Source organism: [Bacillus] caldolyticus (assembly GCF_003595605.1).
GTDB lineage: Bacteria > Bacillota > Bacilli > Bacillales > Anoxybacillaceae > Geobacillus > Geobacillus thermoleovorans.
Genome location: NZ_CP025074.1, coordinates 1,735,001 through 1,930,000, shown reverse-complemented (window position 1 = coordinate 1,930,000; position 195,000 = coordinate 1,735,001). Strand labels below are relative to the sequence as shown.

Annotated in this window: 178 protein-coding genes, 18 tRNA genes, 8 rRNA genes, 9 pseudogenes, 3 riboswitches and 3 other annotated features (2 of these 219 only partly in view); of the genes and pseudogenes, 177 read left to right on the top strand and 36 right to left on the bottom strand. The window is 51.4% G+C overall.

Annotated elements, in window-relative coordinates:
* The 25 genes from CWI35_RS10065 to CWI35_RS09945 form a co-directional block, all read left to right on the top strand.
* Nucleotides 1-1,764 (top strand): 23S ribosomal RNA (locus tag CWI35_RS10065); it begins 1,166 nt to the left of the window's first position.
* A gap of 105 nt (nt 1,765-1,869) precedes the next feature.
* A 5S ribosomal RNA gene (gene rrf, locus CWI35_RS10060) occupies nt 1,870-1,986 on the top strand.
* Nucleotides 1,987-2,250: 264 nt separating this feature from the next.
* The gene (gene ctsR, locus CWI35_RS10055) at nt 2,251-2,712 is read left to right on the top strand and encodes a transcriptional regulator CtsR (protein WP_011229590.1); all 462 of its coding nucleotides are present in this window, start codon (nt 2,251-2,253) and stop codon (nt 2,710-2,712) included.
* Between the two features lie 15 nt (nt 2,713-2,727).
* On the top strand, nt 2,728-3,276 hold the full coding sequence (locus tag CWI35_RS10050) for a protein-arginine kinase activator protein McsA (protein WP_011229591.1): 549 nt from the start codon (nt 2,728-2,730) through the stop codon (nt 3,274-3,276).
* 5 nt (nt 3,277-3,281) lie between these two features.
* Nucleotides 3,282-4,373, top strand: a complete 1,092-nt coding sequence (locus CWI35_RS10045) for a protein-arginine kinase McsB (RefSeq protein WP_011229592.1) — start codon at nt 3,282-3,284, stop codon at nt 4,371-4,373.
* Entirely contained in the window at nt 4,370-6,802 is a 2,433-nt protein-coding gene (clpC, locus tag CWI35_RS10040) for an ATP-dependent protease ATP-binding subunit ClpC (RefSeq protein ID WP_011229593.1), read from the top strand. Before CWI35_RS10045 ends, clpC begins: the two co-directional genes overlap by 4 nt.
* 77 nt (nt 6,803-6,879) lie before the next feature.
* Nucleotides 6,880-8,253, top strand: coding sequence for a DNA repair protein RadA (gene radA / locus CWI35_RS10035; RefSeq protein ID WP_011229594.1), 1,374 nt, complete (start codon nt 6,880-6,882; stop codon nt 8,251-8,253).
* Nucleotides 8,254-8,562: 309 nt separating this feature from the next.
* Nucleotides 8,563-9,657 carry a PIN/TRAM domain-containing protein gene (locus tag CWI35_RS10030; protein WP_011229595.1) on the top strand — a complete coding sequence of 365 codons (1,095 nt, stop codon included), beginning with the start codon at nt 8,563-8,565 and terminating at the stop codon, nt 9,655-9,657.
* Nucleotides 9,658-9,678: 21 nt separating this feature from the next.
* The gene (gene ispD, locus CWI35_RS10025) at nt 9,679-10,365 is read left to right on the top strand and encodes a 2-C-methyl-D-erythritol 4-phosphate cytidylyltransferase (RefSeq protein WP_011229596.1); all 687 of its coding nucleotides are present in this window, start codon (nt 9,679-9,681) and stop codon (nt 10,363-10,365) included.
* Nucleotides 10,366-10,379: 14 nt separating this feature from the next.
* Nucleotides 10,380-10,856, top strand: a complete 477-nt coding sequence (gene ispF, locus CWI35_RS10020) for a 2-C-methyl-D-erythritol 2,4-cyclodiphosphate synthase (protein ID WP_119877709.1) — start codon at nt 10,380-10,382, stop codon at nt 10,854-10,856.
* Between the two features lie 202 nt (nt 10,857-11,058).
* Entirely contained in the window at nt 11,059-12,531 is a 1,473-nt protein-coding gene (gene gltX / locus CWI35_RS10015) for a glutamate--tRNA ligase (protein WP_011229598.1), read from the top strand.
* A 72-nt stretch (nt 12,532-12,603) separates the two neighbouring features.
* Nucleotides 12,604-12,839 (top strand) — a binding site (T-box leader).
* Nucleotides 12,840-12,898: 59 nt separating this feature from the next.
* Nucleotides 12,899-13,573: a serine O-acetyltransferase gene (cysE, locus tag CWI35_RS10010; RefSeq protein WP_012820475.1), complete on the top strand. Its 675-nt coding sequence runs from the start codon at nt 12,899-12,901 to the stop codon at nt 13,571-13,573.
* A complete protein-coding gene (cysS, locus tag CWI35_RS10005; RefSeq protein ID WP_011229600.1) occupies nt 13,551-14,951 on the top strand; it encodes a cysteine--tRNA ligase in 1,401 nt (466 codons plus the stop codon). The genes cysE and cysS overlap by 23 nt, the downstream gene beginning before the upstream one ends.
* 6 nt (nt 14,952-14,957) lie before the next feature.
* Entirely contained in the window at nt 14,958-15,383 is a 426-nt protein-coding gene (locus tag CWI35_RS10000; protein WP_012820476.1) for a Mini-ribonuclease 3, read from the top strand.
* Nucleotides 15,383-16,120 (top strand): 23S rRNA (guanosine(2251)-2'-O)-methyltransferase RlmB, encoded by a 738-nt coding sequence (rlmB, locus tag CWI35_RS09995; protein ID WP_011229602.1) that lies wholly within the window; start codon nt 15,383-15,385, stop codon nt 16,118-16,120. The genes CWI35_RS10000 and rlmB overlap by 1 nt, the downstream gene beginning before the upstream one ends.
* A gap of 3 nt (nt 16,121-16,123) precedes the next feature.
* Entirely contained in the window at nt 16,124-16,636 is a 513-nt protein-coding gene (locus CWI35_RS09990) for an NYN domain-containing protein (protein ID WP_011229603.1), read from the top strand.
* Nucleotides 16,637-16,726: 90 nt separating this feature from the next.
* Nucleotides 16,727-17,356, top strand: a complete 630-nt coding sequence (sigH, locus tag CWI35_RS09985; RefSeq protein WP_020278980.1) for an RNA polymerase sporulation sigma factor SigH — start codon at nt 16,727-16,729, stop codon at nt 17,354-17,356.
* A gap of 86 nt (nt 17,357-17,442) precedes the next feature.
* Nucleotides 17,443-17,598: a 50S ribosomal protein L33 gene (gene rpmG, locus CWI35_RS09980; protein WP_369792889.1), complete on the top strand. Its 156-nt coding sequence runs from the start codon at nt 17,443-17,445 to the stop codon at nt 17,596-17,598.
* Nucleotides 17,599-17,638: 40 nt separating this feature from the next.
* Complete coding sequence (gene secE, locus CWI35_RS09975; protein ID WP_012820481.1) at nt 17,639-17,821, top strand: preprotein translocase subunit SecE; 183 nt, start codon at nt 17,639-17,641, stop codon at nt 17,819-17,821.
* A 112-nt stretch (nt 17,822-17,933) separates the two neighbouring features.
* Nucleotides 17,934-18,467 carry a transcription termination/antitermination protein NusG gene (gene nusG, locus CWI35_RS09970; RefSeq protein ID WP_011229607.1) on the top strand — a complete coding sequence of 178 codons (534 nt, stop codon included), beginning with the start codon at nt 17,934-17,936 and terminating at the stop codon, nt 18,465-18,467.
* Nucleotides 18,468-18,701: 234 nt separating this feature from the next.
* Nucleotides 18,702-19,127, top strand: coding sequence for a 50S ribosomal protein L11 (gene rplK / locus CWI35_RS09965; RefSeq protein ID WP_011229608.1), 426 nt, complete (start codon nt 18,702-18,704; stop codon nt 19,125-19,127).
* Nucleotides 19,128-19,308: 181 nt separating this feature from the next.
* Nucleotides 19,309-20,010, top strand: a complete 702-nt coding sequence (gene rplA, locus CWI35_RS09960; protein WP_011229609.1) for a 50S ribosomal protein L1 — start codon at nt 19,309-19,311, stop codon at nt 20,008-20,010.
* A gap of 47 nt (nt 20,011-20,057) precedes the next feature.
* Nucleotides 20,058-20,221: a sequence feature (ribosomal protein L10 leader region), on the top strand.
* A gap of 47 nt (nt 20,222-20,268) precedes the next feature.
* Nucleotides 20,269-20,769, top strand: coding sequence for a 50S ribosomal protein L10 (rplJ, locus tag CWI35_RS09955; RefSeq protein WP_011229610.1), 501 nt, complete (start codon nt 20,269-20,271; stop codon nt 20,767-20,769).
* Nucleotides 20,770-20,823: 54 nt separating this feature from the next.
* Entirely contained in the window at nt 20,824-21,192 is a 369-nt protein-coding gene (rplL, locus tag CWI35_RS09950; protein ID WP_012820484.1) for a 50S ribosomal protein L7/L12, read from the top strand.
* 111 nt (nt 21,193-21,303) lie between these two features.
* Complete coding sequence (locus CWI35_RS09945) at nt 21,304-21,906, top strand: class I SAM-dependent methyltransferase (protein WP_025039126.1); 603 nt, start codon at nt 21,304-21,306, stop codon at nt 21,904-21,906.
* 210 nt (nt 21,907-22,116) lie between these two features.
* On the opposite strand, the gene CWI35_RS09935 is transcribed toward CWI35_RS09945, so the two are convergent.
* Nucleotides 22,117-23,775, bottom strand: a complete 1,659-nt coding sequence (locus CWI35_RS09935; RefSeq protein WP_011229657.1) for an IS1634 family transposase — start codon at nt 23,773-23,775, stop codon at nt 22,117-22,119.
* Nucleotides 23,776-24,212: 437 nt separating this feature from the next.
* Here CWI35_RS09935 and rpoB point away from each other — a divergent pair, with 437 nt between their 5' ends.
* From rpoB to CWI35_RS09695, 46 genes are all read left to right on the top strand, one after another.
* Nucleotides 24,213-27,785 carry a DNA-directed RNA polymerase subunit beta gene (rpoB, locus tag CWI35_RS09925; protein WP_011229613.1) on the top strand — a complete coding sequence of 1,191 codons (3,573 nt, stop codon included), beginning with the start codon at nt 24,213-24,215 and terminating at the stop codon, nt 27,783-27,785.
* Nucleotides 27,786-27,877: 92 nt separating this feature from the next.
* Nucleotides 27,878-31,477, top strand: a complete 3,600-nt coding sequence (gene rpoC, locus CWI35_RS09920; RefSeq protein WP_021322058.1) for a DNA-directed RNA polymerase subunit beta' — start codon at nt 27,878-27,880, stop codon at nt 31,475-31,477.
* 134 nt (nt 31,478-31,611) lie between these two features.
* On the top strand, nt 31,612-31,860 hold the full coding sequence (locus tag CWI35_RS09915; protein ID WP_011229615.1) for a 50S ribosomal protein L7ae-like protein: 249 nt from the start codon (nt 31,612-31,614) through the stop codon (nt 31,858-31,860).
* A gap of 96 nt (nt 31,861-31,956) precedes the next feature.
* Nucleotides 31,957-32,379: a 30S ribosomal protein S12 gene (gene rpsL / locus CWI35_RS09910; RefSeq protein WP_011229616.1), complete on the top strand. Its 423-nt coding sequence runs from the start codon at nt 31,957-31,959 to the stop codon at nt 32,377-32,379.
* A gap of 39 nt (nt 32,380-32,418) precedes the next feature.
* On the top strand, nt 32,419-32,889 hold the full coding sequence (rpsG, locus tag CWI35_RS09905) for a 30S ribosomal protein S7 (protein ID WP_011229617.1): 471 nt from the start codon (nt 32,419-32,421) through the stop codon (nt 32,887-32,889).
* Between the two features lie 180 nt (nt 32,890-33,069).
* A complete protein-coding gene (gene fusA, locus CWI35_RS09900) occupies nt 33,070-35,148 on the top strand; it encodes an elongation factor G (RefSeq protein ID WP_021322059.1) in 2,079 nt (692 codons plus the stop codon).
* 128 nt (nt 35,149-35,276) lie between these two features.
* Nucleotides 35,277-36,464 carry an elongation factor Tu gene (gene tuf, locus CWI35_RS09895; RefSeq protein WP_011229619.1) on the top strand — a complete coding sequence of 396 codons (1,188 nt, stop codon included), beginning with the start codon at nt 35,277-35,279 and terminating at the stop codon, nt 36,462-36,464.
* Nucleotides 36,465-36,760: 296 nt separating this feature from the next.
* Entirely contained in the window at nt 36,761-37,069 is a 309-nt protein-coding gene (gene rpsJ, locus CWI35_RS09885; RefSeq protein ID WP_008881945.1) for a 30S ribosomal protein S10, read from the top strand.
* 20 nt (nt 37,070-37,089) lie between these two features.
* Complete coding sequence (gene rplC / locus CWI35_RS09880; protein ID WP_011229620.1) at nt 37,090-37,731, top strand: 50S ribosomal protein L3; 642 nt, start codon at nt 37,090-37,092, stop codon at nt 37,729-37,731.
* A 29-nt stretch (nt 37,732-37,760) separates the two neighbouring features.
* A complete protein-coding gene (gene rplD / locus CWI35_RS09875) occupies nt 37,761-38,384 on the top strand; it encodes a 50S ribosomal protein L4 (protein ID WP_011229621.1) in 624 nt (207 codons plus the stop codon).
* Nucleotides 38,384-38,671 (top strand): 50S ribosomal protein L23, encoded by a 288-nt coding sequence (rplW, locus tag CWI35_RS09870; protein ID WP_011229622.1) that lies wholly within the window; start codon nt 38,384-38,386, stop codon nt 38,669-38,671. Before rplD ends, rplW begins: the two co-directional genes overlap by 1 nt.
* A 27-nt stretch (nt 38,672-38,698) precedes the next feature.
* Nucleotides 38,699-39,529, top strand: a complete 831-nt coding sequence (rplB, locus tag CWI35_RS09865; protein ID WP_011229623.1) for a 50S ribosomal protein L2 — start codon at nt 38,699-38,701, stop codon at nt 39,527-39,529.
* A 33-nt stretch (nt 39,530-39,562) separates the two neighbouring features.
* Nucleotides 39,563-39,841 (top strand): 30S ribosomal protein S19, encoded by a 279-nt coding sequence (rpsS, locus tag CWI35_RS09860; RefSeq protein WP_011229624.1) that lies wholly within the window; start codon nt 39,563-39,565, stop codon nt 39,839-39,841.
* A gap of 18 nt (nt 39,842-39,859) precedes the next feature.
* Entirely contained in the window at nt 39,860-40,201 is a 342-nt protein-coding gene (rplV, locus tag CWI35_RS09855) for a 50S ribosomal protein L22 (protein ID WP_011229625.1), read from the top strand.
* Between the two features lie 3 nt (nt 40,202-40,204).
* A complete protein-coding gene (gene rpsC, locus CWI35_RS09850) occupies nt 40,205-40,861 on the top strand; it encodes a 30S ribosomal protein S3 (protein ID WP_011229626.1) in 657 nt (218 codons plus the stop codon).
* A 2-nt stretch (nt 40,862-40,863) separates the two neighbouring features.
* The gene (gene rplP / locus CWI35_RS09845) at nt 40,864-41,289 is read left to right on the top strand and encodes a 50S ribosomal protein L16 (protein WP_011229627.1); all 426 of its coding nucleotides are present in this window, start codon (nt 40,864-40,866) and stop codon (nt 41,287-41,289) included.
* Entirely contained in the window at nt 41,289-41,489 is a 201-nt protein-coding gene (gene rpmC / locus CWI35_RS09840; RefSeq protein ID WP_011229628.1) for a 50S ribosomal protein L29, read from the top strand. The genes rplP and rpmC overlap by 1 nt, the downstream gene beginning before the upstream one ends.
* 24 nt (nt 41,490-41,513) lie before the next feature.
* Nucleotides 41,514-41,777, top strand: a complete 264-nt coding sequence (gene rpsQ, locus CWI35_RS09835; protein WP_011229629.1) for a 30S ribosomal protein S17 — start codon at nt 41,514-41,516, stop codon at nt 41,775-41,777.
* Between the two features lie 49 nt (nt 41,778-41,826).
* Nucleotides 41,827-42,195, top strand: coding sequence for a 50S ribosomal protein L14 (gene rplN, locus CWI35_RS09830; RefSeq protein ID WP_011229630.1), 369 nt, complete (start codon nt 41,827-41,829; stop codon nt 42,193-42,195).
* A gap of 36 nt (nt 42,196-42,231) precedes the next feature.
* Complete coding sequence (rplX, locus tag CWI35_RS09825; protein WP_011229631.1) at nt 42,232-42,543, top strand: 50S ribosomal protein L24; 312 nt, start codon at nt 42,232-42,234, stop codon at nt 42,541-42,543.
* Nucleotides 42,544-42,570: 27 nt separating this feature from the next.
* Complete coding sequence (gene rplE, locus CWI35_RS09820; RefSeq protein WP_011229632.1) at nt 42,571-43,110, top strand: 50S ribosomal protein L5; 540 nt, start codon at nt 42,571-42,573, stop codon at nt 43,108-43,110.
* Between the two features lie 29 nt (nt 43,111-43,139).
* Nucleotides 43,140-43,325: a type Z 30S ribosomal protein S14 gene (locus CWI35_RS09815; RefSeq protein ID WP_003247599.1), complete on the top strand. Its 186-nt coding sequence runs from the start codon at nt 43,140-43,142 to the stop codon at nt 43,323-43,325.
* A 33-nt stretch (nt 43,326-43,358) separates the two neighbouring features.
* Complete coding sequence (gene rpsH / locus CWI35_RS09810; protein ID WP_012820490.1) at nt 43,359-43,757, top strand: 30S ribosomal protein S8; 399 nt, start codon at nt 43,359-43,361, stop codon at nt 43,755-43,757.
* Nucleotides 43,758-43,789: 32 nt separating this feature from the next.
* Nucleotides 43,790-44,326 (top strand): 50S ribosomal protein L6, encoded by a 537-nt coding sequence (gene rplF, locus CWI35_RS09805; RefSeq protein WP_011229634.1) that lies wholly within the window; start codon nt 43,790-43,792, stop codon nt 44,324-44,326.
* Nucleotides 44,327-44,359: 33 nt separating this feature from the next.
* Nucleotides 44,360-44,722: a 50S ribosomal protein L18 gene (gene rplR / locus CWI35_RS09800; RefSeq protein ID WP_011229635.1), complete on the top strand. Its 363-nt coding sequence runs from the start codon at nt 44,360-44,362 to the stop codon at nt 44,720-44,722.
* Between the two features lie 19 nt (nt 44,723-44,741).
* Nucleotides 44,742-45,242 (top strand): 30S ribosomal protein S5, encoded by a 501-nt coding sequence (gene rpsE, locus CWI35_RS09795; protein ID WP_011229636.1) that lies wholly within the window; start codon nt 44,742-44,744, stop codon nt 45,240-45,242.
* A 13-nt stretch (nt 45,243-45,255) separates the two neighbouring features.
* The gene (gene rpmD / locus CWI35_RS09790) at nt 45,256-45,444 is read left to right on the top strand and encodes a 50S ribosomal protein L30 (protein WP_014194602.1); all 189 of its coding nucleotides are present in this window, start codon (nt 45,256-45,258) and stop codon (nt 45,442-45,444) included.
* 24 nt (nt 45,445-45,468) lie between these two features.
* Nucleotides 45,469-45,909: a 50S ribosomal protein L15 gene (rplO, locus tag CWI35_RS09785; protein WP_011229638.1), complete on the top strand. Its 441-nt coding sequence runs from the start codon at nt 45,469-45,471 to the stop codon at nt 45,907-45,909.
* The gene (gene secY / locus CWI35_RS09780) at nt 45,909-47,201 is read left to right on the top strand and encodes a preprotein translocase subunit SecY (protein WP_119877707.1); all 1,293 of its coding nucleotides are present in this window, start codon (nt 45,909-45,911) and stop codon (nt 47,199-47,201) included. The genes rplO and secY overlap by 1 nt, the downstream gene beginning before the upstream one ends.
* A 43-nt stretch (nt 47,202-47,244) precedes the next feature.
* Entirely contained in the window at nt 47,245-47,898 is a 654-nt protein-coding gene (locus tag CWI35_RS09775) for an adenylate kinase (protein ID WP_119877706.1), read from the top strand.
* Complete coding sequence (gene map / locus CWI35_RS09770) at nt 47,895-48,662, top strand: type I methionyl aminopeptidase (RefSeq protein ID WP_015373727.1); 768 nt, start codon at nt 47,895-47,897, stop codon at nt 48,660-48,662. The genes CWI35_RS09775 and map overlap by 4 nt, the downstream gene beginning before the upstream one ends.
* Nucleotides 48,663-48,757: 95 nt before the next feature.
* Entirely contained in the window at nt 48,758-48,976 is a 219-nt protein-coding gene (infA, locus tag CWI35_RS09765; RefSeq protein WP_011229642.1) for a translation initiation factor IF-1, read from the top strand.
* Between the two features lie 36 nt (nt 48,977-49,012).
* On the top strand, nt 49,013-49,126 hold the full coding sequence (gene rpmJ, locus CWI35_RS09760) for a 50S ribosomal protein L36 (protein ID WP_011229643.1): 114 nt from the start codon (nt 49,013-49,015) through the stop codon (nt 49,124-49,126).
* Nucleotides 49,127-49,146: 20 nt separating this feature from the next.
* The gene (gene rpsM / locus CWI35_RS09755) at nt 49,147-49,512 is read left to right on the top strand and encodes a 30S ribosomal protein S13 (protein WP_015373728.1); all 366 of its coding nucleotides are present in this window, start codon (nt 49,147-49,149) and stop codon (nt 49,510-49,512) included.
* A 25-nt stretch (nt 49,513-49,537) separates the two neighbouring features.
* The gene (gene rpsK / locus CWI35_RS09750) at nt 49,538-49,927 is read left to right on the top strand and encodes a 30S ribosomal protein S11 (protein ID WP_011229644.1); all 390 of its coding nucleotides are present in this window, start codon (nt 49,538-49,540) and stop codon (nt 49,925-49,927) included.
* 150 nt (nt 49,928-50,077) lie between these two features.
* The gene (locus tag CWI35_RS09745; protein WP_011229645.1) at nt 50,078-51,022 is read left to right on the top strand and encodes a DNA-directed RNA polymerase subunit alpha; all 945 of its coding nucleotides are present in this window, start codon (nt 50,078-50,080) and stop codon (nt 51,020-51,022) included.
* A gap of 100 nt (nt 51,023-51,122) precedes the next feature.
* On the top strand, nt 51,123-51,485 hold the full coding sequence (gene rplQ, locus CWI35_RS09740) for a 50S ribosomal protein L17 (RefSeq protein WP_011229646.1): 363 nt from the start codon (nt 51,123-51,125) through the stop codon (nt 51,483-51,485).
* Nucleotides 51,486-51,602: 117 nt separating this feature from the next.
* Nucleotides 51,603-52,442: an energy-coupling factor ABC transporter ATP-binding protein gene (locus tag CWI35_RS09735; protein ID WP_011229647.1), complete on the top strand. Its 840-nt coding sequence runs from the start codon at nt 51,603-51,605 to the stop codon at nt 52,440-52,442.
* The gene (locus tag CWI35_RS09730) at nt 52,418-53,290 is read left to right on the top strand and encodes an energy-coupling factor ABC transporter ATP-binding protein (RefSeq protein WP_011229648.1); all 873 of its coding nucleotides are present in this window, start codon (nt 52,418-52,420) and stop codon (nt 53,288-53,290) included. The genes CWI35_RS09735 and CWI35_RS09730 overlap by 25 nt, the downstream gene beginning before the upstream one ends.
* Complete coding sequence (locus tag CWI35_RS09725) at nt 53,283-54,080, top strand: energy-coupling factor transporter transmembrane component T family protein (RefSeq protein WP_011229649.1); 798 nt, start codon at nt 53,283-53,285, stop codon at nt 54,078-54,080. The genes CWI35_RS09730 and CWI35_RS09725 overlap by 8 nt, the downstream gene beginning before the upstream one ends.
* 12 nt (nt 54,081-54,092) lie before the next feature.
* Nucleotides 54,093-54,869, top strand: coding sequence for a tRNA pseudouridine(38-40) synthase TruA (gene truA, locus CWI35_RS09720; RefSeq protein ID WP_011229650.1), 777 nt, complete (start codon nt 54,093-54,095; stop codon nt 54,867-54,869).
* 179 nt (nt 54,870-55,048) lie between these two features.
* Complete coding sequence (gene rplM, locus CWI35_RS09715) at nt 55,049-55,486, top strand: 50S ribosomal protein L13 (protein WP_011229651.1); 438 nt, start codon at nt 55,049-55,051, stop codon at nt 55,484-55,486.
* Nucleotides 55,487-55,506: 20 nt separating this feature from the next.
* Entirely contained in the window at nt 55,507-55,899 is a 393-nt protein-coding gene (gene rpsI, locus CWI35_RS09710; protein ID WP_011229652.1) for a 30S ribosomal protein S9, read from the top strand.
* A 119-nt stretch (nt 55,900-56,018) separates the two neighbouring features.
* A complete protein-coding gene (locus CWI35_RS09705) occupies nt 56,019-56,459 on the top strand; it encodes a YbaK family protein (protein WP_011229653.1) in 441 nt (146 codons plus the stop codon).
* A 66-nt stretch (nt 56,460-56,525) separates the two neighbouring features.
* The gene (gene cwlD / locus CWI35_RS09700; RefSeq protein WP_011229654.1) at nt 56,526-57,242 is read left to right on the top strand and encodes an N-acetylmuramoyl-L-alanine amidase CwlD; all 717 of its coding nucleotides are present in this window, start codon (nt 56,526-56,528) and stop codon (nt 57,240-57,242) included.
* Nucleotides 57,243-57,436: 194 nt separating this feature from the next.
* Entirely contained in the window at nt 57,437-58,453 is a 1,017-nt protein-coding gene (locus CWI35_RS09695) for an Mrp/NBP35 family ATP-binding protein (protein WP_011229655.1), read from the top strand.
* A gap of 85 nt (nt 58,454-58,538) precedes the next feature.
* On the opposite strand, the gene gerD is transcribed toward CWI35_RS09695, so the two are convergent.
* Nucleotides 58,539-59,165: a spore germination lipoprotein GerD gene (gerD, locus tag CWI35_RS09690; protein ID WP_014194611.1), complete on the bottom strand. Its 627-nt coding sequence runs from the start codon at nt 59,163-59,165 to the stop codon at nt 58,539-58,541.
* 149 nt (nt 59,166-59,314) lie between these two features.
* Between gerD and CWI35_RS09685 the strand changes: the two genes are divergently transcribed.
* Nucleotides 59,315-59,914 (top strand): KinB-signaling pathway activation protein, encoded by a 600-nt coding sequence (locus tag CWI35_RS09685; protein ID WP_011229659.1) that lies wholly within the window; start codon nt 59,315-59,317, stop codon nt 59,912-59,914.
* Between the two features lie 136 nt (nt 59,915-60,050).
* On the opposite strand, the gene pdaB is transcribed toward CWI35_RS09685, so the two are convergent.
* On the bottom strand, nt 60,051-60,806 hold the full coding sequence (pdaB, locus tag CWI35_RS09680) for a polysaccharide deacetylase family sporulation protein PdaB (RefSeq protein WP_011229660.1): 756 nt from the start codon (nt 60,804-60,806) through the stop codon (nt 60,051-60,053).
* A gap of 673 nt (nt 60,807-61,479) precedes the next feature.
* Between pdaB and CWI35_RS09675 the strand changes: the two genes are divergently transcribed.
* The 17 genes from CWI35_RS09675 to glmS all read left to right on the top strand — a co-directional run bounded on the left by CWI35_RS09675 (nt 61,480) and on the right by glmS (nt 76,038).
* Nucleotides 61,480-63,037: ribosomal RNA gene (locus CWI35_RS09675) — 16S ribosomal RNA — on the top strand.
* Between the two features lie 600 nt (nt 63,038-63,637).
* A 23S ribosomal RNA gene (locus CWI35_RS09670) occupies nt 63,638-66,568 on the top strand.
* Nucleotides 66,569-66,673: 105 nt separating this feature from the next.
* Nucleotides 66,674-66,790: ribosomal RNA gene (rrf, locus tag CWI35_RS09665) — 5S ribosomal RNA — on the top strand.
* Together the 16S, 23S and 5S rRNA genes with 7 tRNA genes alongside form the textbook arrangement of a ribosomal RNA operon.
* Before the next feature lie 156 nt (nt 66,791-66,946).
* Nucleotides 66,947-67,021 (top strand) — tRNA-Asn (locus CWI35_RS09660).
* A 7-nt stretch (nt 67,022-67,028) separates the two neighbouring features.
* Nucleotides 67,029-67,104, top strand: a tRNA-Thr gene (locus tag CWI35_RS09655).
* A gap of 10 nt (nt 67,105-67,114) precedes the next feature.
* A tRNA-Glu gene (locus CWI35_RS09650) sits at nt 67,115-67,186 on the top strand.
* Nucleotides 67,187-67,300: 114 nt separating this feature from the next.
* A tRNA-Gln gene (locus tag CWI35_RS09645) sits at nt 67,301-67,375 on the top strand.
* A 166-nt stretch (nt 67,376-67,541) separates the two neighbouring features.
* Nucleotides 67,542-67,617: transfer RNA gene (locus CWI35_RS09640), tRNA-Lys, on the top strand.
* Between the two features lie 4 nt (nt 67,618-67,621).
* Nucleotides 67,622-67,693 (top strand) — tRNA-Gly (locus tag CWI35_RS09635).
* A gap of 6 nt (nt 67,694-67,699) precedes the next feature.
* Nucleotides 67,700-67,772 (top strand) — tRNA-Ala (locus CWI35_RS09630).
* 148 nt (nt 67,773-67,920) lie between these two features.
* A complete protein-coding gene (gene rocF / locus CWI35_RS09625; protein WP_014194613.1) occupies nt 67,921-68,820 on the top strand; it encodes an arginase in 900 nt (299 codons plus the stop codon).
* 200 nt (nt 68,821-69,020) lie between these two features.
* Nucleotides 69,021-69,584, top strand: a complete 564-nt coding sequence (sigW, locus tag CWI35_RS09620) for an RNA polymerase sigma factor SigW (protein WP_011229662.1) — start codon at nt 69,021-69,023, stop codon at nt 69,582-69,584.
* A gap of 14 nt (nt 69,585-69,598) precedes the next feature.
* Nucleotides 69,599-70,210: an anti-sigma-W factor RsiW gene (gene rsiW, locus CWI35_RS09615; protein ID WP_015373735.1), complete on the top strand. Its 612-nt coding sequence runs from the start codon at nt 69,599-69,601 to the stop codon at nt 70,208-70,210.
* Between the two features lie 72 nt (nt 70,211-70,282).
* On the top strand, nt 70,283-71,104 hold the full coding sequence (gene cdaA, locus CWI35_RS09610; RefSeq protein ID WP_014194616.1) for a diadenylate cyclase CdaA: 822 nt from the start codon (nt 70,283-70,285) through the stop codon (nt 71,102-71,104).
* Nucleotides 71,097-72,335, top strand: coding sequence for a CdaR family protein (locus CWI35_RS09605; RefSeq protein WP_119877705.1), 1,239 nt, complete (start codon nt 71,097-71,099; stop codon nt 72,333-72,335). The genes cdaA and CWI35_RS09605 overlap by 8 nt, the downstream gene beginning before the upstream one ends.
* Nucleotides 72,336-72,362: 27 nt before the next feature.
* Nucleotides 72,363-73,712, top strand: coding sequence for a phosphoglucosamine mutase (gene glmM, locus CWI35_RS09600; protein ID WP_119877704.1), 1,350 nt, complete (start codon nt 72,363-72,365; stop codon nt 73,710-73,712).
* 523 nt (nt 73,713-74,235) lie between these two features.
* Entirely contained in the window at nt 74,236-76,038 is a 1,803-nt protein-coding gene (glmS, locus tag CWI35_RS09595; RefSeq protein WP_119877703.1) for a glutamine--fructose-6-phosphate transaminase (isomerizing), read from the top strand.
* Between the two features lie 503 nt (nt 76,039-76,541).
* Here glmS and CWI35_RS09590 read toward each other — a convergent pair.
* Nucleotides 76,542-77,729: an IS701 family transposase gene (locus tag CWI35_RS09590; RefSeq protein ID WP_081133251.1), complete on the bottom strand. Its 1,188-nt coding sequence runs from the start codon at nt 77,727-77,729 to the stop codon at nt 76,542-76,544.
* A gap of 242 nt (nt 77,730-77,971) precedes the next feature.
* Between CWI35_RS09590 and CWI35_RS09585 the strand changes: the two genes are divergently transcribed.
* Entirely contained in the window at nt 77,972-78,850 is an 879-nt protein-coding gene (locus CWI35_RS09585) for an IS982-like element ISGsp1 family transposase (RefSeq protein WP_004439648.1), read from the top strand.
* 215 nt (nt 78,851-79,065) lie between these two features.
* The gene (locus CWI35_RS09580) at nt 79,066-79,773 is read left to right on the top strand and encodes a hypothetical protein (RefSeq protein WP_306418285.1); all 708 of its coding nucleotides are present in this window, start codon (nt 79,066-79,068) and stop codon (nt 79,771-79,773) included.
* 144 nt (nt 79,774-79,917) lie between these two features.
* Here the strand turns inward: CWI35_RS09580 and CWI35_RS09570 are convergent, their stop codons facing one another.
* The 5 genes and pseudogenes from CWI35_RS09570 to CWI35_RS09550 all read right to left on the bottom strand — a co-directional run bounded on the left by CWI35_RS09570 (nt 79,918) and on the right by CWI35_RS09550 (nt 86,373).
* Nucleotides 79,918-80,718, bottom strand: a complete 801-nt coding sequence (locus CWI35_RS09570; protein WP_119877702.1) for an ExeA family protein — start codon at nt 80,716-80,718, stop codon at nt 79,918-79,920.
* On the bottom strand, nt 80,711-81,961 hold the full coding sequence (locus tag CWI35_RS09565) for an IS481 family transposase (protein ID WP_020755153.1): 1,251 nt from the start codon (nt 81,959-81,961) through the stop codon (nt 80,711-80,713). Before CWI35_RS09565 ends, CWI35_RS09570 begins: the two co-directional genes overlap by 8 nt.
* 141 nt (nt 81,962-82,102) lie before the next feature.
* Nucleotides 82,103-82,665 (bottom strand): annotated as a pseudogene (locus CWI35_RS09560) (DUF6431 domain-containing protein).
* A 535-nt stretch (nt 82,666-83,200) separates the two neighbouring features.
* Entirely contained in the window at nt 83,201-84,145 is a 945-nt protein-coding gene (gene trpS / locus CWI35_RS09555) for a tryptophan--tRNA ligase (protein ID WP_240432106.1), read from the bottom strand.
* A gap of 172 nt (nt 84,146-84,317) precedes the next feature.
* Nucleotides 84,318-84,569, bottom strand: a binding site (T-box leader).
* A gap of 568 nt (nt 84,570-85,137) precedes the next feature.
* On the bottom strand, nt 85,138-86,373 hold the full coding sequence (locus tag CWI35_RS09550; RefSeq protein WP_119877700.1) for an IS256 family transposase: 1,236 nt from the start codon (nt 86,371-86,373) through the stop codon (nt 85,138-85,140).
* Here CWI35_RS09550 and CWI35_RS09545 point away from each other — a divergent pair.
* The 9 genes from CWI35_RS09545 to CWI35_RS09505 all read left to right on the top strand — a co-directional run bounded on the left by CWI35_RS09545 (nt 86,372) and on the right by CWI35_RS09505 (nt 94,266).
* Nucleotides 86,372-87,328 carry an IS3 family transposase gene (locus CWI35_RS09545; protein ID WP_119877699.1) on the top strand — a complete coding sequence of 319 codons (957 nt, stop codon included), beginning with the start codon at nt 86,372-86,374 and terminating at the stop codon, nt 87,326-87,328. The two genes, CWI35_RS09550 and CWI35_RS09545, sit on opposite strands and share 2 nt — an antisense overlap.
* Before the next feature lie 399 nt (nt 87,329-87,727).
* Nucleotides 87,728-88,207, top strand: a complete 480-nt coding sequence (locus CWI35_RS09540; RefSeq protein WP_011886640.1) for a flavin reductase family protein — start codon at nt 87,728-87,730, stop codon at nt 88,205-88,207.
* Between the two features lie 777 nt (nt 88,208-88,984).
* Nucleotides 88,985-89,506, top strand: a complete 522-nt coding sequence (locus CWI35_RS09535) for a hypothetical protein (RefSeq protein ID WP_047817667.1) — start codon at nt 88,985-88,987, stop codon at nt 89,504-89,506.
* 79 nt (nt 89,507-89,585) lie between these two features.
* Nucleotides 89,586-90,467 (top strand): ABC transporter permease subunit, encoded by an 882-nt coding sequence (locus tag CWI35_RS09530; protein WP_060788410.1) that lies wholly within the window; start codon nt 89,586-89,588, stop codon nt 90,465-90,467.
* Nucleotides 90,467-91,480 (top strand): ABC transporter permease, encoded by a 1,014-nt coding sequence (locus CWI35_RS09525; protein WP_060788409.1) that lies wholly within the window; start codon nt 90,467-90,469, stop codon nt 91,478-91,480. The genes CWI35_RS09530 and CWI35_RS09525 overlap by 1 nt, the downstream gene beginning before the upstream one ends.
* Nucleotides 91,481-91,506: 26 nt before the next feature.
* Entirely contained in the window at nt 91,507-92,112 is a 606-nt protein-coding gene (locus CWI35_RS09520; protein WP_240432104.1) for a kinase, read from the top strand.
* Between the two features lie 520 nt (nt 92,113-92,632).
* Nucleotides 92,633-93,112 (top strand): DUF2975 domain-containing protein, encoded by a 480-nt coding sequence (locus CWI35_RS09515; RefSeq protein WP_011229691.1) that lies wholly within the window; start codon nt 92,633-92,635, stop codon nt 93,110-93,112.
* Nucleotides 93,113-93,122: 10 nt separating this feature from the next.
* Complete coding sequence (locus CWI35_RS09510; RefSeq protein ID WP_013144000.1) at nt 93,123-93,347, top strand: helix-turn-helix domain-containing protein; 225 nt, start codon at nt 93,123-93,125, stop codon at nt 93,345-93,347.
* Nucleotides 93,348-93,363: 16 nt separating this feature from the next.
* Nucleotides 93,364-94,266: a DUF817 domain-containing protein gene (locus CWI35_RS09505; RefSeq protein WP_174520681.1), complete on the top strand. Its 903-nt coding sequence runs from the start codon at nt 93,364-93,366 to the stop codon at nt 94,264-94,266.
* Nucleotides 94,267-94,330: 64 nt separating this feature from the next.
* Here CWI35_RS09505 and CWI35_RS09500 read toward each other — a convergent pair whose 3' ends face one another.
* On the bottom strand, nt 94,331-94,819 hold the full coding sequence (locus CWI35_RS09500; protein ID WP_119877698.1) for a DinB family protein: 489 nt from the start codon (nt 94,817-94,819) through the stop codon (nt 94,331-94,333).
* Between the two features lie 357 nt (nt 94,820-95,176).
* On the opposite strand from CWI35_RS09500, the gene CWI35_RS09495 reads away from it, so the two are divergent.
* A complete protein-coding gene (locus CWI35_RS09495; RefSeq protein WP_015374857.1) occupies nt 95,177-96,055 on the top strand; it encodes an IS982-like element ISGsp1 family transposase in 879 nt (292 codons plus the stop codon).
* A gap of 3 nt (nt 96,056-96,058) precedes the next feature.
* On the opposite strand, the gene CWI35_RS18460 is transcribed toward CWI35_RS09495, so the two are convergent.
* Both CWI35_RS18460 and CWI35_RS18455 read right to left on the bottom strand, forming a co-directional pair.
* Nucleotides 96,059-96,823 (bottom strand): RNA-guided endonuclease InsQ/TnpB family protein, encoded by a 765-nt coding sequence (locus CWI35_RS18460; protein WP_240432180.1) that lies wholly within the window; start codon nt 96,821-96,823, stop codon nt 96,059-96,061.
* 49 nt (nt 96,824-96,872) lie between these two features.
* Nucleotides 96,873-97,202: a hypothetical protein gene (locus CWI35_RS18455; protein ID WP_205536303.1), complete on the bottom strand. Its 330-nt coding sequence runs from the start codon at nt 97,200-97,202 to the stop codon at nt 96,873-96,875.
* A 147-nt stretch (nt 97,203-97,349) separates the two neighbouring features.
* Between CWI35_RS18455 and CWI35_RS09485 the strand changes: the two are divergent.
* Nucleotides 97,350-98,226, top strand: a pseudogene (locus CWI35_RS09485) (IS982 family transposase).
* 157 nt (nt 98,227-98,383) lie between these two features.
* Here the strand turns inward: CWI35_RS09485 and CWI35_RS09475 are convergent.
* Complete coding sequence (locus CWI35_RS09475; protein ID WP_119877697.1) at nt 98,384-99,757, bottom strand: sigma-54 interaction domain-containing protein; 1,374 nt, start codon at nt 99,755-99,757, stop codon at nt 98,384-98,386.
* A 302-nt stretch (nt 99,758-100,059) separates the two neighbouring features.
* Here CWI35_RS09475 and CWI35_RS09470 point away from each other — a divergent pair.
* From CWI35_RS09470 to CWI35_RS09450, 5 genes and pseudogenes are all read left to right on the top strand, one after another.
* Nucleotides 100,060-101,402: pseudogene (locus CWI35_RS09470) on the top strand (amino acid permease).
* 95 nt (nt 101,403-101,497) lie between these two features.
* A complete protein-coding gene (gene pruA / locus CWI35_RS09465) occupies nt 101,498-103,045 on the top strand; it encodes an L-glutamate gamma-semialdehyde dehydrogenase (RefSeq protein WP_011229697.1) in 1,548 nt (515 codons plus the stop codon).
* A 115-nt stretch (nt 103,046-103,160) separates the two neighbouring features.
* Nucleotides 103,161-104,360: an ornithine--oxo-acid transaminase gene (locus tag CWI35_RS09460; RefSeq protein WP_011229698.1), complete on the top strand. Its 1,200-nt coding sequence runs from the start codon at nt 103,161-103,163 to the stop codon at nt 104,358-104,360.
* 26 nt (nt 104,361-104,386) lie between these two features.
* Nucleotides 104,387-105,625, top strand: a complete 1,239-nt coding sequence (locus CWI35_RS09455; protein ID WP_014194643.1) for a Glu/Leu/Phe/Val family dehydrogenase — start codon at nt 104,387-104,389, stop codon at nt 105,623-105,625.
* Between the two features lie 236 nt (nt 105,626-105,861).
* Nucleotides 105,862-106,470: a DedA family protein gene (locus tag CWI35_RS09450; RefSeq protein ID WP_119877696.1), complete on the top strand. Its 609-nt coding sequence runs from the start codon at nt 105,862-105,864 to the stop codon at nt 106,468-106,470.
* Nucleotides 106,471-106,668: 198 nt separating this feature from the next.
* On the opposite strand, the gene CWI35_RS09445 is transcribed toward CWI35_RS09450, so the two are convergent.
* From CWI35_RS09445 to CWI35_RS09415, 7 genes and pseudogenes are all read right to left on the bottom strand, one after another.
* Nucleotides 106,669-107,658, bottom strand: a complete 990-nt coding sequence (locus CWI35_RS09445; protein WP_119877695.1) for a FecCD family ABC transporter permease — start codon at nt 107,656-107,658, stop codon at nt 106,669-106,671.
* The gene (locus CWI35_RS09440) at nt 107,655-108,662 is read right to left on the bottom strand and encodes a FecCD family ABC transporter permease (RefSeq protein ID WP_119877694.1); all 1,008 of its coding nucleotides are present in this window, start codon (nt 108,660-108,662) and stop codon (nt 107,655-107,657) included. Before CWI35_RS09440 ends, CWI35_RS09445 begins: the two co-directional genes overlap by 4 nt.
* 67 nt (nt 108,663-108,729) lie before the next feature.
* A pseudogene (locus CWI35_RS09435) lies at nt 108,730-109,194 on the bottom strand (ABC transporter substrate-binding protein); the annotation flags it as partial.
* 271 nt (nt 109,195-109,465) lie between these two features.
* Nucleotides 109,466-111,124, bottom strand: coding sequence for an IS1634 family transposase (locus CWI35_RS09430; RefSeq protein ID WP_119877693.1), 1,659 nt, complete (start codon nt 111,122-111,124; stop codon nt 109,466-109,468).
* Nucleotides 111,125-111,294: 170 nt separating this feature from the next.
* Nucleotides 111,295-112,668, bottom strand: coding sequence for an IS1380 family transposase (locus CWI35_RS09425; protein ID WP_119877630.1), 1,374 nt, complete (start codon nt 112,666-112,668; stop codon nt 111,295-111,297).
* Between the two features lie 98 nt (nt 112,669-112,766).
* Nucleotides 112,767-113,231: pseudogene (locus tag CWI35_RS09420) on the bottom strand (ABC transporter substrate-binding protein); the annotation flags it as partial.
* A gap of 6 nt (nt 113,232-113,237) precedes the next feature.
* Nucleotides 113,238-114,029: an ABC transporter ATP-binding protein gene (locus CWI35_RS09415; RefSeq protein ID WP_011229704.1), complete on the bottom strand. Its 792-nt coding sequence runs from the start codon at nt 114,027-114,029 to the stop codon at nt 113,238-113,240.
* A 698-nt stretch (nt 114,030-114,727) separates the two neighbouring features.
* Here CWI35_RS09415 and CWI35_RS09410 point away from each other — a divergent pair.
* From CWI35_RS09410 to CWI35_RS09385, 6 genes are all read left to right on the top strand, one after another.
* On the top strand, nt 114,728-116,800 hold the full coding sequence (locus CWI35_RS09410; protein WP_119877692.1) for a sigma-54-dependent Fis family transcriptional regulator: 2,073 nt from the start codon (nt 114,728-114,730) through the stop codon (nt 116,798-116,800).
* On the top strand, nt 116,772-117,932 hold the full coding sequence (locus CWI35_RS09405) for an acyl-CoA dehydrogenase family protein (RefSeq protein WP_011229707.1): 1,161 nt from the start codon (nt 116,772-116,774) through the stop codon (nt 117,930-117,932). The genes CWI35_RS09410 and CWI35_RS09405 overlap by 29 nt, the downstream gene beginning before the upstream one ends.
* 388 nt (nt 117,933-118,320) lie before the next feature.
* The gene (locus CWI35_RS09400; protein ID WP_011229708.1) at nt 118,321-118,575 is read left to right on the top strand and encodes a hypothetical protein; all 255 of its coding nucleotides are present in this window, start codon (nt 118,321-118,323) and stop codon (nt 118,573-118,575) included.
* 37 nt (nt 118,576-118,612) lie between these two features.
* Complete coding sequence (locus tag CWI35_RS09395) at nt 118,613-118,825, top strand: aldehyde dehydrogenase family protein (protein WP_119877691.1); 213 nt, start codon at nt 118,613-118,615, stop codon at nt 118,823-118,825.
* Entirely contained in the window at nt 118,822-119,202 is a 381-nt protein-coding gene (locus CWI35_RS09390; RefSeq protein ID WP_240432103.1) for an aldehyde dehydrogenase family protein, read from the top strand. Before CWI35_RS09395 ends, CWI35_RS09390 begins: the two co-directional genes overlap by 4 nt.
* A gap of 16 nt (nt 119,203-119,218) precedes the next feature.
* Nucleotides 119,219-120,430 carry an iron-containing alcohol dehydrogenase gene (locus CWI35_RS09385; protein ID WP_119877690.1) on the top strand — a complete coding sequence of 404 codons (1,212 nt, stop codon included), beginning with the start codon at nt 119,219-119,221 and terminating at the stop codon, nt 120,428-120,430.
* 94 nt (nt 120,431-120,524) lie between these two features.
* Here the strand turns inward: CWI35_RS09385 and CWI35_RS09380 are convergent, their stop codons facing one another.
* The gene (locus CWI35_RS09380) at nt 120,525-120,926 is read right to left on the bottom strand and encodes a DoxX family protein (RefSeq protein ID WP_023633383.1); all 402 of its coding nucleotides are present in this window, start codon (nt 120,924-120,926) and stop codon (nt 120,525-120,527) included.
* Between the two features lie 140 nt (nt 120,927-121,066).
* Here CWI35_RS09380 and CWI35_RS09375 point away from each other — a divergent pair, with 140 nt between their 5' ends.
* The gene (locus CWI35_RS09375; RefSeq protein ID WP_062899078.1) at nt 121,067-121,774 is read left to right on the top strand and encodes a DsbA family oxidoreductase; all 708 of its coding nucleotides are present in this window, start codon (nt 121,067-121,069) and stop codon (nt 121,772-121,774) included.
* Between the two features lie 110 nt (nt 121,775-121,884).
* Here CWI35_RS09375 and CWI35_RS09370 read toward each other — a convergent pair whose 3' ends face one another.
* Nucleotides 121,885-122,349 carry a DinB family protein gene (locus tag CWI35_RS09370; RefSeq protein WP_013144019.1) on the bottom strand — a complete coding sequence of 155 codons (465 nt, stop codon included), beginning with the start codon at nt 122,347-122,349 and terminating at the stop codon, nt 121,885-121,887.
* A 64-nt stretch (nt 122,350-122,413) separates the two neighbouring features.
* Nucleotides 122,414-122,626, bottom strand: a pseudogene (locus tag CWI35_RS09365) (sensor histidine kinase); the annotation flags it as partial.
* 153 nt (nt 122,627-122,779) lie between these two features.
* Between CWI35_RS09365 and CWI35_RS09360 the strand changes: the two are divergent.
* The 7 genes from CWI35_RS09360 to CWI35_RS09330 all read left to right on the top strand — a co-directional run bounded on the left by CWI35_RS09360 (nt 122,780) and on the right by CWI35_RS09330 (nt 130,295).
* The gene (locus CWI35_RS09360) at nt 122,780-123,445 is read left to right on the top strand and encodes a response regulator (protein WP_011229715.1); all 666 of its coding nucleotides are present in this window, start codon (nt 122,780-122,782) and stop codon (nt 123,443-123,445) included.
* Between the two features lie 9 nt (nt 123,446-123,454).
* Nucleotides 123,455-124,561 (top strand): sensor histidine kinase, encoded by a 1,107-nt coding sequence (locus CWI35_RS09355; RefSeq protein WP_119877689.1) that lies wholly within the window; start codon nt 123,455-123,457, stop codon nt 124,559-124,561.
* A 102-nt stretch (nt 124,562-124,663) separates the two neighbouring features.
* Nucleotides 124,664-125,599 (top strand): ABC transporter ATP-binding protein, encoded by a 936-nt coding sequence (locus CWI35_RS09350; RefSeq protein ID WP_062898312.1) that lies wholly within the window; start codon nt 124,664-124,666, stop codon nt 125,597-125,599.
* A 37-nt stretch (nt 125,600-125,636) separates the two neighbouring features.
* Nucleotides 125,637-126,740 (top strand): ABC transporter permease, encoded by a 1,104-nt coding sequence (locus CWI35_RS09345; RefSeq protein WP_023633379.1) that lies wholly within the window; start codon nt 125,637-125,639, stop codon nt 126,738-126,740.
* A gap of 1 nt (nt 126,741) precedes the next feature.
* Nucleotides 126,742-127,887 (top strand): ABC transporter permease, encoded by a 1,146-nt coding sequence (locus CWI35_RS09340; protein WP_023633378.1) that lies wholly within the window; start codon nt 126,742-126,744, stop codon nt 127,885-127,887.
* 210 nt (nt 127,888-128,097) lie between these two features.
* On the top strand, nt 128,098-128,841 hold the full coding sequence (locus CWI35_RS09335) for an N-acetylmuramoyl-L-alanine amidase family protein (RefSeq protein WP_119877688.1): 744 nt from the start codon (nt 128,098-128,100) through the stop codon (nt 128,839-128,841).
* A 125-nt stretch (nt 128,842-128,966) separates the two neighbouring features.
* Nucleotides 128,967-130,295, top strand: coding sequence for a S8 family serine peptidase (locus CWI35_RS09330; protein ID WP_119877687.1), 1,329 nt, complete (start codon nt 128,967-128,969; stop codon nt 130,293-130,295).
* 17 nt (nt 130,296-130,312) lie between these two features.
* Here the strand turns inward: CWI35_RS09330 and CWI35_RS09325 are convergent, their stop codons facing one another.
* Nucleotides 130,313-132,268 carry a lipoteichoic acid synthase gene (locus CWI35_RS09325; protein WP_119877686.1) on the bottom strand — a complete coding sequence of 652 codons (1,956 nt, stop codon included), beginning with the start codon at nt 132,266-132,268 and terminating at the stop codon, nt 130,313-130,315.
* Nucleotides 132,269-132,717: 449 nt separating this feature from the next.
* Here CWI35_RS09325 and CWI35_RS09320 point away from each other — a divergent pair, with 449 nt between their 5' ends.
* From CWI35_RS09320 to CWI35_RS09300, 5 genes and pseudogenes are all read left to right on the top strand, one after another.
* Nucleotides 132,718-134,055 carry a TrkH family potassium uptake protein gene (locus CWI35_RS09320; RefSeq protein WP_119877685.1) on the top strand — a complete coding sequence of 446 codons (1,338 nt, stop codon included), beginning with the start codon at nt 132,718-132,720 and terminating at the stop codon, nt 134,053-134,055.
* 169 nt (nt 134,056-134,224) lie between these two features.
* Entirely contained in the window at nt 134,225-135,892 is a 1,668-nt protein-coding gene (locus CWI35_RS09315) for an IS1634 family transposase (protein WP_042382804.1), read from the top strand.
* 246 nt (nt 135,893-136,138) lie between these two features.
* Nucleotides 136,139-136,278, top strand: a riboswitch (cyclic di-AMP (ydaO/yuaA leader).
* Nucleotides 136,279-136,378: 100 nt separating this feature from the next.
* A pseudogene (locus tag CWI35_RS09310) lies at nt 136,379-137,106 on the top strand (hypothetical protein).
* Between the two features lie 105 nt (nt 137,107-137,211).
* Nucleotides 137,212-137,850, top strand: coding sequence for a sporulation membrane protein YtaF (gene ytaF / locus CWI35_RS09305; protein WP_011229724.1), 639 nt, complete (start codon nt 137,212-137,214; stop codon nt 137,848-137,850).
* Nucleotides 137,851-137,917: 67 nt separating this feature from the next.
* Nucleotides 137,918-138,901, top strand: coding sequence for a sporulation protein (locus CWI35_RS09300; RefSeq protein ID WP_011229725.1), 984 nt, complete (start codon nt 137,918-137,920; stop codon nt 138,899-138,901).
* Nucleotides 138,902-139,229: 328 nt separating this feature from the next.
* Here the strand turns inward: CWI35_RS09300 and CWI35_RS09295 are convergent, their stop codons facing one another.
* Nucleotides 139,230-140,603, bottom strand: coding sequence for an IS1380 family transposase (locus CWI35_RS09295; RefSeq protein WP_119877630.1), 1,374 nt, complete (start codon nt 140,601-140,603; stop codon nt 139,230-139,232).
* 113 nt (nt 140,604-140,716) lie between these two features.
* Between CWI35_RS09295 and CWI35_RS09290 the strand changes: the two genes are divergently transcribed.
* From CWI35_RS09290 to CWI35_RS09280, 3 genes are all read left to right on the top strand, one after another.
* Entirely contained in the window at nt 140,717-141,220 is a 504-nt protein-coding gene (locus CWI35_RS09290; protein WP_011229726.1) for a spore coat protein, read from the top strand.
* A gap of 153 nt (nt 141,221-141,373) precedes the next feature.
* Entirely contained in the window at nt 141,374-142,312 is a 939-nt protein-coding gene (locus CWI35_RS09285) for an ROK family protein (protein ID WP_011229727.1), read from the top strand.
* A 183-nt stretch (nt 142,313-142,495) separates the two neighbouring features.
* On the top strand, nt 142,496-143,317 hold the full coding sequence (locus CWI35_RS09280; RefSeq protein WP_013144033.1) for an undecaprenyl-diphosphate phosphatase: 822 nt from the start codon (nt 142,496-142,498) through the stop codon (nt 143,315-143,317).
* A 302-nt stretch (nt 143,318-143,619) separates the two neighbouring features.
* Here CWI35_RS09280 and CWI35_RS09275 read toward each other — a convergent pair whose 3' ends face one another.
* Nucleotides 143,620-144,693, bottom strand: a complete 1,074-nt coding sequence (locus tag CWI35_RS09275) for an undecaprenyldiphospho-muramoylpentapeptide beta-N-acetylglucosaminyltransferase (RefSeq protein ID WP_014194674.1) — start codon at nt 144,691-144,693, stop codon at nt 143,620-143,622.
* Between the two features lie 273 nt (nt 144,694-144,966).
* Between CWI35_RS09275 and CWI35_RS09270 the strand changes: the two genes are divergently transcribed.
* From CWI35_RS09270 to CWI35_RS09240, 7 genes are all read left to right on the top strand, one after another.
* Complete coding sequence (locus CWI35_RS09270) at nt 144,967-145,695, top strand: polysaccharide deacetylase family protein (protein WP_014194676.1); 729 nt, start codon at nt 144,967-144,969, stop codon at nt 145,693-145,695.
* A 10-nt stretch (nt 145,696-145,705) separates the two neighbouring features.
* Nucleotides 145,706-146,302 (top strand): DedA family protein, encoded by a 597-nt coding sequence (locus CWI35_RS09265; protein ID WP_013522795.1) that lies wholly within the window; start codon nt 145,706-145,708, stop codon nt 146,300-146,302.
* 12 nt (nt 146,303-146,314) lie between these two features.
* The gene (locus CWI35_RS09260) at nt 146,315-147,457 is read left to right on the top strand and encodes an MGDG synthase family glycosyltransferase (RefSeq protein ID WP_014194677.1); all 1,143 of its coding nucleotides are present in this window, start codon (nt 146,315-146,317) and stop codon (nt 147,455-147,457) included.
* 253 nt (nt 147,458-147,710) lie between these two features.
* Nucleotides 147,711-148,814, top strand: coding sequence for a D-alanine--D-alanine ligase (locus CWI35_RS09255; RefSeq protein ID WP_033024531.1), 1,104 nt, complete (start codon nt 147,711-147,713; stop codon nt 148,812-148,814).
* A gap of 6 nt (nt 148,815-148,820) precedes the next feature.
* Complete coding sequence (locus CWI35_RS09250) at nt 148,821-150,197, top strand: UDP-N-acetylmuramoyl-tripeptide--D-alanyl-D-alanine ligase (protein ID WP_021322023.1); 1,377 nt, start codon at nt 148,821-148,823, stop codon at nt 150,195-150,197.
* Between the two features lie 72 nt (nt 150,198-150,269).
* Nucleotides 150,270-150,992: an alpha/beta hydrolase gene (locus CWI35_RS09245; RefSeq protein ID WP_021322022.1), complete on the top strand. Its 723-nt coding sequence runs from the start codon at nt 150,270-150,272 to the stop codon at nt 150,990-150,992.
* A 99-nt stretch (nt 150,993-151,091) separates the two neighbouring features.
* On the top strand, nt 151,092-152,456 hold the full coding sequence (locus CWI35_RS09240; protein WP_394606843.1) for a degradosome RNA helicase CshA: 1,365 nt from the start codon (nt 151,092-151,094) through the stop codon (nt 152,454-152,456).
* A gap of 11 nt (nt 152,457-152,467) precedes the next feature.
* Here CWI35_RS09240 and CWI35_RS09235 read toward each other — a convergent pair whose 3' ends face one another.
* On the bottom strand, nt 152,468-153,085 hold the full coding sequence (locus tag CWI35_RS09235; RefSeq protein WP_014194682.1) for a rhomboid family intramembrane serine protease: 618 nt from the start codon (nt 153,083-153,085) through the stop codon (nt 152,468-152,470).
* Between the two features lie 113 nt (nt 153,086-153,198).
* On the opposite strand from CWI35_RS09235, the gene acpS reads away from it, so the two are divergent.
* The 6 genes from acpS to CWI35_RS09205 all read left to right on the top strand — a co-directional run bounded on the left by acpS (nt 153,199) and on the right by CWI35_RS09205 (nt 159,278).
* Nucleotides 153,199-153,588, top strand: coding sequence for a holo-ACP synthase (acpS, locus tag CWI35_RS09230; RefSeq protein WP_011229738.1), 390 nt, complete (start codon nt 153,199-153,201; stop codon nt 153,586-153,588).
* Nucleotides 153,589-153,667: 79 nt separating this feature from the next.
* Complete coding sequence (locus tag CWI35_RS09225; RefSeq protein WP_014194683.1) at nt 153,668-154,681, top strand: LolA family protein; 1,014 nt, start codon at nt 153,668-153,670, stop codon at nt 154,679-154,681.
* Between the two features lie 248 nt (nt 154,682-154,929).
* Nucleotides 154,930-156,084, top strand: coding sequence for an alanine racemase (gene alr, locus CWI35_RS09220; protein ID WP_011229741.1), 1,155 nt, complete (start codon nt 154,930-154,932; stop codon nt 156,082-156,084).
* Between the two features lie 126 nt (nt 156,085-156,210).
* The gene (locus CWI35_RS09215; RefSeq protein WP_011229742.1) at nt 156,211-156,492 is read left to right on the top strand and encodes a CopG family ribbon-helix-helix protein; all 282 of its coding nucleotides are present in this window, start codon (nt 156,211-156,213) and stop codon (nt 156,490-156,492) included.
* A gap of 4 nt (nt 156,493-156,496) precedes the next feature.
* On the top strand, nt 156,497-156,847 hold the full coding sequence (gene ndoA, locus CWI35_RS09210; RefSeq protein ID WP_003253417.1) for a type II toxin-antitoxin system endoribonuclease NdoA: 351 nt from the start codon (nt 156,497-156,499) through the stop codon (nt 156,845-156,847).
* 265 nt (nt 156,848-157,112) lie between these two features.
* Entirely contained in the window at nt 157,113-159,278 is a 2,166-nt protein-coding gene (locus CWI35_RS09205; RefSeq protein ID WP_119877684.1) for a Tex family protein, read from the top strand.
* Nucleotides 159,279-159,296: 18 nt separating this feature from the next.
* Here CWI35_RS09205 and cmpA read toward each other — a convergent pair whose 3' ends face one another.
* Complete coding sequence (gene cmpA, locus CWI35_RS09200) at nt 159,297-159,410, bottom strand: cortex morphogenetic protein CmpA (protein WP_013144046.1); 114 nt, start codon at nt 159,408-159,410, stop codon at nt 159,297-159,299.
* A gap of 89 nt (nt 159,411-159,499) precedes the next feature.
* Here cmpA and CWI35_RS09195 point away from each other — a divergent pair, with 89 nt between their 5' ends.
* The 19 genes from CWI35_RS09195 (at nt 159,500) to tsaD (ending at nt 170,435) form a co-directional block, all read left to right on the top strand.
* Nucleotides 159,500-159,949 (top strand): SprT family protein, encoded by a 450-nt coding sequence (locus CWI35_RS09195; protein WP_119877683.1) that lies wholly within the window; start codon nt 159,500-159,502, stop codon nt 159,947-159,949.
* 636 nt (nt 159,950-160,585) lie between these two features.
* Nucleotides 160,586-160,660 (top strand) — tRNA-Asn (locus CWI35_RS09190).
* A gap of 7 nt (nt 160,661-160,667) precedes the next feature.
* Nucleotides 160,668-160,760, top strand: a tRNA-Ser gene (locus CWI35_RS09185).
* Between the two features lie 19 nt (nt 160,761-160,779).
* Nucleotides 160,780-160,851, top strand: a tRNA-Glu gene (locus CWI35_RS09180).
* 32 nt (nt 160,852-160,883) lie between these two features.
* Nucleotides 160,884-160,959 (top strand) — tRNA-Asp (locus CWI35_RS09175).
* 14 nt (nt 160,960-160,973) lie between these two features.
* A tRNA-Gln gene (locus tag CWI35_RS09170) sits at nt 160,974-161,048 on the top strand.
* 284 nt (nt 161,049-161,332) lie between these two features.
* A tRNA-Lys gene (locus tag CWI35_RS09165) sits at nt 161,333-161,408 on the top strand.
* Between the two features lie 5 nt (nt 161,409-161,413).
* A tRNA-Leu gene (locus tag CWI35_RS09160) sits at nt 161,414-161,495 on the top strand.
* Between the two features lie 15 nt (nt 161,496-161,510).
* Nucleotides 161,511-161,593 (top strand) — tRNA-Leu (locus CWI35_RS09155).
* Nucleotides 161,594-161,669: 76 nt separating this feature from the next.
* Nucleotides 161,670-161,746: transfer RNA gene (locus tag CWI35_RS09150), tRNA-Arg, on the top strand.
* A 4-nt stretch (nt 161,747-161,750) separates the two neighbouring features.
* Nucleotides 161,751-161,824, top strand: a tRNA-Pro gene (locus CWI35_RS09145).
* Nucleotides 161,825-161,993: 169 nt separating this feature from the next.
* Nucleotides 161,994-162,067 (top strand) — tRNA-Gly (locus CWI35_RS09140).
* A 117-nt stretch (nt 162,068-162,184) separates the two neighbouring features.
* Nucleotides 162,185-163,742: ribosomal RNA gene (locus tag CWI35_RS09135) — 16S ribosomal RNA — on the top strand.
* A gap of 681 nt (nt 163,743-164,423) precedes the next feature.
* Nucleotides 164,424-167,351: ribosomal RNA gene (locus CWI35_RS09130) — 23S ribosomal RNA — on the top strand.
* Between the two features lie 117 nt (nt 167,352-167,468).
* A 5S ribosomal RNA gene (gene rrf / locus CWI35_RS09125) occupies nt 167,469-167,585 on the top strand.
* A 232-nt stretch (nt 167,586-167,817) separates the two neighbouring features.
* Complete coding sequence (gene tsaE / locus CWI35_RS09120) at nt 167,818-168,276, top strand: tRNA (adenosine(37)-N6)-threonylcarbamoyltransferase complex ATPase subunit type 1 TsaE (RefSeq protein WP_011229745.1); 459 nt, start codon at nt 167,818-167,820, stop codon at nt 168,274-168,276.
* On the top strand, nt 168,273-169,013 hold the full coding sequence (gene tsaB, locus CWI35_RS09115) for a tRNA (adenosine(37)-N6)-threonylcarbamoyltransferase complex dimerization subunit type 1 TsaB (protein ID WP_074044530.1): 741 nt from the start codon (nt 168,273-168,275) through the stop codon (nt 169,011-169,013). Before tsaE ends, tsaB begins: the two co-directional genes overlap by 4 nt.
* Nucleotides 168,973-169,425: a ribosomal protein S18-alanine N-acetyltransferase gene (rimI, locus tag CWI35_RS09110; RefSeq protein WP_074044531.1), complete on the top strand. Its 453-nt coding sequence runs from the start codon at nt 168,973-168,975 to the stop codon at nt 169,423-169,425. Before tsaB ends, rimI begins: the two co-directional genes overlap by 41 nt.
* Nucleotides 169,422-170,435, top strand: coding sequence for a tRNA (adenosine(37)-N6)-threonylcarbamoyltransferase complex transferase subunit TsaD (tsaD, locus tag CWI35_RS09105; protein WP_074044532.1), 1,014 nt, complete (start codon nt 169,422-169,424; stop codon nt 170,433-170,435). The genes rimI and tsaD overlap by 4 nt, the downstream gene beginning before the upstream one ends.
* A 323-nt stretch (nt 170,436-170,758) precedes the next feature.
* Here tsaD and CWI35_RS09095 read toward each other — a convergent pair whose 3' ends face one another.
* A complete protein-coding gene (locus tag CWI35_RS09095; protein WP_119877682.1) occupies nt 170,759-172,684 on the bottom strand; it encodes an ABC-F family ATP-binding cassette domain-containing protein in 1,926 nt (641 codons plus the stop codon).
* Between the two features lie 96 nt (nt 172,685-172,780).
* Between CWI35_RS09095 and moaC the strand changes: the two genes are divergently transcribed.
* The 4 genes from moaC to tatC are packed head-to-tail and all read left to right on the top strand — an operon-like array spanning nt 172,781 to nt 174,859.
* Complete coding sequence (moaC, locus tag CWI35_RS09090; protein WP_011229750.1) at nt 172,781-173,269, top strand: cyclic pyranopterin monophosphate synthase MoaC; 489 nt, start codon at nt 172,781-172,783, stop codon at nt 173,267-173,269.
* 15 nt (nt 173,270-173,284) lie between these two features.
* A complete protein-coding gene (locus CWI35_RS09085) occupies nt 173,285-173,926 on the top strand; it encodes a redox-sensing transcriptional repressor Rex (protein WP_013144051.1) in 642 nt (213 codons plus the stop codon).
* Between the two features lie 16 nt (nt 173,927-173,942).
* On the top strand, nt 173,943-174,095 hold the full coding sequence (gene tatA, locus CWI35_RS09080) for a twin-arginine translocase TatA/TatE family subunit (protein WP_011229752.1): 153 nt from the start codon (nt 173,943-173,945) through the stop codon (nt 174,093-174,095).
* A gap of 20 nt (nt 174,096-174,115) precedes the next feature.
* The gene (tatC, locus tag CWI35_RS09075; protein WP_119877681.1) at nt 174,116-174,859 is read left to right on the top strand and encodes a twin-arginine translocase subunit TatC; all 744 of its coding nucleotides are present in this window, start codon (nt 174,116-174,118) and stop codon (nt 174,857-174,859) included.
* A 183-nt stretch (nt 174,860-175,042) separates the two neighbouring features.
* Here tatC and CWI35_RS09065 read toward each other — a convergent pair whose 3' ends face one another.
* Both CWI35_RS09065 and CWI35_RS09060 read right to left on the bottom strand, forming a co-directional pair.
* Nucleotides 175,043-175,222 carry a YdiK family protein gene (locus tag CWI35_RS09065; RefSeq protein ID WP_013522803.1) on the bottom strand — a complete coding sequence of 60 codons (180 nt, stop codon included), beginning with the start codon at nt 175,220-175,222 and terminating at the stop codon, nt 175,043-175,045.
* Entirely contained in the window at nt 175,219-175,953 is a 735-nt protein-coding gene (locus tag CWI35_RS09060; RefSeq protein WP_023634042.1) for a CPBP family intramembrane glutamic endopeptidase, read from the bottom strand. The genes CWI35_RS09065 and CWI35_RS09060 overlap by 4 nt, the downstream gene beginning before the upstream one ends.
* Nucleotides 175,954-176,310: 357 nt before the next feature.
* Here CWI35_RS09060 and groES point away from each other — a divergent pair, with 357 nt between their 5' ends.
* Both groES and groL read left to right on the top strand, forming a co-directional pair.
* On the top strand, nt 176,311-176,595 hold the full coding sequence (groES, locus tag CWI35_RS09055) for a co-chaperone GroES (RefSeq protein WP_013144057.1): 285 nt from the start codon (nt 176,311-176,313) through the stop codon (nt 176,593-176,595).
* A 107-nt stretch (nt 176,596-176,702) separates the two neighbouring features.
* Entirely contained in the window at nt 176,703-178,319 is a 1,617-nt protein-coding gene (gene groL, locus CWI35_RS09050) for a chaperonin GroEL (RefSeq protein ID WP_011229758.1), read from the top strand.
* Between the two features lie 78 nt (nt 178,320-178,397).
* Here groL and CWI35_RS09045 read toward each other — a convergent pair.
* The 3 genes and pseudogenes from CWI35_RS09045 to CWI35_RS18445 all read right to left on the bottom strand — a co-directional run.
* Nucleotides 178,398-178,565: pseudogene (locus CWI35_RS09045) on the bottom strand (tyrosine-type recombinase/integrase); the annotation flags it as partial.
* A gap of 30 nt (nt 178,566-178,595) precedes the next feature.
* On the bottom strand, nt 178,596-179,135 hold the full coding sequence (locus CWI35_RS18450; protein ID WP_240432097.1) for an IS630 family transposase: 540 nt from the start codon (nt 179,133-179,135) through the stop codon (nt 178,596-178,598).
* Nucleotides 179,132-179,662, bottom strand: a complete 531-nt coding sequence (locus tag CWI35_RS18445; RefSeq protein WP_205536302.1) for a helix-turn-helix domain-containing protein — start codon at nt 179,660-179,662, stop codon at nt 179,132-179,134. The genes CWI35_RS18450 and CWI35_RS18445 overlap by 4 nt, the downstream gene beginning before the upstream one ends.
* A 206-nt stretch (nt 179,663-179,868) precedes the next feature.
* Between CWI35_RS18445 and CWI35_RS09035 the strand changes: the two genes are divergently transcribed.
* The 3 genes from CWI35_RS09035 to CWI35_RS09025 all read left to right on the top strand — a co-directional run bounded on the left by CWI35_RS09035 (nt 179,869) and on the right by CWI35_RS09025 (nt 183,008).
* Nucleotides 179,869-181,149, top strand: coding sequence for a peptidoglycan-binding protein (locus tag CWI35_RS09035; RefSeq protein WP_119877679.1), 1,281 nt, complete (start codon nt 179,869-179,871; stop codon nt 181,147-181,149).
* A gap of 5 nt (nt 181,150-181,154) precedes the next feature.
* Nucleotides 181,155-181,460 (top strand): contact-dependent growth inhibition system immunity protein, encoded by a 306-nt coding sequence (locus tag CWI35_RS09030; protein WP_019417960.1) that lies wholly within the window; start codon nt 181,155-181,157, stop codon nt 181,458-181,460.
* A gap of 99 nt (nt 181,461-181,559) precedes the next feature.
* Nucleotides 181,560-183,008, top strand: a complete 1,449-nt coding sequence (locus tag CWI35_RS09025) for an IS66-like element ISBst12 family transposase (RefSeq protein ID WP_119877678.1) — start codon at nt 181,560-181,562, stop codon at nt 183,006-183,008.
* 217 nt (nt 183,009-183,225) lie between these two features.
* On the opposite strand, the gene CWI35_RS09020 is transcribed toward CWI35_RS09025, so the two are convergent.
* A complete protein-coding gene (locus CWI35_RS09020; protein WP_014194754.1) occupies nt 183,226-183,618 on the bottom strand; it encodes a hypothetical protein in 393 nt (130 codons plus the stop codon).
* A gap of 119 nt (nt 183,619-183,737) precedes the next feature.
* Between CWI35_RS09020 and fumC the strand changes: the two genes are divergently transcribed.
* Complete coding sequence (gene fumC / locus CWI35_RS09015; protein WP_119877677.1) at nt 183,738-185,108, top strand: class II fumarate hydratase; 1,371 nt, start codon at nt 183,738-183,740, stop codon at nt 185,106-185,108.
* Nucleotides 185,109-185,374: 266 nt separating this feature from the next.
* Here fumC and CWI35_RS09010 read toward each other — a convergent pair whose 3' ends face one another.
* Nucleotides 185,375-186,598, bottom strand: a complete 1,224-nt coding sequence (locus tag CWI35_RS09010) for an Nramp family divalent metal transporter (RefSeq protein WP_119877676.1) — start codon at nt 186,596-186,598, stop codon at nt 185,375-185,377.
* 131 nt (nt 186,599-186,729) lie between these two features.
* On the opposite strand from CWI35_RS09010, the gene CWI35_RS09005 reads away from it, so the two are divergent.
* The 6 genes and pseudogenes from CWI35_RS09005 to CWI35_RS08975 form a co-directional block, all read left to right on the top strand.
* Nucleotides 186,730-187,680 carry an AAA family ATPase gene (locus CWI35_RS09005; RefSeq protein WP_119877675.1) on the top strand — a complete coding sequence of 317 codons (951 nt, stop codon included), beginning with the start codon at nt 186,730-186,732 and terminating at the stop codon, nt 187,678-187,680.
* Between the two features lie 2 nt (nt 187,681-187,682).
* Nucleotides 187,683-188,852, top strand: coding sequence for a DUF58 domain-containing protein (locus tag CWI35_RS09000; RefSeq protein WP_119877674.1), 1,170 nt, complete (start codon nt 187,683-187,685; stop codon nt 188,850-188,852).
* Nucleotides 188,849-191,011 (top strand): transglutaminase TgpA family protein, encoded by a 2,163-nt coding sequence (locus CWI35_RS08995; RefSeq protein WP_119877673.1) that lies wholly within the window; start codon nt 188,849-188,851, stop codon nt 191,009-191,011. Before CWI35_RS09000 ends, CWI35_RS08995 begins: the two co-directional genes overlap by 4 nt.
* A gap of 468 nt (nt 191,012-191,479) precedes the next feature.
* Nucleotides 191,480-191,536: riboswitch (purine riboswitch) on the top strand.
* 83 nt (nt 191,537-191,619) lie between these two features.
* Complete coding sequence (gene guaA / locus CWI35_RS08985) at nt 191,620-193,152, top strand: glutamine-hydrolyzing GMP synthase (protein WP_119877672.1); 1,533 nt, start codon at nt 191,620-191,622, stop codon at nt 193,150-193,152.
* An 88-nt stretch (nt 193,153-193,240) separates the two neighbouring features.
* A riboswitch (purine riboswitch) is annotated at nt 193,241-193,342 on the top strand.
* Between the two features lie 90 nt (nt 193,343-193,432).
* On the top strand, nt 193,433-194,758 hold the full coding sequence (locus tag CWI35_RS08980; protein WP_011229764.1) for an NCS2 family permease: 1,326 nt from the start codon (nt 193,433-193,435) through the stop codon (nt 194,756-194,758).
* A 76-nt stretch (nt 194,759-194,834) separates the two neighbouring features.
* Nucleotides 194,835-195,000, top strand: a pseudogene (locus tag CWI35_RS08975) (GNAT family N-acetyltransferase); its annotated part runs 218 nt beyond the window's last position; the annotation flags it as partial.

The following is a 195,000-nucleotide window of genomic DNA, read 5'->3' as shown; positions in this document are numbered from 1 at the left end:
CTGCGCCGAAAATGTACCGGGGCTAAACGTGCCGCCGAAGCTGCGGGATGACCGTTGGTCATCGGTAGGGGAGCGTTCTAAGGGCAGAGAAGCCAGACCGGAAGGACTGGTGGAGCGCTTAGAAGTGAGAATGCCGGTATGAGTAGCGAAAACAGAGGTGAGAATCCTCTGCGCCGAAAGCCTAAGGGTTCCTGAGGAAGGTTCGTCCGCTCAGGGTTAGTCGGGACCTAAGCCGAGGCCGAAAGGCGTAGGTGATGGACAACAGGTTGAGATTCCTGTACCACCTTCTTCCCGTTTGAGCGATGGGGGGACGCAGGAGGATAGGGCGAGCAGGCGGCTGGAAGAGCCTGTCCAAGCCGTGAGGCTGATCCGCAGGCAAATCCGCGGATCATAAGGCTAAGCGGTGACGGCGACGGATTGATCCGGAAGTCCCCGATTTCACACTGCCAAGAAAAGCCTCTAGCGAGGGAAGAGGTGCCCGTACCGCAAACCGACACAGGTAGGCGAGGAGAGAATCCTAAGGCGCGCGGGAGAACTCTCGTTAAGGAACTCGGCAAAATGACCCCGTAACTTCGGGAGAAGGGGTGCTCTTTGGGGTGAAGAGCCCTGAAGAGCCGCAGTGAAAAGGCCCAAGCGACTGTTTATCAAAAACACAGGTCTCTGCGAAGCCGAAAGGCGACGTATAGGGGCTGACACCTGCCCGGTGCTGGAAGGTTAAGGGGAGCGCTTAGCGGAAGCGAAGGTGCGAACCGAAGCCCCAGTAAACGGCGGCCGTAACTATAACGGTCCTAAGGTAGCGAAATTCCTTGTCGGGTAAGTTCCGACCCGCACGAAAGGTGTAACGACTTGGGCGCTGTCTCAACGAGAGACCCGGTGAAATTATACTACCTGTGAAGATGCAGGTTACCCGCGACAGGACGGAAAGACCCCGTGGAGCTTTACTGCAGCCTGATATGGAATTTTGGTATCGCTTGTACAGGATAGGTGGGAGCCTGGGAAGCCGGAGCGCCAGCTTCGGTGGAGGCGGCGGTGGGATACCACCCTGGCGGTATTGAAATTCTAACCCGCACCCCTTAGCGGGGTGGGAGACAGTGTCAGGTGGGCAGTTTGACTGGGGCGGTCGCCTCCCAAAAGGTAACGGAGGCGCCCAAAGGTTCCCTCAGAATGGTTGGAAATCATTCGGAGAGTGCAAAGGCACAAGGGAGCTTGACTGCGAGACGGACAGGTCGAGCAGGGACGAAAGTCGGGCTTAGTGATCCGGTGGTTCCGCATGGAAGGGCCATCGCTCAACGGATAAAAGCTACCCCGGGGATAACAGGCTGATCTCCCCCAAGAGTCCACATCGACGGGGAGGTTTGGCACCTCGATGTCGGCTCATCGCATCCTGGGGCTGTAGTCGGTCCCAAGGGTTGGGCTGTTCGCCCATTAAAGCGGTACGCGAGCTGGGTTCAGAACGTCGTGAGACAGTTCGGTCCCTATCCGTCGCGGGCGGAGGAAATTTGAGAGGAGCTGTCCTTAGTACGAGAGGACCGGGATGGACGCACCGCTGGTGTACCAGTTGTCCCGCCAGGGGCACCGCTGGGTAGCTATGTGCGGACGGGATAAGCGCTGAAAGCATCTAAGCGTGAAGCCCCCCTCAAGATGAGATTTCCCACCGCGCAAAGCGGGTAAGATCCCTCGAAGATGACGAGGTCGATAGGTCCGAGGTGGAAGCGTGGCGACACGTGGAGCTGACGGATACTAATCGATCGAGGGCTTGACCTATGAGCGGCTTCTTCCAACGGTTATCTAGTTTTGAGGGAATGAACATCCTGTTGACAAATCCAACAGGATGGATATAATAATTACTGTCCAAGATGATCATCATTGCCTAGTGGCTATGGCGGAGGGGAAACACCCGTTCCCATCCCGAACACGGAAGTTAAGCCCTCCAGCGCCGATGGTAGTTGGGGCCAGCGCCCCTGCAAGAGTAGGTCGCTGCTAGGCAAAATGGAAAGCACGTCTTTTCTTTCCTTGGAAGAAAAGGCGTGCTTTTTCATTTATTCGGCTGCTTGACGTTTTATTGTCCAAAAAAACGGATATTCTATAGTTAGTTTTCCTTCTTTGGTCACTCTTGAAATTTTCCGTAATACATTGTATAGTAAGAGTAAGGTCAAATATAGTCAAAGTCAACAAATAGGCAGTGGGGTGTCCTGGTCAGCGGACGGCCCATCGCCAGGCAGCTTGGTTGTAAGGAAGGTGGTAGGTAGAGTGCCGAACATTTCCGACATCATTGAGCAATATTTAAAGCAAGTGCTCAATATGAGCGACCAAGATATCGTTGAAATTAAACGAAGCGAAATCGCTAATAAATTCCAATGTGTTCCGTCGCAGATCAACTATGTCATCAATACGAGGTTTACCCTTGAAAGAGGGTACATCGTTGAAAGCAAGCGCGGTGGCGGTGGGTATATCCGCATTATGAAAGTGAAGACAAAGAGTGAAGCACAGCTTATTGACCAGCTGCTCGAGCTTGTCGGCCACCGCATCAGCCAATCGAATGCCGAAGATGTGGTAAAACGTCTCGTTGAAGAAAAGGTAATTTCGGAGCGGGAAGCGAAAATTATGTTAAGCGCTATGGATCGTTCTGTTTTATATATCGATTTGCCCGAGCGGGACGAACTGCGGGCCCGCATGTTAAAAGCGATGCTGACGTCGCTGAAATACAAATAGGGGGAGGGGGAGGCATTGATTTGCCAAGAATGCAAGCAGCGGCCGGCCACGATGCACTTTACAAAAATTGTAAACGGAGAGAAAACGGAGTTCCATCTTTGCGAGCAATGTGCCAGAGAGCATGGCCATATGTTTACGTTCTACGGCAATGATGATTTTTCACTCAACAACTTGTTGGCGGGGCTTCTTAACTTTCAAGCGCCGATGAAAGAGATGACGGCGAACGCGTTTCCGAACCCGGATGTACTTCAATGTGAGACGTGCCAAATGACATACCATCAATTCACACAAATCGGGCGGTTCGGCTGCGCTAACTGCTACCGGACGTTTGCACGCTACTTGCCGCCGATTTTGAAACGGCTCCATAGCGGCAATACCGCTCATTCAGGAAAAATTCCGAAGCGAAAAGGCGGCGTTCTCCATTTGCGCAAGCAACTTGCTATGTTGAAACAAAAGCTTCAGGAGCTCGTTGCTCGTGAGGAATTCGAGCGGGCGGCCGAGGTGCGCGACCAAATCCGCTCGTTGGAGGATGAACTGCGTCGACGCGGAGAGGGGGATATGTAAGCGGTATGTCGTTCGAGAAGTTTTTCAATACGGCGGTCAGCGCGTGGATGAGCCAAGAGGGGCCGGATTCGGACATCGTCTTAAGCAGTCGCATCCGACTGGCGCGCAACATCGTTGACTTTCGTTTTCCAACGCTGTTTAGCAGTGAAGAAGCGATGCAAATCGTCGCGTTGTTTGAACGGACGTTCGCCCATCGTTCTTACGGAGGGGCAGGCCGCTTCGAGTTGTTGAAAATGTCGGAGCTTCAGCCGATTGAAAAACGGGTATTGGTAGAAAAACACTTAATTAGTCCGCATCTGGCTGAGGATTCGCCGTTTGGCGCTTGTCTGCTTTCGGAAAATGAAGAAATCAGCATCATGATCAACGAGGAGGATCATATCCGCATCCAATGCCTATTCCCGGGGTTGCAGCTTGCTGAGGCTCTCGAGGCGGCGAGCGAATTGGACGATTGGATTGAAGGGTATGTCAACTATGCCTTTGACGAGCGGCTTGGTTATTTAACGAGCTGCCCGACCAATGTCGGGACGGGATTGCGGGCTTCGGTGATGATGCATCTTCCGGCGCTTGTGCTGACGCAGCAAATTAACCGTATTATTCCTGCCATCAACCAGCTTGGGCTTGTTGTCCGTGGAACATACGGTGAAGGGAGTGAAGCGTTGGGAAATATATTCCAAATTTCCAACCAGATCACGCTTGGGAAATCGGAGGAAGACATTGTTGCTGATTTGCATACGATCGTTCAGCAGCTGATCGCCCAAGAAAGAGCGGCTCGTCAGGCATTAGTGAAAACTTTGGGCATACAATTAGAAGACAAGGTGTTCCGTTCATACGGCATACTGGCCAACTGCCGCGTCATCGAATCGAAAGAAGCGGCGCAATGTCTGTCCGATGTTCGCTTAGGGATTGATCTAGGATATATCAAGAACATCTCGCGCAACATTTTAAATGAGCTGATGATTTTGACGCAGCCGGGATTTTTGCAGCAATATGCCGGCGGGGCGCTTCGCCCTGAAGAACGGGACGTCCGCCGCGCGGCGCTGATCCGGGAGCGTTTAAAGATGGAGGAACGAAGAAAGATGGAGGGTGATGAACGATGATGTTTGGCAGATTTACGGAACGGGCGCAAAAAGTGCTGGCGCTGGCGCAGGAAGAAGCCATTCGCCTCGGCCATAACAATATCGGCACAGAACATATTTTGCTCGGCCTCATCCGCGAGGGCGAGGGGATCGCGGCTAAGGCGCTCATGGCGCTTGGGCTCGGCCCAGATAAAATTCAAAAAGAAGTCGAATCGCTCATCGGCCGTGGCAGTGAAGTGTCGCATACGATCCACTATACGCCGCGGGCGAAAAAAGTGATTGAGCTGTCGATGGATGAAGCGCGGAAGCTCGGCCATTCATACGTCGGCACAGAACATATTTTGCTTGGGTTGATCCGCGAAGGCGAAGGGGTGGCCGCCCGCGTGCTGAACAACTTGGGAGTAAGCTTGAACAAAGCGCGCCAGCAAGTGTTGCAGCTGCTTGGCAGCAATGAGTCGATGTCAGGCCATGGCGGCGGTGCTTCGCACGTGAGCACTCCGACGCTTGACAGCCTCGCCCGCGATTTGACAGCGATTGCCCGCGAAGGGCGGCTGGACCCGGTCATCGGCCGCAGTAAAGAAATTCAGCGCGTCATTGAAGTATTAAGCCGGCGGACGAAAAATAATCCGGTGTTGATCGGCGAGCCGGGCGTTGGGAAAACGGCCATTGCTGAAGGGTTAGCCCAACAAATCGTCAATAACGAAGTGCCGGAAACGCTGCGCGACAAGCGGGTCATGACGCTCGATATGGGGACAGTCGTCGCCGGAACGAAATACCGTGGAGAATTTGAAGACCGACTGAAAAAAGTGATGGATGAAATTCGTCAAGCGGGCAACATCATCTTGTTTATCGATGAGCTGCATACATTAATTGGCGCCGGTGGGGCGGAAGGAGCGATCGACGCGTCGAACATTTTGAAACCGGCGTTGGCGCGCGGGGAGCTTCAATGCATCGGCGCGACAACGCTCGATGAATACCGGAAATATATTGAAAAAGACGCCGCGCTTGAACGCCGCTTTCAGCCGATTTACGTTGATGAACCGACAGTGGAAGAATCGATCCAAATTTTAAAAGGGTTGCGCGATCGGTATGAAGCGCACCACCGCGTTTCGATTTCCGACGAGGCGATCGTGCAAGCCGTCAAGTTGTCCGACCGCTACATTACCGACCGTTTCTTGCCGGATAAGGCGATCGATTTGATCGACGAGGCTTGCTCGAAAGTGCGCCTTCGTTCGTTCACCGCACCGCCGAAATTGAAAGAACTTGAACAAAAGCTCGAGGAAGTGCGGAAAGAAAAAGACGCGGCCGTGCAAAGCCAAGAGTTTGAGAAAGCGGCGTCGCTGCGCGATATGGAACAGCGGCTGCGCGAAGAACTGGAGGAAACGAAACGTGCGTGGAAAGAAAAACAAGGCCAAGAAAATTTGGAAGTGACGGTCGAAGACATCGCCGCGGTCGTCTCGAGTTGGACCGGCATTCCGGTATCGAAGCTCGCTGAGACGGAAACGGAGCGGCTGCTCAAGCTGGAAGAAATTTTGCATTCGCGTGTCGTCGGCCAAGACGAGGCGGTCAAAGCGGTCGCCAAAGCGGTGCGCCGCGCCCGTGCTGGCCTGAAAGACCCGAAACGCCCGATCGGTTCGTTCATTTTCCTTGGTCCGACCGGGGTTGGGAAAACGGAGTTGGCTCGAGCCTTGGCAGAAGCGATGTTTGGCGATGAAGACGCCCTCATTCGCATCGATATGTCCGAGTATATGGAAAAACACTCGACATCGCGGCTCATCGGGTCGCCGCCGGGGTATGTCGGTTATGAAGAAGGCGGCCAGCTGACGGAAAAAGTGCGCCGCAAGCCGTATTCGGTTGTCCTGTTAGATGAGATGGAAAAAGCGCATCCGGACGTGTTCAATATTTTGCTGCAAGTGTTGGAAGATGGGCGGCTGACTGACTCGAAAGGGCGGACGGTCGACTTCCGCAACACGATCATCATCATGACGTCCAACGTCGGCGCCGATGCGCTGAAACGGAATAAGTACGTTGGCTTCAACATTCAAGACGGGAACCAGCAATACAAAGATATGAAAAGCAAAGTGATGGATGAGCTGAAAAAAGCATTCCGTCCAGAGTTTTTAAACCGGATCGACGAAATCATCGTCTTCCATTCGCTCGAAAAAGACCATCTGAAACAAATCGTCCGATTGATGGCCGATACGCTCGTGAAGCGGCTGAAAGAGCAAGACATTGATCTTGAGCTGACGGAGGCCGCCATTGAGAAAATCGCCGCCGAAGGGTTCGATCCAGAATACGGTGCCCGCCCGCTGCGCCGCGCCTTGCAAAAGCATGTTGAAGACCGTTTGTCCGAAGAATTGTTAAAAGGCACGATCGCCAAAGGGCAAAAAGTCGTCGTGGATGTCAAAGACGGGGAGTTTGTCGTATTGTCGAAACAAGCGGTCGTGTGAGGGAAGAAAAGGCATGCGGCAGCTTCCTGCCCATGCCTTTTTTTCGTTGGAAAACGTTACAGAAAGGGTTAAGATCGATGGCGAAGAAGAAAACGAAGTTCGTTTGCCAAGAGTGTGGATATGAGTCGGCCAAATGGCTTGGACGCTGTCCGGGATGCCAAACATGGAATTCGTTTGTTGAGGAAATTGAGCAGGAGAAACCGACTGTGCGCGGCGCATTTCTTCATTCGGAGCGGGCGGGTTCGGCCAAACCGGTCCCGATTACAGCCGTGGAGGCGGTGCAAGAGCCGCGCATGAAAACGAACAGCGCGGAGCTCGATCGCGTGCTGGGCGGTGGAATCGTCAAAGGTTCGCTCGTTTTGATCGGCGGCGACCCTGGCATTGGCAAATCAACGTTGCTTTTGCAAACATCGGCGCAGCTGGCCGCCGCTGGGCATCAAGTGCTGTATGTCTCCGGTGAGGAATCGGTCAAACAAGTAAAGCTGCGCGCTGGACGCCTTCGTGCGGAGTGCGATCAGCTGTACGTGTTGGCGGAAGCAGATTTGGAATACATTGTGGCAGCGGTTGAAACGGTTCAACCTGCTTGTGTCATCATTGATTCGATTCAGACGGTGTATCGCACCGATATTTCCTCTGCACCGGGCAGCGTCGCCCAAGTGCGCGAATGCACGGCCGAGCTGATGAAGCTGGCGAAAACAAAAGGCATTGCCATTTTTATCGTCGGTCATGTGACGAAGGAAGGGGCGATCGCCGGGCCGCGCCTGCTCGAACATATGGTGGACACCGTTCTCTATTTTGAAGGGGAGCGACACCATACGTATCGCATTTTGCGAGCGGTGAAAAACCGTTTTGGCTCAACGAACGAAATCGGCATTTTTGAGATGCGCGACATTGGGCTGAAGGAAGTGGAAAACCCATCAGAAGTGTTTTTAGAAGAACGGTCGCGCGGAGCGGCTGGCTCGACGGTCGTGGCGGCGATGGAAGGGACGCGGCCGGTGCTCGTGGAAATCCAGGCGCTCGTCTCGCCGACGAGCTTCGGCAACCCGAGACGGATGGCGACCGGCCTTGACCATAACCGTGTGTCGCTTTTGATGGCCGTGCTCGAAAAGCGGGTTGGGCTGCTGTTGCAAAACCAAGATGCTTATTTGAAAGTGGCGGGCGGCGTGAAGCTTGATGAGCCGGCAATTGACTTGGCGGTCGCTGTCAGCATCGCCTCGAGCTTTCGCGATCGGCCGACGAATCCGGCGGATGTCATTATCGGCGAAGTCGGCTTAACTGGAGAGGTGCGCCGCGTCTCGCGCATCGAACAGCGCGTGCAGGAGGCGGTAAAATTAGGCTTTTCCCGCATCATTGTGCCAAAAAACAATTTAGCCGGCTGGCAGCCGCCAAAAGGTGTGCAAGTGATCGGTGTTTCGCATGTGGCCGAGGCGCTTGAGCATACAATGTGTTAATCGCTCTTTCGCCTGCGCGGCCCGCTTCTTCGTGTCCAAGGGGATATGAGCGATCAAAAATTCATCGCCTCTTCATTCTTAAGTGCTCAAGCAGAGGCATAAACAGCCTAAAAGGATTGAACCTTTTCGCTCTGATGTACGTAAAAATATAGTAGGGAGATCCGAAACAACTACGGCGTTTGGCCGGCGTTTTCTGCTATTGTTACAAGCAGATGTCGAATGTTCAAAAACGATTAAAAATTGCCTTCCAATTGGTTTCAAACATTGGAAACTGTTTATAATGTTAAATAGGGAGGTGAAGATGGGCTGATGGTCAAACGCATTGTGCAATTATTTTTCCTCGCCGTGGGCGGAACGTTAGGCGCCATGTTTTTTCCTGACTTGCTTAAGGTGATGAATGTGAGCGGCATGCCGCTTCTCAATAATTCTTATACGCTGGCGGTGCTGGGGGCAGTCGTTTTCTTTTTGTTGACGTTTTGGCTTGTCGATTATGTGGTCGACATGATTCGCTGGGTGGAGGAAACGCTCGTGAAGGCGCCGGCCGCCGACGTGCTGTTTGGCAGTCTCGGGCTGATTTTCGGTCTTATTATCGCGTTTTTCGTTGTCATGCCGTTGCAGTCGTTTCACATTCAAGTGTTGAATACGGTGTTGCCGATTTTTTTGACGGTGTTGCTTGGCTACTTAGGGTTTCGCGTCGGTTTAAAGAAACGGAATGAGTTGATGAACTTATTTTCCTTGTCCAATCGCATGGCAAAGAAAAAAGGTGGAGAAGCGGAAAACGAACCGTCAAAGGGCGGTGCTGTGAAAATTTTGGATACGAGCGTCATCATCGACGGGCGGATCGCAGACATTTGCCAAACCGGGTTTTTGGAAGGGCCGCTTGTCATTCCGCGGTTTGTGCTCGAAGAATTGCAGCATATCGCCGATTCGTCCGATGTGCTGAAGCGGAACCGCGGCCGCCGCGGCTTGGATATTTTGAACCGCATTCAAAAAGAAATGGCGATGAAAGTGGAAATCCATGAAGCGGATTTCAGCGACGTCCAGGAAGTCGACAGCAAACTCGTCAAGCTGGCGAAGCAACTTCAAGGCGTTGTCGTGACGAACGATTTCAATTTAAACAAAGTATGTGAGCTGCAAAACGTGCGTGTTTTGAATATCAACGATTTAGCGAATGCCGTCAAACCGGTCGTGCTGCCAGGCGAGGAGCTGAACGTACACGTCATTAAAGATGGGAAGGAGCATAACCAAGGCGTGGCCTATTTGGACGACGGGACGATGATCGTCGTTGAAGATGGCAAAGAATATATCGGCAAACGGGTTGACGTTTTAGTCACCAGCGTGTTACAAACATCTGCGGGGAGAATGATTTTTGCCAAATTGAAACTGCTGCAAAAAGCGTTGTAAAACGAATAGGGGAAACGGCCAATGAATTACGAAGCGATTGTCTTGGCGGCCGGGCGGGGAAAGCGGATGAACGCCGGCATGAACAAGCAATTCCTTGAGCTTGGCGGTGAGCCGCTCATCGTTCGGACGCTGAACGTGTTTGAGCGCGATGAGCGGTGCACCCGCATCGTGCTCGTCGTCAACCCAGCCGAGCGAAGCCGATTTGAGCAGCTGCTCGCCCGCTTTCGCATTCAAAAAGTCGCCGCGCTTACCGACGGCGGCGAGGAGCGGCAGCATAGCGTCTATAACGGATTGCAGGCGCTCGCGGGGGAGGAGATTGTTCTCATCCATGACGGCGCCCGCCCGTTTGTCCGCGTCCATCATTTGCACGAGCTAGTGAACGCCGCTGTTCAGTACGGGGCGGCGATCCCGGCAGTGCGGGTGAAAGATACGATCAAAAAAGCGAACGGTTTGTTTGTCGAACAGACGATTGATCGTTCCAGCTTGTGGGCGGTGCAGACGCCACAAGCTTTTCGTCTGTCTTTGATCATGGAAGCGCACGAAGCGGCGAAACAGGCTGGCTATCTCGGCACGGATGACGCCAGCCTTGTGGAGCGAATCGGCAAGCCGGTGAAGATCATTGAGGGGGATTATCGCAATATTAAGCTGACGACGCCGGAGGACCTTTTGTTTGCTGAAGCGATTTTGGCAAGCCGGATGGCCGAATAGATGGGGGTGGAGAGATGTTTCGCATTGGACAAGGGTTTGACGTCCATCAGCTTGTTGAAGGGCGTCCGCTGATCATTGGCGGCGTTACTATTCCGTATGAAAAGGGGCTGCTCGGCCACTCAGATGCCGACGTGCTGCTTCATGCGGTGGCGGACGCATGCCTTGGGGCAATCGGCGCCGGCGATATCGGCCGGCATTTTCCAGACACAGATCCGCGCTTTAAAGATGCCGACTCGGCTGAGCTGTTGGCGCACGTATGGGCGCTCGCTCGGCAGGAAGGGTATAGGCTCGTGAACGCCGACTGCACGATCATCGCACAAAAGCCGAAGCTGGCGCCATATATTGAAGAAATGAGGGCGGTGATCGCTCGGTTGCTGGAAGCCGAGCGCTCGCAAGTCAATGTGAAGGCAACGACGACGGAGAAGCTTGGATTCACTGGGCGGGAGGAAGGCATTGCCGCCCAGGCGGTCGTCTTGCTGCAAAAAAGCTAATGGAGCGGCCTTTGGCAACATCATTTGGGAAGGCCTCGTTCTTTAATACATAAGCGCTTTGTTCGCCGTCCTGGCTAGGAGGTGTAAAGGGGGGGCGTCGGCGGCGTGGTGCGGCTTAGGCGAGAGCTGTCTGTTTTGAACTTTGCCGCGATAAACGGTACAATAATAGCACAAGCTTTGATGGAAGTGGAGGGTTTGGATGATGGCAAAAGAGGTGCGCGTGCGCTATGCGCCGAGCCCAACCGGCCATTTGCATATCGGCGGGGCGCGGACAGCGCTGTTTAACTATTTGTTTGCCCGCCATCACGGTGGAAAAATGATCGTCCGCATCGAGGATACGGATATTGAACGGAACGTCGAAGGCGGCGAAAAGTCGCAGCTCGAAAACTTAAAATGGCTCGGCATTGATTATGATGAATCGATTGATCAAGATGGCGGCTACGGGCCGTACCGGCAAACGGAGCGGCTCGATATTTACCGAAAATATGTGAATGAATTGCTTGAGCAAGGGCATGCGTACAAATGTTTTTGCACGCCGGAAGAGCTCGAGCGCGAGCGGGAGGCGCAGCGGGCGGCCGGCATCGCCGCTCCGCAGTACAGCGGCAAATGCCGCCATTTGACGCCGGAGCAGGTCGCGGAGCTCGAGGCGCAAGGGAAGCCGTATACGATCCGCCTGAAGGTGCCGGAAGGGAAAACGTACGAGTTTTACGATTTAGTGCGCGGCAAAGTGGTGTTTGAATCGAAAGATGTCGGCGGCGATTGGGTGATTGTCAAGGCGAATGGCATTCCGACATACAATTTCGCTGTTGTCATCGACGACCATTTAATGGAAATCAGCCATGTGTTTCGCGGTGAGGAACATTTGTCCAATACGCCGAAGCAGCTCATGGTATATGAGTACTTCGGCTGGGAGCCGCCGCAGTTCGCGCACTTGACGTTGATCGTCAACGAGCAGCGGAAAAAGCTGTCGAAGCGCGATGAATCCATCATTCAGTTCGTCTCGCAATACAAAGAACTTGGCTATTTGCCGGAAGCGATGTTCAACTTTTTCGCTTTGCTTGGCTGGTCGCCGGAAGGAGAGGAAGAAATTTTTACGAAAGACGAACTGATCCGCATGTTCGATGTCTCCCGGCTGTCAAAATCGCCGTCCATGTTTGATACGAAAAAGCTGACATGGATGAACAACCAATATATCAAAAAGCTTGATCTTGACCGGCTTGTCGAGCTGGCCTTGCCGCATTTAGTGAAAGCCGGGCGCCTGCCGGCGGATATGACGGACGAACAGCGGCAATGGGCGCGCGATTTAATTGCTTTGTATCAAGAGCAAATGAGCTACGGGGCGGAGATCGTCCCGCTGTCTGAGCTGTTCTTTAAAGAAGAAATCGACTACGAGGACGAGGCACGTCAAGTGCTTGCTGAAGAGCAAGTGCCGGCTGTGCTTTCCACCTTCCTTGAGAGCGTGCGTGAGCTTGAGCCGTTTACGGCAGACGAGATTAAAGCGGCCATTAAAGCGGTGCAAAAGGCGACCGGGCAAAAAGGGAAAAAGTTGTTTATGCCGATCCGCGCGGCGGTGACGGGACAAACGCACGGACCGGAGCTGCCGTTTGCCATTCAGTTGCTCGGCAAAGAAAAAGTGATCGAGCGGCTGGAGCGGGCGTTGCAAGAAAAATTTTAATCGGCCTCTATGCACGTTTGCATGATGGATGTGGTATAATAATATAAAGTTTCGATGGAACAAGCGCATAAAGAAAAAGCGTTGACGAGGAGAAGTAGGAAGCATCGGCATCCCAGAGAGAGCCGCCTTGGCTGGAAGCGGCTTATGTTCGGTGCTGTCTGAAGTGCGCCTCGGAGTCTCCTTTCGAACCGGAACAGAGACGTTCTGCAGTAGAGGGGAGCGGAGCATCTCCGTTATCGGAATCGAGTGAGCGAAACGGCGCCCCGTTTCGCTAAACAGAGTGGAACCGCGCCAAAAGCGTCTCTGTGTCTTCGGCACAGGGACGCTTTTTTATTCAAGACAACTTAGAGGGTGGAGGGAGGACATTATGTTTAAAACGTTAAAAGAGGATATTGAGGTCATTTTTGAGCAAGACCCGGCGGCGAGAAGCTATTTGGAAGTCATTTTAACGTATTCCGGCCTGCATGCCATCTGGGCGCATCGGATCGCCCATGCGCTTTACAAGCGGAAATTTTACTTTCTTGCCCGCTTGATTTCGCAAATCAGCCGCTTTTTCACTGGCATTGAAATCCATCCGGGCGCGAAAATCGGCCGCCGCTTTTTCATCGACCACGGCATGGGCGTGGTGATCGGCGAAACGTGCGAAATCGGCGACAATGTCACCGTCTATCAAGGGGTCACATTAGGCGGGACAGGGAAAGAAAAAGGGAAGCGGCACCCGACGATCAAAGACAACTGTTTGATCGCTGCCGGCGCAAAAGTGCTCGGTTCGATTACGATCGGGGAAAACTCGAAAATCGGCGCTGGGTCGGTCGTGTTAAAAGACGTACCGCCCAATTCGACCGTCGTTGGCATTCCGGGCCGCGTCGTTGTGCGCGACGGGGTGAAAGTGAAGAAAGATTTAAACCATACCGACCTTCCTGACCCGATCGCCGACCGGTTTCGGGAGCTTGAAGAGGAAATCGCCCGGCTGAAAAGCGAGCTTGAGGCATTGAAACAACAAGAAAGGAAGAACGAGTATGAGCAGCATCCGGCTTTATAATACACTGACGCGAAAAAAAGAACCGTTTGAGCCGCTGGAGCCGAATAAAGTGAAAATGTATGTGTGCGGCCCGACCGTCTATAATTATATTCACATCGGCAATGCTCGGGCCGCCATCGTTTTTGACACGATCCGCCGCTATTTGGAGTTCCGCGGCTATGATGTGACGTATGTATCGAACTTTACCGACGTCGATGACAAGTTGATCAAAGCGGCCCGCGAGCTCGGCGAGAGCGTGCCGGCGATCGCTGAGCGGTTTATTGAGGCGTATTTTGAAGACATTCAGGCGCTTGGCTGCAAAAAAGCGGACATCCATCCGCGGGTGACCGAAAACATTGATACGATTATCGAATTCATTCAGGCGCTCATTGACAAAGGATATGCCTACGAAGTCGACGGCGACGTGTATTACCGGACGCGCAAGTTCCGCGAATACGGCAAGCTGTCTCATCAATCGATCGATGAGCTGCAAGCTGGGGCGCGCATCGAAATTGGGGAGAAAAAAGACGATCCACTTGATTTCGCCCTTTGGAAAGCAGCGAAGGAAGGAGAAATTTGTTGGGACAGTCCATGGGGGAAAGGGCGGCCTGGTTGGCATATCGAATGCTCGGCGATGGCGCGCAAATATTTGGGCGATACGATCGATATCCACGCCGGCGGCCAGGACTTGACATTCCCGCACCATGAAAACGAAATCGCCCAGTCGGAGGCGCTGACCGGCAAACCGTTCGCGAAATATTGGCTGCACAATGGGTATTTAAATATTAACAACGAAAAAATGTCGAAGTCGCTTGGCAATTTCGTGCTCGTTCACGATATCATCCGGGAGATCGACCCGCAAGTGCTGCGTTTTTTCATGCTGTCGGTGCATTACCGCCATCCGATCAACTACAGCGAGGAACTGCTTGAGAGTGCGCGGCGCGGACTCGAGCGCCTGAAGACGGCGTACAGCAATTTGCAGCATCGCCTGCAGGCAAGCACGAACTTAACGGACAATGACGAGGAATGGGTTTCGCGCATTGCCGACATCCGCGCCTCGTTCATCCGTGAAATGGACGACGATTTCAACACGGCGAACGGCATTGCCGTATTGTTTGAACTGGCGAAGCAGGCCAACTTGTACTTGCAGGAAAAAACGACATCCGAGAAGGTCATTCACGCGTTTTTGCGCGAGTTCGAACAGCTGGCGGACGTACTTGGACTCACCTTGAAGCAGGATGAGCTGCTTGATGAGGAAATCGAGGCGTTGATCCAAAAGCGCAATGAAGCGCGGAAAAACCGCGATTTTGCGCTGGCCGACCGCATTCGCGACGAGTTGAGAGCGAAAAACATTATTTTGGAAGACACGCCGCAAGGAACGAGATGGAAACGGGGATAGCACGCGATGATGGCGGAGTTTGAAACGGTCAACGATGTGAAGCAGTTAAATGGACTGGCGCTTGCCTATATTGGCGACGCCGTGTACGAGGTGTATGTGCGACGCCATTTGCTTGCTGGCGGCAGCGTGCGGCCGCATGAGCTGCATCGGCGGGCGGTCCGCTATGTGTCGGCGCGGGCGCAAGCGCGAGTGATTTTGGCGTTGCTTGACGAGGGCGTCCTGACCGAGGAGGAAAAGGACATCGTCCGCCGCGGCCGCAATGCCAAATCAGGCACAATCCCGAAAAATACGGATGTGCAAACATACCGGCATAGCACGGCCTTTGAGGCGCTCATCGGTTATCATTTTTTGGTTAATAATGAAAAGCGGGTTGATGAGCTGATCGGCCGTTCGTTTGCCATTATTGAAAGGGAAGAAAGGGCGTTGGAATGATGGACTACATTATCGGCAAAAATCCGGTCATTGAAGCGCTCAAAGCCGGGCGCGACATCAATAAAATTTGGATCGCGGAAGGGGCGCAGCGCCATACCGTCGAACCTGTGCTTGAATGGGCAAAGCGGCGGGGCGTGCTCGTCCAATATGTCCCGAAGCGCAAGCTTGATCAGATGGCTGAAGGAGCTCATCAAGGGGTGATCGCTCAGGCGGCGGCTTACCGCTACTATGAAATTGATGACTTGTTCGCTCGCGCCGCCGAGCGGGGCGAGGCGCCGTTTTTTCTCATCTTGGATGAGCTTGAGGATCCGCATAATTTAGGGGCCATCATGCGCACCGCTGATGCGGTCGGGGCGCACGGCCTCATTATTCCGAAGCGGCGTTCGGTCGGGCTGACCCAAACGGTGGCGAAGGCGTCGACCGGGGCGATTGAGCACGTTCCGGTCGCGCGTGTGACAAACTTGGCGCGGACGATTGACGAGCTGAAAGAGCGCGGAGTGTGGGTAGCCGGAACGGATGCATCGGCTCAAGACGACTACCGCTCGCTCGATGGCACGATGCCGTTGGCGCTCGTAATCGGGAGCGAAGGAAAAGGGATCAGCCGCCTAGTGCTTGAAAAGTGCGATTTCTTGTTCCGGTTGCCGATGCGCGGCCATGTCACCTCACTCAATGCCTCTGTCGCCGCCAGCCTGCTCATGTACGAGGTGTACCGGAAGCGGTATCCGTTGGGAGAATAGCGAATGAACATTTTGATTGTCGACGGCTATAACATGATCGGTGCTTGGCCGGAGCTGCGCCGGCTGAAAGAAGAGGGCGATCTGGCAGCGGCAAGGGATTTATTGATTGAAAAAATGGCTGACTACAAAGGATTCACCGGGGACCATGTCGTGATCGTATTCGATGCCCACCTCGTGCAAGGAAACGAGAAAAAGTATAAACATTACGACGTCGATGTCATTTTTACAAAGGAACATGAGACGGCCGATGAGCGAATTGAACGGTTGGCGAAAACATTGATGAATGCGCGCACAAAAGTGTATGTCGCTACCTCCGACTACACCGAACAATGGACGGTGTTCGGCCAAGGCGCCCTGCGCAAGTCGGCGCGCGAGCTATTGGATGAAGTCGAGACGGTTGAGCGGGACATTTCCCAAAAAGTAAAAGCGATGCGGCAACGCACTCCGATCTCCAAAGTCCCGCTAAATGATAGAATTGCTGAAATTTTTGAAAAATGGCGAAGAGGAGAAAAATGAGCGGTTGACGCTGTAAAAATTTGTCCTGTATAATACATGTTAGCGATTGATGCGGTCGGGGGGATCAGCGTGGGGGAATGCTTGAAAGCAATGAAAGGGAAAGGTTATCATCAGCTGGACGATGAGCAGCTTGTTGCGCTCGTTCACGAAGGGGATGGGGAAGCACTTGATTTTTTAATCCATAAATATCAAAACTTTGTGCGCGCCAAAGCTCGCTCCTATTTTTTAGTCGGAGCTGATCGGGAAGATATCGTGCAGGAAGGAATGATCGGTCTGTATAAGGCCGTCCGTGATTTTAAGGGGGACAAGCTTTCCTCATTTAAAGCGTTTGCAGAACTTTGCATCACAAGGCAAATGATTACCGCGATTAAAACGGCGACCCGCCAAAAGCATATTCCGCTCAACTCTTACGTTTCCTTGGATAAGCCGATTTATGACGATGAATCTGACCGGACGCTGATGGATGTGTTGTCCGGCACGCAGGTGACGGACCCGGAACAATTGATTGTCAACCGCGAGGAAGTCGATGATATTGAACTAAAGATGGCGGAACTGCTCAGCGACCTCGAGCGGAAAGTGCTCGCTTTGTATTTGGATGGACGCTCATACCAGGAAATTTCCGAAGAGCTGAACCGCCATGTCAAGTCGATCGACAACGCGTTGCAACGCGTCAAGCGGAAGCTCGAGAAATATTTGGAATACCGCGAGATCAGTTTATAGCATCGCAACGCCGCATCAAAAGATGTCATTGACAGCGAAACAGCCAATATGATAAATTTTTATGGACATCTCGCAGGAACGGTGGAATGCTGATGCGCCAAAAAGTGACGCTGGCTTGCGTGCAGTGCGCAAGCCGAAACTATACGGCAGCAAAACAAATACGTCGCCTTGGTGAGCGCCTTATGGCCAACAAGTTTTGCTCAACATGCAACAAACATACAATCCATCGTGAAACGAAATAGACGGTGGAGATAGTTTTGAACGATGATGGAGGTACGAGTGATGCAGCGAGTAATCAACTTTTTAAAAGAAGTCGTACGCGAGCTGAAAAAAGTGAGTTGGCCAAACCGGAAGGAGTTAGTGAACTACACGGCGGTCGTGTTGGCCACGGTGGCGTTTTTCACCGTCTTTTTTGCCGTTGTGGACCTCGGCATTTCTGAGTTGATTCGCCTCGTGTTTGAATAAGCGGACAAAGGATATGTTATAATGAAAGATAATCGTGCGCGTATGGAACCCGGCAACGGGTTTTTGTTTTGCGCAAAAAACAAAACGAAAACCGCCTTGGGGAGGCTTGTTGATGGAGAAAAACTGGTATGTTGTCCATACATATTCGGGATATGAAAACAAAGTGAAAGCCAATTTGGAAAAACGCGTCGAATCGATGGGAATGAAAGATAAAATTTTTCGCGTCGTCGTTCCGGAAGAGACGGAGACGGACGTCAAAAACGGAAAACGGAAAACGACGAAAAAGAAAGTGTTCCCTGGCTATGTGCTCGTTGAGATGGTCATGACGGATGACTCATGGTATGTCGTGCGCAACACGCCGGGCGTCACTGGATTTGTCGGCTCAAGCGGAGCTGGTTCGAAACCGACGCCGCTTATGGAGGAAGAAGTAAAAATGATCTTGAAGCGGATGGGCATGCCGCTTGCCGAGGTTGACGTAGACTATGAGGTAAATGAAACGGTGCGGATCAAAGAAGGTCCGTTTGCGAACTTTACAGGGAAAATTGAAGCGATTGACCCGGATAAACATAAAGTGAAGCTGCTTGTCGATATGTTTGGGCGCGAAACACGGGTGGAGCTTGAGTTTTCGCAAATAGAAAAAATCTAATGGATAAAGAACTTGCAATTGATAGGGAAAAGTGATACTATTTTAAAGTCAGTATGTCTCTTAAACGGAGACATATGGCGGTGAACTTATACACTTGTATAAGGGAGCCGTTTTGTTTTTACGCTGATCCTCTCAACTGAACGGGAGATAGGAAAACGGCTCAGTAGACCGGAGCCGGATGAGTGGGAGGGGCAATCCCTAATACCACATCACGGACTTAAGGAGGTGTGTCTCGTGGCGAAAAAAGTAATCAAGGTCGTCAAACTGCAAATTCCTGCAGGGAAAGCGAATCCGGCGCCGCCAGTAGGTCCTGCGTTGGGTCAAGCCGGTGTCAATATTATGGCGTTTTGCAAAGAGTTTAATGCCCGCACGGCGGACCAAGCAGGGTTGATCATTCCGGTTGAAATTACGGTTTTTGAAGACCGTTCATTTACATTCATCACGAAAACGCCGCCAGCCGCTGTATTGCTGAAAAAAGCGGCGGGCATTGAATCGGGCTCCGGCGAACCGAACCGCAACAAAGTGGCGACAATTAAACGCGACAAAGTACGTGAGATCGCTGAGCTGAAAATGCCGGATTTGAATGCGGCGAGCATTGAGGCGGCCATGCGCATGATCGAAGGCACGGCCCGCAGCATGGGCATTGTGATTGAAGACTAAAGCCGGTGCGTCGTTTGTAGGGGAGGTTGCGTCATTGGGCAACCTCTCTCTCCATGAACAAAAACAGCAAGACGGGCCCGATGAATGGGCATCCGTCCGCTTCTTCGTTTTCGAAAGAAGCGAAGAACGTTCAATGTGGGAGGTTTTTCCGCTAAAACCACAATCGAGGAGGATTTTTCACATGCCGAAAAGAGGAAAGAAATACTTAGAAGCATTGAAGCTCGTCGACCGCTCCAAAGCATACCCGATTGCTGAAGCAATCGAGCTCGTGAAAAAAACGAACATCGCGAAATTCGATGCCACGGTGGAAGTGGCGTTCCGTTTGGGCGTCGACCCGAAAAAAGCGGACCAACAAATTCGCGGCGCCGTCGTCCTGCCGCACGGCACAGGGAAAGTGGCGCGCGTGTTGGTGTTCGCGAAAGGGGAAAAAGCGAAAGAAGCAGAAGCGGCTGGCGCTGACTATGTCGGCGATGCAGAATATATCAACAAAATCCAGCAAGGTTGGTTTGACTTTGATGTCGTTGTTGCTACGCCGGACATGATGGGTGAAGTCGGGAAACTCGGCCGCATTTTAGGGCCGAAAGGGTTGATGCCAAACCCGAAAACCGGAACAGTCACGTTTGACGTAGCAAAAGCGGTGCAGGAAATCAAGGCTGGTAAAGTGGAATACCGCGTCGACAAAGCGGGCAACATCCATGTTCCGATCGGCAAAGTGTCGTTTGACAACGAGAAATTGGCTGAAAACTTCGCGGCCGTCTATGAAGCAATTTTGAAAGCCAAACCGGCGGCGGCAAAAGGGACGTACGTGAAAAACGTCACGATTACATCGACAATGGGCCCTGGCATCAAGGTTGACCCGTCCACGGTTGCTGTTGCACAATAACCGTTGACTTTTGTTTGTCCGTCTGTTAAAATGCCATTTGGCTGAACAAATGAATATCATTTGTACCGTAGACAGTAGGTGCCTGTTTGAGGCTTAATTTCCTACCGAGGTATGTGGACGATAGAACAGCGCGCCCTGCGTCGGGGACGAGCGGCGGTGCGTTGAACGACACCTCCATGTCTACGCGGCATGGAGGTTTTTTATTGAGCAGACGGTATAAGTGGTATTCTCTCATTTTCCTTACAGGAGGTGCAGGACGTGTCGAGCGCGATTGAACTGAAAAAACAAGTGGTCGCGGAAATCGCAGACAAATTCCGGGCCAGCAAGGCAACCGTCATCGTTGATTACCGCGGCTTGAACGTGGCGGAAATGACCGAGTTGCGCAAACAGCTGCGCGAGGCAGGCGTCGAGTTTAAAGTGTACAAAAACACCTTGACCCGCCGGGCGCTCGCGGAAGTCGGCTTGGAAGGACTGGATGAAGTGTTCACCGGTCCAAATGCCATCGCCTTCAGCAATGAAGATGTCGTGGCGCCGGCAAAAATTTTAAGCGAGTTTGCGAAAACGCATGAAGCATTGGAAATCAAAGGCGGCGTCATCGAAGGGAACATCGCCAGCAAAGAAGAAATCGATGCGTTGGCGAAACTCCCGTCCCGCGAAGGGTTGCTTTCGATGTTGCTTAGCGTTCTTCAAGCCCCGATCCGCAACTTTGCGCTTGCGATTAAAGCGGTGGCTGACAAGCAAGAGGAACAAGGCGCGTAATGGCGCATCGATATGTGCTTAACAATCATTCAGAAAACAAAGGAGGAAGTTGTGATGACGAAAGAACAAATCATTGAAGCAGTGAAAAATATGACCGTATTGGAATTAAACGAATTGGTGAAAGCGATCGAGGAAGAATTCGGCGTAACAGCTGCGGCTCCGGTTGTTGTCGCGGGCGGCGCAGCAGCTGGCGCTGAAGCAGCGGCAGAAAAAACGGAATTCGACGTCATTCTTGCCGACGCCGGCGCGCAAAAAATCAAAGTCATCAAAGTCGTTCGCGAAATCACTGGCCTCGGCCTGAAAGAAGCGAAAGACTTGGTCGACAACACCCCGAAGCCGATCAAAGAAGGCATTGCGAAAGAAGAAGCAGAAGAAATCAAAGCAAAACTCGAAGAAGCTGGCGCGAAAGTCGAAATCAAGTAATGGCTGCGCCATTGAAAAAAGAGGCTTGCCCGAAGCAAGGGACGGCCTCTTTTTTGTTACACTATATAACGGAAGGCAGTGCAGCCTGTCGACAAGGAGGAGGGGATGATGATGAGCGAGCATTATTACTCAGTCAATCCGACGTCGGAGCGAAACCCGCAAACGTGGACGTACGTGTTGCGGGGGCATGAATTCCGCTTTACGACCGACAGCGGAGTGTTTTCAAAGCGCGAAGTCGACTTTGGCACACGCCTGTTAATTGAAACGTTCGAGGAGCCGGGAGTGGCTGGGGATTTGTTGGATGTCGGCTGCGGATATGGGCCGATCGGGCTTGCCTTGGCCAAATCGTTTCCAAACCGGCGCGTTCACATGATTGATGTCAACGAGCGGGCGCTCGAACTGGCGCAGGAAAACAAGCAGGCAAACGGGATTGACAATGCGGTGATTTACAAAAGCGATCTTTTTTCGGAAGTCGGAGAACAGCGATTTGCAGCGGTCGTCACCAATCCGCCGATCCGGGCTGGCAAACGGGTCGTTTACGCGATTTTTGAACAAAGCCGCGATCATCTGCTCGATCATGGCGAGCTATGGGTCGTCATTCAAAAAAAGCAAGGCGCCCCATCGGCCTTGCAAAAGCTGAACGAATGCTTTCCTGCTGTAGAAGTCGTCGCGAAGAAAAAAGGATATTATATCATAAAGGCGAAAAAATGTTGACACCGTTTTTTTATTGTGGTAGCATTATAAAATGCTAAATATGCACATTTCCCGTGCAGAGGGGATGACGTATAATTTTGGACTCACATTTCGCACCCTAACAAGGTCAAAACAAAGGATTTTTTATTTAGTTTTTCAGAATAACTTTTTGACCAACACAACGAGCGATGGCAATCCTTTTTTTACCATCGCTGGTCGTTCCGTATGACGTTACACGTAAATGCTCTCATCCAGCCCCAACCCCTGCAGAATCCTTCGCTGATCAGGGGTAAGGGAGCGATCCAGTGAGCGTTGGATGCGCCCATCCGGCAGCTTGAACAGGACGACGTTCACATATTGAAACAGCTGAAAAATCGCCTGTCCCGTCGGCCGGGTCAGCTTGCGGCCTCCAGGACCCTTCAACGGGTGTTCTGGAGTAATAAACTGACGCACTCGGCGCTGAAAAACGCGGTAAATAGCCAAGGCCAACAGAAACAAATAGCCTAATACTGCGACCCGTTCTGGTTTTTTGACGTAAATCTCATCCGTGAAAAACGGATCTTTCAAAAAAGCGAAGTTCATTTCCACCGAGATCTGCCCTTTATACAGCTTCAAGATCTCTTGGGCATCCATGGGTTGGCCCTTCCATTCCTTCGGAACGGTCGTGACAAGGACAAACCGGGACGCTTTCCGTCTCGCCTGTTCCCACGCGTCTTGGTCGAATTCGACGTCAAGGTGCAAGAAATACAGCGTCTCCACCTCGGGTTCCGCCCCTTTTTTCGGCCGTCCGCGCCGTTTTTTCGGGCGTACGATCTCTTCGACCGCGGCCTCAACCCGATGAAACCGGGGGCGAAGGGACGCCTTGAGGGACGCCAAGGCTTGTTCGGCATCTTCCCGGCAGGAGAAAGGGTGGCGCTCCCAATGGGCTTGTTCCTCGCGAAGAAGCTCCGCTTCTTTGGTTCGTTCTTTTTCGAGCGTCTTTCCTTTTCGCTGGTCGAGCGCACTCGATTCGACGACGATCAGCCGAACGGGGTGGCCTTCATAGGTGGAGGATGTTTCCCATACCCGGTACGTGGCGCCGTTTCTCTCCGCCAGGGTAAAGGGTTCGCTCCACGGGATGTGAGGCGAATCGGCCTCCGCTAATGCCCGTTTCACGATCCGAAGCGACGAAGGGCCTCGGGTGATCAAAAAGGCGTTGGCCGCTTTGGTTTGCGCCAGAGTGTCTTTTGTCATCGCGGCGGAATCGGCCACGTAAATCCATTCGTCTTCCATCTTGGCTTGTTTGAGCTGTTCGTGGACACGGGACAGCACCTCCGGATTCCACGTTTTGTCAGGCAGGTTGCCGTCGTGCACATCGCCGTAAAACGGGATGCCGTCCTCGTTGCCGACCAGTCCGAAGCCGATCTGTTTTTGCCAACGATGATGGCGGTTATAGCCATGTGTGATCTGCAAAGCCTCTAATGAGGCCGATTCATACGCGCCGTAAACCGTCTTGTCCGTCGTATCGGCGTGAAAGGCTCGGAGGGAAAGGCCTTCTTTGCGATAAATGTGAATCAAGCAAGTGCTGATCACCTTGTGAATGTCGGCCTCATACAAGCGGTCGAGATGACGAGCCAAGGCATCGTCGTTCAACCAGGAAGGATGGAGACCGGGACGGATGAGTTTCTCTAGATCGATCTCCTGAGCCCATCGTTCCACGTGAACGAGGGCTTGCCGGCCGTCAAACAGATTGTAGATGATGGCCTGAACGGCATCGCTGACTCGAGTCTGGCACTGTGGATCAACGGGAACGAGATGGTCAATCAATTGGGGCAGGCCCAGTTTCTTGAATAGGGCACTTATTATATTCAAATAATCATTACGATAGACCTTTTTGACTTGAACGTTCATGAGAGAAAAACTCCTTCACTTTCCTTGTGTGTCAAGGATTCATTCGACATCGGAACGAAAAAATCCTCCCGATTTTCGTTGGGAGGGTGCGAAATGTGAGTTTGGACGCAATGGAAACAATGATAAAATCAATAAACAACGAACCATATGGTTTTCTATTGGAATAGAAACCATTTTCTTTTTTTCTCCATTCAACTCAACGCCTGGTTTCCTCGCGCCGGGAGCGTGTTAAATCCCCTAAATGAAACGGTGGTGCACGCAACGAAGCCGTTTCCGCCCGGATGGCGGGGGCCGGCCGCATGCATGCCTAGTGCTTTGCCCCGGAATGACGGAGCGGCCAGTCCGCCTTGAAGGCATTGATTGCTGAGCAGAGCGGATGATGGAGCTGTTCCGGTTCCGGTTTTCACTAATGTCTACATTTGAGGGGTGAATCACTCTTGACAGGCCGACTAGTTCAATACGGGCGACACCGCCAACGCAGAAGCTATGCACGCATCAGCGAAGTGCTGGAATTGCCGAACTTGATCGAAATTCAAACGTCCTCCTACCAATGGTTTCTCGATGAAGGGCTGCGGGAAATGTTTAGGGAAATTTCCCCGATTGAAGACTTTTCCGGCAATCTCTCGCTTGAATTTATCGACTATAGTTTAGGAGAACCGAAATATACGGTCGAAGAGGCGAAAGAACGCGACGTTACATATGCGGCGCCGCTTCGCGTCAAAGTTCGCTTGATTAATAAAGAAACGGGCGAAGTGAAAGAACAAGACGTGTTTATGGGCGATTTTCCGCTCATGACGGAAACCGGAACGTTTATTATCAATGGGGCGGAACGCGTCATTGTTTCCCAGCTCGTCCGTTCGCCAAGCGTCTATTACAGCGACAAAGTTGATAAAAACGGCAAACGCGGCTACTCGGCGACAGTGATTCCGAACCGCGGCGCATGGCTTGAATATGAAACCGATGCGAAAGACGTCGTTTACGTTCGCATCGACCGCACCCGTAAACTGCCCGTTACGGTGCTTCTCCGTGCGCTTGGGTTCAGCTCCGACCAAGAAATCATCGATCTGCTCGGCGACAACGAATACTTGCGCAATACGCTTGAAAAAGATAATACCGACAGCACGGAAAAAGCGTTGATTGAAATTTACGAGCGTCTTCGTCCGGGAGAGCCGCCGACGCTTGAGAATGCGAAAAATTTGCTGGCGTCGCGCTTTTTTGATCCGAAGCGCTATGACTTGGCGAGCGTAGGCCGTTATAAAATCAATAAAAAACTTCATATTAAAAACCGCCTGTTCAATCAGCGGCTCGCGGAAACGATCATTGATCCCGAAACCAAGGAAGTCATCGCCGAAGCTGGAGCGATGATCGACCGCCGAACGCTGAATCGCCTGCTCCCGTATTTGGAAAAAGGGGTCGGCTTACAGACATACCGCCCGGCCGAAGGGGTGGTGGACGGGGACATTTCGGTGCAAACGATCAAAATTTATGCCCCGAATGACCCGGATGGCGAAAAAGTGATCAACGTCATCGGCAACGGCTTCATCGCCGAGGATGTCAAACATATTACACCGGCTGACATCATTGCGTCGATCAGCTATTTCTTCAACTTGCTCCACGGCGTCGGCGATACGGATGACATCGACCATTTAGGCAACCGCCGCCTCCGTTCGGTCGGCGAACTATTGCAAAACCAATTCCGCATCGGCCTGTCGCGCATGGAGCGCGTCGTGCGCGAGCGCATGTCGATCCAAGATACGAACACGATTACGCCGCAGCAGCTGATCAACATCCGCCCAGTGATCGCGGCGATCAAAGAGTTTTTCGGCAGCTCGCAGCTGTCACAGTTCATGGATCAAACGAACCCATTGGCCGAACTGACGCACAAGCGGCGTCTGTCCGCGCTTGGCCCTGGCGGATTGACACGTGAGCGCGCTGGGTTTGAGGTGCGCGACGTTCACTATTCGCACTACGGGCGGATGTGTCCGATTGAAACGCCGGAAGGTCCGAACATCGGACTCATCAACTCGCTGTCCACTTACGCGAAAGTGAACAAGTTCGGCTTTATTGAAACGCCATACCGGCGCGTCGATCCGGAAACAGGGCGGGTGACGGACCAAATCGATTATTTGACAGCCGATGAAGAGGACAATTACGTTGTAGCGCAGGCGAACGTACCGCTTGCGGAGGACGGCACGTTCCTTGAAGAAAACGTTGTCGCCCGTTTCCGCGGCGAGAACATCGTCGTCAAGCGCGATCGCGTCGACTACATGGACGTTTCGCCGAAGCAAGTCGTCTCGGCAGCGACGGCGTGCATCCCATTTTTGGAAAACGACGACTCGAACCGCGCGCTGATGGGAGCGAACATGCAGCGGCAAGCCGTGCCGCTGTTGGAACCCGAAGCGCCGATCGTTGGCACGGGGATGGAGTATGTTTCGGCGAAAGACTCGGGCGCAGCGGTCATTTGCAAGCACCGCGGCATCGTCGAGCGCGTCGAAGCAAAGGAAATTTGGGTGCGTCGGCTGATTGAAGTGGACGGCAAAGAAGTCAAGGGTGATCTAGATAAATATCGGTTGCTGAAATTCGTTCGTTCGAACCAAGGCACGTGCTACAACCAGCGGCCGATCGTGAAAAAAGGCGATATCGTTGAGAAGGGCGAAATTTTGGCCGATGGCCCGTCGATGGATAAGGGCGAATTGGCGCTTGGCCGCAATGTGCTTGTCGCTTTTATGACATGGGACGGTTACAACTACGAAGACGCGATCATCATGAGCGAACGGCTCGTCAAAGAAGACGTGTATACATCAATTCATATTGAAGAGTATGAAGCCGAATCGCGCGATACGAAACTCGGTCCGGAAGAAATTACGCGCGACATTCCAAACGTCGGCGAGGATGCGCTGAAAAACTTGGATGAACGCGGCATCGTCCGCATCGGCGCAGAAGTCAAAGACGGCGACTTGCTCGTCGGCAAAGTGACGCCAAAAGGAATGACCGAGCTGACGGCGGAAGAGCGGCTTTTGCACGCGATCTTCGGCGAAAAAGCGCGCGAGGTGCGTGATACGTCGTTGCGCGTCCCGCACGGCGGCGGCGGCATCGTCCTTGACGTGAAAGTGTTCAACCGCGAAGACGGCGACGAGCTTCCGCCGGGTGTCAATCAACTGGTGCGCGTCTATATTGTGCAAAAGCGGAAAATTTCCGAGGGCGACAAAATGGCAGGCCGCCACGGAAACAAAGGGGTTATTTCCCGCATTTTGCCGGAGGAAGATATGCCCTTCTTGCCGGATGGCACGCCGATTGACATCATGTTAAACCCACTCGGCGTTCCGTCGCGGATGAACATCGGGCAAGTATTTGAGCTGCACCTTGGCATGGCGGCGAAAAAACTCGGCCTGCACATCGCCTCCCCGGTCTTTGACGGGGCGACGGAGGAAGACGTTTGGAACATCCTCGAAGAGGCAGGTCTAGCGCGCGATGCAAAAACGGTGCTGTATGACGGACGGACGGGTGAACCGTTTGATAACCGCGTGTCGGTTGGGATCATGTACATGATCAAGCTCGCCCACATGGTCGACGACAAGCTTCATGCCCGTTCCACCGGCCCGTACTCACTCGTCACTCAACAGCCGCTCGGCGGCAAGGCGCAGTTCGGCGGCCAGCGCTTTGGTGAGATGGAAGTATGGGCGCTTGAGGCGTATGGGGCGGCATACACGCTGCAAGAAATTTTGACCGTCAAGTCCGACGATGTCGTCGGCCGTGTCAAAACGTACGAGGCGATCGTCAAAGGGGAAAACATTCCGGAGCCGGGTGTGCCGGAGTCGTTTAAAGTGTTGATCAAAGAGTTGCAAAGCTTGGGCATGGACGTCACGATTTTGACGAGCGATGAACAAGAAGTGAACATGGAAAACTTTGATGATGATGATGACCATGCACCGGATGCCATCATGGTGGACGTCAAACCGGCCGAACGGGAAGAAGCCGGCGAAGAGAAAGATGCGGTGACGAAAGAATAAACCGGCCATAACGGCCAGGCGGGGAGTTGTTCCCCGCCATTGGCCGCTTGAGCGAACGGAAAACCGACGGATCAAAAAGGGAGGTATACCCCTTGCTAGATGTCAATAAGTTTGAGTACATGAAAATTGGGCTCGCTTCCCCGGAGAAAATTCGTTCTTGGTCATATGGCGAAGTCAAAAAGCCGGAGACAATCAACTATCGGACGTTAAAGCCGGAAAAAGACGGCTTGTTTTGCGAGCGCATTTTCGGTCCGACGAAAGACTGGGAATGCCATTGCGGCAAATATAAACGCGTTCGCTACAAAGGCGTCGTCTGCGACCGCTGCGGCGTCGAAGTGACGCGCTCGAAAGTCCGCCGCGAACGGATGGGCCATATTGAGCTCGCCGCCCCGGTTTCGCACATCTGGTATTTCAAAGGCATCCCGAGCCGGATGGGATTGGTTCTTGACATGTCGCCGCGGGCGCTCGAAGAGGTCATTTATTTTGCATCCTATGTCGTCACCGACCCGGGTGATACGCCGCTTGAGAAAAAGCAGCTGTTGTCGGAAAAGGAATACCGCGCCTATCGCGAGAAGTACGGTCAATCGTTCCAAGCGTCGATGGGGGCGGAGGCGATCAAAAAGCTGCTCCAAGACATTGATTTGGATAAAGAGGTGGCCGCGCTGAAAGAAGAGCTGAAAACAGCGCAAGGGCAACGGCGCGCCCGCATCATTAAGCGGCTTGAAGTGCTTGAAGCGTTCCGCAGTTCAGGGAACGATCCGGCATGGATGGTGCTTGATGTACTGCCGGTCATTCCACCGGAGTTGCGCCCGATGGTTCAGCTTGACGGCGGGCGGTTTGCAACATCGGATTTGAACGATTTGTACCGCCGCGTCATCAACCGCAACAACCGGCTGAAACGGCTGCTTGATCTCGGTGCGCCGAACATTATCGTCCAAAATGAGAAGCGAATGCTGCAAGAGGCGGTTGATGCTTTGATCGATAACGGCCGCCGCGGCCGTCCGGTGACCGGTCCGGGGAACCGTCCGTTAAAATCGCTTTCTCATATGCTGAAAGGGAAGCAAGGCCGCTTCCGGCAAAACTTGCTCGGCAAGCGCGTGGACTATTCCGGCCGTTCCGTCATCGTCGTCGGCCCGAACTTGAAAATGTACCAATGCGGCTTGCCGAAAGAAATGGCGCTAGAGTTGTTCAAGCCGTTTGTTATGAAGGAGCTTGTCGAGCGGGGCTTGGCGCACAACATTAAAAGCGCGAAACGGAAAATCGAGCGCGTCCATCCGGAAGTATGGGATGTGCTGGAAGATGTCATTAAAGAACATCCGGTGCTGTTAAACCGCGCCCCGACGCTGCACCGTCTCGGCATTCAGGCGTTTGAACCAACGCTTGTGGAAGGGCGGGCGATCCGTCTTCATCCGCTTGTTTGCACGGCGTACAACGCTGACTTTGACGGCGACCAAATGGCGGTGCACGTGCCACTGTCAGCTGAGGCGCAAGCCGAAGCGCGCTTGTTGATGTTGGCGGCGCAAAACATTTTGAACCCGAAAGATGGGAAGCCGGTCGTGACACCATCACAAGACATGGTGTTGGGCAACTACTACTTGACGATGGAGCGCGAGGGAGCCATCGGCGAAGGCATGGTGTTCAAAGACACGGACGAGGCGCTGCTTGCTTACCATAACGGCTACGTCCATCTCCATTCGCGCATTGCCATTCATGCCGGTTCGCTGAAAAACGAAACGTTTACCGAAGAGCAAAACAACAAGTTGCTCTTAACGACCGTCGGCAAGCTCATTTTCAACGAAATTTTGCCGAATTCGTTCCCGTACATCAACGAGCCGACGACGGAAAACATTGAAGGGCGGACGCCGGACAAGTACTTCCTTGACAAAGGGGTCAACGTGCGCGAAGAAATTCGCAAGCGCGAACTCGTGCCGCCGTTTAAGAAAAAAGTGCTCGGGCAAATTATCGCTGAAGTGTTCAAACGGTTCAAAATCACCGAAACATCGAAGATGCTCGACCGCATGAAAGACCTTGGCTTCCAATATTCGACGAAGGCCGGCATCACGATCGGCGTGGCCGATATCGTCGTCCTGCCGGAAAAACAAGAAATTTTGGATGAAGCGCAAGCGAAAGTTGATACGGTTTTGAAGCAGTTCCGCCGCGGGTTGATTACCGACGAAGAGCGGTACGAGCGCGTCATCTCCATCTGGAGCGCGGCGAAAGACAAAATTCAAGACCGGTTGATGAAGTCGCTTGATAAACGCAACCCGATCTTTATGATGAGCGATTCCGGAGCGCGCGGGAACGCGTCGAACTTTACGCAGCTTGCGGGGATGCGCGGTTTGATGGCCAACCCGGCCGGCCGGATCATTGAGCTGCCGATCAAGTCGTCGTTCCGCGAAGGCTTGACGGTGTTGGAATACTTTATCTCGACGCACGGCGCGCGAAAAGGATTGGCGGATACGGCGCTCAAAACGGCCGACTCAGGCTATCTCACGCGCCGCCTTGTCGACGTGGCCCAAGACGTCATCGTCCGCGAAGAAGATTGCGGCACCGACCGCGGCATTTTGGCGCGGGCGCTGACGGATGGCACGGAAGTTGTCGTCAAGCTTGAAGAGCGGCTTGTCGGCCGCTATGCGCACAAAACGGTGCGCCATCCGGAAACGGGCGAAGTGATCGTCCGCAAAGACGAGATGATCACCGAAGATATCGCCAATGAGATCATTAAAGCCGGCATTACGGAAGTATGGATTCGCTCCGTATTCGCCTGCAACACGCGCCATGGCGTCTGCAAAAAATGTTACGGCCGCAACATGGCGACCGGCATGGACGTCGAAGTTGGCGAAGCCGTCGGCATTATCGCCGCTCAGTCGATCGGCGAGCCGGGCACGCAGCTGACAATGCGGACGTTCCATACAGGCGGCGTCGCCGGCGACGATATCACTCAAGGTTTGCCGCGGGTGCAAGAGCTGTTTGAAGCGCGCAACCCGAAAGGGCAAGCGGTCATTTCTGAAATCGACGGCACGGTTATTTCGATTAATGAAACGCGCGACAACCAATATGAAATCGTCGTGCAAAGCGAGGTCGAAACGCGTACGTATGTAGCGCCGTACAACGCGCGGCTGAAAGTCGAAGAAGGTCAGCGCGTCGAACGCGGCCAAGAGCTGACAGAAGGCTCGGTCGACCCGAAACAGTTGTTGCGCGTGCGCGATATTACATCCGTTCAAGAGTACTTGCTTCGTGAAGTGCAAAAAGTGTACCGGATGCAAGGGGTGGAAATCAGCGATAAGCATATCGAGGTCATGGTGCGGCAAATGCTGCGCAAAGTGCGCGTCATCGATGCCGGCGACACCGATGTGCTGCCGGGCACGCTGTTGGATGTCCACCAGTTTACGGATGTCAACGCCAAAGCTCTTCGCGAAGGGAAACGGCCGGCGACGGCCCGCCAGGTGTTGCTCGGCATCACGAAAGCGTCGCTTGAGACGGATTCGTTCTTGTCGGCTGCTTCGTTCCAAGAAACGACGCGCGTCTTGACGGATGCGGCCATCAAAGGAAAACGTGATGAACTGCTTGGCTTGAAGGAAAACGTCATTATCGGCAAACTCGTCCCGGCTGGAACCGGTATGGCCCGCTACCGGAAAGTGAAGCCGGCCGTCAAAAAGGAAACGGCTAGCGACACGGTGTCGTCCAAATAACGCGAACCAAGTGGCCGGCTAAGGCGCTCCTTGGCCGGCCATCATCTAATTAAAAATCCAGTTGACAATTGACAAAGAAAATGGTAGTCTAATAAAGGTGTTCCAACAACCTGGTACTTTGGAGGATATGTTACATGTCTTATGAAAAAGTATTACAGGCTGGAAAAATTGTCATTGGAACCAAACAAACGATAAGGGCTTTAAAGGAAGGGAAAGCAGCGGAAGTGATCGTGGCGGAGGATGCCGACTTGCCGATCATCGAAAAAGTGACCGCCGCCGCCAATGAGGCAAACGTGCCGGTCACAAAAGTCGATTCGATGAAAAAGCTTGGCAAGGCGTGCAAAATCCAAGTCGGTGCGGCCGCGGTGGCGATCCTTCGGTAACGTTTTGCCTTTCTCCCCTAAAACCTTTATTTGCATAAACGATGAACCACCTGGATATGTGGGCTTAAACGATGCATGCGAAAGGAGGATCTTTTCATGCCTACAATCAACCAATTGGTCCGCAAAGGACGCGAGAAAAAAGTCGTTAAATCGAAATCCCCTGCGTTGAACAAAGGGTATAACAGCTTCAAAAAAGAGCAAACGAATGTGTCGTCTCCGCAAAAACGCGGCGTTTGCACGCGTGTCGGCACGATGACGCCGAAAAAACCGAACTCGGCGTTGCGGAAATACGCCCGTGTCCGCTTGACAAATGGGATTGAAGTTACGGCGTACATTCCGGGGATCGGCCATAACTTGCAAGAACACAGCGTTGTGCTCATCCGCGGCGGACGTGTCAAAGACTTGCCGGGGGTACGCTACCATATCATCCGTGGGGCGCTGGATGCTGCAGGCGTAGCGAACCGGATGCAAGGTCGTTCGAAATACGGCGCGAAAAAACCAAAAGCAGCGAAAAAATAATGAAATGAAGAGAATGTTTTCCTGAAGGGAGGAAACACTATGCCACGTAGAGGCCCTGTTGCTAAACGTGACGTACTGCCAGATCCAATTTACAATTCGAAGCTTGTTACCCGTTTGATCAATAAAATTATGATCGACGGCAAAAAATCAAAAGCGCAAAAAATTCTTTACACCGCGTTTGATATTATCCGTGAGCGCACGGGTAAAGATCCAATGGAAGTGTTTGAGCAAGCGTTGAAAAACGTTATGCCGGTGTTGGAAGTGCGCGCTCGCCGCGTTGGTGGGGCGAACTACCAAGTTCCGGTCGAGGTTCGTCCGGACCGCCGCGTTTCTCTCGGTTTGCGCTGGCTCGTGCAATATGCACGTCTTCGCAACGAAAAAACGATGGAAGAGCGCTTGGCAAATGAAATTATGGACGCTGCCAACAACACGGGTGCAGCGGTGAAAAAACGCGAAGATACACATAAAATGGCTGAAGCGAACCGCGCGTTTGCCCATTACCGCTGGTAAGGAGCGTCGCCTAAAGGAAATAGGTGAGGAGGCACTGCGGTTGCCTATTCACCTATCTTCCTATATATTGCGGCCTTTCCGGTCGCGCGTGGGACAACTTCAAAGACAAGGGGATTGCGCCATCGATGGCGGCGCCATCTACTTATATTTCATATTTGAAGGAAGGAGAAAATAACCACTATGGCAAGAGAGTTCTCCTTAGAAAACACTCGCAACATAGGGATCATGGCGCACATTGACGCCGGGAAAACGACGACGACTGAACGGATCTTGTTCTATACCGGCCGCGTTCATAAAATCGGGGAAGTGCATGAAGGTGCGGCAACGATGGACTGGATGGAACAAGAACAAGAGCGCGGAATTACGATCACGTCGGCGGCGACAACGGCGCAATGGAAAGGCCATCGCATCAACATCATCGACACGCCGGGGCACGTCGACTTTACGGTCGAGGTTGAGCGTTCGTTGCGCGTATTGGACGGGGCCATCACAGTCTTAGACGCGCAATCGGGTGTTGAACCGCAAACGGAAACCGTTTGGCGCCAAGCGACGACATATGGCGTCCCACGGATCGTGTTCGTCAACAAAATGGATAAAATCGGCGCCGATTTCTTGTATTCGGTGAAAACGCTCCATGACCGCCTGCAAGCAAATGCCCATCCGGTGCAACTGCCGATCGGCGCTGAAGATCAATTCTCCGGCATTATCGACTTGGTTGAAATGTGCGCGTACCATTACCATGATGAGCTTGGCAAAAACATTGAGCGCATTGACATTCCGGAAGAATACCGCGATATGGCAGAAGAGTACCATAACAAGCTGATTGAGGCGGTCGCTGAGCTGGACGAAGAATTAATGATGAAATATTTGGAAGGGGAAGAAATCACGACGGAAGAGCTGAAGGCCGCGATCCGCAAAGCGACGATCAGCGTTGAATTCTTCCCGGTCTTCTGCGGTTCGGCATTCAAAAACAAAGGTGTTCAGCTGCTTCTTGACGGCGTTGTCGACTACTTGCCGTCTCCGGTTGACATCCCGGCGATTCGCGGCGTCGTTCCGGATACCGAAGAAGAAGTGACACGTGAAGCAAGCGATGACGCTCCGTTTGCCGCTTTGGCATTTAAAATCATGACTGACCCGTATGTCGGGAAATTGACGTTTATTCGCGTCTACTCTGGAACGCTTGATTCCGGTTCATATGTGATGAACACGACCAAAGGGAAGCGCGAACGGATCGGCCGCTTGTTGCAAATGCACGCGAACCACCGTCAAGAAATTTCGAAAGTCTATGCCGGTGATATTGCCGCAGCGGTAGGTTTAAAAGATACGACGACCGGTGATACTCTATGTGATGAGAAGCATCCTGTCATTTTAGAGTCGATGCAATTCCCAGAACCGGTCATTTCGGTGGCAATCGAGCCGAAGTCGAAAGCCGATCAAGACAAAATGAGCCAAGCGCTGCAAAAATTGCAAGAAGAAGACCCGACTTTCCGCGCTCACACCGACCCGGAAACGGGACAAACGATCATCTCCGGAATGGGCGAGTTGCATCTTGACATCATCGTCGACCGGATGCGCCGCGAGTTCAAAGTCGAAGCGAACGTCGGGGCGCCGCAAGTTGCCTACCGCGAAACGTTCCGCAAATCGGCGCAAGTCGAAGGCAAATTCATCCGTCAATCCGGCGGCCGCGGTCAATACGGCCACGTTTGGATCGAATTCTCGCCGAACGAGCGCGGCAAAGGCTTCGAATTCGAGAACGCCATCGTCGGTGGGGTTGTTCCGAAAGAGTATGTGCCGGCCGTCCAAGCTGGATTGGAAGAAGCGATGCAAAACGGCGTCTTAGCCGGCTATCCGGTTGTCGACATTAAAGCGAAACTGTTTGACGGATCGTACCACGATGTCGACTCGAGCGAAATGGCATTCAAAATCGCTGCTTCCTTGGCATTGAAAAACGCCGCGACGAAGTGCGATCCGGTTCTTTTGGAACCGATCATGAAAGTCGAAGTCGTCATCCCTGAAGAGTACCTCGGTGACATCATGGGCGACATCACGTCCCGTCGCGGCCGCATCGAGGGGATGGAAGCGCGCGGCAACGCCCAAGTCGTCCGGGCGATGGTGCCGTTGGCTGAAATGTTCGGTTATGCGACATCGCTCCGTTCGAACACGCAAGGACGCGGAACGTTCTCGATGGTGTTTGACCACTATGAAGAAGTTCCGAAAAACATCGCCGATGAAATTATCAAAAAAAATAAAGGCGAATAATTGATTTCTCTTGCTAGTTTCGCTATAAATACTTATGTAAGTAAGACTTGGGAACATTTTGTTCCCAAGCATCCTATACTTACCCAACCATATAAATTCATATCTTACTTTTAAGGAGGATATCTCTCATGGCTAAAGCGAAATTTGAGCGCACGAAACCGCACGTCAACATTGGCACGATCGGCCACGTTGACCACGGGAAAACGACGTTGACAGCTGCGATCACGACGGTTTTGGCGAAACAAGGGAAAGCCGAAGCAAAAGCGTACGACCAAATCGACGCTGCTCCGGAAGAGCGTGAACGCGGGATTACGATTTCGACGGCGCACGTCGAGTATGAAACAGATGCTCGCCACTATGCGCACGTTGACTGCCCGGGCCACGCTGACTACGTCAAAAACATGATCACGGGCGCGGCGCAAATGGACGGCGCGATCCTTGTTGTCTCGGCGGCTGACGGTCCGATGCCGCAAACGCGCGAACACATTCTTCTCTCCCGCCAAGTCGGTGTTCCGTACATCGTTGTATTCTTGAACAAATGCGACATGGTGGACGACGAAGAATTGCTTGAACTTGTTGAAATGGAAGTTCGCGATCTTCTCTCTGAATACGACTTCCCAGGCGATGAAGTGCCGGTCATCAAAGGTTCGGCATTAAAAGCGCTTGAAGGCGACCCGCAATGGGAAGAAAAAATCATTGAACTGATGAATGCGGTTGACGAATACATCCCGACGCCGCAACGTGAAGTGGACAAACCGTTCATGATGCCAATCGAGGACGTCTTCTCGATCACGGGCCGCGGTACGGTTGCAACAGGCCGTGTTGAACGCGGTACGTTGAAAGTTGGCGACCCGGTTGAAATCATCGGTTTGTCGGATGAGCCGAAAACGACGACCGTTACGGGTGTAGAAATGTTCCGCAAACTTCTCGATCAAGCGGAAGCTGGCGACAACATCGGTGCGCTTCTCCGCGGCGTATCTCGTGATGAAGTCGAGCGCGGCCAAGTATTGGCGAAACCTGGTTCGATCACGCCGCACACGAAATTCAAAGCGCAAGTATACGTCCTGACGAAAGAAGAAGGCGGACGCCATACTCCGTTCTTCTCGAACTACCGTCCGCAATTCTACTTCCGTACGACGGACGTAACGGGCATTATCACGCTTCCGGAAGGCGTCGAAATGGTTATGCCTGGCGACAACGTTGAAATGACGGTGGAACTGATCGCCCCGATCGCGATCGAAGAAGGTACGAAATTCTCAATCCGCGAAGGCGGCCGTACGGTCGGCGCTGGCTCTGTATCGGAAATCATCGAGTAATCACGGCAAAAAAGGGTGTCCAGCAATGGACATCCTTTTTTTGATGCCATCTTGACCGTCAGATTGGCGGCTGTGTTGAAAACGGGATGGCGGCTATGTATAATAGAAGAAGTGTGGGAAAAGCAAAGAAATCACTTGCAATCTTGCTTACATACCAGTATAATATCAAATGTTGGTCTTTGACTGCGATGAAGCGGAAGGTTGCTGACACACCCGGCCGCTTTGCCACGGCGGTGTGCAGGAAATTTCCGTGGAGAAGTCTATTTTCAAAATAGGCGAAGAAGGAGGGAAACCAAATGGCAAAAGAAAAAATTCGCATTCGTTTAAAAGCTTACGATCATCGAATTTTAGACCAATCGGCGGAGAAAATTGTGGAAACCGCAAAACGTTCCGGGGCAAAAGTGTCGGGGCCGATCCCGCTGCCGACGGAAAGAACGGTGTATACGATCTTGCGCGCCGTTCATAAGTACAAAGACTCCCGTGAACAATTCGAAATGCGGACGCATAAACGTTTGATCGACATCATCAACCCGACTCCGCAAACGGTTGATTCGTTAATGCGTCTCGATTTGCCGTCGGGCGTTGATATTGAAATTAAACTTTGATCGACTGGGAGGTGTGACACATGACGAAAGGAATCTTAGGAAGAAAGATCGGTATGACGCAAATATTTGCGGAAAATGGCGATTTGATTCCGGTAACCGTCATCCATGCGACGCCGAACGTCGTCCTGCAAAAGAAAACGATCGAAAACGACGGTTACGAAGCGATCCAATTAGGTTTTGAAGATATTAGCGAAAAACGCGCCAATAAACCGCAAATTGGCCATGCTGCCAAAGCTAACACGGCACCTAAGCGCTTCATTCGTGAAATCCGCGGCGCCAACATCGATGAATATGAAGTTGGCCAAGAAGTGAAAGTTGACATTTTCAGCGAAGGCGAAATTGTCGATGTCACGGGCATTTCGAAAGGGAAAGGTTTCCAAGGGGCGATCAAACGCCACGGTCAATCACGCGGACCAATGGCTCACGGTTCCCGTTATCATCGCCGTCCGGGTTCGATGGGGTCCATCGCGCCAAACCGCGTTTTCAAAACGAAAAACTTGCCGGGCCGCATGGGCGGTGAGCGCGTGACGATCCAAAACTTGAAAATCGTGAAAGTGGATCCGGAGCGCAACTTGCTGCTCATTAAAGGCAATGTGCCGGGTCCGAGAAAAGGCTTAGTCATCGTCAAAAGCGCCGTGAAAGCGGCGAAGAAGGCGAAATAACATCCGGCCAAGAAAGGAGGAACTACGTAATGCCAAAAGTAGCATTATACAACCAAAACGGTCAGACGGTCGGCGAAATCGAGTTGAACGACGCCGTTTTTGGGATTGAACCGAATAAGCATGTGTTGTTTGAAGCAGTGATTATGCAACGCGCCTCGATGCGTCAAGGAACGCATAAAACGAAAAACCGCGCTGAAGTGAGCGGCGGCGGCCGCAAGCCATGGCGCCAAAAAGGGACAGGACGCGCCCGTCAAGGTTCGATTCGCGCTCCGCAATGGCGCGGCGGCGGTACGGTCTTTGGTCCAGTTCCGCGCAGCTACAGCTACAAACTTCCGAAAAAAGTTCGCCGTTTAGCGATCAAATCGGCATTGTCTTCGAAAGTGCTCGAAAACGACATCGTTGTATTGGATCAATTGTCGCTTGAAGCACCGAAGACGAAGGAAATGGTCAAAATTTTAAACAATCTCTCAGTGGATCGGAAAGCACTCATTGTGACCGACGAGCTGAATGAGAATGTATATCTGTCGGCGCGCAACATTCCAGGCGTCAAAGTGGTGGCAGCCAACGGCATCAATGTGCTCGATGTGCTCAACCATGACAAACTCGTCATTACGAAGGCGGCCGTGGAGAAAGTAGAGGAGGTGCTTGCATAATGAAAGACCCCCGCGACATTATTAAGCGCCCCATCATCACGGAAAATACAATGAATTTGATCGGGCAAAAAAAATATACGTTTGAGGTCGACGTCAAAGCGAACAAGACGGAAGTGAAAGACGCCGTCGAGAAAATTTTTGGCGTTAAAGTAGCCAAAGTGAACATCATGAACTATAAAGGGAAATTTAAACGCGTCGGCCGCTACAGCGGCTATACGAACCGCCGCCGCAAAGCGATCGTCACGCTGACGCCGGACAGCAAAGAGATCGAACTGTTTGAAGTGTAACATAAACGATGAAGGAGGGACATTCCGATGGCGATCAAGAAGTACAAACCGACATCGAACGGCCGTCGCGGCATGACGGTGCTTGATTTCTCGGAAATTACGACGGATCAGCCAGAAAAATCGCTGCTTGCTCCGTTAAAGAAAAAGGCGGGCCGCAACAATCAAGGGAAAATTACGGTGCGCCATCAAGGCGGCGGCCATAAACGCCAATATCGGATTATCGACTTTAAACGCGACAAAGACGGAATTCCAGGACGCGTTGCTACGATTGAATACGATCCGAACCGTTCTGCCAATATCGCGCTCATCAACTATGCAGACGGTGAAAAACGCTACATTATCGCGCCGAAAAACTTGAAAGTCGGCATGGAAATCATGTCCGGTCCGGATGCGGACATTAAAATCGGCAATGCGCTTCCGCTTGAGAACATCCCAGTCGGTACGCTCGTCCACAATATTGAGCTGAAACCGGGCCGCGGCGGACAATTGGTGCGTGCAGCTGGTACGTCGGCGCAAGTGCTCGGGAAAGAAGGAAAATACGTCATCGTTCGTTTGGCTTCCGGCGAAGTGCGCATGATTTTAGGCAAATGCCGTGCAACGGTTGGTGAAGTCGGCAACGAGCAACACGAACTTGTCAACATCGGGAAAGCAGGACGCGCCCGCTGGTTGGGGATTCGCCCGACAGTTCGCGGTTCGGTTATGAACCCGGTTGACCATCCGCACGGCGGTGGTGAAGGGAAAGCGCCAATCGGACGCAAATCGCCGATGACGCCATGGGGCAAACCGACGCTTGGATACAAAACACGCAAAAAGAAAAACAAATCGGATAAATTCATCATCCGTCGCCGCAAGAAATAATGAACGAGCGCAATTCAGAAGGGAGGTTCACTTATGGGTCGCAGCTTGAAAAAAGGTCCGTTTTGCGATGAGCATTTGATGAAAAAAATCGAAAAACTGAATGCAACAGGGCAAAAACAAGTGATCAAAACGTGGTCTCGCCGTTCGACGATCTTCCCGCAGTTTGTTGGGCATACGATCGCGGTGTACGATGGCCGCAAACATGTTCCGGTCTACATCACGGAAGACATGGTCGGGCACAAACTCGGCGAATTTGCGCCGACGCGCACGTTCCGCGGCCATGCTGGCGATGACAAGAAAACGAAACGGTAATGAGAGGAGGTTCTAGATATGCAAGCCAAAGCTGTTGCAAGAACCGTTCGCATCGCTCCTCGTAAAGCGCGCTTAGTCATTGACTTGATTCGCGGGAAAGAAGTGGGCGAAGCGTTCGCTATTTTGCGCCATACACCAAAAGCAGCTTCCCCGATCATTGAGAAAGTGTTGAAATCAGCAGTCGCCAACGCTGAACACAACTATGACATGGACGTCAACAACTTGGTCATTACTCAAGCGTATGTCGACGAAGGCCCGACGCTGAAACGGTTCCGTCCGCGCGCCATGGGACGGGCAAGCGCCATTAACAAACGCACAAGCCATATTACGATCGTCGTTTCAGAAAAGAAGGAGGGATAATCCGTGGGTCAAAAGGTCAACCCGATCGGTCTGCGCATCGGCATCATTCGTGACTGGGAATCGAGATGGTATGCGGAAAAAGACTATGCAGATCTGTTGCACGAAGACTTGAAAATCCGTGAATACATTAGCAAACGCCTGCAAGACGCGGCCGTCTCCCGCGTGGAGATTGAACGGGCAGCCAACCGCGTCAACGTAACGATCCATACCGCCAAACCGGGCATGGTCATCGGGAAAGGCGGTTCGGAAGTGGAAGCGCTCCGCAAAGCGCTCGCGCAATTGACCGGTAAACGCGTCCATATCAACATTGTAGAAATCAAAAAACCGGACTTGGATGCACGTCTTGTTGCTGAAAATATCGCTCGTCAGCTTGAAAACCGCGTATCGTTCCGCCGGGCGCAAAAACAAGCGATCCAACGTGCGATGCGCGCTGGGGCGAAAGGGATCAAAACGATGGTATCCGGCCGTTTGGGCGGGGCTGACATCGCTCGTTCGGAGCATTACAGCGAAGGGACGGTTCCACTCCATACGCTGCGCGCTGACATTGACTATGGAACAGCAGAAGCCGATACGACGTACGGAAAAATCGGCGTGAAAGTATGGATTTATCGTGGAGAAGTCCTTCCGACCAAGAAAAAAGCTGAGGAAGGAGGAAAATAATCATGTTAATGCCAAAACGCGTCAAATATCGCCGTGAACATCGCGGACGGATGAAAGGCCGGGCGAAAGGCGGCACGGAAGTTCATTTCGGTGAATTTGGGTTGCAAGCATTAGAATCAGCTTGGATTACGAACCGGCAAATCGAAGCAGCCCGTCGGGCGATGACCCGTTACATGAGACGGGGCGGGAAGGTATGGATCCGCATTTTCCCATCCAAACCGTATACGGCAAAACCGCTTGAAGTGCGGATGGGTTCTGGTAAAGGGGCGCCGGAAGGCTGGGTCGCCGTTGTCAAACCAGGCAAAGTGATGTTTGAAGTGGGCGGTGTTTCTGAGGAAGTGGCACGTGAAGCATTGCGTCTCGCTTCTCACAAACTTCCGATCAAATGCAAATTTGTAAAACGTGAAGAAACTGGTGGTGAAGCGTAATGAAAGCGAAAGAAATCCGTGAGTTGACCACTGCCGAGATCGAACAAAAAATTAAAGCGTTGAAGGAAGAATTGTTCAACCTTCGCTTCCAACTGGCCACAGGTCAATTGGAAAACACGGCGCGCATCCGCCAAGTGCGCAAAGACATCGCCCGCATGAAAACGATTATTCGCGAACGTGAGCTCGCTGCCAATAAATAATGTGTTTGAGAGGAGGTTTGTGGAATGAGCCAACGCAATCAACGCAAAGTGTACGTCGGGCGGGTTGTATCGGACAAAATGGACAAAACGATCACCGTGTTGGTCGAAACGTACAAAAAACATCCGCTGTACGGCAAACGCGTGAAATATTCGAAAAAATATAAGGCGCATGATGAACATAACATCGCTAAAGTCGGCGATATCGTGAAAATTATGGAAACTCGCCCGCTGTCGGCCACAAAACGCTTCCGCTTAGTGGAAGTCATCGAAAAAGCGGTTGTTCTGTAATCGTTCTTCACTTAGTTCGGAGAGATAATTCCGAAAGGAGGTTTCGTCGATGATTCAACAAGAATCTCGCTTGAAAGTAGCTGATAACTCTGGTGCACGCGAAGTGCTTGTCATTAAAGTGCTCGGAGGCTCGGGTCGCCGCTATGCGAACATCGGCGACGTCGTTGTGGCGACGGTCAAAGATGCGACACCAGGTGGCGTTGTTAAAAAAGGTCAAGTCGTGAAAGCAGTTGTTGTTCGTACGAAACGCGGGGTGCGCCGTCCGGACGGCTCGTACATCCGCTTTGACGAAAACGCCTGCGTCATCATCCGTGATGACAAAAGCCCGCGCGGCACGCGGATTTTCGGACCGGTTGCCCGTGAATTGCGCGATAAAGACTTCATGAAAATCATTTCTTTAGCTCCGGAAGTTATTTAATGGAACGGAACAGCGTTTCAAGGAGGTGCGAATGCGATGCATGTAAAAAAAGGCGATAAAGTGCAAGTAATCTCCGGCAAAGACAAAGGCAAGCAAGGCGTCATTCTAGCGGCGTTTCCGAAGAAAAACCGCGTCATCGTCGAGGGCGTCAATATTGTGAAAAAGCATGCGAAACCGTCGCAAGCGAACCCGCAAGGCGGCATCATTGAGAAGGAAGCGCCGATCCACGTTTCGAAAGTCATGCCGCTCGACCCGAAAACGGGTGAACCGACGCGCATCGGCTATAAAATTGTCGATGGCAAAAAAGTGCGCTATGCGAAAAAATCCGGCGAGATTTTGGATAAATAACCGTGACGCAGGAAGGGAGGTACTTTTATGAACCGCCTGAAAGAGAAGTATTTAAACGAAGTCGTACCTGCTCTCATGAGCAAGTTCAACTATAAATCGATCATGCAAGTGCCAAAAATCGAAAAAATCGTCATCAACATGGGTGTCGGCGATGCGGTGCAAAACCCGAAAGCATTAGACAGCGCCGTTGAAGAGCTGACGCTGATCGCCGGTCAGCGTCCGGTGGTAACGCGTGCGAAAAAATCGATCGCCGGCTTCCGTCTTCGCCAAGGGATGCCGATCGGTGCGAAAGTGACGCTGCGCGGCGAACGGATGTATGAGTTTCTCGATAAGTTGATTTCGGTCTCGCTTCCGCGCGTGCGCGACTTCCGCGGCGTATCGAAAAAGTCGTTTGACGGCCGCGGCAACTATACGCTCGGCATTAAAGAACAGCTCATTTTCCCTGAGATTGACTACGATAAAGTGAACAAAGTGCGCGGCATGGACATCGTGATCGTCACAACGGCCAACACGGATGAAGAAGCTCGTGAACTGCTGGCGTTGCTCGGCATGCCATTCCAAAAATAATGATCCCATAACGCAAGGGAGGCGAAATCGTGGCTAAAAAATCGATGATCGCGAAACAAAAACGGACGCCGAAGTTTAAAGTGAGAGCGTACACCCGTTGCGAGCGCTGCGGCCGCCCGCACTCGGTCTATCGAAAATTCAAATTGTGCCGTATTTGTTTCCGTGAGCTCGCATACAAAGGTCAACTTCCAGGCATCAAAAAAGCCAGCTGGTAATCAACCCATTGATTGGGAAGGAGGTAAAACATAATGGTGATGACAGATCCAATTGCTGATATGCTGACTCGCATCCGCAATGCGAATATGGTGCGTCACGAAAAGCTCGAAGTCCCGGCTTCGAAAATCAAGCGGGAAATCGCGGAAATTTTAAAGCGCGAAGGGTTTATTCGTGATTATGAATATATCGAAGACAACAAACAAGGCATTCTCCGCATCTTCTTGAAATACGGTCCGAACAACGAACGTGTCATTACCGGGCTGAAACGCATCAGCAAACCGGGGTTGCGCGTTTACGTCAAAGCCCATGAAGTGCCGCGCGTCCTGAACGGCTTAGGGATCGCGATTCTTTCGACATCGCAGGGCATCTTAACAGACAAAGAAGCACGGCAAAAAGGCACGGGCGGCGAAGTAATCGCCTACGTTTGGTAATCTATCTGCTCAAGAATGGAGGTGTTTTTGACATGTCACGTGTCGGCAAAAAACCAATTGAAATTCCTGCCGGTGTCACCGTTACGGTCAACGGCAACACGGTTACGGTCAAAGGGCCGAAAGGGGAGCTGACCCGCACGTTCCATCCAGATATGACGATCACGGTTGAGGGCAATGTCATCACGGTTACGCGTCCAAGCGATGAAAAACATCATCGCGCGCTCCATGGCACGACGCGCAGCTTGCTTGCCAACATGGTCGAAGGCGTTTCGAAAGGTTATGAAAAAGCGCTCGAACTCGTTGGTGTCGGGTACCGGGCGTCGAAACAAGGGAAAAAGCTTGTATTGAGCGTCGGTTATTCTCATCCGGTAGAAATTGAGCCGGAAGAAGGGCTTGAAATTGAAGTGCCATCCCAAACGAAAATCATCGTCAAAGGGGCAGACAAACAGCGCGTCGGCGAACTGGCCGCCAACATTCGCGCGGTTCGTCCGCCAGAGCCGTATAAAGGCAAAGGCATCCGCTACGAAGGTGAGCTTGTGCGCCTGAAAGAAGGCAAAACTGGTAAATAACGCGGCATAGCGAAGCGAAAGGAGTGACATTCGATGATCACGAAAGTGGACCGAAACGCGGTTCGGAAGAAAAGACACGCGCGCATCCGCAAAAAAATCTTCGGCACGGCTGAACGTCCGCGGTTGAGCGTGTTCCGTTCAAATAAACATATTTACGCGCAAATTATCGATGATACAAAATCGTCAACGATCGTCAGCGCCTCGACGTTGGACAAAGAGTTTGGCTTAGATTCGACGAACAACATTGAGGCAGCGAAAAAAGTCGGCGAACTTGTCGCCAAACGTGCATTGGAAAAAGGCATTAAAAAAGTCGTGTTCGACCGTGGCGGGTATTTATATCACGGACGGGTAAAAGCATTGGCAGACGCCGCCCGCGAAGCCGGCTTGGAATTCTAATTACAAAGGAGGGACAACGATGCGTCGTATCGATCCAAACAAACTTGAATTGGAAGAGCGTGTAGTCGCGGTCAACCGTGTAGCAAAAGTCGTGAAAGGCGGACGTCGCCTGCGCTTTTCAGCTCTCGTCGTCGTCGGCGATAAAAACGGCCATGTCGGATTTGGCACCGGAAAAGCACAAGAGGTTCCAGAAGCGATCCGCAAAGCGATTGAAGATGCGAAGAAAAACTTAATTGAAGTGCCGATCGTCGGCACAACGATTCCGCATGAAGTCATCGGCCATTTCGGTGCCGGGGAAATCATTTTGAAACCCGCTTCCGAAGGTACCGGGGTCATCGCTGGGGGTCCGGCGCGTGCTGTATTAGAGCTGGCGGGCATCAGCGACATCTTGTCGAAATCGATCGGTTCAAACACGCCAATCAACATGGTGCGCGCAACGTTTGATGGACTGAAACAATTAAAACGCGCCGAAGACGTAGCGAGATTGCGCGGCAAAACAGTCGAGGAACTGTTAGGATAAGGAGGGAACGATCATGGCAAAAAAACTGGCGATTACCCTCACGCGCAGCGTGATTGGCCGTCCGGAAGACCAACGCGTTACCGTCAGAACGCTCGGCCTGCGAAAAATGCACCAAACGGTCGTCCACAATGACAATCCTGCAATCCGCGGGATGATCAACAAAGTGGCCCACCTTGTCAAAGTCAAAGAAATTGAAGAATAATGAATCATAAGGAGGTGCTTTGCCATGAAACTTCATGAATTGCAACCAGCGCCGGGATCTCGAAAGAAAGCTGTGCGCGTCGGCCGCGGGATCGGTTCGGGCAACGGCAAAACGTCCGGCCGCGGTCAAAAAGGTCAAAATGCCCGCTCGGGTGGAGGAGTTCGTCTTGGGTTTGAAGGCGGTCAAACTCCGCTGTTCCGCCGTTTGCCGAAACGAGGATTTACGAACATCAATCGGAAAGAGTATGCTGTTGTGAATCTGGAAAAACTGAATCGTTTTGAAGACGGAACGGAAGTGACGCCGGAATTGCTTCTTGAGACGGGCGTCATCAGCAAGTTGAAATCGGGCGTGAAAATTTTGGGCAAAGGCCAAATCGAGAAAAAGCTGACGGTCAAAGCGCATAAGTTCTCGGCATCGGCGAAAGAGGCCATTGAGGCGGCTGGCGGTAAAACTGAGGTGATTTAATGTTTCGGACAATCTCCAACTTTATGCGCGTCAGTGATATTCGAAACAAAATTATTTTCACTCTTCTTATGTTGATCGTGTTCCGCATTGGAACGTTCATCCCTGTTCCGGGCGTGAACGCGGATGTGTTAAAACTGCAAGATGAATTGAATGCATTCGGCGTCCTGAACATTTTCGGCGGCGGGGCGCTGCGAAACTTTTCGATTTTTGCCATGGGGGTTATGCCCTATATTACGGCATCGATTATCGTCCAGCTGCTGCAAATGGACGTTGTTCCCAAATTTACGGAGTGGTCGAAGCAAGGCGAGGTAGGCCGGCGTAAATTAGCTCAGTTTACCCGCTATTTCACGGTCGTGCTCGGGTTTATCCAAGCCATCGGCATGTCGTACGGCTTTAACAACTTGGCTGGCGGGATGCTCATTCGAAATCCGGGCATCGGCACGTATTTGCTGATCGCGGTTGTCTTGACCGCCGGCACCGCATTTTTAATGTGGCTCGGCGAACAGATCACCGCGAAAGGCGTGGGCAATGGCATTTCGATCATTATTTTCGCCGGGATTGTCTCAGGCATTCCGACGGTCTTGAACCAAATTTACGCTCAACAGTTTGAAAATGTCGGGGAAGATGTGTTTTTGCGCATCGTCCGGCTCCTGCTTGTGGCGTTGGCGGTCGTTGCCGTCATCGTTGGTGTCATTTACATTCAGCAGGCGTTCCGGAAAATTCCGATTCAATACGCGAAGCGGCTTGAGGGCCGAAGCCCGGTGGGCGGCCACTCGACTCATTTGCCGCTCAAAGTGAACCCAGCGGGAGTCATTCCGGTCATTTTCGCTGTATCGTTTTTGATTGCACCACCGACCATTGCATCGTTTTTTGGCACGAATGATGTAACATTGTGGATTCGCCGAACGTTTGATTATACGCACCCGGTTGGGATGATCATTTACGTCGTGCTCATCATCGCGTTTACGTACTTTTATGCGTTTGTTCAAGTCAATCCGGAGCAGATGGCGGACAACTTGAAAAAACAAGGCGGCTACATCCCAGGTATTCGCCCTGGGAAAAACACACAAGAGTACGTGACGAGAATTTTATACCGGCTGACGCTGGTCGGATCAATCTTTTTGGCGGTTGTCGCTGTGCTGCCGGTGTTCTTCGTGAACGTTGCCAACTTGCCGTCTTCCGCACGAATCGGCGGTACGAGCTTGCTTATTGTCGTCGGCGTGGCGCTTGAGACGATGAAGCAGCTTGAGAGCCAGCTGGTGAAACGCCATTACCGTGGATTCATCAAATAAAGAAGGCAAGAACGGACGTCCCTTGCCGATAGGGGGAGTTAGGATGAATTTAGTGCTGATGGGGCTGCCGGGTGCCGGCAAAGGCACGCAGGCCGAGAAAATCGTAGCGGCTTACGGTATTCCGCACATTTCAACGGGCGATATGTTTCGGGCGGCGATGAAGGAAGGAACGCCGCTAGGGCTTCAAGCGAAGCAATATATGGACCGCGGCGACCTTGTGCCGGATGAGGTGACGATCGGCATCGTCCGCGAACGGCTGAGCAAAGAGGATTGCCAAAATGGTTTTTTGCTCGATGGATTCCCGCGCACGGTCGCCCAAGCAGAAGCGCTTGAGAGGTTGCTTTCGGAAATCGGGCGCAAGCTTGACTATGTCATCCATATCGACGTTCGCCAAGAGGTCTTAATGGAGCGCCTGACCGGCAGACGTATTTGCCGCAACTGCGGAGCAACGTACCATCTCGTTTTTCATCCGCCGGCGAAACCGGGCGTATGCGATAAATGCGGTGGCGATCTGTACCAGCGCCCCGATGATAATGAAGCAACGGTGGCCAATCGGCTTGAGGTGAATATGAAACAAATGAAGCCGCTCCTCGATTTTTACGAGCAAAAAGGCTATTTGCGCCACATTAACGGCGAACAGGAAATGGAAAAGGTGTTTGCTGATATTTGTGAAGTGCTCGGGGGACTTGCTCGATGATTCGTTGCAAAACCGCGCAGGAAATTGCTTTGATGCGCGAGGCGGGAAAAATCGTTTCCCTTACATTGAAAGAATTGCAAAAGCACATTCGTCCCGGGATTACAACAAAGGAACTGGACGCCATCGCGGAGGAAGTGATTCGTTCCCATGGCGCCATTCCGTCGTTTAAAGGGTATCAAGGGTTTCCAGGGAGTATTTGCGCCTCGGTGAATGAAGAGCTTGTGCACGGGATTCCCAGCGGCCGTGCATTGCGGGAAGGCGATATTATTACGATCGATGTCGGCGCGCAGTATGAAGGCTATCACGCCGACTCCGCTTGGACGTATCCGGTTGGGGAGATCGACGCCGAGACGAAACGGTTGCTTGACGTGACAGAGCAATCACTGTACGTCGGGCTCGCCGAGGCAAAACCGGGCGCTCGTTTAACGAACATTTCCCATGCGATTCAAACGTATGTCGAAGCGCATCACTTTTCCGTTGTTCGCGAGTATGTCGGGCATGGAATTGGTCAACACTTACATGAAGACCCGCAAATCCCACATTATGGGCCACCGAACAAAGGACCGATTTTGCGGCCAGGGATGGCGCTGTGCATCGAACCGATGGTCAATGCCGGCAGCCGTTACGTGAAAACGTTGGCCGACGATTGGACCGTCGTCACGGCCGATGGAAAACGGTGCGCCCATTTCGAACATACGATTGTCATTACAGAAGATGGCTATGAAATTTTAACACATGGTGGAAATGAATCTCCCACTTCATAAGTGGGAAGGGGTAAACGTCTTCTCGATCATCATGGATATCACGTTCGGTTTTGCGCAACACAATGTTACTCATTCGAAGGAGGGAGAGCCGCTCGATGGCGAAAGATGATGTAATTGAAGTGGAAGGCACCGTCATCGAAACATTGCCAAATGCGATGTTTCGTGTAGAATTAGAAAATGGGCACACGGTGTTGGCTCATGTATCCGGCAAGATCCGCATGCATTTCATTCGCATTTTGCCTGGCGACCGGGTGACGGTGGAGCTGTCGCCGTATGATTTGACGCGTGGACGGATCACGTATCGATATAAATAAAAGGAATGCACTCCGTTCAATAGGGAGGTAAACAACATGAAAGTAAGACCATCTGTCAAACCGATTTGCGAAAAATGCAAAGTTATTCGCAGACGGGGCAAAGTCATGATCATTTGCGAAAATCCGAAACATAAACAACGCCAAGGGTAATTTCTAAGGAGGTGTATCATATGGCACGCATTGCAGGTGTCGATATTCCGCGTGATAAACGGGTCGTCATTTCGTTAACATACATTTATGGGATCGGCAAACCGACAGCACAAAAAATCTTAAAAGAAGCTGGCGTATCGGAAGACACGCGCGTCCGCGACTTAACGGAAGAAGAGCTTAGCCGCATTCGTGAGATCGTCGGCCGCTTAAAAGTAGAAGGCGATTTGCGCCGTGAAGTATCGCTGAATATTAAACGCTTGATGGAGATCGGCTGCTATCGTGGTCTTCGCCATCGCCGCGGATTGCCGGTTCGCGGCCAAAACACGAAAAACAATGCCCGCACCCGCAAAGGTCCGCGCCGCACGGTAGCGAACAAGAAAAAATAATTACGCAAAGGAGGTCATTTGACGAATGGCACGCAGAACAAACACTCGTAAACGCCGGGTAAGAAAAAATATTGATACAGGCATCGCCCATATCCGTTCAACGTTCAACAACACGATCGTGACGATTACGGATGTTCATGGCAACGCCATTGCTTGGGCGAGCGCTGGTTCGCTGGGGTTCAAAGGTTCGCGCAAATCAACGCCGTTTGCGGCGCAAATGGCGGCTGAAGCAGCAGCGAAAGCGTCGATGGAGCATGGCATGAAAACGGTCGAAGTGAACGTCAAAGGTCCGGGGGCTGGCCGCGAGGCAGCGATCCGTGCATTGCAAGCAGCCGGGTTGGAAATTACGGCGATCAAAGACGTCACTCCAATCCCGCACAATGGATGCCGTCCGCCAAAACGTCGCCGCGTGTAACGCCCCTGTATAGAATTTGCACCATTGTCAATAATGGGATATGATAAAGACCATGGCAGGCAAGCGTAAAGAGAGATTCATGGGGGAATGTTGTTAGGCGTGTACCGTTTGATCGGGGTCTCGACGTTTTGAAGGAGGGTATAATAATCGATGATTGAAATTGAAAAGCCGAAAATTGAAACGGTCGAACTGAGCGAAGATGCCAAATATGGCAAATTCGTCGTCGAACCGCTTGAGCGTGGATATGGTACAACCTTAGGGAACTCCTTGCGTCGTATCCTATTGTCTTCACTCCCTGGTGCAGCTGTAACATCGGTGCAAATCGACGGCGTCTTGCATGAGTTTTCAACGATTGACGGCGTCGTTGAAGATGTGACAGCTATCATTTTGAATATCAAAAAACTAGCGTTGAAAATTTATTCAGACGAAGAGAAAACGTTGGAGATTGATGTGCAGGGTGAAGGAGTTGTCACGGCTGCCGATATCACTCACGACAGCGATGTAGAAATTTTAAACCCGGACCTTCATATCGCGACGCTGGCGGAAGGCGGCCGCCTGCGCATGCGCATGACCGCCAAGCGGGGGCGCGGATATGTTCCTGCTGAGGCGAATAAGCGCGAAGACCAGCCCATCGGCGTCATTCCGATCGATTCCATTTATACGCCGGTCTCCCGAGTTTCCTATCAAGTCGAGAATACAAGGGTCGGCCAAGTGACGGACTATGACAAGCTGACCATTGATGTGTGGACGGATGGAAGCATTGGGCCGAAAGAGGCCATTTCCCTTGGAGCGAAAATTTTAACGGAGCACTTGAACATTTTTGTCGGCTTGACGGATGAGGCGCAAAATGCGGAGATCATGGTCGAGAAAGAGGACGATCAAAAAGAAAAAGTGCTCGAAATGACGATCGAGGAACTCGATCTTTCGGTTCGTTCCTACAATTGCTTGAAGCGGGCCGGCATCAACACTGTTCAAGAACTGACGCAAAAAACGGAAGAAGATATGATGAAAGTGCGCAACCTCGGCCGCAAGTCGCTTGAGGAAGTAAAAGCGAAACTGGCTGAGCTTGGCCTCAGCCTGCGCAAAGACGACTAAGTGCCGGCCTCCGCCGGCAAGCCGGAAACACACTTTCACCATATTGCTTTGATGATGGCCACCATGAGGAACACATCACTTTAAAAGGGAGGGACATTTGATGTCGTACAGAAAATTAGGACGCACGACTTCGCAACGAAAAGCACTGCTTCGCGACTTGGCAACAGACTTAATCATCAACGAACGCATTGAAACGACGGAAGCGCGGGCGAAAGAACTGCGCTCGGTCATGGAAAAAATGATTACGCTCGGCAAACGCGGCGATTTGCATGCCCGCCGCCAAGCAGCGGCATTCATCCGCAAGGAGGTCGCCAACAGCGAAACCGGCCAGGATGCGTTGCAAAAGCTGTTCAGCGACATTGCGCCGCGCTACCAAGATCGCCAAGGCGGCTATACGCGCATTATGAAACTTGGTCCTCGCCGCGGTGACGGGGCGCCGATGGTCATTATTGAACTCGTGTAACGGTTTCATTTCAACAAGGGCGAGACAGTTTCGTTTGAACTGGATCTATGCCCTTTTTTTGTTTACCATCATTTAGCAGGCTGCGTTTGCAACGCGGCGAAGCAAGGGGAAACGATCATGGCCGAACCAATCTTGTCGATCGAGGGAGTGTCCTTTCGCTATCCAAATCAATCCGACTATGCGGTGCAAAACGTCAGCTTCACGGCCGAGCGCGGGGAGTGGTTAGCGATCGTCGGCCATAACGGATCCGGCAAATCGACCATCGCTCGGATGCTGATCGGCTTGCTTCGGCCGGAGCGGGGCGCCATTCGCTTGTTTGGACGCCTTTTGAACGACGCAACCGTTTGGGAGGTGCGCCGCCGCGTCGGCCTTGTGTTCCAGAACCCGGACAACCAGTTTGTCGGTGCGACCGTGGAAGACGACATCGCTTTTGCCCTTGAAAACAACGGCATTCCGCGCTTGGAAATGGTCGAGCGCATTCGCGAGGCCATTCGCCAAGTCCATATGGAGCCGTTTCTCCATTATGAGCCGCACCGGTTGTCTGGGGGGCAAAAACAGCGCGTCGCCATCGCTGGCATTTTGGCGCTCCGCCCCGATATGATCATTTTGGACGAAGCGACATCGATGCTTGACCCGCGTGGAAGGGAAGAAGTGCTTGAGACGGTGCGCCGCCTGAACCGCCAGCAGCGCATTACCGTCTTGTCAATTACCCATGATTTGGAAGAGGCAGCGAAGGCGGACCGTCTCATTGTGATGAACAAAGGCGAAGTGATGGCAGAAGGGACGCCGGAGCAAATCTTTCGGCTCGGAAGCAAGCTCGAGCGCATCGGTCTTGATTTGCCGTTTGCCGTGAAAATGGGCAGTCGCTTGCGGGAACAAGGCATTCCGCTTCGGGCTGGATATTTCACGACAGAGGAGTTGGTCGAGGAGCTATGGACATTGTATTCGAAAAAGTAGAGCATGTGTACAACGCCCGTTCACCGCTTGCCCGTCGGGCGCTCTATGATGTCAATGTCGCAATCCGAAGCGGGGCGTACGTTGCCGTGGTTGGGCATACGGGCTCAGGAAAATCGACCCTCCTTCAGCATTTAAACGGGTTGCTGCAGCCGACAAGCGGCGCGGTGAAGATCGGCGAAGAGACGATCACGAGCCATAAGCGGCCAAAGCAGCTGAAACCGCTGCGCAAAAAGGTCGGGGTCGTCTTCCAGTTCCCGGAGCACCAGTTGTTTGAAGAAACGGTGGAGAAAGATATTTGTTTTGGCCCGCTCAATTTTGGCGTGCCGGAAGACGAGGCGAAGCGGAAGGCGCGGGAGCTCATTAAGCTCGTCGGATTGAGTGAAGACGTATTGGCGAAATCGCCGTTTGATTTGAGCGGAGGGCAAATGCGGCGCGTCGCCATCGCCGGCGTGCTCGCGCTTGAACCAGAAGTGCTCGTGCTCGATGAACCGACCGCGGGCCTTGATCCGCGCGGGCGCAAAGAGATGATGGAGATGTTTTATCGCCTCCATCGTGAGAAGCAGTTGACAACCGTTCTCGTCACCCACAGCATGGAAGATGCAGCTCGGTACGCTGATGAAATCATCGTCATGCATGAAGGAACGGTATGGGGCCACGGAACGCCGGAAGAGATGTTTCGCGACGCTGACAAACTGGCTGCCATCGGTTTGAGTGTGCCGGAAACGGTCAAATTGAAACAGCAGCTCGAAAAGCGGTTCGGCGTTGTCATTCCGTCGCCATGCTTGACGTTGGAACAGACAGCGGAAGCCATCCAGCAATTGTTCTCCAAGGTGAGCGTCCATGACTAATCATTTGATTATCGGGCAATATGTGCCTGGTCATTCCGTCATTCATCGCTTAGACCCGCGCGCCAAACTATTGATCGTGTTTGCTTACGTCCTGATCGTCTTTTTGGCGAACAATGCGGCGACGTATGCACTGCTGTCGCTGTTTGCGTTTGCCTTTGCAGCTCTGTCTCGCATCCCGTTTTCGTTCATTGCCCGCGGCTTGAAACCGATTTTATGGGTCGTTTTGTTTACATTGCTGTTGCATCTATTCATGACGAAAGAAGGAGACGTCATCTACCAAATCGGTGCGCTCTCTGTATATGAAGGCGGCATCAAGCAAGGGGTCTTTATTTCCCTAAGGTTTTTGCTCCTTGTATTGATGACGACGATGTTGACGTTGACGACGACGCCGATTGAAGTGACCGACGGCGTCGAAAGTTTGCTCGGGCCGCTCAAAAAGATGCGCGTTCCTGTCCATGAGCTCGCCTTGATGATGGCCATTTCGCTTCGATTCATTCCAACATTGATGGAAGAGACGGAAAAAATTATGAAAGCACAGGCGGCTCGTGGTGTTGATTTTTCTGGCGGCCGTTTTTCCGAACGGATGAAAGCCATTGTCTCACTGCTTGTGCCCCTGTTTATCAGCTCGTTCAAACGAGCCGATGAGCTGGCGACAGCCATGGAGGCGCGCGGCTACCGCGGCGGGGAAGGGCGGACGAAATTCCGCCAGCTCGCTTGGAAGCCGGTGGACATCGCGTTTTTAGCGGCTGTGGCGCTGCTGGCCGTATTGCTTTGTTTATTACGCTCATAGCGGAGGAAGGCCATGACACAACGGATCAAATGCATCATCGCCTATGATGGCACCCACTTTTCCGGCTACCAAATCCAGCCGGGAAAGCGGACGGTGCAAGGCGAGTTTGAGGAAGTGCTTCGGCGGATGCATAAAGGGACAAAAGTGCGTGTGGCGGCTTCCGGAAGGACGGATGCCGGCGTTCATGCCTATGGGCAAGTGATCCACTTTGATACGCCGCTTTCCCTTTCCTCGGAGCAGTGGAAAAAGGCGTTGAACGCCCAGCTGCCGGATGATATCGTCGTTCGCTTTGTACAGGAGGCCGATGCAGACTTCCACGCCCGTTTTTCGGCGAAAGCGAAAGAATACCGCTATAAAGTATGGACGGCTGCCGAGCGCGACGTGTTTCGCCGCCATTATTGCGCATGGCATCCATATTCGCTTCATATCAGCGCGATGAACGAGGCGCTTCGTTTGCTTCATGGAACGCACGATTTTACAAGCTTTTGTTCCGCAAAAACGTCGATCGAAGACCGGGTGCGCACCATGTATCGGGCTGAAGTGAAGGCCGACGGCCCGATGCTCGAGTTTCGGTTTGTCGGCAGCGGCTTTTTGTACAACATGGTGCGCATTATCGTTGGCACGGTGTTGGAGATCGGCCAAGGGAAGCGTTCTCCCGCCGACATTTCGACACTGCTTGCGGCGAAAGATCGGCGCCTCGCTGGTCCAACCGCGCCGGCCGAAGGGCTGTATTTATGGCGCGTATACTATGAGGATGAATGTTTGGTTCACTCATTGGTGGATGGCTGATGGTTTTCTCCGGCTTTTTAAGACAACGAGTCCTTGTGTAACATCTTCTTGACATTGGCGCGCCGGCAAGCTATTATATCATATGGCATGTATTTTCCACGATTAGCCCCGGACCATAATCGTGTTGAAATAAACGACCATTTTGTTTGTTCATTTTTTTATTTTAGGAGGGAACTGCATTGCGTACGACTTATATGGCGAAACCGAATGAAGTAGAGCGTAAATGGTACGTTGTCGACGCAGCTGGCAAAACGTTAGGCCGCTTAGCCAGCGAAGTAGCGGCGCTGTTGCGCGGCAAACATAAACCGACGTTCACTCCGCACGTTGATTGCGGAGATCACGTCATCGTCATCAATGCGGACAAAGTCGAACTGACTGGGAAAAAGTTGACGAAAAAACTGTACTATCGCCACAGCTTATATCCGGGTGGCTTAAAAGTAAGAACAGCGCTGGAAATGCGTACGAACTACCCGGAACAAATGATCGAACGTGCGGTGCGCGGCATGCTTCCAAAAGGCAGCCTTGGCCGGCAAATGTTCAAAAAGTTGCACGTTTACCGTGGAAGCGAACATCCGCATCAAGCACAAAAACCAGAAGTGTATGAACTTCGCGGATAATCATAAGGGAGGGTATGATTTTGGCACAAGTACAATATTACGGCACAGGTCGTCGCAAAAGCTCGGTCGCCCGTGTCCGCCTTGTCCCGGGCGATGGCCGCATCATTGTCAATAAGCGTGACATTCGCGAGTACATCCCGACGGAAGCGCTCATCGAAATGGTAAAACAGCCGCTCGTATTGACGGAAACGCTTGGCAGCTACGACGTTTTGGTGAATGTCCAAGGCGGCGGATTTGCCGGCCAAGCCGGTGCGATTCGCCATGGCATCGCCCGTGCGTTGCTTGAAGTCGATCCGGAATTCCGCACGGTGCTGAAACGGGCCGGTTTGCTGACGCGCGATGCTCGCGTTAAAGAACGCAAAAAATACGGGCTCAAAGGCGCCCGCCGCGCTCCGCAATTCTCGAAACGTTAATCGCGTGATGTTCCAACCCAGCCGATTTGGCTGGGTTTTTTGCTTATTTCTGCCTTTCGCCCGCGCGTATGATTGTGAGCGATCGTTAGACACTACATCGTAAAGGAGCGTGAAAGACGATGACAGTCATCACTTCATTGGCGGAAAAAAGGCAGGAAAAGCAGCTTCGCTATGAACGGAACATGTTGCGCGAACTGTCGCTTGAGAAATTACGGACCAAAGCGCTTGAGCACTTTGTTCCGTTTTATACGGCGTATCGGATGTTCCCATCCGTTGTTGAGGAAGGCTGTATTGATCTGGCCATTGAAGCGTATTTGCTCGGCGCTCGCTACAGCCGATTCGGCTATTATGGGGAGCCGGCGGCCAGCGTACGTTGTCGATGTGCTCAAGAAGAAAAATATTTGATCGATACGCTGTTTGATTTTCTTTGCTTTTGGGGCAATATCGACAACGATTTCCTCAGCCAGTCGCTGTATGACGCGTGTGAACAATATATCGGCAACTGGTGGACGGAAGGATTTGAGCGGGGCAAAAAACGGCGTCGTCTAAAACTTCGCTGAATGAGTTCTATTCCCGCGCCTTGTCCCATATAAGATAGAGAAGGGAAACGTGCGGGAGGAGAAACAATGAGAGAAAAATGGAAGTGGCTGGTCGCTTTTGCTGCCGTCGCCCTTATGAGCACTTTGCTATTTCCGTCTTTATTTTCCGATTTGACATCAACAAAACCATGGAATCTCCCATTATCGGGGAGAATCATCGTATTGGACCCCGGCCATGGTGGGCCGGACGGCGGCGCCGTCGGTGGCGAGGCGGTGGAAAAGGACATCGCGCTCAACGTGGCGAAAAAGCTGCGCGATTATCTGCAGCAGCAAGGGGCGCTCGTCCTGATGACGCGCGAGACGGATCGGGACTTGGCCAGCCCGTCCACACGCGGCTACAGCCGACGGAAAACGGAGGATTTGCTCGAACGAACGGCTTTCGTCAATCGATCGAATGCCGATCTTTTCATCAGCATCCATCTCAACGCCATCCCGTCGCCGCGTTGGCGAGGAGCGCAGACGTTTTATTACGGGTCGTTCATCGAAAACGAGCGGCTGGCGAGATTTATCCAAGCGGAATTGCGGCGCAATTTGGAGAACACCCATCGACTGGCAAAAATGATTGATACCGTCTATTTGCTCAAGCATGCAAAAATCCCCGGCGCGCTTGTCGAGGTTGGGTTTTTGTCGAATCCCGATGAGCGAGAGCTGCTTGTGTCTGATGGCTACCAAACGAAGCTGGCCGCCTCGATTTATAAAGGAGTGCTCCGCTATTTTTCCAATGAACATACGCCTCGCGAGTAGCGGGGATTTTTTAAGGTCGGAACAGAGGAGACAGACAGCCGACCGGCCTTGTTTCGCCAAAAGGAATTAGAAATTCCCCCCTTTTCAACCGCGGGGACGTGCGGGAGCAAGTCAAACATGGCGGCCGTCTGCCGATTTATGGTATGATAACACGTAGAAATGACCATTGATTTGCAAAAGGGTTGGTGAATACGATGTTGACGGAAACTGAAGTGCGCGCCATTCTTGAAAAGATGAAAGATCCCTTTTTAAACAAAACGTTTAAAGAGACGAATGCCATCCAAGAAATCAAAATTAAGGAAGAGAAAAACCATGTCAGCGTGAAAATCGCGCTCGCCAAAACCGGAACGCCCGAGCAGCTTCGCGTGCAAACGGCGATCGTCGAGCAGCTGAAAGACGCGGGCGCTGCGACGGTCGGGCTGCGGTTCGCCGAACTGCCGCGCGACGTGGTGGAGAAATATAGCGAAAACAAGCAAAAAACGACGTATATCGCCATTGCCAGCGGCAAAGGTGGAGTCGGCAAGTCGACCGTTTCCGTCAATTTGGCGGTCGCGCTCGCCCGGCTCGGCAAAAAAGTCGGGTTGATTGACGCGGACATTTATGGGTTCAGCGTTCCGGACATGATGGGAATCACCGAGCGCCCGACGGTGAGGGGCGACAAAATCATCCCGGTCGAACGGTTTGGCGTAAAAGTCATTTCGATGGCCTTTTTCGTCGAGGACAACGCCCCGGTCATTTGGCGCGGCCCGATGCTTGGGAAAATGTTGAACAACTTTTTCAAAGAGGTCGAATGGGGAGACTTGGATTACTTGCTGCTTGACTTGCCGCCTGGTACGGGCGACGTCGCCTTGGACGTCCATACGCTCTTGCCGTCGTGCAAAGAAATTATCGTCACGACTCCGCATCCGACCGCTGCGTTTGTCGCTGCCCGCGCTGGGGCAATGGCGTTGCGCACCGAACATGAAATTATCGGCGTGATCGAAAATATGTCGTACTACGAGAGCCGGAAAACAGGGGAGCGGGAGTATGTCTTCGGCAAGGGTGGCGGAGAAAAGCTGGCCAAAGAGCTGCAAACCGAGCTGTTAGGGCAGCTGCCGCTTCAGCAGCCGGATTGGAACGACGACGACTTCGCTCCGTCCGTTTACGCAGAAGATCATCCGATCGGGAAAATTTATATGGATATCGCCCGCAAAATCGTTGCAAAATATTAATCGGTTTCACAAAAAGCGTCCGATGGCGAGAAACCGCCGATTAGAGCGTTGGCGGTTTTCAGCGCACGGACGCTTTTTTGCTTGATTAACCTCCTCCGCCTTGTTGGTTGCCGGTGCTTTCTTCTCCCTCTCCCCCTTCCCCTCCGCCTTCTTCTTGTTTTTCTCCGCCTTGCTGAACCTTTTCAGCTGCTTTCATCAACATATCTTGAATTTTCGCCTGATACAGCGGGCTGTTCAACGTTTCCGTGATCACCTTTTGCAAATGCTGGCGGAACTCTTTGCTTTTTAAGACATCGACCATGGCTTTTTCCATTTCTGGATCTTTTAAAATATCGATCATCAGCGCCTGGTAATCGGGATCTTTCATGAGCGCCTTCATCATTTTTTCATGTTCTGCTTGCAGCCCTTTGGCAAAACTTTCAGCGAATTTCGGGTCTTTTAACGCACTTTCCCAGAACTTTTTTCCTTGATCGGATGTCAGCATTTGTTGCAGCGTTTCTTTTACAGCTTTTTGATCTATGACTAGTTGCTGCTTCATCTGATCTTCCGACATAATATCTTGAATCGCCTTTTTCCCCTCGTCGGTTTTTAAAATGTCAACAACCATCTTTTTCGTTTCGTCATAATCCGGGGGAGGGGGGCTGATTTCTTGAGGGGCACAGGAACCAAGAACGAGAAAACTGAGCAAGAGGAGCGGTAGGCATTTGTTCATGAAAGTGAGCTCCTTTCTGCAAAAATCCCTCACCCTTAATATGAATGTTGGCGAAAAAAATATACATGGGGGAGATCGGAGCTGGCTTTTTCACAAGGGCGCTGGTAAAATGGTAAGCGGGTTATGCTGAAATGATGGAGGATGAAGCTGTGAACAGCCGCAAATGGGTGCGTTTATTTTTATCGACGCTGCTGATCGGCGGCATCGCCACGGCGGCCGTCGGCATTGTGTTCAACTGGGAAGAATTCGGGCGCTTGCTGTTGCGCCTGGAAATGGTCGAATTTATGGCTGTTTTGTTATGGCATATCGGTGTTGGCTTTATTTTCAGCGTCATCAGTCAGGCGGGGTTTTTTGCTTATTTAACCGTCCACCGGTTCGGGCTTGGCATCTTCCGTTCGCTATGGAACGCTGTGCAGGTTGTTTTGATCATGTTCGTGCTGTTCGATTTAGTGTATTTCCGCTACATGGCGTTTGCGGACAAGGGCGATTCAATCATTCCGTATCTATTGACCGCATTGTTCATTTTGGTGGTTGGTCTCGTTGTTGCCTACGTCAAGAGCGCACAGACGAACAAAGGGGCGTTCGTTCCGGCTTTGTTCTTTATGGTCGTCGTTACGGTCATTGAATGGTTTCCCGTGTTGCGCATCAACGACCGTGATTGGCTGTATTTGATGTTGATTCCTTTATTAGTATGCAATGCATACCAGCTTCTTATACTGCATAAATTGACAGGCAGCGCGAAACAATAAAGAAAGCAAGGCGCCGCCTGTTTTCTTATGGCAGCCGCGAAAAAAACGGCTGTTCGCCAAAAGCCAATCATTCCAATTGGCGGCTTGTCTGCCGCTGCAATCCAGCCGCACCGGCGCAGGCCGCTGTCGGAACGTGTCACTCGATCCCGCGGCTTTCGGCTTCGCCATTCGCCAACAGCTCGGAGAGGTTGACGTTTTTGTAGCCGTTTTCTTTCATGGAAGCGATAATTTTCGGCAGCGCTTTGGCTGTCTGTTTTGCCGAATCAGATGCGTGAAGGAGCACGATATCGCCCGGTTCCAGGTCCCTCGTGACGTTCTCAACAATTTGGTCTGTCCCAGGGTTGAGCCAGTCTTTCGAGTCAATGCTCCAATGGACGACAGTGTAGCCGAGGGACTGAGCAACTTTTAACACATTTTTGTTGAAGTTCCCCCCAGGGGGGCGCAGCAGCTCAACCTGTTTAATTCCCAACATGTCAAACACTTTTTTCGCCATGATTAAATCTTGACGGATTTTGGCGTTCTCAAGTTCCGTATAGTTGACAAAGTTATATCCCATACTGCCAATCTCATGCCCCTCCTCTTTGATCCGCTTCACTACGGCTGGATGGCGTTCGGCCCATGAGGCGGATAAAAAAAAGGTCGCGTTTTGAATCCCGTGCTGCTTCAAGACATCCAAAATTTTGTCTGCATTCTCATCTCCCCAGCTGATATCGAACGTCAACGCCACCTCATTGCGGGCGTTGTCCACTTTATATACCGCCTTCGGCCCAGAAGGAAGCGAAAAAACTGGACGGTTCATTTCATAAGCGTACAAGACGACGGCGGTGAAAAAGGCGGAGCAGATAATAATGAGAGCTTTTTTCAGCGTCCGTCCGTTCAACGCGTAAAACATGACATCGGCCCCCTTTTTTGCATTGTAAAATCGTTGTCCTAATAACATCTTATGCGGACAGCCATGGCGGTTATGAAACTTATTTGCCAGTCCTCTTACCGTCGAAGAGATGGAGGAAGCCTAAAGGAACGGTCTGGCGTCGGTTCCTGAAATTCCCCTAAAAAAGATATTGCATTTTTGATTGGTAAGTGGTATATTAAAAATCGTCGCTAATCGGACAGAGTGTTCGATAGCGGTGAGTGACGAAAAGCAACGGAAAAGATCTTGACAAGAAAAAAGAGGCATGTTAGTATAAAAGAGCTGTTTGCAAGAGGAAGATTCAACTATTCTTCAGTTCAAGACTGCAAATCAGCAGAGAAGTTGTTTCAATGCAGCAACTTTGCGCCTGTGTCTTCTAGTGAATTCGGGGGAATTGGGTTCCTCGGCGCAAGACTGCAACGAAGCAAGTTCAAGAAGAGGTCTCGTTCCTTGAAAACTGAACGAAACGAAGCGCGAAAGAAAAGCTGAGGCCCGCGGGTCGCCGCGATGGGCAAATGTTCTTCGCCTGCAGGGATTTACAATCCCGAAGGCGAAGGTGATTTGACCCCGAGCGGCGGCGGGCCGAAGCTGGACAATACGAAAAGCGGAGGCCGCTTTGGCCGAAGTTGGACAATGCGAAAAGCCAATCAACTTTCTTTTGGAGAGTTTGATCCTGGCTCAGGACGAACGCTGGCGGCGTGCCTAATACATGCAAGTCGAGCGGACCAAATCGGAGCTTGCTCTGGTTTGGTCAGCGGCGGACGGGTGAGTAACACGTGGGCAACCTGCCCGCAAGACCGGGATAACTCCGGGAAACCGGAGCTAATACCGGATAACACCGAAGACCGCATGGTCTTTGGTTGAAAGGCGGCCTTTGGCTGTCACTTGCGGATGGGCCCGCGGCGCATTAGCTAGTTGGTGAGGTAACGGCTCACCAAGGCGACGATGCGTAGCCGGCCTGAGAGGGTGACCGGCCACACTGGGACTGAGACACGGCCCAGACTCCTACGGGAGGCAGCAGTAGGGAATCTTCCGCAATGGGCGAAAGCCTGACGGAGCGACGCCGCGTGAGCGAAGAAGGCCTTCGGGTCGTAAAGCTCTGTTGTGAGGGACGAAGGAGCGCCGTTCGAAGAGGGCGGCGCGGTGACGGTACCTCACGAGGAAGCCCCGGCTAACTACGTGCCAGCAGCCGCGGTAATACGTAGGGGGCGAGCGTTGTCCGGAATTATTGGGCGTAAAGCGCGCGCAGGCGGTTCCTTAAGTCTGATGTGAAAGCCCACGGCTCAACCGTGGAGGGTCATTGGAAACTGGGGGACTTGAGTGCAGGAGAGGAGAGCGGAATTCCACGTGTAGCGGTGAAATGCGTAGAGATGTGGAGGAACACCAGTGGCGAAGGCGGCTCTCTGGCCTGCAACTGACGCTGAGGCGCGAAAGCGTGGGGAGCAAACAGGATTAGATACCCTGGTAGTCCACGCCGTAAACGATGAGTGCTAAGTGTTAGAGGGGTCACACCCTTTAGTGCTGCAGCTAACGCGATAAGCACTCCGCCTGGGGAGTACGGCCGCAAGGCTGAAACTCAAAGGAATTGACGGGGGCCCGCACAAGCGGTGGAGCATGTGGTTTAATTCGAAGCAACGCGAAGAACCTTACCAGGTCTTGACATCCCCTGACAACCCAAGAGATTGGGCGTTCCCCCTTCGGGGGGACAGGGTGACAGGTGGTGCATGGTTGTCGTCAGCTCGTGTCGTGAGATGTTGGGTTAAGTCCCGCAACGAGCGCAACCCTCGCCTCTAGTTGCCAGCACGAAGGTGGGCACTCTAGAGGGACTGCCGGCGACAAGTCGGAGGAAGGTGGGGATGACGTCAAATCATCATGCCCCTTATGACCTGGGCTACACACGTGCTACAATGGGCGGTACAAAGGGCTGCGAACCCGCGAGGGGGAGCGAATCCCAAAAAGCCGCTCTCAGTTCGGATTGCAGGCTGCAACTCGCCTGCATGAAGCCGGAATCGCTAGTAATCGCGGATCAGCATGCCGCGGTGAATACGTTCCCGGGCCTTGTACACACCGCCCGTCACACCACGAGAGCTTGCAACACCCGAAGTCGGTGCGGTAACCCTTACGGGAGCCAGCCGCCGAAGGTGGGGCAAGTGATTGGGGTGAAGTCGTAACAAGGTAGCCGTACCGGAAGGTGCGGCTGGATCACCTCCTTTCTAAGGACGAAGAAAAGCAGAAGCGCCGCGTTTGGCTCTCGAAGCCAAATGTTCTTCACCCGCAGGGGTGCTTGCACCCCGAGGGGGAAGGTTATTTGGCAGAAGAGAGCCAGGCGCTGGAGCTAGACATCAGTCGTTATTCAAAGCAAAACGCGCTTCTGTTTCGTTCAGTTTTGAAGGAATGAGAAATTCCTTCAGTTGCTTTGCGTCTGCGTCTACAAGTGAATTCAGAGAAGCTGGATTCCTCGACGCAAAGCTGCAAGGAAGCTGTTTCAACGTAGTTGCTTTGCGTCTGTGCCTGCGTCTGCTAGCAGGTTCAGGGAAGCAAGATTCCTCGGCACAAGACTGCAGAGAAGTGAATTCAAGAAATAGTCTCGTTTGCGTCTGCGTCTACAAGCGGATTCGGAGAAGCCGAATTCCTCGACGCAAACCAGCGAAGAAGCGAATTCAAAGGAGCTACTTTGCGCCTTCGTCTTCCAGCAGGTTCAAGGAAGATGGATTCCTCGGCACAAGACTGCAGAGAAGCAAATTCAAGAAGCAGTCTCGTTCCTTGAAAACTAGATAACCGATAAAGCAAAGGAAGAAGCCGAGAGCGCAATAGGTTAAGCTGGAAAGGGCGCACGGTGGATGCCTTGGCACTAGGAGCCGATGAAGGACGGGGCAAACGCCGAAACGCTTCGGGGAGCTGTAAGCAAGCGTTGATCCGGAGATGTCCGAATGGGGGAACCCACTGTCCGTAATGGGGCAGTATCCATGCCTGAATCCATAGGGCATGGAGGGCACACCCGGGGAACTGAAACATCTTAGTACCCGGAGGAGAAGAAAGCAACCGCGATTCCCTGAGTAGCGGCGAGCGAAACGGGAACAGCCCAAACCAAGAGGCATGTCCTCTTGGGGTTGTAGGACCGCTCACGATGGGAGTGAGAAAGGGACGGGGTAGACGAACCGGTCTGGAACGGCCGGCCAGAGAAGGTGAGAGCCCTGTAGTCGAAACTTCGTTCCCTCCCGAGCGGATCCTGAGTACGGCGGGACACGAGGAATCCCGTCGGAAGCAGGGAGGACCATCTCCCAAGGCTAAATACTCCCTAGTGACCGATAGTGCACCAGTACCGTGAGGGAAAGGTGAAAAGCACCCCGGGAGGGGAGTGAAAGAGAACCTGAAACCGTGTGCCTACAAGTAGTCAGAGCCCGTTGATGGGTGATGGCGTGCCTTTTGTAGAATGAACCGGCGAGTGACGATGGCGTGCGAGGTTAAGCCGAAGAGGCGGAGCCGCAGCGAAAGCGAGTCTGAACAGGGCGTGTGAGTACGTCGTCGTCGACCCGAAACCAGGTGATCTACCCATGTCCAGGGTGAAGGCCGGGTAACACCGGCTGGAGGCCCGAACCCACGCACGTTGAAAAGTGCGGGGATGAGGTGTGGGTAGGGGTGAAATGCCAATCGAACTTGGAGATAGCTGGTTCTCCCCGAAATAGCTTTAGGGCTAGCCTCGGGTTTAAGAGTCTTGGAGGTAGAGCACTGATTGGGCTAGGGGCCCCAAACGGGTTACCGAACCCAGTCAAACTCCGAATGCCAACGACTTATGCCCGGGAGTCAGACTGCGAGTGATAAGATCCGTGGTCGAGAGGGGAACAGCCCAGACCGCCAGCTAAGGCCCCGAAGTGCACGTTCAGTGGAAAAGGATGTGGAGTTGCCGAGACAACCAGGATGTTGGCTTAGAAGCAGCCACCATTTAAAGAGTGCGTAATAGCTCACTGGTCGAGTGACTCTGCGCCGAAAATGTACCGGGGCTAAACGTGCCGCCGAAGCTGCGGGATGACCGTTGGTCATCGGTAGGGGAGCGTTCTAAGGGCAGAGAAGCCAGACCGGAAGGACTGGTGGAGCGCTTAGAAGTGAGAATGCCGGTATGAGTAGCGAAAACAGAGGTGAGAATCCTCTGCGCCGAAAGCCTAAGGGTTCCTGAGGAAGGTTCGTCCGCTCAGGGTTAGTCGGGACCTAAGCCGAGGCCGAAAGGCGTAGGTGATGGACAACAGGTTGAGATTCCTGTACCACCTTCTTCCCGTTTGAGCGATGGGGGGGACGCAGGAGGATAGGGCGAGCAGGCGGCTGGAAGAGCCTGTCCAAGCCGTGAGGCTGATCCGCAGGCAAATCCGCGGATCATAAGGCCAAGCGGTGACGGCGACGGATTGATCCGGAAGTCCCCGATTTCACACTGCCAAGAAAAGCCTCTAGCGAGGGAAGAGGTGCCCGTACCGCAAACCGACACAGGTAGGCGAGGAGAGAATCCTAAGGCGCGCGGGAGAACTCTCGTTAAGGAACTCGGCAAAATGACCCCGTAACTTCGGGAGAAGGGGTGCTCTTTGGGGTGAAGAGCCCTGAAGAGCCGCAGTGAAAAGGCCCAAGCGACTGTTTATCAAAAACACAGGTCTCTGCGAAGCCGAAAGGCGACGTATAGGGGCTGACACCTGCCCGGTGCTGGAAGGTTAAGGGGAGCGCTTAGCGGAAGCGAAGGTGCGAACCGAAGCCCCAGTAAACGGCGGCCGTAACTATAACGGTCCTAAGGTAGCGAAATTCCTTGTCGGGTAAGTTCCGACCCGCACGAAAGGTGTAACGACTTGGGCGCTGTCTCAACGAGAGACCCGGTGAAATTATACTACCTGTGAAGATGCAGGTTACCCGCGACAGGACGGAAAGACCCCGTGGAGCTTTACTGCAGCCTGATATGGAATTTTGGTATCGCTTGTACAGGATAGGTGGGAGCCTGGGAAGCCGGAGCGCCAGCTTCGGTGGAGGCGGCGGTGGGATACCACCCTGGCGGTATTGAAATTCTAACCCGCACCCCTTAGCGGGGTGGGAGACAGTGTCAGGTGGGCAGTTTGACTGGGGCGGTCGCCTCCCAAAAGGTAACGGAGGCGCCCAAAGGTTCCCTCAGAATGGTTGGAAATCATTCGGAGAGTGCAAAGGCACAAGGGAGCTTGACTGCGAGACGGACAGGTCGAGCAGGGACGAAAGTCGGGCTTAGTGATCCGGTGGTTCCGCATGGAAGGGCCATCGCTCAACGGATAAAAGCTACCCCGGGGATAACAGGCTGATCTCCCCCAAGAGTCCACATCGACGGGGAGGTTTGGCACCTCGATGTCGGCTCATCGCATCCTGGGGCTGTAGTCGGTCCCAAGGGTTGGGCTGTTCGCCCATTAAAGCGGTACGCGAGCTGGGTTCAGAACGTCGTGAGACAGTTCGGTCCCTATCCGTCGCGGGCGGAGGAAATTTGAGAGGAGCTGTCCTTAGTACGAGAGGACCGGGATGGACGCACCGCTGGTGTACCAGTTGTCCCGCCAGGGGCACCGCTGGGTAGCTATGTGCGGACGGGATAAGCGCTGAAAGCATCTAAGCGTGAAGCCCCCCTCAAGATGAGATTTCCCACCGCGCAAAGCGGGTAAGATCCCTCGAAGATGACGAGGTCGATAGGTCCGAGGTGGAAGCGTGGCGACACGTGGAGCTGACGGATACTAATCGATCGAGGGCTTGACCTATGAGCGGCTTCTTCCAACGGTTATCTAGTTTTGAGGGAATGAACATCCTGTTGACAAATCCAACAGGATGGATATAATAATTACTGTCCAAGATGATCATCATTGCCTAGTGGCTATGGCGGAGGGGAAACACCCGTTCCCATCCCGAACACGGAAGTTAAGCCCTCCAGCGCCGATGGTAGTTGGGGCCAGCGCCCCTGCAAGAGTAGGTCGCTGCTAGGCAATGTTTCATTATTCTGCAATAGTTCAGCGACGAGCTTCACATCTTCGAATTCGCTACGAGTTGCCTCGACGCATCTCGCTTCCTTGAATTAGCTGGCAGAGGAAGAGGCAACGAGCACATTGGGAAGATGTGCATGACATATAGTTATTCATCATTCCGCAATAGCTCAGCGGTAGAGCAACCGGCTGTTAACCGGTAGGTCGTAGGTTCGAATCCTACTTGCGGAGCCATTTTTACGCTTCCATAGCTCAGTAGGTAGAGCACTTCCATGGTAAGGAAGAGGTCACCGGTTCGAGCCCGGTTGGAAGCTCCATTTATTTTCCGGCCCGTTGGTCAAGTGGTTAAGACACCGCCCTTTCACGGCGGTAACACGGGTTCGAATCCCGTACGGGTCACTCCATTTCGGCCAGTCGTCCTTTCAAGGATGATTGGCCGAAATGAAAAGTGTATACTTCCCTGATTGCTGAGATATAATAGCAATTGAATACAGCGTTTTTTTCTCATCGCGTTGGGCTATAGCCAAGCGGTAAGGCAACGGACTTTGACTCCGTGATGCGCTGGTTCGAATCCAGCTAGCCCAGCCATTATTTTTTTGTACATAAAAATGGTCATGAGCCATTAGCTCAGCAACGAGCGCTGCATCTTCGGATTTGCTTCGAGTTGCCTCGACGCACTAGGCATCTGTGAAACAGCTGGGAGAGGAAGAGGCAGGTAGAGTGAAACGAAGCTGTAGAGTGTTATCCTAACCATGAGCCATTAGCTCAGTAGGTAGAGCATCTGACTTTTAATCAGAGGGTCGGAGGTTCGAGTCCTCCATGGCTCACCATAGCGCGGAAGTAGTTCAGTGGTAGAACACCACCTTGCCAAGGTGGGGGTCGCGGGTTCGAGTCCCGTCTTCCGCTTGGGGCGGGGCCTTAGCTCAGCTGGGAGAGCGCCTGCTTTGCACGCAGGAGGTCATCGGTTCGATCCCGATAGGCTCCATCAAGAGCAGACTGCTTGACAACCAAAAGCAGCCTGCTCTTTTTTGTTATATCGGTATAAATATTCAAAATTTTGTCAAGTTGAGTCATCCCCTTTCTTTCCTCTACAATAAAGACGTAACAGGAACCGGAAAGGAGTGGGAGACAGCATGAAGCCAATTTCAATTATCGGGGTTCCGATGGATTTAGGGCAGACACGCCGCGGCGTTGATATGGGGCCGAGCGCAATGCGTTATGCAGGCGTCATCGAACGTCTGGAACGTCTTCATTACGATATTGAAGATTTGGGAGATATTCCGATTGGAAAAGCAGAGCGGTTGCACGAGCAAGGAGATTCACGGTTGCGCAATTTGAAAGCGGTTGCGGAGGCGAATGAGAAACTCGCGGCGGCGGTTGACCAAGTCGTTCAGCGGGGGCGCTTCCCACTTGTGCTGGGCGGCGACCATAGCATCGCCATTGGCACGCTCGCCGGGGTGGCGAAACATTATGAGCGGCTTGGAGTGATCTGGTATGACGCGCATGGCGACGTCAACACCGCGGAAACGTCGCCGTCTGGAAACATTCATGGCATGCCGCTGGCGGCGAGCCTCGGGTTTGGCCATCCGGCGCTGACGCAAATCGGCGGATACAGCCCCAAAATCAAGCCGGAACATGTCGTGTTGATCGGCGTCCGTTCCCTTGATGAAGGGGAGAAGAAGTTTATTCGCGAAAAAGGAATCAAAATTTACACGATGCATGAGGTTGATCGGCTCGGAATGACAAGGGTGATGGAAGAAACGATCGCCTATTTAAAAGAACGAACGGATGGCGTTCATTTGTCGCTTGACTTGGATGGCCTTGACCCAAGCGACGCACCGGGAGTCGGAACGCCTGTCATTGGAGGATTGACATACCGCGAAAGCCATTTGGCGATGGAGATGCTGGCCGAGGCACAAATCATCACTTCAGCGGAATTTGTCGAAGTGAACCCGATCTTGGATGAGCGGAACAAAACAGCATCAGTGGCTGTAGCGCTGATGGGGTCGTTGTTTGGTGAAAAACTCATGTAATGCATGTGGGCAAAGAGGGTTGGTTGCGGGATTCACGGATATGATGATGATTTGTTCCCGCTGTTTGTGAAAGAGGGGCTGCCATTTGTTTGGAGTCCCCTCTTTTTCCGTTGTATGATACAATAAATATGTTGCATGAAACTTTTCTTGATCGAGCGCCGTAATATACAGTAAGCCGTGAGGCGGGGGTATTGTATTTTATGGATCTATTTATTAAAAAGAGAATTAAGGCGATCCAAAAAGGGGATCAAAACGCATACGCGGATCTTGTCGATTTGTATAAGGACAAGATTTACCGTCTTTGCTATCGAATGCTTGGCAATCGGCATGAGGCGGAAGATGCGGCGCAGGAGGCGTTCATCCGCGCCTACATCCATATTGATACGTACAATCCAGAAATGAAGTTTTCCACTTGGCTGTACCGGATCGCGACGAACTTGACGATCGATAAATTGCGGAAACGGAAGCCGGACGTGTATTTAGATGAAGAGGTCGGAGGCACGGACGGGTTGACGATGCAGGCTCAGCTTCCTTCCCGCGAAGCATCCCCGGAGGAGGCAGTGGAAAGCCTGGAGCTGCAAGAGACGGTGCAGCGAGCGATTGAGCAGTTGCCAGAAAAGTATCGAAGCGTGATCGTGTTGAAATATATGGAAGATTTGTCGTTGCAAGAAATCAGCGAGATTTTAGGGTTGCCGGTCGGCACGGTGAAAACGCGGCTGCATCGCGGCCGTGAAGCGTTGCGCAGGCAATTGGGTCATTTATAAGAGGGTGGGAGACTATGGAATGTCCGAAAGAAATCGTGTTGCTCATGCACAGCTATTTTGATGGAGATCTCCAGCCAGAAGGAGAGCAGCAGCTGAAAGAACATTTGCGTTCGTGCGCTGCGTGCGCTGCCCATTTTCACGAGCTGAAAAAGACGGTTGCTTTCCTCCAATATGCCGCCCACGTTGCGGCGCCGCCGTCGTTTGCAGCCAAGGTTATGGAGGCGATGCCGAAAGAGAGAAAGACCGCGCGGCTGCGCCGTTTTCTGCATCGTCATCCGCTGCTTACGGCTGCCTCGTTGTTTTTCGCGCTTACTTTCGGCAGCTTAGCCTCTTCATGGGGGGAAAGAGGCGCGTTTTCCGTCTCAGCTGATGAACATGTCATCATCCGCGATCATACTGTCATCGTGCCGAAAGGAGAAACGGTCAAAGGAGATATTGTCGTCCGCAATGGCTCGATTCGGATTGAAGGAACGGTTGATGGGGACGTGACTGTGATCCATGGAAAGAAATATATGGCGTCCGCCGGGCAAGTGACAGGGGAAGTGGAGGAAATTAATCAAGTGTTTGAATGGATTTGGTATAATATTAAAGAAAGGTTCAATCGTGCGCTCCAATCGATTGAATGATGGCAGCCATCGTTCGATGGCTTTTTCCGTGGCCATCAACAGATTGGAATTAGAGATAAAGGAAGTGTGAAGATGTCCTTCGGAGAGCTCCCCATCGTGTCATATTTGTTAAAAGTGGTTGATATCCTTGTCGTTTGGTATGTGATTTACAAGTTGATCATGATGATTCGCGGGACGAAGGCCATTCAGTTGTTAAAAGGCATTTTTTTAATTATTCTAGTCCGCTTTGTGAGCAATTACCTCGGATTGACGACGTTGCAATGGCTGATGGATCAGGCGATCATTTGGGGATTTCTCGCGATCATCATCATTTTTCAACCAGAATTGCGGCGCGCCCTTGAGCAGCTCGGCCGCGGACGGCTGTTCACCCGCAATACGGTCAATGAAGAGGAAGAGCGGATGCGAATGGTGGAAGCCATTGTCAAAGCGACCGAGTATATGGCGAAGCGACGCATCGGCGCGCTGATTTCCATTGAGCGGGAAACCGGAATGAACGATTATGTCGAAACCGGCATTATGTTAAACGCTCATGTATCGCCGGAACTGCTCATTAATATTTTCATTCCGAACACGCCGCTTCATGATGGGGCGGTCATTATTCAAAAAAACCAAATCGCTGCGGCGGCCTGTTATTTGCCATTATCGGAAAGTCCGTTTATTTCGAAAGAGCTCGGAACACGCCATCGGGCGGCGCTCGGCATCAGCGAAGTGACGGACAGCGTCACCGTCGTCGTGTCGGAAGAGACGGGAGCAGTATCGTTGACGAAAAACGGCGAGCTGTACCGCGATTTAACGATCGATGAGTTTCGGGAGCTGTTGACCGGCGAACTTGCTCCAGCGACGAAGGCGCCTGCTTCTTCCCGTTGGCAGTGGAGGGGGAAGAAACATGGATAAGTTGATGGACCATCCTTGGTTTATTCGCGTTGTCTCCTTATTGCTGGCGATTATGCTGTATATGTCGGCCAATGTCGGGGCGAAAACTGGTGAGACGCGCAACACGTTTGGCCAGGAAGATACGGAAACGTTGGTCGATATTCCGGTGGTCGCTTACTATGATGAAAACAACTTGGTCGTATCGGGTGTCCCGAAATACGTGAACGTTACGCTCCAAGGACCCGCCAGCATTGTCAAGCCGACGGCTCTACAACGAAATTTCGAGGTGTATGTCGATTTAACGGAATTGCCATTAGGGACATACACGGTGCCGATCAAATACAGGGACATCTCCGACAAGTTGAAAGTGACGATTCAGCCTTCCTCGGCCAAAGTGACGATTCGTGAAAAAGTGTCGAAACAGTTTCCGGTCGGTGTTGAATTTTTCAATCGAAACAAAATGCCGGATGGCTATTCCGTTGGAGAACCGACGGTGAAACCAGATGCCGTGACGATTACCGGGGCGAAGGAACGAATCGACGAGATTGCCTTTGTCAAAGCCATCGTCGACTTAGATGGGGCGACGGAAACGCTGACGAGAGAAGCGCGCGTTCGAGTGTACGATCGACGGGGAAATGAGTTGGATATTGAGCCAGAGCCATCGTCGGTGGAAGTAACCGTGCCGGTGAAAAGCCCGAGCAAGACGGTGCCGGTTCAAGTGCGAACAACTGGGGAGTTGCCGGATGGTGTGCATCTTGTCAGCATCACGCCGGAGCCGGATCGAGTGACGATTTATGGACCGAAGGAAGTGTTGAACCATATTGACAAGCTGGAAGGATTGACCGTTGATTTGGACGACATGACCGATGATGCGACGGTAGAGCTCGACGTTCCGCTTCCTAATGGCGCAAAAAGCGTCAACCCAGACAAAATCAAGGTGCATATTGATGTGGAAAAAGACGTCACACAAACGTGGAAAGACGTGCCGATCGCTGTCGTCGGCTTGCCGGATTCATACAAAGCCGAATTTGTCAAACCGCTTGAAGGCAAAATTACGGTCCGCCTTGTCGGTCCGCCCGATGTCGTCCGCGGGTTGACAAAAGACGATATTCGTTTGTATGTCGATGTCGGTGGACTTGACACCGGCGAACATCAAGTTCCCATTCAATGGAACCACCCTGAACAAGTCCAATGGCAGCCGTCGGTGGAAACGGCGATGGTCCAGATTAGCGAAAAAGCGGCTGCACAATAAACTGCATAGTAAGGAGAGAGTGAACGAATGGGCAAATATTTTGGCACTGATGGTGTACGAGGAGTCGCAAATCGTGAATTGACGCCAGAGTTGGCGTTTCAAATCGGCCGCTGCGGCGGATACGTGCTGACCAAAAGCGCTGAGCGCCCGAAAGTGCTGATCGGGCGCGACACCCGCATTTCCGGCCATATGTTGGAAGGGGCCCTTGTCGCGGGGCTTTTGTCGATCGGGGCGGAAGTGATGCGCCTTGGCGTCATTTCCACGCCAGGTGTCGCCTATTTGACGAAGGCGCTTGGAGCGCAGGCCGGCATCATGATTTCCGCCTCCCACAACCCGGTGCAAGATAACGGCATTAAATTTTTCGGCCCGGACGGGTTCAAGCTGTCGGATGAGCAGGAAGCCGAGATAGAAGCGCTCATCGACAGCGTGGAGGATATGCTGCCGCGGCCGATCGGGGCTGGGCTTGGGCAAGTCAACGACTATTTTGAAGGCGGGCAAAAATACTTGCAGTATTTAAAACAAACGATCGATGAAGAAGATTTTTCCGGGATGAAAATCGCCCTCGACTGCGCGCACGGGGCGACGTCATCGCTGGCGACCTACCTATTTGCCGATTTGGATGCGGATGTCGTGACAATGGGGGCTTCGCCCAATGGGCTCAACATTAACGAAGGGGTCGGTTCCACCCATCCGGAAGCGTTGGCGGCGTTTGTCAAAGAAAAAGGAGCTGATGTCGGGCTCGCCTTTGACGGGGACGGCGACCGTCTCATTGCCGTCGATGAGAACGGCAACATCGTCGATGGCGACCAGATTATGTACATTTGCGCCAAATATTTAAAAGAAACCGGCCGCCTCAAGCACCAAACCGTCGTCTCGACCGTCATGAGCAACCTTGGGTTTTACAAGGCGCTTGAGGCGCAGGGAATCAAAAGTGTACAAACGGCCGTTGGCGACCGCTATGTCGTCGAGGAAATGAAGAAGAACGGCTATAATCTTGGCGGCGAGCAGTCCGGACACATCATCTTCCTTGACTACAACACGACGGGGGACGGCATGTTGACGGCGCTCCAGCTTGTCAACATCATGAAAATCAAAGGCAAGCCGCTTTCCGAATTGGCGGGGGAAATGAAAAAATACCCGCAGCTCTTAGTGAACGTCCGGGTGAAAGAGAAAGAAAAAGTGATGGAAAATGAGCAAGTGAAAAACGTGATCGCCGAAGTGGAAGCAGAGATGAACGGCAATGGCCGCGTCCTCGTTCGTCCGTCAGGGACGGAACCCCTCGTGCGCATTATGGCGGAGGCCCCGACCGAAGAAGCGTGCCGCGCCTACGTGGAGCGGATCGCCGATGTCGTCCGCCGTGAAATGGGGACGGAATAATCGACCGTCTGGACAACCACCCTATGCATAAACGGAACGTTCCCTTTCGTTTATGCATAGGGTATTTATATAAATAGTTGACGCCGCTGGGAATGTCCTGTAATATTAACGTTGTTGCCTTTTTTTGAAAGGAGGCGATGGAAGGGCGAAGAGCGGAACATGGTGAAGTGATGGCTTGCCGCAACCGTGGGCATGGCCAACAAAGCAAAAAGGTGGTTGGCTGTTGCATCGGTTTTAACGATCACAAAGCGCCTGGACTAAGCGTTGGACGGAAGAACGCTTAGTTGACGAGGAGGAGGTTTATCGAGGTTTTCGGCGGATGCCTCCCGGCTGGAGCGATGACAGCCGCAAGTCCTCTCTTAAAACAAAGGGGTGACCCTTTGCACAAAGGGGAGGATGTCATCGCGCAAATCGAAAGGGGAGTCTGCCGCATTGACGGTGAGGCCCCGTTGTTCTTTGACAACTGAACATGGAAGGATCTCATTAGCGGCAGCCTCCAAGATGAAAAGGAGGAACATTTGCCATGTGCGGCATTGTTGGCTATATCGGTTATCAAGATGTGAAGGAAATTTTATTGCGCGGATTGGAAAAACTCGAGTATCGCGGCTACGATTCGGCGGGGATCGCTGTGTTGAACGAAAGCGGCGTGCATGTGTTTAAGGAAAAAGGACGGATTGCTGATTTGCGCCGCATCGTCGACCCGAACGTCAACGCGACGGTCGGCATTGGCCATACACGCTGGGCGACACACGGGGCGCCAAGCCGAGTGAACGCCCACCCGCATCAAAGCGCTTCAGGCCGTTTTACGCTCGTGCATAACGGCGTCATTGAGAACTATGAAATGGTCAAGCGCGACTACTTGGCCGATGTCACATTCCAAAGCGACACGGACACGGAAGTGATCGTTCAGCTCGTGGAGAAGTTCGTCAACGACGGACTGGCAACGGAAGAGGCGTTCCGAAAAACGCTCTCGCTGCTAAAAGGATCGTACGCCATCGCCATGATCGATGCGCAAGACGAAAACACCATCTATGCGGCGAAAAACAAAAGCCCGCTTCTCGTCGGCTTGGGCGATGGGTTTAACGTCGTGGCGAGCGACGCGATGGCGATGCTTCAAGTGACGAATCAATTCGTCGAACTGATGGATGGGGAGCTCGTTATCGTCACGAGCGAGAACGTCACGATTCAAACGCTAAACGGTGAAACAGTCAAACGGAAGCCATTTACGGCTGAGCTCGATGCAAGCGACATTGAAAAAGGAACGTATCCGCATTACATGTTGAAAGAAATTGACGAGCAGCCGTTCGTCATCCGCCGCATCATTCAAAAATACCAAGACGAAAACGGCGGATTGACGATTGACCAAGCGATCATCAACGAAGTGCTGAACGCCGACCGCCTGTACATTGTCGCGTGCGGAACGAGCTACCACGCAGGTCTCGTCGGCAAGCAGTTGATCGAATCGTGGGCGAAAATTCCGGTGGAAGTGCATATCGCCAGCGAATTTTCGTACAACATGCCGCTGTTGTCGGAAAAGCCGCTCTTCATCTTTATCTCGCAAAGCGGCGAAACGGCCGACAGCCGCGCCGTGCTCGTGCAAACGAACAAACTCGGCCATAAAGCGATTACGATCACGAACGTCCCAGGTTCGACGCTGTCGCGGGAAGCCGATTATACGCTCCTGTTGCACGCCGGCCCGGAAATCGCCGTTGCCTCGACAAAAGCCTATACGGCGCAAATTGCCGTGTTGGCAATTTTGGCGGCGGCCGCGGCAAAAGCGAAAGGCTTTGAGCTGGACTTTGACTTGACGAAAGAGCTCGCCATCGTCGCCAATGTGATGGAAATGCTGTGTGATGCGAAAGAAGAAATGGAGAAAATCGCAAGCGACTACTTGACGCTGACGCGCAACTGCTTCTTTATCGGCCGCGCCGTTGACTACTATGTCTGCCTAGAAGGCGCGCTGAAGCTGAAGGAGATCTCGTACATTCAAGCGGAAGGGTTCGCCGGCGGCGAGCTGAAACACGGCACGATCGCCTTGATTGAGGACGGCACGCCGGTGATTGCCCTCGCCACCCAAGAGCACGTAAATTTGAGCATTCGCGGCAACGTAAAAGAAGTCGTCGCCCGCGGCGCGAACCCGTGCGTCATCTCGATGCGCGGCCTGGAAGGCGACGGCGACCGCTTCATCATCCCATCCGTCCATCCGGATCTTACGCCGCTTGTGTCCGTCGTGCCGTTGCAGCTGATCGCATACTATGCCGCCTTGCACCGCGGCTGCGACGTCGACAAACCGCGCAACTTGGCGAAGAGCGTGACGGTGGAGTAAGCGGTTCATTGGTCGGAAAGATGTTGAATGACAAAAAAGTCGGGTACTTGACAAAAAAGTCGGGAACCGGACAAAAAAGTTAGGTACCGAACAAAAAAGTCGGGAACTGAAAGCCTGTTGGTGAATCCAGCAGGCTTTTGTTTTTTCTATTATCTGCGGAAAATAAAGTCGCATACTGAAAAATAAAGTTATATATTCAATAAAAGTGTTGGCGAATTTTTATGCCAACAATTTTTCCTTTATTTCCGATCAAACAAATATTTGAATAATAAAAGGCATTTTGAAAGTGTTTGTAATATTGTGGTAAATTGATTAAAATCGGTCTTATTTGATTTCTATGGAAGAATAAAATTTCTTTCATCATCTGTGATGCCGCGAAGCGATGCATGGGCATCTAACGGGCAGTATAATTAAAGAAGGAATCAAATGCTAAATATCTAACTGTAGATGAGTAATTTTCATTACAATATTTTCCATTAACAAAGAGACAAACAGGGTAACCCTTAGGCGACATGGAGTTGTTTTTTGACAACATCAATGGGAATATCTTGCTTCGCCGCGTTGTAAATGAACTCAACTAGGCTGTGTCCTTTCCGCGATCGAAGAAGCTCCAGTCCGGCGGAGAGGTCTTGTTGAGATTCGGCTATGCTGTACACGCAAGCCAACAACACGGTGATCCAATACCGTTTGACCGCCCGAACGTGGCGAACACGGTACCCATCAAGCTTCAGCTGGTCTTTTGCCTGCCGGAAAAAGCATTCGATCGACCAGCGTTGGGCATAGTAACGCAAGATGTCTTCGTCACTCAGCTCCCGATCGGTGCTCAAGATGCAATGAAGATGTTCGGGTGTCATCGGCTGAGCAGCCTTCCAAGTAAGCAGCACCACCGCATCATCAAGACCGTTGAGCGCACCTTCGTAGCGGTAGACACGATAGCGCTCGTTCCCCACCGTGACGAGGCGGGTGTCTCGCGGTTCGAGATAGCGGGCGAACTGCTTGGCTTGGACGGCGATGCCTTTCGGGTAGAGAATTCGGTTCGTCTTGAGCATCGCGATGACATGGAATCCCTTTTTCAGGCAGGCTTCGATGAGCTCTTTGGACGGATACCATGAATCCATGAGCACATACACCGGATGATCCGGCTTCACCTTGAGCGAAGAAAGCATCTCCATCGCTAGGTCGACTTTGCTTGTTCCCGCCGCCTTATCATAAAGACGAAACGCGAACGGGAATGCCTGAGTCATGGTGTGTACCATCAGCCAAACGAGCGAATGCCCCCAGACCGATTGATGATCTTTGTGGGAGAAATGCCAATCACACCCTTGAATGGCGTGCGTGGCCCGTGACGAAGGCTTCGTTTTTTGGCAAATGGTATCATCAATCGAAACAAAAAGGGGTTGATTCTCCCGTTTGGCGATTCGCTTGATGCGATGAAGGATCCATTGCTGGAGTTTGCGAAGCAACGTCTCTTCATCCCAAGGGCTTTTCGTGAAAAAATGGCTGAGCGTTGTTCGATGGTTGGGATGAAAACTCCAGTGATGGACATCGGTCAACGTTCCCGAAAATCCCTTGGTCGTCAAGGCATCCACAATATGAACGAGATGCTTGATGACCGGTTTCGAGAAATAAAGCGCCAACCCCAACGCCATGAAAAACTTGTGGATTCCTTGATGATGTGCTAATCTATTCATGAGACATGAGCCTCCTTGTGAATGGTTGGTTAGCACATCTATTTTAACCAAGGAGTCGGGTTCATGTCTCCTTTTTTGTTTGGTTGTAAATTTATGTTAGTAAATTTACTCAACTACAGTATCTAATATATAAAATCAACCCGTGGTGCTAGATAAACTTGATCAAGCATAAAAATAGCCCTTGCTGGCGGATCTCCAGTAGAATGAAAGTGTCACCCAACATTCGAAAGGAGAGATCCCCCATGCAAGAGCACTTTCATTTTACTACAGATCCAGCCAAACTTCAAAAACAATATGCCGCTATTTTCTGTTTTGTTTCTGCCCAACTGTCGTTGATTCAAATGTATCTTCATCGCCGCAACCGTCACTTGGTCAAGCAAGAAGACGAAGTGGTCATGGCGGTTCACCTTTTGGGGAAGCTGCTGGGCTTTTCTTCCGAACGAGCCTGGCATCGTTTTGTCACGGGAAATTTGTTCACAAACGGCTCGTTTCTTGAACGCTCCCGATACAACCGCCGCTGCCGGGCGCTTGGTTTCGCCATCAAATGGATCCGTCATGAGCTGGCGAAACGTGGCCAACACCATGCTTATGCGGTCGTCGACAGCTTGCCTCTTCCGTTGTGCCATCCCGCAAGAATGCAGCGCGTCAAGCGGTTTCGAGGGATCGCGGATATGGGGTATTGTGCTTCCAAAAAGCAATGGTACTACGGTTTCAAGCTGCATCTTCAAGTGACCAATCAAGGGCTGGCCATGGGCTATGTCGTGACGGAAGCGTCCTGCCACGACGTCAAAGCCGCTGAAACGGTGATGACTCAAATCCCTCATCCCTACAACTTTGGGGACAAAGGGTACATCAGCCACGCTCTTCGAGAAAAGCTGTACGAAGAACACCAAGCCGCGTTCTGGACACCGTCTCGACACAATCAAAAGCACGGCCCATCCAAGGCATGGGAAGAATGGATCAGGAAAAAACGCAAAGTCATCGAGACGGTGTTTTCGATTCTCGTAGACCAATACCGGATCACCGACATTCGAGCGAATTCCATGGCCGGGTTTGAAGTGGCACTCGATGGCATCTTGTTGGCTTATTCCTTGGTCACACTAGGGCTGGTTGAGCGCTGACACTCAACTAGCACCACGGGTTAAAATCAATATGGATTTATATTCTAAAAATATATTTTAGGGGAGTTGTTATTCAATGTGTGGATTTGTAACTAGACACAAAGAAAGAGATTTAGAAATTCCAAAGCATCGTCAAGATTTAATGACTGCAATTGAAAAAGATTTATTTAATGACGATGATGTATTAGCGGTTTTTTATGGTGGTTCAATCGGGAGTGAAAACATGGATTTATATTCCGACATTGACCTCCGCATCGTTGTATTACCTGAAAAATTCCAAGCATTTATCTCGAACAAAAAAAAATCGCCCTAAAAAGTGGGGAAATGTTCTTTATTTTGAGGATTTAGGTCCGTTTGTAACTTATTCAATCGCTCACTATGATTGTTTCGTTAAAGTGGATACATTTTATTATAAACCTGAAGACATTCAGCCTTCCGTATGGTTGAAAAATATAAAAATTATAAAAGATACGGATGGAATGTTGGCAGATATTTTAGATAAATCAATGGCTTTATCCTATGAACCAACAATTGAAGAATTGGAACTTTGGCAAACAAAGTTTTTTGCGTATTTTCATGAAGCTTATCGCAGAGTAATGAGAAAAGAGTATTATTATGCTTTGAAATGTATTGACAACTTACGTTTATCAATGGCAACAGCTTGGTATATGGAAGCAGGAATCCAACCAAATACGTTTGGTGATTGGGCAAAATACGAAGGGGAAAGAAGCAAGCTAGAAGCTTGGCAACTTTCCCTCCTTGAAAGTTGGGAATGTGGTAGAAATCCCCTTGAAATGATGAATGTGATAAAAAGTATAGTTCCAGAATTTAAAAGAGTTCATAAAAATCTTTGTAATAAGTGTAAATTAGCACATTATTTCAGAATCCCTTTTTCAAATTATTTCAGATGGATTCTGAAATAATGTGCAAAATTTTTGCGGATTATTGCGGATTTTGCACATTCTTTCGGAACATTTGCACGCTCTTTCAGATGAAGATTTCCAGCGCGCCTGATGGACCGATGGAAAAGAGAAAGCACAAAAGAGGCCGATTCGGCCCCTTTCGTGCTAATACCCCATTTCCTCTGCGGCCATGCGCACCACTTCTTCGTCAATGGCGTCCTTTTTCAGCTGATACCCGTATAACAGGCACGTCGTGGCCAACGTGTTGATCACCCGAGGCCATCCCCGCGACTGCAGGGCAATCGCCTCTAACGCCGATGGGGTGAAGATCGGATGCTTCGCCCCGGCCTGTTTCATCCGATGCTCGATGTAGCCCGCCACCTCTTCCTTCTCCAGCGGCCCCATCCGGTATCGCATGATGATCCGCTGGTCGAGAGGGCGGTGCTGATTGAGCCGCAGCTTCCCCTGTAAATGGGGCAGCCCGGCCAAAATCAAGACAAATGGGTTGGTCGAATCCATCTCAAAGTTGAACAAGATGGCGATGTCTTGTAAAAAGGCATCCTTGGCCAAATGCATCTCGTCCAAAATGAACACCGGCGTGATCCGCCGTTCATGATGCAATCGCTCGATCGCCTGCTGGATTTGGCGGAAGAGATCTACCTTGCGGTACTTCGGTTCCTCTCCTAATCCCAAGGCCAGTCCACGGTAAAAATCCATCACGCCTCCGGTGGATAACGGAAAGTAGACGACATGATACAATGATGGATTCAATGACTCTTTCAGCGCCCGAAGGGCGAACGTCTTGCCCGCCCCCGGCTCTCCGATCAACAGCCCGATCCCCCGGGTTCGTTTCACGTACTCCAGCGCCCGCAGCGCTTCTTGAAACGCTGTCCCTTGATACGCCTCAGACGGGTCGGTTTCTTTCGCAAACGGCTCCCGCGAGAGGGAATAAAACGTTTTATACATCCTGTTCGCCCTCCTTCGCCGAAACCGCCGCAAACGGCGACCGATGGCGCTTTACATAGGCATTGTCCTCCATACGCACCCGAATGGCTTCCGCCACCCGTTTGCCCTCTTCGTACACATAGACGCCTCGTTCGTCATAGCGGAGCTCAATCGATTGCCCAATGAACCGAGGCGGCACTTCGTATAGCTGTTTATTCAGGGTGATCGTGCCATCGGCTTTCACCTTGCGGTGCTCCCGTTTCAGAAAAATCGCATCCAGCCAATCGATGTCTTCGATCCACACCACTCGTTCCACTTGGGACTGAAACACCTCATGCGGCGTTTTCCCATCAAGCGAGGCGTGCGGTTTTCGATGATACTCCTCTTCAAGCCACTTCCAAAAACGCTCGTTCAACTCGTCAAGCGATTTCGGCGGATTCAGCTCCAACAGTGGATAAAACCGTGTCTGTACGGTGCGGAAGAACCGTTCGATTTTTCCCTTGCTTTGCGGGTCATACGGCTGGGTGTGGATGAGTGTAATCCCCATCTCGGCGCACGCATACTGCAGCACCTCGGACCGATAAATTTTCCCGTTGTCCGAGTAAATGCGTTTCGGCTTCCCGCAACGAAGCACCGCTTCCTTTGTGACGATCCGCAGCCCGTCAAATTTCTCCGAAGGGAAAAATTGGGCATACGGCACCAACCGCGAGCAGTCATCGATATACGCGATCAAAAACGTTTTCTGGGCTTTCCCATGGACGCGAATCGTGGGTCCATGGGATAAGTCCCCTTGCCATAGCTCATTGATCTGGTCATACGCAAAACGCTTTCGCTCCGGCATCGGCAAGATTTCTTTTCCCACCAGGTTGTGTTTTTTCAACAATCGGTATATAGTAAAGTATGAGAGGGTGGTGGGAATGTCCCCCTGCTTGGTGAGTTGTTCGTAGAATAGGGTCACGGGCATGGTGGGATGTTCCTTCCTCAATGCTAGAATATGATCCTCATCATCGGGGGACAGACGTCTGGAGCGGCCGCGGTCCGAACGGCGCTTCGGCTTCAAGGCGTCGAAGCCCCCTTTTTTGTATCGGGCGCACCAATCCAGAATCGTCTTCGCCGCAATGGGCTTGTCCCCTTGATGAGGAATCGAATGCACTCGCCCGCCCACCTCATTCAAATACGCTTTGGGCTCCACCTGGCCATTCACCAACGGAGCGATCAGCCCGTACCGAAACAGCGCGATGTCGTGTCTCATCGATTCATCCATCCGGATCTCCTCCCTGTCTCCCTGTGATGTTGGACCGTTCCGGTCCCTCTGCCTCCTATCTTACGAAACGGCTCGAGATTCGTCGAGAGGAAGGGTTTGTGGGAACATCAACCATCTCCGTTTTTGGTGTTAAGTAGAAAATCAGGAAGCAATTTGATCCGCAAACGGATGCCACCTCTCGTTTGTCCACAGGTCTTGGATGATCAAGCCCACCCCCCGTCCCTCCAAGGTCTGCATCCACCAAACCGCCCGTTCTGTTCTTGCGTTCCCCACAGGGCCGATGATCCCCCACCTTCTCACCGCCGCGTGATGCAAGCGGGAAAGATTCCGTAAAAATCGTCGGACATAAAACAAGATGACCTCCTTGGTGGGAAAACCAACCTGTTTGGTCTTCGCTCCTCGCCTTGGCGTTTCGAGCCACGTTTTGACCGCTTGCCAGATGACCGGCCGTGTATATTGAACATACGGGAGGAGAAAAGAAGGCAGCACACTCACGGTTTTGCGACACTCTCGCGAGCGTATCGTGCGATCCAAAGGCGATACTCCCCCTCTGCCGTCAACGCATAGCGTTGGTAGTATCCGTGACGATGCAAGGGGCGGCGGGATGGACAGTGGGGGCATTGGTTCACGTCGGGAAAATCGTTCCCTTTCCCACGATCCGTATACGTTTGAATGTCAATGCCAAAGTCGTGAAACTGGATCACACTTCCTCCCCCCCTCTCCTTGAAACGAATGGAAATCTTCGTCCGAAACAATTCACAAAAAATTTAGCACATTCCTTCAGAAAAGGGGAGAGGGCTTTCTGAAAGAATGTGCAAAAAAATGGGCGTTTTATGCTGAAATAAAATGATAATTTACAATAAGCTCGGAATCGAAGAAAATTCTGAATGGATTAATGGAATTATTGATATGGTTATTTAAGCAGAAACACCCGCACATTTTGCGGGTGTTTTGCTTACACCCATTTCTTTTTTAACTATCCCGAAAATTAGTATTTTCATCATTTGCTAGTGCCGTAAGCACGACATGGAGGTCTATCCTGAAAATGAATTTTTCATTATTCTGATGATGCCGCATAGATGCGGCATGGTTGTCTCCCTGGGAAGAACGAATGAACTTCCATCATCTGTGGTGAAGTTCGTTTCATGGTTGGCTAACGAAGCAGTTAGTCATAATAAACCGTTAATAAATTGATGAAGAAAAAGGTGTATCACTATTCGATACACCTTATTAAATCACTTAAAACATCCTTAATCCAATTGCCTTTCTAACTTCACTGATCACTTTTTGTGATGACTCTTTCGCTTTCATTTTCCCGTGTTCTAAAACATCATATACATCACTATCTGACAATTTTTTTCTTTTTTCTCTGAACGGTCCAACGATGGAATTGATCGAATCGGATAGAATGGATTTACATTGTACGCACCCTATCGTCGCATTACTGCATTGGAGCTGAATCTTTTCTAACGTTTCCTTTTCAGTAAAGTAAGTGTGCAAATGATAAACGTTGCACCCTTCTTTTGAAGGGTTACCTGCTTGATGTTTATAGATACGAGTAGGGTCAGAATATGCCTTCTTTACTTTTCGTTGAATGGTTTTATTGTCATCTTTCATACTAATATAACTGTCGGCGTTATCGGATTTACTCATTTTCCCTTTCCCTGAAAGAGAAGGAATACGAACAGCATTTTCCACAATCGGTCTTGGTTCAGGAAAAATATCTCCATAGAGTTGGTTAAATCTACGTACAATGGTCCTTGCTATTTCCAAATGAACCAATTGATCTTCGCCGACGGGCACAAATTTTCCTTTGTGTATAAGAATGTCTGCTGCCATCAAAACTGGATAACCTACTAATCCATAATTGACATTATCAGGTTGTTTTTTTGCTTTTTCCTTAAATGTCGGACAACGTAATAAATCCCCTAATGGCATTACCATGCTTAAATAAGTATGCAATTCACATATTTCCTCTGCAATCGAGGATTGGACATAAAATGTAGATTTATTTGGATCGAGCCCTGCTGCCAAATAATCTTTAGCAATTTCCAAAACATTTCTCGTTAAATCATCTGGTTTAGGGTGAGTAGTTAGTGAATGAATATCACTGATAAAAAAGTATGAATTGTACTTTTCCTGTAATTCAAGGATATTCTTCATTGCACCATAGTAGTTACCCAAATGTAATTCTCCTGTAGGTCTTATTCCTGATACTAATATTCCCCTATTCATCGAAATCCCTCCATTTTGTTGTAGTTTTAATGCTTTGAATTGAAAAAAACGTCCACCAGCCGTCTTCCATGACTAATCACTCCTTTTAGACAACTAAATAAAAAGGCTTTCCATCCACTTGCCAAAGGACGGAAAGCCGCGGTGCCACCTTTGTTCGTTTGTAAAACAACAAACGCACTTTTAGGGTACGGAAACATAAATTACGTTTCGATACCTTGTCTCTTTTAACGGTGAGACTCTCCGCCAAAACCTACTCTAAATTTCGGTCTGGTTGCTCCGAAGCCCATTCAACATGGTTTCCACACTGATTTGCACCAACCATCAGCTCTCTGAAGTGTCCGCCATGCCTACTATTCTTCATCATCACAAAGATATATGGAATTTTTTTATTTATTATAATCACACGGTAGAATGATTGCAATGTTTTTTTACTAAATTATACAAAAAATCAGTATTTTCATCATTGCTGGTGCCACATAGATGCGGCATGGTTGACTCCCATGGAAGAAAGAATTAACTTCCATCATCTGTGATGAAGCTCGCTTCATGGTTGGCTAACGGGTGCTTTGTTGAATAACCTACATTAAATATAAAAGAGATTGGAACGTTTTCTTGTAACGTTTTTCAAGCTCTTTTATTGATTTGAATTATACTGTGAATTCATTGTGAAAATTGTGCGATTTTATCTGTGACTCAACCTGCGTTTTACTGTTTTGCACCTGACAAGTGAGGTCAAGTCCAAATTATTGTGTAAATTCCCCTTTGATAGACAACATGGACCTGAGACTTGACGTATGGTAGGTAAGTCCGGCAAGTCTCCCTGCCAGTCGCCTTCCCGGACAAACGATCATGTTGTCAAGGAACAGGCGTGTCAAGGAGCTTTCGCGGCATATCCTCGCTTCGCTCCGGTATTCCACGTTCTCCTTGACACAGCGAAGGGGTTACCCTACTCTTTTCATCTCCGAAACTTCCTGATTCACCGATCGAGCTTCTTGCTCTTTCGTTTTCCGCCACTGCCAATAGTCGGACATATCCAGGTATTTGCGTCCCGATATCCATTTTTCGTCCATTTCGATCAACACGGCGCCTACGAGGCGATACACCGATTCCCGGTTCGGAAAGATGCGGATGACCCGTTCTCTGCGGCGAATTTCTTCGTTCAGCCGTTCCACTCCGTTTGTCGTACGCAGACGCCGCCGATAACGGTCCGGATAGTCCAATACGGCGGTGGCGTCTTCGAATCCCTCTTCGAGGATTTGCATGGCTTTTGGGGCTTTTTCTTCCCATTTGGCCAGCACTTGTTCCAATAACAGTCGGGCCGTATGCTTGTTTGGGGCATGAAGAATCCCACGAATCTCCTCGAGCAAGGCATCCTGCATATACTTTGGTGCGGCATCGAGGATATTGCGAATAAAATGTGTCTGGCATCGCTGCCATGTCGCGCCTTGGAAATGCTTTTCAATGGCTTGCACCAGCCCACCGTGCTGATCCGAGATGATCAAGTCCACTCCCCGGAGTCCCCGGTCTTTCAGCCATCCGAAGAACTCGCTCCAGCTGGACTCCGATTCACTGTTTCCGATTTGCAGGCCAAGAATTTCCCGATATCCTTCCTCATTCACTCCTGTAGCGATCAACACGGCTCTGGAGCGTACTCGTCCATCCTCCCGGACTTTCGTATAAATAGCATCTACTAGCACAAACGGATACACGTGTTCATGAAGGGAACGGTGATTCCAGTCTTGGATAATCGGATCCAGCCCCTTGCACAGCGAGGAAACCGTGGATTTGGAAAACGAAGTGCCGCATAATTCCTCCGTGATTTGAGTGATTTTTCGGGTAGACACCCCGTTTACCACCATTTCCATGAGTGCCAGTACCAGAGCTTGTTCGCTCCGTTGATACCGTTGGAACAGTTCCGTAGAGAACTCTCCATCTCTTGTCCGTGGAACGCGCAAGGTCAACCGTCCCACCCGGGTCGTCAGCTGGCGTGGATACGAACCGTTTCGATAGCCTTTTCGTTCTTCCGTCCGTTCATAACGGCGAGCCCCCAGCTGTTCTTCTACTTGGGCCTCGAGGATTTGATTCAGGACTTGTTCCAATAGCTTAGCTAATCCCTCATCTCTGGTGAATAACCCGTGCAAAAGTTCATCATTTAGGGTAATATGATATTGAGCCATGGTTGCATTCCTCCTTATGTTTGGTGTTTTTGGTCCACTGTTTATTCTACCAAAGGGGAAGCAACATGGCTCTTTTTCTATTTCCCTTTTTACACAATTATATGGACTTAACTATTATCAGCAGAACGGAAAAGTCGAGAAGAAAACAGTAGGTGGGGGACGTCCAACACCCGGCTACTCTCTAACGGCAACTGGCGAAAAAGTGTCAGACGAACAAATCCAAGAATGGCTCTCTGAGCTTGTGATGGGAGAAGGATTTGCCTACGGATATCGCAAGCTGACCATTCAGTTAAGAAGAGACCATCAGCTTGTGATCAGTAAGAAAAAAGTATATCGATTGTGTAAAGCGATGGACTTACTACGTCCGCAGCGAGAGAAACGGATTCCATATCCGAAGAAACTCGCTCGAAATCGCATTATTACAGGCTCGAATCAGTTATGGGAAATGGACGTGAAATACGGATATATCGAAGGAGAAGAACGCTTTTTCTTTGTTTTGTCGCTCATCGATGTGTATGACCGTTCGGTAATTGATTACCATATTGGGTTGAGTTGTTCAGCAAGCGATGCCGTAAAGACGCTTCAAAGAGCGTTATTCAAGCGTCAGCAATTTGAACAGGCAAATAAACCTGTGATTCGGACAGACAACGGCCCGCAATTTATTTCTCATGCCTTTGAAGCTGCCTGTGAGCGATTTGGAATCGAACATGAACGGATTCCACCACGGACGCCGAATATGAATGCACATATTGAAGCGTTTCATCGTTTACTGGAGGAGGAATGTCTAGGAAGAATGGCGTTTGACAGCTATGAAGAAGCTTATCAAGCCGTGATGGAGTACATGAAATTTTATAACGAGCGAAGGATTCATTCGAGTATTCTCGATCTTCCACCGCGTGAATTTTACAAAAAAGCGCAAACGGAATCGTTAATCATCAAAGAAGTTCGCGTATAAGGCAAGAGGATTTTGTCTTCTTGCCAAGAAAAAACGAGAAATTTTGAGAATAACCTAAAATTAAGATAGGATGTGTCCAAATTTAGGGGGTCAATCCGGTTAAGTGACAAAAAAGTTGTATACTGGACTCTTTAAAATGAGGGTGTCCCATTTTCTACTTTTGGGACACCCACTTTTTTTTTAAGGGGTATTCTTCCATCCACTTTTTCAATAAAGGATTATGCCATCTTTCGTTTTCTTGAAAACTTGTGTTCGTCCGCTGTATTGTAAGTTGTGAAATCTCCCTATGTTTCTTAAAAATGAAAAGCTAGACAGATATAATTAGCTTGGATAAAATGGAAAATAAGAACATCTACACAACTGAAAAACACGATTTTTACGGAAGGAGGAGTTCCATACATGGATGCCAAGGCGAAAAAAACGGCTTTACGTGGAATTACATACGGTTTATACATTGTCGGCACAAAAGATGAAAACGGTACTGCCAATGCTTTTGCGGGAAACTGGCTGACACAAACGTCTTTTAATCCTCCATTGGTAGCGGTTGCAGTGAAAGTAGGCACCCGTTCCCAAGAGCAAATTGCCAAAAGTGGCGTATTTAGCGTCAATATTTTGGAAACAGGCCAGAAGGATATGGTCACCGCTTTCTTTAAATCTTTAGAACCGGAAGGAAATAAGCTGGCAGGGTACGAATTCTATACCGAAGAAACAGGATGTCCGATTTTTAAAGATGCGCTCAGCTTCTTTGAGTGCAAAGTTGTCGAAAAAGTAGAAAAAGGCGATCACTATATTTATGTAGGCGAAGTCATCAATGCCGGTGTGCATCGGGAAGGAGATCCGCTGACACTGAAGGAAACCGGATTTTATTACGGAGGGTGATTGGGGTACTCCTAACGTACAAGCCTGTTATAAGCGGTTGCGAAAGGAACGGATATAGAAACCACTGTATGGATGAGATGAAGCAGGCGGAAAAAGCTTGCTTCATCTTTAGCAATCGAACTAACGTTTAAAATTATGTTAATAAACAACGATAAAAGGAATAATGATCAGCTTGTTTTAGAAAACATCAATGAATCAATAATATATATCAAAGTTGCATACCTCTTTCATACATCTAAAGTTCATAGTACACCTTATTTATATGTGATAAATCAGTCAGAAGAAATCGAGATTAGTACAGGGATGAAAAATCCTAAAGAACTAAGTCTTATGTTAATTGATGGAAGATTTCAGAGCAACCACCTAAAAAGACACGAAGGTAACCAATTAGTGATGCAGATCCCCCATTGTCTCCAAGAGTGAATGGAAAAACTAGTTTTTCAACAACAATCCTTTGACATCATACTTCTAAAAGAGAGGCCATTTCGCCAGACACTGTACATTTCATCACAAAACCGAGAATCATAATGATTTACCATTGTTAGAAATATACCAAAGCTGGTCATATCATGGTTGAACTTAAGAAACAACAAAAAAGCAATAGTGATGGTTGGGCGTAAATATTAAAGAATTTTCCGAATCATTTTTGGAAGCCTTGTTTATCGTCGGATAAAGATTATCAGATTCATTTGAACGAAATGGTTAACCTAATATTTCACATCGTATACTATTTTTCTTTTTAAAAGATGCTTATACATACATATAAGGAGGGTTTTTATGAAGGATATCCGAATGACGGTGGTCCTTACGTTGTTGTTGCTATTGGTGCTAGTTGGCTGTGCCAAACCGAAAGTGGAGCAAACGGTAAAATTAGGTGGTGCGGTCAAAACGATCGGTGACCTAGTGGTGCTAAACGGAAACAGCAATTTGCCAAAAGGCGCCGTCGTGCAAATTGTGATGAAAGAAATCGAGGGGGGCAAACAGGTACTCGAGGAAAAAGTAAACGTTGGGGAAGACGGAAGTTATTCATGGAGCGCGAAAAGACCGGAGCGAGCTAAGGAATATGAGCTGGATGTGATGTTTTTGCCAGAATTGCAGCCGAAGCACGTAAAAGAGAAGTATGGCGAAAAGGGAGAGCTTATCAAAAAAGACTCGTCGGGCAGGGTAGAATATCAAACAGACGGACAAACCTATGTAGGAATTAAAATGTATGACCGCATCTTGAAAATAGGCGATGGAATGGGAGGACAGCAATCCATGTTAGCAGAAACATTGCCTCCACCGCCACCATCTTATTAACATGCAAGCACTGGCAGCTTACAGATGAAAGGAACATGTAGCAATCGTTTGCCTGTGCTCTGAGGGAGGGATCGGCCTTATGAAGAAATGGAAGCTCGCCTTGACGGTGCTGGCGGATTTGTTGCTTACCATTTTCACGATTATGGCGATTATCGCGTTTGCGCAAAGCTATTCCTTGTTCCCGAGCCCGCAAATGATCACGGTATTTTGGCAGCAATTTCAGCAGCTGTTTTGGAGCTTTTTTTCTATTCGTGATATAACGGTTTCGCTCTCGCAATGGCACAATGCTCCCCTGCTCTCAACGATGATGGAGCCGTATGCCTATTCCCTTGTTATTTTATGGGGGGCGCTGGCTGTTTCCTTCCTTATAGCCGTTACGGGAGCCTACATCTGCTTTTTGCTTCCGCGTCCGCTGCAAAAAATGGTTAAAGGCATCGCGTTTTTTCTTGAGTCGATCCCCGATGTTATTTTTATTTTTTCTACGCAACTGTTTGTCATCTGGGTGTTTAAAAAGACAGATTTGCTTATTGTCAATCCTGTTGCCGGTTTTGACAATGTATACGTGCTGCCGATTGTCATGATTTCCATTTTGCCTTCCATTCTGCTGTTCCAAATGACATTTCTTGCGTTTACGGAGGAAAAAGACAAGCCATACGTCGAATATGCGCTAGCGAAAGGATTGTCAAAAACGGCAGTGCTATGGCGCCATATGTTCCGCAACGCGCTGATCACCGTGTTTTCTAACGTCCAATATTTGTTTTGGTTTATGCTGTCGAACTTGTTAGTGGCGGAATATTTGTTTAATATGCACGGATTGTTCCGGTTTTTGTATGAGCAGCTCCATACGCCGGAAGTAGTGGCTATCGGTCTTGCCATGCTGTTTTTGCCATTTTACCTCATTGATGTGGCCGGGAAACGAGTGATTGCTTATTTGACGGGAATCGAGAGGGGGGTGGCGTGATGCGCGCATTCCGCAACGTGTATTTTGCGGCAGGGTTTATCATCGCGGCTGGTCTATTGCTGGCCAGTTTTTTCTATTCTTATTGGCTGAAAGACATCATTCCCCAGCCGCCGAAGCAGATCTACAATGAGGCTGGGCGGCTCGTTGACGTTCCTCCATACCCGCCGAGCTGGGCCCACCCGTTTGGCGTCGATCGCCAAGGTGAAGACGTGTTTTGGAAAGTCATCGATGGGGCGAAATATACGATTGTCACCGCATTGGCGGTCAGTTTGCTGCGGCTTGTGTTTGGGACGGTCGGCGGAATCGTGTATGCTTTTTATTTGCAGAAATTTCGGTTTATTGCCGAGTCCATCGTCCGCGCCTTTCGGTTTGTGCCGGCGATCTTTTTAACGATGCTCTTTTTTGCTTTCATTCCATTGGAGGAGCAAGGAGCTGGAATGGGAGTGTTGATCAAACAACTATTGGTGCTTGCGGCTGTTGCGCTTCCGCCGTTAATGCTGGTCATCGGCAATGATATCGCTGTCTTTTTGCAAAATGAATTTGTCGTTTCTTCCCGGCTGATGGGAGCTGATCACGTTTGGCTCATCCGCAAGCACGTTCTCCCGTATATGCGGCCGCGGCTGTTTTTGCTGTTTACCCAGCAGACGGTGCAGTCGCTCTTGCTGCTTGTGCATCTCGGGGCGTTTCAAATATTGCTAGGAGGCGTAAAAGTTATATATGATTCCGATGGGTTGGGCCCTCCGGAGAAGGTGGCGCTCTCCCTTTCGAACGAATGGTCCGGCTTGATCGGTCTTTCCTATCGGGAAATGATGCTTGACCAATGGATTGTTGTCGGGCCGTGTGTTGCCTTTATCGTTGCCATTTTTGCCTTTAAATTAATGGGAAAAGGGTTAGAGCAAGTGATCGCTGGAAAAGGAAAACGGAAGCAGCGGAAAAAACAGCGGAGTTCATCGGGAAAAACCGCTTCTTTTCCGCCGCAGCAGGGCGATTTTGAATTGGTCCTTTATAGATAGGCTATCCGAAAAATACATGAGGGGGGATGGGGTTGCGTGATCGCATCGACTTCTTATGCAAGACCATTTTGGCGATCAAAACAGCGGGCCGATTGGTCCTCGGGATTGATGGGCTAAGCCGATCGGGCAAAACGACATTCGCCAATCAGCTGAGTCAAACGTTGCGGGAGCAAGGCATCTCCGTGTGCGTTTTTCACATGGATGATCATATTGTCGAGCGAGCCAAACGTTATCATACGGGAAACGAGGAATGGTTTGAATATTATTATTTACAGTGGGATGTGGAGTGGCTAACGCATCAGTTGTTCCGTCAACTCAAAGCATCCCACCAGCTGACCCTCCCGTTTTATGATCATGAGACCGATACGCACTCCAAGCGAACGGTTTATCTCTCTGATTCGGACATGATCATGATTGAAGGTGTTTTTCTGCAAAGGAAAGAATGGAGGCCGTTTTTTGATTTCGTCGTCTATTTGGATTGTCCGCGGGAGATTCGCTTTGCCCGTGAAAACGATCAAGTGAAACAAAACATCCAAAAGTTCATCAACCGGTATTGGAAAGCAGAAGACTATTATTTGGAAACCGAAGAGCCGATTAAACGGGCGGATGTTGTTTTCGATATGACCTCATGATCGGGAATCTTTGGTAGGGTTTGTTCCTTTGCGAGGATGACGATGTTGGAAAAGAAAACATCGAATCGATCATCGATAATTTCATACAATTTGTTGAATAATCAACGAATTGTCTTGATCTAACCATTGAAAGTGCCCTCTTTCTTTTATAATGATAGACAGGTGTTGATGAAATTTATGGATTGAAGGAGGGTATCCTATTATGATTTCCGCGAAAGCACGGGCTGTCGATGAAAAACGAGTAATTGGGGGGAGTGCGGTTAAATAGCAGAATCAGGCCTGACGGGCCGAACGGCGGCTTTTTCCGGGATGGAAAGCGAATCGATTGGTAATGGGCGGCGTGGAAGTGAATACGGTGTGCCTGTTGTCTCAATAGGTATGGTCGGGCGTTACCGTGTGGGGACGTCTTTTCTTTTTGCTGTTTTGCAGAAAAAATTTAATTTAAATCAACAATTATTTATTGATAAACGATAAGACATTCATTACAATAAAGTCGAAAACGAGTCAGTGAGGTGTTTCGATGAAACGGGAAACGTTGTTTTTGAAGGCGTCTTTAGTGTTGATCGGCCTTCCGGTTTTGGCATTGTGCCTATTTTTGGTTCCTGCGCTTGCGAAGGTGGCTGTCAAGCTGGTGCCAACGTTCCCTTGGATCAAGTATTTTGTTTATCTTGTGTTTGAGGCGTCCGCGCTGCCGTTCTACTTCGCTTTGTATCAGGCGTTCCGGTTGTTAGTGTATATTGACCGAAACGACGCGTTTTCCGAGGCGTCGGTGAAAGCGTTAAAGACGATCAAACATTGCGCCGTCGCCATCAGCGGGCTGCATTTGCTTGTCTTGCCGCTGTTTTACTTGTTCGCCGAGAAAGACGATGCTCCGGGAGTCATCTTCGTCGGTCTGATTGTGCCGTTTGCGTCGCTTGTCATCGCTGTGTTCGCCGCGGTGTTGCAAAAGCTGCTGCAGCAGGCGATTGAAATCAAACAAGAAAATGAGTTGACCATTTGAGGTGGATGGCATGCCGATTATCGTGAATCTTGATGTCATGTTGGCGAAGCGGAAGATGAGCGTCACCGAGCTGTCGGAGAGAGTCGGGATCACGATGGCGAATTTGTCGATCTTGAAAAACGGGAAGGCGAAGGCGATCCGTTTCTCGACGCTTGAAGCCATTTGCAAGGCGCTCGATTGCCAGCCCGGGGACATTTTGGAGTATCGAAGTGATGAAGGGGAGTCAAATCCGTGAGCAGGGAGGGGACGGCTTGAAAGGGGAAAAGCAAGAGCTAGCGGTGGACGAATCTCCACCGTTTGGCCTCATGATCGTCCGGGTGCGCCAGTTTGGCAGAACGTCGCGGCTGATCAAAGCGTTTGTGCAGCTTGTTCGCTTCGGTTGGGCGCAGGCGCAATCTTGCGTGTTTCCGGTTGTCATTTTTGCCTCATTGGCGCTGACGAAGCTCGCGCCGCTTCCGCTGTTGCCGCGGTATGATTGGCTGCTTGTTATTTGCCTGCTCATGCAATGGTGGATGGTGCGGTCAGGGATGGAAACGCGGGATGAACTCAAAGTGATCACCTTGTTCCACGTCATTGGACTTGCGCTCGAGCTGTTTAAAGTGCGCATGGGTTCGTGGTCGTATCCGGAAGAGGGGTATACGAAAATCTTTGGCGTGCCCTTGTACAGCGGCTTTATGTATGCGAGCGTCGCCAGCTATCTTTGCCAGGCGTGGCGAAGGCTGAAGGTGGAGTTGGTGCAATGGCCGCCGTTTTGGATGGTCGTTCCTCTCGCTTCGGCGATTTACTTGAATTTTTTCACCCACCATTATTGGGTGGACGTTCGTTGGTGGCTCTCAAGCCTCGTCATGCTTGTCTTTTGGCGGTCATGGGTGACGTATGAGGTCGGGGGAATCCGCTACCGGATGCCGCTTGTTTTGTCGTTTTTGCTGATCGGGTTTTTCATCTGGATCGCGGAAAACATCGCCACCTTTTTTGGCGCTTGGCAATATCCAAACCAGGCGAAGGCGTGGAGCCTTGTTCATCTTGGGAAGGTGAGTTCATGGTGTTTGCTCGTTATTGTCAGTTTTCTCATCGTGGCGACGTTAAAGCAAGTGAAAACAATTGCTGTGACAGGGGCAGTGGAGCGTTCACATGAAGATGGAAAATCGTTGTAAGCCGAGCAGGGCGGGGATTTGGCTGGTCGTTGCTCGGCTTTTTCCTTGATGAGCCGCCCGCTCCTCACGGAAGCTGTGCCTTGATTTCTTTCATTTGCGCGAGGTGGCGCTGTTCATGGTAGCCGACAAATTCCACCCATTGCTTCAAATTCAGTGGCCCAAAAATTGGATGCGGGAACGATTTGGCTTCCAAGTCAGCCGGATTGGCTTGCTCCGTGATTTGGCGCAACCGTTGCCGCGATTGATGCAATTTTTCTTCCAGTTCGTGTCGAGTGAAAAAGCGGTTGTCCGGGCGGGCGAAATCAGGCGCCTCCACTTTTTTGGAACGGTCAACGGTCAAGTGGATCGGTTTTTCCTCAACCGGCTGGCTCTCGCCATGCTTTAATGTATGGGCGATCATGGATGTGATCGATGTTTCGATTAAGTACAGGTGTTCGAGCACTTGGGCGATCGTCCAACTCCCTTTCGCCGCCCGGGTGTTCAGCTGTTCGTCCGACAGCCCGGAAACGCTTTTGATCAGCTGTTGGCGCACTCGCTCATTATGATCCATCATGTTTCCCTCATTTCGATGTAGATTTGGTTTCATCGTACGATAAGGAAGATCAACCGTAAAGCCGTTTTGTGTTCGCCGTGATCATGGTTTTGACTTGTTCGATGTTATGAGTAATGTTAAAAATGGTAAAAAATATTAAATAAATATAATAAAAAACATTACTCTTTACTAAGATACGGATATCTTAGATGGCTGTAACACCACAGCCTCTACTCCATAGCTTTTGTTAAAAGCATTTGGAGATACTTTTTTAACCCGTGGTGCTAGATAAACTTGATCAAGCATAAAAATAGCCCTTGCTGGCGGATCTCCAGTAGAATGAAAGTGTCACCCAACATTCGAAAGGAGAGATCCCCCATGCAAGAGCACTTTCATTTTACTACAGATCCAGCCAAACTTCAAAAACAATATGCCGCTATTTTCTGTTTTGTTTCTGCCCAACTGTCGTTGATTCAAATGTATCTTCATCGCCGCAACCGTCACTTGGTCAAGCAAGAAGACGAAGTGGTCATGGCGGTTCACCTTTTGGGGAAGCTGCTGGGCTTTTCTTCCGAACGAGCCTGGCATCGTTTTGTCACGGGAAATTTGTTCACAAACGGCTCGTTTCTTGAACGCTCCCGATACAACCGCCGCTGCCGGGCGCTTGGTTTCGCCATCAAATGGATCCGTCATGAGCTGGCGAAACGCGGCCAACACCATGCTTATGCGGTCGTCGACAGCTTGCCTCTTCCGTTGTGCCATCCCGCAAGAATGCAGCGCGTCAAGCGGTTTCGAGGGATCGCGGATATGGGGTATTGTGCTTCCAAAAAGCAATGGTACTACGGTTTCAAGCTGCATCTTCAAGTGACCAATCAAGGGCTGGCCATGGGCTATGTCGTGACGGAAGCGTCCTGCCACGACGTCAAAGCCGCTGAAACGGTGATGACTCAAATCCCTCATCCCTACAACTTTGGGGACAAAGGGTACATCAGCCACGCTCTTCGAGAAAAGCTGTACGAAGAACACCAAGCCGCGTTCTGGACACCGTCTCGACACAATCAAAAGCACGGCCCATCCAAGGCATGGGAAGAATGGATCCAAAAAAAACGCAAAGTCATCGAGACGGTGTTTTCGATTCTCGTAGACCAATACCGGATCACCGACATTCGAGCGAATTCCATGGCCGGGTTTGAAGTGGCACTCGATGGCATCTTGTTGGCTTATTCCTTGGTCACACTAGGGCTGGTTGAGCGCTGACACTCAACTAGCACCACGGGTTTTTTTAATAATCTGATACGCTCCATTCACATCTGCATTTATTAAAATTCCTTTATTACTTTTAAACAAACCACGCTTGATTCTTCTACTCTTATCGTAATTCTCTTTTGTCGGAGCTTCGCCATCTAAAAATGATGTTCCACTTGTATATGATTCATCTGTTAATACAACCTTAATTCCAACTTCTTCACATTTATATTGCAATTGTTGAATAAACATATTATAAGGAATTTGTACAAAAGATTGATTTAATCGTTTCCCTAAATTAACCTCTTGTTTCCAATTATCGTTTTTACCAATAATAACGGTGTCGATATGACGTTCCATACACCAATTGACCACATATCTACTTGCTTTATGCATGAAGTCTTTAATTTTATTGTTCCGTTTTAATGTTATTTTTTCTAGTCTTTTACTCCAATCTAACCCATTTTGTTTCTTTAAAATACTTTGAAAATACGCTTTTTGTTTGTTATAGTATTGATTTATTGATTTGATACCTTTGCCATTAATAACAATCGGCGTTTCACCGATGTTATTTACCATAGTTGCAAAGTTATCTAATCCTAAATCAATACCAACAACACGGTTACTTTCATGAGTCATATCTGGAATTTCTTTTTTATAAACAACTTCAATTACGTAAACGCTTCCTTTAGGAATAATTCTAACTTGTTGCAACCCTTCGGTAACTTTTATTTTTAGTTTTAAATCAGTTTTAGGAAACTTAATATATCCATCTTTAATTTTGCATTGTTGATTAGTGAATATTACAACATTACGCCCATTTTTCTTTTTATTTAGGCAACTTTGGTCTTCCTAAATATTTTTCTTTGTTTTTGCTCCAGTCTTTAATAGCTTTAAAAAATGATTTCCAATTTTGATCTAATAATCTTAATATTTGTTGCGATGTTTGAGCAGGTAATTCTTTATAAACTTGTTCGTGTTTCAACATCTTATCTAATGAATTATAACGAATCCATTCATTGTTATTTATAAACTCTTGTCTAACAATGTAATTAGCATAATTGTATAAATTCTTTGATTTGAAACATAAGTCATCACACATCTTCCATAGTGAATGAGTTTGTTTGATTTGATGTTGCTCTACTCTTATGGCAAACAATCATTCCACCTCCTTTCATATGAAAATATAACAAATATCAATAATAACCCGTGGTGCTAGATAAACTCAAACAAGCATAAAAATAGCCCTTGCATGAGGATCCCCTTAAAATGAAAGTGCAACCAACCATTAAAAAGGAGGATCCCTATGCAAGAGCACTTTCATTTTACTACAGATCGGGCCAAGATTCAAAAGCAATATGCCGCCATTTTCGTTTTTGTTTCTGCTCAACTTTCATGCATTCAGGTGCATCTTCATCGTCGAAATCGCCATTTGGTCAAGCAAGAGGACGCTGTCATCATCGCCATTCATCTTTTAGGAAAGCTGCTCGGTTTTACTTCTGAACGGGCGTGGCATCGTTTTGTCACGGGAAATTTGTTCACAAACGGCTCGTTTCTCGAACGTTCCCGGTATAACCGCCGCTGCCGGGCGCTTGGCTTCGCTATCAAATGGATCGCCGTCGTGAGCAAAACGCGGCCAACATCATGCCTATGCCGTCGTGGACAGCTTGCCGCTCCCATTGTGCCATACGGCAAGAATGCATCGCGTCAAACGGTTTCAAGAGATCGCCGACATCGGGTATTGCGCTTCCAAAAAGCAATGGTACTACGGGTTGAAGCTGCACCTTCAAGTGACCGATCAAGGGCTGCCAATGGGGTATGTGGTGACGGAAGCATCTTGCCACGATCGAATCGCAGCCGAAAGCGTGATGACTCAAATTCCTCATCCCTATAACTTTGGGGACAAAGGATTCATTAGCCGTGACTTGCAAAAAAGGCTGTACGAAGAATACCAAATGGCGCTTTGGACTCCGTCTCGAAAAAACCAGAAACATCGTGCGTCCGAGGCATGGGAGAAATGGATCCAACAAAAACGCAAAGTGATCGAGACGGTGTTCTCGGTTCTGGTTGACCACTATCGCATCACGGGGATCCGAGCCAATTCGATTATCGGATTTGAAGTGGCACTAGACGGTATATTGTTAGCTTATTCCCTGGTTACACTTGGGCTAGTTGAGCGCTAAAGCTCAACTAGCACCACGGGTAATAATAAAGTTAATATATTTTATTGAAAAATTTTGATATTTCATATCAATTTTAACATTTTATTAGCCCATATGAGCGTCGATCATCCACAGCGACCTCCCCTGTCCTTTTGGCCGTACGATCGCCAACTGCAGCTTATCCCCATTCCTTATCAATCTGGTACTTGCGGATGCGGTATTGCAAGTTTTGTCGGCTCAAACCAAGCGCTTTGGCCGTTTTTGTGATGTTGAAGCCGTGATGCTGCAGCGCCTTGCGGATGTAGTAAATTTCGACTTCTTCCATGTATTTGTCAAGCGGCAACATATCTTCCGTATCGAACAAAAAGTCCGTTTTCGCTTCGTCGGGCGCCAGCTTGGCTCGAAAAGGGGCAGGCAGATGGGCGAGGGTGATGGTTTGTTCTTGTTCCATCGTCGCCATCGTTTCCAACATGACGGCCTCCAGTTCGCGCACGTTGCCGGGCCAGCTGTAAGCAAGAAACGCCTCTTGCACGTCATCGCCGAGTCCTTCGACATGTAGGCCATAGCGCTCGTTGCCTTGACGGATGAAATGGATAGCGAGCGGCAAAATGTCCTCTTTCCGTTCGCGCAACGGCGGCAGGACGATGCAGTGGACGGCAATTTGGTAGTAAAGCGATTTGATCAATTCTCCGTTTTGGACCGCGTCAATCGGGTCGCCGCTTGTCGAGGCGATGAGGCGAACATCTGCATGAACCGGTTTTTGGCCATGGGCGCGGACAAACTGTTTTTCTTGCAGAAAACGGGCGAGTTTTTGTTGAAGCGGCAGGCTTAACGAGTCGATATCGTCAAGCAGCACAGTGCCGCCGTCCGCTTGTTCAAACAAACCGGGCTGGATCTCGCCGCCTTCTTCGCTGCCAAACAGCATCGTTTCCATCCAATCATCCGGAAGCGACAGGCACGTTTGCGCAAAAAACGGCTTGGCCCGCCGTTCGCTTTCATGGTGAATGCAGGAAGCGAGCAAGTCTTTTCCTGTCCCTTTCTCCCCAATGAGCAGCACGGACGCTTCGGAGCGGGCGGCATGACGCGCAAGGCGGATGGCCTTTTGCATCGCTTCGCTTTGGCTGATGATATCGGCAAACGTGCGACTGGCTTCCTTGCGTTGGTGGTGTTCTTGGATCAGTTTGCGGAACTTCGTGATGTCTTTGGCGATTTCCACGGCGCCGATGATGCGCCCGTCTTTTTGCAGCGGGTGCGTTTGATTGACCGTTGTCACGGCTTGCCCTTTGTTATTGAAATACGTTTGCTGTTGATTCAGAATGCTCTTGCCGGTGCGCAGCGCTTCTAGCAGCGTGCTCGGCTGCTCCGGGTTGAAGCGGAAGACGTCCAAAATGTTTTTATCGAGCACGTCCTCGATGTTCATGCCCTCGATGTCCCGCATTTTCCGGTTGTAAATGACGGTTTTCCCATGTTGATCGACGGCATGGACGCCAAGGTCGATCATTTCGAGAATTTGTTCATACATTGATAAAAGCGTTTCCATATCCCGGTTCACGATCAGCACCTCTCTTTTTTGTATTATAGCATAAGGCGGACGGGAGGTAGGAAGGAAAGAAAGATGTGAAAAAATTTTTTGCTAAATATATTGAAAATAGACAAAAATAGTTCCATAATAAAGTTATAGTTTATTATAAATTGACAAATAGATTTGCAGTAAGGGAGGTTCTGTTCCCTTTCTCAAAATGTAAGCGGTTGCGAAATCGATCATAGAGAGGGGAGAGTTTTCGGATGCAACCAGTGCAAGAACTGAAACGAGAGCTAAAAAGCAGGCATTTATTTATGATCGCGCTAGGCGGAGTGATCGGCACCGGTTTGTTTTTAGGATCGGGTTATACGATTCATGAGGCGGGGCCAGGAGGGGCCGTCGTTGCTTATCTTTTTGGCGGATTGGTTATGTATTTGACCATGCTTTCGTTAGGAGAATTGGCCGTGAGAATTCCTGATGCGGGTCGTATCAGACGTATGCGACGAAATTCATCTCGCCGGCAGTGGGGTATTGCATCGGTTGGCTGTCATGGCTGAACTGGTCGGTGACGGTCGGCATCGAGCTGCTCACGGTCAGCATTTTGATGAAGCGATGGTTTCCTGATGTGCCGACATGGGTGTTTTGTGCGGTCTTCGCTGTGCTCTTGTTTTTGATCAACGCCTTGTCTGTCAAAGGATTTGGCGAGGTGGAGTTTTGGTTTTCGAGCATCAAGGTGCTGACGGTGATCGCCTTTATTGTTCTTGGTCTGGCGGCGATGTTCGGAGTCATCCATATGAAAAATGGACAACCTGCTCCGTTTTTCTCGAACTTTACAGACCATGGGGGCTTGTTTCCAAATGGGTTTTGGGCGATCTTTACGACGATGATCCTCGTGAACTTTTCGTTCCAGGGGACGGAATTGGTCGGCGTGGCGGCAGGGGAAAGCCGCGAGCCGGAAAAAACGGTGCCGGTTGCGTTGCGCAACACCGTATGGCGCATTTTGATCTTCTTTATTTTGGCCATTTTTGTGCTGGCTGGTTTGTTTCCGTGGGAGAAAGCCGGCGTTGTGGAAAGCCCGTTTGTTGAGGTGTTTGACAACATTGGCATTCCGTATGCAGCCGATATCATGAACTTTGTCATCATTACCGCGGTGCTGTCGGTGGCCAACTCGGGCTTATATGCGACATCGCGCGTCCTCTGGTCGATGTCGCGCCAAGGCATGGTCACTCCGTTTTTCAGCAAGCTATCGAAACGCGGCGTGCCCATCAATGCGCTTATTGCCAGCATTGCCATCGGCTGCTTGTCTCTGTTGTGCAGCGTGTATGCGGAAGATACGGTGTACGTCTGGCTGACGGCGATCGCCGGATTTGGCGCCGTCACGGTGTGGGCTTCCATCGCGCTGTCAAGCTATTTCGGCCGGAAAGCGTTTTTGCGCGAAGGCGGCGATGTGCGCGATCTGAAATACAGGACGCCGTTGTATCCGTTCGTGCCGCTGGCCGCGTTTGCGTTGAATATGGCGACGATCATCGGACTGGCCTTTATCCCAGATCAACGGATCGCGCTTTACTGCGGCATTCCGTTTTTGCTCGCTTGCTACGGGTACTACCACCTTGTGGCGAAAAAACGGGTTCAGCCCCTAGCCGCAGAAGAAGGGGAGCTCAAGGCCGCCAAGTAAAAACAATTGAAAAAAGCCATAATCATTTGCATAATATAACTATGAAACCGTTTTATAACGAAAAATTTTTTTGCCTTTAAAAGGAGGATGACCAAATGGTGCAGCCGTACAGACACGAACCGCTCACCGACTTTACCGTAGAAGCAAACCGTGAGGCGTTTTTAGCGGCGCTCAAAAAAGTGGAATCGGAGCTTGGGCGCGATTATCCGCTTGTGATCGGCGGCGAGCGGGTGATGACGGAGGACAAAATCATTTCGATCAATCCGGCGAACAAAACGGAAGTGGTCGGCCGGGTGGCGAAAGCGAACAAAGAGCTGGCGGAGCGGGCGATGAAAACCGCTGATGAGGCGTTCCGCACTTGGAGCCGGACAAGTCCGGAAGCGCGGGCCGATATTTTGTTCAGGGCGGCGGCGATCGTGCGTCGGCGCAAGCACGAGTTTTCCGCTTGGCTGGTGAAAGAAGCAGGCAAACCGTGGCGCGAAGCGGACGCCGATACCGCGGAAGCGATTGACTTTATGGAATATTACGGCCGGCAAATGTTGAAGTTGAAAGACGGCATTCCGGTCGAAAGCCGTCCGGGGGAAACGAACCGCTTTTTCTATATCCCGCTTGGCGTCGGCGTCGTCATTTCACCGTGGAACTTCCCGTTTGCTATTATGGCGGGGACAACGGTCGCTTCGCTTGTGACGGGCAATACGGTGCTGCTGAAACCGGCGAGCGCAACGCCGGTGGTGGCGTATAAATTTGTGGAAGTGTTGGAAGAAGCGGGGCTTCCGGCTGGTGTATTGAACTATATCCCGGGCAGCGGCGCGGAAGTCGGCGACTATTTGGTTGACCATCCGCGCACAAGATTTATCAGCTTCACCGGATCACGGGATGTCGGCATCCGCATTTATGAGCGGGCAGCGAAAGTGCACCCAGGGCAAATTTGGCTGAAGCGGGTCATCGCGGAAATGGGCGGCAAAGACGCCATCGTTGTGGACAAGGAAGCCGACCTGGAACTGGCGGCGCAATCGATTGTCGCGTCGGCGTTTGGCTTTTCGGGGCAAAAATGTTCGGCGTGCTCGCGCGCGATCATCGTCGAAGATGTGTATGATCAAGTGCTCAGCCGCGTCGTCGAGCTGACAAAGCAGCTTAACGTCGGCGACCCGGCGGAGCAAGCGACGTTTATGGGGCCGGTGATCGACCAAAACGCGTACAACAAAATTATGGAATATATCGAGATCGGAAAACAGGAAGGCCGTCTCATGACGGGCGGGGAAGGAGACGATGCAAAGGGCTTCTTCATCCAGCCGACAGTGTTTGCTGATGTCGACCCGAACGCGCGCATCATGCAGGAGGAAATTTTCGGACCGGTCGTGGCGTTTGCGAAAGCGCGCGACTTTGACCATGCTCTTGAGATCGCGAACAACACCGAATACGGTCTGACAGGAGCCGTCATTTCGCGCAACCGGGCGAATCTCGAAAAAGCGCGGCACGAGTTCCATGTTGGCAACTTGTACTTCAACCGCGGCTGCACAGGGGCCATTGTCGGCTATCAGCCGTTTGGCGGCTTTAACATGTCAGGCACCGACTCGAAAGCTGGCGGCCCGGACTATTTGATTCTCCATATGCAAGCGAAAACCGTATCGGAAATGTTTTAATGGCGGGGCGGCCGCAGCCGCCCTTTTCCTGTAATGGAACGTTGGTCCGTCAATCGTCGGATGAAGGCAAACGTTGTCCGTGAAGGTGGAGAGTGAGGAAAAAAGGGGGATTTTGATGACGACAAAATCGCAACAGCTCATCGAACAAACGGAACGATATGGAGCACGAAATTATCATCCATTGCCGATTGTCATTTCGGAAGCGGAAGGGGTATGGGTGAAAGACCCAGAGGGCAACCGCTATATGGACATGTTAAGCGCTTATTCCGCTGTCAACCAAGGCCATCGCCATCCGAAGATTATTGAAGCGTTGAAAAAGCAAGCCGATCGGGTGACGCTCACATCGCGCGCGTTCCATAACGACCAGCTCGGCCCGTGGTACGAAAAAGTGTGCCGGTTGACGAAAAAAGAGATGGTGCTGCCGATGAACACGGGCGCCGAGGCGGTGGAAACGGCGCTCAAGGCGGCGCGCCGCTGGGCGTATGACGTCAAAGGCGTCCCGGACAACCAAGCCGAAATCATCGTTTGTGAAGGAAACTTCCACGGCCGGACGCTTGCCGCCGTGTCGCTGTCGTCCGAACCGGCTTATAAACGCGGGTTTGGACCGCTGCTATCCGGAGTGAAAATCATCCCGTACGGCGACATCGAAGCGTTGAAAGCGGCGATTACACCGAATACGGCGGCGTTTCTTGTCGAACCGATCCAAGGAGAAGCCGGCATCCGCATTCCACCGCAAGGATTTTTAAAAGCGGCGTATGACGTATGCAAAGCGAACAACGTCCTGTTCATCGCGGACGAAATTCAAACCGGTCTCGGCCGGACCGGGAAGTTGTTTGCCTGCGACTGGGAAGAGGTTGTGCCCGATATGTATATTTTAGGGAAAGCGTTGGGCGGCGGGGTGTTCCCGATTTCTTGCGTCGTCGCCAACCGCGACATTTTGTCGGTGTTTGAACCCGGTTCGCACGGATCGACGTTTGGCGGCAATCCGCTTGCATGTGCGGTGTCGATCGCGGCGCTCGAAGTGATTGAAGAAGAGCGTCTAGCGGAGCGTTCGCTTGAGCTTGGCGAATACTTCCTTTCGAAACTAAAACAAATCCGAAACGACGATATTAAAGAGATCCGCGGCCGCGGCTTATTTATCGGCGTCGAGCTGCATGTGCCGGCGCGTCCGTACTGTGAGGCGCTGAAAGAGCAAGGATTGCTTTGCAAGGAAACGCACGAGACGGTCATTCGTTTCGCACCGCCGCTCATCATTACGAAAGAGGAATTGGATTGGGCGTTCGAACGGATTGCGAATGTCTTGTCCCGTCCATAAATCGAGTCAAAGAGGCGAATGAGACGATGGAAGAAAATATGTTTCTCTCCACCCAGCGCGTGATCAAAGAGGCGCTGGCCAAACTTGGCTACGGCGAGGAGATGTATGAGCTGCTCAAAGAACCTTTGCGCGTCCTTACCGTACGCATTCCCGTCCGTATGGATGACGGAACGGTGAAAGTGTTTACCGGCTACCGCGCCCAGCATAGCGATGCCGTAGGGCCGACCAAGGGAGGCATTCGTTTTCATCCGGATGTCACCGAGGAAGAAGTCAAGGCGCTGTCGATGTGGATGACGATCAAAGCCGGAATTGTCGGCTTGCCGTATGGCGGCGGCAAAGGTGGCATCGTCTGCGACCCGCGGAACATGTCGATGGGTGAGCTGGAGCGGCTCAGCCGCGGCTATGTGCGGGCGATCAGCCAGATCGTGGGGCCATCCAAAGATATCCCGGCGCCGGACGTGTTTACCAACTCGCAAATTATGGCGTGGATGATGGATGAATATAGCCGCATCCGCGAATTTGACTCGCCTGGGTTTATCACCGGCAAGCCGCTTGTGCTCGGCGGCTCCCAAGGCCGGGAAAAAGCGACGGCGCTCGGTGTCACGATTTGCATCGAAGAAGCAGCGAAAAAAGCGGGAATCGAGTTGCAGGGGGCGCGGGTCATTATTCAAGGATTCGGCAATGCAGGCAGCTTTTTGGCCAAGTTTTTGCATGAAGCTGGAGCTCGCGTCATTGGCATTTCCGATGCGTATGGCGCGTTGTATGACCCGAACGGACTGGATATTCCGTATTTGTTGGATCGCCGCGACAGTTTTGGCACGGTGACAACGCTGTTTGAGAATGTCATCACCAATCAAGAGCTGCTGGAAAAAGAGTGTGATATTTTAGTTCCGGCCGCGGTAGCGAATCAAATTACGCGTGACAATGCCGCGAATATTCGCGCTAAAATTGTGGTCGAGGCGGCCAACGGCCCGACGACGCTGGAAGCGACCAAAATCTTGACGGAGCGGGGCGTGCTATTGGTGCCTGATGTGCTGGCGAGCGCTGGCGGGGTGACGGTTTCCTATTTTGAATGGGTGCAAAACAACCAAGGCTATTATTGGACGGAAGAGGAAGTCGTCGAGAAGTTGAAAGAGAAATTGACGAGCGCGTTTCATCGCGTCTATGAATTGGCGGAATCGCGCCGTGTGGATATGCGCATGGCGGCGTACATGATCGGGCTGCGCCAAACAGCAGAAGCAGCTCGCTACCGCGGTTGGGTATAATCATGGAAAGGTTGTTGCTAGGGGGGCGTGCCGTCCATCCTCATCTGCTTGGGGGTGGGCGGCCTTTCGTTTGCGAGACGCCGATGAAGCCGGTGATATCGAAGGGAGAGCGAAAGCAAGCTGCTTTTCTTTTTTGCAAAGGATCTTTTTTTGTACTACCATATCATATACATACATTATGAGGAAAGAGACATGCGTACATACAATGAGCCGTGCGGAAGGGAGAGAATGGCGCCATGCAGGCGTGGATCACTGATTTTATGGAGCAATTTGGCTATATCGGCATTTTTTTTATGATCGCGCTGGAAAATATCTTTCCGCCGATTCCGTCGGAAGTCATTTTGCCGTTTGGCGGGTTTATGACGACGTACACGTCTTTGACGGTGCCTGGCGTTATTGCGGCGGCGACCGCCGGTTCGGTTGCCGGGGCATTGGTGCTGTACGGCATCGGCCGGCTGTTGTCGGTTGAGCGGCTCGAGCGGATCGTTGACCGTTGGGGCGGATGGCTGCGGGTGAAGCCGGAAGACATCGCCAAGGCGAACCGGACGTTTCACCGCTATGGGGTGTGGGCCGTTTTTTTCGGGCGCATGGTTCCGCTTGTACGCAGCTTGATTTCCATCCCGGCGGGCATGGCGAAGATGAATATAGGGCTGTTTGCCTGGCTGTCGGTGCTGGGCACGCTCATTTGGAATACGATTTTAATCTCGATCGGGGCGGCGCTCGGTGAGTCGTGGGGGAAAGTATCCGAAGTGATTGGGATGTACGCCGAAGTGGTGTATGTCATTATTGCTGCGATCATTTTGATTGGAGCTGTCCGCTTTTGGAAGCGGCGCCGGGCTTCTTAATTCCGGCATTTTAAGGAATGGTTTTGCCAAAAAGGGCTGCGCGCCCAAGGCTGTTTTTCGGTCTTGGAGCCAGCCCTTTTCGCATCGCAAACGGAAAAATTCCCGTTTCAAAGTGAAACGGGAGTAGAGAGATGAAGATGAAGGCAGTTGAACGAGCTTATCCGCCATCCTTGATCCGTCTCATGGCCATCAAAAGGTTCAACGCTTCAATAACAAATAAATGAAGTATGGTGCACCGATGAATGACACAACAACTCCGGCCGGAAGCGGTTCGGCGAGAACGTTTCGCCCGATCGTGTCAGCGGCAAGCAGCAGCCAGCCGCCGATGAGCATCGCTGCCGGAATGGCCCGCTCATGGCGCGGGCCGACGATCATTTTGGCGATGTGCGGCGCCATTAAGCCGATAAAAGAGATGCCCCCGGTTACAGCGACGGCCGCTGCAGCGACGGCGACCGCTGTCGCCATCAGTACGAGCCGCTCGCGGCGAACATGAACGCCGACGCCGATGGCGACCGGATCGCCTAAATGCAAAAGGTTTAGCCGTTTCGCCCGATATAGACCGATCAATGCACCGATGACAAGCCACGGCAGCATCGCCCAAATAAACGGCCAATCATCGCCCCAAATGTTTCCGGAAAGCCATCTGGCGATAAAGTCGACTTTCGTTCGGTCCGCGGCGGAAATGAGGATGATCATGAGCCCGGAGAGCGCCATCGAAAACCCGACCCCGGTCAGGACGAACGATACCGGCTGCAGCCCGGTTGTTTGATGGTAGGAAACGGCGTACATGGCCGCCGCCGTCAACAGTGCTCCCACTAAGGCGACGAGCGGCAGAGCATAAAGGAACGTCCCGGCTTCAATCGGGAAAAATAAAAAGAATATAGCGACGCCTGCGCCGGCACCGGCGTTGATGCCCAATATGCCCGGATCGGCGAGCTCATTTCGGGTGGTGCCTTGCAGCATCGCTCCCGACAAGGCGAGCGCCATCCCGGCGAGCAACGTAATCACGATGCGCGGCAGGCGGAGAGAAAACAAAATAAACGCTTCTTGCATCGAACCGTAGCCGAACAGTGTCGGCGCGATGCGTCCGTACGAGAGCGGCGCTTCGCCGGCGCCCAACGCGATGGCGGCTGTTGCGGCAATAAGCAACAAAAGCATGCCTAACACTGCTGTGATGCGCATTCTCATTCAAAGCCCCTCCCTTTTTTCCGCACGACAAACAGGAAAAACGGCAAGCCGATCACCGCAACGATGGCTGCCACTGGCGTTTCAAATGGGGCATTGACCGTGCGGGCCGCCGTATCAGCGACGATCATGCCGGTCGCGCCGACCGTGGCCGACAGCGGGATGATGAATCGGTAATCGGCGCCGGCGATTGCGCGCACAAGATGAGGGATCATCAAGCCGATGAAGGTGATGTTGCCGGCGATGGCGACCGATGCTCCTGTTAATAAAAACACAGCGGAAAACAGCCACGTTTTGACGGCTGTTGTTTTTTGTCCGACGCCAACGGCGACGTCTTCGCTCAAGCTAAGAATCGTCAGCTGCCGCGAATACCATACGGCAATGGCGAGCCCGATCACGATGAGCGGAATGATGACTGACAGCTGTTTCCACGACGTTCCGGCTACCCCGCCCGATGTCCACATCGAAACGTCTTTGGAAATATGAAAATAAAGGCCAACTCCTTCAGCGACGGCAAACAAAAGCGCTGAGACCGCCGAGCCGGCTAGGACGATGCGCAATGGAGAAAAGCCGCCTTTGCGGGCGGCGCCGATGCCAAAGACCATCCCTGCTCCGGCCGCCGCCCCAAGCAAACAGGCGATGGTGATTGCGAGATAATGGGCGGAAGGAAAAAAGGCCATCGTTATGGCCAACGCTGCGTTCGCTCCAGCGGTTAAGCCGAGCAGTCCTGGGTCAGCAAGCGGGTTGCGTGTCATTCCTTGCATGATCGCCCCAGCGACGGCGAGTCCGGCGCCGACAAAGGCCGCCGCGGTTTCCCGAGGCAAACGGAGCTCGCGAATCAAGTCCAGTTGTTTACCTTGTTCATCGGAAAAGAGCGCGCGCCATACGTCACTCCATGTCGTATCAGCGACGCCGATGGCCATGGATCCGAACCAGATGGCCATCAGCAGGATAAGAGAGAAGAGAAACATATAACGAAACGGCCATAGCCGGCGGTTTGCTTCCATCGGCGGTTTCCTCCTTTTCACAAGAAAGGACGGGACATTCACTGTCCGTGAACGCCCCGTCTCGTCATTATTGGCCTAAAAAATGCTTTTTAAAGAAATCGAGCTGGTAGTCTAACGTAATCGGGTCATTGAAATAAAACGCCTTGGCATCAGCGACGAACATACGGCCGTTTTTGACAGCAGGGATGTTTTTAAACGTGTTCGTTTCCATAAACGATGTATCGCCGTCGCCGTTTTTGCTTAAGATGAGGTAATCGCCGACAAACTGCGGCAGCGCTTCAAGGGAAACGGCATAGTAGCCCGGTTTGAGCGCCTGCTCTTCGACCGCTTTTGGCATTTTCAGCTTCATTTCTTGATACAAAATTTCTGTGCCGCGCGCCCAATTGTTGCCGAACACATACAGCTGCTTATCAAAGTTTTCGGCTACGGTGACCGTTGCGTTTTCGCCAATTTTCGCCCGGATTTCTTCCCCGGCTTGTTGCGCCCGTTGTTTGAAGTCGTCAATCCATGCTTTCGCTTCTTTTTCTTTATTTCCTGAATCCGTGATGGATTGACATCGACTTTGACTTTTTTGCTGGTTTTATGGATGTGTGATCCACCATTCCCTTTTTATGTTTAAAACAGATGTCATCTTCACTCTCAGAAATGAAATAAATATCTTTTTTAGGTATATAACTCACATTTCGCACCCTAACAAGGTCAAAACAAAGGATTTTTTATTTAGTTTTTCAGAATAACTTTTTGACCAACACAACGAGCGATGGCAATCCTTTTTTTACCATCGCTGGTCGTTCCGTATGACGTTACACGTAAATGCTCTCATCCAGCCCCAACCCCTGCAGAATCCTTCGCTGATCAGGGGTAAGGGAGCGATCCAGTGAGCGTTGGATGCGCCCATCCGGCAGCTTGAACAGGACGACGTTCACATATTGAAACAGCTGAAAAATCGCCTGTCCCGTCGGCCGGGTCAGCTTGCGGCCTCCAGGACCCTTCAACGGGTGTTCTGGAGTAATAAACTGACGCACTCGGCGCTGAAAAACGCGGTAAATCGCCAAGGCCAACAGAAACAAATAGCCTAATACTGCGACCCGTTCTGGTTTTTTGACGTAAATCTCATCCGTGAAAAACGGATCTTTCAAAAAAGCGAAGTTCATTTCCACCGAGATCTGCCCTTTATACAGCTTCAAGATCTCTTGGGCATCCATGGGTTGGCCCTTCCATTCCTTCGGAACGGTCGTGACAAGGACAAACCGGGACGCTTTCCGTCTTGCCTGTTCCCACGCGTCTTGGTCGAATTCGACGTCAAGGTGCAAGAAATACAGCGTCTCCACCTCGGGTTCCGCCCCTTTTTTCGGCCGTCCGCGCCGTTTTTTCGGGCGTACGATCTCTTCGACCGCGGCCTCAACCCGATGAAACCGGGGGCGAAGGGACGCCTTGAGGGACGCCAAGGCTTGTTCGGCATCTTCCCGGCAGGAGAAGGGGTGACGCTCCCAACGGGCTTGTTCCTCGCGAAGAAGCTCCGCTTCTTTGGTTCGTTCTTTTTCGAGCGTCTTTCCTTTTCGCTGGTCGAGCGCGCTCGATTCAACAACGATCAGCCGAACGGGGTGGCCTTCATACGTCGAGGCCGTTTCCCATACCCGGTACGTGGCGCCGTTTCTCTCCGCCAACGTAAAGGGATCGCTCCACGTCGTGTCCTCAGCATCCGCTTCGGCCAGCGCGGTTTTCACGATCCGGAGCGACGAAGGGCCTCGGGTGATCAAAAAGGCGTTGGCCGCTTTGGTTTGCGCCAGGGTCTCTTTCGTCATCGCGGCAGAATCGGCCACGTAAATCCATTCGTCTTCGATTTTGGCCTGCTTCAGCTGTTCATGGACACGAGACAGCACCTCGGGATTCCATGTTTTATCGGGCAGGTTGCCATCGTGCACATCGCCGTAAAACGGGATGCCGTCCTCGTTGCCGACCAGTCCGAAACCGATCTGTTTTTGCCAACGATGATGGCGGTTGTAGCCATGTGTGATTTGTAAGGCCTCTAACGAGGCCGATTCATACGCGCCGTAAACGGTCTTGTCCGTCGTATCGGCGTGGAAGGCTCGGAGGGAAAGGCCTTCTTTGCGATAAATATGAATCAAGCAAGTGCTGATGACGTTGTGAATGCCAGCCTCATACAGGCGGTCGAGATGACGGGTCAACGCATCGTCGTTCAACCAGGAAGGATGGAGATCGGGACGGATGAGTTTCTCACAATCGACCTCCTGAGCCCAATGTTCCAAGTGAACAAGGGCTTGCCGGCCGTCAAACAGATTGTAGATGATGGCCTGAACGGCATCGCTGACTCGAGTCTGGCACTGCGGATCGACGGGCACGAGATGGTCAATCAATTGAGGCAGACCCAGTTTCTTGAATAGGGCACTTATTATATTCAAATAATCATTACGATAGACCTTTTTGACTTGAACGTTCATGAGAGAAAAACTCCTTCACTTTCCTTGTGTGTCAAGGATTCATTCGACATCGGAACGAAAAAATCCTCCCGATTTTCGTTGGGAGGGTGCGAAATGTGAGATATAAACCAAAGAAAAAACAAAAAAGGACAGAGGGTTAGGATGAGTACAGAATTGCGAACAATCGTTCGTTATGCTCCTTCTCTCCATTTTATGTAAATGTTCAGAAGGGGCTCGCTATAGCCACTCCTTCGCGTCAGTTTCATCCAGATCTGTCGTGATCGGCGGACGAGTCGACCTGCCATCGTGATCACCGTCTGAATAATCGTCTTGATGCGACGGCGTTTCACTTTGTGGTGCAACGGATGTCTCGGATCGCTTAATAGATCTTGTCCAATCAGACGAAGAAGGTTGTACACGAATGCTCCCATGACCAACACGAGCGCATTCGTTTTCATCTTCCCTGATGGAAGCCGCTCTAAATCTAAGTCGCTTTTCAGTTCGCTATGAAACTGTTCGCATGTCGCATGATCGTGATACAATGCGAGCACATCACTCATTCGAACATGCTCGTATCCTTCGAGGCGCACCCAGTAGCTTTCGACTTCGTAATTAGGAACGAGCATCAGCTGTCCATTTCGTTCCATCGTTCGTTCCGTCACTTGGGTGACTTGAACGTACGTATACGTGTGTCCATCAATTGCTGCGGTCTGTGGAAGGCATAACTCATACGTTTGTACTCCTTCGGTTTGTCCATCATCGATGCGTCTGCCCTTTTGCGAAGCGATCTGGAACCAAAGCGCTTTCGATTCTCGGCGTAAGTTTCGCTTGATGACAAAGTCCACGTCTTCCTTTAGACATACGTGCACATTCGCTTCCGCATCGTTTCCTGCATCCATGCGGACAAGCAGACGAGACGAGGTCAGCGGACGAGCTCGATGGATGGCGGTAGTTAAAAACGAAGGCATGTTGTCTTGTACATGTTGTTTCCCTGGACGCAGCTCGGCATGAACGATATACCCTTCCTTCCCTGCGTACGCAAACAACGGCGTAAAACCGTCAAATCCTTTATACGTTCGACTCACTCCTTCTTTCTTCGTATCGGAGTTGTCAAATGGGGAAGCATCTATATCAAGGGGAAGCCATGTCGTTTTCCCTTTCGCCCAACAAGGGGACAAGGTAGCGTGTTGTCGAACCAACAGACGCATCGATTCCTCCCAAATGATGGTTTCGGTCATCGGAAGACAAGCGAGCTGATCGAGACGCTGTCGCAACGTTGGGGAGGAAGGTACGTGCCGAATGCCCATTGATGTCGAAAAGATATCGTCCTGACGATACGCTTCGATATGATCAAAATCCGTTTTTCCTGTGGCAAGCAAGCCGATCATCGAGCGAATGACATCGCTATGGGAAATGTGCACATCTCGACGAACCGTTGGGAGCCGAAGGGCGTTTACTCGTTTATCCAGTTTCGTTTGGTGCAGTAAGTAGCCCACGAGAGCAAGCCCCGCACTTGGAGTAATCGCTTCATCTGTCAATACAAACCGAATCGGGAAATCTTTCATCACATTCACCTACTTGATGAAGAATCGTCAACGTCGTTTTCCCTTATCGTATCAACGGTTTGCATCCATTGTAAAGATGTTTTGTCACGGATTCAGGTATTTAACAGTTTACCAATCTCTAGAAACTGTGTTAAATAATCGACCTTTCCGTATGTAAACGTGACGGTCGGGGCGATTTTGCTTAATTTATCGACGTTTTTCGTATTGGATAATCCGATAATTAAGTCCGGTTTTAACGCCATAATTTTTTCAATGTCTTCATCGGTCACGACTTCGGCATCTTTCAGTTTTTCTTGAAAAAGCGGGCTCATTTTCGACCACGAATCCACGCCAACAATGGGGACGTCCAAGGCCAGCACATGCCCAGCAAACGTCGATAAGACGACGACGCGTTTTGGATCAGCCGGTACTTCCACCGGTCCGTTTTCCGATTGGTATGTAATCGTTTCCGGCTTTTTTTCTTTTGGTGAAGCGCTGCTGTTCTTGTTGTCGTCCGCCGCGTTGCCGCAGGCGCTTAGCACAAGCGCCAAAAGAAGCAACAAGGAAAGCCATGTTTTCCTCATGACGAATCAAGCCTCCCTAAGCAGTTGATAAGTGAAGCAAATCGGTTTGTTCGTCCGCGGGTCGCGGCCGATGTCAGCGTCAATGCCAAACACGTCGCGAAGCACATCGCGGCAAATGACGTCTTCGCTCGGCCCGGCTTTGACGATCGTGCCCGCCTTCATGGCGATCACATAGTCGGAAAACCGCGCCGCTTGGTTAATGTCATGGAGCACCATCACAATTGTCCGCCCTTCTTCTTTGTTCAGCCGTTCAAGCAGCTCGAGCACCTCGAGCTGGTGGGCGATGTCCAAATACGTCGTCGGTTCGTCCAAAAAGATGATGTCCGTCTCTTGAGCGAGCGCCATGGCGATCCAGACGCGCTGCCGCTGTCCGCCGGAGAGGGCGTCAACCGGCCGGTGTTTCAAATCGGCTGTTTTCGTTACGGCAAGCGCCCAGTCGATTGCTTCGTAATCTTGTTTCGTTAGGCGGCCCCATCCTCTTTGATAAGGGAAGCGGCCGTACGAGACGAGCTCAGCGACGGTCAATCCGCTTGTCGCTTCCGGCGTCTGCGGCAAAATAGCTATTTTTTTCGCCAGTTCTTTCGTTGGCTGTTGCGAAATGGCCCGGCCGTCCAAAATGACGGCGCCGGACTGCGGGGAAATGATGCGCGTCAACGTCTTGAGCAGCGTCGATTTTCCGCATCCGTTTGGTCCAATAATGGCTGTGATTTGTCGGTCGGGAATGCGGACGGACAAGCGTTCGAAAATCGTCCGGTCATCGTAGCGGACGGTCAACTCCTCGGCGTATAGGCGGACCATGAGGCCACCTCCTTCCGGATCAAGAAAATGATAATCAATATCAATATTATTATAGCGCATCCAATGAAAAAAACAATGATTTTTTGAAAATGGGAATCAATTTTATATAGATGCAATTTAAAGCTTTAACATTTTTCGTCTTTGCCGGTCATTGCATCCGACTGTCGAGTGACCGAACAACGCCGCTTCCAGACCCATGAATGGGTCTGTGAAGCGAGTCGTTGTTCGGTCTTCCGTCACGCTAAGGCGTGACGGAGGCAAGCCACACGCTTGCCTTCGACAGTCGAAAATGGGCAAACCACTTTTCTGTCAAGGATATGTTAAACTTCTTTGTTGCATCTATATAGTTGCAAAGAAGTGACTAATGAGTGTTGCGAAATAACAACATTTTTTAGCTGAATAACGGCAGAACTGTTGTTGCGAGATTGCAACAATATGTTGTTGTTTGGCAACAAGCGATCAAGTAAGATGAATTTTAGAAGGTTGGTGATTTAAGGGGAAATGCTGCTCTCCAACAGTGTTTCTCAAATTGAAAAACCTTGCAACACCATAACCTCCTTCCTTACGATTTCTCACAAACCGAGCGAATTCGTTGTTTTTCACCAGCCTTCTAGGGGTTTGTTTTTTCTGAATAGCGGGAACTTTTTTGGCACAAAAATTGCTTGAGTAGAAAATAAGGCGGAACGGTGGGAGAGGAAATGGCAATGATGGTCGGAGACATCATGGTGAAGGCAAAGGCAGTAATTTTTGAAAGCGATTCCCTTGATGAAGCGGCTCGGACATTCGTTGAATATGGACTTGATGGGATGGTCGTATGCCGTTGCAGTGAGGAAATCGTCGGCGTGGTGGCGGTCAAAGACGTGTTGTTCGGTCTTGTCCAAGGGAAAACAACTGTGCGTGAGGTGATGCGCCCGTCGCTGCCGCCGCTTTCCATTCACGACCGTGTGGAAGTGATCGAGTTTGGCGGCGGTCCGCTCCGGCCCGTTGTCGATGAGAGCGGACGCCTTGTCGGTGTGTTGACGAAAGAGCAGCATTTGACGGCATATGCGAAGGTGGCACAACTCCGCTTAAAACATTTGGATGCCATTTTCAACGCCGCCCATAACGGCATTTTATCGATCGATGCAAAAGGACGGATTACATCGATCAATCCACCGGCTGAGAAAATGGCGCGGACGACGAAAGAAGAAGCCATCGGCAAGTTTTTGACCGATGTCGTGATCCCGTCTGGCTTGCTCGAGGTCGTGCGCACCGGCAAAGGGCATACGGAAAAATACCGCGTCGGCAAGCGCGTCTATATTACAAACCGCTCGCCAATTATCGACGAGGGGAAGGTCGTTGGGGCGGTCGGGGTGTTTCAAGACATTTCCGAGATTGAATTTATCTCCAACGAACTTGAGACCGTCAAGCGCATCGTCAATGAATTGCAAACGGTGATGGAGGCATCCAGCGACGGCATCGCTATCACGGACCGCAGTGGAATGATCACGCGGCGAAACAAAAAATGGGATGCGCTGTTTCTAGGAACGGAGCAAGAGCGGGTGACCGCCCCGCTTGACCGGGTCGTTCGACAGGCGCTTGATGGACGTCAGCCCTGTTCGATGCTTCATCAGGGGATGGGAACAGGAAACATTTGGATCGTTTCCGCGGTGCCGATCATCGAGGAAGATGGGCGGGCAGAGCGGGTTGTTCTCTACGTCAAAGATATGACCGAGATGGAACAGCTGCGCTCGGAACTGGAGGAGACGAAACGGCTCCTTCATATGTTGGGCCGTCAGGAAGAAGATCATCTCATTTATCGCGCTCCAGCGATGGCGCATGTTGTCAATATCGCCCGCCAAGCGGCGGCTGTCGATGTGACGTTGTTGTTGACCGGAGAGTCGGGCACCGGGAAAGAGGAATTGGCGAACTACATTTGGAAACAAAGCGCCCGCCGCGCCCGACCGTTTGTGAAAGTGAATTGCGGGGCGATCCCCGAGACGTTGATGGAGTCTGAACTGTTCGGCTACGAGCCGGGGGCGTTCACCGGAGCGGCGAAGAAAGGGAAAAAAGGCTATTTCGAGCAGGCGGATGGCGGGACGATTTTTCTCGATGAAATCAGTGAAATTCCGCTTCACCTGCAAGTGAAGCTCCTTCGCGTGTTGCAGTCGATGGAAATCATGAGGTTGGGGGCGGAGGCGCCGAAGCGGATCGATGTGCGTGTCATCGCCGCGACGAACAAGCCGCTTGAGGAGCTTGTTGCCGCTGGGCAGTTTCGCGCTGATTTGTTTTACCGGCTGAACGTGATGCCGATTGCCATTCCGCCGCTGCGCGACCGGAAAGAAGATATTCCGCTCTTGGTTGACCATTACCGAAAGCGGTTTGCGGAAAAGTATCAAAAACCGCTTGTCTTTACCGACGGAGCGCTGGCGGCGATGATGGACTATCACTGGCCCGGCAACGTTCGAGAGCTCGTTAATGCTGTAGAACGTATGTTTGTGACCGCCGTTTCCCCAGTCATTGACGAACACCAAGTGGCGAAATGGCTCCACCTTGAACCGGAGCCAGCTGCGAGCCCGGTGGCGGTCGGAGAGATCATCCCGCTCAAACAGGCAACGGCTGAGGTCGAGCGCCAGCTGATCATCAAGGCGCTTCACAAGGCGAAGACGTATCGGCGGGCTGCGAAACTGCTTGGTGTCGATGCGTCGACACTCGTGCGCAAGGCGCAAAAATATGGAATTCAATCATGGGGAGGGGAAGAAGATGGATTTCACGCTGCCAGCCGAGATTGAATTTTTAAAAGAAAACGTCCGCAAGTTTGTGAGAGAAGTTGTCGAACCGGTGGCGATGGATATTGAGGAAAATGACCAGATTCCGCAAGATATCATTGAAAAGTCGAAAGAAATGGGGCTGTTTGGATTAAGCATTCCGGAAGAGTACGGAGGCCTCGGTTTGTCAATGGTCGGCAAATGCGCCATTTACGAAGAGCTCGGCAAAACGCATAACGGCTATACGACGTTAATCGGCGCCCATACCGGCATCGGCACCGTCGGCATCGTTGAGCTCGGCACGGAAGAACAAAAGCAGCGCTATTTGCCAAAGATGGCGACGGGCGAATGGATCGGCGCTTTTGCTCTCACTGAGCCCAGCGCCGGATCAAACGCCGCTGCGATCAAAACGACCGCCGTCCGCAAAGGCGACCGCTACATCATTAACGGCTCGAAACATTATATTACGAACGCTGTCGACGCCCATGTGTTTACCGTCATGGCAGTCACCGATCCGTCGAAAGGCCCGAAAGGCATCACGTCCTTTATCGTAGAAAAAGATTTTCCCGGCTTTATCGTCGGAAAAGTCGAGCGGAAAATGGGGCTGCGCGGATCGCATTCGGCTGAGCTGTTTTTTGACAACTTGGAAGTGCCGGCCGAAAACGTGCTCGGGAGAGAAGGCGAAGGGTATGTCAACGCCTTGAAGATTTTAGCGAACGGCCGTGCTGGTCTTGCCGCGCGCAACCTCGGCTCGTGCATCCGCCTCTTGGAATACTGCATGGAATACGCCGAACAGCGTGAACAGTTCGGCAAGCCGATTATCGAGCAGCAAGCGATCCAGCATATGCTGGCGGAAATGAGCATGTTGATCGAAGTGCTGCGTTCGACCGTCTACCGCGTCGCCTGGATGGTCGACCAAAAGATGCGCGTCGTCAAAGAAGCGGCCATCGCCAAGCTGTTCGGTTCGGAAGTGTACAACAAAATCGCTGACATGGCCGTGCAAATCCACGGCGGCCTCGGCTACATGAAAGACTACCCGATCGAACGTTACTTCCGCGATGCCCGCATTACGAAAATTTACGAAGGTACCTCGGAAATCCAGCGCAACATCATTGCGAGCGAACTGCGGAAAGAATACGGAAAAGTGCGGGCATGACCGGAGTAGGTGCTGTCCTAACGAGGTGCTGGCTTTCAAGAGGAGTGCGAGAGATTGAATAACAAATCAGCTCGATGCGGATATACGGCCGTGGCAGAGGAGGTCTCGATGCTGTTGTGACCCCCTCTGTTTTTTTAGCGTTATTGTCGGAAAATGTCATTCGCTTTTTGTTGACGAAAGAAAGGGAAGGTTGCTAGAATGAGGGAAAATGATTGACTATTCATAACATTTTGGTCATTTTTACAACCTGCCTTTTTGCCAGCAACCCGCCTATTGTCGCAACAGCCTATTTGTAAGCCTTTACATTGATTGGTTGTCCCCGCGTTCATCTATCCAGAAGTACAACACCAGCCGACATTTCAAGAAAAATGGAAAAGGAGTGGTGAGCGTGCGTCGTGCCGAGCCGTTGGTCACAACAGGCAGCCGCGGGCTGCAGGAGGATTCGTTCCCGTTTCGGCTTTACCAAAAGGCAAAGCGGTTGGAAGCAGCGGCCCACGATTCGATTTTCGGACCCGACCACCATGCCGATATCATGAATTTCACCGCTCGCCAACTGGCAACGAGGATGGAAGTGTTGAAAAAAGCGCAGGAGAAACCGTTTGACGAGCTGTTCGGTCTTGAGGAAAGCGAAAACGTTGGCTAGAGGTTGAGAGTCGAAAACAAGGAAGGGAGAAATCGTCATGACCACTCATGTGCAAGTGCATCATTTTCCACTCTTCATTGACGGCCAATGGCAGCCGGCAACGAGCGGGGAAACGTTTCACGTATACAATCCGGCGACCGGAGAGGTGGTGGCGACTGTCGCGAAGGCGACAGCGGATGATGTTGACCGGGCGGTGAAGGCGGCCATTTTGTCGCGCCGACGATTTTTTCGAATGTCACGAATGACATGAAAATCGCCCAAGAAGAGATTTTCGGTCCAGTGTTGTCGATCATCCGCTATCATGACGTGGAAGAAGCGGTGACGATGGCCAACGACACGATCTACGGGCTTGCGGCCGGCGTCTGGACGCGAGACGTCAACAAGGCGTACGCCATCGCCGGGCGCCTGCAGGCTGGCGTCGTCTGGATCAATGACTGGCATATGCTTCGCAATGACGCGCCGTTTGGCGGCTACAAACAAAGCGGCATCGGGCGCGAGATGGGCAAATATTCACTTGATGCTTACACGCAGCTGAAGCATGTGCACACATCAATGGTGCCGGAGCTTGGGAAACGGAAATGGTATCAAGTGCTGTTTTCTCGCCTGCACACCATGATGAAAAAGTAAAGGGGGATGAAGGAACATGACGACGTTAGCGAACTTTTGGCTGCGCACGGCAATTTACACCGGGTCGAACACCCGAGCGCTCGTGCCGGATTTGTTTCGCGGGCTGGGCGCTAAACGGGTGCTATTGCTTTCTGACCGTGGGCTCGAGCAAGCTGGGGTTGTCGAAAAAGTAGCGAGCCTCTTTGACTTGACGACGCATGGAGTCGGACCAGAGCTTGTCGGCATCTTTTTGGATATCCGCCAGGATGCGGAAAGTGAATGCGTCAATGAAGCGGTGCGCTATGCGCGCGCTGTCGGAGCTGACGCCTTGTTGGCGGTCGGCGGCGGCAGCGTGCTCGATACGGCCAAAGGGGTGAAATACGCCCTGTTTAAAGGGTTGCGTGATATTAAAGAGGCGATTCCAGGCGGGCTGCGGTACGAGTCGTTCCCGCAAGCGCAATTCATGCCGATCCCGCACATCGCCATCCCGACGACGGCCGGCACGGGGTCGGAAGTATCGCCGATCGCAGTCATTTATAATGAAGAGCTGCGCTTGAAAACGAACATCATCAATCCGTTTATCAACGCTGATGTGGCCGTTTTGGATCCGGATTTAACGGTAGGGCTTCCCTCGAAGGTGACGGCGTTTACCGGCATGGACGCGCTCACCCATGCCATTGAAGCGCTCGCCTCGCCGATGGCGACCGCGCTCACCGATGCATGCGCCTTGCAGGCGATCCGTTTGATTCGTGACTACTTGCCGGAGGCGGTTCGTGACGGCGGGGACATCCGCGCCCGCTTGGAGATGCTGCATGCGAGCTTGCTTGGCATCACCGCGTTCAGCTTTGCGTTAAACGCCATTCCGGTGCACAATTTCGCCCATGCGTACGGAGCGATGTTTCGCATTCCACATGGCTTGGCGAACGCCGTCTTTTTGCCAGTCGTGATGGAAGCGATTCCGGAATTGTATTTGCCGAAAGCGAAGCTGTTGGCTCAAGCGCTTGGCATTTATGATCACGGTCAAGGCAATGAAGCGCTGTTGGTAAAGTCCATTGAGCGAATTCGCCAATTGCGCGATGACATCGGGCTGCCGGCTGATTTTGCCGACTATCCGATGACGGAAGAACAATTCGCGGCGACGATTCCAGCGGTGGCATCTGACCCGGCTGCAGTCAGTTTCCCGATGCCGCCGGAGTTGATTCGGGCCATCGGCGAGCGCGTCGTCAAGCTGACAGTGGAAAAAGGATGAAGCAGTGTACCGACAAGCAAGGACAAGATTTGTCCAGCCTTATTAAGCAAGAAAAAGGTGTCCCGCTGTGAGGGACACCCGTTTTTGTGCCGACTTAGCCCCGCGGCCGCCCGATGACCGTGTCTAACGACCAAAGCCGGCTGCCGTTCAGCCACAAATATACGGACATAGCGAGCAAGGCGAGATTGAATTCATAGCCCGTTTCCCGGCCGTTGCCGAGCAAACCGGCGTCGACTTTCGCCGTGGCGATGGCCCCGACCATGATGACGGCAAACGCCGCGGCGATCGGGCGTGTGCCAAGGCCAAGCATCATCGCCCAGCCTCCAGCAAGCTCTATGATCGTCACGATGTAGGCGAGCCAGCCGGGAAGGCCCATAGCAACAAACGAATCCGTTGCCGCCTCAAGCCCCCGCTGCCATTTCACCCACCCATGGGCGAAAAAGATGAATCCGATGACAATCCGCAATAGAAAGGCGCCTAGTTCGTGAGAATGCATCGATTTCTTCCTCCTTGTCCCAACAGCATGGTAGTACAATGTATGCGGGCAGGTCCGCCCCCATGCCTTTCGTTAGCCATTCGACCGGCAATGGGCTACAATGGAGGGGAAGCGCGTCAAAAGTAGAGGAGGATATGGCCGTGAAAATTGAAGTATGGTCCGATTTTGTCTGCCCGTTTTGCTATATCGGCAAACGTCGCTTGGAACAGGCGCTTGAACAGTTTCCGCACCGAGAAGATGTTGAGGTTGTATTTCGCAGCTTTGAATTGGATCCGAATGCGAAAAAAGAGACGCCATTGACGATTCACGAAATCATTGCTAACAAATACGGCATTTCAATCGAGGAAGCGAAGCGGGCCAATGCCGATATCGGCAGGCAGGCGGAAGCGGTCGGATTGACATTCCGCTTTGAGACGATGAAGCCGACGAATACGTTTGACGCCCACCGTTTGGCTCATTATGCCAAGGAAAAAGGGAAGTTGAATGAAATGGTGGAACGGCTGTTTTATGCGTATTTCACGGAGTCAAAGCGAATCAGCGACCGCGATGTGCTGCTTGCGATCGCCGAAGCAACCGGGCTTGACCGGGCGGAAGCCGAAGAGGTGTTGGCAAGTGGTCGTTATACGGAAGAGGTGCGCCGCGACGAGGAAGAAGCAGCGGCGTTGGGCGTCCGCGGCGTACCGTTTTTCGTGCTGAATGGGAAGTATGCGATTTCGGGGGCCCAGCCGGTTGACGTGTTCCGGCGGGCGCTAGAGAAAGTATGGGAGGAAGAACAACAAGCTTCCCCGTTGCGGTCGTTGGCGGGTGAAGGCGGAATGTGCGCAGACGGAAGCTGCTTGATTGACTAAATCGCCTCAACCAAAAAGGAAAAGCCGGCTAGGGGTTTCTTAGCCGGCTTTTTTTGTTATTTTCACGGAGAAGCTTCTCGTTTAGTTAGATGAAACAAAAATGGGGGAGATTAACCGCGTTTCACAAACAGCGGCAAGTCCGTATGCCCCATGCCGCGGACGTAGACGAACAGCTGGCCTTTATGGTGGATTTCATGGTCCATTGCCAATTGCAGGAACTGAGCTGTGGACATTTGTGTGCCAAAGATGGCAGTTAAATCAAGCGTCCGGTCGAAGTCGTCATCGCTCATCGATTCGATGAGCTGCCTCGTCTTTTCCGTATACGTTTCCGCCAGCTTGGCCAAATTCGTCTCCGGTTCCTCGATTTTTTGCCGGAACAGCGATGGATCGCCGTGTTTTGCCGTGTTAGCGAAATTGTAGAAGCTGAACAGCATATGCGTCGCCAGCTGCTTCGCTGTCATCGAGGTCGGCGTCGGTTTGTAATCATAATGCGCTTCGTCGATTTTGTGGATCAGTTCCATCGTGACATGGCGGTGGGAAAGGAAATATTGCACCCATTTTTTTGCGCGGGACATGGCCCTTCCTCCTTCTAGTTATGGAATTCTGTTTTCCATTTTACCATAAACATCTTCTCTATCGTCAGCGGGGAAGCTTGACCCGAAAGGTGGTCCCTTGGCCAGGGGTGCTATGGACATCGATTGTTCCGCCGTGAGCCGATACGAATTCTTTGGCAATGGCAAGACCCAATCCGGTTCCCCCGCGATTTCGCGTTCTGGCTTCATCTGTGCGGTAAAATCGATCGAACAAAAAAGGCAAATGCTCCGGCGCGATGCCGATGCCTGTATCTGAAACCTCTTGCTTTGGCTCATTTCCCTTAATGGCAATGGAAGAAATCCCCCTTATTCATTACAATGAAAGTAAATCATGAAAATCATGCACGCAAGGTATTGGGCAGGTGTGATCCCACAAAATCGCACGTGTCATGATGAAAAGGGGTGGGTAAAGATGGAACATCACTCTTCGTCCCATGTTCCGCGCATAAAAGTGCTCATCGCCGATGACAATCCCTTTGTCCGCGAAGGGCTGCGGATCATCTTAAGCACGTATGACGAGTTTGATGTCGCCGCGACTGTAGGCGATGGGAAAGAGGCAGTGGAATATTGTCGACATCATGAAGTTGATGTCGCGTTATTGGATGTGCGCATGCCGAACATGAATGGAGTGGAAGCGACAAAGCTTCTATGCGAGCAGACGAAGACAAAGCCGCTCATCTTGACGACGTTTGATGATGATGAATACATTCTAGACGCCATTCAATACGGTGCAAAAGGATATTTTTTGAAAAATACCGATCCGGAACGAATCCGCGAAGCGATCAAAGCGGTTTATCACGGCCAAGTGGTGATGCAGGAGATTGTGATGGACAAAATTAAGTCCAACTTAAAAGAAGAAACAGAAGCAGCCCCGAAAATCGATAAAAGCCTGTTTACGGAACGAGAGTTGGACATTATGGCGCTCATTGCGAAGGGGCTTTCGAATAAAGAGATTGCCAAACAGCTATTTCTCTCCGAGGGAACGGTGGCCAATTACATCACATCGATTTTGGACAAAACCGGACTGCAACATCGAACGCAAATTGCCGTTTATTATCTGACGGGAAAAGTCGGCTGAGGGGATGTTATGGAATCGCTGCTGATCATTTACAAGCTGATTGTATGGGGCTATGCGGCATTCGATTACATTTCATCGAAACAGAGAACGGGAGCGGGCTTTGTTCTAGTCTCTCTCATCTATTTTTGTCTTCAGCTGTTTGCCCTGATCGTTCGCCATATGAGTTGGAAAAGGGGAGCGGCGTTTGGTTCCGTTGCTCTTCTCGTTCTAGCCGCCGCCTTTGTGGAGCCGTTATGGGCGTTGTTGCTGCCTCTCAATGGGTATGAGCTGGCCTCCGTGTATATCCACCGAGTTTGGGGGATCGGGGCGGTGTTGTTGACGCCGATGATTTGGCTTGATCCATCGGCGGGGAAATTATACGGCTTTGTGGCATTGTTCAGTTTTGTCAGCGTGACGGCAGTCAAGCGGCACATCGAGCGGATGGAACAACAAGAAGATCGTTTGGATCAAATGCGCAACGATTTGCATCGGCTGACAAGAAGGATCAGCGAATATCATCAATACATCAAGCAGTCGGAATATACGTTGCAGTTGGAAGAACGGAACCGTCTGTCGCAGCGCATCCATGACCAGATCGGCCACTCGCTCGCTGGAGCGCTCATTCAGATGGAGGCTGCCAAACGGTTGATGGATGCGGACCGCGACAAGGCGAAACAACTGTTGGAAAACGCCATCCATATTTCCAAAGAAGGCATGGAACAAATCCGGATGACATTAAAACAGATCAAACCACCGCTCGAGCAAATCGGGCTGAATCGGGTGAAATTATTCATTGAAGAATTTTCCGCCCAACATCATCTCCCGGTTCCGCTCGTATGCAAAGGGGATTTGGATGTGATTACACCAATCCAATGGAAAGTGATTTATGAGAACATTGCCGAAGCGTTGACGAATGCGAGCAAATACGCTGAGGCCACGGCCATTGCCGTTGAAATTCACGTGTTGAATCGAGTCATCAAGGTGGAAGTGAAAGATAACGGGAAAGGTGCGGCCAAGATCAAGAAAGGACTTGGGATCATCGGCATGGAGGAACGGGCGGCCTCTGTTCATGGCACGGTCATTGTCGATGGAACGAACGGTTTCTCTGTCACGACGTTGCTTCCGATTCATGAGTAAATCGTGAATTTTCTCATGTCAACGAGATGAATTCCTGCACTTACAGGAGTTCATCTTTTTTTCTATAATCCATAATACCAAGCATGGAAAGAAGGTGGAACGATGAACATTTTAGAGATCAAACAAGTGACCAAAAAATTTGGTGACTTCATCGCTGTCGATCATATGTCTCTTACGGTTGCCGAAGGGGAAATTTTTGGCTTCCTCGGAGCCAATGGCGCGGGAAAAAGCACAACTATCAATATGATTGCTGGGTTGCTGCGCCCGAATGCAGGAGAAATCAAGATTCTCGGCAAGGACATCGCCAAGCATCGCCAGTTTGCCAAACGACAGATCGGCATCGTGCCTCAAGAAATCGCCATCTATGAAAATTTGACGGCGTATGAGAATGTTGAATTTTTTGCCGGGTTGTATGGACTGCGCGGCGCGGAGTTGCGCCAGCGGGTTGAAGAGGCGCTCGAGTTTGTCGGTTTAAGCGATAAGCGCAAAATTTATCCGAAACATTTCTCAGGGGGAATGAAACGGAGGCTCAATATCGCCTGCGCTCTTGCCCATCGGCCGAAGCTCATCATTATGGACGAACCAACAGTCGGCATCGATCCGCAGTCGCGAAATTATATTTTGGCTTCGGTGAAAAAGCTCAATGAGATGGGATGCACGATCATTTATACAAGCCACTATATGGAGGAAGTGGAGGAGATTTGCACACGGATCGCCATCATTGATCATGGAAAGATCATCGCAGAGGGGACAAAGGAGCAGCTGGAAGCGATTATCACCGATACAAAAGATATTTGGCTGGAAATCAGGGGGATGGATCGGCTCAACAAGCAGCATCTTCAAGACATTCCCGGGGTCAAGGCGGTGCAATGTGAAGAAAATATGATCAAAATCAGTTCGGATATCAGTGTCAATAATTTAAACGAAATTGTGCAATGCCTGATCAATGACGGTGTCGAAATCCGTTCGCTTGAAGACAAATCACCGAACTTGGAAACGGTCTTTCTGGCGCTGACGGGGAGAAATTTGCGGGATTAGCTGTTTGGAGTGCCATCATGCGAGGGAGGTGCTTCTTTTGAATATTTTTCGCATTGCAGCCAAGGAAATCAAAAGCGATTTTCGTGATGTCCGGACGCTATTTTTTATGCTGCTGTTTCCGATCGTACTGATGTTCATCTTAGGAACAGCCCTTTCCAACACGTTTCACTGGACGATTTCCGTCGGTGATGTACACGTCTTGTACAACGATCAAAAAGCAGGGCCGTTGTCGCCGTATATTCAAACGATGATCCAAGCAGGGAAGAAAGCCCACATCGATTTTCAAAAGGCATCCGACCGGATAAAAGGAACGAAAGCGGTGCAGGAAGGAAAAGCGGATGGATACATCGAGATCGGCCCGCGTGGAGTGGAGTTGTACACCAATGAACGCAACAAGATCAAAGGAAGTCTTGTTGAGGGGGTGATGGCCGCGTTTGTCGGCCGATACGAGCTGGCGATGGCCGTTTCAGAGGTGAAGCCCGGTTTTGTTCCATCAAATAAAAGTGTGCATGATGAGTATATTCAAGAACGGTCGCTGCATTCCAAGCGCAAACCGGGAGCCATGGATTATTATGCGGTGGCGATGACGACGATGATCGCTTTGTACAGCGCATTGCCGGGCAGTTCGTTGCTGCGGGGGGAGCGAACGCGGAAGACGGCTGATCGCCTTTTGGCTGCTCCTGTTCGCAAAAGCGAGATTTTTATTGGAAAGCTGGCCGGGAACGTCGCGGCGAATTTTCTTTGTGTTGCGGTCGTCATGTTGTTCAGCAAATGGGTGTTTCATGCCGATTGGGGGCATCACGTAAGTCTCGTATGGTTGCTTATGTTGACCGAGGTGGTCTTAGCCATCAGCTTTGGTCTAGGGATGAGCTATATGGCAAGGACGGAAGGAGCGGCGCGAACGATTGCGATGGTCATCATTCAGCTGTCTTCCTTTTTCGGCGGCGCTTATTTTCCGATCGATGAAACAGCATGGTATGCCCATTTGTCTCCGCTTTCTTGGATGAATGAAACGATTTTCAAAATCGTGTATGCGAACGATTTGTCAAGCGTCGTTCCAACTATGCTGCTTAATATCGGTATAGCGGCGTTGTTTTTATTGATCGCGGTGGCATCTGTAGCGAGACGGGAGGGATTATAAGGTGAATGACGTCATCTGGTTGGTGAGATATACGTTAAAGCGAACGTTCCGTCGGAAAATCAATTTTTTGTTATATTTTGGAACTCCGTTGGCGGCGATCCTTTTGTCTTTGTTTGCGGCCGGGGGCAACCCTGTCAAGGAAGTTCGCATTGGAATCGTCAATGAGGATCAAGGACGGATTACCGATGATACGATCCGTTTTCTGAAAAGCCTTGATCATCTCTCCGTGAAAAGCGTGAAGTTATCAGCGGTCGATGAGCAAATCACCTCGCAAAAGATGGATGGCGTGCTGATTTTTCGCCAAGGGTTTTCCGAAAGCGTCCAGCACGGCCAGCCCCGGCCGATAGAACTTGTCTCGCTCAAGGGAACGGAAATCACGATGTTCATCAAGTCGTACTTGCATGAATACATCGATCATCTGGCGACATTGGGGCGATTGGCCAATGGGGATCGTGATCTCTTTTGGAAGATGTATGAACGGTATCAACAAGCGCCGTTCCGCCTGTCCGTTCACTCGCTGCCCGACACAGCCAAACAAAAAGGGGTCACGTATCAAACGATCGGTTATTTGGTCATGATTATGTTGATGTCAGCGGGGAATTTGACTGAGATCATCATCAAAGAAAAAGAAGAGCGCACCTATTCTCGTTTATTGACAACACCGATTCAGGCGAGAACGTATGTGTTATCGAATATCGTGGTGAATTTGTTGATTATGACGGCACAAATCATCGTGACAATCGTGGCAATGAAGAACATCTTTCATATTGATCCTAATATTTCGATGTGGCAAATGGCCCTGGTGCTCCTGCTTTTCTCTTTATCCGCGATCGGCTTGTCTTTGATTACAGTGATGTTTGCGAACAGCTCTGCTTCCGCCGGGGCGCTGCAGCCATTGATTACCGTGCCGACATGTATGCTGGCCGGCTGTTTTTGGCCGGTCGAGCTGATGCCGAAATTTTTGCAAAAAGCGGCATATTTTATACCGCAACGGTGGGCGCTCGATTTTTTGGTAAAGCTGCAGGAGGGGCGCTCTTTCGGAAGTTTGTATTGGCATCTGTTGATTCTTCTCGCCTTTGCGCTGACCTTTTTCCTTCTGGCTGTTTACAAGTTTAGCCGAAGCCAACAGAGTGGACAGTTTGTATAATGCCCAGCGGTCTATGTTTTCTTGTATGGCTGTGTGGGGGCTTTCATCATATCGAACAAGTCGATCAGCGGGAATGTCAGGTGCAGTCGTTCTTTTTGACTGCGCCTTATTTGTTGGCCCTGGGGAAGTATCTATGGCATTTTGGAGTGCCACGCTTATGCTAATAGTGCTATATTCCTAAACGACGAAGAATGTGAAAGGAGAAGAAAGATGGTCAAAATTTTTCTCGATCCAGGGCATGGTGGGAACGATACTGGCGCGGTCGGCAACGGGTTGTTGGAAAAAGACATTACGTTGTTTATTGCTCTCGAAATCAATCGTCTGCTGCAAAATGAGTATGAAGGAGTTTCCGTGCAGCTAAGCCGAACAAAAGATGAAACGGTGTCACTTGATGAGCGGACGGACCGGGCCAATCAATGGGGGGCGGATGTATACGTCGCGATTCACGTGAATGCTGGCGGCGGCACGGGGTATGAAGATTATATTTATAATCGGCTCGATGACGATTCGGCAACAGCCCGCATTCGTGATGCCATTCATGAAGAAGTCGTCAAAGCTACGGGATTTCGCGATCGTGGGAAAAAGAAAGCGAATTTTCATGTGCTGCGGGAGACCGCGATGCCAGCCGTGCTCACGGAGAACGGGTTTATTGACCGGGAAGAGGATGCAGGAAAACTGAATGATACCCGTTTTTTGCGCATGGTCGCCCGCGGGCATGTGAACGGGTTGGAGCGGGCGCTTGGGCTGCGGAAGAAACCGAATGCTCCGAACGATCCTCCGCCAAGCAGGCCGGACGAAGGAGGGGGACAGGCGCCAAGTGGGAGTGATTTGACGCGCGTCATCGTGGATGGGACGCAAGTCGGGGCATTTGCGGAGAAGGAAAATGTGCTGCGCCAAGTGGAGCGTTATTTAGGAAAAGCAAAATACATTGTGTTGGAGCGGATTGGAATGTAAATAAGAAAGGCTTGCCTAGTTTTCGCTGGGCGAGCTTTTTGTTTGTTTGTCTTGGTGAGCTCGCCGCTTCTTTCGCGATCTTTCCCTCATATGAGTATAGCGAAACACGCAAGGAGGGGAAGAATGTGTTCACCTATTCGATCGTGCAGCTCGCTCGCCGCCATGCAGCGCGGCTTGACCGTCCGCTTCGTCATGCGCTTGTCAATATGTATAAGCCCATGATGCGCATGCCGTGCATTTTCCATCGTTGGGTGGAGCGATGGCTGAGGAAATGGCGGACGCTTTCCGTCTTGATTGAAGTCGAAAATGCTGAAGGGATGGAGGCAGTGGCCAAGGCGGAACGCGATCATTTCCGTATGAAAGTACGCCACCATTTTCGCCATGTTCCCTTCTACAGCGCACGGGTGACGCCGGCAGCGATTGAGCAGCTGCTCGAGCATCCGAAAGTGAAAAAAGTGTACCTCAATCGGCAGGTCAAGGCGCTGTTAAACAATGCAGTCCCATCGGCCAATGCCAAACATGTGGCTGTCAACGGAACGGAGTTAAGCGGAAAAGGAGTGACGATCGCCATTGTCGACACAGGCATTTACCCGCACCCGGATTTGGAGGGGAGGATTGCTGCCTTTGTCGATTTTGTCAATGGGCGCACAACCCCGTATGATGACAACGGACACGGTACGCACTGCGCTGGTGATGCCGCTGGGAACGGGCGCATGTCCGATGGGCTGTATGCTGGACCGGCGTACGAGGCAAACCTTATCGGCGTTAAGGTGCTCGACCGTTCGGGAAGCGGGACGCTCGAGACGATCATACGCGGCATTGAGTGGTGCATTGATTACAATAAGAAAAACTCGGCCAAGCGAATCCATATTATTTCCTTATCGCTTGGAGGGGAGCCGCAGCCGTTTCCGATAGAAAATGATGATCCGCTCGTGCAAGTCGCGGAGCGGGCGTGGGAGCAGGGCATTGTCGTCTGTGCGGCGGCAGGGAATGAAGGGCCGAATTATGGGACGATTTCAAGCCCGGGCATTAGCGACCGCATCATTACCGTCGGTGCTCTTGACGATCATGATACGGCGGCAACGCGCGCCGACGATGAGGTGGCGTCGTTTTCGAGCCGAGGGCCGACCGAGTATGGGGTGACAAAACCGGATCTCGTCGTTCCCGGGGTCAACATTATATCGCTTCGCGCCCCGCGTTCATTTCTTGACAAGATGAATAAGCAAAGCCGGGTCGGTGACCATTATATATCGATGTCCGGTACATCGATGGCGACGCCGATTTGCGCCGGCATTGTCGCGTTGATGCTTCAGGCCAAACCAAATGCAACGCCGGATGAAATCAAGCAGGCGTTAAAAGACGGCGCCGATTTGTGGAAAGGGCGCGACCCGAACGTATATGGGGCGGGTTACGTGAATGCGAAGCGGGCCATTGAGCAACTGCTGCAGCGCTAGAAAAAAGAGGGAGGCGATCATTGATCGCTTCCCTCTTCACGGTTATTGTAATCATATTTTGACGGATCGACCGGCTTGAAGCCTTTCGGTGTATAGAACCGGAGCAAATCGCCGTAGACGACTTTATCCGATAGGTCAAGCTTCGTACGGACGATTTGTTCGAGCCGCTGAATTTCCGGCGTGCTTTCAAGAGGTTCGCCTGTTTTCGTGTCATAGTACTTGCCGTTGACCGCTGTCACCTTCGGCGTGACAAAGTCGCCGTTGCGGAACGGAACGATTTCTTGATGTTCAGGTGACAGCAAATCCGTTCCAAAATGGACGTAATTTTTTGTATCAATGCCCAGCAGGTGCAAGACCGTCGGCAACAAATCGATTTGGCCGCCAAACTCGTGCATGACGCCGCCTTTTATGCCCGGCACGTGGATGAACAGCGGCACCCGCTGCAATTGCGCATGTTCATACGGCGTAATTTCTTTTCCTAAAATTTGCGCCATGGCTTTGTTATGATTTTCCGAAATGCCGTAATGGTCGCCGTACAAAATGATGACCGAGCGGTCGTACAGACCCGATTTTTTCAAGTAGTCAAAGAACTCTTTCACTGCTTCATCCAAATAGCGTGCCGTTTGGAAATAACGGTCGACCGAGCCGTCGCCTGTCGTCGCCGGCGGGATCGTCGCATCCTCCTCGCTGATCGGGTATGGGAAATGATTCGACAGCGTAATAAATTTCACATAGAACGGTTCTTTCAATGTTTCTAATAGCGGGATCGACTCCCGGAAGAACGGTTTATCTTTCAGACCGTAGTTCAAGACGTCCTCGTCGTTCATATCGTAGTAGCTGGCGTCAAAGAAATGGTCAAAGCCGAACGACTTGTAAATTTCATCGCGGTTCCAGAACGTTTTGTAGTTGCCGTGGAAGACGGCGCTTGTATAGCCGTATTGGTGCAAAATGGCCGGAGCCGCCTGATACGTGTTTTGTCCTTTCGTCGTAAAGACAGCGCCTTGCGGCAAGCCAAACAGCGAGTTTTCGAGCATAAACTCCGCATCCGACGTTTTCCCTTGTCCTGTTTGATGGAAGAAGTTATCGAAATAGAACGTGTTCGGATCGCGGGTGAGCGAGTTTAAGAACGGGGTGACTTCTTCACCGTTCAACTTATAGTTAATCACAAAGTTTTGCAGCGACTCTAAATGAATGTAAATGACGTTTTTCCCTTTCGCCACGCCGAAATATTTCGGGTTCGGTTTGGCATACGTCGCCTGCACATAGTTCAGCACAGTCGTGATGTCGCTTTTGTTTGCGAACGCCCGCTGCGTCGATGATTTCATGCTTTGGAACGCATCGTAAATCAAATAGTTGTACACGCCTAAATATTTGACGATATAGTTGCGGTCGAACGTTCTTGTCAAGAGCTGCGGGCGGTCGGTCTCAGCGAGCGCCAAGTTGATGCTGAACATCAGAATGGCCGAAGCGAAAATGGCGCCTTTTTTGAATCGGCCGGCCTGCACTTCCGGGAGCGAGAATCGCTTCGAGAAAACGATCACCGCCAAAATGATCGTATCCAAGAAATAGAACACGTCATACCAGCGGAGCAACTCCCAAATGCTTCTGCCGAGATCGCCGAAGTTTTTCGTTTGCGTCAACGTCGGGAATGTAATAAAATCGCTGAAAAAACGATAATAAACGATATTGGCGTATAGAATGAACGATAAAACGAAATTAATAATAATGAGCCATTTGTACACACGCGTTTCCTTGGCCAACAGCGCCAACCCAAGGAAGAATACCGCCGAGCTGATCGGGTTGATGAACAATAAAAACTCCTGCATGGAGTTGCTGATGCCAAGGTTAAATTCCGCTAAATAGGCGGCGTACGTCTTCAACCAAAATAAGAGCACGGCAAAAATAAAAAAGCCGATGTATTGGTTAGGGAGAGAACGACATTTTTTCAACCATTTTTCCCAAATTGCCTTCACGTCCTCTTCTCCTCCTTTGCCTCGTATTCTTAACGATGTTTCTATGTTTATATCAACAACCGTTGCCCACAGCAACAAACGTTTTATTCTTACATGATTTTACATCGGAACGTCTCCATGTCAAGTAGCATAATACGTCTGCTGCCAAAAGTCAATGGAATGTTTTTTAAGGATTGACGGATGCCCCCTTCCTTGCTGCCCCGTTTCCCTGTATGGCGATGGACTGCCACTCATATAGACGAATGGAAATCGAAAAGGTTTCAACCGCTCTTTTGAAAACATCCCGATGCACGTGGCCATGCCCTTTACCCATTTTATTACACAAATAAGTCGTTATGATAAAAATTGTTGGCTGTACCGGAATCGGCTTGTTTTTGGTATATTTTTTCTATGCATCATCCACAACTATAAAGAGGCGATTATGTGAGAGAGGGGGAAGGGATGGGGCTTTGAATGCGAACCGTAAATTTTTCGATCCGCCGAAAGTATTAGTGTCCGGCTTTGCCTTGATTATTTTGGTTGGAGCTTTCTTGTTGATGCTGCCGACGGCGACCGTTGACGGAAAAGGACTTCCGTTTTTAGACGCCTTGTTTACAGCGACTTCCGCGACGTGCGTAACCGGACTTGTCGTCGTCGACACCGGGACGACGTTCACGTTGTTCGGCCAGCTGGTCATTTTAGCGCTGATCCAAGTGGGCGGGCTTGGATTTATGACATTTGCTACGTTGTTTGCCTTTTTGCTCGGCAAGCGGATTTCCTTGAAAGAGCGGTTGTTGCTGCAAGAGGCGCTCAATCAGCTGAGCATCGAAGGGATTGTTCGGCTCGTGAAACGCATTCTCGTTTTTACCGTCGTCATTGAGGGCATCGGCGGATTGCTGTTGGCGATTCGTTTCTCGTTCGATATGCCGTTTTGGAAAGCCGTGTACTTTGGGTTCTTTCATGCGATTTCCAACTTTAACAACGCCGGCTTTGACTTGATGGGCGAGTTTCGCAGTTTGACCGGCTATGTGGAAGATCCGGTCGTGAGCCTTGTCGTGCCGATTTTAATTATACTGGGCGGCATCGGATTTATTGTCATGAATGAAGTGTATGAGTACCGGCAAACACGGCGGCTGTCTCTTCATACGAAGGTGGTGGTGATCACGACGGCATGGCTGGTGTTGGCCAGCATGGCGCTGATATTGCTGCTGGAGTGGAACAATCCGAAGACGATGGGGCCGCTGTCGCTCTCAGGCAAGTTTTTGTCCGCGTTTTACCAAGCGGTCACTCCGAGAACGGCGGGCTCGAATACGCTTAACATCCCGGATTTGACGCAACCGACGCTGTTTTTGATCGTGTTTCTCATGTTTGTCGGCGCTTCCCCGGGTTCGACGGGCGGAGGAATCAAAACAACGACCTTTACGACGTTGCTCGGCGCGGTTTGGTCGCAAATCCGCGGGAAAGAGGATGTCATTTTATTTCGGAAACGGATCGTGTACGATACGGTGTACAAGTCGCTGACCGTGACAATGAGCGGGCTGTTTATCGTCATGTTTGTGACGATGGTGCTGACGATCACCGAGCGCGGAAAAGACTTTCTCATGATTTTATTCGAAGCGACGTCGGCGTTTGGAACCGTCGGGCTGTCGATGGGACTGACTCCGGAGTTGTCTCCGCTCGGAAAGGTGATCATTGCCTTGACGATGTTTGCCGGCCGCGTCGGCCCGTTGACGATCGCGTACGCGGTCACGCTGCGCCGTCAGCCCGATCCGTTCCGCTATCCGAAAGGGAAAATGATGATTGGATGAGCCCGAGTTCGACAGTTTTGAGGCCATTTTAGGCAAATGAAAATGGCCAAAATGCTGTTATATCAAGGATTTCGCGATACGGATCCTAGAAAAAAACGCTTAATTTCATAGGCACACGACTTGACAATTTATCCTTTTAAAAAAGCCCAATATCGTTTATAATATAGGCATGTACATACGGCGAGTAACACGCAAAAACAAAGATGGAACGACCGTGGCGTATCTCCAGCTTGCTCACAACGAATGGGATCCGAAGGCCAAATATGCGAAAGCGAAGGTGATTTATTCGTTTGGGCGCGAAGACGAGGTGGATCGCGCTGTCTTGGAGCGTCTGGCCAAAAGCATTTCGCGATTCCTTTCTCCTGAGCAGGCTTGGGAAATCGAGACGTTGACAGGAGAAGTGTCGGATGACTTTCAGTTTCAATCAAGCAAACGCCTTGGTGGCGCTTGGCTTTTGGATCAGCTCTGGAGACAACTGGGATTGGGAGAGATTCTCCACTCCTTGTTTGCCTCCCGACATCATCAGATTCCGTTGGAACGGCTGATTTTTGCCATGGTGGCGAATCGTGCCCTTCATCCGTCAAGCAAGTTGGCGATGGAGGAGTGGGTGGAGAAAGACGTGCATATCCCTCATCTTCCCCAAGTCGCCAGCCACCAGTTGTACCGGGCGATGGATGAGCTGCTGGCCGTGCAGCCGGAATTGGAACGCCAAGTGTTCCATGCCGTGGCCGATTTATTGAACCTGGAAGTCGATTTGATTTACTTTGATACGACTTCGTCGTACTTCGAAGTGGATCCATCCGAAACACCAGAAGGAGAATCGCTTCGAAAGCAGGGGTTTTCCAAAGATAAGCGTCCCGATTTGGTCCAAATCGTCATTGGACTGGCCGTTACCCGGGAAGGAGTCCCCATTCGCGCTTGGGTATGGCCTGGCAATACGATGGATATGACGGTCATCAAACAGGTGAAACAAGACTTGATTGGCTGGAAGCTTGGGCGTGTGATCAGCGTGATGGACCGCGGATTTTCGTCTGAAGAGAATTTGCGAATCTTGCAACAGGCCGGGGGACACTACATTGTCGGCGAAAAAATGCGGTCCGGCAAAGCCGCCGTCGAAGAGGCCCTAAACCGTCGCGGGCGCTACCAACAAGTTCGCGAGAACTTGCATATCAAAGAAATCATCGTGGGCGACGGAGAAGCGCGTCAGCGCTATGTTCTCGTGTACAATCCCAGCGAAGCCGAACGCCAACGCAAGGAGCGGGAAACGCTGCTCGAATCGCTGAAAGAAGAGTTGGAAGGGCTTCGACAACTCCCCAACGAAGCCCATCATAAGGCCACCTGCCGGCTGCGTTCCCATCCGTCCTACGGAAAATACTTGCGTCAATTGAAGGATGGAACGCTTCGCATCGACAAGCAAGCGGTTCGTGAAGCGGAAAAGTACGATGGCAAATATCTCATCCGAACCTCCGATGACACCTTGTCTGCCGAGGATGTCGCGCTCGGGTATAAGCAACTGGTGGATATCGAGCAGGCCTTTCGGACGTTGAAATCAACACTCGAGCTGCGCCCCATGTATCATCGCTTGGAAGACCGTATCCGGGCGCATGTGCTGCTCAGTTGGCTGGCTCTCTTGCTGGTTCGGATCGTGGAGATCCGAACTCATGAATCGTGGCCGAAAGTAAGAGACGAATGCGAGCGTCTCATGCTTGGACATTTTTCTTCAAAAAACGGCGACCTTTATCAACGAACCGAACTGACGGCCAAACAGGCTCAACTCTTTGCGGCTCTAGGGATGGAGCCTCCTCCGAAGATTCTAGGCATCCATCCTCGCCCCTAGATACACGCCTAAAGTATGCCCAAATCCCTCTGATCCCTTTTGTATCAAAGGATCAGAGGGATTTTGTTTGCCTAGTCGCTGTCGAACTCGGGATGAGTGAAAAACAGAAAAATGTCGGGAGCGTGAGCGAAGGGGAAATAATAAAGAAAAAATAAGCCCAAAAGCCTAAAAACTCGCTGTTTTCCTCCTTTTTCAAGGTTGGCGGAGGGACAAGAAAAGGGGTAACATATGGAAGCAACAATCACTTGATTCGATGCGCTGAATCCGGCATGGAGCGGGGGACCCAATCGTTGCAACGCTCGTTGCTAGGGGTGAATCCGAAAGGACGGGCATCTCTCCAAGCCCGAACCCGACAGCTAACCTCGCAAGCGCTTTGGGGAGGGACGAGTATGGCTTTAGAACATTTGTAGCCGTTGAGTGCGTCCTCAGCGGTTTTTTCTTTTGAATCGATGAGTCAACTCTTATGCTTTTGGGAGGAACGGAAGCATGGCTTCGTTAAAACGTTTGTTGATTGGGAAACCGATGGAAACGAAACGGTTGAAGCATGAAAAATTACCCAAATGGAAGGCATTGGCCGTTTTTTCTTCCGATGCCCTGTCATCGGTGGCTTACGCGACGGAAGAAATTCTGCTTGTGCTTGCTTTATTAGGGACAAGCGTCTTTTTCTATTCGCTGCCGATCGCGGTGGCGATTTTAGTACTGCTGTTGTTAGTAACGTTGTCGTATCGGCAAATCATTTATGCGTTTCCATCTGGCGGCGGAGCGTATGTCGTTGCCCGCGACCACTTGGGGACGAAAATTAGTTTAGTGGCCGGGGCGGCGCTCATGATCGATTTTCCGGCGTCAGCAAAGTGGTCGCGCAATCCGTTCAGTACGCTCGCAGCATTTCCGATGACATTACGGCACTGTCGATTACTTTCGACGAAAAAGACGAACAAAAGCTGCGGCAAAAGTGGGAGAAGTTTTATCCGGACATTCCGTTGAAAGTCATCTATTCACCGTACCGAACCATTTTGTCGCCATTGTTAGAATACATCACGAAAGCGGAAAAAGAAGCAGACCGCGCGCCGGTGACGGTGCTCTTGCCGCAATTTATCGTGAAAAAATGGTGGCATACATTTTTGCATAACCAAACAGCCATCATCTTGCGCTTTTTCTTGATCATGAAAAAAGATGTTGTCATTGCGACGCTGCCGTATCATTTGCGGGAATAATGTCGAGAAAAGGGGAAACATTTCCCCGGAAATCGATGCGTGTCGAATGGCAAAAAAGTCCCCTCTCCGTACGAAATTGCATATCGTACCGCAGGGGGGATTCCTATGTGGTTATGGGTGTCCATGATTTTGCTCGCTTTCAGCGTGAGCATGGACAGCTTGAGCGTAGGCATTACGTATGGAATGGGTGGTGTCCGTTTTTCCTGCTTTTCGTTGGCGCTTATTGCATGCATGTCTGGAATGATGGTGTTTGTGTCTATGAACATCGGCCGTCTGTTGGCGCTTGTTTTGCCATTGCAAGTTGAGAGAGGGCTTGCTTCGGTCATTCTCATGGCGCTTGGCGGTTGGGCGATTTATAACGTCTATAAGCCAAAGGGAGACGGAAGCGATTCCTCTATGGAATGTGATGGAACAGGGGAGGCTAACCGATTCAGCGGCGCTGTTCAAGTATTGAAACGGCCTGAACTTGGGGATCTTGATCGTTCAGGCACGATCAGCCAAAAAGAAGCGTTGTTGATCGGGATCGCTTTGTCGATGGATTCATTTGGCGCCGGGATCAGTTCGTCGCTTTTGCATTTCCCGCCGCTTTCGTTTTCCCTGTTGGTTGGCGTATTTACTCTCATGTTCATCCGAGTCGGCTTATCGTTGGGGTACATGGTGTCGAAAACGGGAATCATGAAAAAGGCGACAATGCTGCCTGGGGTTGTGTTGATTGTCCTAGGGTTGATCAAATTATTTCGGTGACACCATTTTGGCGGCTCGTTCGTAATTCAAATGTGAAAATAGGTTGATGAAAAAGGAGAGAGGTCCGATGTGGAAAAAGTTTTTATCGAAATTCGGCATTGGCGCTGCCAAAGTGGATCTCGTGCTGCATCGCCCTCATGTGCGCCTTGGTGAAACGTTGGAAGGGGAATTTTTGCTGGAAGGTGGTTCGGTCGCCCAACACATTCGGAACCTAGATGTCGTATTGCAATTGGAGGTGCACGCGGAAGGAAAGGCATATCGCCGAACCGCAGCGGTGATCCCGGTCGCTTCCTCGTTTACGATTCAGCCCGGTGAGCGGAAAGTGCTCCCGTTTTCGTACGCACTGCCGCTCCATTTGCCGATCAGCCGCCCAACGGTCCGTTATACGTTCGTCACCCGGCTCGATATTGCCGATGGGGCGGATGCATATGACCAAGACGCCATTCACATTTTGCCGCCGACGGCCTTGGAGCAAGTGTTTTCCGCTTTGGCCGCCCTGGGATTCCGGGAGAAAGCGACATCCGGAAGCATTACGCCGCATGGCCAGGAATTTGCGTTCTTCCCGACGAGCGAATTTCAAGGGATCGTCCAAGAAGTCGAGTTTTTTGCCCTTGTCGAGGGAGAAGGGGTGCGTTTGTATATGGAGATCGACGTCCGCCACGGCTTTGGCGGGGAACGCGAAATGAAACGGGAGCTGTTGATTACTCATGAACAGCTTCGCGATTCGGCGACGGCAGCCCGTCTGCTTCGAGAAGCCATTGAAGAGGCGGTGCGGGCGGCCGGGGCGTTCGGCCAGCTGAGCGGGCATCCATTGGCAACGCCGCATTCGCCAATCTATAGCCATCCAGTAGGCCATTATCCACCCGTCCATCATTCGCATCATGGCGGACACGGGTGGGCTGGTGCCATTGGTGGGTTTGCGGCCGGGATGCTGGCGGGAATGGTGGCGGAAGAGTTGCTTGACGATGTGATCGATGATGTCGCTGACGGGTTGGACGTGGATGATTGGTTTGATGGCGGCGATGGATTTGATGGGGGAGATTGGCTGTAATGATGATATGGAAGGTGCTTCGCATTTCGCGAAGCGCTTTTTTGCTGATGCGGATGTCTTGTACAACGGTGACCGTTTCTCCTTAGTGGGCATATACAATAAATGGAAAAATAAAACAAGGACCTGAATCCGTGATGGATTGACATCGACTTTGACTTTTTTGCTGGTTTTATGGATGTGTGATCCACCATTCCCTTTTTATGTTTAAAACAGATGTCATCTTCACTCTCAGAAATGAAATAAATATCTTTTTTAGGTATATAAACCAAAGAAAAAACAAAAAAGGACAGAGGGTTAGGATGAGTACAGAATTGCGAACAATCGTTCGTTATGCTCCTTCTCTCCATTTTATGTAAATGTTCAGAAGGGGCTCGCTATAGCCACTCCTTCGCGTCAGTTTCATCCAGATCTGTCGTGATCGGCGGACGAGTCGACCTGCCATCGTGATCACCGTCTGAATAATCGTCTTGATGCGACGGCGTTTCACTTTATGATGTAATGGATGTCTCGGATCGCTTAATAGATCTTGTCCAATCAGACGAAGAAGGTTGTACACGAATGCTCCCATGACCAACACGAGCGCATTCGTTTTCATCTTCCCTGATGGAAGCCGCTCTAAATCTAAGTCGCTTTTCAGTTCGCTATGAAACTGTTCGCATGTCGCATGATCGTGATACAATGCGAGCACATCACTCATTCGAACATGCTCGTATCCTTCGAGGCGCACCCAGTAGCTTTCGACTTCGTAATTAGGAACGAGCATCAGCTGTCCATTTCGTTCCATCGTTCGTTCCGTCACTTGGGTGACTTGAACGTACGTATACGTGTGTCCATCAATTGCTGCGGTCTGTGGAAGGCATAACTCATACGTTTGTACTCCTTCGGTTTGTCCATCATCGATGCGTCTGCCCTTTTGCGAAGCGATCTGGAACCAAAGCGCTTTCGATTCTCGGCGTAAGTTTCGCTTGATGACAAAGTCCACGTCTTCCTTTAGACATACGTGCACATTCGCTTCCGCATCGTTTCCTGCATCCATGCGGACAAGCAGACGAGACGAGGTCAGCGGACGAGCTCGATGGATGGCGGTAGTTAAAAACGAAGGCATGTTGTCTTGTACATGTTGTTTCCCTGGACGCAGCTCGGCATGAACGATATACCCTTCCTTCCCTGCGTACGCAAACAACGGCGTAAAACCGTCAAATCCTTTATACGTTCGACTCACTCCTTCTTTCTTCGTATCGGAGTTGTCAAATGGGGAAGCATCTATATCAAGGGGAAGCCATGTCGTTTTCCCTTTCGCCCAACAAGGGGACAAGGTAGCGTGTTGTCGAACCAACAGACGCATCGATTCCTCCCAAATGATGGTTTCGGTCATCGGAAGACAAGCGAGCTGATCGAGACGCTGTCGCAACGTTGGGGAGGAAGGTACGTGCCGAATGCCCATTGATGTCGAAAAGATATCGTCCTGACGATACGCTTCGATATGATCAAAATCCGTTTTTCCTGTGGCAAGCAAGCCGATCATCGAGCGAATGACATCGCTATGGGAAATGTGCACATCTCGACGAACCGTTGGGAGCCGAAGGGCGTTTACTCGTTTATCCAGTTTCGTTTGGTGCAGTAAGTAGCCCACGAGAGCAAGCCCAGCACTTGGAGTAATCGCTTCATCTGTCAATACAAACCGAATCGGGAAATCTTTCATCACATTCACCTACTTGATGAAGAATCGTCAACGTCGTTTTCCCTTATCGTATCAACGGTTTGCATCCATTGTAAAGATGTTTTGTCACGGATTCAGGACAAGGAGGAAACAAAATGAATGATACGTACGGTCATCGCCATTTGGCTTGGCATGAAACGTTGGAGTTGCATGAACTGATCGCTTTTCAAGCAAACGGGCTCATAAAAATGAAAAAGGCGGTCGGCAAAATCGACTGTCCTGAATTAAAAGGATTGTACCTTGAGACGATTCAAGGGCTGGAAACGAATTTGCGCGAGCTGCTTGCCTTCATTCCGGCGGCACCTATGATGGAAGAAAGCCGCGACCATGATGATGGCGACCGCGCCTTGCACGCTGGCGACTTGCTTGGCTTTTCAAAAACGGCAGTGCGCAATTATGCTGCTGCCATTACCGAGGCGGCGACGCCGGTGCTGCGCAAAACGTTTGTCAAACATCTGCTCAAAGCCATTGACACGCACGAAAAAGCGTTCAACTATATGTATGAACGCAGTTATTATCCAGCGTACGATCTTGTCCAGCTCCTTCACAACGATGTTCGCAATGCGCAAAAGGCGTTGTCAATGGGATATGAACGATGATGATGGCGAGCCGCCCCCGCCTAACGGGGCGGCCTCTTTCCTTGCAGCGGGGAGGAGCGGATGGACCGACGGCGAATACATAAAAGCGGAGAAACAGCTAAGCCTAATGGAGCTAGAAGAGAGGAAAGATCATAAACGAAGGAGGCGTCATCGGTGCGTTACTATATCGTTTTTGATATTGGCGGCACATATGTCAAACATGCCGTCATGAACGAGCATGGCGACTTTTTCGAAAAGGGGCGTTACCGTTCGGAGCGGCATGACTTTCATCAATTTCGCGATGACTTGCTTAACGCCGTCCGCCAGGCGCAGGCGAACTATGAACTTTCCGGCATCGCGATCAGTTCCGCAGGAAGCGTTGACAGCGATCTTGGCATCATCGGCGGAAGCAGCGCATTGCCGTGCATTCACGGCCCAAACTTTAAAGAAGTATTCGGCGGAGCGACGGGCCTGCCGGTGGAACTGGAAAATGACGCGAACTGCGCAGCGCTCGGTGAATTATGGAAAGGAGCGGGGCGGCACTGCCGCGACATCGCCTTTGTCATTGTCGGCACCGGCATTGGCGGGGCGATCGTGAAAGACGGACGCATCCATAAAGGGGCGCATTTGCACGGCGGGGAATTTGGCTATATGTTGATGGATGTCCGCTATGGGAACGGAAGGATCGAATGCAAAACATGGAGCGAACTGGCGGCGACAAGTGCGCTGATCCGGATGGCGGCTGAGGAAAAGGGGATGCCGGAGAGGGAGCTGGACGGAGAAAAAGTATTTGCGTTGGCCGAGAGAGGCGATGAAGCCGCGCAAAAGGCCATTGACCGGTTTTATTTTTCATTGGCCCAAGGGATTTTTAACTTGCAGTACGCATACGACCCGGAAAAAATCATTTTGGGCGGGGCCATTAGCAGCCGCCCCGATTTCGTCGACGAAATCAACAAGCGGCTTTCGGTGTTATTGTCGCTCGTTCCAATTGCCAAAGTCCAGCCAGTGGTGGAGACGTGCCAATTCAAAAACGATGCGAACTTGCTCGGCGCTTTGTATCATTACTTAGAGCGGCGCGGGGAGTTAGGGGAAGCGTCCGGCCCGTCCCATTGACTAGCAACAGGAAGTCGATGATTCTGTCTCGAAAACAAGGTCGCTGCCTAGAAAAAGCGCGGGTAGTACAAGACAAAGATTTGTAGTACAATAGAGCAGGCGCGGCCAAAAGCGGAGTGTTATTCCACCCGCTTGGCCCATATGTATAGAAAGGACGACCCCGCGCAGAAAGGATGGAAGGACATGCACTGGATGGAATTATGGAAGGCGATCATTTTAGGGATGGTCGAAGGGCTGACCGAGTTCGCCCCTGTTTCCTCGACCGGCCATATGATTATTGTCGACGATCTTTGGCTGAAATCCACAGAGTTTTTAGGCAAGTACGCGGCGAATACATTTAAAGTCGTCATTCAGCTCGGCTCGATTTTAGCCGCTGTGGTCGTGTTTAAAGACCGATTTCTCGACTTGCTTGGCGTTCGCGGCCGCCATCCGGGCGGACATCCGCGCCTTAACCTCATTCACGTCATCATTGGCCTGCTGCCGGCTGGGGTGCTCGGCGTCTTGTTTGAAGATTACATCGATGAACATTTGTTTTCGACAAAAACGGTGCTGATCGGCCTTGTGCTCGGCGCGTTGTTGATGATCGCCGCCGACAAATTCGCCAAAAAAGCCGCGCGGACGCAGACGGTCGACCAAATTACGTACAAGCAGGCGTTTTTTGTTGGTTTGATGCAATGTTTATCCTTGTGGCCCGGCTTTTCCCGCTCCGGCTCGACGATCTCTGGCGGGGTGCTTGTCGGCATGAGCCATCGCGCCGCCGCCGATTTCACGTTCATTATGGCTGTTCCGATCATGGCTGGGGCGAGCGGGCTGTCGCTGTTGAAAAACTGGCAATATGTCACCGCCGCCGATATCCCGTTTTTCATCGCCGGTTTTTTTAGCGCCTTTGTCTTCGCCTTGCTCGCGATCCGCTTTTTCCTTGAGCTCATCAACCGCATCCGCCTCGTGCCGTTTGCGGTGTATCGGATCGTGCTGGCCGTTGTCATTTATTTCTTATACTTCTAGTCGTGCCGCCTGGCGGGGTTGTTCCGCCGGGCGGTTTTCTGGTTGGGGGAAGGAAATGGAAAGAGAAAAAATTTGAATAAAAATAACCCGTAGTGCTAGCTGAGTGCTAAGACTGAGCCAGCATCACAATTCCAGTACAACATCATGAAGATATCGATCTCTTGTGCGACCATGTGTTCCGTATCAACCGTTATCGGCTTGAGCCGGTGTAAAGGAGAGAAGGCTCGTTGTGTGGTGATGAAAACAAAACGAGGCGATGCCGAAAAACGGCCGTGGTTGGCCGCATCGGGCATCGCCTGTTTTTACAAACGGGCGGTGTCTTGAATGATTGCAAGCAGCGTTTGCAGCGGATCGCTTGCGCCGGCTTTCTCCATGTTTTTTTGGTAGCGGTCTTTGTTTTCATATAGGCGGTGAATGGCGGCTTGCAGCGATTCGTTCGTTAAATCCTCTTCCATCAGCACTTCCGCATAGCCTGCTTTTTCAAACGAACGAGCGTTTGCAATTTGGTCGCCGCGGCTTGCCGCTTTCGAGAGCGGGATGAGCAGCATCGGCTTGCGCAAGGAGAGCAGTTCGAAAATGGCGTTCGCCCCGGCGCGGGAGACGACGATGTCGGCCAAGGCGAGTAAGTGGGGCAGCTCTTCGTTGACGTATTCGAACTGTTTGTATCCTTTTTGGCCTGCGAGGCTCGGGTCGATGTTTCCTTTGCCGCAAATGTGGATGATGTCAAATTCGGCAAGAAGCGTCGATAGGTTGGCGCGCAAGGCGTCGTTAATTTTTTTCGAGCCTAAGCTGCCGCCCATCGCCAGCAAGACCGGTTTTTTTCCGTCGAACTGGCACATCTTCCTCCCTTGTTCGGCGTTGCCATCCTTCAACTCTTCGCGGACGACGGCGCCGACGTAGACGGCTTTATCGGCATTGACGTATTGCTTCGTTTCCGGGAAGGTGAGGCAGATTTTTGTCGCAAACGGCATAGCGATTTTGTTCGCAAGCCCCGGGGTTAAGTCAGATTCATGGATCACCGACGGCACACCGTTCAGCCAAGCGCCGAGAATGACGGGAACGGAGACGAATCCGCCTTTTGAGAAGACGACGTCCGGTTTTTCTTTTTGGATCAGGCGGTACGCCTGCCAAACGCCTTTCAGCACATTGAATGGATCTTTAAAGTTTTTCCAGTCAAAATAGCGGCGCAGTTTTCCGGTCGAAACCGAATAGTACGGGACGCCGTCGATGCGGCCGATAATCTCCCGTTCAATCCCTTGATGAGATCCGATGTAAACGATATCCCATCCCAGCTTTTTCAATTTCGGGATGAGGGCGACGTTGACCATCACGTGGCCGGCTGTGCCGCCGCCGGTTAAGATGATTTTTTTTCGCAATGCGGATCACCTGTCTTTTTTTAATCGCTCGTGTATCGTTATGTATTATAGCAGATTCCACTTAGCTTCGGGAGGAAACCAAGCGGTGGCGTTTTTCGTATAGTAAGAAAACTGGACGGTCTGCATGAAATTTTCATGATTTTCTTTTCGATTTCTCATTTGTTTGTTATATGATAAAACATCTGCAGCGTGATGATCTCGAATATAGAAAGTTCATTTTTCTATTTTCAGAGAGAAGAAATATTGGTAAAGTACAATCAAGAGGTGAATGCCATGTGGGTTTGGCTGTTCGTTTGTTTCATTGTGGGAATTGCCATTTATGGCATTGTACCGACGATCATCATTCGCAAAAAGCGGGTGCGTTTGTTTCGGGAGGGGACGGCATCCGATTGTCTGGCGCTGACGTTTGATGACGGCCCCGACCCGTATTATACGCCAAAGTTGCTTGATTTATTAAAGAAATATGGCGTGAAGGCGACGTTTTTCGTTGTCGGCCGCAAAGTCGAGCGCTATCCGGATATTGTGCGGCGGATGGCCGAAGAAGGCCATGAAATTGGGATTCATAATTACCGCCACATCAGCAATTGGCTGTTGCCGCCGATTTGGTTGGATTGGGGGGTGCGCCGCGCCGCTGCGGCGATTGAGCGGGCGACGGGCCAACGCCCGGTGTATTACCGCCCGCCGTGGGGGCATTTTAACGCTTGGACGCCGATCGTGCAAAAACGGTATACAACGGTGTTATGGTCGCATATTCTTGGCGATTGGAACGAAAAAATTGGTACAATGGAATTGTTCCGCCGCTTGCGTTCGTCCATACGCGGCGGGGCGGTGATTGTGCTTCATGACAATGGGGATGCGTTAGGTGCTGACAAACGCGCGCCAGAGCAAATGTTGTCAGCGCTCGAGCTGCTGTTTAAGGATGAAGCAGCGAAAAAGATGCGTTGGGTGACGATTACGGAACTGAGAAATGTGCAAACTAATACACAAATCTCGGCGATGTAGCGGGGGAGCTATGGATACAAGCGTATGGTTGCCGTATGTCCAGTCATATGGATATGTGATGCTGTTTTTATTTTTGTTTTGCGGCATTGTCGGCATTCCGGCGCCGGAGGAAAGCTTGCTCTTTTTGGTCGGCGTGATGGTTGCCAAGGAGCAGTTGCTGCTTGGACCGTCGCTCGCTTCATGCTGGGGCGGGGCGATGGCCGGCATGGTGACGGCATACGGCGCCGGCCGGTGGTGGGGGGCGCCGTTTGTGCAAAAGTACGGCAAGTGCGTCGGAATTACGGCTGAACGTTGGGAGCGGGCTCGCCGCTGGTTTGGCCGCTATGGCAAATGGGGGATTTTGTTCGGCTGCTATGCTCCCGGGGTGCGGCAAATTTGCCCGTATATGGCGGGAGTGAGCCGGTTTCCGTTCGGGCCGTTTTTGTTGCTGTCGGCGCTTGGAACGGCAGGTTGGGCAGTTCCGTTGACCGCGGCGGGGCTTTGGCTCGGCCAGCGCATCCATATCCCCCTGATTTCTTTTCCGCTTGCCGGTTTGGCGTTGTTTTTGCTTTTTTTGCTTGCGGCATGGGTTGGGCAGCGGAGGCGCAAAAAATCTTTCGAAAGCTAAAGGGTGCGATCGATGATGAAAGTATTGTTTTTGCCGCTGTTTCAAATGAATACGGGACACCATAAAGTAGCCGATACGTTGATGGATTTTTTGCGCCGCCAGTTTCCGGCGGTCGAAAGCAAAAAGATCGATTTTTTGAGCTATTGCAATGAACTGATGGAAAAAATGGTGTCAGAGGCCTACTTGCGCTGGATTCGCTCGCATCCTGCTTCGTACCACCGTGTGTACAAAACGCTGATGTACCAAGAGCCGCCCCGGTTTGAGTTCATTTCGTTTGAGCCATGGCTGCCTTATTTTGAAAGCAAAATGAAAAAGATGGTGGAAGAAGAACGGCCGGATTTAATCGTCTGCACCCATTCGTTTCCGTCGCGCATTTTGCAGCGGCTGAAGCGAAAACGGGTGCTGACGGTTCCAGTTGTCAATGTCTACACCGACTTTTTTATGAACAGCATCTGGGGGAAACGGTTTATTGACTATCATTTTGTTCCCCATCAAGAGGCGAAATGGGAGCTGATCACGAAGTACGGGGTTGACAAAGGACGCATCATCGTCACTGGTATCCCAGTGCACGATGTGTTTATGAATCGGTCGGAAGCGAGACGCAAGCGGCAGCCTGCTCATGTGCTTGTCGCCGGTGGAAACCAAGGGCTTGGCAATATGCTGGCGTTTTTGCGGGCGGCCCGCACGTCAACGTTGTTCCGCTATTCGGTGCTGTGCGGCGCCAATCGCCAGCTGTACGAGGAAATCGCCAGCTGGCAGTTGCCTCATATCCGGCCGCTTCCATACATCGCTGACCCGGAAGAGATGAATCGGCTGTATGAAGAGGCGGATGCCGTCATTACGAAACCAGGCGGGGTGACGGTCAGCGAGTTGCTTCATAAGCGCATTCCGATTTTTACGATCGATTGCTTGCCTGGGCAGGAGCGCATCAATTTGCAATATTTACAGCAAAATGGTCTCATTTATCATTTGGTCGGGCCAGAAAGCGGCGAGCAGCACATGCTTCGCCTGTTGATGGATGACGTGGAGAAAAACCGGCTTTTCCGCCGTGTGTCCGATTATTTTGCCGGCGTGGAAAAAACGGGGCAAGAAGCGCTCGCCGAAGTGGTAGCGGCCATGCCGCAACGCATGGCTTGGCGCGTGTTGCATCCGTAGCGACAGAAGGTGTCCCAAAACGGTCGGGGCACCTTTTCTTATTCCTGTATATACGTGTAAAACAAATGCTGGAAAACGATATGTTGTGCTTTGTTGAAAGAAGAATCACCTTTTTAGACACCCTCACTTTTTTGTTCCTAATCGCTTATGGGGGGTGGCGAAACAACCTGCATCGTACATATAAAATATCAGACCGTTGGGCGCGAAACGTGTTACAATAGGAACGATGGCCAAGGAAAGAGGAGGAACGATGATGAAAACGAAAGTTGGCGTGTTATACGGCGGCAAATCACCGGAGCACCAAGTATCGTTGTCGACGGCGATGGCGGTGATGAACGCCATTGATCCTCATAAATTCGATGTCATTCCGATTTATATTACACCGGAAGGTCAATGGATCAAGGGCGAACAGTTGACCGGACCGATCGAGGAAATCAAGCAGCTGCAATTCACTTCGGCGGCGACCGCCTTGATTCCGGTTTCCTTGAACCAAGTTCCGGCTGCCGATTCGGCTGCGGGAGGAAACGAGGAAACGATCGATGTCATTTTCCCGCTTTTGCATGGGCCGAACGGCGAAGACGGAACGGTGCAAGGGTTGCTTGAGATATTGAACATTCCGTATGTCGGCAACGGGGTGCTTGCTTCCGCGGTCGGCATGGATAAGGTGATGATGAAAAACTTGTTTGCGCAGGCCGGGTTGCGCCAAGCAAAATATATCGCCGTGACGAAGTACGATTGGCAAAAAAGAGGCGAGACGGTGTATGACCGGATCGAACGAGAGCTTGGCTACCCGTGCTTTGTCAAGCCAGCCAACGCCGGTTCGAGCGTCGGCATTTCCAAATGCAAGCAGCGCGGCGATTTAAAAGCCGCATTTATCGAGGCATTTCAGTATGACCGAAAAATTATTATTGAAGAGGCGATCGTCGGCCGCGAAATTGAAATCGGCGTGATAGGAAATGACGAGCCGATTTGTTCGGTCGTTGGCGAAATTGTGCCCAAAAAGGAATTTTACGACTATGAAGCGAAATACGAAGACGGGCAAACCGAATTGATCATCCCGGCGGACGTAACGAAAGAACAGTATGAGACGATCAAACAAATGGCCATTACGGCGTTTCAGGCGCTGGATTTGTCTGGACTTGCGCGCGTCGATTTTTTCCTCGCCGAAGATGGCGCGGTTTATATCAACGAAGTGAACACGATGCCAGGCTTTACGCCATACAGCATGTTCCCGCTTCTTTGGCAGCACAGCGGTGTGCCGTACCCGGAGCTGATTGAACGGCTTATCGCGCTCGCATTGGAACGACATCAAGAAAAGCAGACGATCACGTACACGTTCAAAAAAGAAAAGAGGTGAGAGCCGATGATCAAACGGACAGTGCGGCAAATCGCCGAAATGGCTGACGGACAGTGTTTAAAGCCGGAATGGGAGAATATGGTCGTAAGCGGTGTGTCAACCGACACAAGGACGATCCAAGCCGGCAACTTGTACGTTCCGTTGCGCGGTGCGACCTTTAACGGCCACGATTTCGTGCAAGAAGCGGTGCAAAAAGGAGCCGCCGCCGTACTGTGGGCGGAAAGGGAAGGAACGCCGCCGGAAGGTGTGCCAGTGGTCGTTGTGGATGATACGCTTTTGGCATTGCAGCGGCTCGCCGCCCGCTACCGCGAGCAGCTTGGAATGAAGGTGATCGGCGTCACTGGCAGCAACGGCAAAACGACGACGAAAGATATGATTGCCGCGCTGCTTTCAACCCACTATCGAGTGCAAAAGACCGAAGGGAACTTGAACAATCACATCGGCGTGCCGCTGACGCTTCTTTCGCTTGACGAAGGGACGGAGATGGCCGTTGTCGAAATGGGGATGAGCGGGTTTGGCGAAATCGAGCGGCTGACCATGATCGCCCGTCCGGACGCAGCGGTCATCACGAATATCGGAGAAGCACACTTGCAGGAGCTCGGGTCGCGGGAAGGCATCGCCAAGGCGAAGTTGGAAATTTTGGCGGGTTTGCACCATGATGGTTTATTCGTCTACCACGGCGATGAGCCGCTCTTGACGGAGCGCGTGCCGAAGTTGCCGCTTCCCCGCCATGTCGTGACGTTCGGGGCGGGCGAACAGAACGATTACTATCCGACCGATGTGCGCATTGAAGCGGGAGGAACATCGTTTGTCATCAATGCGCTCCCCGGCCGGACGCTGTTTATGCCGGTATTAGGCAAGCATCATGTGTACAACGCGCTCGCCGCCATTGCGGTCGCCCGCTTTTTCGGCATCGATTGGGAAGGCATTGATGCGTCTCTCTCCCGCCTGCAAGTGACGCGCATGCGTACGGAAGTCGTCAAGACGAAATATGGCTTTACCGTCATTAATGACGCCTACAATGCTAGCCCGACATCGATGCGCGCCGCCTTGACGCTGCTTGGGGAATTAGGCGGCTACCGGCAAAAAATCGCCGTATTGGGCGATATGTTGGAGCTTGGTGACGAAGAAGTGGCGTTTCATCGAGAGATCGGGGAGGTGTTGCGGCCGGGAATGGTGGACTATGTGTTCACTTACGGGCCGCTGGCGCACCATATCGCCGCGGCGGCCGCCCCATTTTTTGATGATGGACGGGTGAGGGAGTTCGACGATAAAGCAGCGTTGGCCGAGGCCGTGCGTTCCGTCGCGACTTCGGATGACATTGTTTTATTGAAAGCATCGCGCGGCATGAAATTGGAAGAGTTGCTTCGATATTGGGTGTAACATCAAGCAACCCGAGAGAAACTAAAAGCGGCGTCACAGGCGCCGCTTTTCATTCGGGCGGGGGTGGAAATGATGATCGGCTGTTTATGTATTCACGGGTTTACGGGAAGTCCAGAAGAAGTGGCGCCGCTGGCCGATTATTTGCGAGAGCGGACCGATTGGATGATCGAAACGCCGACCTTGCCGGGCCACGGAAGCGAACTGCGGTTGAAAGGAATTACATACGACCAATGGATCGCAGCGGCGGAACAAGCGTTTTTAGCGCTCCATCACCGTTGCAGTGTGGTGTATGTCATTGGGTTTTCAATGGGTGGAGTGATCGCCGTCTACTTGGCGGAAAAATACCCGGTCGCCAAACTCGTGCTGCTAAGCGCTGCGTTTTACTATGTCAACCCGCGCCAATTATGGCGCGACATCCGCGAGATGTTTGCCAATGGATGGAAAGGAGCGCGGGAGCACCCACTGTTTCTCCGCTATCGAAACAAAATGATGGCGACGCCGTTTTCAGCTGTCAGGGAGTTTCGCAAACTCGTTCGCGATGTGCGTCCCCGACTTCCGCGCGTCGCGGCACCCGCGCTCATTGTGCAAGGAGAAAAAGATGGGATCGTGCCGTTAAAAAGCGCCTGCTATTTATATGAACGCATGGGGTCTTCAGAAAAAAAGCTGTTGCTTTTGCCCAATTCGTTCCATCATGTTTGTCATAGCATCGATCGGCACGTTCTGTTTGCTGAGGTGGAAACATTTTTGCGCGCTGCCCATGCCCATCATTGCAAATCACCGCATAACATGGTATGATAACTGTCAAACCTTTCTCTCGGATAAAGGGACGATTTTTTATAAGGAGTTTGGATAACATTGACGACATTTCAAGAATTAGGATTAAGCCAAGAAGTGATGAAAGCGATCGAGCGGATGGGGTTTGAAGAGACGACTCCGATTCAAGCGAAGACGATTCCGCTCAGTCTGCAAAATAAAGACGTAATCGGTCAAGCGCAAACCGGAACGGGGAAAACGGCGGCGTTTGGCATTCCGATCGTTGAGAAAGTGAATGTGAAAAACAGCGCTGTTCAAGCGCTCGTTGTCGCGCCGACGCGTGAGCTCGCCATCCAAGTATCAGAAGAGCTGTACAAAATCGGCGCCGTCAAGCGCGTGCGCGTCTTGCCGATTTACGGCGGTCAAGATATCGACCGGCAAATCCGCGCTTTGAAAAAACATCCGCACGTGATCGTCGGGACGCCGGGCCGTATTATCGACCATATCAACCGCGGGACGCTCCGCCTTGAGCATGTGCATACGGTCGTTCTTGATGAGGCGGATGAAATGCTCAATATGGGCTTTATCGAAGATATTGAGGCGATTTTAAGCCATGTGCCGGCCGAGCGGCAGACGTTGCTGTTCTCGGCGACGATGCCGGATCCGATTCGCCGCATTGCCGAGCGCTTCATGAACGAGCCGGAACTTGTCAAAGTGAAGGCAAAGGAAATGACCGTGCCGAACATTCAACAGTACTACTTAGAAGTGCACGAGAAAAAGAAATTTGACATTTTGACGCGGCTTCTTGATATTCAGGCGCCGGAGCTCGCGATCGTGTTCGGCCGCACGAAGCGTCGTGTCGATGAGCTGGCAGAGGCGCTCAACTTGCGAGGCTATGCAGCGGAAGGCATTCATGGCGATTTAAGCCAAGCGAAACGGCTGTCGGTGCTGCGCAAGTTTAAGGAAGGTGCGATTGAAATTTTAGTGGCGACGGATGTTGCGGCGCGCGGCTTGGATATTTCCGGCGTAACGCACGTGTACAACTTTGATATTCCGCAAGACCCGGAAAGCTATGTCCACCGGATTGGGCGCACCGGGCGCGCCGGCAAGACAGGGGTGGCGATGACGTTTGTCACTCCAAGGGAGATCGGCCAGCTTCACCATATTGAGCGGACGACGAAGCGGAAAATGGAGCGGATGAAGCCGCCGACACTTGATGAGGCGCTCGAAGGCCAACAGCGTATCGCGATCGAAAAGCTTCTCAACGTCGTGGAGACCGAAAACCTGTCATTTTACAAACGGGCAGCGGAAGAATTGCTTGAAGAGCACGATTCGGTAACGATTGTCGCTGCCTGCTTGAAAATGTTGACGCGCGAGCCGGATACGACGCCGGTGCAATTGACGGAAGAGCCGCCTTTAGCGGTCAAGCGGGAGAAAAAACGGGGCGGCCGCCCGGACGGCTCAGCCCGCAGCCGGACGAAGAAACGGCGGATTACGGCGCATTAAGCGCCGTTTTTTCATAGCCGAGGCATGTAAAACGACGGCCGCTTGGGGCGGATGGACAAAAAGGGGGCAAGCAGGCCGCCGACGGCGAAGCCAAATAGATGGGCCAATAAATTCCCATGTGGTGTCATGATGCCAATCAGCAAATGAACCGCCATGACCGAAAGCAGCAGCTGGGCGTGGCGGGGGGCGACTAAGTCGCGGCGGAATAGGGCGAGGTAGCTGTACATGCCAAACAAGGCGAAAATGGCGCCCGACGCCCCGACATGGGTGTACAGCGGCGGCAGAAGGAATAAAGTGGCGACATTGGCGCCGATTCCGCCTCCGATATACAGAAACAAAAACTTTCTTTTCCCAAGTGCGCGCTCCAGCCAGGGGCCAAACAGCCATAAGGACAAACTGTTGGCGGCCATATGGTGGAAATCGCGATGCAGCACGATTGGGCTGACAAGCCGCCAGCACTCTCCATGGCGGATCGCGCCGTTCGTCCCGACGGCGTATTGCCAAATGGGTTCAAGCGCTGTCAAGGGAAGAGAAAACAACAGCCATGCGGCGATATGGACCAATAATAAGGCGGCAACGACGGGATAAAGGCGGACAAATGAGCGGACATCGCTTGCATGTTGAAACACGGGTTGGTCTCCCTTCTTCGCGGAAATGGGGCGTTTTTTATAAGCCATCTTATGCGGGTCTCTCATAAAAAATTTGTCCGACCATCAGGGCGGATAGGATAGGTGAGGAAGCAGTGATCGTCGGCATTGGCATTGATATTGTAGAGTTGGAACGGATCCGCTCCCTTCTTGAGCGGAGCCGCAAATTTCCAGAGCGAATTTTGACGCCGCGTGAAAAAGCGCAGTTTGGCGAGTTGCCGCCCGCAAGACAGGCAGAGTTTCTCGCCGGGCGATTTGCGGCTAAAGAAGCGTACGCCAAAGCGCTCGGAACGGGGATCGGGCGGCATCTATCGTTTCAAGACATCGAGATCGTTTCCGATGAGCACGGAAAGCCGAGCATTGCTGCCCGCCGCGATGGCGAGACGGTTCATCTGTCCATTTCCCATAGCCGCGATTACGCCGTCGCCCAAGTCGTCATTGAGCGCCTTGGACCGATGACGCCGGCTGATGCTTGCCATGGCTAGTCTGCATATTCCCGAAAGTTGTCTCATATATTGTAGTGCATGGGTAGAAATCGATATATGAGGCAAAGGGGTTGAAGCGATGGGCAGAAACGTGCTGATGGCGTTGGTCGGCATCATTTTTCTGTTTGCTTTGGCTGGCTGCGGGTCGAAATCGCAGGAAGAGGTGCTGAAGGCGCTTGATGAAAAGGTCGATGAGATGACGGGTTATCAGGCTGAGGCGAAAATGACGTTCCGCACCGGTGAGAAGCCGCAAGTGTATCATGTTGAAGTGTGGCACAAGCAGCCGTCCTACTACCGCGTCAGCTTGAAAAACGCCGACAAAGGACAAAGCCAAATGATTTTGCGCAATGACGAAGGGGTGTTCGTCTTCACGCCGGCGCTCAACAAAACCTTCAAGTTTGTGAGCGATTGGCCGAAAAACAGCAGCCAAGCGTATTTGTACGAATCGCTCGTCAAAGACATTTTGAGCGATTCGAAGGCGAAGTTTAAGGCGACGGACGATTACTATGTGTTTGAGACGAAAACGAACTACCCGAACAGCGAAGTCATTCCAACCCAAGAGATTACACTGCGCAAAAAAGATTTGGCGCCCGTCTCGGTCAAAGTGATGGATACGGACCGGAAAGCGCTGTTGACGGTCGAGTTTTCCAACGTCGAGTTTAACAAAAAGTTTGATGATGACGCGTTTGATACAAAGAAAAACATGACTGGCGCCCGTCTTGAGGTGCCAACGATGGCCGAAGGAAAAGAGCAAGTGATGGCCGTCATGTACCCGAGTCAGCTTCCGAAAGGGGTTCAAGCGCTCGAGGAAAAAGAAGTGAAAGGTGAAAACGGCACGCGCGTCATTATGACATTCGGCGGCAAAAAATCGTTTACGCTCGTGCAAGAAAAAGCGGATGTGCTTCCGGCGACAAGCATGCCAGTTCTTGTCAACGGCGACCCGGTTGATTTAGGATTCACCATTGGCGCCCTCACCGACCGAACGTTGACATGGTGGTACAATGGGGCGGAGTTTACGCTCGCCTCGGACGATTTGACGCCGGAAGAAATGGTGATGGTCGCCAGCTCAGTGCAAGAAAAAGCGGCAAAATGACAGTGCGGTTTTGCAAACAGGCGGCTTTCCGCGTTGAAGCGGAGAAGCTGCTTTTTGTTTTTGTGCAGAAGCAGTGAAGGCAGGACAGTGGACGAATCGTTGCGATCTCCAATGTTTTCCGCCGTTTTTCTCATTTTTCCGCCGCTCATCCTATTCCTTCTTCCCTAGGAACATGGTAAACTAAAAAAGGAATCCAATCGATTCAAGCGCTTTCAAACTGGCTATGACTAGAAAGGCAGCGAGAGAGGATGGACGAGTTTCACCGCGATACGTGGGTGGAAATTGATTTGGACGCCATTTACGACAACGTCGCGAATTTGCGCCGCTTTTTGCCGGAGGGTACGCAAATTATGGCCGTTGTCAAGGCGAACGCCTACGGGCACGGCGATGCCCAAGTGGCGGCAACGGCGCTCGAAGCGGGCGCTTCCCGCTTGGCCGTCGCCTTTTTGGACGAGGCGCTTGCCTTACGAAAAAAAGGCATCGATGCCCCGATTTTAGTGCTTGGGGCGTCTCGTCCCGAGGATGTGGCGTTGGCCGCCGAACACCGCATCGCCTTAACCGTGTTTCGCTCTGATTGGCTCGAGAAGGCGTCATCGCTATATAACGGTTCGACCCCGATTCATTTCCATTTAAAGATGGACACGGGAATGGGACGGCTTGGGGTTAAAGACGAAGAGGAGACAAAGCGAATAGCGGCCTTGATCGATCGCCATCCGCCCTTTGTGCTTGAAGGGGTGTATACGCATTTTGCGACCGCTGATGAAGTGAATACGGATTACTTTTCTTATCAATACGCCCGCTTTTTGCATATGCTTGACTGGCTGCCGTCGCGGCCGCCGCTCGTTCATTGCGCCAACAGCGCGGCGGCCCTTCGTTTTTCCGATCGAGCGTTCAACATGGTTCGCTTTGGCATTTCGATGTACGGGCTCGCCCCATCGCCGGACATCAAGCCGCTCCTCCCATACGAATTGAAAGAGGCGTTTTCGCTCCATAGCCGCCTTGTACACGTCAAAAAACTGCAACCAGGCGAAAAGGTGAGCTACGGTGCGACGTACACCGCGCAGACGGAAGAGTGGATCGGCACGATTCCAATCGGTTATGCGGACGGCTGGCTGCGCCGCCTGCAGCACTTTCATGTGCTTGTTGGCGGGCAGCGGGCGCCGATCGTCGGCCGTATCTGCATGGATCAATGCATGATCCGCCTGCCGGAGCCGCTGCCTGTCGGGACGAAGGTGACATTAATTGGCCGCCAAGGGGACGAAGTCATTTCCATCGATGATGTCGCCCGTCATTTGGGCACAATCAATTATGAAGTGCCGTGCACGATCGGCTACCGGGTGCCCCGTATTTTTTTCCGAAATAAGCGTATAATGGAAGTGAGAAACGCCGTTGGTCGCGGATGAAGCGATGCATAATCTGCTTCGGAAGACAAAGGATAGAAAATGGAGAAATGACTTTGCAGCGCCGTTGTTTAATGGTATCATGAAGTGGAAGCAATCAATGGCTGCAGTTCGTGGAGGTGTATATTTGTGTCGGAATCTGGCGCAACAGCGGAAATCGTCGTTCGTTTGCCGCAGTCGCTGCTGACAGAACTGGACGTGCTCGTAAAGCAGGAAAACGGCAACCGCAATGAACTCATTTATCAAGCGACGAAAATGTACATTCGCGAGCGGAAGAAACGGCAAATTCGCGAGGCGATGAGACGAGGCTACATGGAAATGGCGAAAATCAATTTATCTATCGCTTCTGAAGCGTTTCATGCTGAATACGAGGCCGACCACACCGTTGAACGCTTAGTTAGCGGGGGGTAATGCTTTGATTGTCAAACGTGGCGACGTGTATTTTGCGGACCTTTCCCCGGTTGTTGGCTCGGAGCAGGGCGGCGTGCGCCCCGTGTTGGTGATCCAAAACGATATCGGCAATCGTTTTAGCCCGACGGTGATTGTCGCGGCGATTACGGCGCAAATCCAAAAAGCGAAGCTGCCGACGCATGTCGAGATTGACGCGAAACGCTACGGGTTTGAACGCGATTCGGTCATTTTGCTTGAGCAAATTCGCACGATCGACAAGCAACGGCTGACCGATAAAATCACTCATTTGGACGATGAAATGATGGATAAAGTCGATGAGGCGCTGCAAATTAGCTTAGGGCTGATCGACTTTTGATAGAGCGAAAAACCTTTGCTTTTGGCATAACAGCGAACAGGAGAAACGGCGTTTTCGGTTGCCAACGGGCGGCCGAGCGGATGGGGAAAGCGGCGTTGACGTGCGGCATCGGTCTTGATTATCGAGTGTTCACGTTAGTGAGACGGGCAGATCGGTCTTCCCGGAACGATCTGTCCTTCCATTTTCATCTATGTATACTGTTTCACAAAGCAGCTGCGTACAGGTAGCGCTTTTTTATTTTCCATGTCATTAAGGAGGGAATCGCTTGGCTAACGAACAGCGGCTCATTGAAGTCATTGCCGCCGAGCAGCAGCTGGCAGCGAAGCAAGTCGAAAACGTCATTGCGCTCCATCGAGAAGGAAACACGATCCCGTTTATCGCCCGCTACCGGAAAGAAATGACTGGGGCGCTCGATGAAGTGCAAATTCGTGAAGTACTTGAGAGATGGGAGTATTTGCAGCATTTAGAGCAACGGAAAGAGGAAGTGATTCGCCTCATTGATGAGCAAGGGAAGTTGACGGAAGAGTTAAAGCGCGACATTCTTGAGGCCACGAAGTTGCAACAAGTCGAAGATTTATACCGCCCATATCGGCAAAAGCGGCGCACGAAAGCAACAATCGCAAAAGAGAGAGGGCTTGAACCCCTTGCCGAATGGCTCCTTTCGTGTCCACCGGCCCCAACTCCGGAACAACAGGCCGAAATGTTCGTCAACGAAGATAAAGGAGTCGCAACCGTTGAAGAGGCGCTTCAAGGTGCGAAAGATATCATCGCCGAAAAAGTGGCAGATGACGCTGCTCTTCGTCAATGGGTGCGCGACGAGACACGGCGGAAAGGAACGATTGCTTCGGTTGCCAAAGCGCCGGAAAAGGACGAAAAGAGTGTGTACGAAATGTACTACGACTACGAGGAACCCCTCGCTAAAATCGTTCCGCACCGCGTGTTGGCGTTAAACCGTGGTGAAAAGGAAGAGGTGCTGCGCGTCTCGATCAAGGCGCCTGTTGAGGACATCATTCGCTATTTGCGGCGAAAAACAGTCGCTGATGAATCGTCCCCGGCCGCTCCCATCGTGGCAGAAGCGATCGAGGACGGATACAAGCGGCTGATGGAGCCTGCCATTGAACGCGACATCCGCAACGAGTTGACGGAAAAAGCGGAGGAGCGGGCCATCCATATTTTCGCTGAAAACTTGCGCAAACTGCTTCTCCAGCCGCCGCTCAAAGGAAAAACGGTGCTCGGCATCGACCCAGCCTATCGGACTGGGTGCAAGCTCGCCGTTGTCGACGAAACGGGGAAACTGCTTCGCATTGATGTGATCTATCCGCATCCGCCGCAAGAGCGAAAAGAAGAGGCGCGCGCGAAACTTCTTCGCCTGCTTGATGACTATCACGTTGACATGATCGCTATTGGCAACGGAACAGCATCTCGGGAAACCGAACAGTTTGTCGCCGACACGCTGAAGCATGTGCAACGCGATATCTTTTATTTGATTGTCAATGAAGCAGGAGCGAGCGTCTACTCTGCTTCCGACCTTGCACGCGCTGAGTTTCCCGACCTGCAAGTCGAAGAGCGGAGCGCCGTCTCGATCGCCCGCCGCGTCCAAGACCCGCTCGCCGAGCTTGTCAAAATCGATCCAAAATCGGTCGGCGTCGGCCAATACCAGCACGATGTGTCGCAAAAAAAGCTTGCCGAGTCGCTTCGTTTCGTCGTCGAGACGGTCGTCAATCAAGTCGGTGTCAACGTCAACACTGCCTCCGTCTCCCTGCTTCAGTACGTGTCCGGGCTCACGAAAACCGTTGCAGAAAACATCGTCAAGCGTCGCGAAGAGCAAGGGAAATTCCGCAACCGCGAAGAGCTGAAAACGATTCCTCGGCTCGGAGCGAAAACGTACGAGCAGTGCATCGGTTTTTTGCGCATCGTTGATGGCGACGAACCGCTTGACCGCACGCCGATTCACCCCGAGCGGTACGCGGAAGTGAAGCAACTGTTGCGTAAGTTAGGATTTACGACCGCCGCCATTGGCAGTGATGAACTGCGCCAGGCGCTGCAAGCCATCGAAGTCGAGATGGTGGCTGCCGAGCTCGGCATCGGAGAACTGACGTTGCGCGACATCATTGACGCGTTGTGCCGCCCAGAGCGCGATCCGCGCGACGAGCTGCCCAAGCCGCTATTACGCAAAGATGTGTTGAAGATGGAAGATTTGAAGCCAGGCATGGAGCTGGAAGGAACCGTGCGCAACGTCGTTGACTTCGGCGCCTTTGTCGACATTGGGGTCAAACAGGACGGGCTCGTGCACATTTCCAAACTAAGCAAACAATACGTGCGCCATCCACTCGATGTCGTTTCGGTCGGCGACGTCGTCAAAGTATGGGTCGAGCATGTCGATGTGGCGAAGGGAAGAATATCGCTGTCGATGGTGCCGCCGAAAGAGTGAAATGGAGAAAGCACTGCCTTAGGAGCAGTGTTTTCTCCGATAAAAAAACCAGCATTGGTTCAACAGTTTAATTTGCTCACGGTTTTTCTCATAGTAGGCTCGTCTCATCTGATTTTTCAGCCATGTAGGCAAAATCAGTCACCTCCCTGACAGTGGAAAGGTAATATATATGTATGTAATGGTGAATTGTCCTGTGCCAAAAGATGAAGGAGAGACCCGCCATGGACCAAAAGCAGCTGCAAGCCCTTGTCGAACAAATTTCCATTCGCGTGTTCGGCAAGCCGTTTCGCCATACCGCTTTCTTCAACCCTCGTTTGCGCACCACCGGCGGGCGCTACATGTTGCAAACGCACAACATTGAGCTCAATAAAAAACATTACGAGCAGTTCGGCGAGGAAGAATTGATCGCCATCATCAAACACGAGCTTTGCCATTACCACTTGCACCTTGAGGGAAAAGGCTACCGCCACCGCGACCGCGACTTCCGCGAACTGCTGCAAAAAGTGGGGGCGCCTCGCTACTGCCGTCCGCTTATCCGAAATACAAAAGCGCCGAAAACGATCTACACATACATTTGCACGTCATGCGGCCTCACCTACCGCCGCAAAAGACGGATCAACATAGACCGTTATGTTTGCGGCCGCTGCCGAAGCAAGCTCAAACGATCCTAGGCTTCCATGACAGAAAAATTTGGTTGCCATCGGAAGGATGAAAATATCTCTATGTCGAATATTACAGTTTTACACATTTTGAAGCTCAGGTATTTTCAGAGTAGATGCAATTTGAAACTTTAACATTTGCAGCTTTTCCATAGCCTCGGCATTTGATCGACTGTCGGGCGACTGAACAACGCCGCTTTCAGACCCATGCATGGGTCTGTGAAGCGGGTGGCTGTTCGGTCTTCCGTCACGCCTTGGTGTTCGTCAGTCGAGAAAATAGACAAGCTGCCTTTTCGTCAAGAATTGTTAAACTATAATGTCCAGTCAACGCCAATAATCAAACAAAACATTTTGCGAAAAAAGGTTGACAATCAGGATGATCGTGTGCTAAATTATAAAAGCCGTCGCTAAACGGCGGAAAACAGCAGAGGAAGTTGCGGGAAAACGTATTGACAAACGACAAGTTGCTCAATATAATAAACAATGTCGATTGTCAAACATCATTCCGCAATAGCTCAGCGACGAGCCTCACATCTTCGAATTGGCTGCGAGTTGCCTCGACGCATCTCGCTTCCTTGAATTAGCTGGCAGAGGAAGAGGCAACGAGCACATCGTAAAGATATGCATGACATATAATTTTTTCATCATTCCGCAATAGCTCAGCGGTAGAGCAACCGGCTGTTAACCGGTAGGTCGTAGGTTCGAATCCTACTTGCGGAGCCATTTCTTTGGAGAAGTACCCAAGTGGCTGAAGGGGACGGTTTGCTAAACCGTTAGGTCGTGGCTTTACGGCGCGCGGGTTCAAATCCCGCCTTCTCCGCCACTCCAATACGTATATGCGTGGCCCGTTGGTCAAGTGGTTAAGACACCGCCCTTTCACGGCGGTAACACGGGTTCGAATCCCGTACGGGTCACTGAATAGCGCGGGGTGATCCCCGCGATTTGTGGTCCCGTAGTGTAGTGGTTAACATGCCTGCCTGTCACGCAGGAGATCGCGGGTTCGAGTCCCGTCGGGACCGCCATTGCACTAAATCGCTGGGCCATAGCCAAGCGGTAAGGCAACGGACTTTGACTCCGTGATGCGCTGGTTCGAATCCAGCTGGCCCAGCCATTTTTATGTGTTAAATACATGAGCCATTCGCTCAGTAACGAGCGCTACATCTTCGAGTTCGTTGCGAGTTGTCCCGACGCATCTTGCTTCCTTGAATATGCTTGTAGAGGAAGGGACATCGTTCACTGTGAGTGTATACCCAACCATGAGCCATTAGCTCAGTAACGAGCGCTGCATCTTCGAGTTTGCTTCGAGTTGCCTCGACGCACCTAGCTTCTTTGAATAGGCTGGCAGAGGAAGAGGCAGGTAGAGCTAGGTAGTACCTGGAGTGTATACCCAACCATGAGCCATTAGCTCAGTAGGTAGAGCATCTGACTTTTAATCAGAGGGTCGGAGGTTCGAGTCCTCCATGGCTCACCATATTAGCGGGTGTGGCGGAATTGGCAGACGCACCAGACTTAGGATCTGGCGCCTCACGGCGTGGGGGTTCAAGTCCCTCCACCCGCACTGATTAGTCAATATGCGGTCGTGGCGGAATGGCAGACGCGCTAGGTTGAGGGCCTAGTGGGGGCGACCCCGTGGAGGTTCAAGTCCTCTCGACCGCATTTTTTAGATAAACTATTGACAGCAACACAGCGAGTTGCTAAAATATAATCCGTCTCTTTGGTGCAATAATCTATTGCGCTCGTAGCTCAATTGGATAGAGCATCTGACTACGGATCAGAAGGTTAGGGGTTCGAATCCTCTCGAGCGCGCCATCATCGGGAAGTAGCTCAGCTTGGTAGAGCACATGGTTTGGGACCATGGGGTCGCAGGTTCAAATCCTGTCTTCCCGATTTTGTTAAACTAAATATTATGCGGGTGTAGTTTAGTGGTAAAACCTCAGCCACGAGCCTTCACTTCGCCGAATACGCTTCGAGTTGCCCCGACGCATCCAGCTTCTTTGAATCAGCTGGCAGAGGAAGGGGCATGAAAGATTGTGATGGGTGTTTCATCAAAAAATATGCGGGTGTAGTTTAGTGGTAAAACCTCAGCCTTCCAAGCTGATGTCGTGGGTTCGATTCCCATCACCCGCTCCATGAAGAGTCCATAGGATTATTTCGTTCCTTGAAAACTGAACGAAACGAAGCGCAACGAAAAGCGGAGGCCGCTTAGCGCCTTTGGTGCTGCGGCTGAAGCAAAAAGCCAATCAACTTTCTTTGGAGAGTTTGATCCTGGCTCAGGACGAACGCTGGCGGCGTGCCTAATACATGCAAGTCGAGCGGACCGGATCGGAGCTTGCTCTGATTTGGTCAGCGGCGGACGGGTGAGTAACACGTGGGCAACCTGCCCGCAAGACCGGGATAACTCCGGGAAACCGGAGCTAATACCGGATAACACCGAAGACCGCATGGTCTTTGGTTGAAAGGCGGCCTTTGGCTGTCACTTGCGGATGGGCCCGCGGCGCATTAGCTAGTTGGTGAGGTAACGGCTCACCAAGGCGACGATGCGTAGCCGGCCTGAGAGGGTGACCGGCCACACTGGGACTGAGACACGGCCCAGACTCCTACGGGAGGCAGCAGTAGGGAATCTTCCGCAATGGGCGAAAGCCTGACGGAGCGACGCCGCGTGAGCGAAGAAGGCCTTCGGGTCGTAAAGCTCTGTTGTGAGGGACGAAGGAGCGCCGTTCGAAGAGGGCGGCGCGGTGACGGTACCTCACGAGGAAGCCCCGGCTAACTACGTGCCAGCAGCCGCGGTAATACGTAGGGGGCGAGCGTTGTCCGGAATTATTGGGCGTAAAGCGCGCGCAGGCGGTCCCTTAAGTCTGATGTGAAAGCCCACGGCTCAACCGTGGAGGGTCATTGGAAACTGGGGGACTTGAGTGCAGGAGAGGAGAGCGGAATTCCACGTGTAGCGGTGAAATGCGTAGAGATGTGGAGGAACACCAGTGGCGAAGGCGGCTCTCTGGCCTGCAACTGACGCTGAGGCGCGAAAGCGTGGGGAGCAAACAGGATTAGATACCCTGGTAGTCCACGCCGTAAACGATGAGTGCTAAGTGTTAGAGGGGTCACACCCTTTAGTGCTGCAGCTAACGCGATAAGCACTCCGCCTGGGGAGTACGGCCGCAAGGCTGAAACTCAAAGGAATTGACGGGGGCCCGCACAAGCGGTGGAGCATGTGGTTTAATTCGAAGCAACGCGAAGAACCTTACCAGGTCTTGACATCCCCTGACAACCCAAGAGATTGGGCGTTCCCCCTTCGGGGGGACAGGGTGACAGGTGGTGCATGGTTGTCGTCAGCTCGTGTCGTGAGATGTTGGGTTAAGTCCCGCAACGAGCGCAACCCTCGCCTCTAGTTGCCAGCACGAAGGTGGGCACTCTAGAGGGACTGCCGGCGACAAGTCGGAGGAAGGTGGGGATGACGTCAAATCATCATGCCCCTTATGACCTGGGCTACACACGTGCTACAATGGGCGGTACAAAGGGCTGCGAACCCGCGAGGGGGAGCGAATCCCAAAAAGCCGCTCTCAGTTCGGATTGCAGGCTGCAACTCGCCTGCATGAAGCCGGAATCGCTAGTAATCGCGGATCAGCATGCCGCGGTGAATACGTTCCCGGGCCTTGTACACACCGCCCGTCACACCACGAGAGCTTGCAACACCCGAAGTCGGTGAGGTAACCCTTACGGGAGCCAGCCGCCGAAGGTGGGGCAAGTGATTGGGGTGAAGTCGTAACAAGGTAGCCGTACCGGAAGGTGCGGCTGGATCACCTCCTTTCTAAGGACGAAGAAAAGCGGAAGCGCCGCGTTTGGCTCTCGAAGCCAAATGTTCTTCACCCGCAGGGGTGCTTGCACCCCGAGGGGGAAGGTTATTTGGCAGAAGAGAGCCAGGCGCTGGAGCTAGACATCAGTCGTTATTCAAAGCAAAACGCGCTTCTGTTTCGTTCAGTTTTGAAGGAATGAGAAATTCCTTCAGTTGCTTTGCATCTGTGCCTGCGTCTGCTAGCAGGTTCAGGGAAGCAAGATTCCTCGGCACAAAGCCGCAAGGAAGTTTGTTCAAAGAAGTCGCTTTGCGTCTACAAACGGATTCGAGGAAGTGGGATTCCTCGATGCAAGACTGCAGAGAAGTGAATTCAAGAAGCAGTCTCGTTTGCGTCTGCGTCTACAAGTGGATTCGGAGAAGCCGAATTCCTCGGCGCAAACCAGCGAAGAAGCGAATTCAAAGGAGCTACTTTGCATCTGCGTCTTCTAGCAGATTCGAGGAAGCGGGATTCCTCGATGCAAGACTGCAGAGAAGCAAATTCAAGAAGCAGTCTCGTTTGCGTCTGCGTCTACAAGTGGATTCGGAGAAGCCGAATTCCTCGACGCAAACCAGCGAAGAAGCGAATTCAAAGGAGCTACTTCGTTCCTTGAAAACTAGATAACCGATAAAGCAAAGGAAGAAGCCGAGAGCGCAATAGGTTAAGCTGGAAAGGGCGCACGGTGGATGCCTTGGCACTAGGAGCCGATGAAGGACGGGGCAAACGCCGAAACGCTTCGGGGAGCTGTAAGCAAGCGTTGATCCGGAGATGTCCGAATGGGGGAACCCACTGTCCGTAATGGGGCAGTATCCATGCCTGAATCCATAGGGCATGGAGGGCACACCCGGGGAACTGAAACATCTTAGTACCCGGAGGAGAAGAAAGCAAATGCGATTCCCTAAGTAGCGGCGAGCGAAACGGGAACAGCCCAAACCAAGAGGCGTGCCTCTTGGGGTTGTAGGACCGCTCACGATGGGAGTGAGAAAGGAACGGGGTAGACGAACCGGTCTGGAACGGCCGGCCAGAGAAGGTGAGAGCCCTGTAGTCGAAACTTCGTTCCCTCCCGAGCGGATCCTGAGTACGGCGGGACACGAGGAATCCCGTCGGAAGCAGGGAGGACCATCTCCCAAGGCTAAATACTCCCTAGTGACCGATAGTGCACCAGTACCGTGAGGGAAAGGTGAAAAGCACCCCGGGAGGGGAGTGAAAGAGAACCTGAAACCGTGTGCCTACAAGTAGTCAGAGCCCGTTGATGGGTGATGGCGTGCCTTTTGTAGAATGAACCGGCGAGTGACGATGGCGTGCGAGGTTAAGCCGAAGAGGCGGAGCCGCAGCGAAAGCGAGTCTGAATAGGGCGTGAAGTACGTCGTCGTCGACCCGAAACCAGGTGATCTACCCATGTCCAGGGTGAAGGCCGGGTAACACCGGCTGGAGGCCCGAACCCACGCACGTTGAAAAGTGCGGGGATGAGGTGTGGGTAGGGGTGAAATGCCAATCGAACTTGGAGATAGCTGGTTCTCCCCGAAATAGCTTTAGGGCTAGCCTCGGGTTTAAGAGTGTTGGAGGTAGAGCACTGATTGGGCTAGGGGCCCTCAACGGGTTACCGAACCCAGTCAAACTCCGAATGCCAATGACTTATGCCCGGGAGTCAGACTGCGAGTGATAAGATCCGTGGTCGAGAGGGGAACAGCCCAGACCGCCAGCTAAGGCCCCGAAGTGCACGTTCAGTGGAAAAGGATGTGGAGTTGCCGAGACAACCAGGATGTTGGCTTAGAAGCAGCCACCATTTAAAGAGTGCGTAATAGCTCACTGGTCGAGTGACTCTGCGCCGAAAATGTACCGGGGCTAAACGTGCCGCCGAAGCTGCGGGATGACCGTTGGTCATCGGTAGGGGAGCGTTCTAAGGGCAGAGAAGCCAGACCGGAAGGACTGGTGGAGCGCTTAGAAGTGAGAATGCCGGTATGAGTAGCGAAAACAGAGGTGAGAATCCTCTGCGCCGAAAGCCTAAGGGTTCCTGAGGAAGGTTCGTCCGCTCAGGGTTAGTCGGGACCTAAGCCGAGGCCGAAAGGCGTAGGTGATGGACAACAGGTTGAGATTCCTGTACCACCTTCTTCCCGTTTGAGCGATGGGGGGACGCAGGAGGATAGGGCGAGCAGGCGGCTGGAAGAGCCTGTCCAAGCCGTGAGGCTGATCCGCAGGCAAATCCGCGGATCATAAGGCTAAGCGGTGACGGCGACGGAGTAATCCGGAAGTCCCCGATTTCACACTGCCAAGAAAAGCCTCTAGCGAGGGAAGAGGTGCCCGTACCGCAAACCGACACAGGTAGGCGAGGAGAGAATCCTAAGGCGCGCGGGAGAACTCTCGTTAAGGAACTCGGCAAAATGACCCCGTAACTTCGGGAGAAGGGGTGCTCTTTGGGGTGAAGAGCCCTGAAGAGCCGCAGTGAAAAGGCCCAAGCGACTGTTTATCAAAAACACAGGTCTCTGCGAAGCCGAAAGGCGACGTATAGGGGCTGACACCTGCCCGGTGCTGGAAGGTTAAGGGGAGCGCTTAGCGGAAGCGAAGGTGCGAACCGAAGCCCCAGTAAACGGCGGCCGTAACTATAACGGTCCTAAGGTAGCGAAATTCCTTGTCGGGTAAGTTCCGACCCGCACGAAAGGTGTAACGACTTGGGCGCTGTCTCAACGAGAGACCCGGTGAAATTATACTACCTGTGAAGATGCAGGTTACCCGCGACAGGACGGAAAGACCCCGTGGAGCTTTACTGCAGCCTGATATGGAATTTTGGTATCGCTTGTACAGGATAGGTGGGAGCCTGGGAAGCCGGAGCGCCAGCTTCGGTGGAGGCGGCGGTGGGATACCACCCTGGCGGTATTGAAATTCTAACCCGCACCCCTTAGCGGGGTGGGAGACAGTGTCAGGCGGGCAGTTTGACTGGGGCGGTCGCCTCCCAAAAGGTAACGGAGGCGCCCAAAGGTTCCCTCAGAATGGTTGGAAATCATTCGGAGAGTGCAAAGGCACAAGGGAGCTTGACTGCGAGACGGACAGGTCGAGCAGGGACGAAAGTCGGGCTTAGTGATCCGGTGGTTCCGCATGGAAGGGCCATCGCTCAACGGATAAAAGCTACCCCGGGGATAACAGGCTGATCTCCCCCAAGAGTCCACATCGACGGGGAGGTTTGGCACCTCGATGTCGGCTCATCGCATCCTGGGGCTGTAGTCGGTCCCAAGGGTTGGGCTGTTCGCCCATTAAAGCGGTACGCGAGCTGGGTTCAGAACGTCGTGAGACAGTTCGGTCCCTATCCGTCGCGGGCGGAGGAAATTTGAGAGGAGCTGTCCTTAGTACGAGAGGACCGGGATGGACGCACCGCTGGTGTACCAGTTGTCCCGCCAGGGGCACCGCTGGGTAGCTATGTGCGGACGGGATAAGCGCTGAAAGCATCTAAGCGTGAAGCCCCCCTCAAGATGAGATTTCCCACCGCGTTAGGCGGGTAAGATCCCTCGAAGATGACGAGGTCGATAGGTCCGAGGTGGAAGCGTGGCGACACGTGGAGCTGACGGATACTAATCGATCGAGGGCTTAACCAAGAAAAGCGCAGGCGAGCGGCTTCTTCCGACGGTTATCTAGTTTTGAAGGAATGAATTTCCTTCTTGACATTGTTTGTTTTTCAAGTATAATAAATGATGTCAAAATCCAACCGCTTGCCTAGTGGCTATGGCGGAGGGGAAACACCCGTTCCCATCCCGAACACGGAAGTTAAGCCCTCCAGCGCCGATGGTAGTTGGGGCCAGCGCCCCTGCAAGAGTAGGTCGCTGCTAGGCAGCTTCATTCACCAGGGAGTTTCGACACGCCTCATTCCCTTTTTCTTTTTAGGGGCGATTGCGCAACAGGGCGATCTGTCAGCGAGCCAAAAGGCTGCGCGGGATCGTCCTTTTTGTTTTTCCCTTTCTCCTATGCCTATTTTTCGTTTTGGAAGTGGCGGCAAGATGTTCGGATATGATACAATTTCAAAAGCAAGAGTGAAGATGATAAAAGGGGATAAGGTAGAACAAAATGAAAAAAATTGAAATTTTGGTGCATTCTCCGGAAGAAACGAAGTCGGTGGCCCGCCGGCTGGCGGAACATCTTGAGCGGGGAATGGTCATCGCATTAGAAGGTGATCTCGGGGCGGGAAAGACGACGTTTACGAAAGGTCTTGCTGAAGGGCTGGGCATTACGCAAACGGTCAATAGCCCAACGTTTACGATTATTAAGCAATATGATGGTCGGCTTCCGCTTTATCATATGGATGTATACCGACTTGAAGATGAATGGGAAGATCTTGGATTTGACGAATATTTTGCTGGCGATGGTGTTACGGTTGTTGAATGGGCGCATTTGATCGCCGGCCAGTTGCCTGAGGAACGGCTGACCGTTTTCTTGTTTCATCGTGGCGGCGATGAGCGGTTGCTTCGCTTTGAGCCGTCGGGGGAGCGTTATGAACAGTTGTGCAAGGAGATTTTTCCGTCATGAAAGTATTGGGAATTGATACATCGAATATGCCGCTTGGCATTGCGTTGGTAGATGGTGATGTCGTGAAAGGGGAATTCATCACCAATGTGAAAAAAGACCATTCATCCCGGGCGATGCCAGCCATTGAGTTGTTGCTTCGACGATGTGACGTTGCTCCGAAAGATCTCGATTTAATCGTTGTAGCGAAAGGGCCGGGGTCGTATACCGGGGTACGGATCGGCGTGACGATTGCGAAAACGCTTGCCTGGTCGCTCGGTATTCCGATCGCTGGAGTATCAAGCCTTGAGGTGCTCGCCGCCAATGGCCGCTATTTTCCTGGGGTGATCGTTCCGCTGTTTGACGCGCGGCGCGGACAAATTTACACCGGGCTTTATCGCTACGAAGGCGGTGCGCTCCGCTGCCTTGAGGCGGACCGCATTGTGGCGGCGGATGAGTGGGCGCGTCGGTTGAGCGAGCGGGAAGAGGATGTATTGTTCATTGGTGCGGATGCACCGCTATATAGCGATTTGTTTCGGAGCCATTTAGGCGAACGGGTTCACGTGGCCCCGCCGTCTTTGGCGTTGCCGCGTCCGAGCGAGTTGGTGATGCTCGGCAAACAAAAAGAGCGCGAGAACGCCCATGTGTTTGTACCGAACTATCTCCGCCTTGCCGAGGCGGAGGCGAAATGGCTCGCGAAACAAAAAGGGGAACAGAACGATGGGGATCAATGTTCAATTTCGGCCAATGACTGTTCATGACATTGATGAGGTCGTGCAAGTCGAGCAGGCATCGTTTACTGCGCCTTGGAGCCGTGAATCGTTTTACAACGAGCTCATGTACAACCGCTATGCCAAATATATCGTCATGGTGTACAACGGGCAGATCATCGGGTATGGCGGGATGTGGCTTGTCATCGATGAGGCGCATGTGACGAATGTAGCCGTGTTGCCGCAGTTTCGCGGGCAAAAGCTTGGTGAAGCGCTCATGCGACGCCTGATGGACATGGCCAGGCAGCACGGGGCGGCGACGATGACGCTTGAGGTGCGCGTGTCCAATCATGTCGCCCAGTCGCTGTACCGAAAGCTTGGATTTCGCAACGGAGGCATTCGCAAACGGTATTATCCGGATAACTTTGAAGACGCGTTAGTCATGTGGGTGAAGCTGAGATGAATGAAGACGTATATGTATTAGGCATTGAAACGAGCTGCGATGAAACGGCGGCAGCGGTCGTGAAAAACGGAAGAGAGATTTTATCGAATGTGGTGGCGTCGCAAATGGAAAGCCATCGGCGGTTTGGCGGCGTCGTGCCGGAAATTGCTTCCCGCCATCATGTGGAGCAAATTACGCTCGTTATTGAGGAAGCGATGCAGCAGGCCGGCGTATCGTTTGCGGGCCTTGATGCGGTGGCGGTGACGGCCGGACCGGGGCTTGTCGGGGCGCTTCTTGTCGGGGTGAACGCGGCGAAAGCGTTGGCGTTTGCTCATGGACTGCCGTTTATTGGGGTGCATCATATCGCCGGTCATATTTACGCCAATCAATTAGTGGCCGAAATGAAGTTTCCGCTGTTGGCGCTCGTCGTTTCCGGTGGTCATACGGAACTAGTGTACATGAAAGAGCATGGGAAATTTGCGGTGATCGGTGAAACGCGCGATGACGCTGCCGGTGAGGCGTATGACAAGGTGGCGCGGGCTTTAGGCCTTCCGTACCCAGGAGGACCGCACATCGACCGGTTGGCCCATGAGGGCGAGCCGGTGATTGATTTGCCGCGAGCGTGGCTTGAGGAAGGGTCGTATGATTTCAGCTTCAGCGGCTTAAAATCGGCGGTGCTCAATGCGCTCCACAACGCGAAACAGCGCGGCGAGGAGATCGATCCGAGACAGATGGCCGCGAGCTTTCAGGCCAGCGTCGTCGATGTGCTGGTGACGAAAACGGTGCAGGCCGCCAAAGAATACCGCGTACGGCAAGTGCTGCTCGCCGGCGGGGTGGCGGCTAACCGCGGGCTGCGGGCTGCACTGCAGGATAAAATGAAAGAGCTCCCCGATGTGGAGCTTGTCATCCCGCCGTTATCGCTATGCACCGACAATGCGGCGATGATTGCCGCTGCGGGAACAGTGTTATATCAACAAGGAAAGTGGGCTGATTTGGCGCTCAACGCCAATCCAAGCTTACCGCTTGTCTAGGCGGTTGGGCTGAAACGAGAAAGACACCGAAGGGCGATCCGTTTGCGGCAGGCAAACGAATCGTCCTTTTTGTTCTAGTGTGAAAAAAGTTTGTGTATATTTTTATCCACAAATCTGTGGACAATGTGGAAAAGGCGGAAAAGCACTATAAACAATAAGAAAAACAATACACAGTGATTTTCCTGCAAAAGGAAGCTATTGTTTGTGGATAATGTGGAAAAGTTGGTGAATAACTTATATTCCATGGTGGAAATTGTGGATTTTTTTGTGGATAATGTGACTAACTAAAAAACAACCCGCCGAAACCAGAGGCGGGTTGTCAGTTATAGTGAAGTATAAAGCTGTTCCCATTCGGCCAATAACGTTTCGACTCGCTGCTTCCGCTCGTCGTTTTCTTGAGTCAATCGTTGCATCGTTTCATAATCGCCGTAAACGGATGGATCACAAAGTTGCTGCTCGATCTCAACGATTTGTGCTTCAAGCGCTGCAATCTCGGCTTCGATTTCATCCAAGCGGCGTTGGCGCTGGCGCCGTCGTTTTTTTTCCTCTTTTTCTTGCTCGTATGTCGTTTTGGCAGAATCACTTGCCGTTTCTGTCGGGCGGACGTTCAGGAGCGCCAGTTCGCGCATTTCTTCTTTTTTGGCGATGTAGTAATCATAGTCGCCTAAGTATTCAGTTAGGCCTCCGCTGGAAAGTTCAAACACCTTTGTTGCGATTCGGTTGATGAAATAGCGGTCGTGGGAAACGAACAAAATCGTTCCCGGGTAGTCGATGAGCGCTTGCTCGAGCACTTCTTTGCTGTCGAGGTCTAGATGGTTTGTCGGTTCGTCCAAAAGGAGGACATTTGCTTTTTGCAGCATCAGCTTGGCGAGCGCCAGGCGTGCTTTCTCCCCGCCGCTTAAAGCGGAGACCGGTTTTAAGGCATCATCGCCGGAAAACAGGAAGTTGCCGAGCACAGTGCGAATTTCTTTTTCCGTCTTTTCGGGGTAGGCGTCCCACAGCTCGTCAAGCACCCGTTTGTTCGATGACAAATCAGCTTGGTCTTGATCGTAATAGCCGATTTGGACGTTTGCGCCGTAGCGGAGCTCTCCTGCTTGGATAGGGAGTTTTCGGGCGATCGCCTTCAGCAATGTCGACTTGCCGATGCCGTTCGGCCCGACTAGGGCGACGCTTTCGCCGCGCGTGATGCGGAAGCTGATTTGGCGGATGATGGGTGCACCGTCGCCATAGCCAACGGCTATGTCTTCAGCGGTGAGCACTTCATAGCCGCTCGGTCGATCGATCGAGAACGAAAAGGAGGCTGATTTTTCATCGCCGACAGGCCGTTCGAGCCGTTCTATTTTTTCCAGTTGCTTTCGCCGGCTTTGCGCCCGTTTGGCCGTCGAGGCACGGGCGATGTTGCGCTGGATGAAGTCTTGGAGTCGGGCGATTTCTTCTTGCTGTTTCTCGTACCGTCTTAACTCTTGTTCGTATTGCTCGGCCCGCAACTCCAAATAGCGGCTGTAGTTGCCGGCATAGTGTTTGAGCGTGGCATTCGACAGTTCGTATACGTCAGTGACGATTTTGTCTAAAAAGTAGCGGTCGTGGGAAACAACCAGGACGGCACCGGGATAGGCTTGCAAGTACTGCTCCAGCCAAGCGAGCGTCTCAAGATCCAAATGGTTCGTCGGCTCGTCCAAAATCAATAAATCCGGCTTGGACAACAGCAATTTCCCAAGGGCAAGACGCGTCCGCTGTCCGCCGCTTAACGACGAGATCGGCGTTGTTTTATAATCATATGAGGAAAACTGCAGCCCGTGCAAAACGGAGCGGATATCGGCTTCGTATTGGTAGCCGCCTTGTTCTTTGTATTGTTCTTGCAGCTCGTCATACGTTTTCAGCGTTTTTTCATAGCGAGCTGGATCGGCGAGTACGTCTGGGTCGCCGAGTTGCATGCTGAGTTCGGCGAGCTGTTTTTCGAGTCCTAGAAGCGGGGTGAATACCTCAAGCATTTCGTCCCAAATGGAACGCGGCGAGTCGAGCCCGCTGTTTTGCGCCAAATAGCCGATTTTGATATGGTTTGGTTTGATGATTTTGCCGCTGTCGAAAGAGAGTTCACCGGCGATGATTTTCAACAATGTCGATTTTCCTGCTCCGTTGCGGCCGACAAGGGCAATTCGGTCGCGGGACTGTATTTCTAGTTTTATATTCGATAAAATAAGGTCAGCGCCGAAATATTTCGTGAGCCCGTGCACTTGCAAAATGATCATGTCCGTCACCTCGCGAATAGTTTAACGTAAGTCGCGAAAACGGTCAAAGACGAATGATGAAAAATCGTGTATAGTGTATAAATGGAGGAGATTGTATTGTCATCGTTCACTCATTTCAATGAACAAGGGCGCGCGAAAATGGTTGATATTACGCACAAAGAAGATACTGTGCGAGTGGCTGTGGCGCAAACGAGCGTGACTGTCAGCCGGGAAATTTACGAAAAAATGACGAGCAATGCGATCGAGAAAGGGGATGTGCTCGCCGTCGCTCAAGTGGCGGGGGTGATGGCGGCGAAGAAGACAGCTGACCTTATTCCAATGTGTCACCCGCTTATGTTAAAGGGTGTGGACATTGCTTTTGCTTGGGAAAACGATGGAGAAGCGCATAAGCTCGTCATCACGGCAACGGTGAAAACGAAAGGGAGCACAGGAGTGGAAATGGAAGCGCTGACGGCCGCTTCGGTCTGTGCGTTGACAGTGTACGATATGTGCAAGGCGCTTGATAAAGGAATGGTCATCGGTCCGACGTATTTGGTCGAAAAAACGGGCGGGAAGTCTGGCCATTACCGACGGAAAACCGATTAGCTAGGGGATGAGATCATGAGCAACGAACAACCGAAAATTCCGCAGGCAACCGCCAAACGGCTGCCGCTTTACTATCGGTTTTTGAAAAACTTGCACGCTTCCGGCAAGCAACGCGTCTCCTCTGCCGAGTTGAGCGAGGCGGTGAAAGTCGATCCGGCGACGATCCGCCGCGATTTCTCCTATTTTGGTGCGCTTGGTAAAAAGGGATACGGGTATAATGTCAATTATTTGTTGTCGTTTTTCCGCCGGACGCTTGAAGAGGATGAGGTGACCGAAGTCGCCTTGTTTGGCGTCGGCAATTTAGGCACCGCCTTTTTAAACTATAATTTTTCGAAAAACAACAATACGAAAATCGTGATGGCGTTTGATGTCGATGAGCGGAAAGTAGGAACGACAGTCGGCGGGGTGCCGGTCTATCATCTCGATGAGTTGGAGGAGCGGCTTCACGAAAACATCCCGGTCGCCATTTTAACCGTGCCGGCCGCCGCGGCTCAAGCGCTGACCGACCGCCTTGTCGCCCAAGGAATTAAAGGCATTTTAAACTTTACTCCGGCGCGGTTGAACGTGCCGAACCATATTCGCGTCCATCATATCGATTTAGCCATTGAGCTGCAGTCGCTCGTCTATTTTTTGAAAAACTATCCATCGCCATCGTAAAAGGAGAGAACAACACATGAAATATTTGTTGCTCGTTGCTGCAATTTTGTTGCTGTTTGGCACGAAAAAGCTGCCGGAATTAGGGCGGTCGTTCGGCCAGTCGCTTCGCGAGTTTAAAGACGCCACAAAAGGGCTCGCTGATGACGAAGAAACGAAAACCGACCGATGACAAGGCAGGATGGAGAAACAATGAATGACAAAGAAATGTCGGTGTATGAGCATCTGGGTGAACTGCGAAAACGGCTCATCATCGTGCTCATCTTTTTTGCTGCGGCGCTTGTCGTTAGTTTCTTTTTTGTCGATGATGTCATTTTGTATTTGCAGCGAACGGCCGAGGCGAAGCATTTGACCATGAACGCCTTCCGCCTCACCGATCCGATTAAAGTGTATTTTCAGTTTGCCTTTGTCATCGCAGCTGTGCTGTCGACTCCGGTGCTGTTGTATCAAATTTGGGCGTTTGTCAGCCCCGGTCTGTATGAAAAAGAGCGGAAAGTGACGTTAAGCTATATCCCGGCGTCGATCGTTCTTTTTTTAGCAGGCGTCAGCTTCGCTTATTTCGTCTTGTTTCCGTTTGTCGTTCGATTTATGAGCCAGCTGGCTGACCAACTAGGGGTTCAACAAATGATCGGCATTAATGAATATTTTCAGTTTTTGCTTCAGCTCGTGCTGCCGTTTGGCATCGTATTTCAGCTTCCGATTGTTGTGCTGTTTTTTACCCGCTTAGGGCTTATTACGCCGCAGCTTCTTGTTCGCATCCGCAAGTATGCGTATTTAGCGCTGCTTATTTTAGCGGCGGTCATTACGCCGCCGGATGTGTTGTCGCAAGTGATCGTCATGATTCCGCTCACCATTTTGTATGAAGGAAGCATTTGGGTGGCGCGCATCGGCTATCGGAAAGCGCAGCGAGCAGTCGAGCAGGAAGGCAATGAGTGAGGCGGGACGAAAAACATTGAGAGGAAAGCGAGCAAGGCCGGGCCAAACGAAGGGGCTGTCTCAAAAGCCGCAAAACAGGGTTTTGAGGCCGGCCTCTTGTTTTTTTGTTTCCATTTTCACGATATGATCACCGTCATGGGATTGATGTTCTGGTCCCTTCCCGCGCGAATCACGGGAAGGGGGTCAGCGTTTTGAGGCGAAAAGAAGGCGAAGGGCGGTGCCGAAATCAAAGGCAGCGAGCGCCGCTAAAGCGATGGTGGAGACGTTCCAAACCGTTTCATGAGCACTTTCGATGGCCAAATACGTAAACATTGAGCCTAAGACGAAATACAGAAGCGAAAACAGCCGAGGGTTTCGCATCATAGCCAAACCCTCCAAACGGCGAGCGGCAGCTCGGACTGGCGCATCATTTTCTCAATCTCGTCGGCCAATAGCGTCTGCATGACGACGACGAACGTATTCATGGCGACATGGGCGAAAATCGGTACGAAAATGCGTCCGGTTTTTGCGTATAAAAACGCGAATACCATCCCCATGGATGTGTACAGAAGCAAATGTTCCGGCTCCATATGGACAATGGCAAACAAGAGCGAACTGACAAGCGCAGCAAGCCAAAAGTTGTATTTTTCATAAAGCGAGCCGAAAATGATTTTGCGGAAGATGAGCTCTTCCAAAATCGGGCCGATGACGGAGGTGACGACGACCAACAGCGGCGTCAGGCGGATGATATCGATGATTTGCCTTGTATTTTCCGACCCTGGTTTGATGCCGAGCAGCCGCCATTCGATGTTGGCGGCGATGCTTTGGGCCGCGAGCGCCAAAAAGACGCCCAAGACCGCCCACATCCACGAGGAAGCAAGCGGCAGCCGCCGCATCATTCGTTCGTTGCGGTCACCGCGGAGCAGCCATAGGATAATGACAAAAGCGAGCAGGAAACTAATGATCGCCCAATACCCGGAAGCCAGTTTGGCGGCTTCGAGGCGGCTTTCCGTTCCTTGGCCGACGCCGAGGGCGCGAAGAAGCGGCACGCCGACAAAGGCGGACAGCTGCATGACGATATACGTGATGATGACGTACCAGTGGTTGCGTTTCAAACCCTCTACCCCTTTTATTTCAAATTATATCCGTATTGTAGCACATGTATGGCGAAAATAGTAAGAAAACTGCATCCTCGCATCCCACCTGACCGCCGTAAAAAAAATTAACCGGAGCCGTTTATCAGTCCGAGGAATGTGAAATAATGAAAATGAGCTCCGCGCGGATGGGGAGTAGAGGCAAAACAACCGGCTCCTTTTTGCTCTTTCTTCTTTAGGAGAGAAAAACAGTTATTTTTTTGCATTTCCTACTTGCAAAACCGAAAGAAGTTCATTAATATTATAAGTGTGTTAGCACTCGATAGTGATGAGTGCTAATAAGAACGGTGAAAACTATCGTTAAGGAGGTTGTTCCCCGTGTTGAAGCCATTAGGCGATCGCATTGTCATTGAAGTCGTGGAAACAGAAGAAAAAACGGCTAGCGGTATCGTGCTGCCGGATACGGCGAAAGAAAAACCGCAAGAAGGACGCGTTGTTGCTGTCGGTGCAGGCCGCGTGCTCGATAACGGCCAACGCATCGCTCCGGAAGTCGAAGTTGGCGACCGCATTATCTTCTCGAAATATGCGGGCACAGAAGTGAAATACGACGGCAAAGAATACTTAATTTTGCGCGAAAGCGATATTTTGGCTGTCATCCGCTAATATATGCGTTCATCACATAAACATTCCGAAAACATTGCTAGATGCTTAACTCGGATACTTAACTTGTGGCACGCAGTCCAACAATATTCATAAGGAGGTAACGGGGTATGGCAAAACAAATCAAGTTCAGCGAAGAAGCGCGCCGTGCGATGTTGCGCGGGGTGGACAAACTCGCAGACGCAGTGAAAGTCACATTAGGTCCGAAAGGCCGCAACGTCGTATTGGAGAAAAAATTCGGTTCGCCGCTCATCACGAATGACGGGGTAACAATCGCGAAAGAAATCGAACTCGAAGATCCGTTTGAAAACATGGGCGCGAAACTTGTCGCTGAAGTCGCCAGCAAAACGAACGACATCGCTGGGGACGGTACAACAACCGCTACGGTATTGGCTCAAGCGATGATCCGTGAAGGCTTGAAAAACGTGGCTGCTGGTGCCAACCCGATGGGCATCCGCCGCGGGATTGAAAAAGCGGTTGCGGTTGCTGTTGAAGAATTAAAAGCCATCTCCAAACCGATCAAAGGGAAAGAGTCGATCGCCCAAGTGGCTGCGATTTCGGCTGCTGACGAAGAAGTCGGTCAATTGATTGCTGAAGCGATGGAACGCGTTGGCAATGACGGCGTCATCACGCTTGAAGAATCGAAAGGCTTCACGACGGAACTCGACGTTGTCGAAGGGATGCAATTCGACCGCGGTTACGTTTCACCGTACATGATTACGGATACGGAAAAAATGGAAGCTGTCCTTGAAAATCCGTACATCCTCATCACGGACAAAAAAGTATCGAGCATTCAAGAACTGTTGCCGGTCTTAGAACAAGTCGTCCAACAAGGCCGTCCGCTCCTGATCATTGCGGAAGATGTTGAAGGCGAAGCATTGGCGACGCTTGTTGTCAACAAACTGCGCGGCACGTTCAATGCGGTTGCTGTCAAAGCGCCTGGCTTCGGCGATCGCCGCAAAGCGATGCTCGAAGACATTGCGATTTTGACAGGCGGCGAAGTGATCTCGGAAGAGCTTGGCCGTGAATTAAAATCGACGACGATCGCGTCGCTTGGTCGTGCGGCGAAAGTTGTTGTCACGAAAGAAACGACGACCATCGTCGAAGGCGCTGGCGATTCGGAGCGCATCAAAGCGCGCATCAACCAAATCCGTGCGCAGCTTGAAGAAACGACGTCCGAATTCGATCGCGAAAAACTGCAAGAACGCTTGGCGAAATTGGCTGGCGGCGTAGCGGTCATCAAAGTCGGTGCGGCAACAGAAACAGAATTGAAAGAACGCAAACTGCGCATCGAAGACGCGCTCAACTCGACTCGTGCGGCTGTTGAAGAAGGCATTGTCGCCGGCGGTGGCACGGCTCTCATGAACATCTACAACAAAGTCGCTGCCATCGAAGCGGAAGGCGATGAAGCAACCGGCGTGAAAATCGTATTGCGCGCGATCGAAGAACCGGTTCGTCAAATCGCGCAAAACGCTGGTCTGGAAGGCTCGATCATCGTTGAGCGCCTGAAAAACGAAAAACCGGGCATCGGCTTCAATGCGGCAACAGGTGAATGGGTCGACATGATCGAAGCTGGTATCGTTGACCCGACGAAAGTCACTCGTTCGGCGCTGCAAAACGCTGCATCTGTCGCCGCAATGGTCTTGACGACAGAAGCGGTCGTTGCCGACAAACCGGAAGAAAACAAAGGCAACAACAACATGCCGGATATGGGCGGCATGATGTAATCATCGCCTCCAATCCTTTGGAACACTGGGGTTCTCCCCGGTGTTCTTTTTGTTTTGACCACATTTTGACCACGAAAATCACAAATTTTTGATGAAGTTGCTCATAAGCTCGCTAAATTTCTGCGAAGCTCTTTCTTCCAAATCTTTTGTTAGATGCGCATAAATGTTCATGGTTGTTTCGATATCTGCATGGCCGAGGCGCTGCTGGATTTCTTTGATTCCCACTCCTGCTTCAATAAGTAAACTATATACCATGCAACATAAAGAGTTAACTTCTCATCCTGCACACCCTAAGCGTTGCAGCACTTCCTCCGGACGTTCGTGGATGTAGTTGACAAACCGAGCAATGGCCTGGACGATATCGTTTCGATTTTTGTGAAACACATTGGCGATCACGGTGTCTTTCAGCCATTTCCACAAGCGTTCGATCGGGTTCAGTTGCGGAGAATACGGAGGAAGGTAAATAAAGTGAAAACACTGTCCTTCTTCCCGCAAAAACTCCTTGACCATTTTGGCATGGTGAATGCGGGCGTTATCCAACACCAAAACCATGAGACGGTCTAAATAGCGCTCTTTGAGCATTCTCAAGAAATCCAAGAACGTCGCGGCATTGGCAGCGGTCGTTTGATGAAGCACCGTTTCACCATCATGGACGTTGACCGCGCCAAACAGCGATACGTGGGCATGATGGCCAAACGTCGGCACTTGTTTTTGGCGGCCGACTTCCGACCATGTGGACCGCAAGACATGGTAAGAGCGGATATGGGTTTCATCGATGTACAGAAGAACAGCATCTTCTGTCTCCTTGGTGATCAAGTTTTTTTTATCAGATCCATTTGTTTTTCAAATTGTTTTTGCTCATCCAGATTTCCTTTCGCCAGTGTGTACGTCGGTCGTGTCCACGACAGCCCTTTGCGGTGCAGGAGTTTTCGCAGCGCTTCGCGGGAAATGGAAACACCGAATTGCTTTGCGACATAGGATTGCAGGAGTTTGGTGTTCCACGCCGAAGCGACGTCCCAGCCCAGTTCCGCGGGAGTAGTGGTCAACACAAGCTGTTTGATCTTTTCCTGCTGTTCTTCGGTGAGAAACGGCTCCCGCCCGGGGGCGAAATCCCGATGAAGCAGGAGTTCAAGGCCGCCTTCGTTGAACAGCGACACATAATGGGAAACGGTTTGTCGGCACACGTTGACCATGGAAGCCGCCTCTTTGCCCAAATAGCCTTCCATGACCAGGCGGACGGCCATCACACGTTGGCGGAGATGAGCGTTTTTGATCTTCCGTTCCTGCTTGCGGAGTTTCCGGGGCGTCCATCCATGGTTGTCGGTGATTTTGAGGCGTTTCATGCAGAATTCCGCTCCTTTTCCATGTTTTTCATTAGGAGCAGTATAACCAGAGTGGGCACCGCTTATGCGAAGGTTAACTTTTCAATGAGCATGTATATAGTACTGCGAATATTTTTTTGTTTTAATACAAAATTTCGACAATATTTTCGATCAAAAACAGTTAATATCGGAATGAATGGATAAAGCTTTGAAATGGGGGGCTAATGATGTACGTTGTAGATGGGGCTAGCAGAATCATCTATTATCCATCAAATTATACAAATTATCTATGGAGTGGGCAAACGCTGAAAAGAGGTGATCGAAATGATTATGTGAAGACATTGCAATCTTGGCTTTATAAAGCCGGATTTAATCCCGGGGGAATTGATGGAGTTTACGGAGCAAATACAGAGAAGGCTGTGAAGGAATTTCAGAAGAAGGTTGGAATCACGGCCGATGGAATTGCGGGGAAACAAACGTACCAAGCTCTGCAAAAGTATGTCAGAACACAAACGACATTGTCCCGATCAAACTCATCAAGCAGCAATGATCATTGGACAGGTCAGACGCTTAGAGAAGGAAGCAAAGGAGAAGATGTAAAGGAATTACAAAGAATGTTAAATTCGGCAGGATATAATGTTAAAGTAGATGGTGTATATGGTTCCGAGACAGAGGGAGCTGTAAGAAGTTTTCAAAAATTAGTTGGTATATCTGTTGATGGTATAGCTGGGGCGCAAACTTATAGAAGTCTAAAGTCTTATATCTCATCAAAAGCTAATAAGGGCGTAACAGTTGATATATCTAAAGAAGCACAAAGACTTCAAAAAGAGGCAGAGGAAAAGAAGAAACAGGAATTAGCTAAGTCACTAATGGATGTGGTCACCGATTTTGTTCCTGTTGTTGGTCAATTTAAAGACGCATATAATCTTGTCAATACTTTATTTAATCCTAATGCTACTGCTAAAGAAGTTGGATTAGCATTATTTGCATTCATACCTGTTATTGGAGACTTAAAAGACTTAAAAAATATTGGGAAAGCAGTCGATGTAATCAAATCGACGGTAAGAAAAGGAACAGATAAAATTGATGATGCTGCAGTCAAATTCATTTCAGATAAAATAAACAATATTGACGCAGGAACATTATTAAATTATTCTGAAGATAAAGGTCATACAATTCTAAAACATGTTTCTTTAAAAGATAATGAATTAATTGATCGTATGAAATCAGAAAGAAAAGACGTAAGTACTTATACTAATAAAACTACTGCCAATAATGTGATTGAACTAACAATAAAAGCCAATGCTGATAAAATTGCTGATTGGCTGTTAAACTCCGAAAGTACAACATTAAGTCTAAATTATAAATATAAACATCCGGTGGGAAGAGGAGTTAAAAGGGGGGCAAATAAAATTGATTATGACCTAAGAAATACTTTCACATTATTAAAAAGAGATCCTAATTCTCCATATGGTTTTTATATTGTTACATCTTATCCGAAGTGGTGATGAATATGATGGAAATTGAGAGAAAATTTAAGACGCTTAAATACTTTGTAGACGGATATTATAATCAATCAATCGATGATCATGAATTTGACGACATGATTAGAGAATTTAGAGATGAAGAACCAGAGAGTTTGGTTAACGCATTAAGAGCTGAATTAGCTGAATTACAGAAACTAATAGACAATGGGGATAGAGAAACATTTAAAAAAGTAGAGATTTTATTGCATGATAATAGTTTACGATATATTGAGTTTGAAGATGGTCAAGCGTTTATTAATCGTGTTTTAAATGTTCTGGATAATAAAAACTAAAATAAAAAGTAACTATTCAGCCACATCATAAAGTGAGCTGAATATTTTCTTCTTTCCTTGTCTATGATGTGAATACTGATAGACAAGGAGGTGAATCGCATGTTGACGGTACAACAAGCTGTATTTACAGTTGAGAGCTTAATCGGCAAAGTCCAACAACAAAAACAGCTCATTCATCAACTCATTCAAGAAAATGAACATTTGCGTCACGAAAACAAACAACTACGCAAAGAAAATGAACAACTGAAGTACCGTGTTCAAGAGCTGGAAGCACGCACGAAAAAAAACAGCTCCAATAGCCATTTGCCCCCATCTTCTGACCGTTTTGAGAAAAAGCGTTCCTCCCGCGAGCCGTCTGGCAAAAAGCCTGGTGGGCAAGAGGGACATGAGGGGAAGACGCTCCGTCAAGTGGAACATCCACATCATCGTGTCGTCCACCGTGTGCATACGTGTCAAGGATGTGGAGCTTCTTTGTGTGAAGTCAAACCGTTCAAAGTCGATATCCGTCAAGTGTTTGATGTCCCTCCTGTGGCGATCGAGGTGACACAACATGAACGTGAAGTGAAATCGTGTCCACATTGTCGATGCGTGCAACAAGCCGAATTCCCATCCCATGTCACGAATCATGTGCAATACGGTCCACGGCTCACGGCGCTCGTTGTTTATTTACATCATATCCAATTGATCCCGTACAAGCGTTTAAGTGATACAATCGAAGCGTTATATCAACACTCGATTAGTACGGGAACTCTTGCCAATATGGTGAAACGAGGACGCGAATCGTTGGAATCAAATATGGACATCATCGAAGATGCCTTACTTGAATCCAACATCCTGCATGTCGATGAAACGAGTTTGCGCATCAATGGGAAACTCGCATGGGTGCATGTCGCGTGTACATCGAGATATACATACTTGGCTCCTCACGCTTCTCGTGGAAAAAAAGCGACCGATGATATCGGGATTCTTCCCCGATATGAAGGGACGATGATGCACGATGCGTTCGGTACGTATCCGAAATACACACATGCCACCCATGCCCTTTGTCATGCCCACCATTTGCGTGAGTTAAAAGGATTCATCGAACAGGGGCATACGTGGGCGATGCGCATGACCACGTTTCTGTTAGCCGCCAAGCAAGCCGTCGAAGCCCATCACGGTGCACTTTCCGAAGAAGAAGCGAGACGGTGGGAACGAGTGTATGATCGCATCCTAGAAAGAGCACAACACCGATTAGAAACGATGACGCCTCTTCCGAAAAAAGCACTCGCTTTTGTTCGACGCCTTCAAAAACGAAAGGAAGAAGCGCTGCGTTTCTTACGTGAAGTACATGTTCCCTTTGATAACAACCAAGCCGAACGCGATCTTCGCATGGTCAAAGTCAAAGAGAACATTTCGGGTACGTTTCGCGAAGAAACATTCGCGCAGTCGTTTTGCATCGCAAGAAGCATCGTTTCCACACTGACGAAACACGAAAAAAACGTGTGGGATTCGTTATGTCTTCTGTTGGCAGGCGAAACGATCGATCGAGTTCTTTCCGCTACCTAGGGCATTTTCTATGACCGAAATGCCCTATTTGTGCTGGGCTTTTTTATACACTAGCACTGGGGTGAATAGTTACAATAAAAAAGGCGGAATATGAGCAACGAAAAGAGGCGGAGTGATCCGCCTTTTTTTTGACCACGTGACCACATTGTGACCACGAATTTAATCAAAAATTATATTTTTTATTGGATATTTAAACCTTACAAGTCTCTAAAAATCCCTATAATTCAACATTTAACAGACTTAAAGAAACTTTGATGTCCATTGATAAGCGATGGGCGGCATGATGTAATCCGCCTAGCGAAACAAAGAACACTGGGAGTAATCCCGGTGTTCTTTTTCTTTTTGCCGCTGGGCAGTAGTCAAATTGAACGTGAAGCTTTGCACTCGGGGCGGCAGGATGGAGCTTGAGTTCTTTGACGAGCAGCGGCGGGGCCGCAGCATCAGCAACCACTCCGCGGCGGCCTGTCGACCACGTATAAATCCCGAGCCGGTGGTCGACCGTTTCGCTGTTGATAGTCAACGTTAATGTAGGCAGCTTGATATCACCGAATGAACAGTCGGAAAGCCATAGAAGAAGCAAAATAAGAAGCGGGGCCCATCGTTTCTTCATTGTCGAACCATTCCCCTTTTTTGAATATAGGCGTCTTTTTAGCCGCTTCGTTGCGTTGATCCGGCTGAAAATGGGAATAAAAATGTAATGGGGATGTCGATGCAAAGGAGGACAACGCAATGAACGAACGAATCGAACGCGACTCGATCGGCGAGGTGCGGGTGCCGGCCGATAAATACTGGGGGGCGCAGACGGAGCGGAGCCGGCAAAACTTCCGCATCGGCAAAGAAACGATGCCGCTTGAACTCATTTACGCCTATGCCGAGTTGAAAAAAGCGGCGGCCATCGTCAACCATCGAGCCGGGAAACTGAGCGAAGCGAAGCAGCGGGCGATTGTGGCCGCGTGCGAGGAAATTTTGGCGGGCCAATGGGATGACCATTTTCCGCTCGTCGTTTGGCAGACGGGAAGTGGGACGCAGACGAACATGAACGTCAATGAAGTCGTGGCGAGACGGGCGAGCGAGCTGCTGGATGAGGGGGAAGGGCGCATTCACCCAAACGATGATGTGAACATGTCGCAAAGCTCGAACGACACATTCCCAACTGTGATGCATATCGCGATCTTCACGAAGATCCAAACGCACCTCCTGCCAGCGCTTGATGGCTTGATCAGGACATTCGCGACCAAAGAACGCCAATATGGGAAGACGATCAAAATCGGGCGCACCCACTTGCAAGATGCGACGCCGCTCACATTTGGACAAGAGATTTCCGGCTGGCGGGCGATGCTAGAGAAAAGCAAAATGATGATTAGCGAAGCGGCCGACAAGCTGCTCGATTTGGCGATCGGCGGCACCGCGGTTGGCACCGGAATCAATGCGCCGCCAGCGTTTGGCGAACAAGTCGCCAAACAGCTGCACGCTCAAACCGGCTACCCGTTCCGCTCTGCCGCCAACAAATTTCACGCGCTGACCAGCCATGATGAGATCGTGTATGTCCACGGAGCGTTGAAAGCGCTCGCCGCCGATTTGATGAAAATCGCCAACGATATCCGCTGGCTGGCGAGCGGGCCGCGCTCCGGGCTCGGGGAGATCACGATTCCAGCCAATGAACCCGGAAGCTCGATCATGCCGGGGAAAGTGAATCCGACGCAAAGCGAAGCGATGACGATGGTCGCTGTGCAAGTGTTCGGCAATGACGCCACGATCGGCTTTGCGGCGAGCCAAGGCAACTTCCAATTAAATGTGTTCAAGCCGGTCATCGCCTATAACGCCATTCAGTCCGTGCAGCTGCTCGGCGATGTGATCCGCTCGTTTGATGAACGGTGCGCCCAAGGGCTGGAGGCGAACGAAGCGAAAATGAAAGAATACGTGGACCGCTCACTCATGCTCGTGACGGCGTTGAGCCCGCATATCGGCTACGACCGGGCGGCGGAAATCGCCAAGCTCGCCCATCGCGAAGGGTTGACGCTCAAGGAAGCGGCGTTGAAAACCGGGTATGTCACGGCGGAGCAGTACGAGGAATGGGTGAGACCGGAGAAGATGATTTAGTGGCATAAAACGCTGGGAGCGAACAGGGGGCTAAAAAACAGGGCTGTTCCAAAAGGTCGTCTGTCTTCAAGATCAACACAACTATACGAAACGCTCAGGCAGCGCGCATAGTAGTGGGGGACAAGGGTGTTCCGGTCTTCAGGATACGACGCCGGAAGCGGCGTTCTTTTTTTGTACCATGAGAACGAGGGTGTTCCGTTTGGGACACCCTCGTTTTCCGTTGTGACAGCCTTCTCGCCAGCTGGCTGCCTTGCATGAGGCAAATGTTAGGCAAACAGGCGAATAAGTTCATTAATCGACAAGACGGCAAACAGCGCCAAGCACAGGGCGAGCAACGCATTTGACAGCCAATGGTTCCTTCCTTCATCTGGAAGCGCTTTTTTCGAGTTGAGCAAGTAAAGCAGTGTGACGGCCAAAAACGGCATAAACAGCGCTCCAAGCGCCCCGTAGGCGATAATAAGACCGACCGGCTTGCCGATAAAATGTAAGAGCATCGGCGGAAAAGTGAGCCAAAAGACGTAGAAGCGAAACGCTTTCGACTGGTTGAGCGACTCGGTGCCAATCGGCGTTTTTCGCATGTTGCGAACAAAATCGGCGAACAAATAGGAAACGCCGTTCCAAACGCCGATGACGGATGTAAACGATGCCGACCAAAAACCAAGCAAAAAGAGCCACCGGGCGGCTGGATGCAGCTCATTGCCCATGATCGAGGCAAACGAGACAAGCCCTTGTTCGCCGCTGATCGAGGTATTCGTTCCGTAGAGAAGAGCGGCGCCTAAAATCAGGAGCGACAACGTAAAAATTGCTGTCACAATGTAGGCAACAGCGGAATCGTAACGCATTGGCGATACGTAGGACCGGCCTTTCCAGCCGTTTTCCTGAAGCCAATATCCGTAAGACGCCATGGTAATCGAGCCGCCGACGCCTCCGATCAGCCCGAGAGCATACAAAAGCGACCCTTTTGGCAAATCAGGAACGGCGGTTTTCCAAAGATCGTTCAGCTGTGGCAACACAAGCAGTGCCGAACCAACAACCGTCACAAACATCAGTCCGACGAGCACGTTCATCACCCGTTCAAACAGTTGGAACCGCCCCGACCAAGTGATGGCGAAACCAGCGAGGCCATGGATGATTGCCCACGCCCAAAGCGGAATCGATGGGATCATCGCCGACATCGCCAGCGCGCACGATGATGTGCCCGCCGCTCCGTAAACAAATCCCCAAATGATCGCATACACCCCAAAGTAGATGGACGCCCATTTCCCCATCGACTGCCAGCCTTCGAAAATCGTTTTTCCGCTTAATAAATGCCAGCGCCCGACTCCTTCGTTCAGCACGAATTTGAACACAGCCCCGACGATAATCGCCCACATGAAAACAAGGCCGTAGTTCGTTCCTGCGACAAGGGCCGCGACTAAGTCGCCGGCGCCGACCCCGGTGGCGGCGACGATCAACCCAGGGCCGATCATCTTCCACTTCGATTTCCCCATTTTTTCTCCTTCCCCCTTTGTTGCAAACCGATTCCAAAAGTTGTGTATATTCGATATTATATTAATAGTATAAACTAGATATTGTCTACTGCTAAAAGTCCCATTGATCACCATAAAAGGAGTTTGATGTAATGAACGAACCGTTGCTTCCCGCGCTTGAACAAGTTGTTCGCAATGTAGAACAAGTCATTGTTGGAAAACGCCGAGTGATTGTGCTCAGTTTAACAGCGCTGTTGGCCAAAGGACACGTATTGCTTGAAGATGTGCCAGGCGTTGGCAAGACGATGCTTGTGCGCGCGCTGGCGAAATCGTTCAGCGCCGAGCTGAAACGGATTCAATTTACGCCAGATTTGTTGCCGAGCGATGTGATTGGCGTTTCTGTCTATAACCCGAAAGAGCAGCAGTTTGAGTATAAACCCGGACCGATTGTCGCCCATATCGTGCTCGCTGACGAGATCAACCGGACGTCGCCGAAAACGCAGTCGGCGCTTCTTGAGGCGATGGAAGAAGGAAGCGTGACGGTCGATGGCGTCACCCGAGTGCTGCCGCAGCCGTTTTTTGTCATGGCGACGCAAAACCCGATTGAATATGAAGGGACGTATCCACTTCCGGAAGCACAGTTGGATCGGTTTTTGCTGAAATTGCAGATGGGCTATCCGTCACATGATGAGGAAATCGAAATGTTAAACCGGCTTGAAAAAACAGCGCCGCTCTCGGAGATCGGTCCAGTCATGTCGCTTGAGGAATTGCTTGCCTTGCAACGGAAGGTGACGGATGTGCATGTGAGTGATGCGGTGAAAGGATACATCGTTGAGCTTGTCCAACAAAGCCGTACGCATGAAGCGGTCTATTTGGGCGTCAGCCCGCGCGGGTCGGTCGCCTTGATGAAAGCGGCGCAGGCGTACGCGTTCATCCATGGCCGCGATTTTGTCATCCCCGATGATGTCCAGCAGCTCGCTCCCTATGTGCTCGCCCACCGCCTGCTCGTCCGTCCGGAAGCAAAATGGGACAAGCTTGATGGGGAAACTATCGTTGCGCAACTGATTGCCCGTACACCGGTACCGGTGCGAGGGCGGCGATAAAGATGAAACGGAATTGGCGCCGTTGGTTTGCTTTCACCGGTTTGTTACTTTTGGCGGCTGTCTTGTTTTCATACGCCATGTTTCAAGGCGGGTTTGTCAGTTGGTTTTTGTTTTACAGCTTTTTGCCGTTCGGTTTGTATGCGTTCTTGGTCGCGATGTATCCGCTTCGACGCGCCGCGGTAAGCCGGACGGTGCCGGCGCGGCGCTACCATGCGGGTGAATCGATTCCGGTGATGGTTCGTATCGAGTTGCCGTGGGCGGTTCCGCTGGCGGCGCTTGCTGTTGCTGAGGAAGGGCGGAAGCACGGAGGAGAGATGATTGCGATTGCTTGGCCGTTTCGCCGCCACCTTTCTTGTACATGGCCGCTTTCCTTGCCGCGCGGCCGTCATCAATTGGAAGCTGTTCGCTTGGAAGCGCGCGATGTCTTTGGCTGGGTGAACAAAACGGCATCGTTTTATGCCCCGTGCACGGTTATCGTCTATCCACGTTATATCCAATGGCCGCCTGAGATGGTGCGCGAATGGTTTGCCCAAGGAAAAGCTGCGCGCACACTTGCCTATCGCCGCGATATGGCCGTGGCGGCCGGCGCCCGTGAATACGTGCCTGGGGACAAAATGTCGTGGGTGCATTGGAAGGCGTCAGCGCGCAGACAGGAACTGATGACCAAAGAGTTTGATGAACAGCGCAATGACGATTGGATCGTTGTGCTCGACGGCACCGCTTCTCCATGGTTTGAGGAGCTTGTCACGTTAGCGGCTTCCGTATCGAAGGCGTTGATGGATGAAGGGGTGCCGGTCGGGCTGCTCGTTGCTGGAAAAGAGCGTTCTTTCTTAGCGCCGCGCCGCCATGACGGACAGTGGCAGTCGATTCTTCTCCGGTTGGCGGAAGTGGACGTCGGCGGCCAAGAGCCGCTCGCGCATGTTTTAGCTGAGGAGGCGAGCTGGAGGACGGCTGCTGGTTGCATCATTGTGACGTCCGCGTTGTCCGCCCAGTTGGCCGGGCAGCTCCGAGCAATGGCGCCAAAACGCCATATTGTTCTGTATGTTGTCAGCCGTGAATGGGGAGAGGATGAGCGGAATTGGGCGGACAGGCTTCGCCGCAGCGGAGTGTATGTGTCGCGCATTGACCCGCAGGCGTTGCAAACCGTCCGGCAAGGAGGAGGAGATGGATGAGACCGTTAGGGGCAAACATGTTATCTACCGTGCTGCCTAACGCCCTAGCCGCTTGGCTGCTCACGGAATGGCTTTGGCCGTTAGAGGCCGTCACCGATACAGCGCATATAGGTGTGTTTGTATCATTTGTCGCCCTTTGTTTCGGACTTCATTTGCTCCGTGTTCCCATATGGCTTTCCGCGCTCGGAAAAATGGTTTATATATGGTGGGCGCTTTCTCGCCTATTTTCTTTTGCTTCGATCGCCGCTTTGTCTCATGCGCTTTGGCGGGATAGCACCGTCTGGTTGTCGGGCGATTGGTCTTCTATGCCGGGCGATGCGCTGCGCACCTTTGTCTTTTTTCTGCTGTTATGGGCCGTTTCGTTCCTGTTGCATTGGCTTATTGTACGGCGGAATCGGTGGTTTGTCCCATACGCGTTGACAGTTGGGTATATCGCTGTGCTTGATACGTTTCTGCCATATAGCGGCAACGGGGCGATCCTTCGTCTTGTTGCGCTCGGCTTTTTTGCCTTTGTTTGGTTCCAGGGTGAAGAGCTGCAGGCAAAAGAGCCGTCTTTTCGCATCGGAAAGTGGCGGGCGGCCGCTCTGTTCATTCCTGCCGTCGCTCTTGCGGTTGGGTATGCGGGTCCGAAGCTGCCGCCGCAATGGCCGGATCCGGTGGCGTTTATCCGCAGCTATCACGCCCAGCCGGAAGAAACGAACGATGACTCACCTTCTCCTGGTGTGGCAAAAGTGGGATATGGGCAAAATGATTCCCGCCTCGGCGGGCCGTTTATCGCGGATGATACCGTCGTCTTTACGGCGAAAGATCGAGGGCTTCATTACTGGCGGATTGAGACGAAAGATATTTACACCGGCAAGGGATGGGAAGTGTTTCCGAGCGAGCAAGTCCGCTCGTTTGCCAACGGCGAAGAGCTCAAGTATGAATGGTGGAGCGATCAAGTTGAGACAGTGGAGCAAAAGGCGGAGATCGAGCGGCGCAATCAAGGGTTTCATCTCGTTTATCCGCTTGGGTTGCGGCGGGTGGAAGCAGCCGAACCGGTCGTGTACCGCATGGATGTGGCGACAGAGAAAATTTATACGACCGATGACAGGGCGAATGCGTTCCCTGTTGGCAAGTATTCATTGACCTATTGGGAGCCGGATTTTCCGATTGCGGCGTTGCGCGCCGCGCCCCCAGTTCGAGACCCTCTTCTGTTGAAACGATATACGCAGTTGCCAAAGACGCTTCCGCAAAGGGTGCGCGACTTGGCGAAGCAAATCGCCGCCGGAGAACAGACGGCTTACGACAAAGTGAGAGCCATTGAGCAGTATTTTCAACTTGGGCAATATACGTACGAAACAAAGGATGTCGCCGTTCCAAAAGAGAACGAAGATTACGTCGATCAATTTTTATTTGAAACAAAACGGGGGTATTGCGACAATTTTTCGACTTCTATGGTCGTGCTCGTGCGTTCGCTCGGCATTCCGGCGCGCTGGGTGAAAGGCTATACGTCCGGAAGGCTGGTCAGCGAGCAAGACGGGGAAAATCTTTACGAAATCCGCAACCATGACGCTCATGCGTGGGTTGAGGTGTATTTTGAAGGCGTCGGCTGGGTGCCGTTTGAGCCAACGCGGGGGTTTGTCAACCCGTATGCGTTTTCACTTTCTCAACAGAATGAGGAGCAACAAGCGCAGCCCTCGCAGCCGGAACCACAGGCACAGCCGCGCGTGCCGCTTGAACAATTGATCAAACGATCATCGCCAGAGCAAGACCGCCATTGGTGGGAGAAGCTGGCCGACAGTTGGTCATGGCAAATGGTGCTGGGCGTGTTCGCGATGCTAGCGGCATTGGGCGGAACGATTTACACGACAAGACGAAAATGGTGGCCGCGCCTTACGCTCCTTCGATTCCGCCGCCGCCAAGTTGACGGCCCGGAATGGCTTGTCCCCGCTTACTTGGCATTGTTGCGTCAGCTGCATGACTACGGGCTGAAACGAAAAGAAGAGGAAACGTTGCGTCAGTACGCCATCCAAGTGGATCGTTTATTCGAAACCGATGAAATGGAACGTTTGACCAAATCGTATGAACAAGCGGTCTACGGCGCAAACAGCAGCCGGATCGATTTCCGTGAGGCGCGCCAATTGTGGGAAAATTTAATAAAAAGGACGATCTCTTGACCGCCTGCCGGCAAGTTGATAGAATGAATTCAAATTTGCATACGGATAGACGAAAGCCCTTCATCCTATTTCGCGCAGGAGACTCCCACTTCAACGACCAAAGGGAGTAAGTGGGAGAGGAATGCGCGTTCCCCCCTTTCTTTTGTGTATGATAGAATAAAGGCGTGGAGAAAACCGTTCAATAAAGGCACTCCAATCACGGCTACTCGATGTATGGAGTTGGTTACAGAAAACGTTGTAACCGTAAAACATCGAGCGTAGGTCCGTCTGTTGTGTGTGGAAGCCAAGTACTGCCAACAGACACACCGAGAGAATCGGTAACGATGCAGGCATGACCTGCGTCGTTGGGTAGTCGTCAACCTGCCCCCTGATGCAACCCCAAGTCAAGGAAGGAGGACGAAGTCCGTTTGCACTTCTGGGGAGTTGCAAGCCCCCACTTCAAGCGTTAGCGAAGTGGGGGTAGTTGACATAAGCGCAAGAATATGGCTTGTGCGTCTCTACCGGGCCGCCGTAAACGGCCCGACTATGAAGGCAGAAGACGCTGCTATTCTGCCTTCATCCATATTTTGGGCAATGGCAGCGTTTATTTTTTGGACGGGGTGGAGAACATGAATCAAGGAATGATCGTCGTATTGGACTTCGGAAGCCAATATAACCAACTGATCACCCGCCGCATCCGTGAATTTGGCGTGTACAGCGAATTGCACCCGCATACGATTCGCGCCGACGAGATTCGCGCGTTGAACGCCAAGGGGATCATTTTTTCCGGCGGCCCGAACAGCGTATATGATGAGCAGGCGTTTCGGTGCGACCCGGCGATTTTTGAGCTCGGGCTGCCGATTTTAGGGATTTGCTACGGGATGCAGCTGATGGCGCACCACTTAGGCGGCAAAGTGGAAAAGGCGTCGCACCGCGAGTACGGGAAGGCGCTCATTCAAGTGAAAAACGACTCCCTGTTGTTCCACGGTTTGCCGGACGAGCAAGTCGTCTGGATGAGCCATGGCGATTTGGTGACCGCTCCGCCTGACGGCTTTGTCGTAGATGCCACAAGCCCTTCCTGCCCGATCGCAGCGATGAGCGATGAACGGCGGAAGTGGTATGGAGTGCAGTTTCATCCCGAAGTGCGCCACTCGGTCTACGGCAACGATTTGTTGAAGAAGTTTGTTTTCGATGTATGCGGCTGCCGGGGCGACTGGACGATGGAAAACTTCATCGATGAGCAGGTGCGTCGCATCCGCGAACAAGTGGGCGAAAAAAGAGTGTTGTGCGCCTTAAGCGGCGGGGTTGACTCGTCGGTTGCGGCTGTATTGGTGCACCGCGCCATTGGCGATCAACTTACTTGTATTTTCGTCGACCATGGCCTTTTGCGCAAAGGTGAAGCCGAAAGCGTCATGAAGACGTTCCGTGAGCAGTTCCAAATGAATGTCATTAAAGTTGATGCGAAAGACCGCTTTTTGGCGAAACTCAAAGGGGTTACGGACCCGGAACAAAAGCGGAAAATCATCGGCAACGAGTTTATTTACGTATTTGACGACGAGGCGGCGAAGCTTGAAGGCATTGAATTTTTAGTGCAAGGGACGCTCTATACCGACATTATCGAAAGCGGCACGGCGACGGCGCAAACGATCAAATCGCACCATAACGTCGGCGGTTTGCCGGAAGATATGAAATTCGAACTGATCGAACCGCTCAATACGCTGTTTAAAGACGAAGTGCGCGCTCTTGGCACACAATTAGGCATTCCGGACGAAATCGTTTGGCGCCAGCCGTTCCCGGGTCCGGGGCTTGGCATTCGCGTCCTTGGCGAGGTGACGGAAGAAAAATTGGAAATCGTTCGCGAATCGGATGCGATTTTGCGCGAAGAAGTGAAAAAAGCGGGGTTGGACCGCGACATTTGGCAATATTTCACTGTTCTTCCCGACATCCGCAGCGTCGGGGTGATGGGTGATGCCCGCACGTACGATTATACGGTCGCCATCCGCGCCGTAACCTCGATCGACGGGATGACCGCCGATTGGGCCCGCATTCCGTGGGATGTGCTGGAACGCATTTCAACGCGCATCGTCAACGAAGTGCCGCACGTCAACCGCGTCGTCTACGATATTACAAGCAAGCCTCCGGCGACGATTGAGTGGGAATAAAAACGAACAAAAGACGAGCATTTCCAAAGAAATGTTCGTCTTTTTTCTTGACAAGCGACCGACAGGCTGATACAATAGCCGTGGAATCATGAATATTGTCGAATTCCGTCGTATAATCCCGGGAATATGGCTCGGGAGTTTCTACCAAGCTACCGTAAATAGCTTGACTACGAGGGATGTGAAATAGAGAGCCGATGTCCTCTCTCTGTTCGTCATTCCTTCTTAGTCAACGCTTCTGGTAGCTGCAGAAGCGTTTTTATTCTTTATAGGGGGGACAGACGTGAGAAAGTATTTTCAGTTTGATGAGCTCGGCACGAATTATCGGACGGAGATCATCGCCGGGCTGACGACGTTTTTGTCGATGGCGTACATTTTGTTCGTCAACCCATTTACCTTGTCGTTAGGGGCGGTGAAAGATTTTCCTGACGAACTGCGCATTGACCAAGGAGCCGTCTTTGTCGCCACGGCTTTGGCGGCGGCATACGGGTCGATTTTAATGGGAGTGCTGGCCCGCTACCCGATCGCCTTGGCGCCGGGGATGGGGCTGAACGCTTTCTTCGCCTTCACGGTCGTCTTGCATATGGGCATTCCGTGGCAAACGGCCTTGGCGGGAGTGTTTGTTTCCGGCATCATTTTTACGATTTTATCGCTCACCGGCATTCGAGAAAAAATCATCGATGCCATTCCCGTTGAACTGAAATATGCCGTCAGCGCCGGAATTGGGCTGTTCATCACGTTCATCGGCTTGCAAAACGCTGGAATTATTGTCGATAACAAAGCAACGCTCGTCGGATTAAGTTCGTTGAAAGACGGCAATACACTGTTGGCCATTTTTGGATTGTTCATTACTGTTGTTTTGATGGTAAGAAAAGTAAACGGCGGCGTCTTTTACGGCATGGTCATTACCGCGATTGTCGGCATGATTTTCGGTTTGATCAAAGTGCCGCATCAAATTGTCGGCGCTATTCCGGACATTTCACCAACCTTCGGTGTAGCGATCAAGCATTTGCCGGACATTTTCTCGTGGAAAATGCTCGGTGTTGTCTTAACGTTCTTTATTGTCGACTTTTTCGATGCGACTGGCACGCTCTTGGCTGTCGCCAACCAAGCCGGGTTGTTGAAAAACAATAAACTGCCGCGCGCCGGCAAAGCGCTGCTTGTCGATGCGACAGCGGTGATGGTTGGGGCGGTGTTCGGCACATCGACAACGACGTCGTACATCGAATCGTCAGCCGGCGTCGCCGCTGGAGGACGCTCAGGGTTTTCCGCGGTCGTGACGGGGATTTTGTTCTTGCTGGCGTTGTTCTTCTCGCCGCTGTTAAGCGTCATTACCGCACCGGTCACCGCGCCAGCGCTCATCATCGTCGGGGTATTAATGGCCTCGTCGATCGGCGAAATTGACTGGAAGAAGTTCGAAGTCGCTGTACCGGCATTCTTCACGCTCATCACGATGCCGCTTTCCTACAGCATCGCCACTGGGATTGCCGTTGGCTTCATCTTCTACCCGATCACGATGATTTTAAAAGGCCGCGGCAAAGACGTGCATCCGCTGTTGTATGTGCTGTTTGTCGTTTTTATTTGTTACTTCGTCTTTTTGCGGGAATAGTAACGGAGACGCAAGACTGTTCCAAAAGGCAGTTTGGATAGCCTTTCGGAGCAGTCTTTTTTGTATGTCTTAAAAGGTCGGTCAAGGATTGCAGAAATTTGCTGCTGGCAATGGTTTTGAGGCAGGGATTTGGCATCGTGGCCAATTGGCCGGTGTCATTGGAATTCATTATATTGATCGAGTGAATCGAAAAACGAGCATTGGCTACTGGCTTGGCGAATCGTTTCAAGGAATGGGATTGA

Bases quoted from the DNA above. Each gene is read 5' to 3' on its own strand.
- CWI35_RS10045 (WP_011229592.1), top strand. From the start codon at position 3,282: ATGTCGTTCGAGAAGTTTTTCAATACGGCGGTCAGCGCGTGGATGAGC.
- clpC (WP_011229593.1), top strand. From the start codon at position 4,370: ATGATGTTTGGCAGATTTACGGAACGGGCGCAAAAAGTGCTGGCGCTG.
- radA (WP_011229594.1), top strand. From the start codon at position 6,880: ATGGCGAAGAAGAAAACGAAGTTCGTTTGCCAAGAGTGTGGATATGAG.
- CWI35_RS10030 (WP_011229595.1), top strand. From the start codon at position 8,563: ATGGTCAAACGCATTGTGCAATTATTTTTCCTCGCCGTGGGCGGAACG.
- ispD (WP_011229596.1), top strand. From the start codon at position 9,679: ATGAATTACGAAGCGATTGTCTTGGCGGCCGGGCGGGGAAAGCGGATG.
- ispF (WP_119877709.1), top strand. From the start codon at position 10,380: ATGTTTCGCATTGGACAAGGGTTTGACGTCCATCAGCTTGTTGAAGGG.
- gltX (WP_011229598.1), top strand. From the start codon at position 11,059: ATGGCAAAAGAGGTGCGCGTGCGCTATGCGCCGAGCCCAACCGGCCAT.
- cysE (WP_012820475.1), top strand. From the start codon at position 12,899: ATGTTTAAAACGTTAAAAGAGGATATTGAGGTCATTTTTGAGCAAGAC.
- cysS (WP_011229600.1), top strand. From the start codon at position 13,551: ATGAGCAGCATCCGGCTTTATAATACACTGACGCGAAAAAAAGAACCG.
- CWI35_RS10000 (WP_012820476.1), top strand. From the start codon at position 14,958: ATGATGGCGGAGTTTGAAACGGTCAACGATGTGAAGCAGTTAAATGGA.
- rlmB (WP_011229602.1), top strand. From the start codon at position 15,383: ATGGACTACATTATCGGCAAAAATCCGGTCATTGAAGCGCTCAAAGCC.
- CWI35_RS09990 (WP_011229603.1), top strand. From the start codon at position 16,124: ATGAACATTTTGATTGTCGACGGCTATAACATGATCGGTGCTTGGCCG.
- sigH (WP_020278980.1), top strand. From the start codon at position 16,727: ATGAAAGGGAAAGGTTATCATCAGCTGGACGATGAGCAGCTTGTTGCG.
- rpmG (WP_369792889.1), top strand. From the start codon at position 17,443: ATGCTGATGCGCCAAAAAGTGACGCTGGCTTGCGTGCAGTGCGCAAGC.
- secE (WP_012820481.1), top strand. From the start codon at position 17,639: ATGCAGCGAGTAATCAACTTTTTAAAAGAAGTCGTACGCGAGCTGAAA.
- nusG (WP_011229607.1), top strand. From the start codon at position 17,934: ATGGAGAAAAACTGGTATGTTGTCCATACATATTCGGGATATGAAAAC.
- rplA (WP_011229609.1), top strand. From the start codon at position 19,309: ATGCCGAAAAGAGGAAAGAAATACTTAGAAGCATTGAAGCTCGTCGAC.
- rplL (WP_012820484.1), top strand. From the start codon at position 20,824: ATGACGAAAGAACAAATCATTGAAGCAGTGAAAAATATGACCGTATTG.
- CWI35_RS09945 (WP_025039126.1), top strand. From the start codon at position 21,304: ATGAGCGAGCATTATTACTCAGTCAATCCGACGTCGGAGCGAAACCCG.
- CWI35_RS09935 (WP_011229657.1), bottom strand. From the start codon at position 23,775: ATGAACGTTCAAGTCAAAAAGGTCTATCGTAATGATTATTTGAATATA.
- CWI35_RS09915 (WP_011229615.1), top strand. From the start codon at position 31,612: ATGTCTTATGAAAAAGTATTACAGGCTGGAAAAATTGTCATTGGAACC.
- rpsL (WP_011229616.1), top strand. From the start codon at position 31,957: ATGCCTACAATCAACCAATTGGTCCGCAAAGGACGCGAGAAAAAAGTC.
- rpsG (WP_011229617.1), top strand. From the start codon at position 32,419: ATGCCACGTAGAGGCCCTGTTGCTAAACGTGACGTACTGCCAGATCCA.
- fusA (WP_021322059.1), top strand. From the start codon at position 33,070: ATGGCAAGAGAGTTCTCCTTAGAAAACACTCGCAACATAGGGATCATG.
- tuf (WP_011229619.1), top strand. From the start codon at position 35,277: ATGGCTAAAGCGAAATTTGAGCGCACGAAACCGCACGTCAACATTGGC.
- rpsJ (WP_008881945.1), top strand. From the start codon at position 36,761: ATGGCAAAAGAAAAAATTCGCATTCGTTTAAAAGCTTACGATCATCGA.
- rplC (WP_011229620.1), top strand. From the start codon at position 37,090: ATGACGAAAGGAATCTTAGGAAGAAAGATCGGTATGACGCAAATATTT.
- rplD (WP_011229621.1), top strand. From the start codon at position 37,761: ATGCCAAAAGTAGCATTATACAACCAAAACGGTCAGACGGTCGGCGAA.
- rplW (WP_011229622.1), top strand. From the start codon at position 38,384: ATGAAAGACCCCCGCGACATTATTAAGCGCCCCATCATCACGGAAAAT.
- rplB (WP_011229623.1), top strand. From the start codon at position 38,699: ATGGCGATCAAGAAGTACAAACCGACATCGAACGGCCGTCGCGGCATG.
- rpsS (WP_011229624.1), top strand. From the start codon at position 39,563: ATGGGTCGCAGCTTGAAAAAAGGTCCGTTTTGCGATGAGCATTTGATG.
- rplV (WP_011229625.1), top strand. From the start codon at position 39,860: ATGCAAGCCAAAGCTGTTGCAAGAACCGTTCGCATCGCTCCTCGTAAA.
- rplP (WP_011229627.1), top strand. From the start codon at position 40,864: ATGTTAATGCCAAAACGCGTCAAATATCGCCGTGAACATCGCGGACGG.
- rpmC (WP_011229628.1), top strand. From the start codon at position 41,289: ATGAAAGCGAAAGAAATCCGTGAGTTGACCACTGCCGAGATCGAACAA.
- rpsQ (WP_011229629.1), top strand. From the start codon at position 41,514: ATGAGCCAACGCAATCAACGCAAAGTGTACGTCGGGCGGGTTGTATCG.
- rplN (WP_011229630.1), top strand. From the start codon at position 41,827: ATGATTCAACAAGAATCTCGCTTGAAAGTAGCTGATAACTCTGGTGCA.
- rplX (WP_011229631.1), top strand. From the start codon at position 42,232: ATGCATGTAAAAAAAGGCGATAAAGTGCAAGTAATCTCCGGCAAAGAC.
- rplE (WP_011229632.1), top strand. From the start codon at position 42,571: ATGAACCGCCTGAAAGAGAAGTATTTAAACGAAGTCGTACCTGCTCTC.
- rpsH (WP_012820490.1), top strand. From the start codon at position 43,359: ATGGTGATGACAGATCCAATTGCTGATATGCTGACTCGCATCCGCAAT.
- rplF (WP_011229634.1), top strand. From the start codon at position 43,790: ATGTCACGTGTCGGCAAAAAACCAATTGAAATTCCTGCCGGTGTCACC.
- rplR (WP_011229635.1), top strand. From the start codon at position 44,360: ATGATCACGAAAGTGGACCGAAACGCGGTTCGGAAGAAAAGACACGCG.
- rpsE (WP_011229636.1), top strand. From the start codon at position 44,742: ATGCGTCGTATCGATCCAAACAAACTTGAATTGGAAGAGCGTGTAGTC.
- rpmD (WP_014194602.1), top strand. From the start codon at position 45,256: ATGGCAAAAAAACTGGCGATTACCCTCACGCGCAGCGTGATTGGCCGT.
- rplO (WP_011229638.1), top strand. From the start codon at position 45,469: ATGAAACTTCATGAATTGCAACCAGCGCCGGGATCTCGAAAGAAAGCT.
- secY (WP_119877707.1), top strand. From the start codon at position 45,909: ATGTTTCGGACAATCTCCAACTTTATGCGCGTCAGTGATATTCGAAAC.
- CWI35_RS09775 (WP_119877706.1), top strand. From the start codon at position 47,245: ATGAATTTAGTGCTGATGGGGCTGCCGGGTGCCGGCAAAGGCACGCAG.
- map (WP_015373727.1), top strand. From the start codon at position 47,895: ATGATTCGTTGCAAAACCGCGCAGGAAATTGCTTTGATGCGCGAGGCG.
- infA (WP_011229642.1), top strand. From the start codon at position 48,758: ATGGCGAAAGATGATGTAATTGAAGTGGAAGGCACCGTCATCGAAACA.
- rpmJ (WP_011229643.1), top strand. From the start codon at position 49,013: ATGAAAGTAAGACCATCTGTCAAACCGATTTGCGAAAAATGCAAAGTT.
- rpsM (WP_015373728.1), top strand. From the start codon at position 49,147: ATGGCACGCATTGCAGGTGTCGATATTCCGCGTGATAAACGGGTCGTC.
- rpsK (WP_011229644.1), top strand. From the start codon at position 49,538: ATGGCACGCAGAACAAACACTCGTAAACGCCGGGTAAGAAAAAATATT.
- CWI35_RS09745 (WP_011229645.1), top strand. From the start codon at position 50,078: ATGATTGAAATTGAAAAGCCGAAAATTGAAACGGTCGAACTGAGCGAA.
- rplQ (WP_011229646.1), top strand. From the start codon at position 51,123: ATGTCGTACAGAAAATTAGGACGCACGACTTCGCAACGAAAAGCACTG.
- CWI35_RS09735 (WP_011229647.1), top strand. From the start codon at position 51,603: ATGGCCGAACCAATCTTGTCGATCGAGGGAGTGTCCTTTCGCTATCCA.
- CWI35_RS09730 (WP_011229648.1), top strand. From the start codon at position 52,418: ATGGACATTGTATTCGAAAAAGTAGAGCATGTGTACAACGCCCGTTCA.
- CWI35_RS09725 (WP_011229649.1), top strand. From the start codon at position 53,283: ATGACTAATCATTTGATTATCGGGCAATATGTGCCTGGTCATTCCGTC.
- truA (WP_011229650.1), top strand. From the start codon at position 54,093: ATGACACAACGGATCAAATGCATCATCGCCTATGATGGCACCCACTTT.
- CWI35_RS09705 (WP_011229653.1), top strand. From the start codon at position 56,019: ATGACAGTCATCACTTCATTGGCGGAAAAAAGGCAGGAAAAGCAGCTT.
- cwlD (WP_011229654.1), top strand. From the start codon at position 56,526: ATGAGAGAAAAATGGAAGTGGCTGGTCGCTTTTGCTGCCGTCGCCCTT.
- CWI35_RS09695 (WP_011229655.1), top strand. From the start codon at position 57,437: ATGTTGACGGAAACTGAAGTGCGCGCCATTCTTGAAAAGATGAAAGAT.
- gerD (WP_014194611.1), bottom strand. From the start codon at position 59,165: ATGAACAAATGCCTACCGCTCCTCTTGCTCAGTTTTCTCGTTCTTGGT.
- pdaB (WP_011229660.1), bottom strand. From the start codon at position 60,806: ATGTTTTACGCGTTGAACGGACGGACGCTGAAAAAAGCTCTCATTATT.
- rocF (WP_014194613.1), top strand. From the start codon at position 67,921: ATGAAGCCAATTTCAATTATCGGGGTTCCGATGGATTTAGGGCAGACA.
- sigW (WP_011229662.1), top strand. From the start codon at position 69,021: ATGGATCTATTTATTAAAAAGAGAATTAAGGCGATCCAAAAAGGGGAT.
- rsiW (WP_015373735.1), top strand. From the start codon at position 69,599: ATGGAATGTCCGAAAGAAATCGTGTTGCTCATGCACAGCTATTTTGAT.
- cdaA (WP_014194616.1), top strand. From the start codon at position 70,283: ATGTCCTTCGGAGAGCTCCCCATCGTGTCATATTTGTTAAAAGTGGTT.
- CWI35_RS09605 (WP_119877705.1), top strand. From the start codon at position 71,097: ATGGATAAGTTGATGGACCATCCTTGGTTTATTCGCGTTGTCTCCTTA.
- glmM (WP_119877704.1), top strand. From the start codon at position 72,363: ATGGGCAAATATTTTGGCACTGATGGTGTACGAGGAGTCGCAAATCGT.
- glmS (WP_119877703.1), top strand. From the start codon at position 74,236: ATGTGCGGCATTGTTGGCTATATCGGTTATCAAGATGTGAAGGAAATT.
- CWI35_RS09590 (WP_081133251.1), bottom strand. From the start codon at position 77,729: ATGAATAGATTAGCACATCATCAAGGAATCCACAAGTTTTTCATGGCG.
- CWI35_RS09585 (WP_004439648.1), top strand. From the start codon at position 77,972: ATGCAAGAGCACTTTCATTTTACTACAGATCCAGCCAAACTTCAAAAA.
- CWI35_RS09570 (WP_119877702.1), bottom strand. From the start codon at position 80,718: ATGTATAAAACGTTTTATTCCCTCTCGCGGGAGCCGTTTGCGAAAGAA.
- CWI35_RS09565 (WP_020755153.1), bottom strand. From the start codon at position 81,961: ATGGATGAATCGATGAGACACGACATCGCGCTGTTTCGGTACGGGCTG.
- CWI35_RS09545 (WP_119877699.1), top strand. From the start codon at position 86,372: ATGGTTGCATTCCTCCTTATGTTTGGTGTTTTTGGTCCACTGTTTATT.
- CWI35_RS09550 (WP_119877700.1), bottom strand. From the start codon at position 86,373: ATGGCTCAATATCATATTACCCTAAATGATGAACTTTTGCACGGGTTA.
- CWI35_RS09540 (WP_011886640.1), top strand. From the start codon at position 87,728: ATGGATGCCAAGGCGAAAAAAACGGCTTTACGTGGAATTACATACGGT.
- CWI35_RS09535 (WP_047817667.1), top strand. From the start codon at position 88,985: ATGAAGGATATCCGAATGACGGTGGTCCTTACGTTGTTGTTGCTATTG.
- CWI35_RS09530 (WP_060788410.1), top strand. From the start codon at position 89,586: ATGAAGAAATGGAAGCTCGCCTTGACGGTGCTGGCGGATTTGTTGCTT.
- CWI35_RS09525 (WP_060788409.1), top strand. From the start codon at position 90,467: ATGCGCGCATTCCGCAACGTGTATTTTGCGGCAGGGTTTATCATCGCG.
- CWI35_RS09520 (WP_240432104.1), top strand. From the start codon at position 91,507: ATGGGGTTGCGTGATCGCATCGACTTCTTATGCAAGACCATTTTGGCG.
- CWI35_RS09515 (WP_011229691.1), top strand. From the start codon at position 92,633: ATGAAACGGGAAACGTTGTTTTTGAAGGCGTCTTTAGTGTTGATCGGC.
- CWI35_RS09510 (WP_013144000.1), top strand. From the start codon at position 93,123: ATGCCGATTATCGTGAATCTTGATGTCATGTTGGCGAAGCGGAAGATG.
- CWI35_RS09500 (WP_119877698.1), bottom strand. From the start codon at position 94,819: ATGATGGATCATAATGAGCGAGTGCGCCAACAGCTGATCAAAAGCGTT.
- CWI35_RS09495 (WP_015374857.1), top strand. From the start codon at position 95,177: ATGCAAGAGCACTTTCATTTTACTACAGATCCAGCCAAACTTCAAAAA.
- pruA (WP_011229697.1), top strand. From the start codon at position 101,498: ATGGTGCAGCCGTACAGACACGAACCGCTCACCGACTTTACCGTAGAA.
- CWI35_RS09460 (WP_011229698.1), top strand. From the start codon at position 103,161: ATGACGACAAAATCGCAACAGCTCATCGAACAAACGGAACGATATGGA.
- CWI35_RS09455 (WP_014194643.1), top strand. From the start codon at position 104,387: ATGGAAGAAAATATGTTTCTCTCCACCCAGCGCGTGATCAAAGAGGCG.
- CWI35_RS09450 (WP_119877696.1), top strand. From the start codon at position 105,862: ATGCAGGCGTGGATCACTGATTTTATGGAGCAATTTGGCTATATCGGC.
- CWI35_RS09445 (WP_119877695.1), bottom strand. From the start codon at position 107,658: ATGAGAATGCGCATCACAGCAGTGTTAGGCATGCTTTTGTTGCTTATT.
- CWI35_RS09440 (WP_119877694.1), bottom strand. From the start codon at position 108,662: ATGGAAGCAAACCGCCGGCTATGGCCGTTTCGTTATATGTTTCTCTTC.
- CWI35_RS09430 (WP_119877693.1), bottom strand. From the start codon at position 111,124: ATGAACGTTCAAGTCAAAAAGGTCTATCGTAATGATTATTTGAATATA.
- CWI35_RS09425 (WP_119877630.1), bottom strand. From the start codon at position 112,668: ATGAAAGATTTCCCGATTCGGTTTGTATTGACAGATGAAGCGATTACT.
- CWI35_RS09415 (WP_011229704.1), bottom strand. From the start codon at position 114,029: ATGGTCCGCCTATACGCCGAGGAGTTGACCGTCCGCTACGATGACCGG.
- CWI35_RS09410 (WP_119877692.1), top strand. From the start codon at position 114,728: ATGGCAATGATGGTCGGAGACATCATGGTGAAGGCAAAGGCAGTAATT.
- CWI35_RS09405 (WP_011229707.1), top strand. From the start codon at position 116,772: ATGGATTTCACGCTGCCAGCCGAGATTGAATTTTTAAAAGAAAACGTC.
- CWI35_RS09395 (WP_119877691.1), top strand. From the start codon at position 118,613: ATGACCACTCATGTGCAAGTGCATCATTTTCCACTCTTCATTGACGGC.
- CWI35_RS09390 (WP_240432103.1), top strand. From the start codon at position 118,822: ATGAAAATCGCCCAAGAAGAGATTTTCGGTCCAGTGTTGTCGATCATC.
- CWI35_RS09385 (WP_119877690.1), top strand. From the start codon at position 119,219: ATGACGACGTTAGCGAACTTTTGGCTGCGCACGGCAATTTACACCGGG.
- CWI35_RS09380 (WP_023633383.1), bottom strand. From the start codon at position 120,926: ATGCATTCTCACGAACTAGGCGCCTTTCTATTGCGGATTGTCATCGGA.
- CWI35_RS09370 (WP_013144019.1), bottom strand. From the start codon at position 122,349: ATGTCCCGCGCAAAAAAATGGGTGCAATATTTCCTTTCCCACCGCCAT.
- CWI35_RS09360 (WP_011229715.1), top strand. From the start codon at position 122,780: ATGGAACATCACTCTTCGTCCCATGTTCCGCGCATAAAAGTGCTCATC.
- CWI35_RS09355 (WP_119877689.1), top strand. From the start codon at position 123,455: ATGGAATCGCTGCTGATCATTTACAAGCTGATTGTATGGGGCTATGCG.
- CWI35_RS09350 (WP_062898312.1), top strand. From the start codon at position 124,664: ATGAACATTTTAGAGATCAAACAAGTGACCAAAAAATTTGGTGACTTC.
- CWI35_RS09335 (WP_119877688.1), top strand. From the start codon at position 128,098: ATGGTCAAAATTTTTCTCGATCCAGGGCATGGTGGGAACGATACTGGC.
- CWI35_RS09315 (WP_042382804.1), top strand. From the start codon at position 134,225: ATGTACATACGGCGAGTAACACGCAAAAACAAAGATGGAACGACCGTG.
- ytaF (WP_011229724.1), top strand. From the start codon at position 137,212: ATGTGGTTATGGGTGTCCATGATTTTGCTCGCTTTCAGCGTGAGCATG.
- CWI35_RS09300 (WP_011229725.1), top strand. From the start codon at position 137,918: ATGTGGAAAAAGTTTTTATCGAAATTCGGCATTGGCGCTGCCAAAGTG.
- CWI35_RS09295 (WP_119877630.1), bottom strand. From the start codon at position 140,603: ATGAAAGATTTCCCGATTCGGTTTGTATTGACAGATGAAGCGATTACT.
- CWI35_RS09290 (WP_011229726.1), top strand. From the start codon at position 140,717: ATGAATGATACGTACGGTCATCGCCATTTGGCTTGGCATGAAACGTTG.
- CWI35_RS09280 (WP_013144033.1), top strand. From the start codon at position 142,496: ATGCACTGGATGGAATTATGGAAGGCGATCATTTTAGGGATGGTCGAA.
- CWI35_RS09270 (WP_014194676.1), top strand. From the start codon at position 144,967: ATGTGGGTTTGGCTGTTCGTTTGTTTCATTGTGGGAATTGCCATTTAT.
- CWI35_RS09265 (WP_013522795.1), top strand. From the start codon at position 145,706: ATGGATACAAGCGTATGGTTGCCGTATGTCCAGTCATATGGATATGTG.
- CWI35_RS09260 (WP_014194677.1), top strand. From the start codon at position 146,315: ATGATGAAAGTATTGTTTTTGCCGCTGTTTCAAATGAATACGGGACAC.
- CWI35_RS09255 (WP_033024531.1), top strand. From the start codon at position 147,711: ATGAAAACGAAAGTTGGCGTGTTATACGGCGGCAAATCACCGGAGCAC.
- CWI35_RS09250 (WP_021322023.1), top strand. From the start codon at position 148,821: ATGATCAAACGGACAGTGCGGCAAATCGCCGAAATGGCTGACGGACAG.
- CWI35_RS09245 (WP_021322022.1), top strand. From the start codon at position 150,270: ATGATCGGCTGTTTATGTATTCACGGGTTTACGGGAAGTCCAGAAGAA.
- CWI35_RS09240 (WP_394606843.1), top strand. From the start codon at position 151,092: ATGAAAGCGATCGAGCGGATGGGGTTTGAAGAGACGACTCCGATTCAA.
- CWI35_RS09225 (WP_014194683.1), top strand. From the start codon at position 153,668: ATGGGCAGAAACGTGCTGATGGCGTTGGTCGGCATCATTTTTCTGTTT.
- alr (WP_011229741.1), top strand. From the start codon at position 154,930: ATGGACGAGTTTCACCGCGATACGTGGGTGGAAATTGATTTGGACGCC.
- CWI35_RS09195 (WP_119877683.1), top strand. From the start codon at position 159,500: ATGGACCAAAAGCAGCTGCAAGCCCTTGTCGAACAAATTTCCATTCGC.
- tsaE (WP_011229745.1), top strand. From the start codon at position 167,818: ATGAAAAAAATTGAAATTTTGGTGCATTCTCCGGAAGAAACGAAGTCG.
- tsaB (WP_074044530.1), top strand. From the start codon at position 168,273: ATGAAAGTATTGGGAATTGATACATCGAATATGCCGCTTGGCATTGCG.
- rimI (WP_074044531.1), top strand. From the start codon at position 168,973: ATGGGGATCAATGTTCAATTTCGGCCAATGACTGTTCATGACATTGAT.
- tsaD (WP_074044532.1), top strand. From the start codon at position 169,422: ATGAATGAAGACGTATATGTATTAGGCATTGAAACGAGCTGCGATGAA.
- CWI35_RS09095 (WP_119877682.1), bottom strand. From the start codon at position 172,684: ATGATCATTTTGCAAGTGCACGGGCTCACGAAATATTTCGGCGCTGAC.
- CWI35_RS09085 (WP_013144051.1), top strand. From the start codon at position 173,285: ATGAGCAACGAACAACCGAAAATTCCGCAGGCAACCGCCAAACGGCTG.
- tatA (WP_011229752.1), top strand. From the start codon at position 173,943: ATGAAATATTTGTTGCTCGTTGCTGCAATTTTGTTGCTGTTTGGCACG.
- tatC (WP_119877681.1), top strand. From the start codon at position 174,116: ATGAATGACAAAGAAATGTCGGTGTATGAGCATCTGGGTGAACTGCGA.
- CWI35_RS09065 (WP_013522803.1), bottom strand. From the start codon at position 175,222: ATGATGCGAAACCCTCGGCTGTTTTCGCTTCTGTATTTCGTCTTAGGC.
- groL (WP_011229758.1), top strand. From the start codon at position 176,703: ATGGCAAAACAAATCAAGTTCAGCGAAGAAGCGCGCCGTGCGATGTTG.
- CWI35_RS18445 (WP_205536302.1), bottom strand. From the start codon at position 179,662: ATGAAACGCCTCAAAATCACCGACAACCATGGATGGACGCCCCGGAAA.
- CWI35_RS09035 (WP_119877679.1), top strand. From the start codon at position 179,869: ATGTACGTTGTAGATGGGGCTAGCAGAATCATCTATTATCCATCAAAT.
- CWI35_RS09030 (WP_019417960.1), top strand. From the start codon at position 181,155: ATGATGGAAATTGAGAGAAAATTTAAGACGCTTAAATACTTTGTAGAC.
- CWI35_RS09025 (WP_119877678.1), top strand. From the start codon at position 181,560: ATGTTGACGGTACAACAAGCTGTATTTACAGTTGAGAGCTTAATCGGC.
- CWI35_RS09020 (WP_014194754.1), bottom strand. From the start codon at position 183,618: ATGAAGAAACGATGGGCCCCGCTTCTTATTTTGCTTCTTCTATGGCTT.
- fumC (WP_119877677.1), top strand. From the start codon at position 183,738: ATGAACGAACGAATCGAACGCGACTCGATCGGCGAGGTGCGGGTGCCG.
- CWI35_RS09010 (WP_119877676.1), bottom strand. From the start codon at position 186,598: ATGGGGAAATCGAAGTGGAAGATGATCGGCCCTGGGTTGATCGTCGCC.
- CWI35_RS09005 (WP_119877675.1), top strand. From the start codon at position 186,730: ATGAACGAACCGTTGCTTCCCGCGCTTGAACAAGTTGTTCGCAATGTA.
- CWI35_RS09000 (WP_119877674.1), top strand. From the start codon at position 187,683: ATGAAACGGAATTGGCGCCGTTGGTTTGCTTTCACCGGTTTGTTACTT.
- CWI35_RS08995 (WP_119877673.1), top strand. From the start codon at position 188,849: ATGAGACCGTTAGGGGCAAACATGTTATCTACCGTGCTGCCTAACGCC.
- guaA (WP_119877672.1), top strand. From the start codon at position 191,620: ATGAATCAAGGAATGATCGTCGTATTGGACTTCGGAAGCCAATATAAC.